This is a genomic window from Bradyrhizobium iriomotense, from assembly GCF_018129405.1.
Lineage (GTDB): Bacteria > Pseudomonadota > Alphaproteobacteria > Rhizobiales > Xanthobacteraceae > Bradyrhizobium > Bradyrhizobium iriomotense_B.
Genome location: NZ_JAFCLP010000001.1, coordinates 860,437 through 1,063,732 on the forward strand (window position 1 = coordinate 860,437; position 203,296 = coordinate 1,063,732).

The 203,296-nt window shown below is 64.7% G+C and carries 197 protein-coding genes, 1 tRNA gene, 4 pseudogenes and 1 riboswitch (1 of these 203 cut by a window edge); of the genes and pseudogenes, 97 read left to right on the top strand and 105 right to left on the bottom strand.

Annotated elements, in window-relative coordinates:
- Window positions 1-285, bottom strand: partial view of a 2-hydroxychromene-2-carboxylate isomerase gene (locus JQ592_RS03685; RefSeq protein WP_211401542.1) — the beginning only. 330 nt of this gene lie to the left of the window's left edge; 285 of the gene's 615 nt are visible here — the first part of the coding sequence; its start codon is at window positions 283-285; its stop codon lies beyond the left edge, outside the window.
- A gap of 265 nt (window positions 286-550) precedes the next feature.
- Between JQ592_RS03685 and JQ592_RS03690 the strand changes: the two genes are divergently transcribed.
- On the top strand, window positions 551-1,432 hold the full coding sequence (locus tag JQ592_RS03690; RefSeq protein ID WP_211401543.1) for an ABC transporter substrate-binding protein: 882 nt from the start codon (window positions 551-553) through the stop codon (window positions 1,430-1,432).
- Between the two features lie 298 nt (window positions 1,433-1,730).
- On the opposite strand, the gene JQ592_RS03695 is transcribed toward JQ592_RS03690, so the two are convergent.
- Both JQ592_RS03695 and JQ592_RS03700 read right to left on the bottom strand, forming a co-directional pair.
- Window positions 1,731-2,096, bottom strand: coding sequence for a hypothetical protein (locus JQ592_RS03695; protein WP_211401544.1), 366 nt, complete (start codon window positions 2,094-2,096; stop codon window positions 1,731-1,733).
- 34 nt (window positions 2,097-2,130) lie between these two features.
- On the bottom strand, window positions 2,131-3,459 hold the full coding sequence (locus JQ592_RS03700; RefSeq protein WP_211401545.1) for a hypothetical protein: 1,329 nt from the start codon (window positions 3,457-3,459) through the stop codon (window positions 2,131-2,133).
- Window positions 3,460-3,780: 321 nt separating this feature from the next.
- On the opposite strand from JQ592_RS03700, the gene JQ592_RS03705 reads away from it, so the two are divergent.
- Window positions 3,781-4,239: a hypothetical protein gene (locus tag JQ592_RS03705; protein ID WP_211401546.1), complete on the top strand. Its 459-nt coding sequence runs from the start codon at window positions 3,781-3,783 to the stop codon at window positions 4,237-4,239.
- A 151-nt stretch (window positions 4,240-4,390) separates the two neighbouring features.
- Here JQ592_RS03705 and JQ592_RS03710 read toward each other — a convergent pair whose 3' ends face one another.
- The 4 genes from JQ592_RS03710 to JQ592_RS03725 all read right to left on the bottom strand — a co-directional run bounded on the left by JQ592_RS03710 (window position 4,391) and on the right by JQ592_RS03725 (window position 8,447).
- A complete protein-coding gene (locus tag JQ592_RS03710; RefSeq protein ID WP_211401547.1) occupies window positions 4,391-5,410 on the bottom strand; it encodes a hypothetical protein in 1,020 nt (339 codons plus the stop codon).
- Between the two features lie 184 nt (window positions 5,411-5,594).
- On the bottom strand, window positions 5,595-6,692 hold the full coding sequence (cax, locus tag JQ592_RS03715) for a calcium/proton exchanger (RefSeq protein ID WP_211401548.1): 1,098 nt from the start codon (window positions 6,690-6,692) through the stop codon (window positions 5,595-5,597).
- Window positions 6,693-6,805: 113 nt separating this feature from the next.
- Window positions 6,806-7,159: a UBP-type zinc finger domain-containing protein gene (locus JQ592_RS03720; RefSeq protein ID WP_211401549.1), complete on the bottom strand. Its 354-nt coding sequence runs from the start codon at window positions 7,157-7,159 to the stop codon at window positions 6,806-6,808.
- A gap of 226 nt (window positions 7,160-7,385) precedes the next feature.
- The gene (locus JQ592_RS03725) at window positions 7,386-8,447 is read right to left on the bottom strand and encodes an isocitrate/isopropylmalate dehydrogenase family protein (protein WP_211401550.1); all 1,062 of its coding nucleotides are present in this window, start codon (window positions 8,445-8,447) and stop codon (window positions 7,386-7,388) included.
- A 170-nt stretch (window positions 8,448-8,617) separates the two neighbouring features.
- Between JQ592_RS03725 and JQ592_RS03730 the strand changes: the two genes are divergently transcribed.
- Complete coding sequence (locus JQ592_RS03730) at window positions 8,618-10,006, top strand: MFS transporter (RefSeq protein ID WP_211401551.1); 1,389 nt, start codon at window positions 8,618-8,620, stop codon at window positions 10,004-10,006.
- 5 nt (window positions 10,007-10,011) lie between these two features.
- On the opposite strand, the gene JQ592_RS03735 is transcribed toward JQ592_RS03730, so the two are convergent.
- Entirely contained in the window at window positions 10,012-11,628 is a 1,617-nt protein-coding gene (locus JQ592_RS03735) for a B12-binding domain-containing radical SAM protein (RefSeq protein WP_211401552.1), read from the bottom strand.
- A 312-nt stretch (window positions 11,629-11,940) separates the two neighbouring features.
- Here JQ592_RS03735 and JQ592_RS03740 point away from each other — a divergent pair, with 312 nt between their 5' ends.
- From JQ592_RS03740 to JQ592_RS03785, 10 genes are all read left to right on the top strand, one after another.
- Window positions 11,941-12,390 carry a (2Fe-2S)-binding protein gene (locus tag JQ592_RS03740; RefSeq protein ID WP_211401553.1) on the top strand — a complete coding sequence of 150 codons (450 nt, stop codon included), beginning with the start codon at window positions 11,941-11,943 and terminating at the stop codon, window positions 12,388-12,390.
- A gap of 11 nt (window positions 12,391-12,401) precedes the next feature.
- On the top strand, window positions 12,402-14,588 hold the full coding sequence (locus JQ592_RS03745) for a xanthine dehydrogenase family protein molybdopterin-binding subunit (protein ID WP_211401554.1): 2,187 nt from the start codon (window positions 12,402-12,404) through the stop codon (window positions 14,586-14,588).
- Window positions 14,589-14,636: 48 nt separating this feature from the next.
- Window positions 14,637-15,920 (top strand): NAD(P)/FAD-dependent oxidoreductase, encoded by a 1,284-nt coding sequence (locus tag JQ592_RS03750; RefSeq protein WP_211401555.1) that lies wholly within the window; start codon window positions 14,637-14,639, stop codon window positions 15,918-15,920.
- The gene (soxX, locus tag JQ592_RS03755; RefSeq protein WP_211401556.1) at window positions 15,913-16,359 is read left to right on the top strand and encodes a sulfur oxidation c-type cytochrome SoxX; all 447 of its coding nucleotides are present in this window, start codon (window positions 15,913-15,915) and stop codon (window positions 16,357-16,359) included. The genes JQ592_RS03750 and soxX overlap by 8 nt, the downstream gene beginning before the upstream one ends.
- A gap of 4 nt (window positions 16,360-16,363) precedes the next feature.
- On the top strand, window positions 16,364-16,831 hold the full coding sequence (locus tag JQ592_RS03760; RefSeq protein ID WP_211401557.1) for a SoxY-related AACIE arm protein: 468 nt from the start codon (window positions 16,364-16,366) through the stop codon (window positions 16,829-16,831).
- Window positions 16,831-17,148 (top strand): thiosulfate oxidation carrier complex protein SoxZ, encoded by a 318-nt coding sequence (soxZ, locus tag JQ592_RS03765; protein ID WP_211401558.1) that lies wholly within the window; start codon window positions 16,831-16,833, stop codon window positions 17,146-17,148. Before JQ592_RS03760 ends, soxZ begins: the two co-directional genes overlap by 1 nt.
- Window positions 17,145-17,924: a sulfur oxidation c-type cytochrome SoxA gene (gene soxA, locus JQ592_RS03770; RefSeq protein ID WP_211401559.1), complete on the top strand. Its 780-nt coding sequence runs from the start codon at window positions 17,145-17,147 to the stop codon at window positions 17,922-17,924. Before soxZ ends, soxA begins: the two co-directional genes overlap by 4 nt.
- Before the next feature lie 79 nt (window positions 17,925-18,003).
- On the top strand, window positions 18,004-19,329 hold the full coding sequence (locus JQ592_RS03775; protein WP_211401560.1) for an ABC transporter substrate-binding protein: 1,326 nt from the start codon (window positions 18,004-18,006) through the stop codon (window positions 19,327-19,329).
- Window positions 19,326-20,264, top strand: a complete 939-nt coding sequence (locus tag JQ592_RS03780; RefSeq protein ID WP_211401561.1) for a carbohydrate ABC transporter permease — start codon at window positions 19,326-19,328, stop codon at window positions 20,262-20,264. The genes JQ592_RS03775 and JQ592_RS03780 overlap by 4 nt, the downstream gene beginning before the upstream one ends.
- Window positions 20,261-21,085 (top strand): carbohydrate ABC transporter permease, encoded by an 825-nt coding sequence (locus JQ592_RS03785; RefSeq protein WP_211401562.1) that lies wholly within the window; start codon window positions 20,261-20,263, stop codon window positions 21,083-21,085. The genes JQ592_RS03780 and JQ592_RS03785 overlap by 4 nt, the downstream gene beginning before the upstream one ends.
- 30 nt (window positions 21,086-21,115) lie before the next feature.
- Here JQ592_RS03785 and JQ592_RS03790 read toward each other — a convergent pair whose 3' ends face one another.
- From JQ592_RS03790 to JQ592_RS03810, 5 genes are all read right to left on the bottom strand, one after another.
- Window positions 21,116-22,303, bottom strand: a complete 1,188-nt coding sequence (locus JQ592_RS03790) for a 6-phosphofructokinase (protein ID WP_211401563.1) — start codon at window positions 22,301-22,303, stop codon at window positions 21,116-21,118.
- Window positions 22,304-22,353: 50 nt separating this feature from the next.
- Window positions 22,354-23,499, bottom strand: coding sequence for a fructose-1,6-bisphosphatase (locus tag JQ592_RS03795; RefSeq protein WP_211401564.1), 1,146 nt, complete (start codon window positions 23,497-23,499; stop codon window positions 22,354-22,356).
- 264 nt (window positions 23,500-23,763) lie between these two features.
- Window positions 23,764-25,431 carry a regulator gene (locus JQ592_RS03800; protein WP_211401565.1) on the bottom strand — a complete coding sequence of 556 codons (1,668 nt, stop codon included), beginning with the start codon at window positions 25,429-25,431 and terminating at the stop codon, window positions 23,764-23,766.
- Between the two features lie 10 nt (window positions 25,432-25,441).
- Entirely contained in the window at window positions 25,442-26,140 is a 699-nt protein-coding gene (locus tag JQ592_RS03805; RefSeq protein ID WP_211401566.1) for a cysteine hydrolase family protein, read from the bottom strand.
- A gap of 378 nt (window positions 26,141-26,518) precedes the next feature.
- Window positions 26,519-27,466, bottom strand: coding sequence for a hypothetical protein (locus JQ592_RS03810; protein WP_211401567.1), 948 nt, complete (start codon window positions 27,464-27,466; stop codon window positions 26,519-26,521).
- Between the two features lie 179 nt (window positions 27,467-27,645).
- Between JQ592_RS03810 and JQ592_RS03815 the strand changes: the two genes are divergently transcribed.
- Window positions 27,646-31,122 (top strand): indolepyruvate ferredoxin oxidoreductase family protein, encoded by a 3,477-nt coding sequence (locus JQ592_RS03815; protein ID WP_211401568.1) that lies wholly within the window; start codon window positions 27,646-27,648, stop codon window positions 31,120-31,122.
- A gap of 141 nt (window positions 31,123-31,263) precedes the next feature.
- Here the strand turns inward: JQ592_RS03815 and JQ592_RS03820 are convergent.
- The 4 genes and pseudogenes from JQ592_RS03820 to JQ592_RS03835 form a co-directional block, all read right to left on the bottom strand.
- Window positions 31,264-33,003, bottom strand: a pseudogene (locus JQ592_RS03820) (FAD-dependent oxidoreductase); the annotation flags it as partial.
- A gap of 50 nt (window positions 33,004-33,053) precedes the next feature.
- Window positions 33,054-34,073 (bottom strand): S1C family serine protease, encoded by a 1,020-nt coding sequence (locus tag JQ592_RS03825; RefSeq protein WP_211401570.1) that lies wholly within the window; start codon window positions 34,071-34,073, stop codon window positions 33,054-33,056.
- Between the two features lie 91 nt (window positions 34,074-34,164).
- Complete coding sequence (locus JQ592_RS03830) at window positions 34,165-34,614, bottom strand: hypothetical protein (RefSeq protein ID WP_211401571.1); 450 nt, start codon at window positions 34,612-34,614, stop codon at window positions 34,165-34,167.
- 9 nt (window positions 34,615-34,623) lie between these two features.
- Window positions 34,624-36,222: a GMC family oxidoreductase gene (locus tag JQ592_RS03835; protein ID WP_211401572.1), complete on the bottom strand. Its 1,599-nt coding sequence runs from the start codon at window positions 36,220-36,222 to the stop codon at window positions 34,624-34,626.
- Window positions 36,223-36,422: 200 nt separating this feature from the next.
- On the opposite strand from JQ592_RS03835, the gene JQ592_RS03840 reads away from it, so the two are divergent.
- On the top strand, window positions 36,423-37,211 hold the full coding sequence (locus JQ592_RS03840; RefSeq protein WP_211401573.1) for a thermonuclease family protein: 789 nt from the start codon (window positions 36,423-36,425) through the stop codon (window positions 37,209-37,211).
- Window positions 37,212-37,424: 213 nt separating this feature from the next.
- On the opposite strand, the gene cyoD is transcribed toward JQ592_RS03840, so the two are convergent.
- Genes cyoD through JQ592_RS03860 form a run of 4 tightly spaced genes read right to left on the bottom strand, consistent with a single transcriptional unit; the run spans window position 37,425 to window position 41,248 of the window.
- Entirely contained in the window at window positions 37,425-37,814 is a 390-nt protein-coding gene (gene cyoD / locus JQ592_RS03845) for a cytochrome o ubiquinol oxidase subunit IV (protein ID WP_080139007.1), read from the bottom strand.
- A complete protein-coding gene (locus tag JQ592_RS03850; RefSeq protein WP_211401574.1) occupies window positions 37,811-38,452 on the bottom strand; it encodes a cytochrome (ubi)quinol oxidase subunit III in 642 nt (213 codons plus the stop codon). Before JQ592_RS03850 ends, cyoD begins: the two co-directional genes overlap by 4 nt.
- Window positions 38,452-40,452 carry a cytochrome o ubiquinol oxidase subunit I gene (gene cyoB / locus JQ592_RS03855; RefSeq protein WP_211401575.1) on the bottom strand — a complete coding sequence of 667 codons (2,001 nt, stop codon included), beginning with the start codon at window positions 40,450-40,452 and terminating at the stop codon, window positions 38,452-38,454. The genes JQ592_RS03850 and cyoB overlap by 1 nt, the downstream gene beginning before the upstream one ends.
- Window positions 40,442-41,248, bottom strand: coding sequence for a cytochrome ubiquinol oxidase subunit II (locus tag JQ592_RS03860; protein ID WP_349630436.1), 807 nt, complete (start codon window positions 41,246-41,248; stop codon window positions 40,442-40,444). The genes cyoB and JQ592_RS03860 overlap by 11 nt, the downstream gene beginning before the upstream one ends.
- A 276-nt stretch (window positions 41,249-41,524) precedes the next feature.
- Here JQ592_RS03860 and JQ592_RS03865 point away from each other — a divergent pair, with 276 nt between their 5' ends.
- Complete coding sequence (locus JQ592_RS03865; RefSeq protein ID WP_211401577.1) at window positions 41,525-42,325, top strand: SDR family NAD(P)-dependent oxidoreductase; 801 nt, start codon at window positions 41,525-41,527, stop codon at window positions 42,323-42,325.
- A gap of 169 nt (window positions 42,326-42,494) precedes the next feature.
- Here JQ592_RS03865 and JQ592_RS03870 read toward each other — a convergent pair whose 3' ends face one another.
- Window positions 42,495-43,808, bottom strand: a complete 1,314-nt coding sequence (locus JQ592_RS03870; protein ID WP_246820154.1) for a PQQ-dependent sugar dehydrogenase — start codon at window positions 43,806-43,808, stop codon at window positions 42,495-42,497.
- A gap of 267 nt (window positions 43,809-44,075) precedes the next feature.
- On the opposite strand from JQ592_RS03870, the gene JQ592_RS03875 reads away from it, so the two are divergent.
- The 4 genes from JQ592_RS03875 to JQ592_RS03890 all read left to right on the top strand — a co-directional run bounded on the left by JQ592_RS03875 (window position 44,076) and on the right by JQ592_RS03890 (window position 47,785).
- Window positions 44,076-45,266: a urate hydroxylase PuuD gene (locus JQ592_RS03875; RefSeq protein ID WP_211401579.1), complete on the top strand. Its 1,191-nt coding sequence runs from the start codon at window positions 44,076-44,078 to the stop codon at window positions 45,264-45,266.
- A 140-nt stretch (window positions 45,267-45,406) separates the two neighbouring features.
- Entirely contained in the window at window positions 45,407-46,264 is an 858-nt protein-coding gene (locus JQ592_RS03880) for a VOC family protein (RefSeq protein ID WP_211401580.1), read from the top strand.
- A 77-nt stretch (window positions 46,265-46,341) separates the two neighbouring features.
- Window positions 46,342-46,617, top strand: a complete 276-nt coding sequence (locus JQ592_RS03885; RefSeq protein ID WP_211401581.1) for a hypothetical protein — start codon at window positions 46,342-46,344, stop codon at window positions 46,615-46,617.
- Window positions 46,618-46,822: 205 nt separating this feature from the next.
- Window positions 46,823-47,785, top strand: coding sequence for a lytic transglycosylase domain-containing protein (locus JQ592_RS03890; RefSeq protein WP_211401582.1), 963 nt, complete (start codon window positions 46,823-46,825; stop codon window positions 47,783-47,785).
- A gap of 50 nt (window positions 47,786-47,835) precedes the next feature.
- Here the strand turns inward: JQ592_RS03890 and JQ592_RS03895 are convergent, their stop codons facing one another.
- Entirely contained in the window at window positions 47,836-48,906 is a 1,071-nt protein-coding gene (locus JQ592_RS03895; RefSeq protein WP_211401583.1) for a DUF1236 domain-containing protein, read from the bottom strand.
- Between the two features lie 97 nt (window positions 48,907-49,003).
- Here JQ592_RS03895 and JQ592_RS03900 point away from each other — a divergent pair, with 97 nt between their 5' ends.
- Window positions 49,004-49,465 (top strand): NUDIX domain-containing protein, encoded by a 462-nt coding sequence (locus JQ592_RS03900; protein ID WP_211401762.1) that lies wholly within the window; start codon window positions 49,004-49,006, stop codon window positions 49,463-49,465.
- A gap of 23 nt (window positions 49,466-49,488) precedes the next feature.
- Here the strand turns inward: JQ592_RS03900 and JQ592_RS03905 are convergent, their stop codons facing one another.
- From JQ592_RS03905 to JQ592_RS03915, 3 genes are all read right to left on the bottom strand, one after another.
- Window positions 49,489-49,872, bottom strand: coding sequence for a cupin domain-containing protein (locus JQ592_RS03905; RefSeq protein WP_211401584.1), 384 nt, complete (start codon window positions 49,870-49,872; stop codon window positions 49,489-49,491).
- 112 nt (window positions 49,873-49,984) lie between these two features.
- Window positions 49,985-50,689 carry an SDR family oxidoreductase gene (locus JQ592_RS03910; RefSeq protein WP_211401585.1) on the bottom strand — a complete coding sequence of 235 codons (705 nt, stop codon included), beginning with the start codon at window positions 50,687-50,689 and terminating at the stop codon, window positions 49,985-49,987.
- Window positions 50,690-50,728: 39 nt separating this feature from the next.
- Window positions 50,729-52,528, bottom strand: a complete 1,800-nt coding sequence (locus tag JQ592_RS03915) for a thiamine pyrophosphate-binding protein (protein WP_211401586.1) — start codon at window positions 52,526-52,528, stop codon at window positions 50,729-50,731.
- Window positions 52,529-52,741: 213 nt separating this feature from the next.
- Here JQ592_RS03915 and JQ592_RS03920 point away from each other — a divergent pair, with 213 nt between their 5' ends.
- The 4 genes from JQ592_RS03920 (at window position 52,742) to JQ592_RS03935 (ending at window position 58,480) form a co-directional block, all read left to right on the top strand.
- Window positions 52,742-53,656: an IclR family transcriptional regulator gene (locus tag JQ592_RS03920; RefSeq protein ID WP_211401587.1), complete on the top strand. Its 915-nt coding sequence runs from the start codon at window positions 52,742-52,744 to the stop codon at window positions 53,654-53,656.
- A gap of 139 nt (window positions 53,657-53,795) precedes the next feature.
- Entirely contained in the window at window positions 53,796-55,040 is a 1,245-nt protein-coding gene (locus JQ592_RS03925) for an ABC transporter substrate-binding protein (RefSeq protein WP_211401588.1), read from the top strand.
- A 27-nt stretch (window positions 55,041-55,067) separates the two neighbouring features.
- Window positions 55,068-55,943, top strand: a complete 876-nt coding sequence (locus JQ592_RS03930; RefSeq protein WP_211401589.1) for a branched-chain amino acid ABC transporter permease — start codon at window positions 55,068-55,070, stop codon at window positions 55,941-55,943.
- Window positions 55,940-58,480 (top strand): branched-chain amino acid ABC transporter ATP-binding protein/permease, encoded by a 2,541-nt coding sequence (locus tag JQ592_RS03935; protein WP_211401590.1) that lies wholly within the window; start codon window positions 55,940-55,942, stop codon window positions 58,478-58,480. The genes JQ592_RS03930 and JQ592_RS03935 overlap by 4 nt, the downstream gene beginning before the upstream one ends.
- A gap of 6 nt (window positions 58,481-58,486) precedes the next feature.
- Here JQ592_RS03935 and JQ592_RS03940 read toward each other — a convergent pair whose 3' ends face one another.
- The gene (locus tag JQ592_RS03940; RefSeq protein ID WP_211401591.1) at window positions 58,487-59,467 is read right to left on the bottom strand and encodes a Bug family tripartite tricarboxylate transporter substrate binding protein; all 981 of its coding nucleotides are present in this window, start codon (window positions 59,465-59,467) and stop codon (window positions 58,487-58,489) included.
- 454 nt (window positions 59,468-59,921) lie between these two features.
- Here JQ592_RS03940 and JQ592_RS03945 point away from each other — a divergent pair, with 454 nt between their 5' ends.
- The 9 genes from JQ592_RS03945 to JQ592_RS03980 all read left to right on the top strand — a co-directional run bounded on the left by JQ592_RS03945 (window position 59,922) and on the right by JQ592_RS03980 (window position 67,820).
- Window positions 59,922-60,521, top strand: a complete 600-nt coding sequence (locus JQ592_RS03945; RefSeq protein WP_211401592.1) for a hypothetical protein — start codon at window positions 59,922-59,924, stop codon at window positions 60,519-60,521.
- A gap of 29 nt (window positions 60,522-60,550) precedes the next feature.
- Window positions 60,551-60,787: an HGGxSTG domain-containing protein gene (locus JQ592_RS38550; protein WP_283816084.1), complete on the top strand. Its 237-nt coding sequence runs from the start codon at window positions 60,551-60,553 to the stop codon at window positions 60,785-60,787.
- Window positions 60,788-60,951: 164 nt separating this feature from the next.
- Window positions 60,952-61,191, top strand: a complete 240-nt coding sequence (locus JQ592_RS03950; protein ID WP_211401593.1) for a hypothetical protein — start codon at window positions 60,952-60,954, stop codon at window positions 61,189-61,191.
- Window positions 61,192-61,310: 119 nt separating this feature from the next.
- On the top strand, window positions 61,311-62,825 hold the full coding sequence (locus JQ592_RS03955) for a CYTH and CHAD domain-containing protein (RefSeq protein WP_211401594.1): 1,515 nt from the start codon (window positions 61,311-61,313) through the stop codon (window positions 62,823-62,825).
- A 16-nt stretch (window positions 62,826-62,841) separates the two neighbouring features.
- Window positions 62,842-63,210 (top strand): avidin/streptavidin family protein, encoded by a 369-nt coding sequence (locus JQ592_RS03960; protein WP_211401595.1) that lies wholly within the window; start codon window positions 62,842-62,844, stop codon window positions 63,208-63,210.
- A 133-nt stretch (window positions 63,211-63,343) separates the two neighbouring features.
- Entirely contained in the window at window positions 63,344-63,877 is a 534-nt protein-coding gene (locus tag JQ592_RS03965) for a hypothetical protein (RefSeq protein WP_211401596.1), read from the top strand.
- 99 nt (window positions 63,878-63,976) lie between these two features.
- Entirely contained in the window at window positions 63,977-65,224 is a 1,248-nt protein-coding gene (locus JQ592_RS03970) for an MFS transporter (protein ID WP_211401597.1), read from the top strand.
- Between the two features lie 119 nt (window positions 65,225-65,343).
- Window positions 65,344-66,537, top strand: coding sequence for a M20/M25/M40 family metallo-hydrolase (locus JQ592_RS03975; protein WP_211401598.1), 1,194 nt, complete (start codon window positions 65,344-65,346; stop codon window positions 66,535-66,537).
- 134 nt (window positions 66,538-66,671) lie between these two features.
- Window positions 66,672-67,820, top strand: a complete 1,149-nt coding sequence (locus JQ592_RS03980) for an amidohydrolase (protein ID WP_211401599.1) — start codon at window positions 66,672-66,674, stop codon at window positions 67,818-67,820.
- Between the two features lie 664 nt (window positions 67,821-68,484).
- On the opposite strand, the gene JQ592_RS03985 is transcribed toward JQ592_RS03980, so the two are convergent.
- The 7 genes from JQ592_RS03985 to JQ592_RS04015 form a co-directional block, all read right to left on the bottom strand.
- Window positions 68,485-68,775, bottom strand: a complete 291-nt coding sequence (locus tag JQ592_RS03985; RefSeq protein ID WP_211401600.1) for a hypothetical protein — start codon at window positions 68,773-68,775, stop codon at window positions 68,485-68,487.
- Between the two features lie 124 nt (window positions 68,776-68,899).
- On the bottom strand, window positions 68,900-71,401 hold the full coding sequence (locus JQ592_RS03990; protein WP_211401601.1) for a two-component system VirA-like sensor kinase: 2,502 nt from the start codon (window positions 71,399-71,401) through the stop codon (window positions 68,900-68,902).
- Entirely contained in the window at window positions 71,398-72,381 is a 984-nt protein-coding gene (locus JQ592_RS03995) for a cytochrome-c peroxidase (RefSeq protein ID WP_349630438.1), read from the bottom strand. Before JQ592_RS03995 ends, JQ592_RS03990 begins: the two co-directional genes overlap by 4 nt.
- A gap of 42 nt (window positions 72,382-72,423) precedes the next feature.
- Window positions 72,424-72,591, bottom strand: coding sequence for a hypothetical protein (locus tag JQ592_RS04000; protein WP_211401602.1), 168 nt, complete (start codon window positions 72,589-72,591; stop codon window positions 72,424-72,426).
- Window positions 72,581-73,096 (bottom strand): DUF1127 domain-containing protein, encoded by a 516-nt coding sequence (locus JQ592_RS04005; RefSeq protein ID WP_211401603.1) that lies wholly within the window; start codon window positions 73,094-73,096, stop codon window positions 72,581-72,583. The genes JQ592_RS04000 and JQ592_RS04005 overlap by 11 nt, the downstream gene beginning before the upstream one ends.
- 271 nt (window positions 73,097-73,367) lie before the next feature.
- A complete protein-coding gene (locus JQ592_RS04010; protein ID WP_211401604.1) occupies window positions 73,368-74,093 on the bottom strand; it encodes a response regulator in 726 nt (241 codons plus the stop codon).
- A gap of 430 nt (window positions 74,094-74,523) precedes the next feature.
- Window positions 74,524-75,474, bottom strand: a complete 951-nt coding sequence (locus tag JQ592_RS04015) for a c-type cytochrome (RefSeq protein WP_211401605.1) — start codon at window positions 75,472-75,474, stop codon at window positions 74,524-74,526.
- 366 nt (window positions 75,475-75,840) lie between these two features.
- Here JQ592_RS04015 and JQ592_RS04020 point away from each other — a divergent pair, with 366 nt between their 5' ends.
- Both JQ592_RS04020 and JQ592_RS04025 read left to right on the top strand, forming a co-directional pair.
- Window positions 75,841-77,193 (top strand): glycosyltransferase, encoded by a 1,353-nt coding sequence (locus JQ592_RS04020; RefSeq protein ID WP_211401606.1) that lies wholly within the window; start codon window positions 75,841-75,843, stop codon window positions 77,191-77,193.
- 89 nt (window positions 77,194-77,282) lie between these two features.
- Window positions 77,283-78,596 (top strand): multidrug effflux MFS transporter, encoded by a 1,314-nt coding sequence (locus JQ592_RS04025; protein ID WP_211401607.1) that lies wholly within the window; start codon window positions 77,283-77,285, stop codon window positions 78,594-78,596.
- Here the strand turns inward: JQ592_RS04025 and JQ592_RS04030 are convergent.
- Together JQ592_RS04030 and JQ592_RS04035 are read right to left on the bottom strand one after the other, a co-directional pair.
- Window positions 78,580-79,764, bottom strand: a complete 1,185-nt coding sequence (locus tag JQ592_RS04030) for an MFS transporter (protein WP_211401608.1) — start codon at window positions 79,762-79,764, stop codon at window positions 78,580-78,582. The two genes, JQ592_RS04025 and JQ592_RS04030, sit on opposite strands and share 17 nt — an antisense overlap.
- Window positions 79,765-79,787: 23 nt before the next feature.
- Window positions 79,788-81,179, bottom strand: coding sequence for an FAD-binding oxidoreductase (locus tag JQ592_RS04035; RefSeq protein WP_211401609.1), 1,392 nt, complete (start codon window positions 81,177-81,179; stop codon window positions 79,788-79,790).
- Between the two features lie 114 nt (window positions 81,180-81,293).
- On the opposite strand from JQ592_RS04035, the pseudogene JQ592_RS38205 reads away from it, so the two are divergent.
- The 5 genes and pseudogenes from JQ592_RS38205 to JQ592_RS04055 form a co-directional block, all read left to right on the top strand.
- Window positions 81,294-81,524: pseudogene (locus JQ592_RS38205) on the top strand (winged helix-turn-helix domain-containing protein); the annotation flags it as partial.
- A 147-nt stretch (window positions 81,525-81,671) separates the two neighbouring features.
- Window positions 81,672-82,877 carry a tetratricopeptide repeat protein gene (locus tag JQ592_RS04040; RefSeq protein WP_246820167.1) on the top strand — a complete coding sequence of 402 codons (1,206 nt, stop codon included), beginning with the start codon at window positions 81,672-81,674 and terminating at the stop codon, window positions 82,875-82,877.
- A gap of 293 nt (window positions 82,878-83,170) precedes the next feature.
- Window positions 83,171-84,805, top strand: coding sequence for a flavin-containing monooxygenase (locus JQ592_RS04045; RefSeq protein WP_211401611.1), 1,635 nt, complete (start codon window positions 83,171-83,173; stop codon window positions 84,803-84,805).
- 79 nt (window positions 84,806-84,884) lie between these two features.
- Window positions 84,885-86,078, top strand: coding sequence for a serine hydrolase domain-containing protein (locus JQ592_RS04050; protein ID WP_211401612.1), 1,194 nt, complete (start codon window positions 84,885-84,887; stop codon window positions 86,076-86,078).
- Window positions 86,079-86,265: 187 nt separating this feature from the next.
- A complete protein-coding gene (locus JQ592_RS04055; RefSeq protein WP_211401613.1) occupies window positions 86,266-88,230 on the top strand; it encodes a sigma-54-dependent Fis family transcriptional regulator in 1,965 nt (654 codons plus the stop codon).
- Between the two features lie 35 nt (window positions 88,231-88,265).
- Here the strand turns inward: JQ592_RS04055 and JQ592_RS04060 are convergent.
- Window positions 88,266-88,340 (bottom strand) — tRNA-Gln (locus JQ592_RS04060).
- Window positions 88,341-88,590: 250 nt separating this feature from the next.
- Here JQ592_RS04060 and JQ592_RS04065 point away from each other — a divergent pair.
- On the top strand, window positions 88,591-90,369 hold the full coding sequence (locus JQ592_RS04065) for an acyl-CoA dehydrogenase (protein WP_211401614.1): 1,779 nt from the start codon (window positions 88,591-88,593) through the stop codon (window positions 90,367-90,369).
- A 216-nt stretch (window positions 90,370-90,585) separates the two neighbouring features.
- Here JQ592_RS04065 and JQ592_RS04070 read toward each other — a convergent pair whose 3' ends face one another.
- A complete protein-coding gene (locus JQ592_RS04070) occupies window positions 90,586-91,824 on the bottom strand; it encodes an MFS transporter (protein ID WP_211401615.1) in 1,239 nt (412 codons plus the stop codon).
- 307 nt (window positions 91,825-92,131) lie between these two features.
- Between JQ592_RS04070 and JQ592_RS04075 the strand changes: the two genes are divergently transcribed.
- The 8 genes from JQ592_RS04075 to JQ592_RS04110 all read left to right on the top strand — a co-directional run bounded on the left by JQ592_RS04075 (window position 92,132) and on the right by JQ592_RS04110 (window position 101,454).
- Window positions 92,132-92,890 (top strand): enoyl-CoA hydratase-related protein, encoded by a 759-nt coding sequence (locus tag JQ592_RS04075; protein WP_211401616.1) that lies wholly within the window; start codon window positions 92,132-92,134, stop codon window positions 92,888-92,890.
- 175 nt (window positions 92,891-93,065) lie between these two features.
- On the top strand, window positions 93,066-94,721 hold the full coding sequence (locus JQ592_RS04080; RefSeq protein WP_211401617.1) for a bifunctional metallophosphatase/5'-nucleotidase: 1,656 nt from the start codon (window positions 93,066-93,068) through the stop codon (window positions 94,719-94,721).
- Window positions 94,722-94,856: 135 nt separating this feature from the next.
- Complete coding sequence (locus tag JQ592_RS04085) at window positions 94,857-95,786, top strand: histone deacetylase family protein (RefSeq protein WP_008551228.1); 930 nt, start codon at window positions 94,857-94,859, stop codon at window positions 95,784-95,786.
- A gap of 74 nt (window positions 95,787-95,860) precedes the next feature.
- Window positions 95,861-96,112, top strand: coding sequence for an exodeoxyribonuclease VII small subunit (locus JQ592_RS04090; RefSeq protein ID WP_018648646.1), 252 nt, complete (start codon window positions 95,861-95,863; stop codon window positions 96,110-96,112).
- Between the two features lie 586 nt (window positions 96,113-96,698).
- The gene (dxs, locus tag JQ592_RS04095; protein WP_211401618.1) at window positions 96,699-98,627 is read left to right on the top strand and encodes a 1-deoxy-D-xylulose-5-phosphate synthase; all 1,929 of its coding nucleotides are present in this window, start codon (window positions 96,699-96,701) and stop codon (window positions 98,625-98,627) included.
- A gap of 193 nt (window positions 98,628-98,820) precedes the next feature.
- Window positions 98,821-99,375 (top strand): nucleoside 2-deoxyribosyltransferase, encoded by a 555-nt coding sequence (locus tag JQ592_RS04100; protein ID WP_211401619.1) that lies wholly within the window; start codon window positions 98,821-98,823, stop codon window positions 99,373-99,375.
- Window positions 99,376-99,479: 104 nt separating this feature from the next.
- Window positions 99,480-100,214, top strand: coding sequence for a TlyA family RNA methyltransferase (locus JQ592_RS04105; protein ID WP_211401620.1), 735 nt, complete (start codon window positions 99,480-99,482; stop codon window positions 100,212-100,214).
- Window positions 100,207-101,454 (top strand): class I SAM-dependent RNA methyltransferase, encoded by a 1,248-nt coding sequence (locus JQ592_RS04110; RefSeq protein WP_211401621.1) that lies wholly within the window; start codon window positions 100,207-100,209, stop codon window positions 101,452-101,454. Before JQ592_RS04105 ends, JQ592_RS04110 begins: the two co-directional genes overlap by 8 nt.
- Before the next feature lie 5 nt (window positions 101,455-101,459).
- On the opposite strand, the gene JQ592_RS04115 is transcribed toward JQ592_RS04110, so the two are convergent.
- Window positions 101,460-102,062, bottom strand: coding sequence for a hypothetical protein (locus JQ592_RS04115; RefSeq protein WP_211401622.1), 603 nt, complete (start codon window positions 102,060-102,062; stop codon window positions 101,460-101,462).
- Between the two features lie 211 nt (window positions 102,063-102,273).
- On the opposite strand from JQ592_RS04115, the gene JQ592_RS04120 reads away from it, so the two are divergent.
- The gene (locus JQ592_RS04120; RefSeq protein ID WP_211401623.1) at window positions 102,274-103,332 is read left to right on the top strand and encodes a class I SAM-dependent methyltransferase; all 1,059 of its coding nucleotides are present in this window, start codon (window positions 102,274-102,276) and stop codon (window positions 103,330-103,332) included.
- A gap of 27 nt (window positions 103,333-103,359) precedes the next feature.
- Here JQ592_RS04120 and JQ592_RS04125 read toward each other — a convergent pair whose 3' ends face one another.
- The gene (locus JQ592_RS04125) at window positions 103,360-103,743 is read right to left on the bottom strand and encodes a bleomycin resistance protein (protein WP_211401624.1); all 384 of its coding nucleotides are present in this window, start codon (window positions 103,741-103,743) and stop codon (window positions 103,360-103,362) included.
- Between the two features lie 110 nt (window positions 103,744-103,853).
- Here JQ592_RS04125 and JQ592_RS04130 point away from each other — a divergent pair, with 110 nt between their 5' ends.
- On the top strand, window positions 103,854-104,693 hold the full coding sequence (locus JQ592_RS04130) for a nucleotidyltransferase domain-containing protein (RefSeq protein WP_246820106.1): 840 nt from the start codon (window positions 103,854-103,856) through the stop codon (window positions 104,691-104,693).
- Between the two features lie 40 nt (window positions 104,694-104,733).
- On the opposite strand, the gene JQ592_RS04135 is transcribed toward JQ592_RS04130, so the two are convergent.
- Window positions 104,734-105,603 (bottom strand): DUF1194 domain-containing protein, encoded by an 870-nt coding sequence (locus tag JQ592_RS04135; protein ID WP_211401625.1) that lies wholly within the window; start codon window positions 105,601-105,603, stop codon window positions 104,734-104,736.
- Between the two features lie 251 nt (window positions 105,604-105,854).
- Window positions 105,855-105,930, top strand: a riboswitch (Fluoride riboswitch).
- A gap of 89 nt (window positions 105,931-106,019) precedes the next feature.
- Here JQ592_RS04135 and JQ592_RS04140 point away from each other — a divergent pair.
- Genes JQ592_RS04140 through clpS form a run of 5 tightly spaced genes read left to right on the top strand, consistent with a single transcriptional unit; the run spans window position 106,020 to window position 108,763 of the window.
- Window positions 106,020-107,231 (top strand): MFS transporter, encoded by a 1,212-nt coding sequence (locus JQ592_RS04140; RefSeq protein WP_211401626.1) that lies wholly within the window; start codon window positions 106,020-106,022, stop codon window positions 107,229-107,231.
- Window positions 107,232-107,247: 16 nt separating this feature from the next.
- The gene (crcB, locus tag JQ592_RS04145; protein ID WP_211401627.1) at window positions 107,248-107,637 is read left to right on the top strand and encodes a fluoride efflux transporter CrcB; all 390 of its coding nucleotides are present in this window, start codon (window positions 107,248-107,250) and stop codon (window positions 107,635-107,637) included.
- A 6-nt stretch (window positions 107,638-107,643) separates the two neighbouring features.
- Window positions 107,644-108,069 (top strand): fluoride efflux transporter CrcB, encoded by a 426-nt coding sequence (gene crcB, locus JQ592_RS04150; RefSeq protein ID WP_211401628.1) that lies wholly within the window; start codon window positions 107,644-107,646, stop codon window positions 108,067-108,069.
- A 2-nt stretch (window positions 108,070-108,071) separates the two neighbouring features.
- The gene (locus tag JQ592_RS04155) at window positions 108,072-108,413 is read left to right on the top strand and encodes a DUF190 domain-containing protein (RefSeq protein WP_211401629.1); all 342 of its coding nucleotides are present in this window, start codon (window positions 108,072-108,074) and stop codon (window positions 108,411-108,413) included.
- A gap of 44 nt (window positions 108,414-108,457) precedes the next feature.
- On the top strand, window positions 108,458-108,763 hold the full coding sequence (clpS, locus tag JQ592_RS04160) for an ATP-dependent Clp protease adapter ClpS (RefSeq protein ID WP_018648662.1): 306 nt from the start codon (window positions 108,458-108,460) through the stop codon (window positions 108,761-108,763).
- A gap of 42 nt (window positions 108,764-108,805) precedes the next feature.
- Here the strand turns inward: clpS and JQ592_RS04165 are convergent, their stop codons facing one another.
- From JQ592_RS04165 to fabI, 4 genes are all read right to left on the bottom strand, one after another.
- Window positions 108,806-109,996 (bottom strand): adenylate/guanylate cyclase domain-containing protein, encoded by a 1,191-nt coding sequence (locus JQ592_RS04165; protein WP_211401630.1) that lies wholly within the window; start codon window positions 109,994-109,996, stop codon window positions 108,806-108,808.
- 119 nt (window positions 109,997-110,115) lie between these two features.
- Window positions 110,116-111,204, bottom strand: a complete 1,089-nt coding sequence (gene aroC / locus JQ592_RS04170) for a chorismate synthase (RefSeq protein ID WP_211401631.1) — start codon at window positions 111,202-111,204, stop codon at window positions 110,116-110,118.
- A gap of 177 nt (window positions 111,205-111,381) precedes the next feature.
- Entirely contained in the window at window positions 111,382-111,981 is a 600-nt protein-coding gene (locus tag JQ592_RS04175) for a histidine phosphatase family protein (protein ID WP_211401632.1), read from the bottom strand.
- A gap of 13 nt (window positions 111,982-111,994) precedes the next feature.
- Window positions 111,995-112,810 carry an enoyl-ACP reductase FabI gene (gene fabI, locus JQ592_RS04180; protein WP_080135587.1) on the bottom strand — a complete coding sequence of 272 codons (816 nt, stop codon included), beginning with the start codon at window positions 112,808-112,810 and terminating at the stop codon, window positions 111,995-111,997.
- Between the two features lie 172 nt (window positions 112,811-112,982).
- Here fabI and JQ592_RS04185 point away from each other — a divergent pair, with 172 nt between their 5' ends.
- Together JQ592_RS04185 and JQ592_RS04190 are read left to right on the top strand one after the other, a co-directional pair.
- Complete coding sequence (locus JQ592_RS04185) at window positions 112,983-113,471, top strand: sigma-70 family RNA polymerase sigma factor (protein WP_011085414.1); 489 nt, start codon at window positions 112,983-112,985, stop codon at window positions 113,469-113,471.
- Between the two features lie 106 nt (window positions 113,472-113,577).
- Window positions 113,578-114,348 (top strand): anti-sigma factor family protein, encoded by a 771-nt coding sequence (locus JQ592_RS04190; protein ID WP_211401633.1) that lies wholly within the window; start codon window positions 113,578-113,580, stop codon window positions 114,346-114,348.
- 401 nt (window positions 114,349-114,749) lie between these two features.
- On the opposite strand, the gene JQ592_RS04195 is transcribed toward JQ592_RS04190, so the two are convergent.
- Both JQ592_RS04195 and JQ592_RS04200 read right to left on the bottom strand, forming a co-directional pair.
- Window positions 114,750-115,715, bottom strand: a complete 966-nt coding sequence (locus JQ592_RS04195; RefSeq protein ID WP_211401634.1) for a DnaJ C-terminal domain-containing protein — start codon at window positions 115,713-115,715, stop codon at window positions 114,750-114,752.
- A gap of 109 nt (window positions 115,716-115,824) precedes the next feature.
- Window positions 115,825-116,232, bottom strand: a complete 408-nt coding sequence (locus tag JQ592_RS04200; RefSeq protein ID WP_211401635.1) for an RT0821/Lpp0805 family surface protein — start codon at window positions 116,230-116,232, stop codon at window positions 115,825-115,827.
- A gap of 113 nt (window positions 116,233-116,345) precedes the next feature.
- On the opposite strand from JQ592_RS04200, the gene pdxH reads away from it, so the two are divergent.
- Window positions 116,346-116,987, top strand: a complete 642-nt coding sequence (gene pdxH, locus JQ592_RS04205) for a pyridoxamine 5'-phosphate oxidase (RefSeq protein ID WP_211401636.1) — start codon at window positions 116,346-116,348, stop codon at window positions 116,985-116,987.
- 47 nt (window positions 116,988-117,034) lie between these two features.
- On the top strand, window positions 117,035-117,787 hold the full coding sequence (locus tag JQ592_RS04210; protein ID WP_211401637.1) for an SDR family NAD(P)-dependent oxidoreductase: 753 nt from the start codon (window positions 117,035-117,037) through the stop codon (window positions 117,785-117,787).
- 209 nt (window positions 117,788-117,996) lie between these two features.
- On the opposite strand, the gene JQ592_RS04215 is transcribed toward JQ592_RS04210, so the two are convergent.
- Window positions 117,997-118,230, bottom strand: coding sequence for a hypothetical protein (locus JQ592_RS04215; RefSeq protein WP_211401638.1), 234 nt, complete (start codon window positions 118,228-118,230; stop codon window positions 117,997-117,999).
- 205 nt (window positions 118,231-118,435) lie between these two features.
- Window positions 118,436-119,413 (bottom strand): magnesium transporter CorA family protein, encoded by a 978-nt coding sequence (locus JQ592_RS04220; protein ID WP_211401639.1) that lies wholly within the window; start codon window positions 119,411-119,413, stop codon window positions 118,436-118,438.
- 327 nt (window positions 119,414-119,740) lie between these two features.
- On the opposite strand from JQ592_RS04220, the gene JQ592_RS04225 reads away from it, so the two are divergent.
- Window positions 119,741-120,427 (top strand): L,D-transpeptidase, encoded by a 687-nt coding sequence (locus tag JQ592_RS04225; RefSeq protein WP_130370235.1) that lies wholly within the window; start codon window positions 119,741-119,743, stop codon window positions 120,425-120,427.
- 36 nt (window positions 120,428-120,463) lie between these two features.
- Here JQ592_RS04225 and JQ592_RS04230 read toward each other — a convergent pair whose 3' ends face one another.
- Window positions 120,464-121,546: an extensin family protein gene (locus JQ592_RS04230; RefSeq protein ID WP_211401640.1), complete on the bottom strand. Its 1,083-nt coding sequence runs from the start codon at window positions 121,544-121,546 to the stop codon at window positions 120,464-120,466.
- Window positions 121,547-121,611: 65 nt separating this feature from the next.
- Between JQ592_RS04230 and JQ592_RS04235 the strand changes: the two genes are divergently transcribed.
- Window positions 121,612-123,240, top strand: coding sequence for a fatty-acid--CoA ligase (locus tag JQ592_RS04235; RefSeq protein WP_211401641.1), 1,629 nt, complete (start codon window positions 121,612-121,614; stop codon window positions 123,238-123,240).
- Between the two features lie 208 nt (window positions 123,241-123,448).
- Entirely contained in the window at window positions 123,449-124,303 is an 855-nt protein-coding gene (locus JQ592_RS04240; protein WP_211401642.1) for a DUF1499 domain-containing protein, read from the top strand.
- Window positions 124,304-124,396: 93 nt separating this feature from the next.
- Here the strand turns inward: JQ592_RS04240 and JQ592_RS04245 are convergent, their stop codons facing one another.
- The 4 genes from JQ592_RS04245 to JQ592_RS04260 form a co-directional block, all read right to left on the bottom strand.
- Entirely contained in the window at window positions 124,397-125,314 is a 918-nt protein-coding gene (locus JQ592_RS04245) for an MBL fold metallo-hydrolase (protein ID WP_211401643.1), read from the bottom strand.
- Window positions 125,315-125,477: 163 nt separating this feature from the next.
- Window positions 125,478-126,692, bottom strand: a complete 1,215-nt coding sequence (locus JQ592_RS04250) for an acyl-CoA dehydrogenase (RefSeq protein ID WP_028135001.1) — start codon at window positions 126,690-126,692, stop codon at window positions 125,478-125,480.
- A gap of 132 nt (window positions 126,693-126,824) precedes the next feature.
- Window positions 126,825-127,901 (bottom strand): 3,4-dihydroxy-2-butanone-4-phosphate synthase, encoded by a 1,077-nt coding sequence (gene ribB / locus JQ592_RS04255; protein WP_211401644.1) that lies wholly within the window; start codon window positions 127,899-127,901, stop codon window positions 126,825-126,827.
- A gap of 189 nt (window positions 127,902-128,090) precedes the next feature.
- Entirely contained in the window at window positions 128,091-129,821 is a 1,731-nt protein-coding gene (locus JQ592_RS04260; RefSeq protein ID WP_211401645.1) for a cation:proton antiporter, read from the bottom strand.
- Window positions 129,822-129,888: 67 nt separating this feature from the next.
- On the opposite strand from JQ592_RS04260, the gene JQ592_RS04265 reads away from it, so the two are divergent.
- Window positions 129,889-130,410 (top strand): DUF3124 domain-containing protein, encoded by a 522-nt coding sequence (locus JQ592_RS04265; RefSeq protein ID WP_211401646.1) that lies wholly within the window; start codon window positions 129,889-129,891, stop codon window positions 130,408-130,410.
- Window positions 130,411-130,492: 82 nt separating this feature from the next.
- The gene (locus JQ592_RS04270) at window positions 130,493-131,725 is read left to right on the top strand and encodes a PLP-dependent aminotransferase family protein (protein WP_211401647.1); all 1,233 of its coding nucleotides are present in this window, start codon (window positions 130,493-130,495) and stop codon (window positions 131,723-131,725) included.
- A 10-nt stretch (window positions 131,726-131,735) separates the two neighbouring features.
- Here the strand turns inward: JQ592_RS04270 and hpaD are convergent, their stop codons facing one another.
- Entirely contained in the window at window positions 131,736-132,590 is an 855-nt protein-coding gene (gene hpaD, locus JQ592_RS04275) for a 3,4-dihydroxyphenylacetate 2,3-dioxygenase (RefSeq protein ID WP_211401648.1), read from the bottom strand.
- Window positions 132,591-132,608: 18 nt separating this feature from the next.
- Complete coding sequence (locus JQ592_RS04280; protein WP_018648688.1) at window positions 132,609-132,881, bottom strand: helix-turn-helix domain-containing protein; 273 nt, start codon at window positions 132,879-132,881, stop codon at window positions 132,609-132,611.
- A 157-nt stretch (window positions 132,882-133,038) separates the two neighbouring features.
- Between JQ592_RS04280 and JQ592_RS04285 the strand changes: the two genes are divergently transcribed.
- Window positions 133,039-133,491, top strand: coding sequence for a hypothetical protein (locus tag JQ592_RS04285; RefSeq protein WP_211401649.1), 453 nt, complete (start codon window positions 133,039-133,041; stop codon window positions 133,489-133,491).
- A gap of 153 nt (window positions 133,492-133,644) precedes the next feature.
- Window positions 133,645-133,875, top strand: a complete 231-nt coding sequence (locus JQ592_RS04290) for a hypothetical protein (RefSeq protein ID WP_211401650.1) — start codon at window positions 133,645-133,647, stop codon at window positions 133,873-133,875.
- Between the two features lie 210 nt (window positions 133,876-134,085).
- Here the strand turns inward: JQ592_RS04290 and JQ592_RS04295 are convergent, their stop codons facing one another.
- The gene (locus JQ592_RS04295) at window positions 134,086-134,904 is read right to left on the bottom strand and encodes an aldo/keto reductase (RefSeq protein WP_211401651.1); all 819 of its coding nucleotides are present in this window, start codon (window positions 134,902-134,904) and stop codon (window positions 134,086-134,088) included.
- Between the two features lie 257 nt (window positions 134,905-135,161).
- Between JQ592_RS04295 and JQ592_RS04300 the strand changes: the two genes are divergently transcribed.
- The gene (locus JQ592_RS04300; RefSeq protein WP_211401652.1) at window positions 135,162-135,383 is read left to right on the top strand and encodes a hypothetical protein; all 222 of its coding nucleotides are present in this window, start codon (window positions 135,162-135,164) and stop codon (window positions 135,381-135,383) included.
- Here the strand turns inward: JQ592_RS04300 and JQ592_RS04305 are convergent.
- The 4 genes from JQ592_RS04305 to JQ592_RS04320 form a co-directional block, all read right to left on the bottom strand.
- Window positions 135,380-136,954 (bottom strand): alkaline phosphatase D family protein, encoded by a 1,575-nt coding sequence (locus tag JQ592_RS04305; protein ID WP_211401653.1) that lies wholly within the window; start codon window positions 136,952-136,954, stop codon window positions 135,380-135,382. The two genes, JQ592_RS04300 and JQ592_RS04305, sit on opposite strands and share 4 nt — an antisense overlap.
- Before the next feature lie 315 nt (window positions 136,955-137,269).
- Entirely contained in the window at window positions 137,270-137,689 is a 420-nt protein-coding gene (locus JQ592_RS04310) for a hypothetical protein (RefSeq protein ID WP_211401654.1), read from the bottom strand.
- Window positions 137,690-137,796: 107 nt separating this feature from the next.
- Entirely contained in the window at window positions 137,797-138,798 is a 1,002-nt protein-coding gene (locus JQ592_RS04315) for an NAD(P)H-dependent flavin oxidoreductase (protein ID WP_211401655.1), read from the bottom strand.
- Window positions 138,799-138,861: 63 nt separating this feature from the next.
- Complete coding sequence (locus JQ592_RS04320) at window positions 138,862-139,599, bottom strand: SDR family oxidoreductase (protein ID WP_211401656.1); 738 nt, start codon at window positions 139,597-139,599, stop codon at window positions 138,862-138,864.
- A gap of 161 nt (window positions 139,600-139,760) precedes the next feature.
- On the opposite strand from JQ592_RS04320, the gene JQ592_RS04325 reads away from it, so the two are divergent.
- Window positions 139,761-140,225, top strand: coding sequence for a winged helix-turn-helix transcriptional regulator (locus tag JQ592_RS04325; RefSeq protein ID WP_211401657.1), 465 nt, complete (start codon window positions 139,761-139,763; stop codon window positions 140,223-140,225).
- A gap of 150 nt (window positions 140,226-140,375) precedes the next feature.
- On the opposite strand, the gene JQ592_RS04330 is transcribed toward JQ592_RS04325, so the two are convergent.
- Entirely contained in the window at window positions 140,376-140,537 is a 162-nt protein-coding gene (locus tag JQ592_RS04330; RefSeq protein ID WP_183245360.1) for a hypothetical protein, read from the bottom strand.
- Window positions 140,538-140,560: 23 nt separating this feature from the next.
- A complete protein-coding gene (locus JQ592_RS04335) occupies window positions 140,561-140,935 on the bottom strand; it encodes a PRC-barrel domain-containing protein (protein WP_211401658.1) in 375 nt (124 codons plus the stop codon).
- 114 nt (window positions 140,936-141,049) lie between these two features.
- Between JQ592_RS04335 and JQ592_RS04340 the strand changes: the two are divergent.
- The 8 genes and pseudogenes from JQ592_RS04340 to JQ592_RS04375 all read left to right on the top strand — a co-directional run.
- Window positions 141,050-141,235, top strand: a pseudogene (locus tag JQ592_RS04340) (thiamine pyrophosphate-requiring protein); the annotation flags it as partial.
- Between the two features lie 3 nt (window positions 141,236-141,238).
- Window positions 141,239-141,466: a hypothetical protein gene (locus JQ592_RS04345; RefSeq protein ID WP_211401659.1), complete on the top strand. Its 228-nt coding sequence runs from the start codon at window positions 141,239-141,241 to the stop codon at window positions 141,464-141,466.
- 81 nt (window positions 141,467-141,547) lie between these two features.
- The gene (locus JQ592_RS04350) at window positions 141,548-142,099 is read left to right on the top strand and encodes a DUF4142 domain-containing protein (protein ID WP_211401660.1); all 552 of its coding nucleotides are present in this window, start codon (window positions 141,548-141,550) and stop codon (window positions 142,097-142,099) included.
- Between the two features lie 16 nt (window positions 142,100-142,115).
- Window positions 142,116-143,006 (top strand): SDR family oxidoreductase, encoded by an 891-nt coding sequence (locus JQ592_RS04355; protein ID WP_211401661.1) that lies wholly within the window; start codon window positions 142,116-142,118, stop codon window positions 143,004-143,006.
- Window positions 143,007-143,077: 71 nt separating this feature from the next.
- Window positions 143,078-143,653: a phosphatase PAP2 family protein gene (locus tag JQ592_RS04360; RefSeq protein WP_211401662.1), complete on the top strand. Its 576-nt coding sequence runs from the start codon at window positions 143,078-143,080 to the stop codon at window positions 143,651-143,653.
- Window positions 143,650-143,997: a DUF3147 family protein gene (locus JQ592_RS04365; protein ID WP_211401663.1), complete on the top strand. Its 348-nt coding sequence runs from the start codon at window positions 143,650-143,652 to the stop codon at window positions 143,995-143,997. Before JQ592_RS04360 ends, JQ592_RS04365 begins: the two co-directional genes overlap by 4 nt.
- A complete protein-coding gene (locus tag JQ592_RS04370; protein WP_211401664.1) occupies window positions 143,997-144,479 on the top strand; it encodes a DUF3147 family protein in 483 nt (160 codons plus the stop codon). The genes JQ592_RS04365 and JQ592_RS04370 overlap by 1 nt, the downstream gene beginning before the upstream one ends.
- 479 nt (window positions 144,480-144,958) lie before the next feature.
- Window positions 144,959-145,207: a hypothetical protein gene (locus JQ592_RS04375; RefSeq protein WP_211401665.1), complete on the top strand. Its 249-nt coding sequence runs from the start codon at window positions 144,959-144,961 to the stop codon at window positions 145,205-145,207.
- A gap of 202 nt (window positions 145,208-145,409) precedes the next feature.
- On the opposite strand, the gene JQ592_RS04380 is transcribed toward JQ592_RS04375, so the two are convergent.
- The 3 genes from JQ592_RS04380 to JQ592_RS04385 form a co-directional block, all read right to left on the bottom strand.
- Window positions 145,410-145,616 carry a hypothetical protein gene (locus JQ592_RS04380; protein ID WP_183245369.1) on the bottom strand — a complete coding sequence of 69 codons (207 nt, stop codon included), beginning with the start codon at window positions 145,614-145,616 and terminating at the stop codon, window positions 145,410-145,412.
- Between the two features lie 80 nt (window positions 145,617-145,696).
- Window positions 145,697-145,828 (bottom strand): hypothetical protein, encoded by a 132-nt coding sequence (locus JQ592_RS38555; protein ID WP_283816077.1) that lies wholly within the window; start codon window positions 145,826-145,828, stop codon window positions 145,697-145,699.
- A 117-nt stretch (window positions 145,829-145,945) separates the two neighbouring features.
- The gene (locus tag JQ592_RS04385) at window positions 145,946-146,140 is read right to left on the bottom strand and encodes a hypothetical protein (RefSeq protein WP_211401666.1); all 195 of its coding nucleotides are present in this window, start codon (window positions 146,138-146,140) and stop codon (window positions 145,946-145,948) included.
- Between the two features lie 94 nt (window positions 146,141-146,234).
- On the opposite strand from JQ592_RS04385, the gene JQ592_RS04390 reads away from it, so the two are divergent.
- The 3 genes from JQ592_RS04390 to JQ592_RS04400 all read left to right on the top strand — a co-directional run bounded on the left by JQ592_RS04390 (window position 146,235) and on the right by JQ592_RS04400 (window position 154,856).
- Window positions 146,235-146,744, top strand: a complete 510-nt coding sequence (locus JQ592_RS04390; RefSeq protein WP_211401667.1) for a DUF4142 domain-containing protein — start codon at window positions 146,235-146,237, stop codon at window positions 146,742-146,744.
- 311 nt (window positions 146,745-147,055) lie between these two features.
- Window positions 147,056-153,352 carry a HAMP domain-containing protein gene (locus tag JQ592_RS04395; protein ID WP_211401668.1) on the top strand — a complete coding sequence of 2,099 codons (6,297 nt, stop codon included), beginning with the start codon at window positions 147,056-147,058 and terminating at the stop codon, window positions 153,350-153,352.
- A gap of 13 nt (window positions 153,353-153,365) precedes the next feature.
- Window positions 153,366-154,856, top strand: coding sequence for an HWE histidine kinase domain-containing protein (locus tag JQ592_RS04400; RefSeq protein WP_211401669.1), 1,491 nt, complete (start codon window positions 153,366-153,368; stop codon window positions 154,854-154,856).
- On the opposite strand, the gene JQ592_RS04405 is transcribed toward JQ592_RS04400, so the two are convergent.
- The gene (locus JQ592_RS04405) at window positions 154,853-155,074 is read right to left on the bottom strand and encodes a hypothetical protein (RefSeq protein ID WP_211401670.1); all 222 of its coding nucleotides are present in this window, start codon (window positions 155,072-155,074) and stop codon (window positions 154,853-154,855) included. The genes JQ592_RS04400 and JQ592_RS04405 overlap by 4 nt on opposite strands.
- A 139-nt stretch (window positions 155,075-155,213) precedes the next feature.
- On the opposite strand from JQ592_RS04405, the gene JQ592_RS04410 reads away from it, so the two are divergent.
- Together JQ592_RS04410 and JQ592_RS04415 are read left to right on the top strand one after the other, a co-directional pair.
- Window positions 155,214-155,483, top strand: coding sequence for a hypothetical protein (locus JQ592_RS04410; protein ID WP_211401671.1), 270 nt, complete (start codon window positions 155,214-155,216; stop codon window positions 155,481-155,483).
- 95 nt (window positions 155,484-155,578) lie between these two features.
- Complete coding sequence (locus tag JQ592_RS04415) at window positions 155,579-155,812, top strand: hypothetical protein (RefSeq protein WP_211401672.1); 234 nt, start codon at window positions 155,579-155,581, stop codon at window positions 155,810-155,812.
- Window positions 155,813-155,926: 114 nt separating this feature from the next.
- On the opposite strand, the gene JQ592_RS04420 is transcribed toward JQ592_RS04415, so the two are convergent.
- Together JQ592_RS04420 and JQ592_RS04425 are read right to left on the bottom strand one after the other, a co-directional pair.
- Window positions 155,927-156,109, bottom strand: a complete 183-nt coding sequence (locus JQ592_RS04420) for a hypothetical protein (RefSeq protein ID WP_211401673.1) — start codon at window positions 156,107-156,109, stop codon at window positions 155,927-155,929.
- An 18-nt stretch (window positions 156,110-156,127) separates the two neighbouring features.
- A complete protein-coding gene (locus tag JQ592_RS04425; protein WP_211401674.1) occupies window positions 156,128-156,349 on the bottom strand; it encodes a hypothetical protein in 222 nt (73 codons plus the stop codon).
- Between the two features lie 115 nt (window positions 156,350-156,464).
- Here JQ592_RS04425 and JQ592_RS04430 point away from each other — a divergent pair, with 115 nt between their 5' ends.
- On the top strand, window positions 156,465-156,659 hold the full coding sequence (locus tag JQ592_RS04430) for a DUF3072 domain-containing protein (RefSeq protein WP_130370313.1): 195 nt from the start codon (window positions 156,465-156,467) through the stop codon (window positions 156,657-156,659).
- Between the two features lie 87 nt (window positions 156,660-156,746).
- Window positions 156,747-157,001 (top strand): DUF6496 domain-containing protein, encoded by a 255-nt coding sequence (locus tag JQ592_RS04435; RefSeq protein ID WP_211401675.1) that lies wholly within the window; start codon window positions 156,747-156,749, stop codon window positions 156,999-157,001.
- Window positions 157,002-157,013: 12 nt separating this feature from the next.
- Here the strand turns inward: JQ592_RS04435 and JQ592_RS04440 are convergent, their stop codons facing one another.
- On the bottom strand, window positions 157,014-157,376 hold the full coding sequence (locus tag JQ592_RS04440) for a hypothetical protein (protein WP_211401765.1): 363 nt from the start codon (window positions 157,374-157,376) through the stop codon (window positions 157,014-157,016).
- Window positions 157,377-157,619: 243 nt separating this feature from the next.
- Window positions 157,620-159,167: a Do family serine endopeptidase gene (locus JQ592_RS04445; protein ID WP_211401676.1), complete on the bottom strand. Its 1,548-nt coding sequence runs from the start codon at window positions 159,165-159,167 to the stop codon at window positions 157,620-157,622.
- Between the two features lie 204 nt (window positions 159,168-159,371).
- Here JQ592_RS04445 and JQ592_RS04450 point away from each other — a divergent pair, with 204 nt between their 5' ends.
- Window positions 159,372-160,208, top strand: a complete 837-nt coding sequence (locus tag JQ592_RS04450) for a universal stress protein (RefSeq protein WP_211401677.1) — start codon at window positions 159,372-159,374, stop codon at window positions 160,206-160,208.
- A gap of 19 nt (window positions 160,209-160,227) precedes the next feature.
- Here the strand turns inward: JQ592_RS04450 and JQ592_RS04455 are convergent, their stop codons facing one another.
- Window positions 160,228-161,115, bottom strand: coding sequence for a transporter substrate-binding domain-containing protein (locus JQ592_RS04455; protein WP_211401678.1), 888 nt, complete (start codon window positions 161,113-161,115; stop codon window positions 160,228-160,230).
- 111 nt (window positions 161,116-161,226) lie between these two features.
- On the opposite strand from JQ592_RS04455, the gene JQ592_RS04460 reads away from it, so the two are divergent.
- Both JQ592_RS04460 and JQ592_RS04465 read left to right on the top strand, forming a co-directional pair.
- Window positions 161,227-161,916, top strand: coding sequence for a GntR family transcriptional regulator (locus JQ592_RS04460; protein ID WP_211401679.1), 690 nt, complete (start codon window positions 161,227-161,229; stop codon window positions 161,914-161,916).
- 43 nt (window positions 161,917-161,959) lie between these two features.
- Window positions 161,960-163,327, top strand: coding sequence for an NAD(P)/FAD-dependent oxidoreductase (locus JQ592_RS04465; protein ID WP_211401680.1), 1,368 nt, complete (start codon window positions 161,960-161,962; stop codon window positions 163,325-163,327).
- Window positions 163,328-163,348: 21 nt separating this feature from the next.
- On the opposite strand, the gene JQ592_RS04470 is transcribed toward JQ592_RS04465, so the two are convergent.
- From JQ592_RS04470 to JQ592_RS04520, 11 genes and pseudogenes are all read right to left on the bottom strand, one after another.
- Window positions 163,349-163,561: a hypothetical protein gene (locus JQ592_RS04470; RefSeq protein WP_211401681.1), complete on the bottom strand. Its 213-nt coding sequence runs from the start codon at window positions 163,559-163,561 to the stop codon at window positions 163,349-163,351.
- Window positions 163,562-163,729: 168 nt separating this feature from the next.
- Window positions 163,730-164,175, bottom strand: a pseudogene (locus tag JQ592_RS04475) (EAL domain-containing protein); the annotation flags it as partial.
- Window positions 164,112-164,309 carry a hypothetical protein gene (locus JQ592_RS04480; RefSeq protein WP_211401767.1) on the bottom strand — a complete coding sequence of 66 codons (198 nt, stop codon included), beginning with the start codon at window positions 164,307-164,309 and terminating at the stop codon, window positions 164,112-164,114. The pseudogene JQ592_RS04475 and the gene JQ592_RS04480, both read right to left, overlap by 64 nt.
- Window positions 164,310-164,574: 265 nt before the next feature.
- Window positions 164,575-165,312 (bottom strand): ribulose-phosphate 3-epimerase, encoded by a 738-nt coding sequence (gene rpe, locus JQ592_RS04485; RefSeq protein WP_211401682.1) that lies wholly within the window; start codon window positions 165,310-165,312, stop codon window positions 164,575-164,577.
- Window positions 165,309-166,244, bottom strand: coding sequence for a CbbX protein (gene cbbX, locus JQ592_RS04490; protein WP_211401683.1), 936 nt, complete (start codon window positions 166,242-166,244; stop codon window positions 165,309-165,311). The genes rpe and cbbX overlap by 4 nt, the downstream gene beginning before the upstream one ends.
- Before the next feature lie 99 nt (window positions 166,245-166,343).
- Window positions 166,344-166,769, bottom strand: a complete 426-nt coding sequence (locus JQ592_RS04495; protein WP_211401684.1) for a ribulose bisphosphate carboxylase small subunit — start codon at window positions 166,767-166,769, stop codon at window positions 166,344-166,346.
- Between the two features lie 11 nt (window positions 166,770-166,780).
- Window positions 166,781-168,241 (bottom strand): form I ribulose bisphosphate carboxylase large subunit, encoded by a 1,461-nt coding sequence (locus tag JQ592_RS04500; RefSeq protein WP_211401685.1) that lies wholly within the window; start codon window positions 168,239-168,241, stop codon window positions 166,781-166,783.
- 31 nt (window positions 168,242-168,272) lie between these two features.
- Window positions 168,273-169,358: a class II fructose-bisphosphate aldolase gene (gene fba / locus JQ592_RS04505; protein ID WP_211401686.1), complete on the bottom strand. Its 1,086-nt coding sequence runs from the start codon at window positions 169,356-169,358 to the stop codon at window positions 168,273-168,275.
- Between the two features lie 12 nt (window positions 169,359-169,370).
- The gene (tkt, locus tag JQ592_RS04510; RefSeq protein ID WP_211401687.1) at window positions 169,371-171,389 is read right to left on the bottom strand and encodes a transketolase; all 2,019 of its coding nucleotides are present in this window, start codon (window positions 171,387-171,389) and stop codon (window positions 169,371-169,373) included.
- 16 nt (window positions 171,390-171,405) lie between these two features.
- A complete protein-coding gene (locus tag JQ592_RS04515; RefSeq protein ID WP_211401688.1) occupies window positions 171,406-172,281 on the bottom strand; it encodes a phosphoribulokinase in 876 nt (291 codons plus the stop codon).
- Between the two features lie 12 nt (window positions 172,282-172,293).
- Window positions 172,294-173,331, bottom strand: a complete 1,038-nt coding sequence (locus tag JQ592_RS04520) for a class 1 fructose-bisphosphatase (RefSeq protein WP_211401689.1) — start codon at window positions 173,329-173,331, stop codon at window positions 172,294-172,296.
- 120 nt (window positions 173,332-173,451) lie between these two features.
- Between JQ592_RS04520 and JQ592_RS04525 the strand changes: the two genes are divergently transcribed.
- The gene (locus JQ592_RS04525) at window positions 173,452-174,429 is read left to right on the top strand and encodes a LysR family transcriptional regulator (protein ID WP_211401690.1); all 978 of its coding nucleotides are present in this window, start codon (window positions 173,452-173,454) and stop codon (window positions 174,427-174,429) included.
- Window positions 174,430-174,677: 248 nt separating this feature from the next.
- Here the strand turns inward: JQ592_RS04525 and JQ592_RS04530 are convergent, their stop codons facing one another.
- The 5 genes from JQ592_RS04530 to JQ592_RS04550 form a co-directional block, all read right to left on the bottom strand.
- Window positions 174,678-174,875: a hypothetical protein gene (locus JQ592_RS04530; protein ID WP_211401691.1), complete on the bottom strand. Its 198-nt coding sequence runs from the start codon at window positions 174,873-174,875 to the stop codon at window positions 174,678-174,680.
- Window positions 174,876-175,013: 138 nt separating this feature from the next.
- Window positions 175,014-175,433: a DUF4118 domain-containing protein gene (locus tag JQ592_RS04535; protein WP_211401692.1), complete on the bottom strand. Its 420-nt coding sequence runs from the start codon at window positions 175,431-175,433 to the stop codon at window positions 175,014-175,016.
- 162 nt (window positions 175,434-175,595) lie between these two features.
- The gene (locus tag JQ592_RS04540; protein WP_211401693.1) at window positions 175,596-176,789 is read right to left on the bottom strand and encodes an MFS transporter; all 1,194 of its coding nucleotides are present in this window, start codon (window positions 176,787-176,789) and stop codon (window positions 175,596-175,598) included.
- A 52-nt stretch (window positions 176,790-176,841) separates the two neighbouring features.
- Window positions 176,842-177,462, bottom strand: a complete 621-nt coding sequence (locus JQ592_RS04545; protein ID WP_211401694.1) for a TetR/AcrR family transcriptional regulator — start codon at window positions 177,460-177,462, stop codon at window positions 176,842-176,844.
- An 896-nt stretch (window positions 177,463-178,358) separates the two neighbouring features.
- Entirely contained in the window at window positions 178,359-178,745 is a 387-nt protein-coding gene (locus JQ592_RS04550) for a hypothetical protein (RefSeq protein ID WP_211401695.1), read from the bottom strand.
- Between the two features lie 291 nt (window positions 178,746-179,036).
- Between JQ592_RS04550 and JQ592_RS04555 the strand changes: the two genes are divergently transcribed.
- On the top strand, window positions 179,037-179,294 hold the full coding sequence (locus JQ592_RS04555) for a DUF2798 domain-containing protein (protein WP_211401696.1): 258 nt from the start codon (window positions 179,037-179,039) through the stop codon (window positions 179,292-179,294).
- Between the two features lie 47 nt (window positions 179,295-179,341).
- Here the strand turns inward: JQ592_RS04555 and JQ592_RS04560 are convergent, their stop codons facing one another.
- The 3 genes from JQ592_RS04560 to JQ592_RS04570 all read right to left on the bottom strand — a co-directional run bounded on the left by JQ592_RS04560 (window position 179,342) and on the right by JQ592_RS04570 (window position 182,572).
- Window positions 179,342-181,129: a chloride channel protein gene (locus JQ592_RS04560; RefSeq protein WP_211401697.1), complete on the bottom strand. Its 1,788-nt coding sequence runs from the start codon at window positions 181,127-181,129 to the stop codon at window positions 179,342-179,344.
- Window positions 181,130-181,141: 12 nt separating this feature from the next.
- Window positions 181,142-181,795, bottom strand: coding sequence for an L-fuculose-phosphate aldolase (locus JQ592_RS04565; RefSeq protein ID WP_211401698.1), 654 nt, complete (start codon window positions 181,793-181,795; stop codon window positions 181,142-181,144).
- Between the two features lie 150 nt (window positions 181,796-181,945).
- Window positions 181,946-182,572, bottom strand: a complete 627-nt coding sequence (locus JQ592_RS04570) for a MarC family protein (protein WP_211401699.1) — start codon at window positions 182,570-182,572, stop codon at window positions 181,946-181,948.
- A gap of 145 nt (window positions 182,573-182,717) precedes the next feature.
- On the opposite strand from JQ592_RS04570, the gene JQ592_RS04575 reads away from it, so the two are divergent.
- From JQ592_RS04575 to JQ592_RS04590, 4 genes are all read left to right on the top strand, one after another.
- Window positions 182,718-183,284 (top strand): ferritin-like domain-containing protein, encoded by a 567-nt coding sequence (locus JQ592_RS04575; RefSeq protein WP_211401700.1) that lies wholly within the window; start codon window positions 182,718-182,720, stop codon window positions 183,282-183,284.
- Between the two features lie 154 nt (window positions 183,285-183,438).
- On the top strand, window positions 183,439-183,822 hold the full coding sequence (locus JQ592_RS04580) for an Hsp20/alpha crystallin family protein (RefSeq protein WP_211401701.1): 384 nt from the start codon (window positions 183,439-183,441) through the stop codon (window positions 183,820-183,822).
- Window positions 183,823-183,830: 8 nt separating this feature from the next.
- Window positions 183,831-186,248, top strand: a complete 2,418-nt coding sequence (gene lon / locus JQ592_RS04585) for an endopeptidase La (protein ID WP_211401702.1) — start codon at window positions 183,831-183,833, stop codon at window positions 186,246-186,248.
- Window positions 186,249-186,252: 4 nt separating this feature from the next.
- The gene (locus JQ592_RS04590) at window positions 186,253-186,408 is read left to right on the top strand and encodes a hypothetical protein (protein ID WP_211401703.1); all 156 of its coding nucleotides are present in this window, start codon (window positions 186,253-186,255) and stop codon (window positions 186,406-186,408) included.
- A gap of 72 nt (window positions 186,409-186,480) precedes the next feature.
- Here the strand turns inward: JQ592_RS04590 and JQ592_RS04595 are convergent, their stop codons facing one another.
- From JQ592_RS04595 to JQ592_RS04625, 7 genes are all read right to left on the bottom strand, one after another.
- Window positions 186,481-186,783 (bottom strand): HU family DNA-binding protein, encoded by a 303-nt coding sequence (locus tag JQ592_RS04595; protein WP_008139488.1) that lies wholly within the window; start codon window positions 186,781-186,783, stop codon window positions 186,481-186,483.
- Between the two features lie 342 nt (window positions 186,784-187,125).
- On the bottom strand, window positions 187,126-188,358 hold the full coding sequence (locus tag JQ592_RS04600) for an acetyl-CoA C-acetyltransferase (protein ID WP_211401704.1): 1,233 nt from the start codon (window positions 188,356-188,358) through the stop codon (window positions 187,126-187,128).
- Between the two features lie 231 nt (window positions 188,359-188,589).
- Window positions 188,590-190,053, bottom strand: a complete 1,464-nt coding sequence (locus JQ592_RS04605; protein ID WP_211401705.1) for a GH1 family beta-glucosidase — start codon at window positions 190,051-190,053, stop codon at window positions 188,590-188,592.
- A gap of 125 nt (window positions 190,054-190,178) precedes the next feature.
- Window positions 190,179-191,156, bottom strand: a complete 978-nt coding sequence (locus JQ592_RS04610) for a Bug family tripartite tricarboxylate transporter substrate binding protein (protein WP_211401706.1) — start codon at window positions 191,154-191,156, stop codon at window positions 190,179-190,181.
- 84 nt (window positions 191,157-191,240) lie between these two features.
- On the bottom strand, window positions 191,241-192,086 hold the full coding sequence (locus JQ592_RS04615; RefSeq protein ID WP_211401707.1) for a fumarylacetoacetate hydrolase family protein: 846 nt from the start codon (window positions 192,084-192,086) through the stop codon (window positions 191,241-191,243).
- The gene (locus JQ592_RS04620; protein WP_211401708.1) at window positions 192,083-193,705 is read right to left on the bottom strand and encodes a bifunctional 3-(3-hydroxy-phenyl)propionate/3-hydroxycinnamic acid hydroxylase; all 1,623 of its coding nucleotides are present in this window, start codon (window positions 193,703-193,705) and stop codon (window positions 192,083-192,085) included. Before JQ592_RS04620 ends, JQ592_RS04615 begins: the two co-directional genes overlap by 4 nt.
- Window positions 193,702-194,601, bottom strand: a complete 900-nt coding sequence (locus JQ592_RS04625; protein WP_211401709.1) for a VOC family protein — start codon at window positions 194,599-194,601, stop codon at window positions 193,702-193,704. The genes JQ592_RS04620 and JQ592_RS04625 overlap by 4 nt, the downstream gene beginning before the upstream one ends.
- 132 nt (window positions 194,602-194,733) lie before the next feature.
- Between JQ592_RS04625 and JQ592_RS04630 the strand changes: the two genes are divergently transcribed.
- The gene (locus tag JQ592_RS04630; RefSeq protein ID WP_211401766.1) at window positions 194,734-195,426 is read left to right on the top strand and encodes a GntR family transcriptional regulator; all 693 of its coding nucleotides are present in this window, start codon (window positions 194,734-194,736) and stop codon (window positions 195,424-195,426) included.
- A 30-nt stretch (window positions 195,427-195,456) separates the two neighbouring features.
- Here JQ592_RS04630 and JQ592_RS04635 read toward each other — a convergent pair whose 3' ends face one another.
- From JQ592_RS04635 to JQ592_RS04665, 7 genes are all read right to left on the bottom strand, one after another.
- Window positions 195,457-195,864 (bottom strand): hypothetical protein, encoded by a 408-nt coding sequence (locus JQ592_RS04635; protein WP_211401710.1) that lies wholly within the window; start codon window positions 195,862-195,864, stop codon window positions 195,457-195,459.
- Between the two features lie 61 nt (window positions 195,865-195,925).
- A complete protein-coding gene (locus tag JQ592_RS04640; RefSeq protein ID WP_211401711.1) occupies window positions 195,926-196,093 on the bottom strand; it encodes a hypothetical protein in 168 nt (55 codons plus the stop codon).
- A gap of 111 nt (window positions 196,094-196,204) precedes the next feature.
- The gene (locus tag JQ592_RS04645; RefSeq protein WP_183242239.1) at window positions 196,205-196,438 is read right to left on the bottom strand and encodes a hypothetical protein; all 234 of its coding nucleotides are present in this window, start codon (window positions 196,436-196,438) and stop codon (window positions 196,205-196,207) included.
- On the bottom strand, window positions 196,435-196,734 hold the full coding sequence (locus JQ592_RS04650) for a hypothetical protein (protein WP_211401712.1): 300 nt from the start codon (window positions 196,732-196,734) through the stop codon (window positions 196,435-196,437). Before JQ592_RS04650 ends, JQ592_RS04645 begins: the two co-directional genes overlap by 4 nt.
- A gap of 131 nt (window positions 196,735-196,865) precedes the next feature.
- On the bottom strand, window positions 196,866-197,225 hold the full coding sequence (locus JQ592_RS04655) for a hypothetical protein (protein ID WP_211401713.1): 360 nt from the start codon (window positions 197,223-197,225) through the stop codon (window positions 196,866-196,868).
- A gap of 106 nt (window positions 197,226-197,331) precedes the next feature.
- Window positions 197,332-199,800: a TonB-dependent receptor gene (locus tag JQ592_RS04660; protein ID WP_211401714.1), complete on the bottom strand. Its 2,469-nt coding sequence runs from the start codon at window positions 199,798-199,800 to the stop codon at window positions 197,332-197,334.
- Between the two features lie 161 nt (window positions 199,801-199,961).
- Window positions 199,962-201,320 (bottom strand): histidine kinase, encoded by a 1,359-nt coding sequence (locus JQ592_RS04665; RefSeq protein ID WP_211401715.1) that lies wholly within the window; start codon window positions 201,318-201,320, stop codon window positions 199,962-199,964.
- Window positions 201,321-201,527: 207 nt separating this feature from the next.
- On the opposite strand from JQ592_RS04665, the gene JQ592_RS04670 reads away from it, so the two are divergent.
- Window positions 201,528-202,148 carry a response regulator gene (locus tag JQ592_RS04670; protein WP_211401716.1) on the top strand — a complete coding sequence of 207 codons (621 nt, stop codon included), beginning with the start codon at window positions 201,528-201,530 and terminating at the stop codon, window positions 202,146-202,148.
- Between the two features lie 76 nt (window positions 202,149-202,224).
- Window positions 202,225-203,070, top strand: coding sequence for an S-formylglutathione hydrolase (gene fghA / locus JQ592_RS04675; RefSeq protein WP_211401717.1), 846 nt, complete (start codon window positions 202,225-202,227; stop codon window positions 203,068-203,070).
- Window positions 203,071-203,296: the final 226 nt, after the last annotated feature.

Consider the following 203,296-nt stretch of genomic DNA (forward strand, 5'->3'; position numbering starts at 1 on the left):
GCTGGCTAAATCGAAATTTGTCAGCGGATACGGTGCGGGGACCTTGATGGGCAAGCCGTACCTCGATGCCCGCCGCTCGACGTCACGCCACATATAGGCGAGCTTGATTGGCTTAGTGGCAAACGGAACATTGTTCATTTCCTGCATAATCGCGCGGGCATTGAACGGACGCCATTGGAAGCGGAGACCCGTTGTTGCTTCTACGTTGTGGAGCCGCGAAACTGTGAGATACGTGTAGGTACTTCCAACCGTAAACCAGAAATCGATAGTGTTATTTGCTGACATCGTTGGCCCCCACGACCCATTAATGGCATTGGCCAATATCTAGCACCGACGGGCGGAGATGTCTGCTGTGGGTCCAAGAGCGACGATCGAAACTGCCTGCTTGGTGGGTCCGCTTCGCCCGTGAGAGCGGACCTCCGTAGGCTCCCGCGCGTCGCCTCGGGGCCACAAGCGGCCATGTCGCCTCAGGTTGCGTCAGAAGACGCAAGGTGCTGGCCTCGACGGCGTATGCTATCGTGGTCACCGCCGTCCTTAGGAAATCCACACCATGAAGCGCATCGGGATCATCGTCGCTGGTTCAGCCTATCCAATGGATGGCTTCAAGTCGGGGCTTCGGGACCTCGGATGGATCGAGGACGAAGGAATCCGCTTCGAACTTCGAGCAGCCGAGGGACAATTGCATCTGCTGCCCAAGTTCGCCCTCGAAATGGTCGGCCTCGGCGTTGACCTTATCGCCGTCATCGGGGCCGTGACAGTGCGAGCGGTTCGGCAAGCGACCTCGACGATTCCCATAGTGTTTGCGGTCGTTGTCGAGCCGCTCGGCGACGGATTAGCCTCCAACCTGGGACACCCCGGCGGGAACGTTACCGGAGTGACCACCTTTGATCCGGAGCAGGCCACGGCGCAATTGCAGTTCCTAAAGGCGCTCAATCCCGACCTTGAGCGGGTCGCTATATTGAGTGACCTCGGCGTTTCAGACTGCATGTCGACTTCGAACAGGGATGCGGCTCGTGGTCTGAGAATTCAGCCACAAGTCATCCGCGTCGAAGCCCCTTCTCCCGAATATGAAAAAGCCTTTGAGGCCATGGCGCGCGAGCGCGCGCAGGCGCTGGTCGTGCTGGAAGAGCCGATCAATCAAGCCTGCAGGAAGCAGATCGCCGAGCTAGCGATAGCCCACCGGTTGCCATCGGTTTTTCCTGTATCAATGCTCGACGCCGGAGGGCTGATTGCTTATGGGACCAGTCTTCGCGAAGCTGCGCGGCAGATGGCGCAATACGCCGATACAATCTTGCGCGGCGGCAATCCAGGCGAGTTGCCCATCAGGGCGGCCTTGTCGCACGAGCTTGTGGTCAACCTCCAGACCGCTGGGCAGCTTGGCGTAACCGTTCCATCCGAAGTGCTTGCGAAGGCGAACCAAGTTATCCGGTGAATCTTGAAAAAGCGCCGACGGCGGATGATCCGTTGGCGGACTCGAAGTCTGCTGTGGGTCCAAAAGTCGAAACGACTACCGAGCCGAAAAACGTCCCCTTCGCTTTGAAGCCGACTTGCGTTCATCGGGCGGACGCCCGCTGCCACGCCCCAAATGCTTGATCCAGATCAACGCCGCCACGGCAGCGCGTGGGATGGGTAGAGCACGGCGAAACCCATCGACACAGCCGACGTAAATCGCGATGGGTTTCGCAAGGGCTCTACCCATCCTACGGGCTCAAATTGCTCTCCAGTCTATTCTAGACCCAGGGCGTCAAGAACGATCGCTCTGCCTTTTCGCCATCGTCCTTCGGGAGCGGCGTGCCCTTGGCCCCCGATACACCGGTTGCATCAGCGCCGATCGACGTGATTCCCATGGCGGAGCAGTAGACAAGGCAGCCATTGATGAAGGCGACGACGACTTGGAACGGGCTTGTCGCAGCGCCCAACCACCAAGCATTTCCGACGACGGCAAAACAAATGAACTCTGCGACGGCAAGGCCGAGCCATCGAGGATTCCACTGCAGCGCCGCCTGCAACGCGTTCGGAACGAAGAACGTCGCCAACGTTGCACCACCAAATGTCAGCAAGCTTTCCGTCGTGAAGAAATCGTTCGGCTGAGTCATGGGAGTCCTCTTTGCATTGGCTGCCCGGACAAGGTCACCGATCCCACCGCGAGCGGCGTTTCTCGTACGGCACTGAGGCTTCGACAAAGTGAGAGATGTAGGGCGATGACACGCTTCGCATATATTCTGCCAGGCACATAACGTAGTCGGACAAGTTGATCCCGCCGCTGCCGTCTCCCCGACCGGTCGCTTCCGCGATCTGCAACACCGCCGGCTCGGCGACCTCAGGTCGCATCAGGTCTTGTTTCTTGTCATCCGGCACTGCCCTCATCGCGGGAACCCGGACCTCGGGGGTATCCTCCGGACGTTTCCAGCGGATCAGCACCGGGGTTTGTCGTCCTGTCGAGCGAATGGACACCTGGGTTAGGTCTGGATAGGCCTTCGGCACCGGCTTCGAGGAATTCTCCTTCAGAAAGCCTGCAGTGAAGTAGCTGTTCTTGAGTCCCACTTCGTCAAACGACTGCTCGTCGCGCAAGCTCGAGCAAAACAGAGAACGGCACCAGATCGTGCGGAAAGGCAACTCCCGCAAACGCGCAGTGTGCTCATTCAAGAGGTGGGTACGAAAGTCTGCCGCAACAGCCGCCGCGTGGCAGCAATCAATGAAAAGCGAAATCCGAAGGTTCTCTCCGTCGAAACGATACCGGCTCAGCACGTCCAGAAAGGTCTGGACGATCGTCTCGGTGCGCAAGCGTCCATTGCGAATGACAACGTAACTTCCGCCAGCGGCGTCTCCGGGAGATCCGTGGCCCGAAAAGTAGATGTTGAGCTGGACGGATTTGAATTCCGGATCCGCCGAGTTGATGTCCATCCAGTGACATACGCTTTCGATGCCCGTGTTCACTTGCTCGAGCTTGGGATTGGCCAGCCACACGGTGTGTGAAAAATACCCCGCGCTTCGGCCGACGCCATTTGGGTAGACCAGATACGACGCACCATATCGATGTGGATTATAGAAGAAGCGAAGTGCGTGGAGGTCACGGATCGCGTTTGGCAGCGAGCCGTATGCTTTTGTGACAGACGTGCCCTTCGCCAATTCGGCCTTTCCCTTAACATCGGGGTCGGTTCCAATACCATCAGCCGCGATCACCAGGTTGACCCAGAATGGAGTCGCCATTGGATCCCATCCACAGATCTGTACTGCTCGCGGATGGTGTCGCTTGCGATCTGTAATCCACACCTCAGGTTCTTCCGCCCCCAGGTTGTCGACCATTTCGATTGAACCCGCGACGTCACTCGGACCTAGCGCCGTGACGCCGTCGCGGATAATTCGTTTGGCAAAAAGCGAAGCGCGTTCAGCCCACAGCGGCGGCGGTTGCTGCATTATTTCGCGAGCCGACTTTACCGGGAAGAGCTCTTTGTCCATGGCACTCTCGGCACCATACCAGCATCTTCAGGCTGTATTTCAGTATAACAAGCTTAGGTTGCCAATGTCTAGCGAGCCAACCAACCTGCGTTGCTGACTGGGCCGCTCGCGTCGGCAGACCGAAAAACCGGATGACGTCGAAGCGATCCGGGGTTGTGCACCACGTGCGCTGTTACGGCATCGAGCAATGATCCGGCGGAGGCGGCCCGGGACTCGATGAAAACGCTTGATCCAGATCAACGCCGCCACGGCAGCGCCACACCGGAATAGGCCCGATGGCCGCGCAGAATGCGCCGCCCATAGCCAAGGAGATGATCGATCATGACCTCCTCGAATTCCCTGCGTAGCCTCCTCCTCGCCGGAGCCGGCGCCCTGCTGCTCGGCACGGGCGCCCAGGCCGGGCCGCTCCCGACCCATCTTTCGACGATGAAATCGATGGTCGACCAGACCACGACGGAAGTGCGCTGGGTTGGCGGCTGGCGTGGCGGCTACGGCTATCGCGGCGTCGGATGGGGCTACCGCGGCGGTTACGGCTATCGCGGAGGCTGGGGCTATCGCGGTTACGGTTATCGCGGCCTCGGATACGGTGTCGCCGGCGCCGTCGTCGGCGGCGCGATCGCGCGAAGCGCCTATTATGGAAGCTATGGCGGCTACTATGGCGGTTATCCCGCCTACGGCTATCCGGCCGCGTCCTACTACGGTTATGGCGGCAATTACGGTTATGGTTACGGCTATGCCGACGACTATTGCTTGCCCTCCGGCAGCTACTGGGCCTACTAGCGGTCAGCGTATCCGCGTCTGCGGAGGACGGCTGCCACGGACCGCCGTTCTCCGCCGATCAAAACCCGACGCTCAGCGTTCTGCCGCGCTGGCTTCATGCGCAAACATCAACCTGAAGCGCGATGACGATTCATCCAAATCTCGTCGTGCTTCAGTGCGGCGGCAATTCTCCTGCGCGCTTCAATGAAACCCCGGTGATGATCTGGTCATCATTCAACGGCGAGGTATCGCCGATCTCGTGACCGAACATCGCCTTCGCCAACAGCAGAACCTCGTCGTCCTTGTCGAGGTGGGTGACGGAATCCTTGTTCAGCACGTTGCCGGACCACTTGCGCCAGCCTTTGACGTAGGCAGTGACCGCCGGATCGGTCGTGCTGGATACGCCCGCGTATTTCTTGGCCAGGTTCGCCAGGGTGAAGGAGCCATCCTCGCCATAACCGTAGCGATCGGTGAGAAGATTGTACCAGGCCGCCGTGCCATGCTCGGGGGTGACGTAGATCGTCGTGACATTTCCGGCGTGATCGGGCTGCGTAACCCCGGCATAGCCCGGGAAATTCTTCTGCCAATTGGAGATGTTCAGCGCGCCCGGATTGTTGGTCCGGATCGAGCGCTTCACCGACGTGTCGCTGGGGTTGCTGGAGAAGAACCCGTTGGGGGTGAGGCTGCGATAGTTCGGTCCAACGGCGGCCGCCAGACTGAAAGTGTCTTGCAGGCCGACCAGCCAGCCGAAGCGTGTCTTCGGATTGTTGCTGAACACCGTGAGTGGCGTGATTTGAATCGCGTTGCCGTACTTCGTGTCGTTGCCGTGCGAGCAATGAACGACACGCTGTTCATCGACGATGATGCCAATGTGTCCTTCATGCCCATGCTCGTCCGGATAGACGACGACGGCGCCGGGCCTCTTGCTCGTCTCCTCGAAGATGCCGACGGATTGTCCGACATCCGTCCATACTCCGGTCGTTTCGATCCAGCCGCCATTGAAGTGGACGTAGAACTGATCCGATGTGTGCCGGCTCATGCCGAAGCACCAGGCCACAAAACCCGAGCAATCGCATTGGCCGTCATGGCCCGGCGTCGGAGAGCCGGGGTTCATTCCCCCCTGGCCAAGCTTGTAATGAATATTCTGCGCTATTGCCGCGTTCGCGCGGGCCAAAACTGCAGCCACTTGCATGTTTCGCAATCCCGTATAGGTTAATCAATGCGAAATCATACAATCAATAATTGTGCGAACGCAAGCCGAACGCCGGAAGTAATCGTGCGAATGTCTGTTCGGATCCAGACGCGAAATGGCTGATGACCCGGGCACGTCGCAGCGCCCGAAACGGACATTGCACGGTCATGAGCGCACGCCACATTCATCCCTGGCCCGCCGGCGGGACGACATACAGCGTCAGCGCAAACACCGCATAGATGAACAGCATCAAGGCGCCGACGAACCATGCCGAGCGCCCGCTGGCGGTGATGAAGGCCGACGTGACCGTTGCAATCATCACCATGGTGACGGCACCCGGCCAGAACTGCAGGTCCATCGGCTTCGGCCCCACGACGTAGCTGAGCAGCACCAGCGCGGGTGCAACAAACAACGCAATCTGCGAGGCGCTGCCGAGCGCGATGCTGACGACCATGTCGAGCCGGTCCTTGCGCGCCGCGGCGAAGGCCACGGCAAATTCGGCGGCAGCGCCGACCAGCGAAACGACGATGAAGCCGACAAAGGCCGGGCTCATCCCGAAGGTCTCCGCCGCCTTCTGCACCGATTCCACGAAGATTTCGCTGACCAGCGCGACCAGCACGGTGACGACCAGCAGCGTGCCAACGGCCGTTCCGATCGGCAAATGCACCTCCTCGCCCTCGCCGTGATCGGCGCTTGCGAACAATTCCTTGTGTGTCCCGAGCGAGAACAACAGGCCGAGCCCGTAAGCGGCGATGAGCAGGATAGAAATGCCGACGCTGAGCTTGTTCAGGATTCCCCCGCCCTGCGACAACTCGAGATCGGCGACTGCCGACGGCGCAAGCAGGGCGACCGTTGCCATCAGCAACAGGCCGGACGAGAGACGCGCGCCGGCGCGGTTATACTCCTGCACGTGGTAGCGCAGGCCGCCGAGCAGAAGGCACGCCCCCAGCATGAACACCGCGTTGGTGACGATCGCGCCCGCAATCGAGGCCTTCACCAGCATGTATTGGCCCGCGCGCAGCGCCGCGATGGCGATGATCAGCTCCGTCAGATTGCCGAGGGTGGCATTGAGCAGACCGCCCACGGCATCGCCGGTCTTCGCGGCGACCGCTTCGGTGGCGTGGCTGAGCAGCGCCGCCAGCGGCACGATGGCAAGCACCGCCAGCACGAACAGCAGTGTATGAGAATGCGGGGCCACCGCCTCGGCCACCAGCACGATGGGCACGAAGGCCAGCATCCAGAGCAAAGGGGTATCCCGGATTTCCCTGAGCAGGGTCTGCATATGGGCCGTCCTTTCCATCGATGCGCTGATGGAAAGGTCCGGCGGCCGCGCGGGGCGAGTCTTGATCTGGCTCAACGGAGAGGGCCACGTTGCCGGGGAGTGCCGCCTACCGCCTACACATGAAGCCGCGTTTGCCAGTCCGGAGGCACCGCCCCGGCGGGTCCAGGCACCGGCTGATCCAACGGACGCGATTGCGGGCCTTGAAGCTTCGGGCCGGCGAAAGCCTGTCCAGTGCGATAGTCGTAAAACCATCGTTCGCCCGGCTCGAAGCTCGTGATGATCGGATGACCTGTCGCCGCATTGTGTTTCGATGCGTGCTGATTGGGCGAGGCATCACAACAGCCGATGTGACCGCATTCGACGCATCGGCGAAGATGAAGCCACCACCCGCCTGCAGCCGAGCATTCCACGCAACCCGTTCCGCTTGGCTTGGCTGCGAGGTTGATGCCATCCGTCTCAGACTTCATGGGTCAACCCATTGCAAGCGCGTGCCGCCGGCGCAGATGCATTCGCGCCGCGATCCGCCACGATCGCATTCTGCCAGTGTTTTGCCCGACGGGTCAACGCAAGCACAGCTGCGGGTGTCGTCGCGACGCGTCGCGAAAATCCCTTATCGATCAAGGGCCGCTCTACTGTGCATGGGGTTGTTTTTCGACTTTTTTGTTTTAGTCCCCCAAGAAACTCAACCGCCGCTCACTCCGCCTGCACGATCTCCGCAATCGCCGCCCCCGCCGCGATCGTGCCGAGCTTGCCGCCGACATCGCGCGTCGCCCTGCCCTCGCGAAGCGCCTTCGCTACCGCCGCCTCGATCGCATGCGCGGCTTCCTCGTAACGCACCGCGCCGCTTCTCTCGCCGTGCCAGGCCAGCAGCAGCGCCGTCGACAGGATCAGCGAGACCGGATTGGCGACGTCCTGGCCTGCGATGTCGGGCGCCGAGCCGTGCGCGGCCTGCGCCATGGCGTAGCGGTCGCCGACATTGAGCGAGCCGCCGAGCCCGAGACTGCCCGACAGCTCCGCGGTGAGGTCGGACAGGATGTCGCCGAACATGTTGGTCGAGACGATCACGTCGAAGCGATCGGGGTTGCGGACGACATGCGCCATCATGGCGTCGACCAGGATGTCGTCGACCGCGAGACCGGGATAGCCCTTCGCCGCTGCGCGGCAGCTGTCGAGGAACATGCCGTCGCCGATCTTGAGCACATTGGCCTTGTGCACGATGGTGAGATGCTTGCGCCGCTTCATCGCGAGACGGCAGGCGGCGTGCGCGATGCGCTCGCAGCACGGACGCGTGATCCGGCGCAGCGAGATCACGACGTCGGGCGTGACCAGCATCTCGCCATTGCCCTGCTCCATGTTGCGGTCGGCGTAAAACCCTTCGGTGTTCTCGCGCACCACGACGAGGTCGAAATCACTGATGCGGCCGGGCCGCCCCGCATAGGTCCGCGCAGGCCGGACATTGGCGTAGAGATCGAGGTTCTTGCGGAAGTGCCTGGACGGATTGATCTCGCCATGCGCCTCGTCCTTGAAGTCGAAGGTCGCGGTCGGCCCCAAAATGAGGCCGTCGGCGGCGCGGACGATGTCGAGCAGCTCGGGGCGCACCGTCGTGCCTGATAGCTTCAGGCTCGCATGCCCGACCGCATGCTCCTCCAGCCGCAGATTGAGCTGGAAGCGTTCGGACGCCGCGCGCAGCACACCCGATGTCGCGGTCGTGATCTCCGGTCCGATGCCGTCACCGGGCAGAACGACGATTTGCATGGCGCTTCCCCAAAATTGCAGCAATCGCGCGATCATACGCCGGTGCGATGCGAGATCGCCTCACCTTCGCGCATACACAGCATGCAAGCATATGCCTGTGGAAGGCGGCGCCTCCGTAGTACATGCCAAACGTCACTCAAGCTACGCCGTCGGAGCAACGCGCAAACGCAATGACAATCACGTTACCTGTCGCCGCGCGCGAGCCCGACCACATCACCGCCGACGGCCTTCCGGCTGCGCAGCGGCGCTGGGCGATCGCTGCGATCTTCACGGCGCTGGCGATGGCCTCGCTCGACACCGCGATCGCCAACATCGCACTGCCCGCCATTGCCGCCGACCTGCATGTCACACCGGAGCAGTCGGTCTGGGTGGTCAATGTCTACCAGATCGCGCTGGTGGCGACGCTGCTGCCGCTGGGCGCGCTCGGCGAGATCGTCGGGCATCAGCGCATCTATCTCGGCGGCCTGATCCTGTTCACCATCGCCTCGCTGCTCTGCGCGGTGGCGTGGTCGCTGGACAGCCTCCTGGTGGCGCGCACGCTGCAAGGCCTTGGCGCCAGCGGCATCATGAGCGTCAACACGGCGCTGGTGCGCTTCGTCTATCCCGGCCGGATGCTGGGCCGCGGTTTTGGTCACAACGCGCTTGTTGTCGCCACCGCCTTCACCTTCGGACCGTCGATCGCCTCCGCCATCCTCGCGCTCGGCCCGTGGCCGTGGCTGTTCGCGGTCAACATTCCCTTCGGACTGGTTGCGACCGGCATCGGCTTTGCGATGCTGCCGAAGACCCCGCGGGCCGATCACGGCTTCGATTTCCTCGGCGCGATCCTGGCATCGGCCTGCCTCGGCCTGTTCATCACGGGCATCGGCAGCGCCGCGCACAATCTGTCGCCTGTTGTCGTGGGCATCGAGCTGGTCGCGGCCATCGCGTTCGGCTTCATCCTGACGCGCCGCCATGCCGACCATCCCGCGCCGATGCTGCCGATCGACCTGTTCAGCCGTCCCATGTTCGCGCTGTCGGCGGCGACGGCCGTGTGCTCCTTCGCCGTGCAGGGCCTCGCCTTCGTCTCGCTGCCGTTCTATTTCGAGGACGTGCTCGGGCGCTCGCAGGTCGAGACCGGCTTCTTCATGACGCCGTGGCCGCTGGTGGTCGGCATCATGGCGCCGATCGCGGGGCGCCTCTCCGACCGGCACAAGGTCGGCCTGCTCGGCGGCATCGGCCTCGTGCTGCTTGGCCTCGGCATGGCATTGCTCGCGATGCTGCCGGCCAATCCTGCCATCCCCGACATCATCTGGCGGATGGTGATCTGCGGCATGGGCTTCGGCTTCTTTCAGGCGCCGAACATGAAGGCGGTGATGTCGAGCGCGCCGCCCCATCGCAGCGGCAGCGCCTCCGGCATTGTCGCGACTGCGCGGTTGACCGGGCAGACTACTGGGGCGGCGCTCGCCGCCCTCTGCTTTGCGCTTGCGGGGCACGACGGCGCAACCGTCGCGCTGGCTCTCGGCGCAGGCTTTGCCGCGCTTGGCAGCGTGATGAGCTTTTTGCGGCTCGCGGTGAAGTAAGGCTCTTAAGCCAGGTGGCGGGCAGCCGTCACGTCCACGGTCGCGGCTGGAACGACCGTCTCCTCGTCGAGCGCGGCCAGCCGCCCGTCGATGGCGGCGATGACCTTGCGCGAGAACGGCCCGAGATGCGCATAGGCGGCGATCATCTGCACGGCAATGCGCGCCGATGAGGTGTCGCGCTTGGCGCAGTTCATGAAGGTCTGCCAGAGCGGCCCGCGCGCCTCGGGAAGGGCGGTGACGACGCGGTGCACCGTCTCCATCGCCCCGAGCCGGGCGCGGATATCTCCTTCGGCGAGTTCGGGGCGCTGCCTGGATCGGTCGAGCAGCGTCATCAGGCGGTCGACGCGTGCTGCGTAGGCGGCCGGGCTGTAGATGTGCTCCAGCACCCGCTTGTAGTCCATCAGGATGTCGCGCAACGGGCGGACCGGATCGAAGTTGATGCCGGCCGTGCACTGATCGGCTCCGATGGTCGGCGCCACATCATGGCCCGTATGCAGCCGGCCTTCGCGCTCGAGGCGGCGCGTGAGCTGCGTGTTCGGCAAGGCATAGAGCAGGCCGACCATGGCGACGGGAATCGCAGCCTCCTCGATGAAATCGATCATCGCCTCCGCCATCGAGACCTTCTCGTTGTCGAAGCCGACGATGAAGCCCGCGGTGACCAGCATGCCGGCGGCGTAGATCTTGTGGATGCTCTCGGCGATGTTGCGCCGCGTGTTCTGCTTCTTGCGCATCGCGACCAGCGTCGCAGGATCCGGGCTCTCGATGCCGACGAAGATGCCGAAGAAGTTCGCGGCGCCCATCAGCTCCAGCAGTTCAGGATCGTCGGCGAGATTGACCGAAGCTTCGGTCGACAGCTCGAAGGGATAGTTGTGGGCGCGCTGCCACTCGGCGAGCTGCGGCAGGAATTGCCGCAGCGACTTCTTGTTGCCGATGAAATTGTCGTCGACGAAGTCGAGATGGCCGCGGTAGCCCATCCGGTAGAGCGTCTCGAGCTCGACGAACATCTGCTCGGTCGTCTTGGTCCGCGGCACGCGCCCGTAGAGCTCGATGATGTCGCAGAATTCGCAGGTGAACGGGCAGCCGCGCGAATACTGCACACCGATATAGAGATAGTCCTCGAATTTGAGCAGGTCGAAGCGCGGCACCGGCGTCTTGGTAACGTCGGCCTGGAATTTCGGCGCGGTGAAGACACCGGAGCGGGCCCCGCCCTCCCAGGCGGCGATGAACTCATCGATGACGCCCTCGGCCTCGCCGAGCACCCGGAAGTCGGCGCGCTCGTAGATGTGGGGGCTGGAAGTGGGATCGGGCCCACCGACCACCACCGGCTTGCCGGCGTCGCGGCAGAGCTCGATCAGGCGCAGCGTATCGGACTGTTGCGGCAACATGCCGCCGGTGAAGACGACGTCGGCCCAGGCGAGGTCCTCGTCACTGAAGGCCTGCGTGTTGCAATCGATCAGCCGGACCGTCCAGCTCTCGGGCAGCATCGCGGCAACGGTGATGAGGCCCAAGGGGGCGGCAGGGCGCTTGACGCCCAACACCTTGCAGGATTCGCCAAAGCTCCAGAAGGACTCTGCCGAGAACAGCGGATAGAGCATTAGCACGTTGGGACCCGGCACGTTCATGGAACTCCTTTTGACTCGGGTGCAGTGTAGCAAAGCATTTCCGTCTTGCACCACGGCAAAAGGGACAAACTGTCGCCCAACTTCCTGCGCAGGAACCGCAGGACGTCGCCCCAGGCCGCGGGCTGGCCTTGGGCGCAGCCTCACCTGCCGGGAACCGGGCAAGGCGCAACACCGCTCTCCCCATATTCTTCCCGGCGCATGCCAGCTTCTTGTGCGGCCACCCCGCAGACTCTTGATTTGAACAGTTCCAATTTGCCGGACACATTGCGCCCCTGAGTCCAATCGGTGGATTGGGCCAATCAGGGGACTGCGATGGCAAACCTAACAATCAACGAAAAAAACTTCACGCTCGACGTCGAGCCGGATACGCCGCTGCTCTGGGCGATCCGCGAGAATGCCGGCCTGACCGGCACCAAATATGGCTGCGGCATCGCACAATGCGGCGCCTGCACGGTGCACATCGACGGCGTCGCCACCCGCTCCTGCGGCGTCTCGGTCGCCGAGGCCGAGGGCAAGAAGATCACCACGATCGAGGGACTCGCCTCCGGCGCCACGCTGCACAAGGTGCAGGAAGCCTGGATCGCGAAGGACGTTCCGCAATGCGGCTATTGCCAGAGCGGCATGATCATGGCGGTGGCGGCGCTGCTGAGCGAGAAGCCGAAACCGACCGACGCCGACATCGACGAGGCCATCACCAATATCTGCCGCTGCGGCACCTTCCAGCAGGTGCGCGAAGCGATCCACACGATCGCCAGCGCGTAAGGAGCCGCCCCATGAACAAGCACGTCTCTCCCAAGATGAACCGCCGTGCCTTCGTCATCGGCACCGCTGCTGTCGGCGCAGGCCTTGCAATCGGCCTCGACATCCCCTTCGGCGGCCCCACTGTGGTGCGCGCCGCCGACGGCTCGCCCGAGATCGGCGCCTGGGTCGTGGTCAGGCCCGACGACACCGTCGTGATCCGCATCGCCCGCTCCGAGATGGGCCAGGGCTCGCTCACGGGCCTTGCCCAGCTCGTCGCCGAGGAGCTCGAATGCGACTGGTCGAAGGTCACGACCGAATATCCGACGCCCGGCCAGAGCGTCGCCCGCAAGCGCGTCTGGGGCGATTTCTCCACTGGCGGCAGCCGCGGCATCCGCTCCTCGCAGGACTATGTCCGCAAGGGCGGCGCCACCGCGCGCGTGATGCTGATCGAGGCCGCCGCCAATGAATGGAAAGTGCCGGCGTCCGAATGCAGCGTAGCCAGGGGCGTCATCACCCATAAGGCATCGGGCCGGACCACGACCTACGGCAAGGTCGCCGAGGCCGCGGCCAAGCTGACGCCGCCGGCCGACGTCAAGCTCAAGGATCCCAAGGACTGGACGATCGTGGGCAAAGGCTTGCTACGGCTCGACACCGCCGACAAGACCACCGGCGCGATGGTCTACGGCATCGATGTCAAGCTGCCCGGCATGCTGAACGCCGCGATCAAGGACTGCCCGGTGTTCGGCGGCAAGCTGAAGAGCTATGACGAGGCCAAGGTCACCGGCATGAAAGGCGTCAAGAAGGTCGTCAAGGTCGGCGATACCGCGGTCGCGGTGGTAGCCGACACGTGGTGGCACGCCAAGACCGCACTGGAAGCACTGCCGATCGTCTGGGACGAAGGCGACAACGCCAAGGTCTCCAGCGAGTCGATCGCGAAGTGGCTAGCGGAAGGCCTCGACAACGACCAGCCGGCCTATGTCGGCAACAAGAACGGTGACGCCAAGACGGCAATCGCCAGTGCCGTCAAGAAGGTCGAGGCCGTCTACTCCTATCCCTACCAGAACCACGCCACCATGGAGCCGATGAACGCCACCGCGCTCTACACGGCGGACAGGTGCGAGGTCTGGTGCGGCACGCAGAACGGCGAAGCCGCCTTCGCGGCGGTGCTGGAGGCGTCCGGCCTGCCGGCGGAGAAGTGCGATGTGCACAAGGTGATGCCGGGCGGTGGCTTCGGCCGGCGCGGCCAGACCGACTATGTCCGCCAGGCCGTCATGGTCGCCAAGCAGATGCCGGGCACGCCCGTCAAGCTGTTGTGGTCGCGCGAAGAGGACATGGCGCACGGTCGCTATCACCCGATCACCCAGTGCAAGATGACCGGCGCGTTCGATGCCAACAACAACCTGGTCGCGCTGCACTACCGCCTGTCCGGGCAATCGATCCTGTTCTCGCTCCGCCCCGAAGCGCTGCAGAACGGCATGGATCCGGCGGCATTCCAGGGCGTCGCCCAATCCGGCGAAGCCGCGTTCGGCTACTCGGTGCCGAACCTGCTGGTCGAGCATGCGATGCGCAACCCGCACGTCCCGCCGGGCTTCTGGCGCGGCGTCAACGTCAATCACAACGCGATCTACATGGAATGCTTCATGGACGAGCTCGCCCATGCCGCAGGCCAGGACCCGCTCGAGTTCCGCCGCAAGCTGATGGGCAACCACCCCAAGCATCTGGCGGTGCTCAATGCGGTCGCCGAGAAGATTGGCTGGAGCACGCCGGCGCCGCAGGGCGTCTATCGTGGCATCGCGCAGGTGATGGGCTATGGCAGCTACGTTGCCGGCGCCGCTGAGATCTCGGTGACCGAGGGCAACAAGATCAAGGTGCATCGCATCGTCGCCTCCACCGATCCCGGCTACATCGTCAACCCGGCGCAGGTGGAGCGGCAGATCGCTGGCTCCTTCGTCTATGGCCTCTCGGCGCTGTTCTACGGCGGCTGCACCGTCAAGGACGGCAAGATCGAGCAAAGCAACTTCGACACCTACAACTCGATGCGTATCAACGAGATGCCGAAGGTGGAGTCGGTGATGGTGCCGAGCGGCGGGTTCTGGGGCGGCGTCGGCGAGCCGACCATCGGCGTTGCGGCGCCGGCCGTGCTCAACGCCTATTTCGCGGCAACCGGCAAGCGCATCCGCTCGGTGCCGCTGCGCGACCAGAACATCACCTTCGCTTAAAGCAGCATGCTGTGGCGGCGAGAGATTGCCGCCACAGCCCTTTTCCAGATGCCCCTGATGACCACGCGCCCGGTGACACGGCGCAATGCCGTATTCGGCATCACCATGGCGGCCGCAGCATTAGTGCGGCCATCGATTTCGCGCGCGCAATCCACGGGACGTATCGTCGTGGTCGGCGGCGGTTTCGGCGGCGCGGCTTGCGCCCGCGCGCTGAAGCGCGCGCAGGGAGACTTGCAGGTCATCCTGATCGAACCCAACGCGGTCTTCGCCTCCTGTCCCTTCAGCAACGAGGTGATCGCGGGCCTGCGCGACATCGACGCGCAGCGTTTCGGCTACGACAAGCTCGCCGCCGAGGGCATCATCGTGATCGGCCAGGCCGTGACCGCGATCGAGCCGGACCGGCGCAGCGTGATGACGACCGACGGCGTCGCGCTGCCTTACGACCGTCTCGTGCTCTCGCCCGGCATCGACTTCCATGTCGAGGCCCTGCCCGGCTATGACTCCGCCGCATCGGAAAAGATGCCGCACGCCTGGAAGGCCGGCGTCCAGACGCTGTTGCTCCGCCGACAGTTGGAGGCGATGGAAGACGGCGGCACGGTCGCCATTGCAATCCCTGCCAATCCCTCGCGCTGCCCGCCGGCGCCTTACGAGCGCGCCAGCCTGATCGCGCATTACCTGAAGACGAAGAAGCCGCGCTCGAAAGTGCTGGTCCTCGATGCCAAGGACAGTTTCTCCCAGCAGCGGCTGTTCGAGAAGGCGTGGAAGGAGCTCTACGGCGACATGATCGAGCGCATTGGCCTGTCGCAAGGCGGCCGCGTGACCTCCGTCGATGCCACGACCAGGACTATCGTCACCGAATTCGGCAACTACACGCCTGACGTCGCCAACGTCATTCCGCCGCAACGTGCCGGGCGCATTGCCGAGATCGCGGGCGCGGCGGACCACACCGGCTGGTGCCCGATCGACCCTGTCACCTTCGAGTCAAAACTCGTTCCGAATATCCACGTCATCGGTGATGCCTGCCTCGGTGGCGGCATCCCCAAATCGGCCTCAGCCGCCAGCGCGCAAGGCAAGGCCTGCGCCGCGGTGATTGTCGCTTTGCTCGCGGGCCGTGCGCCGGAGGCGCCACGGCTGACCGGCGTCTGCTACAACACCCTCGCACCCGGTTACGGCTTTTCGCTCGCCGGCAATTACCAGCCCAGGGGCGACATCTTCGCCGAGGTCGAGGGCGGTGCGACCAGCCCGGTCGATGCTCCGCGCGAATTGCGAGCCCGCGAGGCCGCCGAGGCCGAGCGCTGGTTTCAAACCATCACGGCGGATACCTTTGGCTAGATCATCGGTCCATATCGCAGCGCTGATCGCCGCCGGCCTCGCCTGCAGCGCGAGCGCGGACGAGCTCGTGCCCTACAAGATCGTCGGCGACGGCATTCCACAATCGCTCACCGGCGCGTCCGGCGATGCCGCGCGCGGGCGCGCGTTGGTGCTGGCGCGCACGACGACCTGCATCCTCTGCCATTCCGGCCCGTTTCCGGAAACGCGGTTCCAGGGCGACCTCGCGCCTGATCTCACGGGCGCCGGGAACCGGTGGTCGGCGAGCCAGTTGCGGCTTCGTCTGGTCGATGCGGCGCGCTTCAACCCGGAGACCATCATGCCATCCTATTATCGCAACGACGGCCTCGTCCGCGTCGGGCGCAGTTTTTCCGGCAAGCCGATCTTGTCGGCTGCGGAGATCGAGGACATCGTGACCTTTCTTGCAACGCTTCGGGACTAGGCTCATGCCAACCACGCGACGACAATTTTTGAGCCTTGCCGGAGGCGTCACCGCCGCCGGGACGATCCCCATCGTCACGCTGCGGCCGCTCGAGGCGACGCCTGCGATGCTCACCGCAGCGATCCGCAACGTCGTCGGCGAGGCACCGATTCGCACCGGCAAGGTGAAGCTCGACATTCCACCGCTGGTCGAGAACGGCAACACCGTGCCGGTGACGGTGAGTGTCACGAGCCCGATGACGGCGGACGACTACGTCAAGAGCATCCACGTCTTCAACGAGAAGAACCCGCAGCCGAACATCGGCAACTTCTATCTCAATCCCGCCTCCGGCCGCGCCCAGGTCTCGACGAGGATCCGGCTCGCCGACACCCAGAAGGTGGTCGCGATCGCGCGCCTCTCCGACGACACGTTCTGGCAGGTCACGGCCGACGTGGTCGTGACGCTGGCCGCCTGCACCGAGGAGATGAACTGATGGCCGCGCTCATCAATGTCCCGACCAAGGCCAAACGCGGCGACATCATCGAGATCCGCACCCTGACCTCGCATATCATGGAAACCGGCTTCCGCCACACTGCGGACGGCAGACTGGTGCCGCGCGACATCATCACGAGCTTCACCTGCCGCTACAACGGCAGCGAGATCTTCCGCGCCGACCTGTTTCCGGCGATCGCGGCGAACCCATACCTGTCCTTCTTCACCGTCGCGAAGGAGAGCGGCAAGTTCGAGTTCGAGTGGATCGGCGATAACGGCTATTCCTCCACCGCCTCCGCCTCGATCACGGTCGAATGACGTTTTGGCGCGCGATAGCGACGGCGATACTGCTCGTCATAGGTCCGGGCCTGCTCGCCGGAGAGATTCCGGCCGATGCGCGCCGCTCCGGCTATTCGTTCATGGGGCCCGACACGCGCGCCATGCAGGATGACGACACGTCCAATCCGGGCATGCTGTTCGTGCTCGACGGCGAGACGCTCTGGGGCAGGACGATGGGCGACGCCGGCAAGGCCTGTGCGGATTGCCACGGCGATGCGCGCAGCAGCATGAAGGGCGTCGCGGCGCGCTATCCTGCCTTCGACAAGGCGCTGGCGCGCCCCGTCACGCTCGACCAGCGCATCAATCTCTGCCGGGCCAACCATCAGCAGGCAACGCCGCTGGCTTACGAGAGCCGCGACCTGCTCGCACTGTCCGCCTACGTCGGCCACCAGTCACGCGGCATTCCGATCACCGCGGGCGGCGATCCGCAGCTCAAGCCGTTCGTCGACCAGGGCCGCGACCTCTTCATGCAGCGCGAGGGCCAGCTCAACCTCGCCTGCACCAACTGCCACGACGACAATTACGACAAGCGCCTCGCGGGCGCCCCGATCACGCAAGCGCAGCCGACCGGCTATCCGCTCTACCGCCTGGAGTGGCAGACGCTGGGGTCGATCGAGCGCCGGTTGCGCAGCTGCATGAGCGGCGTCCGCGCCCAGGCCTATGATTACGGCTCGCCTGAGCTGGTCGCGCTCGAACTTTACCTGATGTCGCGGGCGCATGGCCTGCCAATGGAGACGCCGGCCGTACGTCCCTGATGGTAGATTAGGACTAGGCAGGCGTGGTACGGCCGCTAGTATCCCTTCCAAAGAAAATGAGTCAGAGGGAGGGACTGAATTGGCCAACCACAACATCTCGCGCCGCACGCTGCTCACGGGCACTGCAGCGGCCGGTGCGCTCAGCCTGACCGGCCTGCCGGCACGCGCCGAGGTCAACTGGAAGAAATACGCCGGAACCAAGCTGGAGGTGATCCTCGCCAAGGGTCCGCGCGGCGACAACCTGCAAAAGAACATCAAGGAGTTCACCGAGCTCACCGGCATCCAGGTCGAGTCCGAGCAGATCCCCGAGCAGCAGCAGCGCCAGAAGGTCGTGATCGAGCTCACCTCGGGCCGGCCGAGCTTCGACGTGGTGCATCTCAGCTATCACGTGCAGAAGCGGCAGTTCGAGAAAGCCGGCTGGCTCGCCGACATGACGCCCTTCATGAAGGACCCGACGCTGACAGCGCCCGATCTCGTCGAGAGCGATTTCTCGGCCGCCGGCCTGCAATATGCCAAGAACGACAAGGGCCAGATGCTGTCGCTGCCGTGGTCGGTCGACTATTTCATCCTCTACTACAACAAGGAGCTGTTCCAGAAGAAGGGCGTCGCTGTCCCCAAGACGTTCGACGAGATGGTCGCGGCCGCCGAAAAGCTCACCGACCCCAAGGACGGCACCTACGGCTTCGTCGGGCGCGGCCTGCGCAACGCCAACATGACGTTGTGGACCAACTTCTTCCTCAACTATGGCGGCGAATTCCTCGACGCCAAGGGCAATATCCTGACCGACGGCCCCGAAGCGATCGCGGCGACAAAGCTCTACCAGACGCTGCTGACGAAGGTCGCCCCGCCCGGTGTCGCCGGCTTCAACTGGATGGAGTCGATGGCCTCGTTCACACAAGGCCGCTCCGCGATGTGGATCGATGGCGTCGGCTGGGCGCCGCCGCTGGAGGATCCCGCCGCCTCGCGCGTGGTCGGCAAGGTCGGCTACACCGTCGTGCCGGCTGGACCGAAGGGGCAGTATTCGGCCACTTACGGCGACGGCATCGGCATTGCCGCCGCGAGCAAGAACAAGGAAGCCGCCTATCTGCTGTGCCAGTGGGTGGTCTCGAAGAAACAGGGCGCGCGGCTGCTGCAGGCCGGCGGCGGCGTGCCGTTCCGCAACTCGATCCTGAACGATCCCGAGATCCAGAGCGGCGTGAAGATGCCCAAGGAGTGGCTGCAATCGGTGATCGATTCCGCCAAGATCAGCAAGCTCGGCCTGCCCGTCGTGATTCCGGTCGCCGAATTCCGCGATCTCGTCGGCGCCGCGCTCACCTCGACACTGTCAGGCGCTGATCCCGCGACCGAGTTGAAGAAGGCTCACGAGCAGTACCGGCCGATCCTGGAGCGCAGCGAAAAGGCGTGAGTGCGTTGACACAATCGACTCCGGCCGCGGCTTCGACTGAGGCCGCGCCGGAGAAGGAATTGCGGCCGCCGTCCTACTGGCCGTTCGTGGTGCCGGCGCTGGTCGTCGTGCTTGCCATCATCATCTTCCCGTGGGTCTTCACCATCTGGATGAGCCTGAACGAATGGAAGGTCGGCTCGCCGACCACCCTCGTCGGGTTCTCCAACTATCTGCGGCTGACCAGCGATCCCCGCTTCATCGAGGCGATCGGCCATACCATGGTCTACACCGCGCTGTCGGTGCTGCTGCCGCTGGTGCTGGGCACGTTCGCGGCGGTGGTGTTCCACCAGAAGTTCGCCGGGCGCGGATTTCTGCGCGGCATCTTCATCATGCCGATGATGGCAACGCCGGTGGCGATCGCGCTGGTGTGGACCATGATGTTCCACCCGCAGCTCGGCGTGCTGAATTATTTGCTGTCGCTGGTCGGGATCCCCGCGCTGCTCTGGGTCTTCCACCCCGCGACCGTGATTCCCTCGCTGGTGCTGGTCGAGACCTGGCAATGGACGCCGCTGGTGATGCTGATCGTGCTCGGCGGCCTCGCCGCGATCCCGACCGAGCCTTACGAGAGCGCGCAGATCGACGGCGCCAGCTTCTGGCAGGTGTTCCGCTTCATTACGCTGCCGCTGATCATGCCGTTCCTGTTCATCGCCGGCATGATCCGCATGATCGACGCGGTGAAGAGCTTCGACATCATCTTCGCGATCACGCAGGGCGGACCGGGCTCGGCGTCGGAGACGATCAACATCTATCTCTACAGCGTCGCCTTCACCTATTACGACCTCGGCTACGGCTCGGCGATCGCGGTGGTGTTCTTCCTGCTGATTGTCCTGCTTACGGCGGTGATGCTCTACGCCCGCCAGCGGATGCTGTGGACCGAAATCGCGAGCGGCGCATGACACCCCGTCAGATCATCGGTAAAATCGGCCTGTGGCTCTCCGTGTTCGTCATCGTCTCGCCGGCGATCCTGTTCTTCCTCTGGATGATCTCGCTGTCGCTCAAGTTCGAGGTCGACAATGCCGCCTACCCACCGGTGTTCTTTCCGGATCGCATCGCCTGGAAGAACTATGCCGACGTGCTCGCCTCCAACCGCTTCCTGACCTATTTCACGAACAGCCTGATCGTCACCGGCAGCTCGACGTTCCTCGCGCTGCTCGTCGGTGTACCCGCCGGCTACGGCATCGCGCGCATGGCCGCGCATAAATCCGCGATCGTGATCCTGATCGCCCGCATCACGCCGGGCCTGTCCTATCTGATCCCCCTGTTCCTGCTGTTCCAGTGGCTCGGCCTGCTTGGCACGCTGGTGCCGCAGATCATCATCCATCTCGTCGTGACCGTGCCGATCGTGATCTGGATCATGATCGGCTATTTCGAGACCACGCCGATGGAGCTGGAGGAAGCCGCCCTTATCGACGGTGCCGGCCGCTGGCAGGTGTTTCGGCATGTCGCGCTGCCGATCGCCAAGCCCGGCATCGCGGTCGCCTTCATCCTCGCCGTGATCTTCTCCTGGAACAATTTCGTATTCGGCATCGTGCTGGCGGGGCGCGAGACGCGCACCCTGCCCGTTGCGGTCTACAACATGATCTCGTTCGACCAGTTGAGCTGGGGTCCGCTGGCCGCCGCCGCGCTGATCGTGACGTTTCCGGTGCTGCTGCTGACGGTGCTGGCGCAAAGGCAGATCGTGGCCGGGCTCACGGCTGGAGCGGTGAAGGGCGGGTGATCGCCCGCCCTCAGCCTCTCATCCTGAACCCTACGACGCGCGGTTGAGAAAGATCGGCAGACCCCGCTTGTTGGCGTAGATGGGACGGTAGCGCTCAGTGTTGTACGTGCTGGCGACGTCCAGTTTGCGCGGCCCGAGGCTGACGTCGGGGATGGGCACGAGGTCGTAGCGGCCTTCCACCAGCGCCGACATGAGGCCGGTCTTGCCTTCCAGGACGGCATCGAACGCCATGTTGCCGAAAGTCAGGGCCACAAGCTTGTCGATGAAGTCCGGATCGCCCGACCGCAGGTCGTAGGTGAGGTCAGAGGTCATCGTCTGCTCGCCGGCTCGCTGCTTGATCTCATCGGCAAGCGCATCAGCCACGTTGGCCTTCTTGCGATGACCGTAGGGGTCAGGCTCGCCATATTCCTGCGGCTTGTAGCCCTCCCACTCGGCGCCCTCGCTGAGCACGATGAGCGCGTAATTGCTTGGGTTGGCACGCTTCTCGTCGATCAGCAGCGCGATCAGTTTGTCGAGATTGATCTTGTACTCCGGGATGACGCAACGTATCGAGGTCGCGTACGCGGTGTAGAGCGCGGTAAATCCGGCATCGCGGCCAAAGACGCGAAAAATGCCAATTCGCTCATGCGACCCGACGGTGGTGCGCTGCCGCTGGATGGCATCGCTGGCGCGGGTGATCGCGGTCGAGAAGCCGACGCAGTACTCGGTGTTGCGGACGTCGTTGTCCATCGTCTTCGGAATGGCGATGATCTTGACGCCGAGCTCGTTGAGCTTGGCGGCATAACTGAGCGTGTCATCGCCGCCGATGGCGATCAGGTGTTCGATGCCGAGCCCCGAGAGGTTCGCCAGCACCTGGCCGGTGAGATCCCACGTCTTGGTCGCAACGCCGCTCTTGGCACTCGTGGAAGCCGGAAGGTCGCTGCCGACGAGATGATCGGGCAGCTTTTGTATTTTGGACGGATTGGTCCGGCTCGTATGCAGCACTGTGCCGCCGCGTCGATCGATGGTGCGCGTGTTTTCACGATTCAGCGGCATGAGGTAGCGGGACCTGCTGGCGGTATCCTCGAGGTTCAGGTGCGTGAGAGCCTCCCAACCTCGACGGAGACCGACAACCTCGATGTCGTTCTCACTCCCGCGATAAGTCACGCTCTTGATGACCGCGTTGAGCCCGGAGACGTCGCCGCCGCCCGTGAGAATGCCGATACGTTTTCTCGCCAAGCCGACCTCCCAGCGTTAGCGTGTCGCGTTCATTGAACGCGTGGCGTCCCTTACTCCGCCGCTTCCGGCTTTTGTTCCTCGCGCAGCCGAAAACGCTTCTGCAGTGCAGACACGGTGTCGCGGAAGCCACCATACTCCAGCTCGGAATAAGGCAGCATCGCAGCGCCGGACCAGCCCTGGCTGCGCATCTCGATGGCCTTGCTCTGGGCTCGCCGGCGGACTTCGTCCCACGCCGGGTTGTCGAAGAAATCGGTGAAGGCGTCGGAAAAGCGGCCGTCCTTGTCGATCGAAAAGCCGGCGCAGGAGACGATCGGCAGGCAGTACATGCCCGTCACCGGTGTGTTAAGTGGCACCGGCATGAGCGGCATCACGTGCGAGCCCCGCGCATCGCCGCCTACGAAGTGCGCCTTGGCGAACGGCGAGACGATTTCTTCGGGCGCCGGGAAAATCCCCTGGTTCCTGACGATCGCGACCGGGTCGTCCTTGCCGGTGTACTTGCCTGCGATCGAGTGAAGACGCTGCGCCGAAACAGCGACGACAACCTCGTCATAGGTTCGAGAAACGATGCGATCGATCCCAAAGCGCTCATTGTCGCGGAGAAGCGCTGCAATGTGGTAGCTATCCACCGGTGCGTCGAGTTCGATGACACTGTCGCCAGCCGTGCAGTCCATGTCGATGACATGGAAACGGAACCCCTTGATCATCGGGGGCAGCATCAGCCCGGCGCAATACATGGGATCGGCGAAGGCGAGGTAGAGCGGCAGGTTGTACGCGCCGGGGCCACATTTGTCGGCGGCGAACACCATGAAGGACTCCGCGGGCCTCGAACCCGAGAGGCTGTGGTCGAAGCTGAGTTCCGCGACAGCCGGTCCGGCGCCGCGAACGTTTCCGGAAGGCGCGTCGGCGAGAAGATCCTGGCCGGCGCCGTAGAGCCCGGAGGTTTTCGCGACCGACGTAGCCGCGAGAAACGTCTTCCATGCAAATTGATGGACCTCGGAGCTCCCTTCGCCCTTTGTATGCGTCATGATGATCGCTATGTCGTCGCCGGTGTGGCAGACGAAACTGTCGATCAGCAGACCCTTGTCGACCGCCTTCGCGGCTTCGCCCATGACAGTCGCCATCATGGGCGCAGACGGTTTCGTATGCCCGCCGACAGAGCCAACGTCAGCCTTAATGACCGAAAGAGTGAGTTTCATGAACATCCCTCCCAGCAGCACAGCTTCGCGCCTCGCCTCAGCGCTTGCTGCGCCGGGGCGACGGCGCTGCTCACGTGGAAAAGAACGTCTGATGCTGCGTTAGGTTCCAAAGATGCGGCTTTGCCGGAAAGGCCCGGACTCGTGCCGGCGCAGGCTGTCCCGTGAGTGGATTGGCCGGCTCGGCTGAGTCGCCGAAGCGTGCGGGACCAAAGGAAACGGCCGGGCAACTCCTCGCCGCCCGGCCGGAATCGATGTCTCGCTTCCCTACTCGGCCGGTGCCGCGTGCATCTCCGGATGCGCGGCGTAGTGCTCGGTGGTGCCGAGCTTGCTGGCCGCGAACAGGCCGGCGGCCATCACGGCGTAGGCGAACGCGACTGCGGGCGTGACGCCGAGGCCGCCTCCGATGCCGACGGCTTCGCCATGCATGAAGCCGAAATAGGTCAGCACCGCGCCGACCAATGCAAACGCCGAGGCCTTCTCGAAGTCGCGCTCGATGATGAAGACGCCGATCGCACCGAGAACGAGGCCGCCGAGGATGGAGCCGCCGCCCATCACCTCGAGGCCGTGATAGAACACGCCCTGCTGCGGCAGCGCGGCGACCGCAGCCGTCTTGACCGCGTCGGCCTTGTCAGCGGCCATGCCGCCGACGGTTGCCGCCGCCGTCATGGTCGAGGCCAGCATGGTGTCGATCTGGAGCTTGGCCCACGCGGCCAGATGCGGCGTCAGCGCCAGCACGATCGCGGGCGCGTGCTTGACCGGCGTGGTCTGGAATGCCTGCGCGCCGATGAGCATGCCGATATAGAGCAGGATCGGCGAGATCGCGACGACCGGTACCAGCGCCAGCAGCACCGAGATGATGCCGAACCAGGAGAGCACCACCACCATGACGCCGGTCGCCGCCGAGTAGCCGATGCGGCCGCCCATCGCCTTCCAGCCGGGATGTCCGATATAGACGGCGTTGATGAAGGGATTGCCCATCAGGCAGCCGATCAGGCTGACGACGCCGTCGGCGGTGAGAACGCGCGTGGTCGGATATTCGTCGCCGGCCGCTTCCGCGCTCTCGACATTGTCCATGGCCTCGACGAGGTCGTAGATGCCGAACGGAATGGCGGTGACCAGGATGATGCCGAGGAATTCGAAGCCGGAGAAGACGTAGCCGACGGCCGGGATCGGCACCGAGAAGCCGAAATTGGCAAAGGCCGCGCCGACGCCGGCGATGCTCAGTCCGCCGAGGCCGAGCCCGAACAGGTTCGAGCCCCAGGCGATGATCATGCCGGCCGCGATGGCAACGAGGCCGGCGGGAATGCCGCGCCAGTATTTCACGCCGCCGAACCAGCTCAGCAGAATGATGGCGAAGCAGACGAGGCCGATCTGCGGCGTCATGTACATCTCGAGTGCCGGCCGCATCGAGATGAAGGTGACGGAGACGCCGGCGAGCGTGCCGAGCAGCGCCGCGCGCGGCGTGATCTTGCGGATGAAGGGCGCGATGAAGCCGCCGATCATCAGAATAAAACTCTGGAAGAACACCCAGACGAGGCCGGCCGACCAACCCTTGAGCGGATCGCCGGTCTTGAGCGTGATCGGCAGCATGATCACAAAAGTGACGATGAACATGTGCGGCACGCTGACGCCCGAGGGCAGCGCGCAGACGTCGTTGCGGCCGGTCTTCTGGGCGAGGCGATAGGCGAGAAATGCATAATAGAAGGTAGAGAGGCACATCATCAGCCCAAGCGCGGGCAGGATGCGGCCGAACACGAGGCTATCAGGCATCTTCAGGACGAAGCGAAGCAGGCCCGTGAGCACCAGCATGTTGACGAGGATGTTGGTGCCGAAGCCGAAAAACGCGTTCCAGTCGCCCGATGTCCATAGTGCCGGCTTGAAATCGGACTTGTTCAGATCAGAACTGCCGGCCGTCCCCGTCAATGTGCTCATGATAATACCCCTATGTGGTCGAAACCTTCATTGCCTCCAGAACTGCGGCTGAATCCGCGACCCAGCCGAAGATGCCGCCCTGGGCCTTGATCATCTTCAGGCCCATCTCGTGAAACTCGGGGAAGTAGGACGCGCAGCCATCCGAAATGACGACGCAGCGATAGCCGCGGTCATTGGCCTCGCGCACCGTGGTGTTGACACACACTTCCGTGGTGACGCCGCACACCAGCAAATTCTCGATGCCGTATTTCTCCAGCACGTCCGTGAGCTCGGTGGCGTAGAACGCGCCCTTGCCGGGCTTGTCGATCACGATCTCGCTGTCGAGCGGATAGAGTTCGGGGATGATGTCGTGGCCGGCCTCGCCGCGAATGAGGATGCGGCCCATCGGGCCGGGATCGCCGATGCGAAGGCTCGGCGCGCCGCGCTCGACCTTTGCCGGCGGCGCGTCGGAGAGATCGGGCAGATGGCCCTCGCGGGTGTGGATCACCAGCATGCCGGTGTCGCGCGCCGCCGTCAGCACCGCGCCGATCGGCTTCACGGCGCGCGCGAGCTGACTGACGTCGTTGCCCAGCGTCTCGCCGAAGCCGCCGGGCTCCATGAAATCGCGCTGCATATCGATGATGAGAAGCGCGGTGGCGGGCCAGTCGAGCTTGATCGGCTCGGGCTCGGCGTTGATGACGCCCGGTGTCGGCTTGGCTGAGTTCAACATGACGCCCCCGCGAGAACTCTCTTTGCCAGGAGTTCTGCAAGCGCCGTGCCATTGTGTACAATTGCGGTGGAGCGCAGATCGCGAGAGAATTTGCTGCGTACTCAGAAGGTTACGCTAGCGATCGACGTCTGCTTATTCCCTGTGCGACGGCTTTGCGACGTGCATTTGCTTAAAGGATGAGCGGCGAAGGACGGTCTTCTTTCCTTCTCCCCTTGTGGGAGAAGGTGGCGCGAAGCGCCGGATGAGGGGTCTCTATCCACGCGCACCAATAGTGAGCGTCACTCGCGGAGAGAGACCCCTCACCCGTCTCGCCGCTATCGCGGCGAGCCACCCTCTCCCACAAGGTCCCACAAGGAGAGGGTAAAGCCTCATCGCTCGTCACGCCCCATACAGCCGCCGATAATCCTCCTCATACGGCGCATAAGAATCCTTCAGCGTCGCCATGTTCAGCAGCATCGTTGCGACCATCGTGCCCGCCTTGTCGAACACGCGTGTCTTCACCCAGGCGCTTTCGGTGCGGCGACTGCCGGAGAGCGCGACCACTTCGCGCTCGACCTCGTACTCCTCGTCGACGAAGAGCGGGCCCTTCACGAGGCGGATCTCCTGATCGGCGAACAGGCCGACGGCGGGTCCCTTGGCTGGCAGCGGATCGTCCTTGGAGCGATACTGGAACAGCACGCTCAGCATCTCCATCGGGATGATCGGCTTGCGCCACGGGTTCTCCCCGCCTGAGTAATACGGCGAGGTCTCGGTGATGACGGCGAGCTTCTGCCTCAGGGAGAACGGATAGAGGTCGCCCATGTTCTGGTCGAACGCCATCCGCACCGTCTGCCGCTTGCTCGTCTGCGCCACCTTGACGTCGCGCAGGATCACGGGATCGGTGAGCGGCTTGAGTTCGGTGAGACGCGCTTCGAGCGCGGTCTGGGCATGCGGTTCACCGATCGAGGCCGTGCCGCGCAATACCTCCGTGCCGTCGCGCTTGATCATCCGGATCTGACACTGGCGCGTGCCGGCGAGAGGCTTCGACAGGATCGCCTGCACCTCCTCGCCCTCGTAGCAGACGCTGCGGTAATGCGCGGACAGGCAGCCGCTCTCGAACCAGGCCTGCCCCCAGAGCCGCGCGCCGAGCGGGGCGAACTGACTGAAATGCGTCGGACCTTCGATGGTGCCGCCCTTGAAACCCAGCTTCTGGGCGGTGGCATCGTCATGGATGGAGGCGTGCGCATCATAGACCTGCGCATGGAGCATCTGGCGCGGCTGACGCCACGGGCCGGTCAGCGCTTCCGCGGTCTCGGTGATCTCAGTCTCGAATGCGTTTGCAGTCATGGCTTCCTCCACAGGCAGCCATGACTAACAGGACCGCCACGGATGCGGCCAGCGATATTGACTTCGCCTGTCCATGCTTTTGACTGGCAACACCCGCTTCGCAAGGCCGCACCTTATTCCGCGGCGCAAAATCCCCGCCAGACCAACCCGCCAGACCAAGAAGAACAAGGACTCCTGAAATGACGCTGATGCAGGTCGAGCTGGACGATAAATACCGGCTCGAATCGAAGCGGATCTTCCTGTCCGGCACGCAGGCGCTGGTCCGCCTGCCCATGTTGCAGCGCGAACGCGACCGGCTTCAGGGCCTCAACACCGGCGGCTTCATCTCGGGCTATCGTGGTTCCCCGCTCGGCATGTACGACCACGCGCTGTGGCGCGCGAAGTCGCATCTTCAGCAACACGACATCGCCTTCGTCCCCGGCCTGAACGAGGACCTCGCGGCAACCGCCGTCTGGGGCAGCCAGCAGGTCGGCCTGTTCCCCGGCGCCAAGGTCGATGGCGTGTTCGGCATCTGGTACGGCAAGGGTCCCGGCGTCGACCGCTCGGTCGATGCGCTCAAGCATGCCAACGCGGCCGGCACCTCGCTCAATGGCGGCGTGCTGGCGCTGGCCGGTGACGACCATGGCTGCCAATCCTCGACGCTGGCACATCAGAGCGAGCAGGTGTTCGCGGCGGCCCTGATTCCCGTGATCAATCCGGCGACGCTGCAGGATTATCTCGACCTCGGCCTCTACGGTTTCGCGCTGTCGCGCTTCTCCGGCTGCTGGGTCGGCTTCAAGGCGATCAGCGAGACCGTGGAAAGCTCGGCCTCGATTGACAGCGACCCTGAACGTATCCAGATCAAGCTCCCTGATGATTTCGAGATGCCGCCCGGCGGCCTCAACATCCGCTGGCCCGATCCGCCGCTGGAGGCTGAGAAGCGCCTGTTCGGCCCGAAGATGGCCGCGGTGCAGGCCTTTGCCCGCGCCAACCAGCTCGACCGCATCGTGCTCGATTCCAAGCCGGCACGGCTCGGCATCGTCGCGACCGGCAAGGCCTATCTCGATCTGCGCCAGGCCCTCGCCGACCTCGGCATTACCGACAAGGACGCGCAGGACCTCGGCCTTCGCATCTACAAGGTCGCGCTGACCTGGCCGCTGGAGGAAAGCGGCGCCAGGCGTTTCGCCGAAGGTCTTCAGGACGTGCTGGTGGTCGAGGAGAAACGCGGCTTCATCGAAGATCAGCTGATGCGCATCCTCTACAACGTGGATGCATCGAAGCGCCCGACCGTCACGGGCAAGCGCGACGAGCGCGGTGCGCCGCTGCTGCCGAGCGAGGGCGAACTGACGCCGACGATCGTTGCCTCCGCCCTCGTCGCACGGCTGCGCAAGCTCGGCCATCACAGCCCGGTGCTGGAGCAGCGCCTCGCGCGGCTCGAGGCGTTCGACAATCCCGTCACCACCAGCACGCCGATCACGCTGGCGCGCACGCCGTTCTTCTGCTCGGGCTGCCCGCACAACTCCTCGACGCGCGTGCCGGAAGGAAGCCGTGCCATGGCCGGCATCGGCTGCCACGGCATGGCCTTGAGCATGCCGACCCGCCGCACCGACCTGATCTCGCATATGGGCGCCGAAGGCGTGAACTGGATCGGCCAGTCGCCCTTCACCACCGAGAAGCACATTTTTCAGAATCTCGGCGACGGCACCTATACCCATTCCGGGCTGCTCGCCCTTCGCGCGGCTTCGGCCGCGGGCATCAACATCACCTACAAGATCCTCTACAACGACGCCGTCGCGATGACCGGCGGCCAGCCGGCCGAAGGCAGCTTCAACGTCGCGCAGATCGCGCACCAGGTCTGGGCCGAGGGCGTCAAGCGCCTCGCGATCGTCTCGGACGATCCAAGCAAATACCCTGAAGGCAATTACTTCCCGCAAGGCGCGACCATCCATCACCGCCGCGAGCTCGATGCCGTGCAGCTCGAGCTGCGCGACATCAAGGGTCTCACGGTCCTGATCTACGACCAGACCTGCGCAGCCGAAAAGCGCCGCCGCCGCAAGCGCGGGCTCTATCCCGATCCCGCCAAGCGCGCCTTCATCAACGAGCTCGTCTGCGAAGGTTGTGGCGACTGCTCGCAGGCCTCGAACTGCGTCTCGGTGCAGCCGCTGGAGACCGAGTTCGGCCGCAAGCGGCAGATCGACCAATCGAACTGCAACAAGGACTTTTCCTGCGTCGAGGGTTTCTGCCCGAGCTTCGTCACCGTGCATGGCGGCAGCCTGAAGCGCATGAAGGCCTCGGCGGTCGATTCCGGCCAGCTGTTCGCCGATCTGCCGCTGCCGCCGGCGCGTGAGCTTGACGGCCCCTACAACATCCTCGTCACCGGCATCGGCGGCACCGGCGTCATCACCATCGGCGCCCTGCTCGGCATGGCCGCCCATGTCGACGGCCGCGGCTGCTCGGCGCTGGACTTCACCGGCCTGTCGCAGAAGAACGGCGCGGTGATGAGCCATGTCCGCATCGCGCCGAAGCCGGAAGATATTTCCGCGGTCCGCATTACCACGGGCGGTGCCGACGTCATCCTCGGCTGCGACATGATCGTCTCGGCCGGCCCGACTGCGCTGAGCCGCACCGAACGCGGCGTGACCAGGGCCTATATCAACGCCGACCTGCAGCCGACCGCGAGCTTCGTGCAAAATCCCGATCTCGATTTCGAGATGGGCGCGATGCAGACCGTGCTGCGCGACGCCGTCGGCGACAAGAATCTCGACATCATCGACGCAACAGGCATTGCCGCCGCGCTGATGGGCGACAGCATCGCGACCAATCCCTTCATGCTCGGCTTCGCCTTCCAGAAGGGCGCGATCCCGCTGTCGCTGGAGGCCCTGCTCCGCGCCATCGAGATCAACGGCGCCGCCATCGAGATGAACAAGCTCGCCTTCACCTGGGGCCGCCTCGCCGCCCACGACATGTCGCGCGTGCGCAGCGTGCTCCAGTTCAAGGCCCGCGCTTCCGCGCCGGCGAAATCGCTCGACGACATCATCGCGACCCGCGCGGAATTTTTGACCGGCTATCAGGACAAGGCGTATGCCGACCGCTATCTCGCCGCGGTCGCCAAGGTGCGAAAGGCAGAGCACGCCGCCTCTCCCGCGTCCACCGAGTTGACGGAAGCCGTGGCGAAGAACCTGTTCAAGCTGATGTCCTACAAGGACGAGTACGAGGTCGCCCGCCTCTACACCGACGGCAGCTTCGCCAAGAAGGTGTCCGAAAAATTCGACGGCGACTTCACGCTGAAGTACCATTTGGCACCGCCGATCTTCGCCAAGCGTGACAAGGCGACCGGACATCTGCAGAAGCAGGAATTCGGCGGCTGGATGATCCACGCCTTCCGCGTGCTCGCCAGGTTGAAACTCCTGCGCGGCGGCGCATTCGATCCGTTCGGTCGCACCGAGGAGCGCCGGACTGAGCGGAAACTGGTCGCAGATTACCTCGACATGATCGACCAGCGGGTCGCCGGGCTGAGAGCGGAGCAGATTCCGCTGCTGGCACGCCTCGCGCGTGTGCCGGAAACCATCCGCGGCTTCGGGCACGTCAAGGAAGCCAATATCAAGCTCGCCGCCGCCGAGACGGCGCGGCTTGAGGCGGAGCTTGAGAACAGCCGCTTTGCGGCGGCGGCGGAGTAAGGGCAAGTCGGCGCCACACACTCGGTGTCATCGCCCGGCTTGACCGGGCGATCCAGTACTCCGAGACGGTTGTGGTTGAGTCGATGGGCCGCGGCGTACTGGATGCCCCGCCTTCGCGGGGCATGACGGTGGAGGGAGTGGCTAGATCGAGGCTGACACGCCGGCGGCCGTCTCACGCGCCACACCACCCTCCGCCAGATGCCGTCCCGCGATGTACCCGAACGTCAGCGCCGGGCCGAGCGTGATGCCCGGCCCGGGATAATTGCCATTCATGATCGAGCCCATGTCGTTGCCGCAGGCATAGAGGCCCACGATCGGCGTGCTGTCCTCGCGCAGCACGCGGGCCTGCGCGTCGACCTTCATGCCGATCGCGGTGCCGAGGTCGGCGGGATAGATTCGCATCGCGAAAAACGGCGCGCGGACGATCGGCGCGACGCAGGGGTTGGGCTTGCGGGCACCGTCGCCGAGATGGCGCTGATAGATGGTGCTGCCGCGGCCGAATTCGGGATCGCGGCCCTCCTTCGCACCGGCGTTGTAGGCCGCGACCGTCGCCGAGAGCGTGGACGGCTTGATGCCTATCTTTGCCGCCAGCTGCTCGATATCAGAAGCCTCAGCCAACTCGCCGCTCGCCACATAGCGCCGGACACTGCGCGTAAACGGCTTGATGCGGCCGAGGCCGTAAGCCCACAGGAATGGACGGTCGCAGATGAGGTAAAACGGCCGATCCGGCTCGCCATTGCCATCACGCAGCATGGCCAGCACGAAGTCATGGTAGGACAGCGCCTCGTTGAGGAAGCGGCGGCCGGCGGCGTTGACGGCGATCACACCGGGCTTGGCGCGATCGGTCACGGTATGCGGGAACACGCCGCGGCTGCCGTCGGCCCGGCGGAACAGCGAGGCCGGCACCCAATAGGCCGGGCTGGTCGCGTCCGTATTGAGCGCGGCGCCGGCCGTGACCGCGAGCCGCAGCCCATCGCCGGTGCCCGACGTGTTCGTCGCCGAGACAAATCCCGCTGCCTCAGGGAAGAAGCGTTTGCGCAAAGTCGCATCGTGCGAGAAGCCGCCGGTTGCCAGCACCACGCCGCGGCGCGCCGCGATCAGGCGGTCACGGGCGCCATGGCGGATCACCACGCCGGCGACGCGATCGCCCTGCATCGACAGATCCTCGACATCCGCGCTGAAGAGGATCTCGACCTGCCGCGCCAGCAAGGAAGCATACAGCCGAGCCGCGAGCGCGTTTCCGAGATGCAGCGTCGTGCCACGCGGGCTGCGGAGCCGCTGCAACGCATATTCGGAAACCAGCCGCGCCGCGCGCAGGGTCGAGCGCAGCGATTTTCCGACACGCCGCAGATGCGGAATGTCGAGCCGGTTGACCATCATCCCGCCGAACAGCGTGAACTCCGGCAGCGGCGCGCGCAACCGCGCGAAAGCCCGGCCAAGCCGGGTGCCGTCGAAAGCCACCGGCTCGAGCACGCGGCCGCCCGATGTTGCGCCCAGCCGTTCCGGATAATAATCGGGATAGACCTTCACGGGCTGGAGCCGCACCTCGGTGTTGGCTTCGAGCCAGGCGACGGCCTCCGGCCCGCGTGCGAGGAAGGCCGCGCGCAGGCCGGCATTGGCTGGCTCGGGTACGGTGCTCGATAGATACTGGACGGCGTCCGTGATGCTGTCGGAAAGTCCCGCGTCTTTCATCTTGGGATTGGCGGGGATCCAGACCATGCCGCCGGACCATGCGGTCGTACCGCCGACAAAGGCGGTCTTCTCGATCACTAGCACGCGCAGGCCTTCGGCGGCTGCAACGGCCGCCGCCGTCATGCCACCGGCACCGGCGCCGATGACAATGACATCGTAGGTCTCATGCGCCGGCATCATGCGGCATGCTTCCCGAAACGAGGCATGACACCGTCATACCCCGCCCGGGCGTCCACGCGCTAGCGTGCCGGCTTGCGCTCGATCGGGTCGATGTCGATCGCCCGCAGGCGGCCGAGCCGCAGCACGTCCATGGCAAGCCGGCGGCCGATCCGGTCGCGGTCGAGGACGCGGATCAGATCGTCGACGCCGTTGATCTCGACGCCGTCGAGCCTGATGACGACGTCGCCGGGCAGCAGGCCCGCCTTGGCCGCCGGCCCATCTGGCTCGATCTGCATCAACAGTGCGCCCATCTTGTTCTCGACGCCGGCCACGACCGCGTGCCGCCGCGGGACCGGCGCGGTCTGCCCGGCAACGCCGATATAGGCGCGGCGGACATAGCCGTGGCGGATGATCTCCGACAGCACGAATTGCGCGGTGTTGCTGGCGACCGCGAAGCAGATGCCTTGCGCGCCGTTGATGATGGCGGTGTTGATGCCGATCACCTCGGCATTCGACGACACCAGCGGCCCGCCGGAATTGCCGGGGTTGAGCGCGGCATCGGTCTGGATCACGTCCTCGATGGTGCGGCCGCTGACCGAGCGGATCGAGCGGCCGAGCGCCGAGACCACGCCGGCCGTCACGGTCGATTCAAACCCCAGCGGGTTGCCGATCGCGATCACGAGCTGGCCACGCCGCAGGCTCTTGGAGTTGCCGAGCGCGGCATAGGGCAAGTCGCGTACGCCATTGGCGCGCAGCAGCGCAAGGTCGGTATCGGGATCGACGCCGAGCACCTGGGCATCGCCGACATGCCCCTCGACGTCGCGCAGCCGGATCTCCTTCGACGTGCCGACCACGTGGCTGTTGGTGAGGACGAGCCCGTCCGGCGAGATCACGATGCCCGAGCCGAGCCCGCCGCGCTCGCGGCCGTTCGGCACCTTGGGACCGGTCTCGACGCGCACGACCGCGGGGCCGACGCGGTCGGTGACGTCGATCACGGCATTGGAATAGGCGTCCAGCAGCGCCCGGTCATCCGCCGGCGCAGCCGCCGCCGTTCGCGATGACGGTGCGTCATCGGCGATATCTGAGGTGAAATCCAGCATGGCAAGAGTCCTTGAGGTTCACACAGATGGTGGCCTGTTCCCTCCAGCGCAAGGGACTCGCCTGGAGCGCAAGGCTGGACTGCCCAAGTGGCTAGGGCGCTCGCCGGAGGCTCACCGGCCTTGCCCTGACCGGATCGAGCAACGACCAGTCGCCGTCCGGGAGCACATGCCCCTTCGGGAACGGCGCACGCAGCTCCAGCCCGAGCGAACTCAGCACGCGGTCGTCGCGGTAGTAGCATTGCAGGACAACGCGGACGAGCGTTGCGGCGGCGCCGCCGCCGGAGCTGCGGAATTGTTGCACGACACCATCGCGCGCGTCGGGCGCGAGATCAGCGAGGGCCATCCCCGCAAGCCGCGCCAGATGGTCGAGCGCCGCCGCGACCGGCCTGGTGTCGCGGCCAAGGGTTGCAAGGATATCGGCCTGGATGATCTCGTCATCGGCGCCGGGGACGCGATATTCCTCGCTCGGTGGAATGATCATCGCGGCGATTGTGCGCAAGTCCTGGCGCTGCCGCGGCGTGAGGGTCATCTGGTCGGACATGTCGGTCCTCTAGTCGAACAGATTGGCGAGGCGCTGCTTCATCTGGTCGGCGATGTAGAGCGCGAGGGCCTGGATCGTGGAGGTCGGGTTCACGCCGCCGGAGGTGACGAAGATGCTGCCGTCGACGATGAAGAGGTTCTTCACGTCGTGCGAGCGGCCCCATTCGTTGACGACGGAGCGCTCGGGATCGGTGCCCATCCGCGCGGTGCCGAGCAGGTGCCAGCCGCCCCAGGGGATCGGCGAGTTGATGCAAATGTCGGTCGCGCCGGCCGTCTCGAGAACCTCCCGGCCGCGGGCGAGTGCATGCTCCATCATCTTCCGGCTGTTCTCGCTGATGGTGTAGTCGATCTTCGGCGCGGGAATGCCGTGGCTGTCCTTCAGGACCGGATCGAGCGTGACGCGATTGCGCTCCTCGGGCAGGTCCTCGCAGATCGCGGAGAAGCCGATCCGATGGCCGTTCAGCTTGCGGAAGACGCGGTGATGATCCTCGCCCCAGGGCAGAATGCCCTTCTGCTCGCTGACGACGGCCTCGAACACCGGCCCTGCCCCGCGCACGAACTGGACGCCGTAACCGCGCACGAAGCCGCGCGACAGGTCCGTGTCATACCACTCCTTGCTCCACAGGCAGGTCGGCGGCGCGCGGTTGGAGTCGGTCGGCTCCTTCACATAGCCGTAAATCTGCGCATAGGGATGGAACATCAGGTTCTTGCCGACGAGGCCCGACGAATTGGCTAGGCCGTTCGGGAAGCGCGAGGACGCCGAGTTCAGCAGCAGCCGCGGCGTACCGACGCCGTTGCAGGCGATGATGACGACATGAGCGGGCTGAAACTGCTCGACACCGTCCTTGTCGTAATAGACCACGCCCGAGGCCATGCCGTTCTCGTCGGTGGTGATCTCGCGCACCCGGCAATGGGTGCGCAGCTCGACCCCGGCACGGATCGCGTGCGGCCAATAGGTGATGTCGGTGGACGACTTTGCGCCTTGCGCGCAGGCCGGCGTGCAATGGCCGAGATTGATGCAGCGCGCCCGGCCCTCATAGTCCATCGTCGCGACCGTGGTGTCCGACGGCCACCAGTGCCAGCCGAGCTTGTTCATGGCCTTGCCGATGATCGCGCCGGACAAGCCCATCGGCTGCTGCGGCATCGGCGGGTGCGTCAGCGGCGACAGCGGATCCCCTGACAGGCCCGACGTGCCCATGATGCGGTCGTTCTCTTCGAAGAACGGGGTCAGCGCGTCGTAATCGATCGGCCAGTCGTCGGCGACGCCGTCGAGCGTCTTCACCTTGAAATCGGAAGGGTGCAGCCGCGGCCAGTGCGCGGTGTACATCACGGTCGAGCCGCCGACCGCATTGTAGTTCACGACCTTGATCGGCGAATTGTCGTCGTTGATCGGATAGTCCTCGGGACGGCCGCGGACATTGGGGCTCGACGACCACTCGCCGTAGAACTTGGCCTCCCAATCCCGGCCAGTGCTCGGATATTCCGCCGGGTTCATCCAGCCGCCCTGCTCCAGGCAGAGAATGTGCATCTTGGTCTCGGCCAGCGACCACGCCACCGCCGCGCCCGATGCGCCGGCGCCGATGATCAGGACGTCCACGGGGTCTTTCATCGCAACCTTTTCCTCCCCCTCGCCGCTTACCGGGCGATTCGGCCTTTCGCGCTCCGCGAGGCCGGCGAACGATAGGGTCAGAGCTGCGGCCGAGTAAAGCCGCGAGGCCGGAATGTCGCACTTCGCAGGGCGCAGACCATTGGTATCGACACGTCCGGATGCTAGGAACAGGGCGCACGAGCAATCGATAGCGAGACCGCATGTCCTTCCGAAATTTCTTTGCCGCCGCCCGCGCTTTTGCGCTCGTTTTATTTTTCGTCTTCTCCGGATTTCTGGCGTCTGCCGAGCCGGCCTCCGCCCTGACCGCCGCGGCGACGGCCCGCGACGGCAATTCCATCCAGCTCGGCGACGTCACTTACCGGCTCGACGGCGTCGACGCGCCCGAGCTGGACCAGGTCTGCATCGACGATCACGCCGATCCCTGGACCTGCGGCATCGAGGCCCGCGACCAGCTGACGAAACTGATCAACAAGCGCTCCGTGCGCTGCGACGATGTCGGGCCGGAAAAGAGCTTCGGCAAGCGCCACCGCGCCATCTGCACGGCCGAGGGCGACAAGGCGACCTTGAACGAGCAACTGGTCAAGCTCGGCTATGCCATCGCTCGCGAGCCGATCAAGGCGAACGTCAAACCGGCGGCGGCTGAGGCGAAGACGGCCGCCGCCGGGATCTGGAAGGGCTGCTTTGTTGCGCCGCAAGAATTCCGCAGCGGCAAGAAGGACGGTGCACTGCTGGGCGCGGCCTGCCGCTCCGATCGCGACAAGGAGATCCGCGCCGTGCTGTTCCCGGACGAGCTGACGATGCCGCCGAGCTGCAGCATCAAGGGCAAGCTCGCTGTGCGTGCCCGCGTCACCGGCAATATCGGCATCTATCATTTGCGGGGTTGCCCGAGCTATCCGGCGACCACCAAGCCGGACCGCTGGTTCTGCTCCGAGGACGACGCCCAGGCCGCCGGCTTCCGCAAGGCCTATAATTGCCGCCGGCCAAAGTGAACATTTCCTTCACGCACGCGTGAGTGGTAGTCCGAGACCGTATTGATCCGGAATTGAACTTCGTCGGGAGTTGCTGCACTTATCAGAGTGCGCACGCGCTTTGCGCGAGCGTTTCCTTGGCAGACGATCCTCATCGGATTGTCTTTGCTCGGGCGTTTCCTCCCTAGACTTGGGCCGCTTGTCACAACAAGCGGCTCTTCTTTTTTGGGGGCCCTACGTCCGCATCCGCATGATCTGGTCCATCGGCGGCATGTTCCCGTTCAGATGCGACATGATCCAGACGGTGCCCCCGACCACCAGGAACACGACCAGCAGCCCGAAGGCCAGCGCCAGCACGTTGTTGGTGTTGTCAGGGCCCGTGGTGATGTGCAGGAAGAACACCAAGTGCACGCCCATTTGCGCGATCGCCAGCACGATCAGCGCGACCGGGATCGAAGGCTGCCAGACCAGATCGGTGCCGGCGATGAAGAACGACGTCGCCGTGAGCAGCAGCGCCAGAACGAGTCCGACGACGTAACCCAGGATCCGCTCACCGACGCTATGCTGCTCTTCCTCGCCCGGCGCGAGATCGTGCCCGGCCGGAATATGCGTCTGATCGCTCATGGGGCACCCCCAAGCAGGTAGACGACGGAGAAGACCCCGACCCAGATGATGTCGAGTGCGTGCCAGAACAGCGCAAAGCACATCATCCGCCGCAACACGTCGGCGCGAAAACCTTTCGCAAAGACCTGGGCCATCATGGTGAGAAGCCAGAGCACGCCGGCGGAGACGTGCAGGCCGTGGCAGCCGACCAGCGAGAAGAACGACGTCAGGAATGCACTGCGCGAGGGGCCATAGCCGCGCGCGACGAGGTCGGCGAACTCGCGGAACTCGATGACGAGGAAGATCAGGCCGAGCACGCAGGTCACGGCCATGCCGAGATAGAACCAGAACCGGTTGCGCACGTCGGCGGCAATGCTGGCCATGCCGCAGGTAAAACTCGACAGCAGCAGGCAGACCGTCTCGATCGCGACGTTCCGCTGCTCGAAGATCTCCGAGCCCTTGGGGCCATCCGCGGTCTGGCCGGACAGCACCGCATAGGCCGCAAAGAAGCAGGAGAACATCACGATGTCGGAGAGCAGGAAGACCCAGAAACCGTAGGCGGTGACGATCCGCTTCGACGCCGGCCCGGGATGCTCGATGACGATACCGATGTGATGGGGATCGGCGTGCGCATGGCCGACGGTTGCCGTCATCGACATCAGACCGCTCCCGCCATGCTGACGAGGCTGCGTCGCTCCTCGAGATTGACGCGGTCGATGCGGGCGACCTCATCGGCCGGAATGACGTATTCGTCATGGTCGCGCCAGGCGAACACGACGAAGGTGGCGAACGCGCCGATGCCGCCCACGATCACCATCCACCAGATATGCCAGATCAGCGCAAAGCCCATGATGGAGGCAAAGAACGCGCAGACGAACCCGGTCGGCGAATTCCGGGGCATCTCGATGTCACGATACTCGGGCTCTTCATGCTCGAACGATTGCTGCCGGGCATGGATCTTCATGTCCCAATAGGCGTCTTCGCCGCGGACATCCGGGTGGAAGGCGAAGTTGAACACCGGCGGCGGCGAGGACGTCGCCCATTCCAGCGAGCGACCGTCCCAGGGATCGCCAGTGCGGTCGCGTAGCGCCTCGCGATTGCGGATGCTGACCACGAGCTGCATGATCTGGCAGATCACTCCGATCGTCAGCACGGCCATGCCAACCGCCGCGACGATCATCCAGGGCCGCCAGGCCGCAACGTCGTAATGCTGCAGGCGCCTGGTCATGCCGAGCATGCCGGCGATGTAGAGCGGCATGAAGGTGACATAGAAGCCTGTGAAGGTGAACCAGAACGCGGCCTTGCCCCAGCGCTCGTCGAGACGGAAGCCGAACGCCTTCGGGAACCAGTATTCAAATCCGGCGAAGGCGCCGAACAGCACGCCGCCGATGATGACGTTGTGGAAGTGGGCGACCAGGAACATGCTGTTGTGAAGCATGAAGTCCGCCGGCGGCACCGCGACCAGCACGCCGGTCAAGCCGCCGATGATGAAGGTGACCATGAAGCCGACCGACCACAGCATCGGCGTCGCAAAGCGGATGCGGCCGCCATACATCGTGAACAGCCAGTTGTAGATCTTCACGCCGGTCGGTATCGCGATGATCATGCTGGCGATGCCGAAGATGGCATTCACGTCCGGTCCTGCGCCCATCGTGAAGAAATGGTGCAGCCAGACCATGAAGGAGATGACGCAGATCGCCATGGTCGCAAGCACCATCGAGCGGTAGCCGAACAGCGCCTTGCCGGAGAAGGTCGACACCACCTCGGAGAAGATGCCGAAGGCCGGCAGCACGAGGATGTAGACCTCCGGATGTCCCCAGGCCCAGATCAGGTTCATGAACATCATGACGTTGCCGCCGGCCTCGTTGGTGAAGAAGTGGAAGCCGAGATAGCGGTCGAGCAGCAGCATCGCGAGCGTCGCGGTGAGGATCGGAAACGCGGCGACGATCAAGAGGTTCGAGGCCAGCGTCGTCCAGCAGAACATCGGCATGCGCAGATAGTTCATGCCCCTGGTGCGCAGCTTCAGCACGGTAGTGACGAGATTGATGCCGGCGACCAGCGTTCCGACGCCGGAGATCTGCAGCGACCAGGCGTAATAGTCGACGCCGACGCCGGGTGAATAGGACAGCCCGGAGAGCGGCGGAAAGGCGAGCCAGCCGGTGCGCGCGAACTCGCCGACCACCAGCGAGATGTTGACCAGCAGCGCGCCGGTGGCGGTCAGCCAGAAGCCGACCGAATTGAGCGTCGGAAACGCGACGTCGCGGACGCCGAGTTGGAGCGGCACGACGAGGTTCATTAGCCCGATCACGAACGGCATCGCCACGAAGAAGATCATGATGGTGCCGTGGGCGGAAAAGATCTGGTTGTAGTGCTCCGGCGGCAGATAGCCCTGCGACTGGAAGGCGACCGCCTGCTGGATCCGCATCATGATGGCGTCGCTGCCGCCGCGCAGCAGCATCACGGAGGCCAGCAGGATGTACATGACGCCGATGCGCTTGTGATCGACGCTGGTGATCCATTCATGCCAGAGATAGGGCAGATGCCCCTTCACCACGACCCAGATCAGCACGGCGAGGATCGCGACCAACACCACCGCGCCCGCGACGAGCGGAATCGGCTGATCGAACGGAATGGCCGACCAATCGAGCTTACCGAGCATCGTGGCCTCCACTGTGCGGTCGGCCTGCCCCGGATGCGAGCTCCGGTCCAGGACCTGGCGGAATGTGCTGGGTTGCGATCAGATCGAACAGGCGCGGGTCTTCGAGACGGTAGGTCGGCCGGCCCTGCTCGATGCCTTGTTGCATCAGCTTCTTGTAGCTATCCTCATTCAGCACCGCATCGCTCTTCGCCGTGGTCGCGACCCAGTCGGGAAATGCCAGCGGCGAGATGACGTTGACGTCGAACATCATGTCAGGAAAGCCGTCGCCGGAGAAATGCGCGGATATTCCCTGCAGCTTGCCTTCGTTGTCGGCGCGCAGGTTCAATCGCGTCACCATGCCGTTCATGGTGTAGATCATGCTGCCGAGCTGCGGGATGAAGAAGGTGTTCATCACGCTCGACGAGGTCAGCTGGAAATTCAGCTCGGCGCCGGCCGGCACCGTCAGCGTGTTGACGGTCGCGATGCGCTGGTCTGGATAGATGAACAGCCATTTCCAGTCGAGCGAGACGGCCTGGATGCGAACCGGACTTCCGGTCCCCGGCACGGGCGCTGCGGGATCGAGCTGGTGCGAGCCGATCCAGGCGACACCGCCGAGCAGGATCACGGTCAGCGCCGGGATCGACCACACCACCATCTCGACGCGGCCGGAGTAGACGAAGTCAGGCTGGTAACGCGCTTTCGGATTCGAGGCGCGAAACCAGAACGCAAAGGCCAGAATCGCGAAAATGGTCGGCACCACGATCACGAGCATGATGAAGACGGAATCGACCAGGATGGTGCTGTTGGCCGCAGCCACGGGCCCTCGTGGGTCGAGCAGATTCATCGGCAAGCCACTGGCGATTGGGAAGCCCCGGGAGAGAGCCTAGCGCGGAAAAGGCTCCGCAACAAACGCCGCGACTTCGGAACGGTTCCTGAGCCGCAAGGGGCCGCCATGCCGATGAGCTGGCCGCAGCATGCAATTCCATGTGATGTCAATGACATGAACGCAGGACCCGCGCCCTTCTCTCTGGTCGGGTCGATTGCTAATCTGCACGAAAATAATGAGATGCACCGATCCCCGGAGTGAACTGACATGCGCATGAACGACAAGGTCGCCATCGTGGTCGGCGCCGGCCAGAGCCCCGGTGAAGGCATGGGCAACGGTCGTGCCACAGCGCTCACCTTCGCGCGCGAAGGTGCGAAGGTTCTGTGCGTCGACCATCATCTGGAGTCGGCGCAGGAAACGGTGGCGATGATCACCGCGAAAGGTGGCACCGCCGCAGCCTTTAAGGCCGATGTGACGAAGTCCGCCGACATCAAGGCAATGGTCAAGGACGCGCAAACGCGCTGGGGCCGGATCGACGTGCTGCACAACAATGTCGGTGTCAGCCTGTCCGGCGGGGATGCCGAATTGCTGCAACTGACCGAGGAGGCGTTCGACCGCGTCGTCGCCATCAATCTGAAGAGCTGCATCCTGGCGGCGAAGGAGGTGATCCCGATCATGCGCGCGCAAAGGAGCGGCGCCATCATCAACATTTCCTCGATGGCGGCGATCACGACGTATCCCTATGTCGCCTACAAGGCGACCAAATCGGCGATGATCGCCTTCACCGAACAGCTCGCCTACCAGAACGCCGAATACGGCATCCGCGCCAACGTCATCCTGCCCGGCCTGATGAACACGCCGATGGCGGTCGATACCCGCGCCCGCGAATGGCACAAGACCCGCGCCGAGGTCGAAGCCGAGCGCGACAGCAAGGTGCCGCTGCGCAGGAAGATGGGCACGGGCTGGGACGTCGCGAACGCCGCGCTGTTTCTGGCGTCGGATGAAGCGAACTTCATTACGGGCGTGACGCTGCCGGTGGATGGTGGGGCGAGTGTGAGACGGGGGTAGGCTCTCTTTTTTCCTTCTCCCCTTGTGGGAGAAGGTGGCGCGAAGCGCCGGATGAGGGGTTCTCTCCACTCACAAGGCTGCTCGTGGGGATAGAGACCCCTCACCCGGCTTCGCTGACGCGAAGCCACCCTCTCCCACAAGGGGACCCACAAGGGGAGAGGGTGCAGCGTCACTGCCGCGCGCTTGTCACCCGCCAGATCGTCCCGTTGCCATCCTCCGACACCAACAGCGATCCATCCTTCGCCACCGCCACGCCCACCGGTCTCCCCCATACCTCCGTGTCGCTCACGACAAAACCCGTGACGAAATCCTCATACTCGCCCGTCGGCTGGCCGTCCTTCATGCGGATGCGGATCACCTTGTAGCCGGTGCGCTTGGAGCGGTTCCAGGAGCCGTGCTCGGCGGCGAAGGCGTCACCCTGGTATTCGGATGGAAACTGCGTGCCCTGGTAGAAGGTCATGCCGAGCGAGGCCGAGTGCGGCTGGATCAGCACGTCGGGGACCGTCACCTTGTCCTTGAGGTCCGGCCGCGCGCCGGCATGGCGCGGGTCTTCATTGCCGCCGATATAGAACCACGGCCAGCCGTAGAACGCGCCCTCCTTCACGCTGGTCACGTAATCGGGCACGAGATCGTCGCCGAGGCCGTCGCGCTCGTTGGTCGAGCACCAGGGCGAACCGTTCTGCGGCTGGATCGCGAGGCCGACGCAGTTGCGGATGCCGGTGGCGTAGATCTTCCGCTCCTTGCCATCAGGCGTGAAGGCCAGCACCGCAGCGCGCTCGAGCTCGCTGGCCCACGTCGCGCCAAGCGGCTGCGTCTTTGACCACGCCTCCATCCCGCCCGGCGGCGTGCCCATGCCTTCGGCGACGTTGCTGAGCGAACCGACGGAGACCAGCATGCGCTTGCCATCCGGCGTGAAGACGATATCGCGGGTGGAATGGCCGCCGTCATGCGGCAGGCTCGCCACCATCGTCTCGGCCTTGCCGCGCGCCTTGAGGTCGCCGGCCTGATAGGGAAAGCGGACGACGCTGTCGGTGTTGGCGACATAGACCCATTGCGGATTGTCGCCATTTGGAAAGAAGGCGATGCCGAACGGCTGCTTCAAGCCGCTCGCAAACACCTCGTTGGTCGCGACCTTGCCGCCCTCCCCAGTGCGCAGCACGCGAATGGTGCCGGCCCGCGTTTCCGCGACGAAGACATCGCCGTTCGGCGCGACCCTGATGATGCGCGGCGCGCGCAAGCCTTCGGCGAACAGCTCGATCTTGAAGCCGGCCGGCACCTGGAGCGATGCCTGCGAAGGCCGCGGCACCACGCGCGAGAAGCTGGCAACCGACGGCGTCGCATTGGGCCTGGCGAGGTCCTGCGGCCGGATCACCCTGACCGCGCCGGGCTTGTCGGCCCGCCAATCGCCATAGGCATCCTTGCCCTGCAGCACCGGCTCGGCCTGCACGCCAGTCGCAAGAGCGACCAGCAACCCCGCGGACATCGCCACGGACAAATTCCTGCTTTTCACGTCGTCTTCCTCCCGGCCTGCATGTCGCAAACGTTCAACGTCAGTCGACCCGCAAACGCGTTCTGCGGCAGGTCAAACGCCTGCCGAATCCCACGTCAGCTCATGCCCGCACGATGTGCATCAGCCGCAGCCCATCATACTGGAAAATGCGGCTGATCGGTGCGACACATTGCAGGGGCGGCGACCGCCGGTTGCGGTCATCAAAGCTGCGGCATTGGTGTCGCGACTGATGGGGTGATCATGTGGGGATCCATCATATCGGAATGGGCGAGCCTGCTGCTCCGCTGGCTGCACGTGGTCGCCGCAATCGCCTGGATCGGCAGTTCCTTCTATTTCATCGCCCTCGACCTCAGCCTGAAGCCGAGAGATGACCTGCCTGACGGGGTGCACGGTGAAGCCTGGCAGGTCCATGGCGGCGGCTTCTACCGGATCATGAAATACCTGGTGGCGCCCAGCCAGATGCCCGACGAGCTGACCTGGTTCAAATGGGAAGCCTACACCACCTGGCTGTCCGGCTTCGCGCTGATGGTGGTGGTGTATTATCTCGAGGCCGATTTGTTCCTGGTCGACAAGTCGATCCTCGATCTCACGCCATTCCAGGCCGGGCTGTTCAGCTTCTGCAGCCTGGCGCTGGCGTGGCTGCTCTATGAGGCCGCCTGCCGCACCGGGCTCGCGCAGCGCGAGCTGCCCTTCGCCATCGGCGGCTATCTGTTCCTGGTCGCGCTCACCTATGCGTTCACCCATGTGCTGAGCGGCCGCGGCGCCTTCAACCAGATCGGCGCGATCATCGGCACCATCATGGTCGCCAATGTCTTCGCGCTGATCATCCCGAACCAGAAGAAGATCGTGGCGGCGCTGATCGCGGGGAAAGCGCCCGATCCGAAGCTCGGCAAGACCAGCAAGGAGCGCTCGGTCCACAACAACTACCTGACGCTCCCCGTGGTCGTGCTGATGATCAGCAATCACTATCCCCTGCTCTACGCCACACGCTTCAACTGGATCATCGTCGCGATCATCCTGGCACTGGGGCCGGTGATCCGCCATTTCTTCAACGAGCGCCATGCCGGGCGTCCATCGCCGTGGTGGGTGTGGGGTGTCGCCGCGACAGGCGTGATCGCGATCCTCTTCCTCTCCGCCGCCGGCCCGCGCGAGGTGAAGACAGGCGCATTGTCGACGCCGGTCACGGTCGCCAATGTCGAGGAGATCGTGATGTCCCGCTGCAGCATGTGCCATGCGGCGGAGCCGGTCTGGGCCGGCATCGTCACCGCGCCGAAGGGCATTTTGCTCGATGCGCCCGAGCACATCCAGCGCAACATCCGCCTGATCGGCCGTGTCGCTGCCTGGTCCAATGCGATGCCACCGGGCAACATCACCGAAATGACCAGCGAGGAGCGCGCCATGCTCGCCGCCTATATCGAGCAGGCCCGCTGACGCCATCGCGGAATGAAATTCCGCACCTCCCGCTGAATTGAAAATGACTTGAGCGCCCATCCGGCGTAGACAGGATCCGCGGCCGCTGACGCGGTCCAAGTCAGCCTGTATAAGTCAGTTTGCATTCGGGGATAAGAACAGTGGCCCTCAAGAACGTCATCGGTATCGACCACGCCGTCGTCATGGTGAAGGACCTGGACAAGGCCGCCGAAAACTATCGGCAGCTCGGCTTCACGGTCTCGCCGCGCGGCACCCACAGCGCGCATATGGGCACCGGCAACTACACCATCATGTTCGACCCCGACTATATGGAGCTGCTCGGCGTGCTCGTGGCGACCGAGCACAACGCGCCGGCCCGTGCCTTCGTCGACAAGCACGGCGAAGGCATCGAGCGCATCGCCTTCACTGCGGTCGACAGCGCCGCCGGCGCGGAGGAGATTCGCGCGCGAGGCCTGACGCCGATCGGCCCCACCGATTTCGAACGCCCTGTCACGCTGCCTGATGGTACGATCTCGGCGGCGAAATTCCGCACCTTCATGTGGCCGACCGCCGAGGCGCCCGGCGGCGTGCGCATTTTCGCCTGCCAGCACAAGACCCGCGAGACGGTGTGGATCCCCGAGCTCATGAAGCACGCCAATGCGGCCAGGCGGATCAAGCAGACGCTGATCGCAACGCCGGAGCCGGCGAAGGAGGCCGCACACCTCGCGCGCCTGATCGACCGCGAGCCGAAGATGGAGGCCGACGGCGCCGTGACCGTTCCCTCCGGCGGCGAGCGCGCCGACTTCGTCTATCTGACGCTGGACCAGCTCGGAAAGCGTTATCCCGGCGTGCCGCTCGCAGGCCTCTCCGAGCGCGGCGGCGCGGCCCTGGTGCTGGTCAGCGGCGATCTCGCGGCGACCGAGAAGGCGCTGGGATCGGCTGCAGTGCGGAGCGGGGCAGCGATCTGCGTGCCGCCGGCCAAGGCGAACGGCACCCTGCTCGCCTTCATTGCCGGCTGATTTGAACTAATTCTTTAACGCGTGTTTACCCCGCGGCTTTAGGATTCCCGGCAATCCAAGTCGCCGGGACCAGACTCATGTTCAAAGAGGGATCGCCGATCGCCTACGACGCGCCGGCCGAGCTGAAGAAGTGGCCGTCGCTGAAGGGCGAGAGACAGAAGGATCGGGGCCCGCCCTATCTCGTCTACAACGGCACGCTCGCCGACTGCGTCCGTGAGCTCATGGGCAAGCCGATCAAGGGCATCTCGCTCTACGACATCATGACGAAGCCGCAACCGGCCTTCGACCAGACCGTGCTGTCGCCCGGCGACGCCGCCGAGATCGCGATGCGCAAGGATTTTCCCAAGGCGTAAGCGCGGCAGTCTGCGCACACTACGCGTGACAGGCGCTGCGGTTCCCGTAGATCCGCGGCGCACGCCGTATGTTCAGCGGCGGGAACACCGTACTAACACCGGGCGCCCTTCGGAATCGCAGCTTCGCCGCAATTGCGGTCAAGAAGTCCTTGTCACCGGCGCAACGCGCTGGTCGTTTCCCCACAGTTCGAGGACTCTTACCGAGATGCGATTTCTCGTCGCGGCTTGCGCTGCGTTCCTGATTCTGATGTGCGACGTCGGCTCATCGCCCTCCTGGCAGGCACCAAGCTTCGACAACTCCACTCCGAAAAGCGATCGTGCCCCCTCGCTGGTTCCGCTGGTCGACCTCTTCCTCGCGAGCGTGCAGGCCATTGAGCTCGCGAACGCACGCGCGGCTTACGAGGAGACGATCGAGCCGGCACGCACGGTCGAAACCGTCGTGCAGGCCCCGGCTTCGCCAACCGAGCAATTCTGTCACGCGCTGAGGGAGGCGGCTGAGGCCAGCGGCATTCCCGTGCCGTTCTTCGCGCGCCTGCTCTGGCAGGAGAGCCGCTTTCGCTCCAACGAGGTCAGCTCAGCCGGCGCGCAGGGCGTCGCGCAGTTCATGCCGGAGACGGCCGCCGAAGTCGGGCTCGACGACCCCTTCGATCCCATGAAGGCCATGCCCGCGTCGGCAAAGTTCTTGCGCAAGCTCCGCGACGATTTCGGCAATCTCGGCCTTGCCGCGGCCGCCTACAACGCTGGGCCCGGCCGCATCCAGAAATGGCTTGCCAGGGAAAGCGAGCTGCCGCGCGAGACACGCGACTATGTCCGCATCATCACCGGCACCAGGGCTGAGGACTGGACCGAACGCTCGGAGGCCCTCGCAATCCGGATCGACCTGCCGCGCGAGGCGCCATGCGAAGGCATCGGCAGCCTGTCCAAGACGAACGATGTCGCCTGGGTGCCGGTGAACCTGACGCCGTCGGTCATCACCATCATGCGCAAGGCCGAGCAGCTGGCGGCGCGCCTCTCGGTGAACCGTGCGCGCAAGCGGTTCGCATCCCTGCTGCGGAAGAGCGTTTCGGTCCACGGCAAGGCGCGCAGCATGATTGCGACGCGCGCGGCCGGCAAGAGCGCCAAGGCCCGAGCCATCCGCCTTGCCGCGCGCGAACGATCTTCGGGCTGACGCACGGATTGGGAAGCCGCTCGATTGAGCGGCTTCCCAGTATTTTTGAACTAGTCGATCTCCTCGATCACGCGACGTTCGCGAGGCTCGATGACGTAAGTCCGCGTATCGCGATGGATGTAGCGATATTCCCGCAGGTCGGGCGCATCCCGATACACCGTGCTCGGGAATTCCTCGACCTCGACAGTCTCGGGGACGCGGTCACCGACATGGATCTCGGTGCGTGCCGTGCTGCCGGTGGTCCGCGCTTCACTCCGTCCCTCGGTGCGGGTCTTCGCATGCTTGCGGATCACCTCGCGATCGCGATCAGAGAACTTGCTGGCGCTGCGCTCGCGCGTGGTCGTCGTCGCGGTGGACTGCCCGGAATACGGCAGGACCGTCACGATCTTGTAGCTGGCGGGGTCGACCACGACGATCTGATCCTTCACCAGCGCGAAGCTGTAGCCGCGATATTGCGGCACGATCTCGACGACATCGGGCGGCAGCGTCGAGAGGTGTATATCACGCGGCACCACCGTGCCGACGTTCAGCGAGAAATTGACATTGGTCAGCGGCCGCACGTTCAGGTGCGAGATCGAGGCGCTGATCTTGGTTTCCTGCTGGCGGCTGAGATTGACGTCGGTCTGGGCGGCAGCCTGTGAGCCGGCTCCCGTCCGCTCGCCCTGGGCCTGATTGCTGGCCGGCGTATTCGGCGCCTGCTGAGCCTGATTGGTTCCGGTCCCGCTGGGCGCTTGCTGCGCCTGGTTGCTGTTGGACGGCGGCGGATTGGAGCGATCCTGCGCCTGGTTCGAGTTCGTCGCCGGTGGATTGGCGCTCTGCTGGGTTTGAGGCCGCGAAGACGTGTCCGTGCTGTTGGCAGCATTGGAGGTGCCGGAGCCGGCGTTGGCCCCTGACGGAGGTGTAGTGGTCTGCGTATTCTGCGCCACCGTCGGTGATTGCTGCGGTTGCGATGTAGGCTGCTGCGTATTGGCTGCTCCCGACGGCGAGGTGGTGGACGGCGCGGCGGAATTCGATTGGGATTGCGGCGTCTGCTCGGGCTTCGTGTTCGTACTCGGCGATTGCGCAACGGCGGCGCTTGCCAGCACCAGCCCTAGTGCGGTTGTTGCCAACAGTCGGATCATGCTTCTCTCCCTTTGTCCGGTTCAACTTTGGCTACTAACCGGCGCTGGGAAGCTCAGTTCCAGTTTTTCCCGCCACCAAGGCTGCAGGGAACTTGCGATGCCATCGAAGAGCGCCGGGATCATCGCCTATCGCAAGCGCTGGAATGTCGAGGTTCTGCTCGTTCATCCCGGAGGGCCGTTCTGGCGCAACAAGGATCTCGGCGCGTGGTCGATCCCGAAGGGAGAATACGCAGACGGAGAAGACGCAGAAATCGCCGCGCGGCGGGAGTTTGCCGAGGAGCTGGGACTTGAGGTGACGATGCCGCTGATCGCGCTTGGTCAGATCAGGCAGCGCGGCGGCAAGATCGTCACCGCGTTCGCGGCCGAGCTCGACCTCGACGCGGGCAGCATTCGCAGCAACACGTTCGAGATCGAATGGCCGCCGCGCAGCGGCAAGCGGCAGCACTTTCCGGAGATCGACCGCGCCGAATGGTTCACACTCGAAGAGGCGCACCAAAAGATCAACGCAGGGCAACGCCCGCTGCTCGAACGTCTCGCACAGCTGGCCCGTGGCAGGTAGGCGCGGCGTCGCGCACGCGCCGCTCACACCGGCTTGTCGTCGTCCGTCACCGGCGAGGTCACGACCAGGAACACGAGGTCGGTCAGGCCCGAATTCGAGATCGCATGCTCGACGCCCGGCGGCAGGAAGATCACGTCGTGCTTGCGCACGACATGGTTCTTGCCCGCAATCTCCATCAGCCCCTCGCCGTCGAGCACGTGATAGACCTGCTCCTGCACCTTGTGATGGTGCCGCGTGACATAGGCCATCGGCTGGTACATCGAGATGCGGTAGTCGATGCGACGTGAGCCCGCGGTCTCCGGCATCACCAGCGGTTTTGACAGCGCGCCGCCAAAATGGTTGGGGAATTCGCGCCAGGGCACCTCTGCGATGTTGCGAATGAAGGCGCCGCCAGTCTCCTCGGCCATGATCGTGCTCCCTAAAGCATGATCCGGAAAAGTGCGAAGCGGTTTTCCGAAAAGATCATGCGCAAACAACAGCCTAAAGCGCGATGACGATTCATCCAAATCTCATCGCGCTTTAGTTCACCAGCGCGCCACCGTCGATATAGACGATCGATCCCGTGGCAAATCCGTTGGTCATGAAGCTTCCGATCTGCCGGGCGATGTCCTCGGCGATGCCGACACGGCCGACCGGCAAGGCCGCCGCCGTCTTCGCCAGCATCTCCTTGCGCGCCGCCTCCGGCATCGCCGCGCGGATCGGCGTATCGATCACGCCGGGCGACACGGCATTCACGCGCACCGGCGCAAGCTCGAGTGCAAGCGCGCGGGCCAGCGATTCCAGCGCGCCATTGGCCGCACTGATGATCGCCGAGTTCGGCCGCGGCCGGACGCTGAGGAAGCCGGTGACCAGCGTCAGCGAGCCGCCCGGACGGATCTCGGCTTCGCGCGCCACGCGCCAGGCACCCCAGAATTTTCCTGCCATCGTCGCGCGCACATCCTCCATCGCAACCGTCTTGAACGGTCCGGTGCGAAGCTGCGCTGCGGTCAGCACGACGTGATCGACGGGGCCGGTGCGGCGGAACAGATCAGAGACGCTCTGGTCACTGGTGACGTCGGCGGGAATCGCCGTCACCTTCAATCGCTCAGCGACAGGATCGAGCTTGGCGGCACTGCGCGAGGCGATGACGACGTCCGCGCCCTCTCCCTTCGCAAGCTCTGCCGTGGCAAGGCCGATGCCTGAGGAGCCGCCGATCACGACGACCTTCTTGCCTGCGAGCGTCATTTCCTTCTCCCCGATATCTTGTTGTTTGGTGACGTGCGATCAGCCCGGCTGGAAGCGCGTGCCGATGCCGGCCTTGCTCTGGCCAAGGCCCGGCAATTCCCATACGCCGGCACCAGCCGGATTGACGTCGGCGGCGATGTCGACATCGATCAGATACGGCCTGTTGGCGGCGATGCCCTTGCGGATGGCTTCGCCGATGTCGCCGGCGCGATCGACCCGCACGCCCTCCACACCGCAGGCGCGCGCCATCGCCGCGAAATCGGGATTGTAGCGCTCGCCCGTTTCGGGGTGCTTGAAGTCGGTGGCGAGCTCACGGCCACCGAGATAACCGCGCTGAAGCCCACGGATCGACGCGTAGGCGTAATTGTTCCAGACCACCCAGACCACGGGCAGATTGTATTCGACCGCGGTGCCGAGCACGTTCGCGTGCATGAAGAAGGCACCGTCGCCGCACACGGACACGCAGGGCCGATCGGGCGCCGCGAACTTCGCGCCCATCACGCCGGCGACACCAAAGCCCATCGGGCCAAAGCCCATCGAGCCGATCAGCGAATCCGGCCGCTTCGGCTTGCAGAAGCCGAGCAGCCAGTTGTGGTGCACGCCGATGTCGGACACGAGGATCGCATCCTCCGGCAGCGCCTTGTCGATCTCGGCGGCGGCACGCTGCGGATTGATCGGCGTGGTGTCGTCGGAGAAGCCCGGCGCGACGAACTTGTCCCACTCCTTGCGATAGCCGTCGATCTGGGCCAGCCATTTCTTGCGCGCGTCAGATTTCTTGAAAAGATTGTCGCGGCGGTCGAGCTCGGCATGGACCTGGCGCAGGAAAGTGCGCACGTCGGCCATCAATCCGAGCGCGACGGGATAGTTGCGGCCGATCTCTTCGGGATCGATGTCGACATGGATCAGCCTGGTCGGAGGAATCGTGAAGGAATAGCCTGGAATCCACGAGCTCGAGGTGCGGTCGTCGAAACGGACGCCAAGCGCGAGCAGCACGTCGGCCTGACGTGTCGCGTGATTGGCCTGATAGTGCCCGGCGCGGGCGACGAGACCGAGTGCCAGCGGATGATTGACGTCGAGCGCACCGAGGCCGCTGGCCGACGCAGCAACCGGAATCTGAAGCCGTTCGGCCAGCTTGCGCAATTCATCCGCCGCGCCGCCATAACGCACGCCCTGCCCGACCAGCATCACCGGCCGCTCGGCCGACAGCAGCATGTCGACCGCCTTCTCCACACCTTCAGGATCGGCGCCGCAGCGACTGGAGATATTCGCGTTCCACTCGATCGCCTTCGGCGCCTCCTCGGCCGCAGACTCCATGAACACGTCGAAGGGCACGTCGACCACCACGGGCCCGGGTCGTCCAGTGATCATGGTCTTCCAGGCCTGCCGCACCGCGAGCGGCACCATCTCGCCGCGGGTCGGCTGAAACACCTTCTTGCAGATCGTGCGCACCGTGGAGGGGAAGTCGGCCTGATGGTGCCGGTACATCTCCTGGAACGCGCCGCGGTTGAACTGGCTGGTCGGCACGTTGCCGGTGATCGCCATGAACGGCACGGAATCGAGGAAGGCATTGGCGAGCGAGATCGGCAAGTTCGCCGAGCCCGGCCCGCAGGAGGTGAAGGTCGCCGTCGGCCTGCCGGAGACGCGGTAATAGACGTCGGCCATGAAGCCGGCGACGCTCTCGTGATGCACGGAGATGGTCTTGATCTCCTGGGAGCGTTCGTACAGCGCGTCGATGAACTGGATGTTGCCGTGGCCGCAGAGCCCGAACACCTGCGGCACCTTCTCCTGGATCAGATAGTCGACAATGACCTGGGCGCCATTGAGCACGTTTTTCGACATCAACCCGTCTCCCTCTCGGCCCGACGACTTCTTCTGCACCGATGCGGGGAACGCGGCCGGTCATCACGGGGCCGCGGGAGCCTATTTCTCATAATGCTGTACGTCAATTTATATTGTGATAGTCTGCACCCTGAGGAAACGCCGAGCTCCGCGCCGACGGTTGCGTGCTAGTGTCGCAACAACGGAGTCACGTCGATTCACGAGAAGGGGGCCTTGTCCTTGAGATCGCGCACCAAGCCCACGACCGAGAAGCCCGCAAGCCCGCGCAAGGGTGCGATTGCCAAGCTGGTCCCCGCTGCCAGCGCCGATGGCGACGTCGAGGCCGACGACAAGCAGCGCGGCGGCGGCGTCCAATCGCTCGGCCGCGCCTTCTCGATCCTCGAAGAGGTCGCGCGCCATCGCGAGGGCATTGGCCTGGCAGAACTCAGCAAGCTGGTCGGTCTGCACAACTCGACGACGTTTCATCTGGCAAAGACGCTGGTCTCGCTCGGCTATCTCCGCCAGGAAAAGGACAACAAGCGCTATCGCATCGGCCGTCCCCTGTTTGCACTCGCGGCAAGCGCGCTCGATGAGATCGAGATGGTCAATGTCGCAACGCCCGTGCTGGAGGAGCTGTCGCGCCAGACCAGCGAAAGCAGCCATTTTGCCGTGCGGATGGGCGATGCCGTCGTTGTCATCGCCCGCACCAGCGGCCCCGGCGCGTTCCAGCTCACCGACCGCGTCGGCGTCGTGCGCCCGGCTCACTGTACCGCGCTCGGCAAGATCATTCTGGCCTCGCTCCGCCCCGAGCAGCTCAAGCGATTTATCGATCGCGCGGAGCTGAAGCCGTCGACGCCAAAGTCCATCACCGATGCCGGCGTGCTTATGCGTGAGATCGCGGAGGTGCAGCGCACCGGCGTCGCCTTCGACGACGGCGAGTTCAACCCGGAAGTGCGCTGCGTTGCCGTGCCGGTCACCGACTTCACCGGACAGGTGATCGGCGCACTCGGCATTTCCGGTCCGATCTGGCGCCTCTCCAACCAGGCGCTGCACGCCGGCGCACAAATCGTGCAGGCCGCCGCCGACCGCCTGTCGGTCGAGTTCGGCGCCAAGGACCGCGCGCACAAGGCGTTCGCCCAAAAAGTCTGAACCGCACGCAAGTGGCGATTTTGCCGGTTGACACCGGCAATGGCGTTCGGGATTATCCTCCAGCATTAAAAAAATATCTCTCACATTATCGGATACCCGATTTTGAAGAGAGGCACGATGCACCCGGGAGGAGACCGACATGATCCGCTACCCGCGACGGACGTTGTTACGGGCGGGCGCCGCCTTCGTTGGCGCGTCCGCACTGGGATTTCCCGCAATCGTGAGGGCGCAGGCCGAGAAGATCCGGATCGGCCATCTGACGCCGCTCACCGGCTTTCTCGGCGTGATCGGCAGCTACGCGCAGCTCGGCGTGAAGCTCGCGGCGGAAGAGATCAACGCATCCGGCGGCATTCTGGGCAAGCCGATCGACCTGCTCTCGGAAGACTCGATCAATCCGGCGACGGCAGCCACCAAGGCGCAGCGCATGCTGGAGCAGGACGGCGCAGTGGTGCTGCTCGGCGAAATCTCCTCGGCCTCTTCGCTCACCATCATGCAGGTCGCCGAGCGCAACAAGAAGGTGTTCTTCTCGACCGGCGCGCGGTCGGACGCCCTGCGCGGCAAGAACTGCAACAAGTACTCGTTCCACTGCGACATCCCGAACACCGTGATGGTCAACGCGGTCGGCACCGCGCTGTCGCAGAAGGGCATGGTGAAGGGCAGGAAGTTCTTCACCCTCACCGCCGACTACATCTTCGGCCATGACCTGCTGAAGGCCGCGAAGGCCTTCTTCGGCACGCACGACGCCAACCTGATCGGCGACGAGCTGATCGCGACCGACGCCACCGATTTCAGCCCGTATCTGCTGAAAGTGCGGCAAGCGAAACCCGATGTGGTCTGCTGCAACCTCGCCGGCAACCAGGTGACCAATCTCGTCAAGCAATATGCCGAGTTCGGCCTGCCCTATCCGCTGGTCGGCTTCAATCTCAACACCGGCGATGCCTGGGCTGCGGGCGCGGGCAATCTCAGCGGCACCTGGCCGACGGTCTGGTATCACACGCTGGCCAATCCGACCTCGCAGGTCTTCGTCGCCGCGTTCAGCAAGAAATACGGCAAGCCACCGGAGAACCATGCCTGGATCGACTACGTCACGCTGAAGCTGCTGGCGGAGGCGATCAACACCACCAAGTCGACCGACAGCGGCGAGCTGATCGCCTATTTCGAGAAGCAGTCGCAGTTCGACATCGGCAAAGCGCGCAAGGCCTATTTCCGCGCCTGGGATCATCAGCTGGTGCAGGAGGCCTATCCCTTCACCGTCAGGCCGAAGGACCAGATGAAGGACCAGTGGGACATGCTGGTGCTTGGCGATGCCGTGCCGGCGGCGAACGATCCGCTCGAGACGATCTATCCGACCAGGGAACAGAATCCCTGCGAGATGAAGGCCTGACGTGCCCCCTCGCGGCAAGGACGCAACATGCAGTTCGAGTTCTTGCTGGAACAGGTGGTGAATGGCCTCGTGCTCGGCGGCTATTACCTGCTCATCGCGCTCGGGCTGTCGCTAATCTTCTCGGTCGGCGGCATCGTCAATCTCGCCCATGGCGCCTTCTATGCACTCGGTGCCTATGTCTGCGTCGAGCTGACCAAGCGCCTGGGCTTCGGCGCCTCCGTGGTGATCTCGCCCATCGCGGTCGCCCTGCTCGGTATCCTGTTTGAACGCTTCATCCTGCGCCGTTTCTACACGGCCGATCCGATCCTCAGCCTGCTCGTGACCTTCGGCCTCGCAATGATCGCAGAGCAGACGATCCGCATGATCTGGGGCGCAGCGCCTGTGTCGACCGAGATCCCGCAAAGCTTTCGCGGCTCGGTCATCGTCGGCGACTTCCTGTTCTCGCGCTATCGCCTGCTGATCCTCGCGGTGGTCGCGGCGATCCTGCTCGGCGTCTGGCTGCTGCTGCAAAAGACCTCGTTCGGCCGCGTGGTGCGCGCCGGCATCCAGCGGCCGGACATGGTCGCCGCGCTCGGCATCCGGCTCCAGCCTTACATGACTGCGATCGTCATGCTCGGCGTCGGCATGGCCGCACTCGGCGGCGCCTTCTTCGCGCCGATCACCACGGTGCATCCGGCGATGGGAGCCGAGATCATGACCATCGCCTTCGTCGTGGTCGTGATCGGAGGTCTCGGCAGCTTCTGGGGCGTGGTCATCTCGGCCCTGCTCGTCGGCGTGGTACGCGGCATCGCCATTCACTTCGAGCCTGCGGCCGGCGAAGCCTCGGTCTACATCCTGATGTTCCTGGTGCTGCTGGTGCGCCCGCGCGGCCTGCTCGGCGAGCGCATCGAGAAGTTCGAATGAGGGCCGCCTCCACGCCTGCGAAGCTGCAGCCGCTGCTGATCGCGGCCATTGCGGTCATCGCGCTGCCGTTCCTGCTGAAGGCGTTCGGCCTGTCGCTGAACACCGGCACCTGGATCGTCGGCCTCGCGATCGCGACCATGGGGCTCAACCTCTGCATCGGCTATACCGGCCTCGTCTCGTTCGGTCACAGCGCCTGGTTCGGCATCGGCGCCTACGCGGCCGGCCTGATCCAGCTGCGCTTCTTCCCCGGCGAGATCTGGCTGCCGCTGCTGGGATCGATTGTCGTCGTCGCGGTCGGCTCGACGGCGATCGGCATGCTGATCCTGCGCCGGCGGGGCGTCTATTTCTCGCTGCTGACGCTGGCTCTGGCAGCGCTGGTCTACACCACCGCGTTCCGCTGGACGAGCCTCACCGGCGGTGAAGATGGCCTCGGCGGATTGAAGCGCGGCGGCATCGGCCCCATCAGCTTCGACGGCGCGCTCAACTACTACGTCGTCGTCGCGGTGATCGGGCTCGCCGTGCTCTACGTGCTGATGCGCCTGGTTCGCTCGCCGTTCGGACATGTGCTGGTCGCGATCCGCGAGAACCAGCTGCGCGCGAGCTTTCAGGGCTATCCGGTCGAGCGCTACAAGCTCGCGGTGTTCGTGATCTCCGCCGTCGTCACCGGCCTTGCCGGTGCGCTGATCGGCTTCCTGAACTATCTCGTCTCCGCCGAAGCCGTCTCGGTGCCGTTTGCGGGCGAGCTTCTGGCGATGGTCGTCATCGGCGGCATGCGCAGCCTGCTGGGCCCCGCGCTCGGCGCGCTGTTCTTCATCCTGTTCCGCGAGCTGTTCTCGATCTGGACGTCGGACTGGCTGTTCTGGTTCGGTCTCACCTTCGTGGCCTTCGTGATGTATTCGCCCGGCGGCCTCGTCGGCATCGGCGCGCTGGTCATGCGGCGGCTTCGTCCTCCCGCGGAAGAAACGGCGGCGATGAGCCGCCGCAAGATCTATGACGGCCTGCCGCTGCCCGACTTCCTGCGGCCGGAAGCACTGCAAGGCACCGTGCTCGAGGTCAGCGGCGTCTCGCGAAAATTCGGCGGCATCCGCGCCGTCGAGAATGCCAGCATCAACGTTGCCGCCGGCGAGATACACGCGCTGATCGGGCCGAACGGCGCCGGCAAGACCACACTGTTCAACCTGGTCTCCGGCCTCTACGCGCCCGACCAGGGCACGATCCGCCTGCAGGGACGCGACATTTCCGGCGTGCCGGCGAATGCGATCTGCCACCAGGGGCTGGCGCGCTCGTTCCAGATCACCAATCTGTTTCGCGGCCTCACCATTTACGAGAACCTGCGCCTGTCGCTGCAGGCGCGGCGCGCCATGCGCTTCAATATCTGGAACGACATCGACGCCTACGAAGACATCCACGCCGAGACCGCGGCACTGGTCAAATTCCTCGGGCTCGAAGGCATCGAGGAGATCGAAGGGGGCGAGCTCTCCTATGGCGGGCAGCGGCTGGTCGATCTCGGCATCGCGCTCGGCAGTAAGCCGCAGGTGCTGCTGCTCGACGAGCCGCTGGCGGGCCTCGCCGCCGCCGAGCGCGAGCGCGTCTCCAACCTCGTCAAGAACATCGCGGCCAACATTCCCGTGCTGATCGTCGAGCACGACATCGACCGCGTACTCGGCTTCTCAGCTGTGGTCACCGTAATGAACCAGGGCGAGGTGCTGATGTCCGATTGCCCCAGGGCGGTGCGGGCCGACCTGCGCGTGCAGGAGATCTACACCGGCAAGGGCATTCCCGCTGTCGAGCATCGGCGCAGCGACGAAGAGGTCCGCAAGCGCGAGACCGTGCTGCGGCTCGATCGCGTCAACACCTTCTACGGCAAGAGCCACATCCTGAGCAACGCCGCGCTAGACGTGCGCGAGGGCGAGATCGTTGCGCTCCTGGGCCGCAACGGCGCCGGCAAGTCGACGCTGCTCAAATCCATCGCCGGCCTCGTGCCGGCCGCATCAGGCACCATCGACTATCGCGGCAGCGATATCGCCCACCTTCCCGCACCCGACATCGCCCGCCGCGGCGTCGGCTATGTGCCACAGGGCCGCGGCCTGTTCGCCGGCATGACCGTGCGCGAAAATCTCGCGCTCGGCCGCCTCGCCCGCAAGACCGACGGCAGCGACGGCGTGGTCTGGAACGAGGAGCAGATCCTGCATTATTTCCCGCGCCTGAAGGAGCGCATGAACGTCGCCGCCGACTATCTCTCCGGCGGCGAGCAGCAGATGGTGGCGGTTGCCCGCGCCATGTCCGGCAATGTGCGCCTCTTGCTGCTCGACGAGCCGTTCGAGGGCCTCGCACCGGCGGTGACGCTGGAGCTGTTCAGAGTGTTCGACCAGCTCCGCCGCCACATGTCGATCGTGATCGTCGAGCACAATCTCGATCTCGTGCTGGCGCTCGCCGACCGGGTCTTCGCGCTGGAGCGCGGCGCGGTGTTCCATCAGGGACCGGCCGCGCCGCTGCTGAACGATCTCGGCTATCGCAAGCAGATCCTGTGGTTGTAGCTTCCCCTACTCCGCCTTGATGTTCGCAGCAGCCACGACCTCGGCAAGCTCCTTCGTCTCCTTCGCGATCTTGGCGGCATAGTCGGCCGGGCTCAGCACGCTGACGACGCCCTGCGAACCGAGCTTGTCCGCGACCGCCGGATCCTTGGCAGCAGTGACGATCTCCTGGTGCAGCGTCTGAAGGATCGGCGCTGGCGTCGCCTTCGGCATGAAGAAGCCGACCCAGAACGAGATGTCGAAGCCGGGATAGCCTGCCTCCGCGACGGTCGGCACGTCGGGCAGCGCCGGCAGCCGCTCCGCCGAGGACACCGCGAGCGCGCGCAGCTTGCCGGCCTTCACCAGCGGCACGGCGGAGAGCGGATCGAACACCGCCAAGACCTCCTGCGCGAGGATGCCGACCTCGGAGGCCGCCCCGCCACGATAGGGCACGTGGATCAGCTTGATGCCGGCCTTCTGGGCCAGCAGTTCCATGGCGAGATGGGCGAGGTTGCCGTTGCCGCCCGAGCCATAGGCGAGCGCGCCGGGTGCGGCCTTCGCCGCCGCGACGAGATCGGCAACGGTCTTGATGTCGGCGGTCTTGGGATTCTCCGGATTGACCACCAGCACCAGCGGTGCCGCGACGACGGTGGTCAGCGGCGCGAAGTCTTTCTCCGGATCGTAGCGGATGTCCTTGAACAGCGTCTTGTTCAGAGTGATGGTGGAGGAGTTGCAGGCGAGCATGGTGTAGCCGTCCGCATCCGCACGCGCGACGCCTTCGGCGGCGATCATGCCGTTGGCGCCGGCGCGGTTCTCGACCACGAAGGGCTGTCCGAGCTTGTTGCCGAGACGATCGCCGATGATGCGCGCGACCACGTCGACGGGGCCGCCTGCGCTGAAGCCGACCATGATCTTCACCGGCCGCGACGGATATTTCTGCGCGAGGGCCTCCGTCGTCAGCAAAGCGCATAATCCGGCGATGAGCGTCAGCAGGCGGGCCGTTCGTTGCATTCGTTCTCTCCCCAACCTCGCGCGCCGCTTGTGCATGTTTGTTGGTGCGGCGCATGCGAAGACCATGATGGGCGGCCGCACCGGATTCCGCAATCGCGTTTCCACCCGCGCGATGCCGGGCAATTCCGCCGCGCGGCACGTGAGAAGCGGTCTCAACAAAAAGGTGCGAAAACAACCCCATGCACAGTAGCCGGCCGCTGCCGGATCAAGGACTTGCGAGGCAGACCTCCGCTTTCTGATTTTGCTTAATCAATTTGACTCGTCGGGCAAAACAGGGGCAGAATGGCATCATCGCGATAACCGTGAGCGTTCAGCCCGCCCCGGCCATGGGCGCCTCGCGGCGGCTCCGCGTAAACCCCTCATCGACATCTGAAAATCACAACCGCCGCGCAAGGCGCGATCGGCCTCGCTCACGGCGAGCCCGCGCGCGTGCGCCGGCAAGGGACACATCGACATGACGACAGCTCTGGAAAGCAACTGCACGACGTCCATCGCGGCGAACGGTTACGGCAGGCCGGCAAGCCCGCGAGTCAGGCTGCATCGGCGGCGCATTGCGATCGACCATCCCGATCCGCAAGCCGGCGAGCGCCTACTCGCCGACGCCCTCGGTGCGATCGACCGCGACGCGCTGCACGGCATCCTGAAGCAGCTCATGAAGGCGAGCGTGATCGGGCAGAAGCCGGACGAAGCCAATCTCGCCTTCATGGTCTCGATGATGAAGAGCATCGCCCCCAGGGATTCCATCGAGGCGATGCTCGCGGCGCAGATGGTGGCGGTTCACGCGATGGCGATGCGCTCCGCCTGTCGCCTTGCCTTCACCGACGACCTTGCGCAACAGGAAAGCGCCACACGCGCCCTGACCCGGCTCGCCCGCACCTTCGCGGCGCAGACCGAGGCCCTCAGCCGCCATCGCAGCAGCGGAGAACGCGCGATCACCGTGCAGAACCTGTCGGTGCAGGACGGCGGCAAGGCGATCGTCGGCAACCTCACGCAGCATGCGAATATGATCGTTGCAGAGAGCCAGAGCGCCCCGAGGCAAGGCGTCGGCGCATGACCGCCGGCCACACGCGCAACACCGTCCCGATGCAAGCCAGTCCCCGCTGTGGCGCCAGAACCCGCAGCGGGGAAGCGTGCCGTTCACCGGCCGCGCACGGCAAGGTGCGATGCCGCATGCACGGCGGCGCACCGGGATGCGGCGCGCCGCCAGGAAACCGGAATGCGCGGAAGCATGGGCTGTTCGCAAGAGAAGCGATCGATGAGCGAAGGCAAGTCAGGGCGCTGCTGGACGACGCGCGGACGCTCTTGCGGGAATTGGAATGACGCGTGTCCCCCGGATTCACGCCGCCTCCATTCGGCATGAATGGGCGGATGGCGGTCGGAGGCGAACCCCGCCGACGCCGGCCCTCTGCCCGCTGGCGCCGGCTTGTCCTTGCGCTCGCACTTGAGTTGCGTAACCATCACCATGGTCCCGATGAGGCCGCCCCATGCTGCAACGACTGATGACCCTGATCTTCCTGCTCGCCGCCGGCCCGGCCGCGGCCGAAGCTCAGCCCTGCAAAGAACTCCCGCCGGGACCACAGCGCTTTGCATGTGCCAGCGCACGAAATCCGGGGCTGTCTGCGAAGCGCGATCGCTGCAAGGAAGAAGGCCGGAAACTCGGCCTTACCTCCAACATCGGCGGCAAGATGGGGCCGTATGTGCAGGCGTGCATGCAACGCCGATAGCTCCGGCGATGGCCCGGTCATCCGCAAGGCCTGGTCGGGCGCATCGGGATTCGAAATGCCCTTTGCACTGGAACTTCTCGCCGTGGCGCCAACTTGAATCGGCAACGGAAGCATGCCCGATGAATGCCGAAACGGAACTCAAATTCCGCCTTGCGCCGCGAAAGCTGTCCTCCGTCCTGCGCGTCGGCGCCTCGAACGGACGACACGGCGACCGGTCGGAGCAGGCGCTGGTGTCGACCTATTACGACACCAGCAGGCAGAAGCTCAGGCGCCATGGTCTCACGCTCCGCGTCCGCAAGGTTGGCGATCTCTACGTGCAGACCGTGAAGGCGGGCGGCTCCGGAACCGTGACACGCGGCGAATGGGAACATGAGGTCGATGGCGCAAAGCCTGACTTCAAGAAGATCAAGAACACGCCTCTTGCGGACCTCGCGTCCAAGAAACTTCCGCGCAAGCTGCGGCCGGTGTTTCAGACCGAGGTCCATCGCACCACCGAGGCAAGGCGGGTGCGAAAAAGCCAGATCGAGCTCGCCGTCGACCGCGGCCGCATCGGCGCCGGGCGGCGCTCGCGGCCGGTCGCCGAGCTCGAGCTGGAATTGAAATCCGGGCAGGTCGCCGATCTGTTTCGACTGGCGCGCAATCTCGAACGCCGGACGGGCGCGGAGCTCGATCTGCGCTCGAAAGCCGAGCGAGGCTTTCAACTCGTGAAAGGAAACGGCGCAGGCGCGCAATACGCCGAGCCGATCGAGCTGAAATGCGAGCTCTCGCCGCGCAATGCCTTCGGCGTGATCGCGCATTCGACGCTTCGTCAGATTACGGGGAATGCCGATCCGGTGCGCAACATGGATTCGGAAGGTGTCCACCAGATGCGCGTCGGCCTGCGGCGCTTGCGGGCCGCGATCTCTCTGTTCTCCGACATCCTGCCGCGCGCCAGCACGGAGCGGATCAAGGCCGAGCTCAAAGGGCTCACGAGCGAGCTGGCGCCGGCGCGCGAGATCGACGTCTTCCTCAACGAGAGCATTCTGCCGATCGCGGGCCAAGGCGTCCCGAAACGCGGCGCTCGCGCGATCGCCAAGAAGTTTTCCGCAGAGCGAAGGGCCGCCTTTGCGCGCGCCCGCGAGGCCGTCGAATCACCCCGCTACCGCCGCCTGCTGATCGACGTGATCGAGTGGATCGAAACCGGACAGTCCCGCGCCGATGACGACCAGTCGATTGCCGCTTACGCCGCTGCGGTGCTGGACCGCCGGATCAGGAAGGCGCGCAAGCAGGGCAAGCATCTGGACGATCTCGACCCAATGCAGCGTCACAAGCTGCGAATCAGGATCAAGAAGATCCGTTACGCCGTTGACTTCTTCAAGAGCCTCTACAGCGATCGCGACCGCAAGCGGCTCGCAAGCCTCTCCGGCCAGCTGAAGGCAATTCAATCCGCGCTGGGATCGCTCAACGACTTCATGACGCATCGCGAGCTGGCGACGGAGACGGCGTTGGCGGCGCCGCCGGCCAACCGGCGCGCGCAGGCTTTTGCATCGGGATTCATCGTCGGCCGGGAGCGTGAGGCGGCGCGCGGCCTGATGAAGGACGCCGCCGGGGAGCTGCATCGATTGCACCGGCTGCGCATCGCACCGGGCAAATGACCACGGGAGAACCGGGATGTCATGGGTCGGCAGTTGGCGAAATCAGTTCGGCTCCATCCTTCGCATCATCAGCGAGACGGAGGAGCGCATCGAAGGCACTTTCGAGACCGCGCTCGAAGACAGCGGCTTCTATGGACAAACGGTGCAGGTCACCGGGTTTCATCGGGGCAATTGCATCGGCTTCGTCGCCGTGGGCTCGTCTGCGACAGGCGACCGCGTCGTTTCCTACACGGGATTGTTGCGTCACGGGAAAATGGAGACCGCCTGGTTCGTGGTCGCCGACCAGGCGCTGAGTGCCGCCAGCGAGGGCGATCCCGCAAAGCTCAAGCCGTTGAACTGGTGGCGCGCCGTGACAACCAACGTCGACACGTTCGAGCGGACATAGCGTTCGGCTCACTTAACTTAGGTTAAAGAACGCCACAAAAGTTCCCCATTTCGTCCGGGTTCACTGTCGTATTTTGGTCCAGGATTGTTCCTTCCCTGCGGCGGGGCGGGCTTCATGAACCTGGAGACCTGCGATGCGCCGTCATGTTGCGTTTGCGTTTTCCTTTACTTGCATTGTCGCGATTTCATCCGCCGCCGATGCGCGCCCCTCCCGATCCCTCCTCGCTGCGCCGCCCGAATGCAATGTCACGATGCCCTGCGACTTCTCCGGCTCGAACATGCGCACGACGGTATCGCGACTTCGCGCGCCGCGAGAGGTGACGGGACGCGTTGCCGTCATGCGGGTTGCGACGACGGAAGACGCAGGCAAAGTCATCGGCGGTCGCCCTTCCGGCTGCCCGCGCTCCTTCTGCGGTTGCGCGGCGTCGATCCGCGTGTTTGGCCACATCGTGCCGGGATTGAATCTGGCTGCCAACTGGCTGCGCTTTCCGCGGACGTCGCCCGCGCCCGGGATGGTCGCCGCGCGGCACGGGCACGTCTTCGTTCTGGAGCAGCATGTCGGGGGAGACGTGTGGATGGCGTATGACGGCAATTCAGGAGGCCGTGCCACCCGCATTCACGCGCGATCGTTGCGGGGCTATGCGGTGGTGAATCCGCGGGTCGGGTGAGCGCGAGCGTCAGAGACATGTGACCGGGCCATTGCTGCGGCTTGGCACCGTCGTCCCGATCGTGTAACGCCACAAGAAAATTGCCGGGACGAAACGCTGATGGGGACTGCTGCGACCGACGACGCGGGCGATGCCAGCCGCGTGCTGATCTTCGCGCTCGTGGCACTCGCCTGCGGGCACATGCTCTCCACATTGCTGCGCACGATTCCGGCCGTCAGTCTCGACCTGATGGCGGCGGATTTCCGCATCGAGCCGCAGGCGCTGGCGAGCCTGACCTCCATCTATCATTTCGCCTTTGCGGCCTCGCAAATCCCGGTCGGCGCGGCGATGGACCGGTTTGGCGTGCGGCCGGTGTCGCTCGGCCTGCTGGCAGGAACCGTGCTCGGCGCGGTGGCCTCGGGGTTCGCGACCGGACCCTCGAGCTTTGCGGTCGGGCAGTTCATGCTGGGCGTCGCCACCTCGGGCATGCTGATGTGCCCGATGACGCTCGCAGCCAAGCAATTGTCGGCGGCGCGGTTCGGATTGTGGTCGGGCGCCATCCTCTCGATCGGCAATATCGGCATGCTGCTGTCGTCGAGCCCGCTCGCCTTCGTGATCGACCATTATGGCTGGCGAGCGGGGTTCTGGATCTCCGCGAGCGGCGGCATCCTCGTGGCGCTCGCGGTGTTCGTGCTGGTGCCGAGCCAGCCGGCCGAGCACAAGGACGACTCCTCGCCGCTGTCGCAGATGATCGAGGTGGTCAGGCTCGGCCTGTCGCGGCCGCTGCGCGGCCTGATCGCGCTGGCGCTGGTGTCGCTGGCGAGCACGCTGGTGCTGCGCGGCCTGTGGGGCGGGCCATGGCTGATGGAGGTCAAGGGACTGACGCGGGTCGAGGCCGGCAACCAGCTCGGCGCGTTCACGCTGGCGATGATCGCAGGTCCCCTGCTGGTCGGCATGATCGATCGCAGGCTCGGCCGCCGTCGCGAACTGGTTGCCGGCACGCACGCGGCCGCGGCGCTGCTGCTTGCGCTGATGGCGTTGGGAGCGCCGCACTTTCCCGTTGCATGGCTGTTCGGCGTGAACGTCATGCCGCCGTACTACGATCTGGCACTGTTCGTGCTCATCGGGCTCTTCACCTCCGCGCAGCCGCTGCTGTTCGGCATGTCCAGGCAACTCGTCGACGCGCAGGTCGCGGGCAAGGCACTCGCGGCCGTCAATCTCGCCTTCTTTCTCGGCACCGCGCTGATGCAGTCCGTCACCGGCGCGGTTGCGGCGCTCGCGGGGCTGCCGGCCGTGCTGCTGTTCATGGCGGCCGCGCTGGCGTTCGGCGTGCTGATCTTTTTGACTTACACGACTGCGAATCCGTAGGATGGGTAGAGCGAAGCGAAACCCATCGTTCTTGCCGGAAGTGATGGGTTTCGCGAAGAGCTCTACCCATCCTACGCGTTCGCGTCGCGCCGCTATCTGCATCAAGGGAATTCCAGTCCATGCCTGTCGACCACAAAGCCGCCACCGATCGTCTCATGCGCTTCCTCGCTGTCGAGGGCGTCACCGGACAGGAGGCTGCGATCGGGCGTGAGCTCAGCGCCGCGCTGAAGGAGGCCGGCGTACCGGCGAAGGCGATCCGGCTCGACGATGCCAACACGCGCATTCCCGTGCCGACCGAGACCGGCAACCTCATCGTCGACCTGCCCGGCCGCGGCGCGCTGCACAACCAGCCGCGGATCATGTTCATGACCCACATGGATACCGTGCCGCTGTGCGCCGGCGCCAAGCCGAAGAAATCCGGCCGCAAGATCGTCAACGAGGCGAAGACCGCGCTCGGCGGCGACAATCGCTGCGGCTGCGGCGTGCTGGTGACGCTGGCGGCCGAATTGGCAAAACAGAAGCTCGATCATCCGCCGATCACGCTGTTGTTCTGCGTGCGCGAGGAGAGCGGGCTCTATGGCGCGCGGCACGTCAAGCTGGACGAGCTCGGCTCGCCGGTGATGGCGTTCAACTATGACGGCGGCTCGGCGTCCAACGTCGTGATCGGGGCCGTCGGCGCCGACCGCTGGACCGTCGAGATCTTTGGCCGCGCCTCGCATGCGGGCGTCGCACCCGAGCGCGGCATCTCCTCGACCATGATCATGGCCCTCGCGCTTGCGGACGTGAAGGCCGGCGGCTGGTTCGGCAAGGTGGTGAAGGGCAAGCAGCAAGGTACCAGCAATGTCGGCCCGGTCACCGGCGGCGAAGGCCGCCCCGCGGGCGATGCCACCAACGTCGTCACCGACTACGTCCATGTGCGCGGGGAATGCCGCAGCCATGACGGAAAATTCTTCAAGGAGATCACCAAGGCCTACAAGGCCGCGTTCGAGAAGGCGGCCAAGAAGGTGACGAACGCACAAGGCAAGTCCGGCAAGGTCAAGTTCAAGGCCGAGACCGACTATTATCCGTTCCGCATGAAGGAGAACCTTCCCGTCGTCAAACGCGCGATCGAGGCGGTGTCTGCCGTGGGCGGCACCCCGAACGTGCGCGCCGCCAATGGCGGCCTAGACGCCAACTGGATGGTCCGCCACGGCATTCCGACCGTGACCTTCGGCGCCGGCCAGAACGAGGCGCACACGGTCGACGAATGGATCAATCTCGACGAATACGACCGCGCCTGCGCGCTTGCCGTGCAGGTTGCGACGATGCGGTGAGCGCCTGATTTCGTAGGATGGGCAGAGCGCTTCGCGAAACCCATCATCTTGGCGAACGATTCGATGGGTTTCGCTTCGGTCTACCCATCCTACGCTCTCAGGAACCACCGCCAACCAACATGAGAGACCCTGCCTTGACACCCGAACTGCACCAGAAACTGACCGCGTGGCGCCGGCATCTGCATGCCCACCCCGAACTGTCCCTCCAGGAGAAGGAAACCTCTGCCTTCGTGCAGGACAAGCTCACCGAGCTCGGCATTCCCTTCGAGGCTGATGTCGGCGGCCACGGCATCGTCGCGACGTTGAGGCGCGGATCGGCGCAGGGCCGCGTCGGCCTGCGCGCCGACATGGATGCGCTGCCGATCATCGAGGACACCGGCCTGCCCTACGCCTCGACCAGTCCCGGCGTGATGCATGCCTGCGGCCATGACGGGCACACCGCCTCGCTGCTCGGCGCGGCGGCGCTGCTCGCCGCCGATACCAGCTGGAGCGGCACGGTCGATTTCATCTTCCAGCCTGCCGAGGAAGGTTATGGCGGCTCGCGCGCGATGGTCGCGGCCGGGCTGTTCGAACGCTTCCCGATGGACCGGGTGTTCGGCTTCCACAACTGGCCCGGCCTTCAGGCCGGCAGCATCGCGGTCCATGACGGGGTCGTCATGGCCTCCGGCGGTCGCGTCACCATCACCATCGAAGGCCATGCGGGACACGCCGGCATGCCGCATCTGACGCGCGATCCGGTGATGGCGGCCGGCCATCTGATCGTGGCGCTGCAGTCGATCGTGGCGCGCAGCGTCGATCCGCTCGACACCGCGGTGCTCTCGCTTTGCACGATCGAGGGCGGCACCGCGCCGAACCAGATCGCCGGCAAGGTCGTGATCCGCGGCACGCTGCGGTTTCATCGCGAGGAGATCAAGGACACCATCCTCGGCGGGATCGAACGGACCTGCGCCGGCATCGCCACCAGCTTCGGCGTCAAGGTCACGCCCGAGATCGTCATGGGCGTGGGCGTGGTGATCAACACCCCGGCCGAGGCCGGCCTGGCGCGCCTCGCCGCCGCGAAGGTGCAGGCACCCGTTCGCCGCGACCTCGCGCCGAGCATGGCCGGCGAGGACTTCGCCTTCTACCTCAAGCATCGGCCCGGCGCCTTCGTCTGGATTGGCAACGGCGAATTGCGCGACGGCGCCGAGCTGCACGGCCCGCGCTACGATTTCAACGACGCGATCCTCCCCGTCGCATCGAGCTGGATGGCCGAGGTCGCCAAGACGGCGCTGAGCGCGAACTAGGGCGTGTACTCTTAAATCGGCCGCATCAGCTTTACTCCCGAAAGCAGACCTCAGAGCGGACACACCGTGATGTCCGCTAAGAGCCAAGAGCAGACTAAGCGTCCGCAAGCGAACGGCGGTGGGTTAACCAATAGTCATTCTGCCACTCCTCGTAGCCAAGCAACTCGCCAAAGCGCCTTTCGCGGTTGTCGGACCAAGCTCCGGGCTCGCTCAGAAGCGCAAGCATTGCATCAACCCGCCACTCGTGGCCCGGTAAGGCGTAGAATAGCATCCGGTATTTGAGCTGCGGCAGGTCAGGGCATGGTTCAATCACTTCGTGTCTTATCAGTCGGCCTACAGCAACATGCCTATCGAACAGCCGCCAATATCGAATACAGATGTCTGGCTCATGACCAACGATATCCATGAAATATGCGAGGGGCTTCGTGCCCCTCAGCATTAGACCGAGTTCTCTGTTGGTGTGAACCAAATAGGGCAGCTGACGAAGCCATTCGGGGTGCATGTTCGGCATCTTGACTGCACAACGTTAATTTCCGCTAAGGGCCAAAGGCTGCCTCGGCCAGTTTGCATGGCTCCGTTCGAGTCCCCTTCAGGAAGCAAACCTCGTGTCGACGTCCTAGCACGCGAGGGCGGCGGGCCGGGCGCCCGCCGCCCTCCGGCATGATCAGCAGCCGCGACAGATGATCAGCTTGCGATTGATCTCCTCGTCGAGACGTCGCAGCTCGGTGTCGACGGGCGAGGTCTGCACAGGCGCGAGCATGTCGCTGGGCCGCGGCTGTCGGTGTCCGACGGGAGCTTGCCGGAACAGGTCCGCGAACCTTGTCGGGGCGAGGCTGCCGGGCGGGACGATCATCGAGCGGACGCCGGCGCGCGCGCCTTCTCCCGCCCTGAGACTCGAAACCGGCCAGAGCAACACCGTAGCTGCGACGATGGTCACACCAAGTCTGATCAACATCATTCTTCTCCTATCGCGGTGACATTTGCGAAGCCGCGCCTGTGCTGGATAGGAGATGCCGGCTACCCGGCCATGTCGCCGCGATGCGATCGCGTTACGGTTGAAACCGCCTGCGGATCATGCTTCAGGAAATTTTGGCGAGCCGCCTCGATCTGCCGCCCGTCGCGGACGAGGCGAGGCTCCGCACCAGCACGCCGGCGAGCTCCGCCGACACCAGCGGATGATGAACGAGTTCGGTGATGCCTGACGTCTCGAGCGACGGCATCGCCAGGTCGCGCGTCGAGGGCGCCGCCAGGATGATCGGCAGATCCGGTGCGGCATCATGCAACGCCGCCGCGACATCGAGCGAGGAACCTCCGGGCAGATGACACACCAGCGCCGCGTCGAAGCGCGCGTGTGCGGCCCGGCAGGCGGCGATGGCTTCCGCCAGCCTGGTGAAGCCGACGGGTTCATAACCGAGCGCCGCGAGGATCTCCTCATGGCGCAACAGGCGGCGGCGGTCGGTATCGATCACGAGCACGGTTTCGCCGGCACCAAGGAGCGCCGGATCGGAGCCGTGCGAAGGCAGTTGCGGCTCGTCGGGTTCGCCTGATGGAAGCCAGACGTCGAAGCGCGTGCCCGCGTCCGGCCGGCTCTGCACCGCGATCGCGCCGCCATGTTGCTCGACGATCTCGCGCACCGTCGCGAGCCCAAGGCCGTTGCCGTCCGGGCGAGTGGTGAAGAACGGCTCGAAGATCCGCTCCAGCGTCGCCTCGTCCATGCCGGGACCGGGATCAGTGACCGAAATGACGATGAAGCGGCCAGGGCCGACGTCGCTGCGCCCGACCGGCAGTGGCCTTGCGAGATCGCTTGTCTTGATGCGGAGCTCGATACGGCCGGGCTCCTTCATCGCCTGCGCAGCGTTGTTGCACAGATTCAGGATCACCTGCTGCAATTGGGCCGGCTCCCCGGTCACGACGGACGCCTCGGCCGCTTCGCTCACCTCGAGCCTGACATACGAAGGCAGTGACGCGGCGAGCAGCGACCTGGTTTCGTCGATCAGGGTCTTGACGCACACGCGCTCCCGCCGGCCCTCGCCGCGGCGGCCGAAGCTGAGAATCTGTTCGACCAGCTCGCGCGCCCGCTCGCCGGCCCGGCGGATCTCGGCGAGGCTCGCGGCGGGCCGGCTTCCCGACGGGACCCGCGCATCGGCCATTTCGGCGTAGCCGAGAATTGCACCGACGATGTTGTTGAAGTTGTGGGCGATGCCGCTGGCAAAGGTCCCGATGGTCTCCATGCGGCGCGCCTGCTGCAGGCTCGCCTGGAGGCGCTCCTTCTCGCCTTCGAGCCGGGCCCGCCTGATCGCGTTGCCGATCGCGTCGAAGGCCATGCGAAACAGCGAGACCTCGGACCAGTATCTGAGCGCGCCTCCGTCGACGGCGTCGAAGCCGAGAATGCCATCGCGGCCTTTGTGGGCCGCCATGATGCAGAGCCAGCCGCTCACGCCGGCTTCGGCGAGCAGGTTCATCGCCTCGTGGGGATGCGAAGCGCTCACCTTGGGGATGTAGACGATGCCGTCGTCGCCGCCGTCGGATCGCGACGCGAGCCTCAGCACCCGTTGCGGCCAGCCCTGTTCGAACCCGACGCCGTCGCGGGACCACCGATAGCTGTGCGTCGTCGCGCCGACATCGCAGACATAATAGGCACGGTCCGCGCCGATGCATCCGGCCAGCTGGTGAAGCGCCATCTCGACATCCGCGGCGATCCGCTCGCTGCTCGAATTGATGAACAGCATCGAGATGTTGGCTATCACGTGCTCGAACGCGGCGCGGCGGCGCAGCGCCATGGCCCGTTTGCGGAGCAGCATGCCGAAATAGATGATGCCGGAGAGCAGCAGCAGCGAGGTGATGTACTGGAGCAGCCGAGTCTTGCGCGCCGAGGCGCGTGCGGCGAGCTGGCGTTTCAGGATGACCGCCAGCATGGCATCCTGCTCGCGGTTGTTGGAATCGGCGACGAGCGCCTTCAGGATGGTGTCGATATCGGGCAGCAGGTCATGCAGCATCTGTCCGTGGGTCAGCAGAGCCCGGACCGAATCCTTCTCCGCCGGCGGCACCTGCAGCTGCGCCAGCTCCTCCAGGCGGTCCTCGACCTGACGCGCAGCGGCGTCCGAAGTGTCGAGCGTCAGGCGCAGCATGGCGGCCGCCAGCGCGGAGGCGGCCGTCACCAGCGGCCGGGTGTCCGATTCGGCCAGCTTGTCGCTGAACAGGCCGAAATAGGCGAAAGAGTTCTGCAGCAACGCATTCCTGCTCTTGAACCGCTCGATCAGGCTCTCCTGCCGGCCGGCCCGTGCCGACAGGACATCGATGGCCCTCGTCTGCTCGGCGTCGAGCCCCGCCGTGTCGCGCAGCCGCGTCAAGGCATCGTCATAGGCATTCACCATCTGCACCAGCGCGTCGTAATTGCGCGACAAGCCGGCGCGCGCGGTGAGGACCTCCCTGGTCATACCGCGCTCGAACCGGGTGAAATCCCCGAGCGCCTCCAGCTGGCTGTCGTAACGCGCCGAATTGACGTTCAGCCCGTTGAGCAGGAGCCAGGTGAGAAGCGCGAGCACGAAGGCGACGCTGACCACGGTGGTAGCTGATCTCACGGCGAGCCTCCGACGGGCGCGCCGCGATAGGTCCCGGTCAGGCTGTTGAGAAAGGCGACGAGCGCCCTGGCCTGCCGGTCCGTCAGCGTCGCGTTCAACTGGGCCACCGCCATCCTGCGAACCGCATCCTCCAGCGTCGGTGCGCTGCCGTCATGAAAATAGGGGGCCGTCGTCGCGACGTTGCGCAGGCTCGGTACGCGCAGGATTTTCGGCTCGGGTGACGCCAGCGGGTGGAATATGCCGTGCCGTTCGAACAGATTGCCGCCGACGTTGACGCCCTGGTGGCAGGCCGAGCAACCCAGCGATTTGAACAGGCGGTAGCCGTCGAGTTCCTCGGCCGACAGGGCTGCGTCGTCGCCCTCCAGCCAGCGATCGAACCTGCTGCCCGGCGTGAGCAACGTGCGCTGATAGGTTGCGAGCGCGTCGATGACGTCGCCGCCGTCGGGGCGCCGGCCATAGGCCGCGACGAAACGATTGCGCATGTCGGGATCGGCATCGAGCTTAGCGGAGATCTCCGCCGCGCTGCTGCCCATCGTATGCGGGCTCTCCAGCGATGCCTTGATGTCGGCCTCGACGGTGCGGAATTTTCCTTCCCAGCTGAAACGAAAGCTGAGCGTCGAATTGAAGACGGTCAGCGTGTTGAGCGCGAGCTCCACCCCGTCGAGACTGACATCGTGCCGCCTCTGGCTCGCGCCGTTGGTCGCGATATCGTGGCAATATTGGCAGGCGCGGGAATTGTCGTGCGATAGCCGGCGGTCGCCGAACAGCTTCTCGCCAAGCGCCGCCTTCAGCGGATCGACGGCGGGAGCCGGCGGAATCGGCGTGATCGGCTCGCCGCGGTCGAGCACCGGTGCCGGCGGCGATTGCGACGGCGCGGGCGTGACTTCCACGCAGCACAGCAACACCGCGCAGATCGCGATCACCCCGCCCCGATAGCCGGCGCCTGGTCCGGCTCCGCGAAATCCAGTCAATAGTCGCACTGCCAGCGATATGGGGGTGGAAGCGGAAGCGATGGCGTCCGCTCAAGGGCTTTTGATGGAAGCGCGATGATTTCGTGAACGCGGCCATCCCCAGACGAGGGGACGCAGGCCGAACATGCCGGCCTTGAAGCCGTCCGACATCATCGAACGGCAGGCAGCGTGGCACACGCCCAGCCCGGCGCAGGCGAGGTAGACCACGTCAGCAATCATGACAGTACCTCACCGTCCGCTCGATTTCCGAACGGCCGCGGATTCCGAGATCGCGCAGTGTCCGGTCGTCGAGTTCCGTCAAGGCCGCAACGGCTCTCCTGATCTCGCGCTCCCGGCGCAGATGCGACAGCAGAACTGTCAACGTCTCACCGGCCGAGCGCAGCCAGCTCCAGCGCCGCTCCGTCTGCGCGTCGAGCGGCAGGACGCGATCGAATTTGACGACATTGCCGCTCCAGGTTCCGCCGGCATCGGCGCTCCGCACCGGCTGCGCCGGCTCGCCGGCGTCCGGGTACGGCTCCCAATCCCGCCGCGCCGCGAGGATTGCATGAACCGGCATGGCTGCGGACGGATGCAATGCGGCGCCATAGAGGGCAAACCCTTCCATGAAGGCAAAGGCCACCGACCGGATCAAGCTGACCTCCCGGTCCGGCGCTGCAGCCTGCAGCGCGGAGTCCGAACCAGTCTTCGCCTGGTCCAGCCTCGCGGTGCGGGCGAGACGGGCCACGCCGCGGCCATCGGACCAGGCGGCCCGCCCCCCGTCGGGCTCTGCATCATCCGGCCGAACGGAACGGATCACATTGCGAGAATGCCTCTTCATCGTAAATCTCCCACACGCTGTTCGTGGGAGGCAATGTGGAGGCCGGGCGTTACAGCGAAATCACCGTCATCGGCAAAGGGGTTACAGTTGCAATCCCGCGGCCGCGCTTCTGTTTGAGCAAGGCCGTTTCGAAAGACAGCTGCACACGTTGCGCTGGCGCGGCCCTGCGGATCCAGATCTAGAACGGTTCTACGGGAACCGCGAAGACATAACCGACACCGCGCTCGGTCTGGATGACGCGCGGCGCACTCGGATCGGCCTCCAGCTTGCGCCGCAGCCGCAGCACCTGAACGTCGATGCTGCGATCGAAAATGTCCTCGTGGATACGGGTCGCCTGGAGCAGATGCTCGCGGGTCAGCGGGCGTTGCGGCGCCTCGAGGAAGGCCAGCAACAGGGCATACTCCCCCTTGCTGAGCGGAACCGGCGTTTCACTGGGATCGATGAGCTTGCGGCCACGGCGTTCCAGCTTCCATCCGCCGAAGCGATAGCCTCCGCGCTCGGGATCGCGGGCGCGCGCGGCCCGGCCCATCTCCTGTCGCCGCAACACCGCCCGGACACGCGCCAGCAGTTCCCGTAAGGAGAACGGTTTGATGATGTAGTCGTCGGCGCCGAGCTCGAGCCCGACGATGCGGTCGATCTCATCCGGGCGATGACCGGTCGTGATGATGACGGGCACGTCGGAATGCGAACGGATTTCCCGCAGCAGGTCCAGACCGTCCTCTTGACCGAGGCGAAGGTCGAGAATGATCAGGCTGGGCTGACTGGCTTCGAGATAGTGGTTCAGTTCAGACCTGTTGGACGCCGCCCGGGTCGGGACATTGTGCTCCTCCAGATATCTGATCACCATCTGTCGCAAGGTCGGATCGTCGTCGACGACGACGATGTGGCCAACATCTGCAAGCATACTTCTCTCTCAAAATCTGCCGTCACCAACCGGGTCACGTTCAAGATCGGCAATCATTCAAATTAGTATCAGCGACAGCCAAAAAGATCGGCATGCGCCGCCGCTGTCCATGATGTTTCGATGACGCCATAAGCCGGTATTTCTGCGGCCAAGTCCGCAGGATGTCGCAGACGTGAACCATCGTGATGCTAGCTAATGCTACTTTTGAGCGATTCCAGTGTCCGCGCCTGCACGGCTGTTCGCCGGTGACGAAGGGACTGTTCGGCAGTGACGACGGGCTGCGTCGTGACGGCGACTCGACCGCGCGCAACTTTATGGAGCGCAGCGTCGCCAGCAGCCGCGCGCCATGCCCCCACGTGTTCAGCATGCACACAAGTCGCGAACGTGCAGCCGGGCGAGACCAGCCGCACGGATCATTCGCCGGGATGCGTCAGGAGCGGGGCAGACCCACGAGGTACTGGTAGATCGCGGCGAGCTCGTCGTCGTCCATCCGCCCGATGGGCCGCCATGGCATTTGCTCGTTGAGCCGATGTCCGTTCGGATCGACGCCCGTGCGCATGGTGGCGATGAACTGCGCCTTGCTCCAGTCCTTGACGACACCGAGATCGGGTCCGAGCGGCGGCAATTGTCCGGGCACGCCGCCTGCGAGATCCTTGCCGTGACATTCGCGGCAATCCTGATAGGACAGCAAGTACCTGCCATAGCGGGCTGTCGGCCCCTTCGGCGGCGCGATGATCACACCGGTGAACACCGGCTTGGCATCCGGCAACAGCCCCGCGCCCAGCATCGCAAGGCCCAACAGGGTGAAGCGATCCGGAGGCTCGGGCGTCTGCCCGCCGCTCGCGGGCAAGCTGCGGATATAGGCGATCACGGCATGGGTGTCGTCGTCACTGAGCCGGCCGGCATTGGTGAAGGACATGATCGCGAGCCATCGCCCGCGCGCGTCGACGCCATTGCGAATGGCGCGAAAGATCTGGCCGTCGGACCAGTGCTTCAACGCTCCGGCAGGGGTCAGGTTCGCGGGCACGAAGGAGCCGATGGGAAGCGGGAGATCCCTGCCGACGTCGCCGCCACCCGACAGCACGCCGCTGTTCGAGTGACATCCGGCGCAGAAGCTGTCGGCGACCGCCCTGCCGCGGGCAATCCGTTCCGGCGTGGCCTCGACCTCGAGATAGGGGACCGGCGCGGAGCGCGAATGCTGCTTGACGAGGCCGGCAGCCATCAGCGCGCTCACGCCGGACAGCGCAATGGCCGGCAGTGCCGCCAGGACCACGCCGCACCATTTCACGAGAGGATGCCTGGCCCTCAGGGCGCATGCGCCGGACCAGACCAGAAGCGCGATGAGAGTAACGATCGCAGCCAGGGCGACAATATTCTGCATGGCCTTCCTCAACGAATTCTGCGCGGCGTCGAAGCCTGCGCAAATATGCCTGTCGTCAATCATCGCCTTCGGCTGAAATAGCTGCTCAATATCTGCGGCCCGCCGACCGGCGCTCCAGCGGCTTACGAGCGCGCCATTACCGTCCCGTTTCGTCGCAGGGCGCTCGCGTTACAATTGTAATTCCTGGCCGCGGACGTCATCACCGCCTGTACGACCGGCCCCGGCGGCGCCACGATGCGTTGCCGCCGTAACCATTTGGCGATCATCGGAAGCCTCGGTGTAACGACGATCCCCTCAATTGCCTCTGCTCAATCGAGCGGCCGCCCTGTTGGCGACCGAGCATCGATCATCAAGAGGTCAACTCCCATGAAGATTCTTATCGCTTCGACGCCTGCGACGGGTCATCTCAATCCGATGCTGGCGATCACGCAGATCCTGGTCGCCGAGGGCCACGAGGTTGCCTTCATGACGGGCACCGCCTTTCGTGCCCGCGTCGAGGCCAGCGGCGTCAAATTCTTTCCGCTGCCGGAGGGTGCGGACTTCGATCCGAACGACATCTTCTCGCTGGTCCCGGAACTGAAGTCCATCCCACCGGGGCTCGAGTGGTTCCGCGTGGCGCTGGAGCGCATCTTCGTCGACGCCATTCCCGCGCAACACCAGGGACTGCTGCAGGCGCTGCAGCAGTTTCCGGCCGACATCATCGTCGGCGACGACATGCTGTTCGGCGTGCTGCCGATGCTGCTCGGACCGCGCTCGCAGCGACCGCCCATCGCGCTCTGCGGAACCTCGTTCCTGCATTGGGCGCGCGAGGACGGTGCGCCGAATTTCCTCGGCTTGCCGCCGGCAGAGACCATCGAGCAGCGCGATCAATATGCCGCCAAGGCCCGGGAGTTCGATGCGGCGGTCGATCAACCGGTGGCACTGCGCCTGAACCGGGCGCTGAAAACCCTCGGCGTCGGGCCGATATCGATGCCGCTGTTCCATTCGGTGGTCGCGCTCGCGGATGCCTATCTGCAATTGTCCGTGCCGAGCTTCGAATTTCCCCGCGAAATCCCGTCCTCGGTGCATTTCGTCGGCACGCCTCCGATCATTGCCAACCAGGTTCCGCCGCCGTCATGGGCCGAGGAGCTCGACGGTACACGCAAGATCGTTCTGGTGACGCAGGGAACGGTGGCCAACCACAATTTCAACCTGCTGGTCGCCCCGACGCTGGCGGCGCTGGCCGACGAGCCCGACATCCTGGTGATCGCGACCGCAGGCGGCCGCCCGGTGAACGCCATTCCCGGCAAGGTCCCCTCGAACGCACGCATCGCCAGCTATCTGCCGTTCGAATGGCTGCTGCCGAACGTCGACGTGCTCGTCACCAATGGCGGCTATGGCAGCGTCAACCAGGCCATGAGCTTCGGCATCCCGCTGGTCACCGCGGGATTGACCGAGGACAAGGCCGACGTCAACGCGCGGGTCGCATGGTCCGGCGTCGGCATCAACCTCGAGACCAACGAGCCGACGCCGGAAGCCATACGCAATGCGGTGCGGGCGGTGCTCGACCAGCCGCGCTATCAATTCCGCGCAACGCAGATCGCCGACGAGTTCGCCGAGATCGACACGCGGGCGGAAATCGTCCGGATCATCGGCGAACTCGTGACCGACGAGACCGAGGTGTCACGACTGCGCGCGACCGCTGCGAGCCAGGGACGGCGTGCCGGCCGGCGCGCCTGATCGCTGTCGCTTGAGGGAATGATGGAGCGCGGCGCCACCGCGCTCCATCGCCTCGTGAAGCTTCGCCACACGCCTTCGGATAGTCGTCCATGCGGATCGAACCGAACTCCTTTGCATTCACGGTGCTGCTCGGCGCTCTCGCGGCCGTGCCGTATTCCGGCATCGACATCAATCTGCCGGCACTGGCGGCCACCGGCGCCACGCTGGGCACGAGCGCCTCGGACGTCGGGTTGACGATGAGCGCCTTCATGCTCAGTCTCGCCACGGCGCCGCTGATCTACGGACCGGTCTCCGACCACCTCGGCCGCAAGCCGGTCCTGGCATTCGGCCTTGCGCTGTTCGTCGCCGCCAGCATCAGTTGCGCGCTTGCCACCTCGCTGCCGCTTCTGCTGGTGTGCCGCTTCTTCCAGGGGATCGGCGCCGCCGCAACCGCAACGACCTTCGCCATCATTCGCGATCTGTTCGACGGCGATGCCGCGCGCGGCAAGATCGCCAACGTCATGGTCGCGGTCAACGTCGCGACCGTGATCGCGCCGACGGCCGGGGCTGCCCTGCTGGCGGCGGCCGGCTGGCGATCGATCTATGCGACCCAGGCCGCAATCGGCCTGATGCTGCTGGTGGTGGTGATGTTTCGCTTCGCCGAGACCGCGCCCGAGACCGCGCGCTTGGCTCCTTCCGCGCGCCTCGTTCGGTCCTCCGTGACCGACAGCTATCGTCGGGTGCTGACACATCCGGTTTCGTTGCCTTTCATCCTGGTCGGCGCCGCGGGTGGCGCGACGGTGTTTGCCTACGTCACCGGCGCCTCGCTGTTCTTCGTCGGCGCCGTCGGGCTCTCGCCCGCGCAATACGGACTGATCTTCAGTGCCTGCTCGGCGTCCGTGATGGGCGGCGCCTTCCTCGACGGCCGGCTTGGCCGGCGCGGGATATCCTCGAGCCGCATGCTCACGACCGGGCTGACGCTGTCGTCGGCGGCGAGCGTCGCCCTGCTCGCGATGACATTGGCCGGCTGGATGCCCACGGCGCTCGTCGTCGTGCTGCTGATGGCGGTGGCGCTCGGCTTCGGACTGAGCGTGCCGAACGTGATGAGCGCGACGATGCAGCACCTCCCCGGCATCGCCGGCGCCGTCAGCGCGGCTGCCGGGAGCGTCCAACTGATCACAGGTGCCATATCGAGCGGGCTGGTGGCCGCGCGTTTCGACGGACGGACCGCGCTGTCGATGACGGCGGTGATGGCTGCATCGTCGCTCCTCGCCCTGGGCCTTTATCTTCTGGTCGCGCGTCCCGCCGACCGTCGCCTCCAATCGCCAGCGCCGTCGCCTTCCTGCTCTCGACGGAAGCGGCCGCCATCACCGGAAAGCAACTCGTCATCTGCGGCGGCGGCTCGCTCTAAGTGGGAGCTCTAACGCTCCCAGGCGACCGATAGCGGCCGGCAACGATACGGCGGAAGAGCCACAGCACGACGGGACAAGCCAGAAGCGCTGCGGCGCCGAAGTCGAGCGCGGCGCTCGCGGAGCCAAACGAGGTGGAGAGCTTACCTCCGATCGCCGGTCCGGCCAGCATGCCGGCGTAGAAGACCGTGTAGAATAGTCCCATTCCGATCGGCCGCATCTTCTGGTCGAGCACACGCGCCGGCAGGCTCATGATTGGCCCGGCAGGCAGGCCGCAGAGGATTCCAAGAGCCACGATGATGGCAAGCACCATGCCGCTTCGCGACAGAAGAAGTGTCAGGACGGCGAAGGCGATGCAGCCTGTCACGAGGATAGCCTCGCCGCGCCTGGTCCGATCCGCGAGGAAGCCGCCGAACGGAACCGACAGCGCGGCGAGCCAGAGCACGATACTGATGGTCGATCCGGCTGCGGCACCGGACCAGCCCTGCTCGACGAGCATCGACGGGCCGAAACTGAAGATCATCGCGAAGCCGATGTTGTAGAGGCACCAGATCAAGCCGGCGGCAATCACGGCGCAGATCGTCTCGGCGGTCAGGCTGCCGCGCGCGCCTTCCACCGCGACGGCCGCATCAGGCGTGCGATAAATCAAGGCGATGACGCCGAGCCCGATCAGGATCAGCCCTGCGACGGCAAGATTGACGGCATGGAGCCCGAGCACGGCTCCGATTGCCGGCAAGAGCATGAGAGAGAGAGCGATGCCGGCCGGCCAGGAGTTGATGAAAATGGCCATCGCGGTGGCGATTTCCCGACCGGCAAACCAGTCCGCGACCATCTTGGTCATCAGGACGTTCAGGAGAACGCCGCCGATGCCGGCCGTCAGCCGGCCCGCGATCTGCACGCTCCATGACGTCGACGTGGTCATCAGCAGCTCACCGGCCAGCATCATCAGGAGACCGGCGAGGACCGTCGCCTTGTCGCCATAGCGGCGGCCGATCGCACCGCCAGGCAGGGCAAGCGCGGTGCCCGGCGCGAAATAGAGTCCAATCAGAACGCCGATATCGGCCAGGCTCGCGCCGAGACTCTGGCTGAGCTGTGGCGCGACGGCGGCAACGCTCTGAAACTGAAAGGCGATGGCGGCACGCGCGACGAACAGAACAGCGAGAATGGTCCAGCGGCTTCGCATTGGGGGCGCTCCGATACCATCAATTATGTCGTCGGCGGGATATTCTGGTTCAGGCGGAAGAAATTGGTCGGATCATACTTGGTTTTGAGCGCGGCCAAACGCGAATAATTCTCGCCATAGGCGTCGCGAATGCGATCCTCGCCCTCGTCGCCGAGATTGTTCGCATAGACGCCGCCGGTCGAATAGGGCCTGACGGCGCTCCACAGCTCGCGCGCCCAACGCATATTTGCGTCGTCATCGGCCGGATCGTCCCAGATCGCGACCGGGAAGCAGTCGAACGCCGCATCGCGGTTTGCATAGGGCGAGTCGGATGCCGGAACCCGCGCGATTGCGCCGCCGACGTGCTGGAAAACCAATAGCGAAGAGGTGTTGGGCGCTCTTGCATAGGCGTCGAGCAGCGCGTCGATTGCGCCCGCACTGATCTCGCGCAGGAACTGCGCCTTCCAATAATAGCGACGTCCCCGCGGAAACAGGGCATCGCCGCCCGACTGAATCTCGAGATAGGGGACGGTTGCGAGGCGCGTCTCGACGGGAGAGCCGAACTCGACAATCGGTGAAAGGGCCTGCTCGCCGTCAAGATGCGAGCCGACATAGCAACCGGTGATGCTGAAGAAACGCTCGCCCGACGGCAGCGTGACGAGGGCAGCATCGACGTTGACATCGTCGGCAGCGCTCCGGGCGAATTGATCGTAGAACCGCATGGCCTCGCGCGCCTGATCGTAACGATGAAGCGCCGACGCGACGAGCAATGACGTGCCGATGGAATGGAGCCGGTATTCGAACGCAGTCACGATGCCAAAGTTGCCGCCGCCGCCTCGGAGGCCCCAGAACAGGTCGGGATGTTCGGTCGCGCTGGCCCTCAGGATCTTGCCCTCGGCTGTCACCACTTCGGCGGCAATCAGGTTGTCGCAGGTCAGCCCGTACTTTCGCCCGAGCTTGCCGAAGCCGCCGCCGAGCGTGAGCCCGGCGATGCCGGTGTCGCTGTTGACCCCCATGGTGGTCGCCAGACCGTGCGCCTGCGTGGCACGATCGAACTCGCCGAGATTGAGGCCCGCCTCTGCGCGCGCGGTGCGACGGACCGGATCGACGTCGATGCGTTTCATCCGCGACAGGTCGATGACCATGCCGCCGTCGCAAACCGAGAGCCCGGCGACATTATGGCCTCCGCTGCGAACAGCCACCGGGACCATGCGGGATCTCGCGAACGTCACGGCCTCGACCACATCCTGCACATCCGCGCAGTAGGCGATCATGGCCGGCTTCTTGTCGATGGCGCCATTCCAGACCTTGCGCGCCTCGTCGTAGCCGGCGTTCCCCTTGAGGACCAACTTGCCCTTGAGCCGCAGCTGTAGGGCGGACCAGGGTTCGGCCTGCGATTGGCCCATCAAGTCGTCGTTCGGCTGCCGCTGCTCCATCTGATTTGCTCCTCGCCGCCACTGCCCATGCCATGATCTCACGGAGCGCCAGATCGTTTCCTGAATCGAAGCGGAAAAAGTTGCAAATTTCGCCAAAAATGGTGTCTCTAGGCCATGGCGACGATCTACGAGTTTGGTCCCTTTCGTCTCGAGACAGACGCCGGCACGCTGTTTCGCGAAACCGAGCCGGTTGCGCTCGGCGGGCGAGCGGTCGCACTGCTTCGGCTGCTGCTGGAGCAGGCTGGAAAACCGGTTGCCAAGGACGCGCTGATGGAGGCGGCCTGGCCGGGGCTCGCTATCGAGGAAAGCAATCTGACCGTACAGATCGCAGCGCTGCGCCGGACGTTTGCAGACGTCGAAGGCGGCAGCAGTTGGATCGAGACCCTGCCGCGCCGCGGTTACCGCTACGTCGGCCCGCCAGCCGCGGCCCTGTTCGACAGCAGCCGGCAAACGTTGCTCCCGTCTACTCCCTCCGACAGGCCATCGATCGCCGTGCTGCCGTTTTCGAACTTGAGCGGCGATCCGGCTCAGGACTACTTTTCCGACGGCGTCACGGAAGACGTCATTACGGAATTGTCGCGTTTCCGGTCGCTCTTCGTCGTGGCCCGCCATTCCAGCTTCGTCTACCGCGCCAGGACGTCCGACATCAGAGAGGTCGGCCGCCAACTCGGCGTACGATATGTGGTGGAAGGGAGCGCACGCCGGCTCGGAAAACGGGTGCGGGTCACCGTCCAGCTTCTGGATGCCGCGAGCGGCTTCACCCTTTGGACCGAGCGCTACGACCGCGAGATCGAAGATATATTCGCCATCCAGGACGAAATCGTCGGCAGAATCGTCTCAGCGCTGCCCGGCCGGGTCGAGGACGCAGGCCGCAAGATCGCAAGAGGCAAACAGACCTCGAACATCACGGCCTACGATCTCGTCTTGCTCGGGAACGAGCGATGGCGTCAGTTGACCGTGACGAGCATGGATGAGGCGAGAGGTTGCTTCACAAGGGCCGTGGAGCTCGATCCGGCCTATGCACGCGCTCACGCCAATATCGCCTGGACGATCGTCTGTGCCGCGTTTCTGGAATCACCCGCCGCGCCTTCGCTGGACGATGCGCGTCGCGCGATCGAAATCGCGCTCGACCTCGATGAAAATGATGCCTGGTCGCACGGCGTCTTCGCCCAGCTTCTTTTCCTGCAGAAGCGTGACCAGGAGGCCGAAACTCACTTCAAGCGAGCTCTGGCGCTCAACCCGAACGATGCCGACGTCGCCGCGGCGTTTGCCAACATCCTGGTCTACTGGGGACATTGGCGGGAAGCGCTCACATGGATCAAGTCGGCCAAACAGCTCAACCCGTTTCCACCCAACATCTACCATTGGTATCACGCACTGGCGCTTTATTCGGCGCGCGACTACGAACAGGCGATCAAGGTGCTCAGGGAGGCGCGATCGAGCGATCGCTGGTCCCACGCGCTCCTTGCAGCGTGCTACGCGCAAACCGATCGGCTGAGTGAGGCGGATATCGAGGTGCGCGCATTCATTCGAGAGCGAGGCCTGGAATTGAGTGAGCGTGGTGAAGCGCTGCCGGTCAACACGCTCGAACTCGCCCGGATGCGCGCCGCCAGGTATAGAGATCCGAGCGACCGCGACCATTTCCTCGACGGGTTGCGCAAGGCCGGCCTGAGTGACGGGCGCGCCGATTTCGCCTAGCGGCCGGCGCGGCGGAAAAATCGGTCTGTTGGGCACTCGGCGGAACAGGACCATCAACATCATCACATCGGCAGGCACCTGTTTGCAGGGGCACGTCGATCGAAATCCGGTCCAACCAAGCTCATCCAGTTCGAATTTCGAACGGATGCGGCATAGATATCGCGACTACCAACTCAATCACTGCAAGCGCTTAAGCCAGAAACCTGATCTGGCACGCAATCTGCGTTCCCCAGCTTCCATCTCTCGCGCCTCGCGGTGGGGAGGAGAACAGGTTCTGACATGGGAGGGAATGCATGAGTGAGTACAAGACCAACGGCGCGCGTAAGCATGAAAGCCTGGACGCAGTGGTGATCGGTACCGGGGTTGCCGGCCTTTACCAGCTCTACAAGCTGCGCGACGAACTGGGCCTCAAGGTCAAGGCCGTCGATACGGCCACTGGCGTCGGCGGCACCTGGTACTGGAATCGCTATCCGGGGGCGCGCTTCGACTCCGAGGCCTATATCTATCAGTACCTGTTCTCGGAGGAGCTCTACAAGGGCTGGAGCTGGAGCGAGCGCTTCCCCGGCCAGCCGGAGATCGAGAAGTGGCTCAACTACGTCGCCGACAAGCTCGACCTGCGCAAGGACATCCGCTTCTCAACGACGGTTGCCAGCGCCGTCTTCAACGAGGCGACCCAGCGCTGGACCATCACGACCGACACGGGTGACACCATCGACACCCAGTTCCTGATCACCTGCACCGGCATGCTGTCGGCGCCGCTGACGTCGGTGTTTCCCGGACAGGAGACGTTCAAGGGCACCCTCGTCCATACCGGCCGCTATCCGAAGGAGAAACTCGATCTCGCCGGCAAGCGCGTCGCCGTGGTCGGCAATGGCGCCACCGGCATCCAAGTGATCCAGACCATCGCCGGCGAGGTCGGCAGCCTGAAGGTGTTCGTGCGCACGCCGCAATACATCATCCCGATGAAGAACCCGAAATACGGGCCGAAGGAGGTTGAGGCCTACAAGGCGCGGTTCGAGGAATTCCGCAAGGTCCTGCCCCACTCGTTCACCGGCTTCGAATACGATTTCACCAACGGCAACTGGAAGGATCTCAGCCCCGAGCAGCGTCACGCCGTCCTGGAGAAGATCTGGGATGAAGGCTCGCTGCGGCTGTGGCTCGCCTCATTCGTCGAGATGTTCTTCGAGGAGGAGGTCAGCGAAGAGATCTCCGAGTTCGTGCGCAAGAAGATGCGCGCGCGCCTGAAGGACCCCAAGCTCTGCGAGGCGCTGATCCCGACCGACTACGGCTTCGGCACGCATCGGGTCCCGCTCGAGACCAATTACCTGGAGGCTTTCCACCAGGCGAATGTCGAGCTGGTCAGCGTCAAGAACAACCCGATCAAGCGGATCACGCCGCAGGGCATCGAGCTCACCGACGGAACGTCGTATGGGCTCGATGTGATCATCCTGGCCACCGGCTTCGACGCCGGCTCCGGTGCGCTGACCCGCATCGACATCCGTGGCCGCGACGGACGCTCGCTGAAGGAGGAGTGGAGCCGCGACATCAGGACCACGATGGGGCTGCAGGTCCACGGCTACCCGAACCTGTTCACGACAGGCGCGCCGCTGGCGCCGTCGACGGCGCTCTGCAACATGACGACGTGCCTGCAGCAGCAGGTCGAGTGGATCAGCGATTGCATCGCTTATCTCAAGAAGAACCATCTGAAGGTCATCGAGCCGACCAAGGATACGCAGGATGCCTGGGTCGCGCATCACGACGAGGTCGCAAACACCACCCTCGTGACCAAGACGCACTCCTGGTACATGGGCTCGAACGTCGACGGCAAGCCGCGCCGTCTGCTCTCCTATATCGGCGGCGTCGGAACCTATCGCCAGAAGTGCGATGAGGTCGCCTCCTCTGCCTATCCCGGCTTTGCCAAGCAGTAACGACACAGGGGGCCGCGCAACCATTTTTGGCTACGCGCGGCCCTGCATTCCGCATCACACAACAAATTTGGAGGAACACATGACCAAGGACTTCAAGGCGGCGGCCGACGCCATTCTCCATGAGACCGTCACGACGGACCAGGGCGTCCCCGGCGTGGTGGCGATGGTGACCGATCGCACCGGCAACATCTACGAGGGCGCCGTCGGCAAGCGGCGCACCGACCAGTCGGCGCCGATGACGACCGACAGCAGCTTTGCCATCTTCTCGACCACCAAGGCGATCACCGGCACGGCCGCGTTGCAACTGATCGAGGAAGGCAAGCTCGACCTCGATGCCCCAGCGAAGACCTACGCGCCCGACATCGGCAAGCTGCGGGTGATCGACGGCTTCGATGCCAAAGGGCAGCCCCGGCTTCGCGCCCCGAAGCGCGACGTGACCACGCGCATGCTGCTGCTGCACACCGGCGGCTTCGGCTACGACTTCTTCAACGAGAACTATCTGCGGCTGGCGACCGACCACGGACAGCCCAGCGTGATCACCTCGTCGAAGGCCGCCATAATGACGCCGCTGCTGTTCGATCCCGGTTCGAAATGGGAATATGGAACGAACATCGATTGGGTCGGGCAGGTTGTCGAGGGCATCACCGGCAAGCGGCTCGGCGAGGTCTTCACTGATCGCATCTTCAAGCCTCTCGGCATGGCCAACACGACATTCGAGATCAACGATGCCGTGCGCAGCAAGCTTGCTGGCGTGCACGCGCGCAACGCCGACGGCTCACTGACCCCGATGGACTTCGAACTGCCTGCAAATCCCGAGGTGCATATGGGCGGCCACGGCCTCTACAGCACGGTCGGCGACTACATGCGCTTCATCCGCATGTGGCTGAACGACGGCGCCGGCCCGCACGGCCGGGTGCTGAAGCCGGAGACCGTGACGATGGCCGAGAAGAACCAGCTCGGCGATCTCAAGGTGACGGCGCTGCCGGGCGTCATCAAATCGCTCTCGAACGATGCCGAGTTCTTCCCGGGCCTGTCGAAATCCTGGGCGTTCACCTTCATGGTCAACGACGAGAAGGCGCCGACGGGACGCCCCGCAGGCGCGCTCGGCTGGGCGGGGCTGGCGAACCTGTTCTACTGGATCGACCGTCAGAACGGTTTTGGCGGCTATTGGGCAACCCAGATCCTCCCCTTTGCCGATGTGGCCTCGTTCACCGGCTACATGCGTTTCGAAACCGCGTTCTACGACAGCCTGAGCCAACGCAAGGCGGCGTAAATTTCTTTGCGGCTTGAGGCCTTTAACTCGCCTCCGATCTCACCCTTTTGCAGTGCGGTCGGAGGCGAGCCTGATAGCACCAAGGTCGGGGTACCCGGTTGCGTGTTTCCATGGATGGCTTCACAATCAGGAGATAAAGCTCGGGGTCCGGCAGATTTGGACCACTCAGCGCGTCAAAGGAGGGAACGTGTTGGGGCAGACGCCAGAGGATGCTTTCGCCACTCCAGGTATCGAACGCGACGTTCTGACGAGCTGGGAACGCTTCCTCTCCGGAAGCAGCAGCGCGCGTCAGCAGGTCGTGCGATCGGCGATCACCGATTCCTGGCAGCGCTGCCAGCAATCGGCGGTCGACTATCGGCGTGGCCAGGCTCCGATGCCGATCAGGGATGACAGGTTGCAGCGCCTGCTCGACAAGCGCAGCCGTCTTGTCCAGGCCGGCGCTTCGACGATGGCGCTGGCGCGCGACTACATGCTGGAAACCGGCACCGTGATGGTGCTGACCGATGTAGACGGCGTCGTGTTGCGTCTCGAAGGTGACACCAAGCTCGCGCTCCGCGATGCCGTCGAAAAAACGCATCTGCTACCCGGCAGCAACTGGAGCGAGACGACCTGCGGAACGAACGCGATCGGCACCGCGCTCGAAACCGGGCAGCCGATCCAGGTGCATGCCACGGAGCATTTCTGCTCCGGCATCCATCGCTGGACTTGCTCGGCCTCTGTCATCCGCGATCCCATCGACGGCGCCGTGATCGGCGTGATCGATATCTCCGGATTGTCTTCATCCTATGGGCGGCCGGCACTCGCATTGGCGATTTCGGCGGCGGCGCGCATCGAGGCGCAGTTGCTGCAGATGGAGCTGGACGCCCGCTATCGCCTGCTCGATCAATGCTTCTGGATGCTGCCGCCTTCGGATCGGCATCACGCCGTGCTGTTCGACAGCGCCGGACGTCCGTTCAAGGCCAGTGGAGAGATGTCGCAGATCATGCGGGATCTCGGCGCGCCGGGAGGCCAGTTCGGCTTTCCCCTGCTCGGCAGCCGCGATGATCAGCTCTGTGGCACCTCGCGTCCGGCATGGATCAAGGAGGAATGGCTGAAGGCGGTGGTGCACCAGGGCGAACACCTCGGCACCGTGATGGTTGCACCGAAGCCGGCCGCATCTGGCAAGCTGTTGTCATCTGCGCGCAGCGAGGCCTTCGCCAATGCCGTCTACAGCAGCCCGAAGATGCACAGTGTGGTCGAGAAGTGCCGCCGCGTCGGCAAATCCGCCGCGCCGGTCCTGCTGCTCGGCGAGACCGGCGTCGGCAAGGAGGTGTTCGCGCATGGAATCCATGCGGCGTCACCGCGCCGCAACGGCCCATTCATCGCCGTCAATTGCGGCTGCGCCTCGCGCGAGCTGCTTGCCAGCGAACTGTTCGGCTATGTCGACGGCGCGTTCACCGGCGCGAGGCGCGGAGGCATGGCCGGAAAGATCGAAGCCGCCGCGCGCGGCACGCTGTTCCTGGACGAGATCGGCGAATTGCCGCTCGACCTCCAGCCCATGTTGCTGCGCGCGCTCGAGAGCGGCGAGATCTCCAGGATCGGCGAGACCGCGGTGCGCAAGGTCGACTTCCGCCTCGTCGTCGCGACCAACCGCAATCTGCAGGCGGAGGTGGAGGCCCAGCGCTTCCGCAAGGACCTGTTTTATCGGCTCGCCGTCGTCCCCGTCGACATCCCGCCGCTCCGCGAGCGCTGCGAGGACATTCCGCTGCTGCTCGATCATTTCGTCGCCCAGGCAAGCGCGCGCTATGGTCTTTCCGATCGCCGTTTTGCGCCGGAGACGATTGCGAAGCTGCAGCGTCATGATTGGCCCGGCAACGTCCGCGAGCTGCGCAACCTGGTCGAGAGTGTCATGCTGACCGGCAACGGCGAGCTGATCGAACCTTCGGACCTGCCCGAGACCGTCCGGGGACCAGAAACGCCAAGCGAGCGCGATCCGGGTCTGTCTCTCGCCGAGTCTTCGGAACGTGACTTGATTTCGCGTACGCTGCGGTCGTGCAACGGCAACGTGACAGCCACCGCCTCCGCGCTCGGTCTTGCCAAGAGCACCGTCTATGCGAAGCTGCATCGTTATGACATTCGCTTCGACCCGGGCTCGGCAAGGTCTTCTCGATAGAGCTGTTTATATAGTGAGCTCAGCGGCTTAGGCTCTGGCTGGGGCGGGAGGGATCGAACCTCCGAATGGCGGAATCAAAATCCGCTGCCTTACCGCTTGGCTACGCCCCAACAGGCGACCTCGGGACGGCGGAAGAACTGGCTACCGCAGATTCCCGTCGGTCGCAGCCGGTCTATAGGGTGCGGCACGGCATTTCAACCGCCTGGAGGGGCAAAATACCACAGCCCCCGGGATCGGCCGCGCCACACTCTATTATAGGGTCCGGGCGGAGGGCCTGAGCCATTCTGGCCTACGGGCAGTTGAGACCGCCGGCATTTCATGGGAATACCGCGGCCAAGACCAGTCCCCGGGGAGTGAACCATGACCTACCGCGCGCCGATCTCTGACATGCTGCTGTCGCTCAACCATGGCGCCGGCCTGAAGGCGGCGGTGGACGCCGGCCATTACGGCGATTTCGACGCCGACATTGTGGCCGCCGTGCTGGAGGAAGCCGGCAAGTTCGCAACCGACGTGCTGGCGCCGCTCAACAAGATCGGCGACGAGCACGGCATCAAGCTGGATGCCGGCAAGGTCACGACTGCACCGGGCTGGCCCGATGCCTATAAGCGCTGGACCGAGGGCGGCTGGAACGCGGTCTCGGGGCCCGAGGATTTCGGCGGCCAGGGCCTGCCGATGGCGATCAACGCCGCCTGCACCGAGATCTGGAGCGCGGCCAACGTCGCCTTCGGCCTCTGCCCGCTGCTGACGGCCTCGGCGATGGAGGCGCTGGATGCCCATGGCAGCGACGAGCTGAAGAAGATCTATCTCGAAAAGCTCGTCTCCGGCGAATGGACCGGCACCATGCAGCTGACCGAGCCGCAGGCCGGCTCCGACGTCGGCGCGCTGCGCACCCGCGCCGAAAAGCAGGCCGACGGCACCTATCGCATCAAGGGGACGAAGATCTTCATCACCTATGGCGAACACGACATGACCGACAACATCGTGCATTTCGTGCTCGCGCGCCTGCCCGACGCGCCCGCGGGCACCAAGGGGATCTCGCTCTTCCTGGTGCCGAAGTTCATGGTCAACGCCGACGGCTCGCTGGGGCAGCGCAATGACATCTTTGCCTCTGGCGTCGAGCACAAGCTCGGCATGCATGCCTCGCCGACCTGCACCATGACCATGGGCGATCATGGCGGCGCGATCGGCTTTTTGATCGGCGAAGAGAACCAGGGCATGCGCTGCATGTTCACGATGATGAACCAGGCGCGGCTCGGCGTCGGCCTGGAGGGCGTCGGCGTCGCCGACCGTGCCTATCAGCAGGCATTGTCCTATGCGCAGGAGCGCAAGCAGGGCCGCGCCATCGGCAAGAAGGGCGAAGGCTCGGACGCGATCTTCGTACATCCCGACGTCAAGCGCATGCTGATGCGGATGCGGGCGCAGACCGCGGCCGCGCGCACCATCTGCTACGCCACCGCCGTCGCGCTCGACGTCTCCTTGCGAGCCAAGGATCCGAAGGTGCGCGCCGACGCCGCCGCACGCGCGGCGCTGCTGACGCCGATGGCCAAGGGCTATTCCACCGACATCGGCAACGAGGTCGCCTATCTCGGCGTGCAGGTGCATGGCGGCATGGGTTTCATCGAGGAAACGGGCGCCGCGCAGCATTATCGCGACGCGCGTATCACCGCGATCTATGAGGGCACCAACGGCATCCAGGCGATCGACCTCGTGACGCGAAAGCTCGCGGCCAATGGCGGCGCTGCCGTGTGGGCGCTGCTCGACGAGCTCTCGGCCACCGTCAAACAGGTCGAGGCCTCCAACGATCCCGCTTTCGGCACCACCGGGACAAAACTGCGCGAGGCGCTGCAGGCGTTGACGCGCACCAGCAAGTGGCTGCTGGAGCGCGTTGCCTCGGCGCCGAACGAGGCGCTGGCCGGCGCAACGCCTTACTTGCAGCAGTTCGGCGCGACGCTCGGCGGCTGCCTGCTGGCCTCCGAGGCGCTCGCCGCGAAAGCCGACGGCAATACGGATGCCGCGCGCTACGTCTCGCTCGCGCGCTTCTTCGCCGAGAACATCAGTGTGCAGGCCGGCGCGCTCGAGCGCACCGTGACGGAGAGCGCGGAGTCGGTCGCGGCGGCGGACGCGGTGTTGTTGGGGTAAGCTCGCGACTACTCACTGCGATGTAGAGAGGTCCCTCCTCCCCCAATTGTCATTCCCCGCGAAGGCGGGGAATCCAGTACGCCGCGGCCTCTCGATAGGCAACGAACGTCTCGGAGTACTGGATCGCCCGACCAAGTCGGGCGATGACAGCGAATGTGCGGAACGCGCGTGGCACACGCATGCAGCTGTCCCGGATTGCGCTGCGCTCCATCCGGGCTACGAAGCTTTGACCTCAGCCCTTCTCCCCGGCCGCCACAGCACGATTCCCGCGGCGACGAGATCCAGCAGCACGCACATCGCAAACGCCGTCGTGTAGTTGCCGGTAAAACTCCGCACGAGGCCGACGATGCCGGGGCCGAAGGCGCTGACGACGCCGCTGATCGAGGTGCCCAATCCCATCGCGGCGGCAAAGGCGGCGGAGCCGAGCTCGCGCTGGATGATCAAAGGCGGGAACGTGATCATGTTGCCGATCGAGAAGCCGTAGACGGCACAGCACGCCAGCAGCACCGTCGGATTCGTGCTTTGAATAAGCACGAAGAGCGCGGCGGCCTGGCTCGTCATCGACGCCGCGCAGGCGAGCCGCGGATCGAGCCGGTCGACGAACAGGCCGAGCGACAGGCGTCCGACCACCGCCATCGCGGCCATGATGGTCACGGCAAGGCCCGCGTTGGCACGCCCGATCAATGGCTCGAGGAACGTCACCTGGTGGATGATGAATCCCATCTGCGCCAGCAGCGCGATCGCGATCGGCAGCACCATGGTCCAGAACGCCGCATTGGCGAGCAGCGCCTTGCGCGAATGCACTGGAGCGGCTGTGCCGGCGCCGGAGGAGCGTCCACCCGATGCCAATGATGTCCCGCCGGGCCAGCCGATGAAGCCGACGACCACCGGCAGCACCAGCACCACCATCACAATCGTTGCCCCCAGCATCGCCGAACGGAAGCCGATGCTGCCGGTCAGCGACAGCAGCAGCGGAACGAGGATGATGCCGCCGCAGGTCGCGCCGTTGAAGGCGAGGCTGAGCGCGAGGCCGCGGCGCCGGTCGAACCAGGAATTCAGCACGGTCGCGATCACCACGGTGCCCATGCCGGTCCAGCCGACCGACATCAGCGCATAGGCGAGATAAAGCTGCCAGGGCGTCTGCATCAGCGCCAGCAGCACGGTCGAAGCACCCAGCGCGGAAAGCCCGCACAGGATCAGCGAGCGCAGCCCGATGCGGGCAAGCAAATCGTCGGTGAAGATGACGAGGACGGAGGTCAACAGAAACGAGAAGGTGCTGGCCGCGGAGACCAGCGTGCCCGGCCAGCCATGGGCGCGCTGGAGCTCGGCGAGATAGACGCCCTGCCCGTAGAGGCCGAAGCCGAACATGAAGAAGGCCATCAGGAAGCAGGCCAGCACGACGCGCCAGCCGCGGTAGGACAGCGAAGATTCGTCAACGCTCGTTGCGGCAACCATCAATCGCGCAATCGGCCAAGTGGAACGGCAGAGGACGCGATCGTGCCTCACAACCACTGGTTTTTCAAACAAAACATTGTATCCATTTGTTGCAATGCGCAATGGAGCGTGCAAGACGATACAACCGGTGCGACCTGACGCGATGGGGTTCCTGGACGGAAGTTATGACAGCGGTGTCATCCGCCGGGCTCACGGAATCGCTTTCGAAAAGGTCGCGCGGGCGGATTGGCACGCCTGCAAGATGATGTAGGCTGATGTTTGCGAGACTCGCGGGCGACAAATGTCGCGACGGCGCAGGGGGGTTCTCATGCCGAATGGCAATGTCGTGGTCACCGAAGAGCGGGAGACGCGCGTGATCACCCTGCGCCGTCCGGGCAAGAAGAACGCGATCACCCAGGACATGTACCGGGAGATGAGCCGCGCGATCGACACCGCGCAGAACAATCCCGATATCCGCTGCATGATCATCACCGGCGGCTCCGGCGTGTTCACCGCCGGCGACGATATCGACGATTTTCTCCACGCCGACACGGCGCGCCCGGAGACGCTGTCGAACGGCGCCAAGTTTCTTTATTCGCTCGCCCTCAATACCAAGCCGATCATCGCCGCCGTGGACGGCGCATCGATCGGCATGGGCACCGTGATGCTGTTTCATTGCGACTACGTGCTCGCCTCGACAGCCGCGACATTCTCCGCGCCCTACATCAAGCTCGGGCTCGTGCCGGTCGGCGCGGCTAGCCTCTTGATGCCGAACACGATGGGATACCAGCGCGCCTTCGCGATGCTGGTGATGGGGCGGACCTTCTCCGCCGCGGAAGCCGCAGCCGCAGGCTTCGTCAACAGCGTGGTCTCGCCGGGACATACGGAAGTCGAGGCGCGCAAGGTGGCGCGCGAGATCTGCCGGCTTCCAGCCGAGGCGGTCGCGACCTCGCGCAAACTGCTGCGCACCCCGCCGGAGGAATTGACCCGCCGCATCGACCAGGAGGCCCATCTGTTCGGCGAGCGGTTGAAATCGGACGATGCGGTGGCGGCGTTCAATGCGTTTGCGAATAGGAAGAAGCGGTAGCAATTCGTCATTCCGGGGCGCGACGAAGTCGCGAGCTATGATGCGCAATTGCGCATCTGAGAATCCATCGGGCCGCAGAGTTTGTGGATGAATGGATCCCGGGTTCGCGCTATGCGCGCCCCGGAATGACGAGAAGCTTCGTGAAATCTTCGCGCGGAACGACTAGTCTCGTTCCATGCAATACCGATCCATCCTTGCCGTACTCGCGCTGACCTGCGCCCTCCCCGCCTCTGCACAGACCGCCGCACCCGTCGAGCTGCGCGTTCTCGCGATCAACGATTTCCACGGCAATCTGCGGCCGCCGCCGGGCGGCATCCGCATCAATGACCCCGAAGACAAGACCAGGAAGGTGATGGTCGCGGCCGGCGGCGCCGAGTACATGGCGACGCTGGTCAAGCAGTTGCGCGAAGGACACAAGAACACGATCTTCGTTGCCGCCGGCGATCTGATCGGGGCGAGCCCGTTCCTGTCGGCAATGTTCCACGACGAGCCTTCGATCGAATCGCTCTCGATGATGGGGCTTGCGATCACCTCGGTCGGCAATCACGAATTCGACGAGGGCAAGACCGAGCTGCTCAGGATGCAGAACGGCGGCTGCCATCCGCTCGACGGCTGCCAGGGCCCGCATCCCTTCACCGGCGCCAAATTCCACTATCTCGCAGCGTCCACGATCGAGACTACGACCGGCAAGAGCGTGCTGCCGCCCTACGAGATCAGGGAGTTCGAAGGCATCCCCGTCGCCTTCATCGGACTGACCTTGAAAGAGACCTCGGGCATCGTCTCGCCGTCAGGCATCGCCGGTCTCGAATTCCGCGACGAGGCCGAGACGGTGAATGCGCTGGTGCCGCAGTTGAAGGCGCGCGGCGTCGAGGCGATCGTGGTGCTGATCCACCAGGGCGGCGAACCCGCCGGCGACTACAACGAATGCCCCGCCATTACGGGACCCATCGTCGACATCGTGAAGAAGTTCGATCCTGCGGTCGACGTCGTCGTCAGCGGCCATACCCATCGCGCCTATGTCTGCGATATCGACGGGCGGCTCGTCACCAGCGGCGACAAATACGGCACGCTGGTCACGGCGATCGACCTCAAGCTCGATCCGGCAACGCGCGACGTCGTCGGCGCCAGGGGCGAGAACGTCATCGTCGCCAATGCCTCGCTGGCGAAGGACCCCGAACAGACCGCATTGATCGAGGCCTATGACAAGCTATCCGCGCCGATCGCCAACCGGCCGGCCGGATCGGTGACGCAGACGCTGTCGCGCGTACCGAACGAGGCCGGCGAAAGCGCGCTCGGCGATGTCATCGCGGATGCGCAGCTCGCAGCGACCAGGGACGCCAAGGATGGCGGCGCTGTCATCGCGCTCACCAATCCCGGCGGCATCCGCATCGATATCGTCCCGAAGGAGAACGGCGCGATAACGTTCGGCGATGTCTTCGCCAGCCAGCCCTTCCGCAACCGCCTCGTCACCATGACGCTCACGGGCAGCCAGCTCAAGGACATGCTGGAACAGCAATGGCTCGATCCGAAACGGCCGCGGATCCTGCAGGTGTCGAACGGGTTCAGCTATACCTGGGACAGCTCGAAGCCGTTCGGCGAGCGCGTGATGGCGGAGAAGATGACGCTCAACGGCAGGCCGATCGAGGCTGGGACCGGCTACCGCGTCACCCTCAACGATTACCTCGCCGTCGGCGGCGACGGATTCACGGTCGCCAAGCAGGGCTCGGCGCCGCAATATGGCGGCTACGACGCCGACGCGCTGTTCACTTTTTTCCGGGCGCACGGGCCGATCGGCCCGCTGCCTCCGACTCGCATCCTGCGTGTGAATTGATCCGGATCAAACGGGCCGGAACGGGACAACCCTTTGCCATTCCCGTCCAAGCGCATAGATTGGGTTTGGCATTGCGTTTTGACGCCGGATGCGTCAAGCGACGTCAAGAGCCCGTATCCCCATGAGGCCGACCTGATGAGCACGCTTCTCCTGTCCCACAAGGCTTGCCTCGACCACGTCACGCCGCCGGGACACCCCGAAAGACCGGACCGGCTGCGCGCGGTGGAGGAAGCGCTGTCGCACGAGCGTTTCCAGTTTCTCGTCCGCGACCAGGCGCCGGAGGGCGATCTCGACCTCGTCACGCTGTGCCACAACGAGCATTACGTCACCGAGCTGCGCCACATCGCGCCGACCAGCGGCCAGGTCTATATCGACGGCGACACCTCGATGTCCCCGGGCACGTGGGAGGCGGTGATGCGCGGCGTCGGCGGCGCGGTGGCGGCGACCGAAGCCGTGATGGCGGGCGAGCACCGCAACGCTTTCGTCGCGGTGCGCCCGCCGGGCCATCACGCCGAGATCGGCAAGCCGATGGGCTTCTGCTTCTTCGACAATGTCGCGATCGCCGCGCGCCATGCGCAGCGCAAATACGGCATCAAGCGCGCGGCCATCGTCGATTTCGACGTGCATCACGGCAACGGCACGCAGGACATCTTCTGGTCGGACCCGACCGTGATGTACTGCTCGACGCATCAGATGCCGCTGTTTCCGGGCACCGGCGCCAAGAGCGAACGCGGCGACCACGACACCATCGTCAACGCGCCGCTGGCGTCAGAAGACGGCGGCCCCGAATTCCGCTCCGCGTTCGAGAATTTGATCCTTCCGCAGCTCGAAAAATTCAGCCCCGAGCTGCTCATCATCTCGGCGGGCTTCGATGCGCATTACCGCGACCCGCTGGCCTCGCTGAATTTGCGCGCGGAGGATTATGCCTGGGTGACGCGCAAGCTGATGGACCTCGCCGACAAGTCCGCCGGGGGACGCGTTGTCTCGGTGCTCGAGGGCGGCTATGACCTGCAAGGACTGAAAGAATCTGTTACGGCGCATGTCGGCGCCCTGATGGGCGCTTGAAGACGCCCGCCACATTAAGCCCGCAAAACCCGCCTTCACTCCAGGGAAAGCGAATCGGGCAATCGGAAACGGATATGGCCGAAAATACCCAAATCGACGTCTCCAGGCTCACCTTCGAGCGCGCGATCGAGGAACTCGAAACGATCGTGAAGCGGCTCGAAGACGGCAAGGTGCCGCTCGAGGAATCCGTGACGATCTACGAGCGTGGCGAGGCCCTGAAGCGCCGCTGCGAGGAACTGTTGCGCCAGGCCGAGGCCCGCGTCGACAAGATCACCACCGATGCCAGCGGCCAGCCCACCGGAACCGCACCGCTCGACGTCCAGTAAGGCCGACCGACGGTCAGGCCCCGGTTTCGGGCATCTGAAGCCTGCATTTTTTCATGATTGCACGCCGCTGATTCCCTCACGCGGGGGCGGACACGGGCAAGGATCAGGGAACTCTCCCCCGAGGGCCGCTCGGCCCTCGAATCCGCCAAAATGGCCCTCGCTCCCGGCAAAAAATACTGCCGCGGAACCGGGCAAGACTGGAACCCGCCACCGGCGCCACGATTAACCACTTTGGCCCGGGGGTTGCACGTGCATGCCCGTAATCGGCCCAGCGGGTTGGCTTTGGCCCAAGCTTTGGTGTAAAGCTGCGCGGAGTGTGGCTTTTTGTAAGCCTTGCGTGGGCACTGATTACCAACGACAAGCGCTTCAAATTGCTAATGAAATTGGCTGGGACGGACGAAGCCGATCTAAGTGACAGGGATCACAGAGACTGAACCGGAGCGCACCTAAGCTCACCTAAGCTTGAAGACGGGGCCTTGGCCCATGCAGGTGGCTCCGACGGTTTAAGGACTCGCGCTGCGCCGATATTGTGCAAACCCATCGCGCACCGGAACGAACTTCCGGCGCTGACAAATTGGAAATCGCCGTGAACGCATACAGTAAGACGCCGCTTCTCGACACCATCCGGACGCCGGAAGACCTGCGCAAGCTCAAGATCGAGCAGGTTCGCCAAGTCGCCGACGAGCTGCGGCAGGAGACCATCGATGCCGTCTCGGTGACCGGCGGTCACTTCGGCGCGGGCCTCGGCGTGGTCGAGCTCACCACCGCGATCCATTACGTCTTCGATACGCCGCGCGACCGCCTGATCTGGGACGTCGGCCACCAGGCCTATCCGCACAAGATCCTCACCGGCCGGCGCGACCGGATTCGCACGCTGCGCACCGGCGGCGGCCTGTCCGGCTTCACCAAGCGCAGCGAGAGCGATTACGATCCGTTCGGCGCAGCGCATTCCTCAACCTCGATCTCCGCCGGTCTCGGCATGGCCGTGGCGCGCGACCTCTCCGGCGGCAAGAACAACGTTATCGCCGTCATCGGTGACGGTGCGATGTCGGCGGGCATGGCCTATGAGGCCATGAACAATGCGGGTGCGATGAACTCGCGCCTGATCGTCATCCTCAACGACAACGACATGTCGATCGCGCCGCCGGTCGGCGCCATGAGCGCCTATCTGTCGCGCCTCTACTCCGGCAAGACCTATCGCACGCTGCGCGATGCCGCCAAGCAGATCAACAAGCGCCTGCCAAAAATCCTCGCCAACCGCGCCAACCGCGTCGAGGAATATTCGCGCGGCTTCATGATGGACGGCGGCACGCTGTTCGAGGAGCTCGGCTTCTATTACGTCGGCCCGATCGACGGCCATAACCTCGATCACCTCCTGCCCGTGCTGAAGAACGTCCGCGACATGGAGACCGGCCCGATCCTGGTCCACGTCGTGACGCAGAAGGGCAAGGGCTACGGCCCGGCGGAAGCTTCCGCCGACAAATATCATGCGGTGGTCAAGTTCGACGTCGCCACCGGCACCCAGGCGAAAGCAAAACCGAACGCGCCGGCCTACCAGAACGTGTTCGGCCAAAGCCTCGTCAAAGAAGCCGAGAAGGACGACAAGATCGTCGCCATCACCGCGGCGATGCCGTCCGGCACCGGCGTCGACATCTTCAACAAGGCCTTCCCGGACCGCACCTTCGACGTCGGCATCGCCGAGCAGCACGCGGTGACTTTCGCCGCCGGTCTTGCCAGCGAAGGCTACAAGCCGTTCTGCGCGATCTACTCGACCTTCCTGCAGCGCGGCTACGACCAGATCGTGCACGACGTCGCGATCCAGAACCTGCCCGTCCGCTTCGCCATCGACCGCGCCGGCCTCGTCGGCGCCGACGGCGCGACGCATGCCGGCTCGTTCGACAACGCCTATCTCGGCTGTCTGCCCAACATGGTGATCATGGCGGCGGCGGACGAGGCCGAGCTCGTGCACATGGTGGCGACCCAGGTCGCGATCGACGACCGTCCGAGTTCGCTGCGCTATCCGCGCGGCGAAGGCCGCGGCATCGAGATGCCCGAGGTCGGCATTCCGCTCGAGCTCGGCAAGGGCCGCATGATCCGCCAGGGCAGCAAGATCGCCCTGCTCTCGTTCGGCACCCGCCTTGCCGAATGCGAGAAGGCGGCCGACGAGCTCGCCGCGCACGGCCTGTCGACCACGATCGCGGATGCGCGCTTCATGAAGCCGCTCGACACCGAGCTGGTGCTCAAGCTCGCCCGTGACCACGAGATCCTGATCACGATCGAGGAAGGCTCGGTCGGCGGCTTCGGCTCGCATGTCGCGCAGTTCCTGACCGACCAGGGCGTGCTCGACACCGGCATGGTCAAGTTCCGTTCGATGGTGCTGCCCGACGTGTTCCAGGACCACGACACCCCGGCCGCGATGTACGGCCGCGCCGGTCTCGACGCCAAGGGCATCGTCGCCAAGGTGTTCGAAGCGCTCGGCAAGGACGTGAAGACCGAGACGGTCAAGCTCGCCTGATCGTCATACGGGCACTGAACCCACCTCTCCCATCGGGAGAGGTCGGATCGCGCAAGCGATCCGGGTGAGGGGTTCAGGTCCCACGTGAGAGCGTAACCCCTCACCCGCGCCTTCGGCGCGACCTCTCCCGATGGGAGAGGTTTGGCACCGCCGACGCCGCGGCAAACGCGATGCCTCTTCGATCGGTAGTCCCATGAAGATCTATCTGGCAGGCCCCGACGTGTTCCTGCCGGACGCCATTGAGATCGGCCGGCGCAAGGTGAATATCTGCGCTGGCTTCGGGCTCACCGGCCTCTATCCGCTCGACAACGCCGTCGACCTCACCGCGCCTGACGCCTCGCGGCAGATCTTCTGCGGCAACGAGGCGATGATGGACGCGGCCGATGCCATCATCGCCAACCTCACCCCGTTCCGCGGCGCCGGCGCCGATCCCGGCACCGTCTACGAGCTCGGCTACATGGCCGGCCGCCGCAAATTCTGCCTGGCCTATTCCAACGATGGCGCCGTCTATGCCGACCGTGTCGGTCGCTTCATGGAGGTCACCTCCGAGGACGGGCGGCTGGTCGATGCGCAGGGGCTGACGGTCGAGGATTTCGGCCTCGTCGACAACCTCATGATGATCCATGCGCTGGAGCTGCACGGCTGCCCGCTGGTGACGCCGGCCACGATGCCGATCGACGTCTGGCGCGATCTCGCCGCGTTCGAGGCTTGCGTCCGGATGGCGGCCGCGCGATTGATCGCTAAATAAGCGCTAGAGCATGATCCGGACCCGAAGGGCCGCGTTAGCGCAAAGTGTGCAGCGGTTTTCCGATAAGATCATGCTCAAGTAATCAGTCGCTTCCGGAGAAATCGATGTCCCCTGCCCGCAAGCGCGCGGATGTTCTGCTGGTCGAGCGCGGCCTGTTCGAGAGCCGGGCGCGGGCGCGCGCGGCCATCGAAGCCGGCCTCGTCACGGCCGATGACAAGCAGGTTTCAAAACCGTCGGAGACGATCGCCGAGGATGCGGTGATCCAGGCCGAGCCGGCGCACCCCTATGTCTCGCGTGGCGGCGTCAAGCTCGCGGGCGCGCTGGAGCGCTATCCGATCGAGATCGAGGACCATGTCTGCCTCGACGTCGGCGCTTCCACCGGCGGTTTCACCGAGGTGCTGCTGGCGAACGGCGCGAGCCTCGTGTTCGCGGTCGACGTCGGCACCAGCCAGCTGCATCCCTCGCTGCGCGGTCATCCCAAGATCGTGTCGATGGAGGAGACCGACATCCGCGCCTATGAAGGCAAGCGCCTGCCGGCGCGGCCCGATATCGTGGTCATCGACGTCAGCTTCATCTCGCTGAAGACGGTGCTGCCGGTGGCGCTGTCGCTGGCGGCGGCACCGATGAGCCTGCTGGCACTGATCAAGCCGCAATTCGAGGCTGACAGGAAGCACAACAAGAAGGGCATCATCCGCGACGCCGCGGTGCATCAGGAGATCTGCGACGACATCGCGGCGTTCGCAGCCTCGCTCGGCTGCACCGACATCGAGGTGTTCCCCTCGTCGATCACGGGCGGCGACGGCAACATCGAATTCTTCCTGGGCGCGCGCCGTGGTTGAGCGCTTGACGATCGATCACGTCGGCCATCGCGGCGACGGCGTCTCGCTCACGACGGGCGATGCGGTCTACGTGCCCTACGCGCTTCGAGGCGAGACGGTCGAAGTCGATCACGTCGCGGGCCACCATCCCGACCGCCGCAAGCTGCTGGCGGTCGACGTCGCGAGCCCCGAGCGTATCGAGCCGTTCTGTCCGCATTTCGGCGTCTGCGGCGGCTGCGCCATACAGCACTGGGCCGCTGAGCCCTATCATGCGTGGAAGCGTGGCATCGTGGTCGAGACGCTGGCGCAGGCCGGCCTCGATTGCGAGGTGGCGCCGCTGGTCGACGCCCATGGCGCGGGGCGCCGGCGCGTGACGCTGCATGGCCGCTTCGGCACGCATGACGTCCTCAAGGTCGGATTCTCGGCGACGAGCTCGCATGACGTCATCCCGATCCATCGCTGCCCGATCCTCGATCCCGCACTCGAGGGCGCACTCGATGCGGCCTGGGCTATCGCAGAGCCGCTGACGTCCAGGATGCCGGTGACCAAGCCGCTCGACATCCAGGTCACCGCCACCGTCAACGGCCTCGACGTCGACGTGCGCGGCTCCGGCCCTCTGCCGACGCCGCTCGTCACGGCCCTGTCGCGCGTCGCCGAGCAGCATCGCTTGGCGCGGCTGACGCGGCATGGCGAGCTGGTGCTGCAGCGTCTCGTGCCAACCGTAAGGATGGGCCGTGCCGAGGTGACACTGCCGCCGGGCTCGTTCCTGCAAGCCACCGTCGCAGGCGAAGAGACGCTCGCTGCGCTGGTCGCCGAGCGCGTCGGCAAGGCCAAGGAGGTCCTCGACCTCTTCTGCGGCGTCGGGCCGTTTGCGCTACGGCTTGCCGAGAAGGCGCGCGTCACCGCCTATGACAGCGACGCCGGCGCAGTCGGAGCGCTCGCAAAGGCATCGCGCACGCCGGGGCTCAAGCCAATCAGGTGCGAGCCGCGCGACCTGTTCCGCCGCCCCCTGGTGCCGCCGGAGCTGCGCGACTTCGACGCCGTGGTGTTCGATCCCCCGCGCCAGGGCGCGCAGGCGCAGGCGCTGAAGCTCGCCGCGAGCAAGGTGCCCGTCGTCGTCGCGGTGTCATGCAACGTTGCGACCTTCGCCCGCGACGCGCGATTGCTGATCGACGGTGGTTACAAGATGGACGCCGTGGTGCCGGTCGACCAGTTCCGTCACACGCCGCATGTCGAGCTGGTGGCGAAGTTCACGCGCTGATTTTTCTAGCGCCGCAGCCCGCTCAGCGCCGGTGACTCGCCGGGCAGCATGTTCGATCTGATATCGCTGTCCATCCGGCCCGAATCCTGCTGAATGAACCCGGCCCCGAACGACAGGCTGAGGTTGGAGGTCGGCTTGAACTCGACGCCCGCAAATGCGCTGTATCCCGGCGCGGCGCTAGACGTCAGCGGCGCAATCGAGCTGCCGATGCCGTTGCCGTATTTCAGCGTGTCGAAACCGGCAAAGAACGTGACGGGCAAGCCGCCCGCGGTCTTGGTGTTGTAGCCGAACTGCGTGCTGTCATAAGAGAGCGCGCTGAAGTTGCCGGCTAGGCCCGTCTGGCTGAGGCCGCTCCAATTGAGGTTGCCACGCTGGCTGCCGACGAAGAAGCCGTTCGCAAAGTTGGTGCGCCCGCCGGCGTCGGCGGCATTGAAGCCCGAAAAATTGCCGTAGGTGTCGGAGCTCTGGCCATCGCTGCCGCCATAACCGAAGGCCCCACCCGGGATCCAATACCTCAGAGGTGCGACTTGCGCATGAGCGGGGGCACCGCAGAAGCAGAGCATCGCAAAGAGAGTTGCAAGACCACGGGAACGTGCAGGGCTGGGCATTCAGGCTACCGACAAGAAGTGCGTAAATTATACGCCCGGGAGCGTGCGAATACCAGCGACGCGGTGCCGGCGATGCGCCATCCAGTTCCCGATCACCTCTTCCTGACGCATTGAACCTCCTCTGTGACGGATTGACCCATTTAAAGGGGCGCAAGCCCGCGCTTTGATTGCGCAGACCTTTGAAAATGCCCGACATTGCATGGAGGCTGTCATGGAGGTCAATTCCGACAAGTTGAATGCCTTTATGGGCAAGATGATCACCGAGGTGGGGGCGGCGATGAACGCATCGCTGGTCCTGCTGGGCGACAAGCTCGGCCTGTACCGCACCCTCGCCGCCAAGGGACCGATGAACTCCGCCGAGCTCGCCAGCGCCACCGGGACGGCGGAGCGTTATGTCCGCGAATGGCTCGCAAGCCAGGCGGCATCCGGCTACGTCGAATATGACACCGCTTCCGGAAAATTCTCGATGCTGCCGGAGCAGGCGATGGCGCTCGCCGACCAGGACAGCCCGGTGTTCCTCGGCGCGGTCGGCAATGTCATTGCCGCGGCGTTTCTCGACGAGCCGAAGGTCACGGACGCGTTCAAGACCGGCAAGGGTGTCGGCTGGAACCGGCGCAGCGAGTGCCTGTTCTGCGGCACCGCCCGCTTCTTCCGCACCGGCTACATGCATCATCTGGTGCAGGAGTGGCTGCCTGCGCTCGACGGCGTCGTGGACAAGCTGAAGCGTGGTGCCAAGGTCGCCGATGTCGGCTGCGGCCACGGCGTCTCGACACGGCTGATGGCGGAGGCCTTCCCGAACTCGCGCTTCTACGGCTTCGACTATCACGAGGGCTCGATCGAGGCCGCGCGGAAGGGAGCCAACGAGGCCAAACTCGGCGACCGGGTCAGCTTCGCCGTCCACTCGGCCAAGTCCTATCCAGCCGAGGGCTACGATCTCGTCTGCTTCTTCGATTGCCTGCACGATATGGGCGATCCCGTCGGCGCCATCAGCCACGTGCGCGAGACCATGGACAAGGACGGCACCTGCATGCTGGTCGAGCCGTTCGCGGGCGACCGTCTCGAAGACAATCTCAATCCGGTCGGCCGCGTCTACTATGCAGCCTCAACCATGATCTGCACGCCGGCCTCGCTCGATCAGGAGGTGGGCCTGGCGCTGGGTGCACAGGCGGGCGAAGCGCGGCTGCGCAAGGTCGCGCGCGAGGGCGGCCTGTCGCGCTTCCGCCGCGCCGCCGAGACGCCGTTCAATCTGATCCTCGAGGCGCGGATCTGATTCACGCTGGGCGCGCGGCCGACGATGTTAGGCCGCCGCGTCCGTCCCCGTCCCGAAGGTGAGCTGGTTGCCGTCCGCATCGACGGCGTCGAAATCGCGCATGCCGTAATCGCGGACCTCCGGCTCGTTGAGCAGCTTCGCGGCGCGTGCCGACACCTCGGCATAGAGCTGGTCGACGTCGCGGACGAAGATGCAGATGGCGCCATGGCCGGGCAAACGTTTGGTCTGACTTGCTGCGAGCAAATGCAGGGCGACCTCGTCGCGGCAGAGGCAGGCATAGGACAGCGGCTGGCCGTATTCGAACGTGACCTCGAAGCCGAGAACGTCGCGGTAATAGGCTAGGCTTGCAGCAATGTCGGAGACGACGAAGACGGTGGCCGCGCCGGCCATCATCGGACGATTGTCGGTCATTGCAGCCTCCTCGCATCGCGAGCCCGTCTTCCGACGCAGACTAGCATGCGACCACGAGGTCTTGCATCGCCCTTCCCGCAACGTAAGCTCGGCCGCCGAACAAGGCGGCGATGGTCCCGACCATGACACACGATCCGCTCCTGTCGCACCTGACATCCGCCTTGGCCGCGGTGCCGGGCGTTTCGGCCATCGTGCTCGGCGGCTCGCGTGCGCGCGGCAGTGCGCATGCCACGTCCGACTACGACATCGGACTGTATTTCTCCGCGGCGAGCCCCCTCGATACGGATCGGTTACTGGCGGCTGCAAAAGCGATCGCCGACGATCCCGACACCACGGCCGTGACGGCGATCGGCGAATGGGGACCGTGGATCGTCGGCGGCGCGTGGCTGGTGGTCGGGGGACACAAGGTCGATCTGCTCTACCGCAATGCCGACGCGGTCGAGGCAGTGATGGAATCATGCCGCGCCGGCGTTGTCAGCATGGATTATCAGCCCGGACATCCGCACGGCTTCTGCTCGGCGATCTGGATGGGCGAAATCGCCTATGCCGAGCCGCTTCACGACCCCGCGCACCTGATTGCGCGCCTGAAGTCGCTCGCCCTTCCCTATCCGCGACCGCTGCGCGAAGCGCTGATCCAGCGCTTCCGCTGGGAGATCCTGTTCAGCATCGAGAATGCCCAACTGGCCGGGCTGCGTGAGGAGCAGAACCATGTCGCTGGCTGTGCCTACCGGGCGCTCGCTTGCGTTGCACAGGTCCTGTTCGCGATCAACGAGCGATATCTCATCAACGAGAAGGGAGCACTGCAGGAGGCCTCGCAATTTCAGGTGACGATCCCCGATCTTGTGGAAGAAGTCGCAACGATATGGCGACGCATCGGGGCCAAGGCGTACGGTTCAGCGCTGACGCACCTGCGCAGGATCGAGCAGGAACTCGGCTTGCTGGAGGTATAAGCCGGTCGGGCAACGGCCGCCCCTCGACCCGCCGTCGCGATCAGCGCCCCCAGCGGTCGGACCAGATCTTCTCGCCGATCAGGCAATTGACGCGCGGCTCCTTGTCCTTGTCGGCAACGCGCACCACGGGGCGCTCCGGCGTGCGGCCGGCAACCTCCATCAGCAGCTTGGTGCGGATCGCCTCCTTGAACTTGTCGCGGTCCTTGATCGCGATGACGAAGGAGCCGGGACCGCCGACGACGCAGTCCTCGTAATAGTAGTCGAGATTGTCGATATCCATGGTCGAATAGGACGGCTCCTTGACCATGATCGGCAGGCCGTTGATGACGATGCCCTTCTCGAGCGCGGCATCGCGCGCCACCGTGACCGGGCCGCCATTGTTGTTGGGACCATCGCCAGAGATGTCGATGACGCGGCGCAGGCCCCGATAGGGATCCTCGTCGAACAGCGGCATCGCGAAGGTGATCGCGCCGGAGATCGAGGTGCGCGAGGCGCGCCGGATCGGCGTCTTCATGATCTCGGCGGCAACCGCGTCCGCGGTCTCCGGTCCGTCGACCAGCCGCCAGGGAATGATGATCTTCTGGTCGGTGGAGGCGGCCCATTCGAAATAGGTCACCGCGATCCGGCCATTCGGACCCATCTTCAGCGCCTGGAGAAATTCCTTCGACTGGATCGCCTGCGCGTAGCCCTCGCGCTGGATCGCCAGTTCGTCCATGTCCATGGAGTAGGACACGTCGACCGCGAGGATCAGCTCGACATCGACCGTCTGCGCATCCTTGTCCGCCGCCAGCCGCTGCGGCTCGCTCCTGGGCGGTTCAAACTTCGGCCCTGGTGCAGCTAAGCCCGCGACGTCCCCCCCGGCAAGCACGCCGGCCACCAGCACAGCCCCGATCGAGAACAGCAAGCGCATCGCAGTCTCCCGTCGTATGACGCGATGGTGACATGCAATCGCCTTGCCGCAAAGTGCGAAGATCGCTTGCGCTTCACATTCGAGTGCATCGCTGCCGCGCGTTGCCGTCGTTTGGCCACGGCGCTGACACGGGAACGCGCGCGATCGCTCGCGCAGTCCGCAGCTCGCGAAGCGAGAACCCCGGAATGACAGGTGCCGGTGGAGACACGCCCCCGCCCACTTGTCCGGCGCGATTTCCATGCTAGGCTGACCGCACAGATGGGGATGGAGTCCCCCGACAACCGCCCGGCGGCTTGACCGTAGTGGGCTGATGACTCCTGCTTGAGGTGGGGCAATCATTGAGCCTCCGCCTTTGGCGGGAGCATGGACAAACCCGCCGATGGCGGGTTTTTTGTTGCCTGAACGAAGGAGAAGGCGTGGCGACGACGACACCGAGTGCTGCACGTAGCGGGCTGCCCAGGGGAATCTGGGTGCTCGGCTTCGTCTCGATGCTGATGGACATCTCCTCCGAGATGATCCACGCGCTGCTGCCGGTCTATCTCGTCACCGTGCTCGGGGCGTCCACGCTCACGGTCGGCTTCATCGAGGGCATTGCGGAGGCCACCGCCTCGATCATCAAGATCTTCTCCGGTGCACTGTCGGACTGGCTCGGCCGCCGCAAGCTGCTCGCCGCGCTCGGCTACGGGCTCGCCGCGCTGACAAAACCGCTGTTCCCGCTCGCGCCCAGCGTCGGATGGCTGGTTGCGGCGCGCTTCATCGACCGCGTCGGCAAGGGCATCCGCGGCGCACCCCGCGATGCGCTGATCGCCGATATCGCGCCTGTCGGCCTGCGCGGCGCGAGCTTCGGCTTGCGCCAGTCGCTCGACACCATCGGCGCCTTCGTCGGGCCGCTGGTCGCGATCGGCCTGATGTGGTGGACGGCGGACAATTTTGCCCTCGTGTTCTGGTTCGCCGTGCTGCCGGCCTTCCTCTCATTCGGCCTGATCGCCTTTGGCGTCAACGAGCCGGAGCCGGACCCGAACCGGGAGCCAGCGAAGAATCCGCTCAATCTCGCCGCGATGCGGCAGCTCGGATCGGTGTACTGGCGCGTCGTCGCGGTCGGCGTGGTGTTCACACTCGCCCGCTTCAGCGAGGCCTTCCTGATCCTGCGCGCGCAAAATATCGGCCTCAATGCGATGTGGGTGCCGGCGGTGCTGGTGCTGATGAACATCGCCTACGCGCTCTCGGCGTATCCGGCCGGCGTGCTGTCGGACCGGATCAACCGGACTGGCCTGCTCGCTGTTGGTCTGCTCTTGCTCGCCGGGGCCGACCTTGCACTCGCGCTGCTGCCGAACCTTGGTGGCCTCGCGCTCGGTGTCGTGCTGTGGGGACTGCATATGGGACTGACGCAGGGCCTGCTCTCGGCGCTCGTCGCCGACGCCGCCCCGCCGAGCCTGCGCGGCACCGCATTCGGCTATTTCAACCTGTTCACGGGCCTCGCCCTGCTGGCGGCGAGCGTGATCGCCGGCGCGCTGTGGGACGCCTATGGCCCGGCCGGCACGTTCCTGGCCGGGCTCGGCTTCGCGCTGGTGTCGCTCGCGGGGCTGTGCGCCATCGGCAACGGGCTCGCAACGGAGGGCAAGCGATGACGGGAGGCGGTTCATCGTGCTGAGCGGAGTGCTTGCAATCATGATCGGCAGCGTGCTGGGCGGCTGCGCGCGCTACTTCGTCTCCGGCGCGATCGCCCGGCGGCTGGGCGAGACGTTTCCATGGGGCACCATGACCATCAACGTCACCGGCGCCTTCCTGATCGGCATTCTTGGCGCACTGGCGACGCATCCGGGCTCGGTCTTCGCCGCGCCCAATCCCTGGCTGTTCGCGGTGACCGGATTCCTCGGCTGCTACACCACGGTGTCCTCGTTCAGCCTGCAAACGCTGACGCTCGCCCGCAACGGCGAGCCCCTGCATGCGCTCGGCAATGTCGCCGCCTCGGTCGGACTGTGCCTCACGGCCGTGACTTGCGGCTTCCTCCTTGCCGATCGTTTGGGGGGCTAGAGGCTGATGAGCTCCCCTTCCACCGACCGCTGGCGCAGTGCGGTGCTCTATGCCTGGGTTTCCTTCGGAAGCATCCTCGGCGGACTCGCGCGCTATTTCGTTTCCCTTCTGCTCGACACCGGGCCCGGCTTTCCCACCGCAACGCTGTTCATCAATGCCACGGGCTCGCTGATCATCGGCTTCTATGCGACGCTGACCGGCCCAGACGGTCGCGTGCTCGCGCGCCCGGAGCACCGGCAATTCGTCATGACCGGGTTCTGCGGCGGCTACACCACCTTCTCGGCCTTCAGCCTGGAAACCTTCCGCCTGTTCCATGGCGGCATGAAATACACCGCGCTCGTCTATGTCGCAGCATCAGTCATCTGCTGGCTGGTGTCCGTGTGGCTCGGGCATATGATGGCGAGCCGCTACAACCGCTTGACGAGGAGTTGACCATGCAAATCCCCAATCAGGCAGTTTCGCTCCGCATCTTCATCGGCGAGAGTGACCATTATGACGGCAAGCCGCTTTATGAAGCGATCGTGATCAGGGCGCGCGAGCTGCACCTCGCCGGCGCCACCGTGCTGCGCGGTCCCATGGGATTCGGCAAGTCGAGCCGGCTGCACACCTCGAAAATCCTGCGCCTCTCGGAAGACCTGCCGCTGCTGATCGAGATCGTCGACAGCGAGGACAACATCAATGCATTCCTGCCCATCCTGGACGGCATGATGTCGAGCGGGCTGATCACCTTGGAGAAGGTGCAGGTCCTGCAATATGGTGAGAAGGCCGCGAGCTGATCGCTCCGGCCGGAAACCCGAGCCCGCCGTGTCCAGGAGGCGGAATGAACGACACCGTCACCAAGCCGAAAACCAGGACCAAGACCAAGGTCGAGCGGCCGAAGCTGCACAAGGTCATCCTGATCAACGACGACTACACGCCGCGCGAATTCGTCACCATGGTGCTGAAGGCCGAATTCCGCATGACCGAGGATCAGGCCTACAAGGTGATGATCACCGCACACAAGTTAGGGACCTGCGTGGTCGCCGTGTTCACCAAGGACGTCGCCGAGACCAAGGCGACGCGCGCCACCGACGCCGGCCGCGCCAAGGGCTATCCGCTGCTGTTCACGACCGAGCCGGAGGAATAGGGCTTCATCGTGCGACGATGAATGGCCTTCAGTCAGTGCGCATCACGCCATCACCACCGGCGTCTCCTCCCCGAGCCCGTAGACGCGCTGCGCCTTGGAAAATCCGGCGATCGGAAATTCGCCGAGCGCGCGCCAGTCGTGGCGGCAGGCATTGGCAAAGACTTCGGAGACCACGACGGTGCGCCCGAGCCGACCCGCGATCTTCTCCAGCCGCGCGGCGAGATTGACGGCGGGGCCGATGCAGGTGAAGTCGAGCCGGTTGCCGCCGCCGATATTGCCGTAGAGAATGTTGCCGACATGCAGCGCGACGCCGAAGCGGAAGCGCTCGATGATGTCGCCGACCGGAAAGGCGAGCGCTTCGACGCTGGCGCGGGACTCGCGCGCGGCCTCCAGCACGCGCGCGCAGACATGGGCGGCATCGCCGACATATTCGTCGATCGGGAACACCGCGAGCAGGCCATCACCCATGAATTTCAGCACTTCGCCGCCATGACCGCGGATCGCGGTGACCTGGCAATCGAAATACTGGTTGAGGATGTCGACCACGGTCTCGGCGGGCAGCCGGTCCGACAGCGCGGTGAAGCCGCGCAAATCCGAGAGCCAGATCGCGGCCTGCATGGTGTCGTTGTGGCCGCGGCGGATCTGGCCGCCGAGGATGCGCGCGCCGGCGCGGTTGCCGACATAGGTGTCGAGCAGCATCTCGGCAGTGCGGCGCAGGCTGATGATCTCGGCGACGCGCGCGAGCGGCGTCACGATGGAACGGATTGCCGCGATGTGGTCGTCGCTGAAGCCGCCGGGATGCCGTGTCACCCAGCTGGTCGCATGGACCGAGCCGTCGAGAAACGGCATGGGCACTGCGATATAGTCGGTCGCCCCTTCGGCTCGCATGTCGTCGAGAAACGGAAACCGCTCGTTGTCGCGACCGTCGATGCGTCCCCGGACCTCAAGTCCCTGCTCGAACACGATCCGAAGCGGGCTCTTGGCAAATTCGGGCGTCTCCAGGATCTCGAAATCGACGGAGCCGATCTCGACCTCCTCACCCTGCCGCCAGATGAAGTTGCGGCCGAAGATCTCCGGATGCAGCGTGCGGATGAAGATGCCGAAGCGCCACAGCGGCAGGCCGGCCTCGACCAGATGCTCGCAGACGTCGGCGATCATCTCGGCCGGGGTCCCGGACGACCTCGCGCCGTCGATCAGCCAGTTGGTGATGCGCTGGAGCTCGGAGGTTTCCATGCCCGCATTTGCGGACGAAGTTGCAGCGCCGTCAAGCTGCGCGGTGGGCTAGTACCGCGGCATTATAGCTGGCGCATAATCTTTTCGGAAAACCGCTTCACACTTTTCCGGATCACGCGCTAGCGCCCGACCTGCCCGCGATCCCGAATGAAATGATCCGCCAGCACGCAGGCCATCATGGCTTCGCCGACCGGGACGGCGCGGATGCCGACGCAGGGGTCGTGGCGGCCCTTGGTGAATATCTCGGTATCAGTGCCCTTGCGGTCGACGGTGAGACGCGGCTGGAGGATCGACGAGGTCGGCTTCACCGCAAAGCGCACCACAATCGGCTGTCCCGTGGAGATGCCGCCCAGAATGCCGCCGGCATGGTTGGAGAGGAAGCGCGTGCCGTCATTGCCGGTGCGCATCTCGTCGGCGTTCTCCTCGCCGGTGAGTTCGGCGGCGCCAAAGCCGGCGCCGATCTCGACGCCCTTCACCGCGTTGATGGTCATCATCGCGCCGGCAAGATCGGAATCGAGCTTTGCGTAGATCGGCGCACCTAAGCCGGCCGGCACGCCCTCGGCGACGATCTCCAGCACTGCACCGATCGAAGAGCCGCTCTTGCGGATGCCGTCGAGATAGGTCTCGAAGAAGGCGGCCTTGTCCTTGTCCGGGCAGAAGAACGGATTCTTGGCGACCTCGTCCCAGTCCCACTTCGCGCGGTCGATCTTGTGCGGGCCGATCTGCACCAGCGCGCCGCGCACCTTGACGTCGGGCAGCACCTTTCGCGCGATCGCGCCGGCGGCAACGCGCATCGCAGTCTCGCGCGCCGAGGAGCGGCCGCCGCCGCGATAGTCGCGCAGGCCGTATTTCGCCTCATAGGTGAAGTCGGCATGACCCGGGCGAAACTTGTCCTTGATCTCGGAATAGTCCTTCGAGCGCTGGTCGGTGTTCTCGATCAGGAGGCCGATCGGCGTGCCCGTCGTCACCTGCACGCCGGTCTCCGGATGCGCCATCACGCCGGAGAGGATTTTCACCTGGTCCGGCTCCTGGCGCTGGGTGGTGAAGCGCGACTGGCCGGGACGGCGGCGGTCGAGATCACGCTGGATGTCGGCCTCGGTGAGCGGGATCATGGGCGGGCAGCCGTCGACCACGCAGCCGATCGCCACCCCGTGGCTCTCGCCGAAGGTGGTGACGCGGAACATGTGGCCGAAGGTGTTGAAGGACATCGCCGAACTGCCGCCTAGCGCTGACGTTTTACAAACGTTGTTTGTCAACGTCGTAGCGCCGCGGAGCACTGGGTTCAACCCTAGTTCCGTCATTCCGGGGCGATGCAGAGCATCGAACCCGGAATCTCGAGATTCCGGGTTCGCCCTGCGGGCGCCCCGGAATGACAATGGGTGGGCTTAACTGAACTTCTCCAGCCGCCCGTCGCGGAACACGTAGACGGCGCCCTGCTCGATATAGAGTTCGGCGGCGCTGGCGGGGGTCTCCAGCCCCAAGGACACCATCAGCGCCCGGCAGGTCCCGCCATGGGCGACCGCGACGGTGTCGGTCCGGAGCTGGTCGTACCATGCGCGCACGCGGACCTGCACGTCGGCATAGGTCTCCCCGCCCGCCGGCCCGACTGTCCATTTGTCCGCGAGGCGCCTCGCATAGATATCGGGATCGGCGGCTTCGCTCTCGGCCAATGTCAGCCCTTCCCAGGTGCCGTAGCCGATCTCGCGCAGGCGATCGTCGAGCGCATAATCAGCCACCGGCAGCTCGAGCTTGCCGCGTGCGAGTTCCATGGTCTGGCGTGCGCGGCCGAGCGGGCTCGACACGTAGGGCAGCGCGGCCTTGTCGCGCCCGTCACGCTTGAAGAGATCGGCCAGCACGCCGCCGGCCTGCACAGCCTGGCTGCAGCCGCGCGCATTCAGCGGAATGTCCCTGGTGCCCTGAAGCCTGCCGAGCGCATTCCACTCGGTCTCGCCGTGGCGAAGGTAATAGATCGTAGGCACGGCCATTCCGGGTGAGATGTCAGTCCTTGCCGCCGAGCGAAATGTCCGGCGCGTCCGGCCGCTTCATGCCGAGTACGTGATAGCCGGAATCGACGTGATGCACCTCGCCGGTGACGCCGCGCGAGAGGTCGGAGAGGAAATACAGCGCGCTGCCGCCGACGTCTTCGGTGGACACGTTACGCCGCATCGGCGCGTTGGTCTCGTTCCACTTCAGGATATAGCGGAAATCGCCGATGCCAGAGGCGGCAAGCGTCTTGATCGGCCCTGCCGAGATCGCGTTGACGCGGATGTTCTTCTCGCCGAGATCGGCGGCGAGATAGCGCACGCTGGCTTCCAGCGCCGCCTTGGCAACGCCCATCACGTTGTAATGCGGCATCCACTTCTCGGCGCCGTAGTAGGAGAGCGTGATCAGCGAGCCGCCATCGGTCATCAGCTTCTCGGCGCGCTGCGCCACCGCCGTGAACGAGTAGCAGGAGATCAGCATCGACTTCGAAAAATTCTCCTGCGTGGTGTCGACGTAGCGGCCGTCGAGCTGCTCGCCATAGGCGATCGCGTGCACCAGGAAGTCGATCTTGCCCCACTTCTCCTTCAGCACCGCGAAGGCCGCGTCGATGGTCGCAGCATCGGTGACGTCGCAATGGCCGAGCACGAGGCCGCCGATCTCGGCGGCGAGCGGCTCGACGCGCTTCTTCAGCGCATCGCCCTGATAGGTGAAGGCGAGCTCGGCGCCGGCGGCGTGGCATGCCTTCGCAATGCCCCAGGCGATCGAGCGGTTGTTTGCAACGCCGAGGATCACCCCGCGCTTGCCTTGCATCAGACCTGAATTCTGCGCCATTTTTGAACGTCCCGTCGAGCTCTCGTTGAGGTCTGGAGGTACACCAGCCCTCCCCTGCGGTACAGCCCTAATACGCGGCGTTAACGCTGTTTCGAGCGCCGGAATAGCCGTTCCATTCGGGTGTTATGATCGTTGAGGCGCTCGCGCCGGACACCAGGACGTCAAGACGGCAATGAGTGCGTTTCGCCAGAGTGTTGAAGCCATGATCCCGGCGTTGCGCCGCTACGCCCGCGCGCTGACGCGCGATGCGGATGCGGCCGACGATCTGGTGCAGGACACTTTGGTGCGTGCGCTCCGTTCGGAGCGCCTGTTTCTCGGCGGCGACGTCAGGAGCTGGCTCTACACGATCCTGACCAACCTCAACAAGAACCGGCGGCGCTCGCTGGCAAGACGGCCGCAATTCATGCAGCTGACGGAGAACAACCCCGACGCCAGCGGGACCGAAGCGGAGGGACGCGACATCGAGAAGGCGCTGGCAACACTGGTCGAGGAGCAACGCTCGGTGCTGCTGCTGGTGATGCTGGAGGGCATGAGCTACCGCGAGGTCGCCGACATCCAGGGCGTGCCGATCGGCACCGTGATGTCGCGCCTGGCACGGGCGAGAGCCCACGTGAAAGCCTCGCTGGAGGGTGAGCGCCCGGCGCTCAGGCGGGTGAAATGATGGCCGGTTTGATGCATCGAATAATGTCCGCCCGCAGCCTGACGGTGAAGCGGGTGAAGTTGAGCAACGAAGGATATTTTGGGCCACAGAGCCAGAGACGACCGATATGAACGACCGCAACATTCCCATTACCGAGGACGAGCTCCACGCCTATGTCGACGGCGAGCTGCCGGCCGAGCGACGCGCCGACGTCGAGGCCTGGCTTGCCGCCCACCCCGACGATGCCGAGCGGGTGCAGTCCTGGCAGACCATGGCCGAGATGCTGCACGCCCGCTACGATTCCGTCGCCCAGGAGCCGGTGCCGGCACGGCTCGAGCTCGAGCGGCTGGAGCGCCGTCCCCGGCAATGGTTCTATGGCGCCGCCGCGGCCGTGCTGGTGGCCTTCGTCGCCGGCGGCAGCGCCGGCTGGGTGGCGCATGGCGCCGCCAACGCGCCTTCGACCTTCCAAAGCTTCACGGCGGACGCGCTCGACGCCCACCGCCTCTATGTCGTCGAGGTGCGCCATCCCGTCGAGGTCGGCGGCAACGAGCGCGATCATTTGCAGGCCTGGCTGACCAGGCGCTGCGGCTGGACCGTGTTCGCGCCGAATTTGGAGGCGAGCGGACTGAAGCTGGTCGGCGGCCGGCTTCTGCCGGGGCCGAACGGACCGGCGTCGTTCCTGATGTATGAGGGCGCCTCGGGGGAGCGGTACACGATCTACTCCGCCAAGACCGAGAATGGTGCAACGCAAATGCGCTACGCCAGGACGGACAAGGACGGTGCGTTGTTCTGGGCCGAGCGCGGCGTCGGCTATGTCGTCAGCGGCGGCGGTGATCGCGACCGGCTGACCAAGGTGGCGCAGGCCGTGTACGACCAGGCAGAGAAAAACGGCACCTAGACAACTGCACAAGCGCGGTGCCTCGATTCCGTCATTGAAAATTTGGAATCAGGACATGGACGCGTCTCATTATCGCACCGGGTGTTCACGCGATTATGAGTGGCGTTCGATCCGCCGATCGACGCGGGCGGCCTCGATTGGGGTTTTTGGTACCGCGCTGGTCCCCCTCTCGAGGCCGCACCTTTTTATCGGCTGCCCCGCCGGACAGCCGACACGTCGAGACCATGAAGCGCTACCACGCCTCAGGCATATGATGAGCGTCATCTCCTGGACGACGCCTTAAGCCTCTAGGAAAACCCCTTCAGTTCGATCTCGCCCTAAAGCGCGATGGCTCGCGCTTTAGCTCCTTGTTTGCGCATGATCTTTCCGGAAAACCGCTACGCACTTTTCCGGATCATGCTTTAGCCAAGCCCGCTACGTGGATTGTAGGGGTGTTGGTCCCGCCACTTCTCCATCAATGCTTCAAGCTCGGCGTCGTTCCCGTCCGGTAGCATAATCCTGATGGTCACCAAGAGATCCCCGGTTCCACCAGATTTCGGCAAGCCCTTACCCTTGAGACGGAAGGTCCGGCCGCTGGAGGTGTTCTTGGGGACCGACAGCTCCACGGCATTGCCGAGGGTGGGCACGCGGACCTTGGCCCCGAGCACCGCCTCATAGAGCGTGACCGGCAGGTCGATCCTGAGGTCTGAACCCTCGACCTTGAAGAACGGGTGCGGCGCGATGCTGATGGTGATCAGGAGATCGCCGGGCGCATGGCCCTGGGCGCTCTCGCCCTGCCCCCGCAGCCGGATCTGCTGGCCCTCGGTGACGCCGGCCGGGATCTTGACGTTGAGCTCCTTGCCGGTCGGCAGCCGGACACGCTTCTCGCCACCCTTGACCGCCTCTTCCAGCGAGACGGACATGGCAACGTTGACGTCGAGATCGAGCCCGATCCCGCCGGTGTCGAATTCGAACTGGGCACCGCCGCCGGCCCCGGGGCGCGCACCGCGCATCCCGCCGCCGAACATGCTGTTGAGGATGTCCTCGAACGCGCCGCCGCCGCCCGGGCCGCCCGCACCGCCACTCCGGAACGTATAGCTCTCGAACCCGCCGGGACCCGCGCGACCGCGCGGCCCGCCGCCGCCCGGAAAGCCCTGGAAGCGCGGCTTGCCCTCGGCGTCGATCTCGCCGCGGTCGAACTGCTTGCGCTTGTCCTCGTCGCCGATGATCTCGTTGGCCGAGTTGATCTCGGAGAAGCGCTCGGCAGCCTTCGGGTCGCCCTTGTTGCTGTCGGGATGATGCTTCTTGGCAAGCTTGCGATAGGCGCTCTTGATCGCGGCAGCGTTGGCGCTCCGCGGCACCCCCAAGACCTCATAGGGGTCGCGCATCCGTCACGTCTCCTTCAAGAATTCGAATTGTCTAAAGGGCTCCCCGCCCCACCTGCGATCCATGTGGGGAGAGAGTGGCATTTTTGCAACTAGGGGCGCGCGCCGAATCCTAGCTCCGCCACGGCTTTAGCGTATGAATCTCCCAACGGCCACGACTGCTTTGGCAGCCGGCGCCCTGGAGCCAGCTTTCCGTGCTCCCGTTGACGTAGCTCGCCAGGAAATCGCGGCACTTGCGGCCGTCCTCGGCGGCATAGGACTGCGCGATCGGTGTCACCGATCCCCGCGCCCCTGTCTCCGGGTTCTCCCAGTGCTGGCTGGAATCCTTGTCGCCCTTGCTCAGCACGTCGGTGGCGGCGTTGCGGGCGAAAGCGAGATCGGTCTCCGTCGGCGCGGCGTCTTTCGCCGGCCGCACGATCGAGCCGGTGAGGTCGCTGTCCTCGGCCTTGGCATAGGCACTCTTGTCACCGCGGGAGAAGCTGCAGCCGCCGGCGCCCAGCCCGATCAGAATGATCGTCATGACAAGGCCGGACGGCCGGATCGCCGATAGGCCAACGCGTCCCCATGCCCTATATAGGGCGGTAGCGGACAACAACGCGTTTTGGGCCGCGGGACGCAATTCGGACTCCAGACATGACCGACACGACCTCGATGAAACACCAGACACCCTTAACATCCGGTGATTTCACCGCCGCCGACGAGCCTTTTGCGCTGTTCGAGGCCTGGCTGAACGAGGCGATCAAGAGCGAGCCGAACGATCCGAATGCCATGGCGCTCGCAACCGTCGATCCCGATGGGCTGCCCGATGTTCGCATGGTGCTGATGAAAGGCTTCGATACCGAGGGTTTTGTCTTCTACAGCCACATCGCCAGCCAGAAAGGCCGCGAACTCGCCGCAAATCCTAAGGCAGCGTTACTTTTTCACTGGAAGTCGCTGCGCCGTCAGGTCCGCATCCGCGGCAACGTTACGCCGGTGACCGACGCGGAGGCCGATGCCTATTTCGCGACGCGGCCGAAGCAAGCCCAGATCGGCGCCTGGGCGAGCAAGCAGTCCGAGCCGCTGGAGAGTCGCTTCGCCTTCGAGCAGGCCATCGCCAAGGTCGCGGCCAGATATGTCATCGGCGAGGTCCCGCGGCCGCCGGGCTGGAGCGGCTGGCGCATCGCGCCGCTCCGCATCGAGTTCTGGCACGACCGCCCATTCCGTCTGCACGACCGCATCGAATTTCGTCGTGACGCCGCCGGCCAGCCATGGTCCAAGACGCGGATGTATCCTTGAGCCTTGTGAGCCTCGTCTCTAGCTTTGAGCCGACCTGAAAGATGTCCATGCCGCATTCGTCCAACCTGCCGCGTCGTACGCTGCTCCTGACCGGGGCGAGCCGCGGCATTGGCCACGCCACCGTGATCCGCTTCTCCTCGGCGGGCTGGCGGGTCATCACCTGCTCGCGGCATCCGTTTCCTGAGGATTGCCCCTGGGATGCGGGACCAGAGGACCACATCCAGGTCGACCTCGGCGACCCCAAGGACACCGCGCGTGCCATCACGGAAATCCGCCGCCGCCTCGAAGGTGGCACGCTGCATGCGCTGGTCAACAACGCCGCGATCTCGCCGAAGGGCCCCGGCGGCTCGCGGCTCGGCTCGGTCGACACCGAGCTGGACACCTGGACGCATGTCTTCCACGTCAACTTCTTCGCGCCGATCATGATCGCGCGCGGACTGATCGATGAATTGAAGGCGGCCAAGGGTTCGGTCGTGAACGTCACCTCGATCGCGGGCTCGCGCGTGCATCCCTTCGCGGGCGCTGCCTATGCCACCTCGAAGGCAGCTCTCGCCGCGCTGACGCGCGAGATGGCTTCCGACTTCGGCCGCGTCGGCGTGCGCGTCAATGCGATCGCGCCCGGCGAGATCGACACATCGATCCTGTCGCCGGGTACCGAGAAGATCGTCGATCAGCAGATCCCGATGCACCGCCTCGGCACGCCCGACGAGGTCGCCAAGATCATCTATGTGCTGTGCACGGACACCAGTTCTTACGTCAACGGCGCCGAGATCCACATCAACGGCGGCCAGCACGTGTAAGCGTCACTGTCATTCCGGGGCGATGCGAAGCATCGAGCTATGGTGCGCAATTGCGCACCTGAGAATCTCGAGATTCCGGATTCGCCCTCAGGGCGCTCCGGAATGACGGGTGAACTGGAAATTTGAATTTGCCGCAGCTTGAGACGGAAGCAAGGCGATCCAGACAACGCCGCCGCAAGACCTGGATCGCCCGCCCTTCCTTCCGTTCCTCAATCGACTCGAATCCGACGCGACCGATCGCGCAGTCTTGGAGCTGAAGCACTTGGAGCTCCGGCATTGAAAGCGGTCGAGCAGTCGTCGTCGTTCTCGCCATCGAGCAGCGGAGCACCACAGTGCCGGCACAGGCGTGCCGACATCGACGACGCCTTGCCGCTCGCCAGGACCTGACGATAGTTCGCCAGATCGATGACGTTGCGGGGCGACGTTATGTGTTTTTCAACCATGGTTGTTCCTCGCGGCTACGCACTACTTATCGCAGACAAGTTTCGCGCAAACGTTCAGCCCACCGCTCAAATTTTACCGGAGGAATTGGGGCAGCAAATACGCATCACCGCGACGCCACAAACTCGCTCTATTCTGCGACACGATGCGCCGTGTCTCTGCGACCGGCGTAAGGTCTCGGTAGCTATTTTCCGAGAGCGGGAGCGATCACAGCCACTTCTTCCACTTGAAGATCCAGTACGGGACGATGGCGGCGATCAGCATCATCACCAGCGCCATCGGATAGCCGTGGACCCATTCGAGTTCCGGCATCGCCTTGAAGTTCATGCCGTAGACCGAGGCGATCAGCGTCGGCGGCATCAGGACAACGGCCATGACCGAAAACAGCTTGATGATGTTGTTCTGCTCGAGATTGACGACGCCGAGCATGGCGTCGAGCACGAAGGTGATCTTGTTGGAGAGATAGGAGGCGTGGTCGGTCAGCGAGGCCACGTCGCGCTGCATCGTCTTGAGCTGCTCGCGCATGTCCTTGGACCATTTCACGCCCTCGACCACAGCGGACAGGAACGTCACCACGCGGCCAATCGAGACCAGGCTCTCGCGAACCTTGGAGGTCAAGTCGCCCTTGCGGCCGATCGAGATCAGGATCTGGGAATATTGCTTGGCGTGGCCGTGGCGTTCGCTCTCGGGCTCGAAGATGTCGTGGCTGACCTGGTCGATCTCGGCGCCGCAGCGCTCCAGAATGTCGGCGCAGCGGTCGATCACGGCGTCCAGCAGTTCCATCAGCACCATCTCGCCGGTGATGGACGGCGTGCAGGAGCGGGCCAGCTTGGCCTCGACCAGCGCGAACGGCTTCGGCAGGTCGTAGCGCACCGTCACCAGGCGATGGTCGCCCAGGATGAAGGTCACTGCCGTGGTCCGGGGCATGTCGGTATCGGAGTGGCACATCAGCGTCGCGGTCATGTAGCGCGCGCCGTTCTCGATATAGAGGCGGCTGGAGATCTCGATCTCCTGCATGTCTTCCCGGGTCGGGATGGCGATGCCCGCAAGCCGCTCCACGGCCTTGTCCTCGGCGGCCGAGGGGTTGGAGAGGTCGATCCAGACCGCATTCTCCGGCAGCGCCGTGAGATCCTCGATGACCGCCTTCTTGAGCGAGGACTCGGAGGGAACAAACACCGAAAACATGACAACTCCAGAGACCCTGCGACAGAATGACAGCCTTTAGCGCGATTCTGGCAGGTTCACGATGACAACAACATTAACGGAGGGTTTGCATTTGTGGCGCTACTGTGGCGCAAAATCGACAGTCCGGACCCCCCCTTTGCCAAAAAACCCCCATAGCGTGGCAAAACTTGCGGCAGAAAAGCCACAGCTTGGCTCTCGCAGCGCGGGAAAAGGCCTTCAGCGCTGGAATTGTGGCAGATTTCAACGATAATGGGACCAACGGAGTCGAGGAACTTAGGCGGTAAGCTCAGGCCTTCCGCACGGTATTGTTTTGATTGGAACCAAACCATGTCGTCGCTGAAAGTTAAGTTGGGAATTTTGGCCGCGGGCCTGATGCTGTCGGGCTGCATGCAGGCCACGCATTTCGAGGCGACCGACACCAAGGCATTCAAGCCGAAGGACAAGGAACTCCTTGCCAAGGTTCGGTATGAGAACACCCCGGTTGCTGAGCCGTTCCGCCGCGCCATCGTCGAGTATCACCGCAAGGAATCGCCGGGCTCGATCGTGGTCGATTCCGACAATCACTACCTCTATTACGTGCTCGATGGCGGCAAGGCGATCCGCTACGGCATCACCGTCGGTGAAGAGGCCATGGCCTGGTCGGGCATTGCCAAGGTCGGCAGCATGACCGAGTGGCCGGCCTGGCACCCGACCCCGGGCGAGATTTCGCGCCTGGGCGTTCCGACCTATGTCGCCCCGGGTCCGGACAATCCGATGGGGTCCCGCGCGATGTATCTCTACTCGGGCGGCAAGGACACGCTGTTCCGCATCCACGGCACCAACCAGCCGGAATATATCGGCGCCTCGATCTCGTCGGGCTGCATCCGCCTGACCAACGAGGACGCGATCGACCTCTATAACCGGGTCAAAGTCGGCACCATCGTCGTGGTGCTCGAGCCCAAGCATGGCGACTCGCCCTACAATTCGCGGCTGGCGCTCGGCGGCAGCGGCACGGGCCAGGCGGGCAGCTACTGATCGCCTCCTGATCTCTGAAATCCAAAAGCGCCGGTCTTACCGGCGCTTTTTTGTTGCCGGCTTGTGCGGCTGAGCCTTCTTCACGGGTGTCGACTTGTCCTCAGGCGGAGAGGATTTCTCGGCCGCCTCGTCATCAGCCCCTTCCTTTGCCTCAGGCTTGGCCGCGACCTCGCGCGGCGGCGCCTCCTCGGGGCGCTCCGCCGGCAAGAGCGGGGCAACCTGCGGCAAGGGATCCCAGACATTCCACTGGCAGATCCGGTAGTCGTTGCGCCGCTGCGCGAGATCAAGGTGGATGTGGTCCTCGTGGTACCAGTCCGAGCCCGGCCCGAGCACGGTGGAGAAGCGTGTGCAGACCGAATGCAGCACGCGCTCGCGCACATCGCGCGAGATGGTGCGGTCGGTGAGGCCGATCGACTGCCCGTTGGCGAGCTTGATGGCGCGGACGTCGAGGGCGTTGGCCTTGCCGTGCTCGGACAGCATTGCACCAACGATGCGGTTGCGGCCCCGGCACTCGAAGCTGTCGAAATTGTCGAGATCGCTGATGGTCGAACCGAGGCTCGCGGCCAGCGGCACCATGTCCTTGCGCACCCAGTCCGCGATCGCGGAGGCCATGGTGCAGCGGAGGATCGCCGCCGGCTTCACCGTCACCTTGCGCTTGTCCGGCAGCACGATGGCCTCCAGCCGCACCAGGTCCTCGCCGCCGCAGGCGCCGGGGCCGCGGATATCGGGAATGGACGGCGCGACCGCGATGTCTTCGGTCAGCGCGAGGCGGCAGGCCGAGAGCTGCTTCTCCGGCGGCGGCGCAGCCTCGGCGGGCTTGGTATCACCCGGCTTGTCCGGGGACGGCTTGCCCTCCGCCTCCGGCGGGGCCTCGTCGGATGCTTTCGGGGCCTCCTCGGGGCGCGGTTTCGGGAGCGGGATCCTGGCGGAATGAACCCTCGCACGCGGCCGCGGTGCACCAAGACCAAAGATATCGAACGGCGCAGCATATTTTCGCGCCTCTGCCCGCTCCGTCAGCACAAGCGACAGCCCCAGCGCGACGGTAACCATTGCCGCACCGGCGGACATATAGCCGCGACAAGACCATTTGCGGCGAAAGTCCGGCAGGCTAAAATTCATGACAATTCTTTGGCCCAACGCTGAGAGCAAAAACGCGCCCAGCGACTTCTCGGAGGAACGTCGGAATGCTTGGTTTGATGCAAGACTGGCCCCTGCTCTGCCACCGGATCATCGAACACGCCGCCAGGATTCATGGCAAGCAGGAGGTGGTCACGCGATCGGTCGAGGGACCGATCCATCGCACCACCTACGGCGAAATCCACAAGCGCGCGCTCAAGGTCTCGCAGATGCTGGAGCGCGACGGCATCGAACTCGGCGACCGCGTTGCCACGATCGCCTGGAACACCTGGCGCCATCTCGAGGTGTGGTACGGCATCATGGGCATCGGCGCCATCTGCCATACCGTCAATCCCCGCCTTTTCCCCGAGCAGATCGCCTGGATCATCAACCATGCGCAGGACCGCATCGTGATGACCGACATCACCTTCGTTCCGGTCCTGGAGAAGATCGCCGACAAGCTGGAAAGCGTGGAGCGCTACATCGTGCTCACCGACAAGGCGCATATGCCGCAGACCACGCTCAAGAATGCGGTGGCCTACGAGGACTGGATTGCGCAGGCCGACGGCAAATTCAAATGGAAGGACTTTGACGAGAACACGGCGGCCGCGATGTGCTACACGTCGGGCACCACGGGCGATCCGAAGGGCGTGCTGTACTCGCATCGCTCCAACGTGCTGCACGCGCTGATGGCCAACAATGTCGACGCGCTCGGCACCAGCGCCTCCGAGGCGATGCTGCCGGTGGTGCCGCTGTTCCACGCCAACAGCTGGGGCATCGCCTTCTCCGCGCCCTCGCAGGGCACCAAGCTGGTCATGCCCGGCGCCAAGCTCGACGGCGCCTCGGTCTACGAGCTGCTCTCGACCGAGAAGGTGACGCACACCGCGGGCGTGCCCACGGTGTGGCTGATGCTGCTCCAGCACATGGCCGCCAACAATCTGAAGCTGCCGGACCTGAAGATGGTGATCTGCGGCGGCTCGGCGATGCCACGCTCGATGATCAAGGCCTTCCTCGACATGGGCTCGAACGTCCGCCACGCCTGGGGCATGACCGAGATGAGCCCGATCGGCAGCGTCGCGGCGCTGAAGCCGCCGTTCCAGAACGCAACCGGCGACGCCAAGCTCGACGTGCTGCAGATGCAGGGCTATGCCCCCTTCGGGGTGCAGATGAAGATCACCGACGATGCCGGCAAGGAGCTGCCCTGGGACGGCAAGACCTTTGGCCGGCTCAAGGTCTCCGGCCCCGCCGTCGCCAAGGCCTATTACCACGTCGACGCCAACATCCTCGACGAGGAAGGCTTCTTCGACACCGGCGACGTCTCGACCATCGACGAGGCCGGCTACATGCGGATCACCGACCGATCCAAGGACGTGATCAAGTCCGGCGGCGAGTGGATTTCCTCGATCGACCTCGAAAACCTCGCGGTCGGCCATCCCGCCGTGGCGGAAGCCGCCGTGATCGGCGTGTTCCACCCCAAATGGGACGAGCGGCCGCTCCTGATCGTGCAGCTCAAGCAGGGCCAGCAGGCCACGCGCGAGGACATCCTGAAGTTCATGGATGGCAAGATCGCCAAATGGTGGATGCCCGACGACGTCGCCTTCGTGGACGGCATCCCGCACACCGCCACCGGCAAGATCCTGAAGACGGCGCTGCGCGACCAATTTAGGGATTACCGCTTCCCGAACGCGGCGGCGTAGGCCGCCGCTCGAAAGTCATTCCGGGGCGATGCGAAGCATCGAACCCGGAATCTCGAGATTCCGGGTTCGGCTCTTTGAGCCGCCCCGGAATGACGGGCCGTAACAGTCCGGTCTCCCTTGAATTTGCCGCGGCTCCGTGGTCTCAACGGCCTATCGTCGCGCCAGATCGGCCGGCACCGCCTCCAAGACCCCGGCAGAGCTTCACCCGATGGCCCGCAGGTTTTCCGCTCCCTACCAGACGGAGCCCGTGTCCAGCCTCGCCAGCTGGGCGCGCAATCTCGCCGTGTTCGCGGTGGTGGCCGTATTGGTGTCGATCCTCGTCGTCCGCTTCGGCTTCCTGGAGCCGAAACCGGCGCTCGTCACCTTCTTCGGGGGCCTCGCGATCGCCGGGCTCTCGATCCTGTTCGGGCTCGCGGGCTTCGCCGCGATCTGGCAGAACGGCTCGCGCGGCATGGCGCGCATCCTGCTCGCGTTCCTGATCGACGGCGCGATCCTCGCCTACCCCGCCTATCTCGCCCTGCAATACCGCAAGCTGCCGGCGATCCACGACATCACCACCGACCCGATCGACCCGCCCCGCTTCGACGCATTGGCGCGTCTGCGCATCGGCGACGGCGCCAATACGGCCGTCTATGCCGGCCTCTATTCGGCCGAGCAGCAGCGCCATTTCTATCCCGATATCGAACCGATCGAGCTCGAGATCCCGGTCGATCGCGCCTATGCGATCGCGCTCCAGCTGGTCAACAAGCGCAAATGGCTCGTCATCGACGAGCGCGCGCCGCAGCCGCCGCGCCGCATCGGACGCATCGAGGCGGTGGCCCGCACGCCGATCATGGGCCTGCGCGAGGACATTTCCATCAGAGTCGTGTCCGACGGCGAGGATTCCCGCGTCGATATCCGTTCCGCCTCGCGTTATTTCGACAGCGATCTCGGCAGCAATGCCGCGCGTGTGAAGAAATTCACCGAGGATCTCAACGCCGCCGCCGATGCCGACGCGCTGAAGCCGGTGAAGAAGACCCCGGTGGCGCCCCCGAAGGCCCCGGCGAAGACGGTGAAGAAATGAAGACGGCGAATAGGGAGTAGCGAATAGCGAGTGGAAGGACAGACTATTCGCTACTCCCCATTCCCTATTCGCCACTCACCATTCGCCCCGCCCCTAGGCCATCCGGTACGTCCCGGTGATCACGGGATCGCCATCGGTTGCCACCACGCCGCGCGCGACGAGGTCTTCCAGATGCGCCAGCACGGAATAGCCGGCGGCCGTCGTCAGCCTGGGATCGATGCCGATATAGATCGCGCGCACCATGGTCGGGATGTCGGCCTCGCCCTTGGCGAGGCGGTGCAGGATCGAGGCCTCGCGGGCCTTGCGGTGGCGGATCAGGAAACGCACGAAGCGCGGGCCGTCCGGGATCTCGGGGCCGTGGCCGGAGAAGTAGAGATCCTCATCGCGCGCGGCGAGACGGTCCAGCGAGTCCATGTAGTCGATCATCGAGCCGTCGGGCGGCGCCACGATCGAGGTCGACCAGCCCATCACGTGGTCGCCGACGAAATTGAATTTCCGCTCCGGCCAGGCGAAGGCGAGGTGGTTGGCGGTGTGGCCGGGCGTCGCCACCGCCTCGAGGCGCCAGCCGGCCCCCTCGACGACGTCGCCATGGGCGATCGTGATGTCAGGCGCGAAATCGCGATCGACGCCGGATTCCGGATTGTGCTTCTCGCTCTCGAAGCGCGGGCGCGAGGCACGGTGCGGGCCTTCGGCATAGACCGGCGCGCCGGTCGCCTGCTTGATCCGCGCGGTGTTCGGCGAATGGTCGCGGTGGGTATGGCTGACGAAGATGTGGCTCACCGTCTCGCCGCGCACGGCCTCGAGCAGCGCCGCTGCGTGCGCCGCGTCGTCCGGGCCGGGATCGATGATCGCGACGTTGCCGGTGCCGACGATGTAGCTGACCGTGCCGGTGAAGGTGAAGGGGCTCGGATTATTACAGAGCACGCGCCGCACGCCGGGACGGACTTCCTCGACGACGCCAGGCTGAAGCGGAAAGTTGCGGTTGAACGGGACGTCGTCGTTGTCGGACATGGGACTTCCTGTAGCCGCACTCTCTGCCGTCATACCCCGCGAAGGCGGGGTATCCAGTACGCCGCGGCCGTTGAGACGAAGGCGAGGTCTCTGGGATACTGGATCGTCCGCCTTCGCGGACGATGACAGTTGAGCAAGACAATCGCCACGGTATTCCCGGCGCTCAGAAAAACGCCTGAATGCCCGTAATGGCGCGGCCGAGAATCAGGGCGTGGACGTCGTGGGTGCCCTCGTAGGTGTTGACCGTCTCGAGGTTATGGACGTGGCGCATCACGTGGTACTCGATCGAGATGCCGTTGCCGCCGTGCATGTCACGGGCGGTGCGGGCGATGTCGAGCGCCTTGCCGCAATTGTTGCGCTTCATGATCGAGATCATCTCGGGCGCGAACTTGCCCTCGTCCATCAGGCGGCCGACGCGAAGCGAGCCCTGCAGGCCGAGCGCGATCTCGGTCTCCATGTCGGCGAGCTTCTTCTGCACCAGCTGGGTCGCGGCGAGCGGCTTGCCGAACTGCTTGCGGTCGAGCGTGTACTGGCGGGCGCGGTGCATGCAGTCCTCGGCGGCGCCGAGCGCACCCCAGGAGATGCCGTAGCGGGCACGGTTGAGACAGCCGAACGGGCCCTTGAGGCCGGAGACGTTGGGCAAGAGCGCATCTTCGGGAACCACGACCCCGTCCATCACGACCTCGCCGGTGATGGAGGCGCGCAGTGAGAGCTTGCCGCCGATCTTCGGCGCGGAGAGGCCCTTCATGCCCTTCTCCAGCACGAAGCCGCGGATCTGGTTGTCGTGCGCCGCCGACTTGGCCCAGACCACGAACACGTCGGCGATCGGCGCATTCGAGATCCACATCTTGCTGCCGGTCAGGCGATAGCCGTCCGAGACCTTCTCGGCGCGGGTCTTCATGCCGGCCGGATCGGAGCCGGCGTCCGGCTCGGTCAGGCCGAAGCAGCCGACCCACTCGCCGCTGGCGAGCTTCGGCAGGTACTTCTTGCGCTGGTTCTCGTCGCCATAGGCATAGATCGGATACATCACCAGCGAGGACTGCACCGAGTTCATCGAGCGATAGCCGGAATCGACCCGCTCGATCTCGCGTGCGACGAGGCCATAGGCGACGTAGCTCGCATTGGCACAGCCATATTCCTCCGGCAGTGTGATGCCGATCAGGCCGAGCTCGCCCATCTCGTTGAAGATTTCGCGGTCGGTCTTCTCTTCCAGATAGGCCTTGGCGACGCGGGGCAGCAGCTTGTCCTGGGCATAGGCACGGGCGGTGTCGCGCACCATGCGCTCGTCTTCGGTCAGCTGTTCGTCGAGCAGGAACGGATCGTCCCACTGGAAAGAAGCCGCAGCCGGCTTGTCCTTGGCCTGAGGGCGCACGCTCATGAAACGTCCTTTCGCGTCTGGTTCCGTCTAGAAATTGCCCGACAAATTAAAGCGCCGCGGCAACAAGTGCAATTGCATCCTGGTTTCGGTCATTCCGGGTCGCGCAACGGCGCGAACCCGGAAACGACGCGGTCAGATTTCGAGCTGCTCGTTGGCGACGATCTCGATGCCGAAGCCCGACAGGCCCTTGTAGTCATGCACCGAGGAGGTGAGATGCCGGATCGAGGTGACCCCGAGATCGCGCAGGATCTGCGCCCCGACCCCGACCTCGCGCCACTGGCGGTTGCGGTCGGCCTCCGTCGAGGTCTCGTCCTCCAGCGGCGAGACGGGCACACCGGCCGCGCCGTCGCGCAGGTAGACCAGCACGCCGCGGCCGGTCTTCTTGAAATGCTCGAGCACGGCGGCCATGCGCTTGTGGCCGGTAAAGGTGTCCTTGACGATGTTCGGCTTGTGGAAGCGCGTCAGCACGTTCTTGCCGTCACCGACGCCGTTGTAGACGAAGGCGACGTGGGCGATGGAATCGAACGGCGAGCGGTAGGCATAGCCCTGTAACGGTCCGATCGGGCTGTCCGTGACGAAGGTCGAGACCCGCTCGATCAGTTTTTCGCGCGCCTGGCGGTAGGCGATCATGTCGGCGATGGTGACGTGCTTGAGCTTGTGCTGGGCCGCGAAGCGGGCGACCTGCTCGCCCTTCATCACGCTGCCGTCGTCGTTCATCAGCTCGCTGATGACGCCGACCGGCGGCAGGCCGGAAAGCTTGCAGAGATCGACGGCGGCCTCGGTATGGCCGGAGCGCAGCAGCACGCCGCCGTCCTTGGCGATCAGCGGGAAGATGTGGCCCGGCCGGGCGAAGTCATGGGCGCCGACATTGGGATTGGCGAGCGCGCGGCAGCACGAGGCACGCTCCTCGGCCGAGATGCCGGTGCCGCCGTCGGGCTTGTAGTCGATCGAGACCGTGAACGCGGTGGTGTGCGCGGAATCGTTGTGGGCGACCATCGGATCGAGCCGCAGGCGGCGGGCGTCCTCGGTGGTCACGGGGGCGCAGACGATGCCGGAGGTGTGGCGGATGATGAACGCCATCTTCTCGGCGGTGCAGAGCGAGGCGGCGACGATCAGATCGCCCTCGCCCTCGCGGTCTTCGTCGTCGGTGACGACGACGAGTTCGCCCCTGGCAAAGGCCTGCAAGACTTCCTGGATGGTATCGGGCATTTCCCAATCTCTGTCGGTTACGGGCCGGAGGCTTAGCCGGACGCCTTAGCTGGAGTTGGGCCGGGACGCTAGTGTCCTGGACGCAACCGCATATGCCCGGGGCAGGCCTGTCCAAGGGGTTTCAGGCTTGCACCGAAGATACCAGGGATATAGGTGCGCGGGCCCCGCAAGGAAGGTGGCCCAACGCCGTCAGGGCAACACCTCGCGGCGCTCGCCAAGCCGCAGATCGAGCTCGGCACGCTTGTCGGCGAGCAGGCCGGCCTGAGCGGCCTCGATCACGGTAAACAGCTCATGAGCATCGCTGAGCCGGGTCACGGTGACGTAGCTGGCGCCGGCCGCATAGAGCTCGCCCACATCCGACAACAGATCGGCCGTGGCAACGATCATGGCGGTCGGATTGAGGGTGCGGACGTGACGGACCAGCTTCTCATTGCTGGCGCCCTTCAGAAGCGCGTCCGGCACGCTGAGGATGATCATCTCGGACTTGCCGACGCCGGCATGGAGCAGCGTGTCGGCGCTGCTGATGTCGCCATAGATCACGTGCAGGCCGCGCGACAGCAGCGTCTGGTATACATTGGGGTTGAAATCAACCACCGTGATCTGCTCGAGCAGCACCGGTGCCTGCCGCTCGATCTCCGCCAGCAGTGCGCTCGCCGCGCGGAAAAAGCCGAGGATGACGATGCGGCGGGCCTCGCCATGACCGCCCTCGTGGCTCTCCTCGGCATGGCCGTTGCCGTGATCGAGATCGCGCAGGCCGATCCGCTTCAACGGACCGATCGCCCAGCGGGTGATCTCGTCACTGCGGGTCATCACGAAGGTCGAGAGCACCGCCAGCACCACGAAGGCGAAAGAGGCGGCATTCGCCGTCTCGGCGGCGATGTGGTTGTCGGTGACGCCGGTCTGAATCACCACCAGCGAGAATTCCGAGATCTGCGCGAGGTTGAGCGCCGGCAACAGGCTCGCGCGCAACCCCTGCTTCATCAGGTAGAGCGGGGTAAAGGTGGTGACGAGGCGGCTCACCACGGTGAAGGCCGCAATCATCAAGGCAAGCCCGATCACGGAGAGGCCGGGCACGGGAATGGTCATGCCGAGCGCAACGAAGAACAGCGTGATGAAGAAGTCCCGCAGCGTGGTGACCTTGGCGGTGACGTCGAGCGCGTAAGGAAAGGTCGAGAGCGAGACGCCGGCGATCAGCGCACCCATCTCGCGCGACAGCGACAGCCGCTCGGCGGTCTCGGCGACGAGAAAGCACCAGGCCAGCGCACCGAGCAGGATCAGCTCGGGACGGCGGGCGATCTGGTGGAACAGGCGCGGCAGCACATAACGGCTGACCAGGAGCGCGGCTGCGACCAGCACCGCGACACGGCCGATCGAGAGCAGGATGACGGTGACTTCCAGATTGGCCAGACTCGGCTGCACCGCCAGGAACAGGATCGCGAAGATGTCCTGCAGCACCAGGACGCCGAGCGTAATCCGCCCCGGCAGCGTGTCGAGCTCGCGCTTCTCATAGAGCACCTTGACGATGATCACCGTGCTCGACAGCGCGCAGGCGACGCAGAGATAGACCGCGTCGAAATGCCCGCCACCGAGCGACAGGCCGATGCCGACGAAGAACAGCACCCCGAGCACACAGCCGCCGAGGAGCTGGCCTCCCGCCGCGAACAGGATCACCTTTCCTGCCCGCACGATCTTCTTCAGGTCGATCTCCAGGCCGATCATGAACAGCATGAAGATCAGGCCGAGCTCGGAGATGACGCTGATCGATTCCTGCGACTTGACCCAGCCGGCACCGAATGGACCTATGCAGAAGCCGGCGATAAGGTAGGCCAGGATCAGCGGTTGCCGGAAGAAATGGGCGAGCAGGCCCAGCATCCAGGCAAACAGGATAGAGAGTGTGATGTCGCGAATGAGCTCATGCATGCCAAATTGGTCCGTTTCGCCGCACCCTAGTGGCAGAGTGCAACGCGGCAAGCGAGCAATTCGTCACATGCGGATCGTGCTCTCTGTGATAGCCCTGCTGGGCCTGTTCGTGTGTCCGGCCGCCGCACAATCCAAGGTCAATATCGAACAGACCTTTGCCGATTCGCTCACCGCGCTGCCGAAGGAGGAGCTCGCCGTGTCCGGCGGGTTCTACGTGCCGGCCTATTCCAGCGTCGCGATGAGCCAGGGCAAGCTGCGCGTCGACTTCTCGGTGACGTTGAGCGTGCACAACGCCTCCGAGACGCAAGCACTGGTCCTCAAACGCATCGCCTATTTCGACACCGCAGGCAAGCAGGTCGAGAGTTATCTGAAGGCGCCGGTGGCACTAAAACCCCTCGCCACCGTCTCCATCTTCATCCCGACCGACGACGTGCGCGGTGGCACCGGCGCCAATTTCATCGTCGACTGGGCTGCCACGAGCGACATCTCCGAGCCCGTGGTCGAAGCCTTGATGGTTGGCGGCGTCGCCAATGCGCATTACGCTTTCATCAGCCAGGGCCGTCCGACCCGGACGGCCGGTAAGAAATAGGCGGCCCACCCGGGCGGCTAGACGGAAAGCAGGCCGGCGCAACGCCAGCCGGCTCAACAAAAACAAGACGAGGAACGCTCCCATGACGTCCAGCTTCGATTTCGCTCCCCTGTTTCCCGCAGGGCTGCCGGCCCCGACTGCGCGCTGGACGGGCCTTGCCAAATACAGCTTTGTCGGCGGCAACAATGATTCCGAACAGGTACCGCTCGACGAGCTGATCGAAGCGACCAACACGGTGTTGCGGCGCGAGGGCCGCTCGCTCGCCACTTACGGGCTGGCGCACGGCCCGCAGGGCTACTTGCCCTTGCGCGAATTCCTGGTGACAAAGCTCAAGCGCGATGCCGGCATCAACTGCACCGTCGACGATCTCCTGATCGTTTCCGGCTCGCTGCAGGCGCTCGACCTCGTCAACAACACGCTGCTGACGCGCGGCGACACCGTGATCTTCGAGCAGGACAGCTATCAGGGCTCACTGACACGCCTGGCGCGGCTCGGCGTCAATGTCGTCGGCATTCCCCTCGACAGGGACGGCATGCGCATGGACGTGCTGGCGACGGCGCTGGCCGATCTGAAAAGCCGCGGCATCCGCCCGAAATACATCTACACCATCCCGACCGTGCAGAACCCGACCGGCAGCATCATGCCGGAGAGCCGCCGCGTCGAGCTGCTGCGGCTGTCCGCCGAATACGGCGTGCCCGTCTTCGAGGACGATTGCTATGCCGACCTGGTCTGGTCGGGTCAGCGGCCGCCGGCGATCTACGCGATGAGCCCTAATGGCGGGGTGATCCATATCGGCTCGTTCTCGAAATCGATCGCACCGGCGCTGCGCGTCGGCTTCATCGTCGCGCCCTGGGATGTGATGTCGCGGATGCTGTCACTGAAGACGGACGCCGGGTCCGGCGCGCTGGAGCAGATGGTGCTGGCGGCCTATTGCAAGCCGCATTTCTCGACCCACGTGCCGGCCTTGACGAAGGCGCTGCGCACCAAGCTCGACACGCTGATGGAAGCCCTGAACGAGCAGTTCGGCACGGCGGCCGAGTTCGAGGAGCCCAAGGGCGGCATCTTCCTATGGGTCAAGCTGCCCGACCAGGTCGATACGCTAAAACTCTATCAGGCTGCACTCGCCGCCGGCGTCTCGATCAATCCGGGGCCGGAATGGTCGACCAACAAGAGCCATTCGAGCTCGCGCCTGCGGCTGTGCTTTGCAAGCCCCACGCATCAGCAGATTCGCGAGGGCGTCGCCGTGCTGGCCGAGGTCTGCCGCAAGGAGTTCGGCGTGCCGTCTCGCAGCGCCAATGTGGAGAAGCGGGCCTGAGACCGACGCCTCATGAATCGACGTGAAATTCCACGTTGACCTGGCCGCTGCCCGAGGACGGAAAATAGTCGCAGAGCTGCTCAGCGGCACCGCGATAGTCGGACCAGCCGAGTGCTGCGAACAGCATGATGGTGTCCGCCATCCCGCCCTCGCCGTTGCATTTGATGGCGTAGTCGGGAAGCATGTCGAGGAATTCGCGGTAGCGGCGGGTCTGCCAAAGCTCGAGCACGCGCAAATCGACCTGGCGGTTGAACTCGCTGGCGACCGACGTCCACGCCTCCGGACCGAGCTTCTTGTTGGGCCACAGCCGGTGCGAGAGTGAACCGCTGGCGAGGATCGCGACCCGTTCCCCGGATTCGTCGATGGCGCGGCGGGTCGCTTCGCCGAGAACCCGGCTCTCCTCGAACGAGGTGAACAGGGGCGAGGCGACCGAGACGACCTTGGCAAAACCGTCCGGGTTCATGTAGTGCATCGGCACGATGGTGCCGTATTCGAGCCCGAGGCTCGCCACCTGGTGGGCGATGACGTTCAGACCGGCATCTTCGGCCCTGCGCGCGATCGCTTCAGCGAGCCTGGTATCGCCGGGCAGATCGTAGCGCAGGTCCTGGATCATCTGCGGCGCCTCGTGGCTGGTGAACGAGCCGTGATGCCGCGCGTTGGCGTTGATGTGATAGCCGAAATTCGAGAGCCAGTGGGTATCGAACACCACGAAGCTGGTGACGCCCCGCTCTTTCGCCCGCCGCCCAAGCTCGCGCAAAGAATCGACGGCAGCCTTGCGCGCGGCACGCAACGGGCTGCCGGGCTGCTCCGACAGCATCAATGATGGAACGTGGGTGACCTTGGCCGCGAGTACGAGCTGCCCCATGGCGGTCACCTCGCAGCGTCAGGCCGCCTGCGGCTGGCTGCTGTGGATGGCGGAGGCCAGCCGCAGCAACAGGACGATCGAGACGTTGCCCTTGCCGGCCTCGATCTGGGCGATGTAGCGCTCGGAAATCCCGGAGCGGCGGGCGAGCTCCCGGCGCGACAGGTCGCAGCGGGTGCGCGAGGACCTCAGGCGGTCGCCCAATTCGGCCAGAAACGCGGTCTCCGAATAGGGCGGCACGGCGCAGCTCCCCGGCAGCACTTCGCCCGCAAAATCCATGACTTGATTCAGCATTGGTGTATCCACGTTCGCCTTCGGAGCTGCTATCCTAGCCCCGCTACGGCCGGCCTCATTGACGCGGATCAAATTCGCGCGCGATCGGCAGCTGGCGTGGACGGCCGCGCCCGAGATGCTACAGTTTGGAATTCTTCGAGGCGGGGCTTTTCGGGACATGACGCGTTGTTTGAGCCGCTGGACCACGGCTGCATTGCTATGGGTTGCTTTCATACCTCTGGCGCGCGCGGAGACGCTTGCGGCGACTGTCGAGCAATGGGGCCTGCTCGGCTCATGGGCAGTCGATTGCGCGGTCCGGCCAGACCGCGACAAGGGTGCGCTGCTGACCTACGAGATCCGGAAGGACGGCCGGGTGATGTACCGGCGCAATTTCGGCGACGCCAGGGACGAGAACGAGGTGGTGTCCGCCACGGTCAACGCCGAAGGCCTGCTCAATGTGATGGTGTACTTCCCCTCGCTGCATCAGGCTCGCGAGTTCGGGCTGCTGCTGGACAAGGACGGCAGCCTGCGCGCGATCTACAATCGCAGCGAGCGCGGCGAGTACACGATCAGAGACGGCAAGTACGTCGCCACGGGCGCGCCGACGCCCGCGCAGCAGCGCTGCGACTAAGCATTCCGTTTGAGCATGATCTTTCGGAGAACCGCTCCACACTTTTCCGGATCATGCTCTGTCTGAACATCCGTTCAGAATTCTCCTGCGATTCCTCCGGAACGTTCACGCGAATGCACGGTTTAGATTGGCATTCGATTGGAGGAGGACATCATGAAGAGCCTTGGCTATGTGCTTGCGGCTGTCGGTGCGCTGGCGATCGCGGCGCCGACGCTGGCGAGTGCGGAGACGGTGGTGATCAAGCGTGGTCATCACCACGGCCCGTACGCCGCGCATGCCGAATACGGCATGCATCGCGACCACGGCTGGCATCGCGGCTGGCGTCATCATGGCGATCGGGTCGTGGTGATCAAGCGCAGCCATCGCCATCACCACTGGGACTAATGCGCAACGCAAACGTGGAAATGGCCCCTCGCGGGGCCATTTCTTTGCGTTCTTCCTTCTCCCCTGCGGGAGAAGGTGGCGCGTAGCGCCGGATGAGGGGTATCTCTCCACGAACTCACAAGAGTCATGCGCGGAGAGAGACCCCTCACCCGGCTTCGATGCTTCGCATCGAATCCAGCCTCTCCCACAAGGGGAGAGGGTGAAGAGCGACTAATCCCACGCCGGCGCAAAGCCCGGATTGACGCAGCGCCTGTCCTTCGCCAGCGCGGCGATCTTCTTGCGGTCGGCATCGTCGAGCGTGATCGTGAGCGCATCGAGATTGGCCTGCTGGCTCTCGCTGCGCGAGGCCTTCGGAATCGCGGCGACGCCGTCCTGGTCGAGCAGCCATTTCAGCGCGACTTGCGCGGCGGTCGCATTGTGTTTGGTGCCGATCTCTTCCAGCACGGGATCCGACGCGATACGCCCCTGCGCCAGCGGGCAATAGGCGACCAGCGGGATCGACCTGGGCTTGAGATAGGCCAGCACCTTCGATTGATCGAGCATCGCGTGATATTCGATCTGGTTGCAGGCGATCGGCGCCTTGATGTCCTCGACCGCGATCTTGAGCAGCGCGGTGGTGAAGTTGGCAACGCCGATGGCCCGCGTGCGTCCCTCCTCCTTCAGCTTCATCAAGGTCTCGAACACCGCGCCCCAGTTCGCGGACTTCGACGGCCAGTGCACGAGATAGAGATCGACATGATCTAGCCGCAGCTTCGTCAGGCTGGTATCGAAGGCACGGCGGATGGCGTCGGGGGCGAGGTTCTCGTGCCACACCTTCGTCGTAACGTGCAGCTCGCCGCGCGGCAGGCGGGCAGCGGCAAGCGCGGCGCCGATCGCCTCTTCGTTGGCGTACATCTCGGCGGTGTCGATGTGGCGGTAGCCGATCGCGAGCGCGCTCTCGACCGCCGCCCGGCAGGCATCGCCCTGCATGCGGAAGGTGCCGAGGCCGAGCTTGGGCATGCTGATGCCCTGTGTCTTCAGATGATCCATGAAACAGGCTCCTGACGTATTTCAGCCCGCCGAATGCGCGCAGCGATGCCGCGTGAGCAGACTCTTCAGTGATGGAAAAGAGATGGCAGGAGCGGACATTATAGCGCGCCGCCGGAGCAGGGCCAAATCAAGATCAGGTCAGCAAGATAGCCAGCGGGTATCGCCGCGACAGCCAAACGGCATTTCAGATCGGCTCCCTCTCCTGTCAGCATCTCACCATCGCGGTCATTCCGGCCGCACACAAGATGGAGACGATCATGAAGACGCTTTTGACGATGGCCATTTTGGCGGCTGCCGTTGCCGGCGCCGCCCCGGCGCATGCCGACGGCTTTGCCTATATGGGCTCGCCCAAGCAGGGCGAATTTTTCGTCCGGCAGACCACCGCGCCGCGCGCTCCGGACTGGATGAACGCACGCGCGGAGACCCCGCGACCCGCGACCCAGCCGGTGCGCGGCGGCATCGGCCTTCGTGCGCCTTAGGAATGCTGCGCCACCACGGCCGGACGCGCCTGCGGTTGCGGCACGATGTCGACCGACCAGAGGTCGCGGTTGTCGACATCCTTCAGGGTCACGGTCATGACGCTGCTCGCAGCGTCGATGTCGACGCGGCCAAAGAATTGCAGGCCGAAGCAGGGCGCGAGATTGTCGCCCTGCGCTGCGCTACAGCCATTCTGGTACATCGCGACCGGGCCAAATGTGTTGTCGAGCTCGCCGGGCCCCCAGGTGCCGGCATGCAGCGGGCCGGAGACAAATTCCCAGAACGGCTCAAAGTCCTGAAACTGCGCTTTGTTCGGATCGTAATAATGCGCGGCAGTGTAGTGCATGTCGGCGGTGAGCCAGACGATGTTGCGCACGCCCGCGCGCTTGATCGAGGCAAGCAGATCGGCGATCTCGTGCTCGCGTCGATCCGGCGCCCCATTGCCGAGCGCGACCGCGTCGAGGCTGACCAGGCCAATCGGCAGGTCGGCCGCAATCACCTTCCAGGTCGCGCGGGACGCGGCAAGCTCGCGCTTCAGCCAGGCGAGCTGCTCGGCGCCGAAAATCCAGCCGCGGTGATCCTCGCCCTTGTTCCAGCTGTCGTCGCGATAGCTGCGCATGTCGATCATGAAGACGTCGAGCAGCGGGCCGTAGGCGATCTTGCGATAGACCCGGCCCTGCCGCGCGCTGATGTCGCGGATCGGCATGAAGTCGAAGAAAGCGCGGCGGGCGCGCGCGACCAGGCGCGGGGTGCCGTCATCCTCAAAACCGGCATCGTCATAGCTACCGAACGGCGACCAGTCGTTGGTGACCTCGTGGTCGTCCCATTGCGCGAACATCGGCACCTGCGCGTGGAAGGCGCGAAAATGCTCGTCCAGATGGTTGTATTTGTAATTGCCGCGGAACTGCGCCAGCGTGTGCGCGACCTCGGCTTTTTCCTCGGTGACGATGTTGCGCCAGGTCTCGCCGTTCGGCAGCTTCTGCTCGGAAGGAATCGTGCAGTCGGCGTAGATATGATCGCCGGAATGGATGAAGAAATCAGGGCGATTGTCGCGCATGGTGCGATAGCTGCGAAAGCCGCCGCGCGCGACGTCGATGCCCCAGCCCTGCCCGGCGGTGTCGCCGGACCACAGAAACGAGATCGATTTTCCTGCGGCCGGCGCGGTGCGGAAATGGCCGACGCGGCTTTCACCGGCGATGCCGGTGGCGATGTCGTCGAAGCGGATGCGGTAGAAGATGTCCTGCCCGGGCGGCAGGTCGTTCAGCAGCAGTTTCGAGGTGAAATCTGCATCCGGCAGAGCGTCGCGCGCAGCCGACGCAATGATGGTCTTGAAGCTCTCTGTGGTCGAGCACTCCACGTGCATCCGTGCGGCCCGGTCCGCGCGCGCCCAGACCACGGCAGAGCCATCCGAGACGTCGCCGGACTGGATGCCGCCTGCGATCTGGGGGCGGTCGGCGGCGCGGCTGATGCGGGGCGTTGCGAGCGTGCCGAGCGAGGCGACGGCGAGGCTTGAAGTCGAGCGGACCAGGAATTGTCGCCGGGTCCATGCGCGCTGGGCGCGGAGCGTTGCCATTCAGGAGACCTTCGTCGAATCGCGACGGAAGGTGCCTGCGCTCCTTGACTCCACCCTGACGGTTTCTTGACTCCGCGCCTACGGTTTTGCGACGCGGGGATGACGTGCGATATGCAGCCGCGGCGACGGTCTGCTCCCTCGCCCCGCTTGCGGGGCCGCGACGAGCTTCGCTCGCGCTGAGAGGGTTGGGGTGAGGGGGAGCCTCCGCGGGGACGGTGAGAGTTCAACTCGCGGAGAGCCCCCTCACCCGGATTACATCTTCGATGCAATCCGGCCTCTCCCCGCAAGCGGGGAGAGGCGAAGAGAATGCTGCGACTACCGCTTCCAGTTGCAGATGCCGCCGCTGCGGCACGGCCAGGTCTGGATGCGGGTGTCCATGGCCTGCGCGTCGAGCGGATTGCCGCGGCGATGCGCGAGCTTGGTGCGGGCAGCGCCGCGGGGCTGCGTGCTCTTCGTATGCGCGACCTTCGGCTCCGGCACGTGCACGCGTTCGGCCGCGACCTTCTTCGGCACATCCATCGGCTCGACCCTAGCCTGCGCCTCGTTGCCGCCCTTCGCCTCGAGTGCGACCGGCGCGAATTGCGTCTCGGGCCCGAGTCGCTTCGGCGACAGCACCGCCTTGGAGAGATCGAGACCGAGATATTCGTCAGGCTTGTAGTCGTCAGCGCGCGCCATGCCACCCCACGCAACGGCGAGGGCTACGGCAACGGCAAAAGTAACGCTTTTCAGGACCACGGACGCCTCCTGAAATTGAATTATTAAGGGGTAATTTACCCCTATTTAGGAGGCGTCGCGCGGAATTCCAGCGGCCGGTTGCCGCCGTGGTTAAGAAGTTGGCGGTGTCAAGCGACCTTTCGCGTCGCCCCCGTCCCATCCAGGAACCCCATCAGGCGGCCGCGGATGATGGTTTCCGCCTCGTTCATGATGCGATCGATGAGTTCCTTGCAGGAGGGGATGTCGCGGATGAGGCCGGCGACCATGCCGCAGCTCCAGGCACCGGCGTCCATCTGTCCCTCCAGCATGATCCTGGGATAGACGCCGGCGACCTGGTCGTGAATGTCGTCGATGGTGAGCTTGGCGCCCTTCTCGCGCTCGATCTCGATCAGGCGATCGACATTGGCATTCTTCAGCACGCGTTCAGTGTTGCGCAGGGCGCGCATGATGAGCCGGGTGTCGAGCTCGGTCGCTGCAACAAGCGCGTTCTTCACGTTCTGATGCACCGGGGCTTCCTTGGTCGCGATAAAGCGCGTGCCCATGTTCATGCCGGCCGCGCCCAGCGAGAGCGCCGCGACGAGACTGCGCCCGTCGGCCATGCCGCCGGAGGCCACGAACGGGATCTTCAACTCCTCCGCCGCGCGCGGCAGCAGGATCATGTTGGGGATGTCGTCCTCGCCGGGATGGCCGCCACACTCGAAGCCGTCGACGCTGACGGCATCGCAGCCGATGCGCTCGGCCTTCAGCGAATGACGGACCGAGGTGCATTTGTGGATCACCTTGATGCCGGCAGCCTTCAGCGCCGGCATGTAGGCTTCCGGGCTGCGGCCCGCGGTCTCCACCGCCTTGATGCCGCCCTCGACGATGGCGGCGATATATTCCGGATAGGGTGGCGCAGAGAAGGCCGGCAGAAAGGTCAGATTCACGCCGAACGGCTTGTCGGTCACGTCGCGGCAGCGCGCGATCTCTTTCGCCAGCAATTCCGGCGTTTTCTGCGTGAGGCCGGTGATGATGCCGAGCCCGCCGGCATTCGAGACGGCGGCGGCAAGCTCGGCAAAGCCGACGAAATGCATGCCGCCCTGGATGATCGGGTGCTCGATGCCGAACAGTTCGGTGATCGCAGTCTTCACGTAAGCTCCTCCCGGAATTTTTGCTTGGGTTGGGATCAGTCTAGCCGGACTTTTGCGCGGCGGTCACCATTTCTCTCCGAACGGCCTGATCTCCATCTCGAAGGTCCAGGCGCTCTTGGGCTGCTGATAGAGCTGCCAATAGGCGTCTGCGACCGACGACGGCGGCATCAGGAGATCGGGATTATCAAGTGCGTTCGGGCCGAGCGCCTCGAGCCGGCGCTGCCGCACCCATTCGGTGTCGACGCCGGAATCGATGATGAGATGGGCGACATGGATGTTCTTCGGCCCGAGCTCGCGCGCCATCGCCTGCGCCACCGCGCGCAGGCCGAACTTGGCGCTGGCGAAGGCGGCAAATCCGCTGCCGCCGCGCAAGGAGGCCGTCGCACCGGTGAAGAAGATGTTGCCGCCGCCGCGCGACAGCATCAGGCGCGCAGCTTCCCGGCCCGCGAGGAAGCCGGAATAGCAGGCCATCTCCCACACTTTCCGGAACACGCGCTCGGTGGTGTCGAGGATCGGGAAATTGACGTTGGCGCCGACATTGAAGATGCAGACCTCGAGCGGGGCATGCTTGTCGGCGTCGTTCAGGAACGAGACGACCTCGTCCTCCTTGCGTGCATCGAGCGAACGCGCGTGGATCTCGCCGCCTGAGGCCTCGATGTCCTTCACCAGCGGCGCCAGCTTGTCGCCGTTGCGGCGGCCGGCGAAGATCGAAAATCCTTCGGCGGCGAATTTCTTGGCGATCTCGGAGCCGATGAAATCGCCGGCCCCGATGACGGCTGCTGTGGCGTTTCGCTTGGGCAAGGTCGCCTCCTCCGCTGAGCGTGTGATTGAGTGGAAGGCTATAGTTCTAAAATGGAACTGTCAAACCTCCGAGCCAAATGCTAGCTTTGGCTATAAATTGTGTTGATCGTTCAAGTCAGTTCCTTTTTCTGACTGACTAGCGCTGCGCCGGAGACCGGATCATGAAGTGGGACACGCTGGATGAGGAGCCCTGCTCGCTTTCCCGAACCGTCGCCGTGGTCGGTGATCGCTGGACGCTGTTGATCCTGCGCGAATGCTTTCTGCGCGTGCGTCGGTTCGAGGCATTCCAGTCCTCGCTCCAGATCACGCGACACCTGCTCTCGGAGCGGCTGAAGAAGCTGGTTCGCTTCGGCATCCTGCGTCGCATCCCCTATTCCGAAGCGCCCAAGCGCTACGAGTACATCCTCACCCAGAAGGGCCTCGACCTCTACCCGATCATCATGGCGATGGTGCATTGGGGCGACACCCACATGGGCGACGAGCGCGGCCGCCCGCTGCTGCACCAGCATAAAACGTGCGGCAAGCTGTTCGACCCGGTGATGGTGTGCTCGGAATGCGGCGAAGTCCTGCATGCCAAGCAAGTGCATGTGCATGCGGGTCCGGGGCGGGAAGAAGCGGTGGGGTGAGCCCCAATGTCCCCGCGCCGGCGCGCCAAGGTTGATCGGGCGCAGCACGGCCGCCGTGGGGATCATCAGCACTGCCACTGCGCCCTCAAAAACGAAACGCGGCATGCGTGCCGCGCTCGTCGCGAATGTCCCACAGGAAGAGCGCTTGTCTCAGTGCGTCTTGGTCTCGTGCCATTTCTCGAGATCGGGTTTCACCTTGTTGTCCGATCCCTGCTCTTTCTCCGGATTGCCCTTCCAGGGCTTGTCCGTCTGGGCATGAGATCCCCAGTCATTCTGCTGCCGGGGATCGTCGTTGGGCCGTTCCTTGCTCATCGAATATCCTTCCGTGAAGCCCCTTACGCGAACGGAACACCGTAGTACGAGTTGATGCCCCGAACGGCGGCGTCATCGCTCCAGTTCCAATCGCTTTTCGCGCCGTATTTCGGCGCGCCTTCCAGCTCCTTGGCCGTGATGCCGGTGACGTAACCGCCGAGCTCGGTGTCGTATTTCAGCGACTGCCAGGGCAAGGGATAGTGATCATTACCGAGACCCAGGAATCCGCCGAACCCGAGCACGGCGTAGGACACCTTGCCGCTGATCTTGTCGATCATCACGCGTTCGATCGAGCCGATCTTGTTGCGGTCGGCACCGTAGACCGATGTTCCCTCGACCTTGTCGCTGCCGATCAAACGGCCCATCTCGCTGCGATCCAGCTCGCCTTGATTCAACATTGCAATTCTCCACTCAGCCGATCTGTGGACCAACCGGACAGGCGTGCGATCGTTCCGGTTCATGTTCCAGCGGCAGGTCGGGAACATCGCAGGGAACGAGCGGTTCTCTGGCGAGCGAGGATGTTCGTGGTTCTGGAAGTGAAGACCGACCCCGAGGTGCCGCCACTGCCGCCGCACATCACCTTGCAGCAGGCCAAGAACTTCTCGCTGGCGCTGATGAAAGGCGATCGGAACGAGAGCGGCGTCATCAAAGGTGCAGCCAGGCAGGTGCTCGAGACGATCCAGCCTGGAAAGGAGTGAGCCATGAGCGACTTTCGCGACATCCAGAACGGCGTCAACGATCCCGTCGATGGCGTCGATGTGAAGCAGCACTTCAACGACAACAAGACGCCGCACGAGCGCGCGCAGCGCCATGCGGACGTTCGCGCAGAGCCGACGGCCGCACCAGGCGAGCCGTTCCTGCCGGAAAGGCTGCGGCGCAAGCCGACCGATCCGATCAACCCGCGCACTGGCCGCCATCCGACCGATTAGGAACCTCGGTCCCGATCCCGTGTTGGTCGGCGCAAACATCGTGCGGCAAGCGCCCGCGCCGCCGGTTCAGAGGGACCGACCATGAAACGAACCGTCATTGCTCTCGCCTGCGTGCTTCTCGCAGGCCCCGCGCTCGCGCAGTCACTCGGCGAAAAGACCGGCGTCAATTCGGCGCTCGGCGTCGCGCCCACCACCGCCGACTTCGTCAAGGAAGTCGCCATCAGCGACATGTTCGAGATCGAGTCGAGCAAGCTCGCAGAGCAGAAGGGCAATGCGCAGGAAAAATCCTTCGCACAGCAGATGGTGACTGACCACACCAAGACCAGCGGCGAACTCAAGGGACTGGTCGGCAACGGCAAGGTCCAGGCGGCGCTGCCGACGGCGCTCGACAGCTCGCACCAGACCAAGCTCGATAAGCTCAAGGGCGCGAACGGCAAGGACTTCAGCTCCGACTACAATTCCTATCAAGTCAGCGCGCACGAAGACGCAGTGTCGCTGTTCGAGCGGTACGCCAAAGGCGGCGACAACGCCGAGCTTAAGGATTGGGCCGGCAAGACGCTGCCCGCGCTCAAGCACCATCTCCAGATGGCGAAGGAGCTCGGCAAGGCGCCGAGCGTCGGCCAGTCGAAGTGATTTCTCGAGGGCACCCATGGCCGCGCAGAAGTCGATAGATCCCGTCAGCCGCTACCCGAAACCGCCGTTCAAGAAGCAGTCGCAGCCCTGGCCCGGCCTTGCCGGCAAGATGGAGCCGCGGCCGGACCATGGCGAGACTAGCTACAAGGGCTCCGGCCGCCTCGCCGGCCGCAAGGCACTCATCACCGGCGGCGATTCCGGCATGGGCCGCGCCGCTGCGATCGCCTATGCACGCGAGGGTGCCGACGTCGCCATCAACTACTTCCCGAACGAAGAACCCGATGCCCAAGACGTCATCGCCCTGATCAAGAAGGAGGGACGCACCGGGCTTGCCATTCCCGGCGACCTCCGCAGCGAGGACTTCTGCAGGAAGCTGGTCGAGCAAGCCGTGCAGGGCCTCGGCGGCCTGGACATCGTCGTTTGCAACGCCGCGCGACAGCAGACCCGCGAGTCGATCCTCGACATCTCGTCCGAGGACTTCGACGCGACCATGAAGACCAACATCTACGCTCCCTTCTGGATCATCAAGGCGGCGCTGCCGCATCTGAAGCCGGGCTCGTGCATCATCGGCACGACGTCCGAGCAGGCTTACGATCCGTCTCCCGAGCTCTACGACTACGCACAGACCAAGGCCGCGACGATGAACTATGTGAAGTCGCTGGCCAAGCAGCTGGGTCCGAAGGGCATTCGCGTCAACGGCGTGGCACCCGGTCCGATCTGGACGCCGCTCCAGGTCTCCGGCGGCGCGACGATGGAGAAGCTGGAGAAGTTCGGCGGCATGACGCCACTCGGCCGCCCCGGCCAGCCCGCCGAACTCGCCTCCATCTACGTGCAGCTTGCCGCAGCCGATGCGAGCTACGCGACCGGTCAGGTCTATGGTGCTGCAGGCGGATCCGGACAGCCGTAACCGCAGGAACGATCATCGTCACCCAAGCTTTACAATCGTGTCATGGAGGACATTTCACCGATCGCGGACCGATGGCACTCGTAACAGTCAAACCCACTCGGATCGACACGGTGATCGCGAATGAGATCGCCGACCACACCAATTCAGGGCTGGAGCAGACAGCGCAGACGCTGACCTGGGCAGCCGACGAGCACGTGCTTCTGGCGCTTGCCGCTGCAGGATGGCTCTACGCCCAATTGCGCCGTCCGGAAGCACGTCCCGCCGCCAATCATATTCTGGCAGTGACGTTGGTGACTGCCATGATTCCGCACGCGCTGAAGTCCGTGTTCGACCAGACGAGACCTGACCGCATGACCGTTCGCGGTCACCGGAATGGCGTTCCCTTCTCCGGGCGAGCGCGGAATGCCTTCCCCTCCGGCCACGCCATGCACATGGGCGCGCTCGCCTCGGCGGCAGGACTGCTGCCGACGGGTCCGCGCCGCACGGTACGCGTCATTACGGTCGCGCTTTCGCTGACGCGCGTCGTGCTGCTGGCGCACTGGGCGAGCGATGTGGTAGCCGGGTTCTCGCTCGGCGTTGCCGTCGAACGACTGCTCAGGCCGCTCACATTGGCGAGGCGCCGGCATCACAGGCGGGTGAGGCCATGACCGAATATGTCGTGCGCTTCATCGCCGGCGGGGTGATCGTCTCAGTCTTCGCGATCCTTGGCGACATGCTGCGGCCAAAGAGTTTTGCCGGCCTGCTCGGCGCCGCACCCTCGGTCGCGCTCGCCACGCTGGCAATCGCGATCGTGCAGCATGGCAGAGCTTACGCCGCCGCCGAAAGCTGGACCATGATCTATGGCGCGATCGCGCTTGCCTGCTACAGCGTCGCCGTGTGCCATCTGCTGATGCGCTTTCGTTTTGCCGCGCTGCCCGCCACCATTCTCGCCTTCGCGGTATGGCTGGTCGTCGCCTTCGGTCTGCTCGCGAGCTTCGGAGGTGCCGCCTGATGCTGGTCGAGCTGTCCCCATCGGCGCTGGAGCAAACGCGCTGGTACGAATATGCTATTCGCTTCGTGCTCGGCGGAGTGGCGACAGTGTTGGCAGGCATCATGGGTGCCAGCTTCGGCACCTCCATAGGCGGGCTCTTCCTTGCCCTTCCCGCCATCTTCTGCGCCAGCGCAACGCTGATCGAAAGTCATGAGCGTCGGGCCAAGGAGAAGGCGGGTCTCGACGGCCGCCGGCGTGGGCAGGAGGCCGCAGCGCTCGACGCCGCCGGCGCCACCTTGGGAAGCATTGGTCTTGCTGCGTTCGCTGCGGTCTTCTACGTCACGGTCCCCGTGAGCAGCGTCGCGGCCTTCATCGCCGCCATCTTCGCCTGGGCCGTGGTTTCAGTCTCGGCATGGTGGATAAGACGGAAATTTCGCACCGTCTCGCATCGCCGGCCGTCCGAATCCTGGTCGCGATCAGCGCGGCGTCGAAGCGTCACGTAGCTTCAGGAATTCAAACATCTCCGCGGCGGCATGAAGCTGTTCGATGCGCGCGGCAACGGAATCCCGCTGAACGCCGACCGGCAGACTTGCAAGCTCGTGCTCGAGCCGCAGCCTCTGCGCGTCGAGACGTTGTTCGAATGTGTGGGGTTCAGACCGTCTTCGCATCGTCCGTCCTCGGAGGTTGGAGGCCCGGGCTGTTGGCCCAGCGCTCGACTTGATCGATGACCTTCTGGTGGCTCGGTCGCACCGGCTTAGGTGCTTCTGGCTCGTCGGAAAGCTTACGGGGTAACCTGACCTCATCCGTCATGGCCAATCTCCCTTCGCAGGAAAATGCGCCAGCACGGGACTCGTTTCAATATAACTTATTGATTTTGCTTGCTATTTCTACTCACTTGGCAACTTTGTCGACTCTTGTGGAACTCTCGCCAAGTTCGTTTGTTGAGCAAACTACTCAACTTACTCACTTTGCGTGATCGACCATGAAAGACCTTCGCGCCGAGCGCCTTCAGGTCATGCTCTCGCCGGAAGAGTTGGCCGCAGTTGACGATTTCCGGTTCAAGCACCGCATGCCGACCCGCGCTGCAGCGGTCCGCGAGCTGCTCAAGTTTGGGCTGGCAGCAGCGGGCGTCGACGCGGCTGCCGGCGTGAAGTCGAGTAATTTCGGCGTGTTCGGCCGCGGGCCAGAAGGCCACACTCAAACCGACCCGGAAGGCGGCAAGGAAGACTGATCACAGGCCTCGCAAGGCAAAACGGCCCCGGCACGGTGGGTGCCGGGGCCGTCCTTGGAGATTGCTTCCGGCGCACCGGGGGCATGCTAAACCGGAAGCAATCCGTCGACTCTTCGCGCGCGAATTCGTTCCTTGCGAGAATTCTCCAGCGTTCGAGCATGATCCTTCCGGAAAACCGCTTCACACGTTTCCGGATCACGCTCTACCCGGTCGGCGCGTCGCCGGAATCGTCCGGCATCACGCCGGAGCCCGGCGTCTTGTTCTTGTCGGTGAGGTCAGGATCGCGCGTCGCCTCTCGCGACGGCGAGCCCTTCGGGTTCGTCTTGTGCACCGTCTGGGCGCGCTGCTTGTCGCGCGGCTGCTCCTCCGCGCGCTTGTCCTTGACGATGCCGTGGTCGGAATGGGCCATGATATGCTCCCGCTTCTCTCTTGATCTATCGAAGCGGCTACGCATGTCGGCGCCGAATGTTCCGGACGCGAGCAGCAGCGCTAGCTATGCGCGGCATGAACGGCGGCCGACGCCTTCTCGAGATGCACCTGCCGTACCGTCGTCACCGTCGCGAACGCGACCGAGATGCCAAAGGCGAGAATGAGTGAAAGAAGGGCAAGACGTGGAGCCATTGCAAGAACTCCTTCTGGAATCAAAATCCACGCGGTCGACTGTTCCGGATGATCATGGATTGGTCGCTTGCGTTCCGTGCGCCGTCTCACACGTGGATTCACGAAGACGAGAGCCGCCTATGCCTCCTTGTTTTGGGGGATGCGGACCGTCACGGGCGGGATTTCGCCATCGAGCCAGTCCTGCTCCCTTGCAAGCGCCGTCCAGGCATCCGCCATGCGCGAAAATCGCTTGTAGGCGGGTTGCCCTTCCGCTCGCTCGGCGAGCTGCAGGCAGTTCTCGGCGTTATCCCTGAAAATGTCAGACTGCTTCATGAGGGAAGACGTGGGGACGGAACTCCTGCGTCGCAACCGCCCTACCGGATCTTAACGTTCGGGAACTTCGCACGGCATCGGTCATTGTCCATGGATGCGAGTTCTTGTCGCGATCATCCTGGTGTTCATTGGTAGCGCAGCGCTAGCCGACAGCACCGGCGAGCAAAGGCCGGATAACCGCGCGCCGACGGCCATTGACGTCATCAGCGGCCTCTACGAATTCAGCCGCTTTCAGCAGGGCCTTCTGGAGAGCACCGACCTGAAGGGCAATGCGGAGATGAAAAGCCTTGCCGCCTTGCGCGCCGAAGAAGCTGCGAAACGCGACAAGACCCTCAAGGAGATCCAGGAGGCGATCGGCACCGAGCCCCGCATCGGCAAGACGGCGGCGAGTGCTGGCCTCACCGAGCCCGACACTTCGGACGGACCGGCTTACGTCCGGACTTTCTATGCCGCGCAGATCCCCGAATATGAGGCAACCATCGCCCTGCTCGAACGCTATCTGAAAGCTCCCGACAATGCGGCTCTTGCAGTGTTCGCGCGCGGCCAACTGCCGCTGCTGCGCTCGCAGCTCAGGGACGCCGAGCGCACCATGGCCGACAAGTAGCCGGCCTTACTTGTCGTTCGGATGATGCTGCTGGCGGTCGCTCTCTTGGCTCAACCTCGGAGCCCCACTGCCCATTCCTGAGACCCGTGGGTTCGGGAGCAGCGAAAATGGTCGAAAGCCGGGAGCCGGAATCTTCTGAAATCCGATGGAACCATTGGCAGTCTTCGCCGTTAATCCGGCCGGGCTGAGCAAAGCAGGTTCCATTTCCACGCGCCGCAACCTTGGCGCTTGATTTCGAATTTGGCTGACGCTCTATTTTGATCAATTGCGTCTCGCCTTAGATTCGGCCAGCGCCTGCGGGGGAATCAAGTATGAGCGACCTCGATCCCGGAACTGCATCACGCTCCGGTCGTCGCGTCCCGAAACCCAAAACCAACGGAATGTCGGATCCGGACTCCCGGCCGGAATTGCTGCTCGCGCTACAAGCGATGCGCAGCGGCGATTTCTCGGTGCGCATGAGCGGCGACTATCTCGGCATCGACGGCAAGATTGCCGACACTTTTAACGAAATCATCGCCGCCAACCAGCGCATGGCGCAGCAGCTCGAACTGGTCGGCCAGGTGGTGGGGCGCGAGGGCAAGACCCGGCAGCGCGTGAAGTTCGGCCTCGCCTCCGGCTCCTGGGCGGACATGGAAGGCTCCGTCAACACCCTGATCGACGATCTGCTCTGGCCGACCCGTGAAGTGACGCGTGCGGTTGCGGCGGTGGCGCAAGGCGACCTGCTCGAGACCGTCAAGCTCGACGTCGACGGCCGTCCGCTCCGCGGCGAGTTCCTGCAGTCGGCGAACATCGTCAACACCATGATCAAGCAGCTCGGCGTGTTCACCTCCGAGGTGACGCGCGTGGCGCGCGAGGTCGGCACCGAAGGCAAGCTCGGCGGCCAGGCCCAGGTGCCGGAGGTGACCGGTGTCTGGAAGGACCTGACCGAGAGCGTCAACTCGATGGCGAACAACCTGACCAACCAGGTTCGCAACATCGCCGAGGTGACGATCGCGGTCGCCAACGGCGACTTGTCCAAGAAGATCACGGTCGACGTCCGCGGCGAGATCCTTCAGCTCAAGGAAGCCATCAACACGATGGTGGACCAGCTCCGCTCCTTCGCCTCGGAAGTCACGCGCGTCGCGCGCGAGGTCGGCACCGACGGCAAGCTCGGCGGCCAGGCGATCGTGCCCGGCGTCGCCGGCACCTGGAAGGATCTGACCGACTCCGTGAACGCGATGTGCGGCAACCTCACCGCACAGGTCCGCAACATCGCCAACGTCACCACGGCCGTGGCGCGCGGCGACCTCTCGCGCAAGATCACCGTGGACGTCCGCGGCGAAATCCTGGAGCTGAAGGACACCATCAACACCATGGTGGACCAGCTCAACTCCTTCGCCTCGGAAGTCACGCGTGTCGCGCGCGAGGTCGGCACCGAAGGCAAGCTCGGCGGCCAGGCCCAGGTGCCTGGCGTGGCCGGCACCTGGAAGGACTTGACCGACAACGTCAACTTCATGGCGTCGAACCTGACCGCGCAGGTCCGCAACATCGCCGATGTCGCGACCGCCATCGCCGGCGGCGACCTGTCGAAGAAGATCACCGTGAACGTCTCGGGCGAGATCCTTCAGCTGAAGGAAACGCTCAACACCATGGTGGACCAGCTCAACGCCTTCGCCGGCGAAGTCACCCGCGTCGCGCGCGAGGTCGGCACCGAAGGGCGGCTCGGCGGTCAGGCCAACGTGCTCGGCGTCGCCGGCACCTGGAAGGATCTCACGGAAAGCGTCAACTCGATGGCGTCGAACCTGACCGCCCAGGTCCGCAACATCGCCGAGGTGACGACGGCGGTCGCCGGCGGCGACTTGTCCAAGAAGATCACGGTGGACGTGCGTGGCGAAATCCTGGAGCTGAAGGACACCATCAACACCATGGTGGACCAGCTCAACGCCTTCGCCGGCGAAGTGACGCGTGTCGCGCGCGAGGTCGGCACCGAAGGCAAGCTCGGCGGCCAGGCCCAGGTGCGCGGCGTCGCCGGCACCTGGAAGGATCTGACGGACTCCGTCAACTCGATGGCCTCGAACCTGACCGGCCAGGTCCGCAACATCGCCGAAGTCGCCACCGCCGTCGCCAAGGGCGACCTGTCGAAGAAGATCACCGTGAACGTGTCGGGCGAAATCCTTCAGCTGAAGGAAACGCTCAACACCATGGTCGACCAGCTCAACGCCTTCGCCGGCGAAGTCACGCGCGTGGCGCGTGAAGTCGGCACCGAAGGCAAGCTCGGCGGCCAAGCCCAGGTGACGGGCGTCGCCGGCACCTGGAAAGACCTCACCGACAACGTCAACTCGATGGCGGGCAACCTCACCGCGCAGGTCCGCAACATCGCCGAGGTCGCAACCGCGATCGCCGGCGGCGACCTGTCGCGCAAGATCACCGTGGACGTCCGCGGCGAGATCCTTCAGCTCAAGGACACGCTGAACACGATGGTCGACCAGCTCAACCGCTTCGCGGGCGAGGTGACGCGCGTGGCGCGCGAGGTCGGCACCGAAGGCCGCCTCGGCGGCCAGGCCAACGTGCCCGGCGTCGCCGGCACCTGGAAGGATCTCACCGACAGCGTCAACTCGATGGCGGGCAACCTCACCGCCCAGGTCCGCAACATCGCCGAAGTGACGACCGCCGTGGCGCGCGGCGACTTGTCGCGCAAGATCACCGTGGACGTGAAGGGCGAAATCCTCGAGCTCAAGAACACCATCAACACCATGGTGGACCAGCTCAACGGTTTCGCCGGCGAAGTCACCCGCGTCGCGCGCGAGGTCGGCACCGAAGGCAAGCTCGGCGGTCAGGCCGAGGTGCCGGGCGTCGCCGGCACCTGGAAGGACCTCACCGACAACGTCAACTTCATGGCGTCGAACCTGACGGCCCAGGTCCGCAACATCGCCGAGGTCGCGACCGCGATCGCCGGCGGCGACCTTTCGAAGAAGATCACGGTGGACGTGCGCGGCGAGATCCTGCTCTTGAAGGATACGCTGAACACCATGGTGGAGCAGCTCCGCTCCTTTGCCGCCGAAGTGACGCGCGTGGCGCGCGAGGTCGGCACCGAAGGCCGGCTCGGCGGCCAGGCCGTCGTGCCCGGCGTCGGCGGCACCTGGAAGGACCTCACCGACAACGTCAACCTGCTCGCTGCGAACCTCACCACGCAGGTCCGCAACATCGCCGAAGTGACCACTGCCGTAGCGCGCGGCGACTTGTCCCGCAAGATCACCGTGGACGTGAAGGGCGAAATCCTCGAGCTGAAGAACACCATCAACACCATGGTGGACCAGCTCAACGCCTTCGCCGGCGAAGTCACGCGCGTGGCCCGCGAAGTCGGCACCGAGGGCGAGCTCGGCGGCCAGGCCCAGGTGCCCGGCGTCGCCGGCACCTGGAAGGATCTCACCGACACCGTCAACGTCATGGCGGCGAACCTGACCGAGCAGGTCCGCGGCATCGTCAAGGTGGTGACGGCGGTCGCCAACGGCGACCTCAAGCAGAACCTCACGGTGAAATCGAAGGGCGAGGTCGCAGCGCTCGCCGACACCATCAACAACATGACCGAGACGCTCGCAACCTTCGCCGATCAGGTGACCTCGGTGGCGCGCGAAGTCGGCGTCGAAGGCCGCCTCGGTGGCCAGGCCGACGTGCCGGGCGCTGCCGGCACCTGGAAGGACCTCACCGGCAACGTCAATCTCCTGGCCGCGAACCTCACCTCGCAGGTCCGCGCGATCGCGGAAGTCGCGACCGCCGTGACCAAGGGCGATCTGACGCGGTCGATCCAGGTCGATGCCCGCGGCGAAGTCGCGGAATTGAAAGACAACATCAACACGATGATCACGAACCTCCGTCTCACGACGGACGTGAACACCGAGCAGGACTGGTTGAAGACCAATCTCGCGAAATTCACCAACATGCTGCAGGGCCAGCGCGACCTCACCACCGTGGGCCGGCTGCTGCTGACCGAGCTGTCGCCGCTGGTGAACGCCCATACCGGCGTGATCTACCAGATCGAGAGCGAGGACAATCCGCAGCTCCTGCTGCTCGCCTCCTACGCCGGCGACGGCGTCTATCCCTATCAACGCGTGCTGCAATTCGGCGAGGGGCTGATCGGCCAGTGCGCGCTCGACAGACGCCCGCGGGTCGTCGCTGACATTCCGACGGACGTTGTGCCGATCAATTCCGCACTGTTCCGTGTCGCCCCGAAGAACCTCGTCGTGCTGCCGGTTCTGTTCGAAGGCCAGGTCAAGGCAGTGATCGAGCTCGCCTCGCTCGCGTCCTTCACGACCTCGCAAATGACGTTCCTGGAGCAGCTCACCGACTCCATCGGCATCGTGCTCAACTCGATCGAGGCGACGATGCAGACCGAAGGCCTGCTGAAACAGTCGCAGCAGCTCGCCGGCGAGCTTCAGACCCAGCAGCGCGAATTGCAGCAGACCAACGAGCAGCTCGAGCAGAAGGCGCAGCAACTCGCCGAGCGCAACGTCGAAGTCGAGCGCAAGAACCAGGAGATCGAGCAGGCCCGCCGCGCGCTGGAGGAAAAGGCGACCGAGCTCGCGCTGACCTCGAAGTACAAGTCCGAATTCCTCGCCAATATGAGCCACGAGCTGCGCACGCCGCTGAATTCGATCCTGATCCTCGGTCAGCAGCTCACCGACAATCCGGACGGCAACCTCACGGCCAAGCAGGTCGAGTTCGCCCGCACCATCCACGGCGCCGGCACCGACCTGCTCAACCTCATCAGCGACATCCTCGATCTCTCCAAGATCGAGTCCGGCACGGTGACGGTCGATGCCGAGGAGATCCTGACCGCGAACCTGCTCGAGACTGTCGGCCGGCCGTTCCGGCACGAGGCGGAGAACCGCGGCCTCTCGTTCAAGATCGACGTCGATCCGAACCTCGCACGCAGCATCGTCACCGATTCCAAGCGCCTGCAGCAGGTTCTGAAGAATCTGCTCTCCAACGCCTTCAAGTTCACCGCCGAAGGCGAAGTGCGCCTGAAGGTCGAGGCCGCGCTCGGCGGCTGGGGAACCGATCATCCGGTGCTGAACTCCGCGCCGGCCGTGATCGCGTTCGAGGTGTCCGATACCGGCATCGGCATTCCCCTGGAGAAGCAGAAGCTGATCTTCGAGGCGTTCCAGCAGGCCGACGCCGGCACCAGCCGTAAATATGGCGGCACCGGCCTTGGCCTTGCCATCAGCCGCGAGCTCGCAAGCCTGCTCGGCGGCGAAATCCATCTGCGCAGCGCGCCGGGCAAGGGCTCGACCTTCACGCTTTATCTGCCGCTGAAATATTCCGGACCGACGCTGGCACCGCGTGCCGCGCCGGCGCCGCAGCAATACAGCCAGCCGCCGGCGCTGCAGCCGGCCGCGCCGGAGCAGCAGCGCGTCATCGAGCAGCTGCCCGACGACCGTCTCAACCTCGAGCCCGGCGACAGCATCCTCTTGATCGTCGAGGACGACCCGCATTATGCGCGCGTGCTGGTCGACCTCGCGCGCGACAAGGGCTTCAAGGTGCTGGTCGCCGCGCGCGGTGCGGAGGCACTGGAGCTGGCCAAGCAGTACCAGCCGAGAGCGGTCTCGCTCGACGTGTTCCTGCCCGACATGCTCGGCTGGACGGTACTGAGCCAGCTCAAGCACAATCCGCTGACCCGCCATATCCCCGTGCAGATCATCACGCTCGACGAGGACCGCCAGCATGCGCTGGCGCGCGGCGCCTTCTCCTTCGTCAACAAGCCGACGACGACCGAAGGCGTCGCGGCTGCGCTGACGCAGATCAAGGAATATGCGCGTCCCAGGCGCAAGCGGCTGCTGATCGTCGAGGACAACGAGGCCGAGCAGCTCTCGATCCGCGAGTTGCTGCATCACGACGACATCGAGATCGTGGCGACCGACACCGGCGCCGGCGCACTCTCGATGCTGCGCGAGGCGCCCTGCGATTGTGTGGTGCTCGACCTCCGCCTGCCGGACATGAGCGGCTTCGAGGTACTGGACCAGATCCGCAATGACGAGGCGCTCTCGAATGTTCCGGTGGTGGTCTTCACCGGCCGCGAGCTTTCGGCGGAGGAAGATGCCGAGCTGCACACCATGGCGCGCAGCATCGTGGTCAAGGGCGTGGAATCGCCGGAACGTCTGCTCGACGAGACCGCGCTGTTCCTGCACCGCGTGATCACGGAACTTCCGGTCGAGAAGCAGCGCATGCTGGAGAAGCTGAACAGTTCCGACGAAGACCTGATCGGCAAGACCGCGCTGCTCGTCGACGACGACGCCCGGAACATCTTTGCGCTATCGAGCGTGCTGGAACGACGCGGCATGAAGGTGCTGACGGCGACGACAGGCAGCGAGGCCGTCACGCTGGTCGAATCCAACCCGGAGATCGCCATCGTGCTGATGGACATCATGATGCCGCAGATGGATGGCTATCAGACCATCGGCGTGATCCGCGAGAACCCGGCCTTCGCCCGCCTTCCGATCATCGCGCTGACCGCCAAGGCGATGAAAGGCGATCGCGAGAAATGCCTGGAAGCCGGTGCCTCCGACTACCTCGCAAAACCCGTCAACACCGATCAATTGCTGCTTGCGATCCGCATGTGGCTGCACCGCTGAGCTGGATCCGCGAATGGACCACGAAAAGGTCAACATCCTCCTCGTCGACGACCAGCCGGCCAAGCTGCTCGCCTACGAAGTGATATTGAAGGATCTCGGCGAGAACCTCGTGATCGCCTCGTCGGGGCGCGAGGCGCTGGAGGTGCTGCTCAAGACCGAGATCGCGGTGATCCTGGTCGACGTCTGCATGCCCGAGCTCGACGGCTTCGAGCTGGCGGCGATGATCCGGGAACACCCGCGCTTCCAGAAGACCGCAATGATCTTCATCTCGGCCATTCAGGTGAGCGACATCGACCGGTTGCGCGGTTACGAGATGGGCGCGGTCGACTACGTGCCGGTACCCGTGGTGCCGGAGGTGCTGCGCGCCAAGATCAAGGTGTTTTCCGAGCTCTACCGCAAGACCCGCGAGCTCGAACGGCTGAACCAGGAACTCGAGGACCGTGTCCGCGCGCGCACGGCGGAACTGGAGAATTCCACCGCCAAGCTGCGCGAGAGCGAGCAGCGCCGCAGCATGGCGATTGCCGCCGGCAAGATGGGATCGTGGGACTGGGACTGGATCAACGGCGACTGGATGTGGGACGAAGGCCAGTACCGCATCTTCGGCGTGACGCCGGAGACCTTCAACGTCACCTCGGCGAACATCCAAGCGCTGCTGCACCCCGATGACGTCGACCGGTTCGGCCAGGCGATTGCCGCGTTCAATAGTGGGGCGCGCGCCTATGAAGGGGAGTTCCGCGTCAGCCGGCCCGACGGTGAGGTGCGCTGGTGCGTCGGCACGGCGGCCGCGACGGTGGACCAGGCCGGCCGCGTGGTGCGCGTGAGCGGTGTCACCGTGGATATCACCGAACGCAAGCGTGCCGAGGAGCGGCAAAACCTGCTGGCGCGGGAAGTCGATCATCGCGCCAAGAATGCGCTGGCGCTGGCGCAATCGATCGTGCGCCTCACCCGGGCCGACGAGGTCAAGGCTTACGTCAACGCCGTCGAAGGGCGCATCAATGCGCTGGCGCGCGTGCACACGATCCTGTCGCTGTCGAGCTGGCAGGGCGCCGAGCTTTCCAAGCTGATCGACGAGGAGCTTGCACCCTATTCGCTCGGCGACCAGATCAAGCTCGCGGGCCCGGAGGTTCAGTTGCTGCCGACAACCGCGCAGACACTGGCGCTGGCGCTGCACGAGCTTTTCACCAACTCCGCCAAATATGGTGCACTGTCGACGCGGTCGGGCCGGCTCTTGATCGGCTGGCAGGTCGAGGAAGACCACCTCACGCTGACCTGGGAGGAATCCGGCGGCCCGCTGGTGAGGACGCCGAAGTCTCGTGGGTTCGGTACGCGGAGCCTGCTTGCGAGCGTCGAGTCCCAGCTCGGCGGGCGGGCGCAATTCGATTGGCGGGCCGAGGGCCTGTTATGCCGCCTGGACGTGCCGCTGACCCGCAAGGCCCCTGCCTCGGCAGCGCAGGGCAAGTTCGACGCCGACACCTCCCCCGAGCTGCAGCGCGCGTCCGGTTAACCGGACGCGGCGACTTTCGCGCGCAGGATCGACCGAGGTTCGTCGGCGACGCGCCCTTCGAGCCAGGCTTCCGTTTGTGCGAGATCGCGCAGCGCCATTGCATAGCGGCGGGCGGCGCTTCGCTCGGCACCGCGCGGCAGCTTGCGTGCCTTGCGCAACATGTCCGCGGCTGCATTCCGATAGGCCAGCGAGCGATAGAGATAGACGACCTTACCCATGTCGAGTGTCCCATGTTGATGGCACTCATCCTCGCAAGCCCGGCATGAACGCCGGATGAAGCGACGGATGACAATTCCTTCATGCGGATGGAACCCGCGATCATCGCCCGCGTTGCATGTGCAATCGAGGGTCGGTTCCATGCGTGCGAACAAGACACCCAAGAAGCCACCGAGCCTGATCTCTCCCACTGGCCTCATCAAGCTCGTGACACATGCGATGATGGGCGCTGCTCTCGGCCTCGCATTCGGCCTGGCGCTCCCCCTGTTCAATCCGGCGGTCGCCAATCTGCTCAATCACGGCGGAAGCCAGGCGATTCTGGTCTTCGCACTCACATTGGTGACGACGTTCGCGATCGGCGCGACGCTCACCGGCGTCGTGTTCATCATCGACGAGGACAAGGAATTTTGAAGCGCGCGTGAAACATGCGGGCGACTTTGTCGGGAACTCCTGTGACGAACGGCAGTTGGCTGCCTGCGTCAATTTAACTCAGGGAGTTCCCGCGCATGAAGACGACCAAGCTCGCTCTCGCCGTGATGTTGGCAACCGGCCTCGCCGCTGCCCCGTTTGCCGCACAGGCAAAATCGCACAAGGCGAAACATGAATCCTCGACCTCGTCCTCGCAGACGACCGGCGCCAACACGAAAACCAAGAGCCCCGATGCCTCCGGCCAGGGCGGCTCTGGCCCCGGCTCCGATCAGGGCGGCACCATGACCAAGGGCACGAGCACCGCCAAGTAGGACGCAGCTGCTCATCGAAGGTCCCGCCATCGCGGGGCCTTCTCGCTTTGGCATTCGATGCGATCTTTCTGACGCCACATCGCACGCGCTAGTGGCGTTGCATATCGGCGATGTTCAGTCCGCTCTCGCAGAATTCAGCTTCACGAGATGGTCGAGCTGCGCGCGCTTGCGCGCAATCAGGAGCTGGGCCGCAGCATCGTCCAGCCCCTCGCGCTGCAGTTGCCGGATCGCGGAGCCCAGTTCGAGAATCTCGGCGCGCAGTCTCAGGATCCGGTACGTGTCCGGGTCTTCCTCCACGACGCGCTCCCAAAGCTCTCAGCGGCGTGCGATCGTCCGCGCGGGATCTGCGACTTGCTTCAGCGAACGAAGCCGTACACGATCGCGGACATCCGGCAGGACATCGCCACCGCCAGCCGCTCTCCATTCGCCGATCAACAGGTTGATTTTCCGGCGCAGGTCCATCTGCGCCAGAGCCTTTTCCGTGCAGTCGCGATCCCGGTCGACGAGCTCGCGCACGGATGCCTCGACGTCGGCCATCTCCAACCTCAAGGCGCTGATTTTACGTCGAATTTCATTAATTCTGTTGTCCATGGCTTGTTAGAACAAAATAAGAACATATAGTCAAGTCGCGATTTCAGGATGGAGAGCGGAGATGCAGGTTCAGGGTAAATACGACGCCAAGGCTTTTCTCATGGAGCAAATGACACGGGCGCAAGGCCTGCGGCTGAAGCGGCTGAGCGAAGAGGCGTATCAGCCCGCGCAATATGCGCGGGATCTGTCCTTCGCCGAAGCCGCGCGCCGCATCCGGGTGCTGGAGGCCGAGATCGAGCTGGCGAACTCTTTCTAGACTGCGTCGCGCATTCGCAGCGTTGCATGCGCGCTCTCGGAACCATGTTTATGTCGAACGGTTCTCCCCGGCCAAGGGAGAAAATGCATGGCACGCAAGGCAAAGAAGCGTCGCTACTCGCGCAGCTCCGGAAGCGATGTCGAGAGCGAAATGCGTCGCTACAAGAAAGGCACCGCAAAGAGCGGCCGCGGCGGACGCGTGAAGAGCCGCAAGCAGGCGATCGCGATTGGACTCTCGAAGGCCCGCAAGAAGGGCAAGAAGGTCCCGAAGAAAGCGTCCAAGCGGAAGACGTCCAAGAAAGCGGCAAAGAAATCGTCGAAGCGCAAATCCAGCAAGCGGTGATGCTGACTCGCGTCAGATCATGCTGCCCGGCATGAAGCACCGGATCGAAATCCCGAACGCCGTCTTCACCGGCCAAACCATGGTGCGCCCCGCGCGGTTCGGTTCGGTGATGACGGCTTCATCCGGCACATCCACCCATTGACCGTCGAGGCGCACGCGATAATGCCCGTCGTGCGATTCCCAATCGGGGTCGGAGACGGCAAACCCATCGGCATCCGAGCAGCACGGGCCGAGATGGCTGCGCAGACTGTCGAACCACGGCTTGAGCGGTGAATTGGCATATCGGCCGTCGTCGCGCCCGAGGGCGCTACCGGTCGACAGCACGAGCGGCGCCACGAGCAGCGCACGTCTCAGCGAGAGCTTCAATCGAACCATGTCGGCACCGATCAAATGCGAACACCGGCGGGTTCCACAAAGCAGCCGGACGTTCGGAACTCCACCCCCTGCAGGTAATATGGACTCCAAAGTCTGACGAGCGAACGCGGCTTTTTCGGACGAACCCGTCACCAATGCTGCCGTTAACGAGAATGTTATCGTCGGCCTGTGGGTATCTTTCACGCCGGCACGAAAAAGGCGGCCCGCGGGCCGCCTTTTGAATTGCTGTTGAAGGCGAAAGACTTACGCGAGCGGCACGGCGACGAACCGGGTCGCCTCGGCGCCCTTCACCTGAAGCAGCACGCTGTTCTTGCCGGACGATTTCGCCTGCGCCAATTCGGCGCGGACGTCGCCGACGCTGGCGACGGGCTTACCGCCGACATTGAGGATGACGTCGCCGGTCTGGATGCCACGCTGTGCTGCCGGCCCCTTCGGATCGACCTCGGTAACGACGACACCCTTCTGGCCGGCGCCCTGCACCTCGCCGGCCGGCGCGAGGCTAAGCCCGAGGCGCGGCGTGCCCTTGTCCGGCTGCGCCTTGCCCTCGTCGGCTTTACCGCTTCCCTGGGCCTGCCGCTCGTTCGGCAACTCCCCAAGCGTGAGCGTTACCGTCTTGGCTCCGCCCTTGTGGAAGACATCGAGCTTCACGGACGTGCCCGGTGCCAGCGTTGCGATGGTGCGGGCAAGATCGCGGGAGTCCTTGATCGCGGTGCCGTTGACGGCGGTGATGACGTCACCCGCCTCGATGCCGGCCTTCGCCGCCGGGCTGCCGTCCTGCGGATTGTCGACGATCGCGCCGCGCGCCTCCTTCAGGCCGAGGCTGTCGGCGATGTCGGCGGTCACCGGCTGCACCTGCACGCCGAGCCAGCCGCGGGTCACCGCACCCTTGTCCTTCAACTGCGCGACGACGAGCTTTGCGGTCGTCGCCGGGATGTCGAAGCCGATCCCGACCGAGCCGCCGGACGGCGAGAAGATCGCCGTGTTCACGCCGATCACGTTGCCGTTCATGTCGAAAGCCGGACCGCCGGAATTGCCCTTGTTGATGGGCGCGTCGATCTGGATGAAGTCGTCATAGGGCCCGTTGCCGATGTCGCGGCCACTGGCCGAGACGATGCCGGCGGTCACGGTGCCGCCGAGGCCGAAGGGATTGCCGACCGCAACCACCCAGTCGCCGATCCGCGGCTTCTGGTCGGCGAATTTGACGAAGGGAAAGTCCTTCTTGCCGTCGACCTTGATCAGCGCAAGATCGGTCTTCGGATCGGTGCCGACCACCTTCGCGGTGTAGGTCGTGCCGTCGTCCATGGTGACTTGCACGGACTCGGCGTGGTCGACGACGTGATTGTTGGTCACGGCGTAGCCGTCGGCGGAGATGAAGAAGCCGGAGCCTTCGCCGGTGACCATCTGGTGACGCTGGCGCGGCATGCCGTTCATGCCGCCCGGGCCGCGGAAGCCGAACTGCCGCGAGAACTGGTCGAACGGCGAATCCTCGTCGGAGTCCATCCGGTTCTGTTGCAGCATCGCATTCTTGTCGTTGTCGCGGTCGATCTTGACCCGCACCGAGATCACGGCGGGCTTGACCTTGGCGACGAGGTCGGCGAAGCCCGGCGGGGTCGCGGCGGTTTCCGCGGCGTGCGCGGGCGAGACCAGGGAGGTCAGGCCGAACTGCGCGGACCCGGGAGAGCCGGCCAGCACGGCCACGCCAAGCGCGGCCACGGTGCCGAGCAGCGCAAGCCGGCGCGGTCTCAGGATCTTCCCGGTCGTGGTGGTGTCGGAATTGACGTGATCGTTCATGTCGAAATGTCCATGTTGGGTCAGGTGTCGCCTTGCACCCAACATGGTCGTTGCCACCTTACGGCGTTCCGTCCACGCGATTAAATCTTGGCAACGGTGCTGCGGCCGGCCAAAATCGCGGCTGCACATTTGATGCAGCTCAAGGCTGCCGCTCCGCGCAGTGGAAGACTGCAACTGTCGTACGATGTCGATCGGAGGCGCGCCATGTACAAAGACATTCTCGTCCACATCCCGACCGAGCGGCCGATGCGCACCGTGATCGAGGGCTCGATCTCGCTCGCGGCGCATCTCAACGCCCATCTCGACGCGGTCGCGGTCGGCTATGTCGCGAGCAGCGCGGCCTACGTCATGGACGGCGGTGCCGCCATGGCGGCCGTGTTCGAGCTCGAGCGCGAGCGCGCCCTGGAGCGGGCCGAGGCCGCGCTCGAGGTGTTCAAGAGCGAAGCGGCGAACGCCGGCATCTCCTACGCCTGCCATCCGCTCGGCGCGATCCCCGCCGATGCAGCCGGCTCGCTCGGTGCGATGGCGCGGCTGCACGATCTCAGCATCGTGCTCCAGCCCGATCCGGCGCAAGGCTCGTTCGACAACGAAGTGCCCGGCGAAATCCTGTTCCAGGCCGGCGGCCCGGTGCTGTTCCTGCCCTACACGTTCCGTGGTGCCTTCAAGGCGAGGCGGATCGGCATTTGCTGGGATGGCAGCCGCGTCGCCGCCCGCGCGATGCGCGACGCAGCGACGTTCCTGGCGCGTGCCGAGGGGATCATGCTCATCACGATCAACGAAGCCGATGCGGTCCCGGGCGAGGTGTCGGCCAGCAATCTGGCGAGGCATCTTGGCCGGCGCGGACTGTCGACCCACACGGTCGGTCTGTCAGCCGCCCGCTCCGACATCCAGCCGACCATCCTGTCGCTGGCGGCCGACGAGGGCCTCGATCTGCTGGTGATGGGCGGCTACGGCCATTCGCGGCTGCAGGAGCGCTTTCTCGGCGGCGTTACCCGGGCCATGCTGGAGGCCATGACAGTGCCGACGCTGATGTCGCATTGATCGATCCGCAACGGATTGATCACACGCCCCTGTCATTCGGATTGGCAACCGCATCCTTCAGCGGCGCGGGCATCGGGAAGTTCAGGTTCACGTTCTTGGGCGGAATCGGTTTCGTGAACCATTTCGCGTAGAGTTCTGCGAACTGGCCGCTCTTCATCATCGCGCCAAGCGTCCTGTCGACCAGCTCCTTGAAGTCCGGATCACCCTTCCGAATGATCAGTCCGTAAGGCTCCGTGCGCAGACTGTCGTCGATGATCCGCCAGTTGTCCGGCGTCTGGCTGTTGGCGATGAGGCCGGCGAGCAGGATGTCGTCCATCACGAACGCGTCGCTGCGTCCCGTCGTGAGAGCAAGGAACGACGCGGCGTGGTCCGGCGACAGCACCTGCTTGACCTCGAACTTCTTCTCCTGGCCGCGTGCCAGAAGCAGGGCAATTGACGTCGAGCCAGTGGTCAGCGCGACCGGCTTGTCCTTCAAGTCCTCGAACGCCCTGATCGGCCCATCCTTCCTGACCACCGCGCGAATGCTCGAAACGAAGATGGTGTTGCTGAAGGCCACCACCTTCTGCCGCTCCAGCGTGTTGGTGGCGGGACCGCAGACGATGTCGATGGTCCCGTTCTCGATCAGCGGAATCTGCGTGCTGAGTTGGATCGGCTGCAGCTTGGTCTGGAGCGAGGGAAGCTTCAGCTCGTCCTTCACGGCATCGACGATCCGCGCGCAAAGGTCCATCGCGAAGCCGACCGGCTTCTGATTGTCGTCGAGATAGGAGAACGGGACCGAGACATCGCGGTGCCCGAGCCGGATTTCGCCGGCCGCCTTGATCTTGGCCAGCGTCCCATCAGGAGCTTGAGCCAGAGCAGAGCCCGAGGCTGCAGTCAAAAACACAAGTGAATACAGCAGCCCCTTCATGGCCTCACTCCTAAATTGGATACAATCACACGATATTTTATACACTATCTTGCATAATCTACCAACTGATTTTATACAATCCATCCTGGGTCAACCGCGACGAGATGCCGGATGAAATCGGAAGCAGCGGCGAAGCAACGCAACGGCGGCCTTCACGGCTCGACGCCCGACACGGTCCGCGAGGCGCTGAGGCGCGCGATCAGCGCCGGCGAGCTCGCGCCTGGCATTCAGCTCCGGCAGGACGAGCTCGCCGAAAAATTCGGGACCAGCCGCATCCCCGTCAGAGAGGCGCTGCGGCAGTTGGAGGCCGAGGGCTTTGTGACGTTCCTGCCCAATCGCGGGGCGGTGGTCTCGGATCTCTCCATCGACGAGGTCGTCGAGCTGCTCGAAATCCGCATCGCGCTCGAATGCCACGCGCTGCGCCTTGCCATCCCGGCCATGGGCGACATCGATCTCGACGACGCCCGTGCAATCCTGCGCTCCTATGATGACGAACCCGATCCGGCGAAATGGGGCGCGTTCAACTGGCGCTTCCACAAGGCGCTCTACGCCCCCTGCAACAGCCCGCGCCTGCTCGCGATGATCGAGGCCAACTACGGCCACGTGGGCCGCTTCACGCGCGCGCTGGTCTCGCGCGCCACCGGCAAGGATCGACCCCAGCGCGAACATTACCAGTTGCTCGAATACTGCCGCGACGGCGACGTCGAGAAGGCCGTGCGCCTGCTGCGCGAGCACATCGTGCAGACGCAGAAGACGCTGCGATCGGCACAGCGGCATGCATCACGGGGCGAGACCGATTGATCTTGGGATCAATCCGCCCCCACCGCGTTCAAGGAGAGTCCGCTTGAAGACGAACGACGTCGAAATCCTGGTCATTGGTGCCGGCATGGCGGGCCTCGCCACGGCCTATTACCTCGCCGTCGAGCACAAGCGCGCGCGCCTGTTGATCGTGGACGAAGGCCAGCCGATGGCGCTGACGTCCGCCCAGTCTGGCGAGAACTATCGCAACTGGTGGCCGCATCCAACCATGGCGGCGTTCACTGACCACAGCACCGATCTGATGGAGGACATCGCACGGCGCACGGACAACCGCATCCACATGACGCGGCGCGGCTATCTTCTCGTGACACGAGAGGAAAAACCGGAAGAGCTGCTGCAGCAGTTGCATGCCGGCTATGGTGCCTCGGCCTCGAAGCTGATCCGCCTGCACGAGGGCGCAGCCAAGGACTATTCACCCCCGCTGTCGGCCGACTGGCAGACCGCGCCCGACGGCGTCGATGTGCTGATCGGCCGCGACCTCATCCACCAATATTACCCGGCCTTCGACAGGGAGGTCGCCGCTGCGCTGCATATCCGCAGGGCCGGCGACATCAGCGGTCAGCAGCTCGGCCAGTACATGCTGGAGACGATGCGCCCTTTGGGCGCCCAGTTTCAGCAGGCGCGCGTGGTCGGCATCGCCAAGGCCGACCGGTTCGTGGTCGACGTCATCGCCGATGGCGTGCGCCACACCATCAAGGCCGATATCATCGTCAATGCCGCCGGCCCGTTTGCGGCGCACATCGCAGCCATGCATGGCGAAGAGCTGCCGATCTTCAACGTGCTCCAGCAGAAGATCGCCTTCGTCGACCGCAACCGCGCGGTTGACCGGAAGATGCCGTTTGCGATCGATCTCGACGGCCAGACGCTGGCTTGGTCGGCCGACGAGCGCGAGGCATTGGCCGCGTCTCCGGAACTTGCCCGCCTGCTGGAGCCGATGCCGGGCAGCATTCATTGCCGTCCCGACGGCGGCGATCACGGTCAGTGGATCAAGCTCGGTTGGGCTTTCAACCCGGAGCCGGCCGAACCCACGCGCGAACCCGAACTCAATCCCTACTTCCCGGAGATCGTGCTGCGCGCCGCAAGCCGGCTTCAGCCCGCGCTCAGGCAATATCTCGGTGCCCTGCCCCGGGACCGGGTGCATTATGGCGGCTTCTATCCGATGACGAAGGAGAACTGGCCTCTGATCGGCGCGGCCAGAACGCCGGGCGTGTTCCTGACGACCGCCTTGTCGGGCTATGGCACCATGTCAGCATGCGCTGCCGGCGACCTCTGTGCACGCGCCCTGGTCGGCGCTCCGGCTCCGTCCTTTGCCGGCGTTCTCTCGCTCGCGCGTCACGAGAACAAGGCGCTCATGGACGAGCTTGAGAGCGCAGAGAGCCGCGGGCTGCTGTGATCACCTGCATCGCCGGCATGATCATGCCGCGGCAGGGGTCTCCCATGTCGCAGCCGCTCCCGCGTCCTCATCGCGTTGCGCATTGCACGCGTCGAAATGCGCCTTCAGCGCGACCTCGGCGAGATATTCGAAATGTTCGGCCTGGCCGAGGAGTTCCCAGTTCTGAAGCGGCCTGTAGGCAGCCTGCTGTCGGCAGAGGGACGCCAGCGCCCGGTAGCGACGTACGTTCTCCATGAGACCCTCCCTCGCGTTCACCGCGCTTATTGTCCTGATTTGCGTCAGGCCGATGGCGTTTATGCAAAACATTTGCTGCGTGCACAACGCGCCTAACCTGGGTTAACTTTCGAGAAGACCCAGTAAGAATTTTAGTTCCAAACGTCCGCGTGGACTCTGACCCACGCGCTAGGCGTAGAGGCGGCGCTCCACGGTCACGCCGACCAGGTCGAGATAGCGCTCGATCAGCTCGGGCCGGCCGACGAGGTAGCCCTGCATCTCCTCGCAGGCCTCGCGCGCCAGGAAGGCACGCTGCGCTTCCGTCTCCACGCCTTCGGCGACAACAGGGATATTCAGCGCATGCGCAAGGCTCAGGACCGCGCGGACGATCTCGGCCGATTGCGGCGTCGCCTCGAGATTGGAGATGAAGCTGCGGTCGATCTTGATCTTGTCGAACGGAAACCGGCCTGGAACTGGACCGGCGACAAATTGACCGCGACCTGTAACGGCCGCGGCCAGGATGCCGCCTCGCGGCAGGCCTCGCGCAGCACCCATTCGCCGATCTCGACGATCAGCCCGTTCTCCTCGGCAAGCGGAATGAACTGGTCCGGCGGCACGAAGCCCCGCGTCGGGTGATCATTCGCTGGCGGTCGCGCTCGCTCGCCGCATAGGCCGCGCTGACGAGTTCGCCCAGCTTGACCACGTCGACTCGTCCGCTGGCGTCTGTGGCGCAGCGAAGCTGTTCGGCGAACAGGCGATGCATGCTCACGCGATCGCTCCGTGCCGCGCGCAGGCCGCATGCCTGCAAATGTCCTCGATCCGCATCCCCGCGCACTCTCGCACTTCTAGAGCGCAGTTTGCGACGCTTAGAGTTGCGCGGGCGTTAATCGAATTTTCGCCTCAGGCGCGTTGGTTACCCCGGCCTGAAACAGCCAATGGGTTTATATAGCATCCCCCGTAGAACTCCGGGGCAAAGTGCCATGCCTTGGGACAACCGTTACGCCGGGACTTTCGATGCTTACGCCTCCCGTAGTCTACCGGATGCGACCTCCTTCGCCCACGCGCTTCGGCTGCACGGAACTATGTTGCAGCTTGGGAACCCGGCCGGCCTCGGCGGCGATGCGAATGGCGGCGATGTTGGCGGCATAATCGGCGCTGCCCTTGCCGCGGAACACGGCGGAGCCCGCCACCAGCGTATCGACGCCGGCGGCGGCAACCGCAGCAGCGTTGTCGCGCGTGATGCCGCCATCGACCTCGAGCCGGATCGGCCGGTCGCCGATCATGCCTCGGATGCGCCTGATCTTTTCGAGCTGGGATTCGAGGAAGGCCTGGCCGCCGAAACCCGGATTGACCGTCATCACCAGTACGAGATCAAGGCGATCGAGCACATATTCGATCGTGCTCTCCGGTGTCGAGGGACAAAGGCTGACGCCGGCCTTCTTGCCGAGGGCGCGGATCGCCTGCAGCGAGCGGTCGAGATGCGGACCCGCTTCGGCGTGAACGGTGATGACGTCAGCGCCGGCCTTCGCGAACGCCTCGAGATAGGGGTCGACCGGCGCGATCATCAGATGCACGTCGAAGACCTTCTTCGTCAGCGGCCGGATCGCCTTGATGACGTCGGCGCCGAAACTGATGTTCGGGACAAAATGTCCGTCCATCACGTCGCAATGGATCCAGTCGGCGCCGGCCGCATCGATGGCCGCGATCTCCTCGCCGAGACGCGCGAAGTCTGCGGCCAGGATCGAGGGGGCAATGAGGATCTCGCTGGTCATGCCTTCACGCTCCTTTCCGCAGCCGGACCACCGCTGAAGACGCGGCTTGCAAGGACATCCGCCGGGTCGATGGTTTCGAGATCGGCGACATCGAGCATGCGGTTGAGGTCGGACACCAGACGATCGGCCTGCCGCAGGCGGATGCGATCGACCGCGTTGCGGATCGAGCGGGCGTTGGAGAAGAACGGCTGGGTCCGGCGCAGGGCGATGTATTTCTCGAACGCCTCGCGGGCCGCCGCCGAGAAGCGATAGCCGCGCTCCTTCAGCATCAGCTCGGCGATGACGAGCAGCTCGGCCTCTGCATAATCAGGAAATTCGATGTGGTGCGCGATGCGCGAGCGGAAGCCGGGATTGGAGGCGAAGAAGCTCGTCATCCGCTCGCCATAGCCGGCGAGGATCACGACCAGGTCCTCGCGCTGGTTCTCCATCACCTGGAGCAGGATCTCGATCGATTCCTGGCCATAGTCGCGCTCGTTGTCGGGACGATGCAAATAATAGGCCTCGTCGATGAACAGCACACCGCCCATCGCCTTCTTCAGGATCTCCTTGGTCTTCGGTGCGGTGTGGCCGATATACTGGCCGACGAGATCGTCGCGCGTCACCGAGATCACTTGCCCGCGTCGCACGAAGCCGAGCCCGTGCAGGATCTTGGCCATGCGCAGCGCAACAGTTGTCTTGCCGGTGCCGGGATTGCCCGTGAACGACATGTGCAGCGTCGGCGGCGCGGCGGCAAGGCCCGCGCGCTGCCGGATGCGCTCGATCAGCAGCAGCGAGGCGATCTGGCGCACGCGGTTCTTCACCGGCCTGAGCCCGATCAGCTCCTGATCGAGCTGTTGCAGCGTATCGGTGATCCCGGCCGCTTCGGCCTCCTTGCGAAGATCGAATTGGGTCTCGCTTTGATCGGTCGTCGTGGCATGGGGGACATCGAGCATCGGCACCTCGAAGAAAAGAGCTTCGCCGCGAGGGAGGCGGCGAAGCAGTGGTCCGCCAAGGATACGGAGCAGGGAGAGCTCCGCGCGGAGCGAGAATGGCTATTGAGGGGCGTGGGCCGCCGGCTTTCGCACCGTGGTGTAGCGGATCGCGCGTCCGGCCACTTCCTGCCGCACCAGCTCGAATTCCGCTTCCTGGGCCGGCCGGTTGACCAGGAACGAGATCCGCACCGACTCCCAGCCATGACTGGAATCGAAGCCGCTGATCCGGATGTAGCTGTTACCATACACCCTGCGGCATTCGGCGAGCTCCATCATCACACCAGCGGCGTCCTGGAGATCGAACATCGGCAGGCCCCACATCTCCCAATAGGTGTTGCGAGGATGCGGGTCGTCGGTGAACTCGATGTTCACCGCCCAGCCGTTGCTGAGGCAATACTGCACCTGACTGGTGATCTGGTCGTCGGTCAGATCCGGCAGGTACGAGAAGCAGCCTTGAGTTAGTTTGCCACCTTGGGTCAGTTTCATGTCAAATCTCCTCAAACGGTTTCCAGCGCCGTCGGCACGAAGTCCGGCGTGTCGGTGGACTGATAGTTGAAGGTGACGTCCTTCCAGACATCGAGCGCGGCCTTCAGCGGCGTACAGGTCTGGGCCGCCTTGGCCAGGATCTCCGGGCCCTCGTGGACGTAGTCACGGCCTTCGTTGCGGGCGAGGATCATCGCTTCCAGCGCCACGCGATTGGCGGTCGCGCCGGCCGCAATCCCCATGGGGTGGCCGATGGTGCCGCCGCCGAATTGCAGCACGACGTCCTCCCCTAACAGGTCGAGCAGCTGGTGCATCTGGCCGGCATGGATGCCGCCGGAGGCCACCGGCATCATCTTGTTGAGGCTCGCCCAATGCTGGTCGAAGAACAGGCCGTGCTCGAGCTTCATCGGGTTGAAGTCCTCGCGACAGACATCGTAGTAGCCGCGCGTGGTGTTGGGGTCGCCTTCGAGCTTGCCGACCACCGTGCCGGCGTGGATGTGGTCAACGCCGGCGAGCCGCATCCATTTGGCGATGACGCGGAACGACACGCCATGACTCTTCTGCCGCGTATAGGTCGAGTGACCGGCGCGATGCAGATGCAGGATCATGTCATTGCGCCGTGCCCACTTGGACATGGACTGGATCGCGGTGTAGCCGATCACGAGGTCGATCATGACGACGACCGAGCCGAGCTCCTTGGCGAACTCCGCACGCTCATACATGTCCTCCATCGTCCCCGCGGTGATGTTGAGGTAAGTCCCCTTCACCTCGCCGGTGGCGGCCTGGGCGCGGTTCACCGCCTCCATGCAGTAGAGGAAACGCTCGCGCCAGTGCATGAAGGGCTGCGAGTTGATGTTCTCGTCGTCCTTGGTGAAGTCGAGCCCGCCCTTCAACGCCTCGAAGACCACGCGACCGTAGTTGCGGCCCGAAAGCCCGAGCTTCGGCTTCACCGTTGCGCCCAGCAGCGGCCGGCCGAACTTGTCGAGCCGTTCGCGCTCGACCACGATGCCGGTCGCCGGTCCCTGGAACGTCTTCACATAGGCGACGGGAAAGCGCATGTCCTCGAGCCGCAGCGCCTTGAGCGGCTTGAAGCCGAACACGTTGCCGATGATCGAAGCCGAGAGGTTGGCGATCGAGCCCGGCTCGAACAGGTCGAGATCGTAGGCGATGTAGGCGAAATACGAGCCCGGCGTGCCCGGGACTGGATCGACGCGGTAGCATTTCGCGCGATATTTCTCGGCTGCGGTCAGGCGATCGGTCCACACCACCGTCCAGGTCGCGGTCGAGGATTCGCCGGCGACCGCAGCGGAGGCCTCGATCGGGTCGACGCCTTCCTGCGGCGTGACGCGGAACAGCGCGATCACGTCGGTGTCCTTTGGCGTGTAGTCGGGCTCCCAATAGCCCATGCGCTTGTATTCCATCACGCCGGAGCGATAGCGCTCTTTGCCGCGGACTGTGCCTGCATGTGCGTTCATGTCTCTCTCCTGCTCTTCTCTCTCTGAATGATTAGGCGGCGACCGGCTCGCGGGCATCGATGCGCGGATCGAGCTCGCCGGCGCGATAGCGGCGCGCCATCTCGCTCATCGGGACCACCTTGATTTTGCTGGCATGGCCCGCGGTGCCGAACTGCTCGAACCGTTCGCGGCACAGCTCTCGCATCGCGTCCATCGCGGGCTTGAGGAATTTGCGCGGATCGAACTCGGAGCGCGCCTGCGCGGCCACTTTCCGGAACACCGCGGTCATCGCGAGACGGCAGTCGGTGTCGATATTGACCTTGCGGACCCCACTCTTGATGCCGCGGACGATCTCCTCGACGGGCACACCCCAGGTCTGCGGCATCTCGCCACCGAACTGGTTGAACATGTCCTGCAGTGGCTGCGGCACCGAGGAGGAGCCGTGCATGACCAGATGCGTATTCGGCAGCCGGCGGTGGATCTCCTCGACCACCCGCATCGCCAGAATGTCGCCATCTGGCTTGCGGCTGAACTTGTAGGCGCCGTGCGAGGTGCCCATCGCGATCGCCAGCGCATCCACTTTCGTGGCGCGAACGAAGTCGACGGCTTGATCAGGGTCAGTCAGCAACTGGTCGTGGCTGACCTTGCCCTCGACGCCGTGACCGTCCTCCTGCTCGCCGCCACCGTGCTCGAGCGAGCCGAGCACGCCGAGCTCGCCTTCGACGGAGGCACCGACCCAATGGGCGAGATCGACGACGCGGCGCGTGATCGCGACGTTGTAATCATAGTCGGCCGCAGTCTTGGCGTCAGCCTTGAGCGAGCCATCCATCATGACCGAGGTGAAACCGTGGGCGATGGCCGAGGCGCAGGTTGCTTCGTCATTGCCGTGGTCCTGATGCATGCAGAGCGGGATGTCCGGATAGGTCCGCTCCAGCGCGTCGATCATGTGCGAGAGCATGAGATCGCCGGCATAGCTGCGCGCGCCGCGCGAGGCCTGGATGATGACGGGCGCGTCGACCTCGGCCGCCGCCTGCATGATCGCGATGCCCTGCTCCATGTTGTTGATGTTGAACGCCGGCACGGCGTAACCGTGGCTTGCGGCGTGATCGAGCAATTGGCGAAGGGTGATACGGGCCAAGGGTCGTCCTCCTTATTGGCTCTTGCGGGCGATCGCCCGGCGGGCCGCTTCCGCAATGCTTTGCGGTGTGATGCCGAATTCGCGGTACAGCACTGGTGCCGGCGCCGAGGCGCCGAAGCCGCGCATGCCGACGAATTCACCGTTGGTGCCGATCCAGCGCGACCAGTCGCCCTGCACGGCCGCCTCGATGCCGACGCGCGGCGCGGTGCCGAGCACAGAGGCGCGGTAATCTTCCGGCTGCTCCTCGAACAGCGCGAAGCAGGGTGCGGAGACCACAGCGGCGCGAATGTGCTCGGTCGCGAGCAGGCGCGCGGCTTCCATTGCAATCGACACTTCCGAGCCGGTTGCGATGAGCGTCACGTCACGACCGCCATCCGGCGAGACGACGAGATAGGCACCGTTCGCGACGCGGTTTCTGCCACGCGCATCGCTGCGGAAGGTCGGCAAGGCTTGCCGCGACAGGCACAGCACGGACGGACGATGCTCCGCCGTAAGCGCGCAATCCCAGGCCTCCAGCGTCTCCACGGCGTCAGCCGGCCGGAACACGAGCAGGTCAGGAATGACGCGCAGCGCCGCGAGATGCTCGACCGGCTGGTGCGTCGGGCCATCCTCTCCGAGCCCGATGGAGTCGTGGGTCATGACATGGACGACGCGCAGCCGCATCAGGGCCGCAAGGCGGATCGCGGGCCGGCTGTAGTCGGAGAACGCGAGGAACGTGCCGCCGTACGGGATGAAGCCGCCATGCAGCGCGAGGCCGTTCATCGCAGCGGCCATGCCGTGCTCGCGAATGCCATAGTGGATGTAGTCGCCGGCGAATGCACCGCTCCTGACCGGCGCCTGCGCCTTGGCATGCGTCAGGTTCGAATGCGTCAGGTCCGCCGAGCCGCCGACCAGGCCGGGGATCGTCCCGGCGATGGCCTCGAGCACCTGTTGCGAGGCCTGCCGCGTCGCGAGCTTCGGCCGTTCGCTGGCAAAGCGCTCGCGCAATTTCGCGGCGGCCAGCGCATAGGCGGCCGGCAGCGCGACGGCTTTGCCCTCGACGAACAGGTCGCGCTGCTCTGGCGTTGCGTCTTCATAGCGATCGAGCCAGGCGAGACGATCGACCTGCCCGCGCTGCCCGATCATCCGCCATGCCTTCTGGATCGTGACAGGCACCACGAAGGGCTGATAGTCCCAGCCAAGCGTCCGGCGCGCCGCCGCCGCCTGCTCGGTACCGAGCGGTGCGCCATGCGCCTTCTCGGTGCCCTGCCTATCAGGCGCGCCATAGCCGATGATGGTGCGGCAGGCGATCAGCGACGGCTTTGCGGTCTCCCGCTCTTCGGCGATCGCCTGCGCCACCGCTTCGGGGTCGTGCCCGTCGACACGGCGCACCGACCAGCCGGAGGCGGCGAAACGCGCGAGCTGGTCGTCCGATGTCGCGAGCGAGGTCGGACCGTCAATGGAGATGCCGTTGTCATCGAACAGCACGATCAGCCGGCCGAGCCCGAGATGGCCGGCGAGCGAGATCGCCTCCTGGCTGATGCCTTCCATCAGGCAGCCATCGCCCGCGATGATATAGGTGAAGTGATCGACGAGCCCGTCGCCGTGCCGCGCATTGGCCATGCGCTCGGCGAGCGCCATGCCAACAGCGGTCGCAATGCCCTGCCCCAGCGGTCCCGTCGTGGTCTCGACGCCGGGCGTGTGACCATATTCGGGATGCCCTGGTGTCTTCGAGCCCCACTGCCTGAAGGCCTTGATGTCGTCGAGGCTGACATCGCCGCCGGTGAGGTGCAGCAGCGCATAGAGCAGCATCGAGCCGTGGCCCGCCGACAGCACGAAGCGGTCGCGGTCCGGCCAGTTCGGATGGGCGGAGTCGAATTTCAGGAAGCGCGAGAACAGCACGGTCGCGACATCGGCCATGCCCATGGGCAGGCCGGGATGGCCGGACTGCGAGGTCTCGATGGCGTCGACCGCGAGGAAGCGGACGGCGTTGGCGAGATCGTTATGCGTGACCGCCGTGAGGTCGGCTTCGGCGTGGACGGAGATGTTCATCGGATTCTCTCCCTGTTCACTTCAGGCTGCGCTTGCGCTCGATGAGTTGCATGATCAGCGGCGTCAGGATCAGCTGCATTGCGAGATCGAGCTTCGCGCCGGGGCACACGATCGAGTTCGCGCGCGACATCCAGCTCTGCGGCAGCATCGAGAGCAGATAGGGGAAGTCGATGCCGCGCGGATTCTTGAAGCGGATCACGACCATCGATTCGTCCGGCGTTGGGATCCAGCGCGCGATGAACGGATTCGAGGTATCGACCGTCGGCACGCGCTGGAAGTTGATGTCGGTCTCGGTGAATTGCGGGCAGATGTAGTGGATGTAGTCGGGCATCCGCCGCAGGATCGTGTCGGTGACGGCCTCGGTCGAATAGCCGCGCGCGCTGCGGTCGCGGTGCAGCTTCTGGATCCATTCGAGGTTGATGACGGGCACGACGCCGATCTTGAGGTCGGCATAGCGCGCGACGTTGACCTTGTCGGTGACGACGGCACCGTGCAGGCCCTCATAGAACAGCAGGTCGGAGTTCTCCGGCAGCTGCTTCCAATCGGTGAAGGTGCCCGGCGCCGCGCCATGCAGCGCGGATTCCTCGGCGTCGTGCACGTAGTGCCGCGTCACCGCGGTGCCGGTCTCGCCGTAGTCACGGAAGGCGCGCTCCAGCTCCTCGAACAGGTTGGTCTCGGGGCTGAAATGGCTGAAGTGCTTGTTGCCGCGCTCGGCTTCCTTCGCCATCTGCGTGCGCATCTCGGCGCGGTCGTAGCGATGGAAGGCGTCGCCTTCGATGTAGGCGGCGTTGACCTTCTCGCGGAAGAAGATCTGCTCGAAGGTCTTCTTCACCGAGGTCGTGCCGGCGCCGGAGGAGCCGGTGATCGAGATGATCGGGTGCTTCCTGGACATGCGTCACCTCGCTCAGAGTCGAAAGAATCCGCGCCGCGCGAACAGCGGCGCCGAGACGCTGGCAACCAGCAGCGGATCGCAATGCAATTCCTCGACGCGCCGCACCTCGTTGCTCGAGCCCATGATCAGCGGCACGCGCTGGTGCAGGCTCTGTGCGGACAGGTCGAGGATGCGCTCGCGCCCGGTCGAGGCCGAGCCGCCAGCCTGCTCGATGACCATCGCCATCGGATGCGCCTCGTAGGTGAGGCGCAGGCGGCCGTCGCCATAGCCGGGCCGCGCGTCCGAGGGATACAGGAACACGCCGCCGCGGGTGAGGATGCGATAGGCCTCCGCGACCAGCGAGCCGATCCAGCGCATGTTGAAATCATGGTTGGCGGGCCCCTCGACGCCGGCGAGGCATTCGTCGATGAAGGCGCGCACCGGCGAGTCCCAATGCCGGCGGTTCGATGCGTTGATCGCGAACTCCTCGCAGGCCTCGGAGATCTGCACGGCGCTGCGCGCGAGGCGGAAGCAGCCGGCCTTGCGGTCGAGCGTGAAGATGTCGACGCCGTCGCCGAGCGTCAGCACCAGCGAGGTCTGCGGCCCGTAGGTGACGAAGCCGGCCGCGAGCTGCGCCGAGCCGCGTTGATGGAAGGCGAGCGCGAGATCGTCGGGCGCGGGCAGGATCGAGAAGATCGTGCCGACGGTCATGTTGATGTCGATGTTGGAGGAGCCGTCGAGCGGATCGATCGCGACGCAGATTCGGCCGTCGCGGTCGCCGATCTGGGGCTCACGCATCTCTTCCGACGCCAGCGCCGCGACCGGCAGCTTGCCGAGGCAGCGGCGCAGGATCGCATCGGCCTGCACGTCGAGATCCCGCTGGACGTCGCCGTCGCTATTGCGGCCCGTCGTCAGGCCCGAGGCGTCTGCCAGATCGCCGCTGGCAATGAGGTCCGCGATCTCGATCGCCGCGGCCGCGATGGCATCGACTGCGGCCGCCACCGCCAGCGCGTGGGGTGCGGTTTCTGAATACCGTTGAAGGTGGTCGTCCAGCCTGAGTTGCCCGGTCATTTGCGTCCATCCCCTGGGCCGGCGCCGCGTCCATTGCCCTCCACGCTGGAGGTCGGTGCGGTCAGTCCCGGCACCAGGAGATTGACAGGGGCAGCTTAATAAGGAAAATTTCTATTCATAATGAGTGCCAAAGAATTTTCTTATAATGGCTCCGGCCATGCGGCGGCCCAGCTCCGGCATCTGACGATCCGGCAGCTTCGCTCGCTGGCGGCGCTGTCGGCCAAGGGCAGCGTGACGGCGGCCTCCGGCCATCTCGGGCTGACGCAGCCGGCCGTGACCCAGCAGCTCCGGCAGCTTCAGGACCTCGCCGGCCTGCCGCTGGTGCAGCGGACCGGCGACGGCATGCTGCTGACGGAGGCGGGCAAGGAGGTGCTCGCACTGGCCGAGCGGGTCGAAGCCGCGATCATGGATTGCCAGGGCGCGCTCGACCTGCTTGCGGGGCGGACCGGCGGCACGGTGCAGCTCGGTGCGGTCTCGACCGCGAAATATTTCGTGCCGCATGCCATCGCGGCGTTCTCGAAGCGGCATCCCAAGATCGAGATCAAGCTCACCATCGGCAATCGCGAGGAGATCCGCGAGGCCATGCACGGCTACGACCTCGATTTCGCGGTGATGGGTCGGCCACCGGCCGACGTCAGCGTCGACGTCCGTCAGCTCGGACGCAATCCGCACGTCATCGTCGCGCGCAAGGGGCACTGGCTGGAGAAGGATTCCGGTCTCAGCCTGACCGATCTCGTGCACGAGACCTTCCTCACCCGCGAGCCCGGCTCGGGCACGCGGACGCTGATGGAGGGCATGTTCCAGAGGTCGGACCTCGAACCGATCATCGGCATGGAGATGAGCAGCAATGAGACCATCAAGCAGGCGGTGATCGCCGGGCTCGGCATCGCCTTCATCTCGGCCCACACGGTCGCGCATGAGCTCACCGAGGGCCGGCTCATCGTGCTCGATGTCGCCGGCCTGCCGATCGTCCGCCAGTGGTACGTGATCCGCCGCAGCGACAAGGTGCTGCTGCCGCCGGCGCAGGCGATGTTCGATTTTCTTGGTTCCGAGGGGTCGAACTATCTGCCCGTCGTGCCCGAGCTTGGCGGGCCATAGCCCGCCGATGGCTACGCCATCAGCTTCATCGCGATCGTCGCCGCCAGAATGACGATGATCTGCAGCAGGCGCTCGGTCGTGAAGATGCGGTTGAAGGTGGTCATCGCTCGCCCCCGGCCTCCCTAAAGGAGATCTCGATCCCGATCGGGATGTTGCTAGCACAAGCGGGCATCGAGACAACTCCGTAGTCGCCCCGGGTCGCCCGCCCCCGACCGGGCCGATTGCGCCCCGCCCTGCGCGGTCAACGATCAGGCCGCAAGCGGAGCGGCGTAGTCCATGCGCGTGGCGAAATAGGCTTCCAGCTCCGACAGCGCCCGTGCTTCCCACTCCCTCGCCTGCTCCAGCAGCGACCAGCTCTGGCCCGGGCGGAATGCGGCGGTCTGGCGATAGAGCGATGCGATGCCGCGATAGCGGCGCACGTTCTCCAAGATGGCGTGACCGTTCATGTCCGAAAACTCCCTCGTCATTCCCGGGGGAGAAATTGCGGCCAAATCTTTTTCGAAAAGTTAGCGGCGCGCGGCAAGCTCGCGCATGGTTGCCGGACTGTTGCGCGTGCGCAACGTGCAGGCTCGCGCAATGCCGATTTATTGCGAATTCGTTGCCGCGCTCTTGCCCGAAGGCTTCAGCCCGCCGCGGCTGTTGATCGTCACCGTCTTCCGGCACAGATCGGCAAGGCCGATCAGGAGCACGGCGAGCAGGCAGAACAGGTTGATGGAATCGGCGTTCGCGCTGGTCAGCGGGGTGAACGCGAAGAACGGCGGCATGAACGCCCACCACACCAGCGGAATGGTGAGCAATGCGGCGAACGCCGCCGCCGGCACGCCGGCGACAAGCGCGAGCACGAACAGGCCGGGCAGGAACGCTGCGAAATAAAGCTTTGCGCCAAGCGCGACGCAGATGCCCTGAAGCAGGGCCGACACTGCGACGATGACGAGTCCCAGCAGAAACGCCTGCCACGACCATGGCCGTACCCGCGGTACGCCAAACAGCCCCGCACGCCTCATCAGCCTCCCCCTGCCGCCCGTTAACCAGGTCCGATTGCGACGAAAGTACTACAACTGCAACCAAACCGCGAGATGGAAATTGCGGCACACAAGGCATGGCATGGCCGCATGTCCGCGGCTTGGTAAACACCCGCATCGGACAATTTCCGTCCCGGCCGGCCGCTACTCGGTGGCCGCATAGAGCAGGCCCGCGACGGGCAGAGCGAGGCCAATGGCCGATGCGAGCATCCAGCCGCCCTGCGCGAAGGCCCAGGCGCCGATCGCGGAGCCGGCGGCACCGGCCGCGAAGAACGTCGCCATATAGAGGCCGTTGAGGCGGCTGCGCTGCTCGTGCCCGAGCGTAAAAATGGCGCGGAAGCCGAGCACGACATTGCCCTGCACGCCGATATCGATGGCAATCGCGGCGACGACCAGGCAGGCGAGGTTCAGCATCGAGCCCGGCGCACCGATATAGGTCGCGAGGAAACCCGCGGCCGCGAGCAACATCGCAACCAGCGTCGCGATCCGGCTATGGCCGCGATCGGCGAGCCGGCCCGCGATCGGAGCTGCGAACACGCCGGCCACGCCGGCAAGGGCAAACAGCGCGATGCCGCGCTGGGAGAAGCCGAACGCGCCGGCGAGCTGGAGTGGCGCCACGGTCCAGAACAGCGTGAAGCAGCTGAACAGGCTCGCCTGATAGAGCGCCCGGCGCCGGAGCAGCGGCGTGGTGCGGGCCAGATGCGGCATCGACAGCAGCAGCGTGCCGTAGTGCATGCGCGCGACGGGCTTGCGCCTCGGCAGCGCCATCCAGAGCGCGGCCGCAAGCACGATCATCAGCGCGGCGGAGGCGAAGAACACCGCATGCCATGACGAGGCCGCGGTGACCAAGCTCGACACCGGGCGCGCCAGCATGATGCCGAGCATCAGGCCGGTCGAGACGTTGCCGACAACACGGCCGCGGATAGCTTCCGGCGCCAGATGCGCCGCATAGGGAATGATGATCTGAACCGCGACCGAGCCGAGCCCGATGAACAGCGCCGCCACCAGGAAGGGCAGCGCATGGGTCGAGAACGCGGCGGCGAGCAGCGCCGCGGCGCCGAGCGTGATGACCGAACAAATCAGCGCACGATTCTCGACGAGATCGCCGAGCGGCACGATGAAGAGCAGCCCCACGCCATAGCCGATCTGGGTCATGGTCACGATCAGCCCCGCCGCTGCATGCGACAGGCCGAGCGCGGCACTGATCGGGGCGATCAGCGGCTGGGCGTAATAGAGATTGGCGGCGACCATGCCACAGGCCGCGGCAAGCACGAAGGTCAGGCGCTGCGACACCGCATCCGGCTCGGGTGCGGTCTCGATGGTGGCATTCATGGTCATTTACGCAGTCTCCAGTATATCGGGAACGATCATTCCCTAATAGGACATGAATTCAGGCGAGCAGCTTCATCGCGACGCCGACGAGGCGGGGCCCGTCGAGCGGCAGGCGCGCCTTGCCGACGACGCGCATGCCTTGCGTGATGCAGATCATTAGTCGCGCAGTGTCGCCGGCATCGACATGGCCCGGAATCGAGCCGTCGGCCTGGCCCTCGCGGATGAGGCCGGAGATGAAGTCTTCATTGGTCTTGAGCTGGGTATCGACGCGCGCCCGGATCACGGGATCGACCGCCGACAACTCAACGGCGCTGCCGACCACGAGGCAGCCGCGCCGTCCCTCGATGCCCTGGGAATGTTCGGCATAGGACAAGAGGACGTTGCGCAGCCGCTCGCGGCCGTTTTTGCCGCGCCTCGCCGCGCTGCGGGTCTGCTCCTGGCGCAAGCCGGTGTAGCGCTCGAAGGCGGCGAGAAATACGGCATGCTTGTCGCGAAACGCCTTGTAGACGCTGCCGGTCGCCAGCTGCATCGCCGCGGTGAGATCGCCGATCGAGGTGGCGTGATAGCCGCGCTCGCGAAACACGCGCAGGGCACGGTCAAGCGCAACGTCCATGTCGAACTCCCGGGGACGACCGGGCGGACGGACGGTAGGCTGGGAACGGCGGGCAGCTTTTTGCATTGCGAGATAATAGGGAATGATTGTTCCCGAATAAAGACACGTGGTTGTGATTGTGGGTCCAGCCCCTCTTCGTGTCCCGGACAAGCCGGGCGATGACAGTGAGTGTGTGTCGCAGACACGCCTTCGCATCCTCGCGGCTGATTTCGCCCGAGCTTTGCTTGATCTCTCCCCCTCGAAGCCAAGAGGGCGCAGGGAAGGCCGGGTGCCGGCTGGCACCCGCGGTCCGCTGCGCGAAAGGTAGCGCAAAAGAACCGCACAGCAGCATACAGGTGAAGCTCAACACACGGCCTTCCCTGCGCAGTGGTTGGACGGCTTATGCCGCGCTCTCCTGGGAGCCGAATTCCTTCTGGCCTCCCTCACCCCAACGGAATTCACCGGCGTCGCGCCGGTTGACGCGATCACCGCCTCCGCAAGAGCTTGGCCGTAGCAACGACGGCCAGGACCACACGGTTTTGCCGTACGCGCGGCCCGCCATTTCGCCGCAGTTTTCCCGGCCCTGTCGACGGAGCCGGAAACTTACAGACGAGACGAACCTGACAGCGCCGTTCGTCCGCACGATGCCTAAAGGGCTCACGGAGAGCAATCCGCCCTGCCCTCAAGCTCTCGCGCCCGACGCTGCCGCGTCCACCGCAAGCCCGGCTCGCGAAAATGACGACCACATGATCGCCCCTCAAGGATGAGCCGGGATGGGCGACACATACGACAAATCCGAATTTCGGTAAAGCGGAATATTTTCGGTGCGGCGGGTTGACAGCCGGGCGACACAGCCCGGTCGCGTAGCCCGGATGGAGCTACAGCAACACGGGCCAACGAAAAGGGCGGCGCAAAGCACCGCCCTTCTGCAAAATCCGGAAGCGGATCTGACCGAGAACTACGGCCGCTCGATACGACCGGTATCAGTAGCCCGGATCGTAATAATAAGGACCACCGCCGTAATAGCCCGGGCCGCCATAGTAAGGACGCGGGCCATAATAATAGTGGTTCTCATAATAGTCGCGGCGCCGCTGCTCGGCGATCACCCCGCCGATGATGCCGGCGGCCGCGCCCATGAAGGCGAGACCCGCGGCGCTCGGTCCACGTCGATAGTAGTGGCGACGACGCGCCGCGCTGAAATCCGTGGCGTCGGAGGACGCCTGACCTGCCGTCACAGCCTTGGTGGACGCCTGGGCCGGCCGAGGAGCTGCCGCAGCCGAGGGCGATACCGAGGTTGCGAGCAGCGCCAGGCCTGCGCATGCGGCCAGGACGGTGTTGCGGCCTGCTGCGGAAATCATGAGTCTGCTCATCTTGACCTTCCTCTGCTTTCGCCCAATCACATCCATGCAAACCGTCCGTAACGCGCAAACCACTGAATTGGTTTCAGGATCGCGGCAATCTGCCACGCTTTGAACGATTGTAAACCGAACCATCCGATCCAGCTTGCGCCACTCAACCTGAGCGGATAATGAACAGCCGCGCCGTTTTTCGGTGGCCGTAAGCGTTCACGTGAACCAACGCATCAACCGACGCCGTCGGAATCGATGCCAATTTCCAGGGTTCAACGTGACTGACGCGTCCTTTTCCTCAAGAGAAATCAGATGATTGCGGTTCGCAAACTGCCGGCGCGCTATGCGCCGATCGTGATGCCATTCGTGCTGTCCATCCTCATGACGGCCGTGGTGTCGGTCATTTCGACGCTGCGGAGCCTCGGCGCAACGCCGGCGTTCCTGGTCACCTGGCCCGGCGCCTGGGGCCTGTCATGGCTCGTCGCCTTCCCAACGCTGCTCGTGGTGCTGCCGCTGGTCCGCCGGATCGTGGCCTGCCTCGTCGCGTCCCCGTCTCAACCAGGCCGATAGAAGGCGCGGACGGCGGCGCACCCAGCACGCCGTCCCGCCTCAACGCTTTACGACAACGCCCCCAGCACGCCGCGCGTGGCCTTGTCGATCTCCTCGACATAGCGGCGGCGCGCGAAGTTCTCGGTGAGGAAGCCGACCACCTTGCGGCTGTCGGTGGAATCGACCACCGCCAGCATCTCCGCCTCCGCCTCGTCGAACACCGCCATCGCCGACTTCACGTTCATTTCCGGGATCAGCACGATGTCGATCAGGCGGGCGAGCTCGATCACCTGGATGTCGTCTGCGATGGTGTCGAGATCGCTGGAGTACAGGTCGGGCAGCAGGACGAGGCCGACATATTCGTCCGCGTTGTTGACGATGACTATACCTGGCCGCGACCCCAGCGCGAATTCGCGGCGCACAGCCGCGATCGTCGTGGTCGAAGGCACTTTGCCGACGTCCGAGCGCATCAGGCGCTCGACGGTGAGATTGCGCAGCCAGCCGACGTCATTGGCGCTGCGGATGGTCTCGCCGCGCAGATGCAGGCGCCAGGTCGAGAAGGAGTGGCCGAACATGAAGCGCACGCAGATCGAGGTGACGATGCAGCCGGCCAGCACCACGGCGGTGACGTCGACATTGCGGGTCATCTCGAGCACGAGGAACGACATCGTCAGGGGGCCGCCGACGATGGCAACGCCCAGCGTCGCCATGCCCGTCAGCATCGCCACCAGCGGATCGATCACGAAGTTCGGACTGATCAGTTCCAACAGCTCGGCGAAGAACTTCCCGATCAGGCTGCCGACGAACAACGAGGCGAAGAACAGGCCGCCGCGGAAGCCCGAGGCGAGCGAGATCAGGCAGGCCGTCACTTTCAGGGCGATGATCAGCGCGATCAGGCCGATCGTCATGTCGTGAAACAGATCGAGCACCATGGCGCCGTGGCCGGCCGCCAGCACCTGCGGCGTGACAATCGCAAAGGCGCCGACGATGAGGCCGCCAAACACCGGACGAAGCCAGACCGGCAGCCAGGCGAACAGGCGCTCGAACATCGGCGAGGAACGCATCACGGCGATACCAACGCCGCTGGTGATGAGGGCGAGCCCGATCAGCGCCAGGTACTGCTCGACGCCGACGGAGCTGACCTTGGGTATCTCCAATGAATACGGTGCGCCGCCGAGCCATTGCGCCGTCAGCGCGCCCGCCAGCGAGGCCGCGAGGATCGGCGCGGCGCTGCCGACCGAATAGACGCCGACGATCAGCTCGCAGGCGTAGAAGGCGCCGGTGATCGGCGCACCGAATGCGGCCGCAATCGCGGCGGCCGCACCGCAGCCGACCATCAGGCGAAGATCGTTGCGGCGCAGATTGAAGAACTTGCCGAGCAGCGAGGCGATGCCCGAGCCGATCTGGGTATAGCCGGCCTCGAGCCCGACCGAGGCACCGCAGCCGTTGGAGATCAGCGTCTGGCTCGACACCACCACGCTGTCGCGCATCGAGAGATTGCCGCCGCGCAGCGCGTTGGCCTCGATCGGGTCGACCGCGTTGGAGATCTTCATCCGCCGCCGCGACCATTCCATGATGCCGAGCGCCAACCCGCCGAGCGCAGGCGCGAGCAGCGCGGCCCAGGGGCTCACGCGCGCATTGGCCGACAGGCGAACGTCGACGGGAATGCCGTAGATCACCACATGGGCGATCTGCGCGATCTCGGCCATCAGCGTCACGACGGCGCCGGCAAGCGTGCCGATCACGAGCGCCAGCGGGATCAGGTAGAACTCGTTGCTGCGCAGCAGCGCGCGCAGCCGAACCATGGTGCGGTTCGTTCCCTTGCGATCGACGAGATGCCTGATCCGTACGAACACCTTTTGCCCGCCCTACCCTTCCGACAGGCCGTAGCCGGCCATGCGCTGGCGGACCCGCTCGATCTCGTCACTGGAAAGCAGCGGCGGTTGTCCGATCTGAAGGCAGCCGTGATACTGCCGCGCCAGCGTCTCGACCTCGACGGCGAGCCACATCGCCTTGTCCAGCGTCTTACCGATCGCGATCATGCCGTGATGGTCGAGCAAACAGGCGAACCGCCCCTCCAGCGCCCGCACCGCGTGCTCGGACAGTTCCTCCGTTCCGAAGGTGGCATAGGGCGCGCAGCGGATGCTGTCGCCGCCGGCAGCCGCGATCATGTAGTGCACGGGCGGGATCTCCATGCCCATGATCGCCAGGATGGTGCAATAGGTCGGATGGGCGTGGACGACGGCGTTGACGTCGGGCCGCGACTTCAGGATGTCGCGATGGAAGCGCCATTCGCTGGACGGCTTCTGATGGTGCGCATGCGAGCCGTCCATCGCCATGAACACGATCTGGTCCGGCGTCATGGCGTCATAGGGCACGCTGGTCGGCGTGACCAGAAGCCCGTCCGCATGCCGGACACTGATATTACCCGAGGTGCCCTGGTTGATGCCGAGCGCATTCATGCGACGGCAGGCGTCGATGATGGCCTGTCTCTTGGCGAGCTCGTCCGCTGTCATCGACATCCCGATTTCCTGCGCTGGTGAAAGGGGAAGTACGTCAAAGCAACATGGCAGTGCAAGCGAAAGCGACCGATCCGTCCGCCATCTTGACGGCGCACGCGCAACTTCTCGAAATAGACCGTAAAATCAACAAATTAACAGATTGTCGCAGGCCTACGAAAGGCTCGCCCGGACAGCCGCAACGCCGTTGATCACGAACTGCACCGAATAGGCGGCGAGCAGCATGCCGAGCACACGCGAGAGCACGGCGTTCCCGGTGCGCCCGAGGGTGCGGGCGATCAGACTTGCGGAGAGAAAGCAGAGCATGCAGAGCAGGCACACCGCCAGCACGATCGCGATGATGATCGCGAGCCGCGCTCCATAGCCGGCGTCGCCCGACAGGAGCAGCGTGGTCGCGATCGCGCCGGGGCCGGCCATCATGGGGATGGCCAGGGGAAACACCGCGACGTCGGAGGCATGCTCCGAGGTCGCCTTGTCGGCCTCGCGGGCCTCGCGATGCGGGCGGTCGCCGAAGATCATCTGGTAGGAGACGCCGAACAGCAGCAGCCCGCCGGCGATCTGGAAGGCGGGGATGCCGATCCCGAGCTGGCGCAGCAGCCAGTTTCCGACCAGCGCGATCACGACCAGGATCGAGGCCGCGATCAGCGGCGCGCGCAGCGCGATCGTCCGCTTGACCTTGTCGGGCATGCCGGAGGTCGCGGCCAGGAAGGCCGGCGCAAGGCCGACCGGATCGACCACCAGCAGCAGCGTCACGAAGGCGGACAGGGCGAAGTCAAGCATTGGAAAGCGTCTCTGGCGTAGCTCAGGCAGGAAGCCATAGCGGCTCGCGGCCGCCTTCGCGAGGAACATTTGCTCATCCCGACTCTTGATCGCCTGAGGATTGAGGAAGGCAACGCCTTCCCATGTCACCGCAAGAGGAGGACGTATGGCTAAACGAGCGAAGAAACGCACAACCAAGAAGGCCGCGGCGCGCCGGCCGCGTCAGGCGCCGAAGATGCTCAGCGACCTGTTCCTGGCAACGCTGAAGGACATCTATTTCGCCGAGAACAAGATCATCAAGACCCTGCCCAAGATGGCCAAGGCCGCACAGTCGAAGGACCTCACGGCTGCCTTCAACAAGCATCTGCGCGAGACCCAGGGTCAGGTCAAGCGTCTCGACCAGATCTTCAAGATGCTGGGCAAGCCCGCACGCGGCAAGCCTTGCGAGGCCATCAACGGCATCGCGGACGAGGGCGCCGAGATCATGAAGGAGTTCAAGGGAGCCCCCGCCCTCGACGCCGGACTGCTCGCAGCGGCGCAATCGGTCGAGCATTACGAGATCTCCCGCTACGGCACGCTGCGCACCTGGGCCGAGGAGCTCGGCATGCAGGACGCAGCCAGGCTGCTCCAGGAGACGCTCGACGAGGAAGAAGCGACCGATCGCACGCTGACCGAGCTCGCTACCTCGGTCATCAACCTCGAAGCGGAAGGCGAGTATCGCGCCGCTGCCTGATGCCGCGCCGCGCTATCACGACAGGACGCCGCGGCCAGGCCGCGGCGTTTGCTTGTTGGATCGCACGATGGCGCATGGCACGTCAGCGCCACTGCACTGGATTTCCCGGGAACCAGCCCCATATGGGGGCTTTCCCAGCCCCCGAGTCCGCATCATGCAACCCAAAAATCCCCTCGACTGGATGCTGTCCGAAGCCCTGGACTCGCTGACCCGCGCCGAACGGCTGCGGCACCAGTTCGGCCGCCAGGAAGCCTGCTGGGAGCCGCCGATCGACGTGCTCGAGACCGAGCATGAGCTTTTGATCCTGGTCGCGCTTCCCGGCGTCAATCCGGACAATGTCGAGACGGTCATCCATGACGGCGTGCTGGTGATCTCCGGCCTGCGCACGCTTCCGCCGGAGCTTCGCAACGCCCGCATCCACCGGCTCGAGCTGCCGCAGGGGCGTTTTGAGCGCCGCATTGCATTGCCCCTTGGCCGCTACGCCATCAGCCGTTTCGTGATGGACGGCTGCGTCGCACTGCGCCTCGCCAAATCCTGAGGTCGATCATGGCCACCGAACAGATGAACACCGCACAGACCAATTCCCAAAACGGCTCCGACGTGAAGATCCCCGAGGACGCACTGATCATCATCCCCGTGCGCGAGATGGTGCTGTTCCCCGGCGCCATCGCGCCGATCGCGATCGCACGCCCGAAGTCGGTTGCCGCCGCGCAGCAGGCGCTGCGCGAGCAGCGTCCGGTCGGCATCGTGCTGCAGCGCAGCCCCGAGATCGAGGAGCCCGGGCCGGACGATCTCTACCGGGTCGCGGCCATCGCCAACATCGTGCGCTACATCACCGCGCCCGACGGCACGCATCATATCGTCTGCCAGGGCGTGCAGCGCGCGCGCATCCTCGACTTCCTGCCGGGGACGCCGTTCCCGGCCGCGCGCATCCAGCAGATTCCGGAGCCGACCACGAACTCGCCCGAGATCGAGGCGCGGGCGCTGAACCTGCAGCGCCAGGCCATCGAGGCGATCGAGTTGCTGCCGCAGTCGCCGCCCGAGCTGACCGCGATGTTCCAGGGCACCAGTGCGCCCGGCGCGCTGGCGGATCTCGCAACCTCGTTCATGGACATCAAGCCGCAGGACAAGCAGGAGGTGCTGGAGACCATCGACCTCGCGCTGCGCGTCGAGAAGGTGTCGAAGCATCTGGCCGAGCGGCTGGAGGTGCTGCGCATCAGTAACGAAATCGGCCAGAAGACCCGCGCCAGCTTCGACGAGCGCCAGCGCGAGGCGATCCTGCGCGAGCAGATGGCGACCATCCAGCGCCAGCTCGGCGAAGGCGACGGCAAGGCGGCCGAGGTCACCGAGCTGACCGCAGCGATTGCCAAGGCCAACATGCCGCCGGAAGCGGAGGCGCACGCCAAGAAGGAGCTGCGCCGCTACGAGCGCATGCCGGAGGCTGCCGGCGAAGCCGGCATGGTCCGCACCTATCTCGACTGGCTGATCGAGCTGCCCTGGGCGCTGCCCGCGGAGAAGCCGATCGACATCAAGGAGGCGCGGCGCATCCTCGATGCCGATCATTTTGGCCTGGAGAAGATCAAGAGCCGGATCATCGAATATCTGGCGGTGCGCAAGCTCGCCCCGCAGGGCAAGGCCCCGATCCTGTGCTTCGTCGGCCCGCCCGGCGTCGGCAAGACCTCGCTCGGCCAGTCCATCGCCCGCGCGATGGATCGCCCCTTCGTGCGCGTCAGCTTAGGCGGCGTCCATGACGAGGCCGAGATCCGCGGCCACCGCCGCACCTATATCGGCGCGCTGCCCGGCAACATCATCCAGGGCATCAAGAAGGCCGGTAGCCGCAACTGCGTCATGATGCTGGACGAGATCGACAAGATGGGCCGCGGCGTGCAGGGCGATCCCTCCGCCGCCATGCTGGAGGTGCTCGACCCCGAGCAGAACGGGACGTTCCGGGACAATTACCTGGGTGTGCCCTTCGACTTGTCGCGCGTGGTCTTCATCGCGACCGCCAACATGCTGGACCAGATCCCGGGTCCGCTGCTGGACCGCATGGAGCTGATCAGCCTGGCCGGTTACACCGAGGACGAGAAGCTGGAGATCGCGCGGCGCTATCTGGTGCGGCGGCAGCTGGAGGCCAACGGCCTCTCGGCCGGGCAGGCCGAGATCGAGCCGGAGGCCTTGAAGCTGATCGTCAAGGGCTACACCCGCGAAGCCGGCGTGCGTAACCTCGAGCGCGAGATCGGCAAGGTGTTCCGTCATGCCGCGGTGCAGGTCGCCGAAGGCACGGCTGCCAAGGTCGTGGTGACGACCAAGGACATCGCCACCGTGCTCGGCCAGCCGCGCTTCGAAGGCGAGATCGCGCAGCGCACCAGCATTCCGGGCGTGGCCACCGGCCTTGCCTGGACGCCGGTCGGCGGCGACATCCTGTTTATCGAGGCCTCGCGCGTGCCCGGCCGGGGCGGCATGATCCTGACCGGCCAGCTCGGCGACGTCATGCGCGAGAGCGTGCAGGCTGCGATGACGCTGGTGAAGAGCAAAGCCTCGCAGCTCGGCATCGATCCCCAGGTGTTCGAGAAGAGCGACATCCACGTTCACGTCCCTGCGGGCGCAACCCCGAAGGACGGACCGAGCGCGGGCGTTGCGATGTTCACGGCGCTGACGTCGCTGCTCACCAACCGCACGGTGCGGAGCGACACCGCGATGACCGGCGAGATCTCGCTGCGCGGCCTGGTGCTGCCGGTCGGCGGCATCAAGGAGAAGGTGGTGGCTGCCGCTGCCGCTGGCTTGAAGCGGGTGATGCTGCCGGCGCGCAACAAGCGGGACTACGACGACATCCCGAAGAGCGCGCGGGACAACCTGGAATTCATCTGGCTGGAGCGCGTCGACGAGGCCATCGCCGCGGCGCTCGAGCCGGCTGGAGCCCAAGCTGAAACCCAAGTCGATGCGAAGGTCGAAGCGGCGGAGTGATGCGATGAAGAAACTGCTGGAAAAAGCGAGGAGATCGCGCAAGACGCAGCGACTGCGCCAGCTGCTCGATCGCGCCATCGACCGGGTTCGCGATGCGCTCGCAGGCCCCGGGGCGCGGCTTCAGCCGGTCCCGGTCCGGGTGAAGCGCCGCAAGGGTTGAGCCCCTCCGTCTCAAGCCCTCGCGGCTGCCCCAAATAAAAGGCCCCCTCCTTGCGAGGGGGCCTTTGCGTTATCAGGCCACGGCGTCCTTGGCAGCCTTGACCGGGCGGGCGCGGACGATCTTCCGGGCCGGCTTGGCCTTGAACATCATCTCTTCACCCGTGAACGGGTTGGTGCCCTTGCGCGCCTTGGTCGCGGGCTTCTTGATGACCACGAACTTGGCGAAGCCCGGCACCAGGAACAGGCCGTTCTTCTTGAGCTCCTTGTGGCCGACGTCGGTCAGCGTCTCCATGACGCTCTTGACGTCGCGCTTGGAAAGCTCGGTGGCGGTCGCAATCTTTTCGATCAACTGCGATTTGGACATTTGGGCTGGCATCGTGTCTCCTCTGATTCGTTGCCGGTTGCATATTAGACCAAGCGGCGAAGGCCTATAGCCTTCTGCACAGTTTTGTCGCGATTTTACGGGCTTTTTTGGCCCCCTGTGGCAAAAAACCCTGCTTTTTAGCTACTTCCGGAGCGAAAGAAGCCTCGGGCAGCGGATTTTACCTTGTTTCAAAGGCCCGCACGCAACCTTGCTAAAGCTGATTCGCGGCTTTCGACAAGCGACGACCAGCCTCTTTGTGCGAGGAGGGGTGCGTTTCACCCTAGAAAATAAGGGTTGGATCGCACCGCAGCCGCTCTCTCTCCCCGTTTTACGGGGAGAGAGAGGAGAAAGCAGCTAGACGCGCTCGATGATGATGGCGGGCGCCATGCCGCCGGCGGCGCACATGGTGACGAGACCACGCTTCAGGTCACGCCGCTCGAGCTCGTCGAGCACGGTGCCGATCAGGATCGAGCCGGTTGCGCCGATGGGATGGCCGAGCGCGATCGAGCCGCCATTGACGTTGACCTTGGCGCGGTCGAGCTTGAGGTCGCGGATGTATTTTTCAGCCACCACCGCAAAGGCCTCGTTGATCTCGAACAGGTCGATGTCGTCGATGGAGAGCCCGGCCTTGGCCAGCACCTTACGCGTCGCCGGCACCGGCGCGTTCAGCATCAGGGTCGGAGAGTCCCCCATGTTGGCCATCGCGACGACACGGGCGCGGGCTTTAAGGCCATGCGCCTTGGCATAGGCTGGCGAAGCCAAGAGGATCGCAGCGGCGCCGTCGACGACGCCGGACGAGTTGCCGGCGTGATGGACGAAGTCGATCTTCAGGTCCGGATATTTCTGCAGGATCAGGCCGCGATAGGTCGTGCCCTTGTCGTCGAGCGCATAGTCGGCGACGGCGGGGAACGCCGGCTTCAGGCTGCTGAGGCCCTCCATCGTGGTCTGCGGCCGCGGATATTCTTCATGGTCGAGCGCGAGGCCGCCGTCCTCGCGATGCACGGGCACGAGGCTCTTCTTGAAGTGGCCGTTCGCGATCGCATGCGCGGCGCGGTTCTGGCTTTCGAGACCGAGCGCGTCGACGTCACGTCGCGTGATGCCTTCCATGGTCGCGATCGCATCGGCGCAGACGCCCTGATGCGACTGCGGATGCCGTGCACGAAGGCGCAGATTGCCGGAATCCATCATCATCGGACCGCCGCCGCGCCGCCCTTCCATCGACATCATCTCGCAGCCGCCGGCGATGACGAGGTCTTCGGCGCCAGCCATGATCGAGGATGCCGCCATGTTGACGCTGGTGATGCCGGAGCCACAAAAACGATCCAGCGTCACCGCGCTGGCGCGCACGTCATAGCCGGCATCGAGCGCCGACATGCGGCCGAGATCGCCGCTTTGCGTTGCGACCTGCGCGCTGCAGCCCCAGACGATGTCGTCGACATCGGCGGTGTTGATGCCGGTGCGATCGGCGAGCGCACGCAGCACGGTTGCCCCGAGCTGCTGCGGATGAATGCCCGACAGTGCTCCCTTGCCGGCCTTGCCGATACCCCGCGGGGTGCGGCAGGCATCGATGATCAGCGCGTCAGCCATTGGCGTTGTCCTCTTGTTGTTGGTGTTGAGGACGGTTTTGAATAAGGGGAAGAGTGGAGTCAATGTGCGCTGCTGCACTCCCTCTCCCCGTTCTTACGGGGAGAGGGTTGGGGTCAGGGGCTGCCTCGGCAAAAACGGTAACAGACGGACTCGCGGAGGCTCCCCCTCACCCGGATTTTCCGCTGCGCGTAAAATCCGGCCTCTCCCCGCACGCGGGGAGAGGCGAAGAGATCACACCCCCGCCGCGTTCTTCGCGATCACGTTGCGATAATAGCTCGCGCTGAGCTTTGCGGTGCGGACCTGGGTGTCGAAGTTGACGTGATAGAGGCCGAAGCGCTTGCTGAGGCCGAACACCCATTCGAAATTGTCCATCAGGCTCCAGAGGAAATAGCCGCGCACCGGCACGCCCTCGGCGGTGGCGCGCTGCAGCTGGGCGAGATAGTTGCGCAGGTACATGATGCGGTCGGTGTCGTAGATCTTGCCGTCGGGCGAGACCACATCGTCGCCGGAGGTGCCGTTCTCGGTGATGTAGATCGCATCGGTCTTCCAGATCTTGGCCGCGAGCTTCGGCACCCAGTAGATCGTTTCCGGCGCGATCCGCAGCCAGTCCGAACTCATGTGCGGGAACGATTTCGGGATCGGCAGCGGCATGAAGCCCGCGCCCTCCTCGGACGGCACCACATAGTTCTGCGGCGCGTAGATGTTGAGGCCGAGGAAATCGACCGGCGAGGAGATGATCTTCAGCTCGGCCTCGGTGTATTTCGGCGCATCGCCGCCGGCATATTTCAGGAAGGCGTCGGTGTAGCGGCCTTCCATGATGACATTGAGATAGCCGGCATTCATCTCGCGCAGCGCGATCTCGGCGGCAAGGACATGCTCGGGCGTGTCGATCGCGGGAACACAGACGTCGATGTTCTCGGCAGGTCCCACCCGGGTGCCGCGGCGGCCATGAGCCCGCACCGCCTGTACCGCCAGCCCGTGCGCGAGTGCACTGTTGTGCCTGACCTGGTTGACCTCTCTCTGCGGCAGCGTCACGCCGGGCGCGTCGATGCCGAGGCCATAGCCGAACTGCACGAAGCGGCCGCTCTCGTTCAGCGTGAACACGTTCTTGACCCGATCGGTCAGGTGCTCGGCGACATAGGCCGCATAGTCGCCGAAGATCTTGCAGGTCTCGGTCGAGCGCCAGCCGCCGAAGCGGTCCTGCAGCGATTGCGGCAGGTCCCAATGATAGAGCGTCGCCCACGGCTCGATGCCGTTCTTGAGCAGCTCGTCAATGAGCCGATTGTAGAAGTCGAGCCCGCTGGCGTTCGGCTTGCCGTCCCCGTCCGGAAACACCCGCGGCCAGGCGATCGAGAAGCGATAGGCCTTGCAGCCGAGCTCCTTGATGAGCGCGATATCCTCCTTGTAGCGGTGGTAGTGCTCGTTGGCGCGGTCGCCGGTCGAGCCGTCCTCGATCTTGCCGGGGATGCGGACGAACTTGTCCCAGATCGAGACCCCTCGCCCGCCCTCGTTGACCGCGCCCTCGACCTGATAGGACGAGGTCGCCGTGCCCCAGAGAAAGCCTGCCGGAAAGCCGCTGTCGCGCGAGGCCGCTGCCGCCGGCCTGGCGTCGGCGCCTTCCAGAGGATTTGCGATTGCGGCCGCGGACAATCCCGCCAGCGCGGCAAACTGGCGACGCGAGACTTTGTCCGACATGTGATGCTGCCCCCGAGATGGTTGTTGCAGCCGCACAATGACCGGTCACGGGCAATTTGAGAAGCAGTGGAGGCAGGAGTTGACGATGCAAAAATACAGAAGGGCGCCCCCGCTCCAATGGGTCGCTATTCAGGCTCGATGCCGAGCCCCTGGATGATCTTGCCGGACGAGGCGAGCTGGTCTTCGAGGAAGCGCTTTGCGCCTGCCGTCGTCACGGCATCGCCGACACGGACATCGAAGCCGAGGGTGGGCGCGCGCTCGCGCACCTCGGACGATTCCAGGGCGCGTGCAATCTCAGCACTCAGTTTTTCGACGATGTCGGCGGGTGTGCCGACCGGCGCCATGAACATGAACCAGCCCTGGAGATCGACGCTTTGCAGCGTCTCCGCGATCGCAGGAACGTCCGGCAGGGACTCGATCCGCTTGGCTCCGGCAGCGGCGACTGGTCGAAGCGTACCTGCCTTGATGAAGGCCTCGGCGATCGATGCCGCCTGGATCGTCACCTGGATGCGTCCTGAGATGGCGTCCTGCACCGCATTCGTGGTCGTGTTGTAGGGGATGAGGACAAAGCCGGTTCCGGCATTCTTGTTGATGGCTTGAGCGATCAGACCCGAAAGGTTGCGCGCACCGTCGACGGCCAGGCTCAACGAACCCGGCGCAGATTTTTCGAGCTTGATCAATTCCGGCAGCGTATTGGCCTTCACCTCGGGATTGACGAGAAGGACGTGGTTGCTCCTCGCCACCATCGCGACCGGCACGAAGTCTTTCACGGGATCATAGGGAAGCTTCTTGAACGTGTAGGGGTTGGTGACGAGCGCCGCCGATGTGGCGAACAGGAGCGTGTAGCCGTCCGGAGCCGCGCGGGCGACCGCCTGCGTGCCGACGAGGTTTGCGGCACCCGGGCGATTCTCGACGATGAACTGCTGCCCGAAGGCCCGCGAGAGCTTTTCGGTGATGAGGCGACACATCACGTCCGGGCTATTGCCCGCCGGCTGCGGCACGACGACGGTCACGGGCCGCTGCGGCCACGACTGCGCGAAGGCCGGAAGAGAGAAGCAAAGCGCAAAGCCGGCGAGCAGCAGGCGACGCGATAGTCCGGACATGGTGTTCCTCCCTGAAAGATGCCGCTTTGCGGGCTTTTATTGGTCGTTCGCAGGCCGCAGCCGTCGCCGGCGGCAGTCGTTCGATCAGGTTTCGTCTGTGACGACATTCCTGAGCACGCCGAGGCGCTCGACCTCGATCTCGACGACATCGCCGGGCTTCATCCAGAGCGGCGGCTCACGCCGCGCACCGACGCCCCCCGGCGTTCCGCTGACGATGACGTCGCCAGGCTCAAGCCGCGTAAACGTGGAGCAATATTCGATCTGGCGCGGGATATCGAAGATCATCTGCTTGATCCGCGCGTCCTGCATGATCTGCCCGTTGAGGCGGGTCTGGAGCTTGAGCTCGCCGAGCGGACCGAGCTCGTCTGGCGTCATCATCCAGGGCCCGAATGCGCCGGTATCCGAAAAATTCTTTCCCGGCGTGAACTGATGCGTGTGACGCTGGAAATCGCGGATGCTGCCGTCGTTGTAGCAGGAATAGCCCACGACGTGGTCCATGGCATCCGCGCGGGAGATGTAGCGGCCGGCCTTGCCGATGATGACCGCGAGTTCGCCTTCGAAATCGAGATCGGTCGAGACGCGCGGCCGCACGATCGGCTGCAAATGTCCGGTCTGGCTGTTGGCATAGCGCGAGAAGATGGTGGGGTGATCGACCTCGGCGCGGCCGGTTTCCTTGCGGTGGGTCTCGTAATTCAGGCCCACGCACAGGATCTTGTCCGGGTTCGGGATGACCGGCAGCCAAGTGACTTTTGAGATCGCAACGGCGGCGGCGCTAGATCTAGCCTCCGCAACACCTGATAGCCCAGAGCCGATCGCGGCCTTGAGATCGGCATAGCGCGATGTCAGCACGGCGCCGACATCCCAAAAAGTCTCGCCTTCGACCATGCCCCAAGTGGTGCGGCCGTCGATCGATACGGTGCTCAGTTTCACGGCGTTCTCTCCATTTTCAGATCGGGAATTTTGTCTCGCTCGGCCGGCACGTCACGAAGACGCACATCGATCTCATGCAGGAGATCGCCGAGCCCGGAGTCATTGCGCGCGGTGCCGAAGACGTAATGGTCGGGCCGCACGATCGCGGCGACGACACCATGGCGGTCGAACCAATTCGCGAGCACGCCCTCGGTCTCTTCGAGCACATTCGGCACACCTGCGCCGGCAGGCGCGACTGCTGCTGCCGATAGGTCCGGGTGCGCGGCACAGAGCGAGAGCATCGAAGCTGCATCATTGCTGCGACCGTCGATCAACACGCGCCAGCCGGTCCCGGTCACTTCGTCCAGCAAGCGAGCCGTACGGCCGCTCGCGATACGCGGCTGCGGAAACAGAGTGCCGCGCGCCGGCATCTGGTGATACGCGAAAAATCCTGCGTGGAGCGGCGGGATGATTTCCTGCCGCGTCAGGAGCAGCGGCTTGCCGCCACCTTCGGCCAGGATCTTCGCATCGCGCTGCCGGGCCGCTGCCGGATCGCGCTCGCAGATCGACTGGCCGATCGCCTTGATCTTGCCGGTCAGCTCGATGACGTGCTGCTTGCGTTCGACCGTGTAGCTGTCGAGCAGGCTGTCGGAGGAGACGCCCTTAAGCACATGATCCAGCTTCCAGACCAGGTTCGTGGCATCGCGCAGGCCCTGGCACATGCCCTGGCCGATGAAGGGAGGCTGCTGATGCGCGGCATCGCCAGCAATCAGGATCCTGCCGTTGCGCCAATCGGCGGCAACGAGGGCGTGGAAGCGATAGGAGGCCGCTCGCCACAATTCCCCGTCATGCGGCGTGAGCCAGGGCGCGAGCAGCTTCCAGACATTGTCGGGTCGCTCCATCTGCCGCGCGTCTTCGCCCGGCAGCAGCATGATCTCCCAGCGGCGATGGTTCTTCGGGCCGATGAGGAAGCTCACGGGACGCGCCGGATTGCAGAATTGCGCAGAGCATTGCGGCAGGCGGGCAAGCGCGCTCTCGTTGACGCGCAAGTCGACCACCAGCCAGGGTTCGTCGAAGATGAGATCCTCGAGCGCAAGAGCTGCGATCTGACGCACGGTGCTCGATGCGCCATCGCAGCCGAGCACGTAGCGCGCCGTCACCGAACGGTGTTGTCCATCGCTGTCCTTCAGGCGCGCCTCGACGCGATCGGACGTTTGCAGGAGATCGAGCAGTTCGACGCCGAGCTCGGCCCGCACATTGGAAAAGCCGGTCGCGTGGCGGCGCAGTTCGGCCTCGACCGCAGGCTGGCTGAACACCATGCTCGGCGTGTAGCCGAGCGGATAGGGCTTTGCGACCATGTCGATGCGCCGGATCAACTGGCCGTCGACGCCAAAATGCTCCGATGCGGTGAAAGGCTCGATATAGGGCGAGATCGCGTCAGTGAGCCCCATATTGTCGAAGTGACGGAAAATCTCGTGATCGAGCGCGATCGCGCGCGGCTTGTCGTAGACATCAGTGAGCCGATCGATGACCAGCGTGCGATGACCGAGGCGGCCGAGCTGGCCTGCGGCAACGGCGCCGGTCGGCCCGAAGCCGACGACGAGCACGTCATAGTCGGTTGCGCCAGCGGTCTCCGTCATGCGCGCGCCGCCGTGAAGGGAATGGCGAGCTGCGCCGCTTTACAGGCCTCGGACTTCGGCGGGGCGATGCCCCATTGATCGGTTCGTCCCGGAGGCCAGACCCAATCACTCGGACCTTTCGCGACGTAGCTGTCGTCGATCTGCAGGACTTCGGCGGTGTATTCGATCACGCTACCTGCGGGATCGACGAAATAGGCGAACACGTTGTCGCCCGGTCCGTGACGGCCGACGCCCCAGCCGATCGGATAACCGTGGTCCACCATGCGACCGGAGCCGCGCATGACGGACTCCAGATCCGGCATGAGGAAAGCCACGTGATTGAGACCGTTGCGAGGGGCCTCCGCAAGCACGATGGCGTGGTGATCGCTGTTGCAGCACAGGAACGCCATCAGCTTCGACCGATCCGACAGCCGGAATCCCAGGGTCTCCTGATAGAATGCGGAGAGCTTCTCGATGTCGGCGCTGTTGATGTTGACGTGTGCCAGCCGCTCGGGGCGGTCAGCGATCACGCGCGCCGGTTTGGTACGATCGCCATGAACGAACTCGATGACGCATCCCTGCTCTTCGCGAACCGCGAAACTTGTTCCGCCCGACGGCGCAGACGACGGCGCGGGTGAGCTGATCACCTCACAGCCGGCTTGCCGCGCACGCGCGAACAGGCGGTGCAGATCCTCGTGCGAGCGGGCGCGGAAGCTGATCCTGCGGAGTGATGTCGCCTCACCCGGCGTGAGCTCGAGGACGTGGAAGTCGCTGCCCGTCGCGGCAAGGTACACCGTGCCGCCCGCTTCCGCCGCGACGTCGAGGCCCCAGACCTTGCTGTAGAACTCGACCGAGCCGGCAAGCTGCGGCGTCGTGACTTCGACGCTGCGCAGGGCCGTCACCGGAAAGTCGGACATCGGGCTTCCTTGTCAGGGAGTGCGAACGTCACCTCATTAATATGTATAAAATATCACGTAAAGCAAAAATTTATAAATAATTGTGCGAGCTCTGCTAATGTACATAAGTGCTGGAGATTCTGATGGATGCCCATGAGCACTGACAGCCAGAGGGTCGACCAACCGGCAACGCTGGCGACCACGATCTACGTGCGCCTCAAGGCCGACATCCTGACGACGCGGCTCGAGCCCGGTCGCAAGCTCCAGTCGCGCTTCCTGATGGAGCAGTACAACGTCGGACAGACCCCACTGCGCGAGGCCCTCAACCGCCTGACCACCGAAGAGTTCGTCGTCGGCATGGAACAGCGCGGCTTCTATGTGAAGGAGGTCAGCAAGGAGGAGCTCCAGGAGCTGACCAAGACGCGGTGCTGGGTCGAGGGTCTGGCGCTTCGCGAGTCCATGCAGAATGCGACCCAGACCTGGGAAGAGGCCCTGCTGGTTGCGCATCACCGGCTCGATCGTACGCCGCGCTCGCTCAAGCCCGACACATTCGAGGACAATCCGGATTGGGAGAGGGTGCACCGCGCGTTCCACGCGACGCTGATCGGTCTTTGCGGCTCACGACCGCTGCTCGGCTTCTGCGAGCAGCTCGCCGACCGGCTCTATCGGTATCGCATGATGTCGATTGCGAAGGCCTATCCGGCGCGCAAGGTCGGTGCCGAGCACAGCGATATCCTTCAGGCGGTTCTCGCCAGGGACAGCGAGCAGGCCGTGCGTCTGCTTCAGCAGCACTATCAGCGCACCGCCGACGTCATCTATTCCGATCTCGACGGATTGCTGGCGTAGCTTCGTCTAAGGGACATGGAGCCAGTGCGGTCAGCGCGAGCGCTTCGGCAGCTTTGGAAGCTTGTGAGGATCGAACGCCGGCAACTGCCCGGTTTGCTCGGACGCCGGCGGCTGCTGCTCCGTCAGAATGAGCGTACCATGGAGAACCATTCCCGGCACTTGTTGTGCCGTCGCCGTGTAAGTCGCGATCTTGCCGGGGCAGCTTCCCTCGATGTCCAGCGTCAGCTCGTCCTCGATACCGAAGACCGTCGCGCGTCCATCGGTATGACGCCTGGTCAACACGGTTGCGGTGAAACGGTCTCCATCGACCTTGCAGGAGCCGTGATAGGTCATCAGGCTGTCGCGGCCCCAGATCTGGCCGTCCGCAATGTGGACGATCCCGGTGCCCTGATCGATTGGCGTCTTGTACCACGCCGCGTAGGTACCGTCCTTCAGCATGGGAGCAGTCTCCCCTGGTCATTCCCCACGGATAATCCGCATGATCAGCGCTAAGAAAGCGTTAATCACGCGGCCCGTGACAATCCGGAACGTCCCTGCGCAGCTCCTCTTCAAGCTCCTCGATGATGCTGTGGAGCAGACCCGCCGCAAGCGGATCGGTGACTTCCCGCTCCAGGCGCCGGTAACGCGCGATCTGGAATTGCCGCTCTTTCAACTGGTGCTCTGTCATCGGACGACCCCTCCGCCGAATTGACGCGGAGACAGCCGAACAGTTTCGTTAAAGTTTTCGGATCATTTGACATGGTTTCCGATCGGTAAAGAACGGCGGGGCGGCTTTCTCCTACGGCACCTCGCCGCTCCTGCGACTCTCGCCGATGCTGTGCGGCTTGTTCAGGAAGAACTCCCGATTGCCGAGAGCTGCTTCCGCGTATTGATCGATCGCGACCTGGATCGCCTCGACATGCATCCGGCACCAGCCTTCAAGGCAGGACAGGCGCCGCGCGTGCTCGAGAGCCTTCAAGAACTCCGGGGGCTCCCGCATGTCGGAGAAGTAGGTCGGCCTCTCTCCTTTCATGCCCGCGCCACCTCTCTTGGCGGAACAAGGCGGCGCTTCTCGACACCGATGCGCGGTGGCGCCGGCCGCCGGCGGGGAACGAAGAGGCTGGCGACGACGATCGGGTCGGTGTCCCCGAGAGCAGCCCGCTCCTGGACGAGCCCGCTCATCACGGTGCGCATCTTCATGACCTCCTCGGCCACGAAGGTGCAGTCCTCGTCCCGGTTGATTTGCTCATGCATGATGGCCTCGGCCTCACGCATGCTGACACGTAACGCCCTGATGATCTTGCGGATTTCATTGATGCGGTTGTCCATGGCTCGCTCCTTGGCTGGACGCGCAGCATAAGAACAAATCATGAACATTGAGTCAATCGGCCTGAAGTAGAATGTGACCGGGCTCATCTCCCGTGACGGGAGGCGCCGCCGAGTGAGTGGTCGCCGCCTCTCTAAGAGGACAGGCGAAGCCAGACGTCCTTGCTCACCAGCGTACCGCTCGGCGTGGCGATCTCCATGTCCACGACATGCAGAGAGCCGGGCTCGTCTGCATAGATGTACCTGAGGTGCCACATGCGGCCGAGGTCCGGTGAAATGACGAAGTCGTCCAATCCGTCGGTGATGGCCCTGATCGCTTCGCGGTGCGTCAAGGGTGAGGAAAACATCGCATCGATCAGGTTGGCGAGGCTCATGCCCTCGACGAGCATGAGGCGCGCAACCTCGTCACCGTAAACGTGTCGGAGCGCCGCAACGATCGCGGCGACGGCGTCCGGATTCTTCAATGACACGACAAAGCAAGCCTCCGGGCCCATGATGCCGGAGACGGGATATTTTGCGCAAGCTGTCTGCGCAGGGCCGTGCGAAGCTCTGAGCCCCCTCGCTCTCCGCCAGGGCGCAGACAGCCGGATCTCGGCGCGCCTAGAACGTCACCCGCATCCCGGCATAGAACGCGCGCGGCCGGGCCGGGCTCAGCGAGCGCGGATCGGTGAACTCGGCGCCGCCATTGGTGAAGTTGGGCAAGGCTTCGCGGTCAAAGAACTGTCCGTAGGTGGCGTAGCGCTTGTCGAAGATGTTGTCGACGCGGCCGTAGAGCTGGAAGTTCTTCGTCACCTGATAAGAGGTGTGGAGATTGAACACCGTGTAAGACGGCAGCTTCGAATACTGGTTTGACTCGTCGCCGACGAAATACTGGCTGGAGACGAACAGCGCATTGCCGCCGACTTTCCAGACGTCGGTGACGTTGTAGTCGATACCGACCTTGACCCTGTGGCGGGGGATCGCGGGAATCTGGTCGCCGGGCAGGACCTGGATCGTCTCGGTCACGGGATCCCTGAACGGGCTTTCTGAGCTGAGCGCGAAGGCGTCGAGGTAGCGTGCGTCGACGAAAGCATAGCTCGCCTGGAACTGAAGCGTTGGTGACTTGATGTTGACCTCGGCCTCGAGCCCCTGACGCCTGGTGCGGCCGACATTGGTGAAATAGCCGAAGCCGGTGCGCCCCACTGCGGGAACGGCGACGATGTCGTCATAGTTGGTGGCGCGGAACGCACCGACCTTCCATCCAAGGGAGCCGATGTTCAGCTCCCTGGTGCCGCGGAAGCCGGCCTCCACGGTCTTGGACACCACCTGATTCAGCGGCGGGTCCGAAACCAGAAACGCCGCGAGCATGCAGGGCCTGACCGGGTCGGCGCAGCCGAGCTCGAGCGGCGTCGGCACGCGGTTGGCCTCGGAATAGCCGGCATAGGCGGTCAGCTCGGGCGTGATCTTGTAGGTGCCGCCGATCACCGGATTGAAGCGGGTGAAGGTGTGATCGCCGTTGAGACTGGTGCCGAGCTGATCCTCCAGCGTGATGCGCGCCACGTTGAAGCGGCCACCTCCGGTGATGGCGAAGACATCCGTGACGTTGAACGTATCCATCGCGTAGAGGCCGTTATATTGATTGACGGTCCGCAGCGAGACGGGACCTGCGACGGTGTCGGGTACGCCGGTCGGCCCAAGGAAGATCCCGCTGCCGCTGACGACGTAGTTTTCTCCGATCGTGCCGATTTCGGCGGTCGCGTTGTAGCGCGTGACACTGGCGTCGTAGCTTGTGCCCATCACGAAGCGGTTGTCGTGCCCGAACAGCTGATCGGTGTTGGTGGCCTGTCCCGACACGCCGAAGGTGGTCGATCGTATCGAGCTGCGGTCGATCTCGCCGAGGATGGTCCCGGTTGGGAAAGGATTGGCAAGCTGCACGCCGTTGGTGCCGTTCGCCGGCGTCGTATCGTCGCCGAAGCACAACAGCCCGGCAATGGCGCATTCCTGTACGTCGGTCGGATTGCCGTCGACCAGCTTCTGCTCGTACCTGCGCAGATGCGCGGTGCCTTCCAGCGTCCAGGTCGGCGTCGCATCGACCTTGCCGGTGAAATTGAGATAGCCGACGCGGTTGCTCGTGGTCTGCGGTGTCGTGTAGGTCGCGCCCCAATATTTGTCGAGCAGCTCTGCCGGAACGGTGGCACTGGCGCCGAAATCGTTCTTGGCGAGGCCCATGTTGACGTGGAATTCGCTGTCGCCGGCCCTGTAGCCGACATCGCCGTAGAAGCGCCGCACGGTCGATTGGGAAAAATTGCGGAAACCGTTGTCGCGCAGGCCTTCGAGCGCGGCATAGACGCCATAGTTCTTGTCGACCTGCTTGCCCCATTGCGCCGAGCCCTGGACGCGGCCGAACGAGCCGCCCATCAGATCGAGCTCGGCGCCCTGATAGGTGAAGCCGTCCTTCATCTGCAGATTGATCGCGCCGCCGAGCGCATTGAGGCCGAAGGCGGGATTGTTGGTGACGAGCGTCACCGACCTGATCGCGGCGGTCGGGATCAGGTCCCAGTTGACGGCGTCCGAGAAGGCTTCGTTGATGCGCACGCCGTTCTGGTACACCGCAAGGCCCTGCGGCGTGCCCGTCACGGGCGAGGCGACGAAGCCGCGGAACTCGACATCCGGCTGAAACGGATTGCCGGTGACCTCGGTGATGTTGACGCCGGCGATGTTGTCGCGCAGCGCGTCGGTGACGTTGAGCGAGCCGGTGCGCCTGATCTGGTTGGCATCGACCGCGTTGATCGCCGAAGGAACCTTGTCGACGTCGAGACCCCTGCCGGTGCCGGGCGAGGTCGGGTAGACGTAGATGCGCGTCTTCGGGCGGTTCGACGACGAGGCCCCCGCGCGCGCCACCGGCCGCGTTGGCGTCGTGCGCCTCGCAGTCGACGGCGACGGTGCCGTCACCTCGACCGGCGGCAGGTTCTGGACGTTGGTTTCCTCATCCTGCGCCGCCCCGGCAGGGCTCGCGAAGACCAGCCCCAGCAGCCCCGTCGATACCGATGCCATCAACGAACGACGCTTGAACCAAAGACGCTTGCCCATCCCAGCCTTCCCACCCGTAACCACCGGCTGTTCTGATGTTCGCCGTTTGGTGCAGACGAGTGTAATCGGCAGCAGCTCACGCGCCAGCCACAAAAGATCGGGCAATATCCGCACCCGTTTTCCCGACCAAATCGGGAATTTTTCCCGATCGTGTCGCGCCATCAGGCCGCCGCCGTCGGCACCAGCGCCTCGACGGTCAGGCCGCCGTCGCCGGAGACGACATTGAGCGTGCCGCCCAGCGCCAGAATCCGCTCACGCATGCCGACGAGGCCGAAGCCGAGCTTCTGGCCCGGCTCCATGCCACGGCCATTGTCGCTGACGCGCACCCGGGCACAGAGGCGGCCGTCCCGCGTCGGCTGGTCCGCGGGCTCGATGACGACATTGACCGCGGTCGCACCGGCGTGGCGAAACACGTTGGTCAGCGCCTCCTGCACCACGCGGTAGATGGTGAGGTCCGCAGTCTCGCCGGTCGCTCCCAGCCGGGGCGAGATCGTGGTTTCGATGGTGACGTCGGGATGCGACTCCCGCCACAGCCGGGACAGCGATTCGAGCGCCTGGCCGAGGCCGAGCTCGGCAAGGCCGACCGGCCTCAGGCGTTCCAGCACGCGGCGCGTGAATTGCTGGAGCGCGTTGATCTGCTCCAGGAGGGCGCTGCCGTGCTTGCGCACCGCCTCCGCGCTCGGCGCCTTGCCGTCCGCGAGCTTTGCCAGCGCACTGGCATGGGCGCGCAGCGAGAACAGATACGGCCCGAATTCGTCGTGAAGCTCGCGCGCGATCTCCTTGCGCTCGACGTCCTGCAGCGACACCGCGCGCTCGGCGAGGCGCCGCTTGTCCTCGACCGCCTCGCCGAGCGTCGCGGCAAGATGATTGAGCCGGGTGCAGATTGCGGCGAGCTCGGGCGCGCCGCCCGGCGCGACGCGGGCCTCGTAATGTCCGCCTTCGAGCTTCCCCATGACCTCCGCCAGCGACTGCAGCGGCGCCAGCGCCCGGCCGACCACATTCATCATCACCAGGAACAGCGCGAGCGCGATCACCGAGCCGACCTCCAGCTGGGTCACGATGCCGTCCCAGATCTCGGCGATCTCGTCATCGGGATGCGAGGTGATCCGGAGCGAGCCCGGCTTGCCATGGATCGACACCGGCACGCTCACCGCGGTCTGCTCGGGATGAACCAGGCTGACGAACCAGGCCGGCGGGGCCCGCGCGTCGTCGTCGGCATCGGGCCGCGGCGGCGTCAGCGGGTTCCCGCCGGAATCGTGAAGCGCGATGCTGACATGGCGCAGCCGGCTGAGATCGCGGGCGATCTGGTTCAGCCGCGCAGCCGGGTCGGGCGCCTCGTTGAGATTGGCAACGATCATCTCGATGAATTCGCGCGCAAGGCGGATCACGCTCTGGTCCTCGGCCTGCACGCGCGGCCCCGCCTCCGCGACCTGGCGGCCGATATTGACGGCGAGACCCAGCGCCAGCAGCAGCGCCAGCAACAGGTTGATGCGTGCGCGCAAGGATAGATTTTGCCACATTGGTCTCGCCCGTACCCGCAAAGGATGTTCGCGCCCGTCGATGACGTTGACAGAGGCGAAGCGCCCGATATCTAATCGAAAGCGTACAGCAATCCCGGCCGGGTTGCATGAGGCGACATGAGACGCGCGCGGCGTCCTGTTCGGTATCATGCGGCGCAAAACAGGCAGATTCTATCACTGGGAACGTGCTGTCACGGGGAAACGCCTATGCGCATTCTGATCGTCGACGATCATCCCATTGTCGCCTCCGGCTGCCGTGCCGTGCTGGCCGACGAAGGCGAGATCGAGATCCTGGAGGCTGCCGACGCCGAAGACGGCGAGAGCATCTTCATCGTCGAGCGCCCCGACCTCTGCATCATCGACATCAACCTGCCGACCGTTTCCGGCTTCGAGCTCGCGCGCCGCATCCTCGAGCGCGCGCCCGAGGCCCGCATCATCATGTTCAGCATGAACGACGACCCCGCCTTCGCCGCGCGCGCGATCGAATGCGGCGCCAGGGGCTATGTCTCCAAGACCGGCGACCCCGACGACCTCGTCGAGGCGATCCGCGCCGTCGGCGCCGGCGGCACTTACCTTCCGACAGCGATCGCGCGCAGCATCGCCTTTGCCGGACCGGCGCTGGCGCAAAGCCCGCTGTCGAAGCTGAACGCGCGCGAGATGGAGATCCTGCGGCTGCTCAGCGCCGGCAAGAGCCTGTCCGAAATCGCCTGGCTGGTGCAGTCGTCGTACAAGACGGTGGCCAACACCTCCTCGATCATGCGACAGAAGCTCGGCGTGAAGACCTCGGTCGAGCTGGTGCGGCTGGCGATCGACAGCGGCGTCGCCTGACGACACGCGCCGCCACGAATTCGGTCACACAAGCGTTGCAATGTTGATGTGGTTAGATGCCACTGGAGCTTAGGGCATGACTATTCAGACTGTCTCAACCAACAAATCCTACGGCGGTGTGCAGGGCGTGTATCGCCATGCGAGCCAGGCGACCGGTACCGACATGGTGTTCTCGGTCTATGTTCCGCCGCATGCCGACGGCGCCAAGCTGCCCGTGGTCTGGTACCTCTCCGGCCTCACCTGCACGCATGCCAACGTCACCGAGAAGGGCGAATTCCGCAAGGCCTGCGCCGAGCTCGGCCTGATCTTCGTCGCGCCCGACACCTCACCGCGCGGGCCGGACGTGCCCGGTGATGCCAACAACGCCTATGATTTTGGCCTGGGCGCCGGCTTCTATGTCGACGCGACGCAAGATCCTTTCGCGCGCAACTATCGCATGTGGAGCTACATCACTGACGAGTTGCCCAAGCTCGTGGCGGAGAATTTTCCGGTCGATGCCAAGCGGCAATCGGTGATGGGGCACTCGATGGGCGGCCACGGCGCGCTGACGGTGGCGCTGCGCAATCCGCACCGCTATCGCGCGGCCAGCGCGTTTGCGCCGATCGTCGCGCCCTCGCAGGTGCCCTGGGGCATCAAGGCCCTGACCGGCTATCTCGGACCGAACAAGGAGGCCTGGCGCAACCACGACACCGTGGCGCTGATCGAGGACGGTGCGAAATTTTCGGGCTTCCTGGTCGACTATGGCGATGCCGACAATTTCCTGAAGGAGCAGCTCAAGCCGGAGCTGCTGGACGCCGCCTGCAGCAAGGCCAACATCCCGCTGACGCTGCGGCGCCAGGCGGGATACGACCACAGCTATTATTTCATCTCGACATTCATGAGCGATCATCTGCACTGGCATGCGGCGAGACTGACGGCGTGATCTCTTTCTTCCTTCTCCCCTTGCGGGAGAAGGTGGCGCGAAGCGCCGGATGAGGGGTATCTCTCCGCGTTCCAAAGCGCGAATTGGATTCGAGGAGAGATACCCCTCACCCGTCTCGCCGCTTCGCGGCGAGCCACCCTCTCCCGCAAGGCTACGAGATTCACACATTTCGGAGGCTCCAACCATGCTTGATGGCGTGGAACTGGGTGAGGCCTCTGATCATGAC

What these genes read in the sequence shown, in the direction of transcription:
- JQ592_RS03690 (WP_211401543.1), top strand. Translation starts at nt 551, where the DNA reads ATGAAGCGCATCGGGATCATCGTCGCTGGTTCAGCCTATCCAATGGAT.
- JQ592_RS03695 (WP_211401544.1), bottom strand. Translation starts at nt 2,096, where the DNA reads ATGACTCAGCCGAACGATTTCTTCACGACGGAAAGCTTGCTGACATTT.
- JQ592_RS03700 (WP_211401545.1), bottom strand. Translation starts at nt 3,459, where the DNA reads ATGGACAAAGAGCTCTTCCCGGTAAAGTCGGCTCGCGAAATAATGCAG.
- JQ592_RS03705 (WP_211401546.1), top strand. Translation starts at nt 3,781, where the DNA reads ATGACCTCCTCGAATTCCCTGCGTAGCCTCCTCCTCGCCGGAGCCGGC.
- JQ592_RS03710 (WP_211401547.1), bottom strand. Translation starts at nt 5,410, where the DNA reads ATGCAAGTGGCTGCAGTTTTGGCCCGCGCGAACGCGGCAATAGCGCAG.
- cax (WP_211401548.1), bottom strand. Translation starts at nt 6,692, where the DNA reads ATGCAGACCCTGCTCAGGGAAATCCGGGATACCCCTTTGCTCTGGATG.
- JQ592_RS03720 (WP_211401549.1), bottom strand. Translation starts at nt 7,159, where the DNA reads ATGAAGTCTGAGACGGATGGCATCAACCTCGCAGCCAAGCCAAGCGGA.
- JQ592_RS03725 (WP_211401550.1), bottom strand. Translation starts at nt 8,447, where the DNA reads ATGCAAATCGTCGTTCTGCCCGGTGACGGCATCGGACCGGAGATCACG.
- JQ592_RS03730 (WP_211401551.1), top strand. Translation starts at nt 8,618, where the DNA reads ATGACAATCACGTTACCTGTCGCCGCGCGCGAGCCCGACCACATCACC.
- JQ592_RS03735 (WP_211401552.1), bottom strand. Translation starts at nt 11,628, where the DNA reads ATGAACGTGCCGGGTCCCAACGTGCTAATGCTCTATCCGCTGTTCTCG.
- JQ592_RS03740 (WP_211401553.1), top strand. Translation starts at nt 11,941, where the DNA reads ATGGCAAACCTAACAATCAACGAAAAAAACTTCACGCTCGACGTCGAG.
- JQ592_RS03745 (WP_211401554.1), top strand. Translation starts at nt 12,402, where the DNA reads ATGAACAAGCACGTCTCTCCCAAGATGAACCGCCGTGCCTTCGTCATC.
- JQ592_RS03750 (WP_211401555.1), top strand. Translation starts at nt 14,637, where the DNA reads ATGCCCCTGATGACCACGCGCCCGGTGACACGGCGCAATGCCGTATTC.
- JQ592_RS03760 (WP_211401557.1), top strand. Translation starts at nt 16,364, where the DNA reads ATGCCAACCACGCGACGACAATTTTTGAGCCTTGCCGGAGGCGTCACC.
- soxZ (WP_211401558.1), top strand. Translation starts at nt 16,831, where the DNA reads ATGGCCGCGCTCATCAATGTCCCGACCAAGGCCAAACGCGGCGACATC.
- soxA (WP_211401559.1), top strand. Translation starts at nt 17,145, where the DNA reads ATGACGTTTTGGCGCGCGATAGCGACGGCGATACTGCTCGTCATAGGT.
- JQ592_RS03785 (WP_211401562.1), top strand. Translation starts at nt 20,261, where the DNA reads ATGACACCCCGTCAGATCATCGGTAAAATCGGCCTGTGGCTCTCCGTG.
- JQ592_RS03795 (WP_211401564.1), bottom strand. Translation starts at nt 23,499, where the DNA reads ATGAAACTCACTCTTTCGGTCATTAAGGCTGACGTTGGCTCTGTCGGC.
- JQ592_RS03800 (WP_211401565.1), bottom strand. Translation starts at nt 25,431, where the DNA reads ATGAGCACATTGACGGGGACGGCCGGCAGTTCTGATCTGAACAAGTCC.
- JQ592_RS03805 (WP_211401566.1), bottom strand. Translation starts at nt 26,140, where the DNA reads ATGTTGAACTCAGCCAAGCCGACACCGGGCGTCATCAACGCCGAGCCC.
- JQ592_RS03810 (WP_211401567.1), bottom strand. Translation starts at nt 27,466, where the DNA reads ATGACTGCAAACGCATTCGAGACTGAGATCACCGAGACCGCGGAAGCG.
- JQ592_RS03815 (WP_211401568.1), top strand. Translation starts at nt 27,646, where the DNA reads ATGACGCTGATGCAGGTCGAGCTGGACGATAAATACCGGCTCGAATCG.
- JQ592_RS03825 (WP_211401570.1), bottom strand. Translation starts at nt 34,073, where the DNA reads ATGCTGGATTTCACCTCAGATATCGCCGATGACGCACCGTCATCGCGA.
- JQ592_RS03830 (WP_211401571.1), bottom strand. Translation starts at nt 34,614, where the DNA reads ATGTCCGACCAGATGACCCTCACGCCGCGGCAGCGCCAGGACTTGCGC.
- JQ592_RS03835 (WP_211401572.1), bottom strand. Translation starts at nt 36,222, where the DNA reads ATGAAAGACCCCGTGGACGTCCTGATCATCGGCGCCGGCGCATCGGGC.
- JQ592_RS03840 (WP_211401573.1), top strand. Translation starts at nt 36,423, where the DNA reads ATGTCCTTCCGAAATTTCTTTGCCGCCGCCCGCGCTTTTGCGCTCGTT.
- cyoD (WP_080139007.1), bottom strand. Translation starts at nt 37,814, where the DNA reads ATGAGCGATCAGACGCATATTCCGGCCGGGCACGATCTCGCGCCGGGC.
- JQ592_RS03850 (WP_211401574.1), bottom strand. Translation starts at nt 38,452, where the DNA reads ATGTCGATGACGGCAACCGTCGGCCATGCGCACGCCGATCCCCATCAC.
- cyoB (WP_211401575.1), bottom strand. Translation starts at nt 40,452, where the DNA reads ATGCTCGGTAAGCTCGATTGGTCGGCCATTCCGTTCGATCAGCCGATT.
- JQ592_RS03865 (WP_211401577.1), top strand. Translation starts at nt 41,525, where the DNA reads ATGCGCATGAACGACAAGGTCGCCATCGTGGTCGGCGCCGGCCAGAGC.
- JQ592_RS03870 (WP_246820154.1), bottom strand. Translation starts at nt 43,808, where the DNA reads ATGTCCGCGGGGTTGCTGGTCGCTCTTGCGACTGGCGTGCAGGCCGAG.
- JQ592_RS03875 (WP_211401579.1), top strand. Translation starts at nt 44,076, where the DNA reads ATGTGGGGATCCATCATATCGGAATGGGCGAGCCTGCTGCTCCGCTGG.
- JQ592_RS03885 (WP_211401581.1), top strand. Translation starts at nt 46,342, where the DNA reads ATGTTCAAAGAGGGATCGCCGATCGCCTACGACGCGCCGGCCGAGCTG.
- JQ592_RS03890 (WP_211401582.1), top strand. Translation starts at nt 46,823, where the DNA reads ATGCGATTTCTCGTCGCGGCTTGCGCTGCGTTCCTGATTCTGATGTGC.
- JQ592_RS03895 (WP_211401583.1), bottom strand. Translation starts at nt 48,906, where the DNA reads ATGATCCGACTGTTGGCAACAACCGCACTAGGGCTGGTGCTGGCAAGC.
- JQ592_RS03900 (WP_211401762.1), top strand. Translation starts at nt 49,004, where the DNA reads ATGCCATCGAAGAGCGCCGGGATCATCGCCTATCGCAAGCGCTGGAAT.
- JQ592_RS03905 (WP_211401584.1), bottom strand. Translation starts at nt 49,872, where the DNA reads ATGGCCGAGGAGACTGGCGGCGCCTTCATTCGCAACATCGCAGAGGTG.
- JQ592_RS03910 (WP_211401585.1), bottom strand. Translation starts at nt 50,689, where the DNA reads ATGACGCTCGCAGGCAAGAAGGTCGTCGTGATCGGCGGCTCCTCAGGC.
- JQ592_RS03915 (WP_211401586.1), bottom strand. Translation starts at nt 52,528, where the DNA reads ATGTCGAAAAACGTGCTCAATGGCGCCCAGGTCATTGTCGACTATCTG.
- JQ592_RS03925 (WP_211401588.1), top strand. Translation starts at nt 53,796, where the DNA reads ATGATCCGCTACCCGCGACGGACGTTGTTACGGGCGGGCGCCGCCTTC.
- JQ592_RS03930 (WP_211401589.1), top strand. Translation starts at nt 55,068, where the DNA reads ATGCAGTTCGAGTTCTTGCTGGAACAGGTGGTGAATGGCCTCGTGCTC.
- JQ592_RS03935 (WP_211401590.1), top strand. Translation starts at nt 55,940, where the DNA reads ATGAGGGCCGCCTCCACGCCTGCGAAGCTGCAGCCGCTGCTGATCGCG.
- JQ592_RS03940 (WP_211401591.1), bottom strand. Translation starts at nt 59,467, where the DNA reads ATGCAACGAACGGCCCGCCTGCTGACGCTCATCGCCGGATTATGCGCT.
- JQ592_RS03945 (WP_211401592.1), top strand. Translation starts at nt 59,922, where the DNA reads ATGACGACAGCTCTGGAAAGCAACTGCACGACGTCCATCGCGGCGAAC.
- JQ592_RS38550 (WP_283816084.1), top strand. Translation starts at nt 60,551, where the DNA reads ATGCAAGCCAGTCCCCGCTGTGGCGCCAGAACCCGCAGCGGGGAAGCG.
- JQ592_RS03950 (WP_211401593.1), top strand. Translation starts at nt 60,952, where the DNA reads ATGCTGCAACGACTGATGACCCTGATCTTCCTGCTCGCCGCCGGCCCG.
- JQ592_RS03955 (WP_211401594.1), top strand. Translation starts at nt 61,311, where the DNA reads ATGAATGCCGAAACGGAACTCAAATTCCGCCTTGCGCCGCGAAAGCTG.
- JQ592_RS03960 (WP_211401595.1), top strand. Translation starts at nt 62,842, where the DNA reads ATGTCATGGGTCGGCAGTTGGCGAAATCAGTTCGGCTCCATCCTTCGC.
- JQ592_RS03965 (WP_211401596.1), top strand. Translation starts at nt 63,344, where the DNA reads ATGCGCCGTCATGTTGCGTTTGCGTTTTCCTTTACTTGCATTGTCGCG.
- JQ592_RS03970 (WP_211401597.1), top strand. Translation starts at nt 63,977, where the DNA reads ATGGGGACTGCTGCGACCGACGACGCGGGCGATGCCAGCCGCGTGCTG.
- JQ592_RS03975 (WP_211401598.1), top strand. Translation starts at nt 65,344, where the DNA reads ATGCCTGTCGACCACAAAGCCGCCACCGATCGTCTCATGCGCTTCCTC.
- JQ592_RS03985 (WP_211401600.1), bottom strand. Translation starts at nt 68,775, where the DNA reads ATGTTGATCAGACTTGGTGTGACCATCGTCGCAGCTACGGTGTTGCTC.
- JQ592_RS04000 (WP_211401602.1), bottom strand. Translation starts at nt 72,591, where the DNA reads ATGATTGCTGACGTGGTCTACCTCGCCTGCGCCGGGCTGGGCGTGTGC.
- JQ592_RS04010 (WP_211401604.1), bottom strand. Translation starts at nt 74,093, where the DNA reads ATGCTTGCAGATGTTGGCCACATCGTCGTCGTCGACGACGATCCGACC.
- JQ592_RS04015 (WP_211401605.1), bottom strand. Translation starts at nt 75,474, where the DNA reads ATGCAGAATATTGTCGCCCTGGCTGCGATCGTTACTCTCATCGCGCTT.
- JQ592_RS04020 (WP_211401606.1), top strand. Translation starts at nt 75,841, where the DNA reads ATGAAGATTCTTATCGCTTCGACGCCTGCGACGGGTCATCTCAATCCG.
- JQ592_RS04025 (WP_211401607.1), top strand. Translation starts at nt 77,283, where the DNA reads ATGCGGATCGAACCGAACTCCTTTGCATTCACGGTGCTGCTCGGCGCT.
- JQ592_RS04030 (WP_211401608.1), bottom strand. Translation starts at nt 79,764, where the DNA reads ATGCGAAGCCGCTGGACCATTCTCGCTGTTCTGTTCGTCGCGCGTGCC.
- JQ592_RS04035 (WP_211401609.1), bottom strand. Translation starts at nt 81,179, where the DNA reads ATGGAGCAGCGGCAGCCGAACGACGACTTGATGGGCCAATCGCAGGCC.
- JQ592_RS04045 (WP_211401611.1), top strand. Translation starts at nt 83,171, where the DNA reads ATGAGTGAGTACAAGACCAACGGCGCGCGTAAGCATGAAAGCCTGGAC.
- JQ592_RS04050 (WP_211401612.1), top strand. Translation starts at nt 84,885, where the DNA reads ATGACCAAGGACTTCAAGGCGGCGGCCGACGCCATTCTCCATGAGACC.
- JQ592_RS04065 (WP_211401614.1), top strand. Translation starts at nt 88,591, where the DNA reads ATGACCTACCGCGCGCCGATCTCTGACATGCTGCTGTCGCTCAACCAT.
- JQ592_RS04070 (WP_211401615.1), bottom strand. Translation starts at nt 91,824, where the DNA reads ATGGTTGCCGCAACGAGCGTTGACGAATCTTCGCTGTCCTACCGCGGC.
- JQ592_RS04075 (WP_211401616.1), top strand. Translation starts at nt 92,132, where the DNA reads ATGCCGAATGGCAATGTCGTGGTCACCGAAGAGCGGGAGACGCGCGTG.
- JQ592_RS04080 (WP_211401617.1), top strand. Translation starts at nt 93,066, where the DNA reads ATGCAATACCGATCCATCCTTGCCGTACTCGCGCTGACCTGCGCCCTC.
- JQ592_RS04085 (WP_008551228.1), top strand. Translation starts at nt 94,857, where the DNA reads ATGAGCACGCTTCTCCTGTCCCACAAGGCTTGCCTCGACCACGTCACG.
- JQ592_RS04090 (WP_018648646.1), top strand. Translation starts at nt 95,861, where the DNA reads ATGGCCGAAAATACCCAAATCGACGTCTCCAGGCTCACCTTCGAGCGC.
- JQ592_RS04100 (WP_211401619.1), top strand. Translation starts at nt 98,821, where the DNA reads ATGAAGATCTATCTGGCAGGCCCCGACGTGTTCCTGCCGGACGCCATT.
- JQ592_RS04105 (WP_211401620.1), top strand. Translation starts at nt 99,480, where the DNA reads ATGTCCCCTGCCCGCAAGCGCGCGGATGTTCTGCTGGTCGAGCGCGGC.
- JQ592_RS04115 (WP_211401622.1), bottom strand. Translation starts at nt 102,062, where the DNA reads ATGCCCAGCCCTGCACGTTCCCGTGGTCTTGCAACTCTCTTTGCGATG.
- JQ592_RS04120 (WP_211401623.1), top strand. Translation starts at nt 102,274, where the DNA reads ATGGAGGTCAATTCCGACAAGTTGAATGCCTTTATGGGCAAGATGATC.
- JQ592_RS04125 (WP_211401624.1), bottom strand. Translation starts at nt 103,743, where the DNA reads ATGACCGACAATCGTCCGATGATGGCCGGCGCGGCCACCGTCTTCGTC.
- JQ592_RS04130 (WP_246820106.1), top strand. Translation starts at nt 103,854, where the DNA reads ATGGTCCCGACCATGACACACGATCCGCTCCTGTCGCACCTGACATCC.
- JQ592_RS04135 (WP_211401625.1), bottom strand. Translation starts at nt 105,603, where the DNA reads ATGCGCTTGCTGTTCTCGATCGGGGCTGTGCTGGTGGCCGGCGTGCTT.
- crcB (WP_211401628.1), top strand. Translation starts at nt 107,644, where the DNA reads ATGAGCTCCCCTTCCACCGACCGCTGGCGCAGTGCGGTGCTCTATGCC.
- JQ592_RS04155 (WP_211401629.1), top strand. Translation starts at nt 108,072, where the DNA reads ATGCAAATCCCCAATCAGGCAGTTTCGCTCCGCATCTTCATCGGCGAG.
- clpS (WP_018648662.1), top strand. Translation starts at nt 108,458, where the DNA reads ATGAACGACACCGTCACCAAGCCGAAAACCAGGACCAAGACCAAGGTC.
- JQ592_RS04165 (WP_211401630.1), bottom strand. Translation starts at nt 109,996, where the DNA reads ATGGAAACCTCCGAGCTCCAGCGCATCACCAACTGGCTGATCGACGGC.
- aroC (WP_211401631.1), bottom strand. Translation starts at nt 111,204, where the DNA reads ATGTCCTTCAACACCTTCGGCCACATGTTCCGCGTCACCACCTTCGGC.
- JQ592_RS04175 (WP_211401632.1), bottom strand. Translation starts at nt 111,981, where the DNA reads ATGGCCGTGCCTACGATCTATTACCTTCGCCACGGCGAGACCGAGTGG.
- fabI (WP_080135587.1), bottom strand. Translation starts at nt 112,810, where the DNA reads ATGGCGCAGAATTCAGGTCTGATGCAAGGCAAGCGCGGGGTGATCCTC.
- JQ592_RS04185 (WP_011085414.1), top strand. Translation starts at nt 112,983, where the DNA reads ATGAGTGCGTTTCGCCAGAGTGTTGAAGCCATGATCCCGGCGTTGCGC.
- JQ592_RS04190 (WP_211401633.1), top strand. Translation starts at nt 113,578, where the DNA reads ATGAACGACCGCAACATTCCCATTACCGAGGACGAGCTCCACGCCTAT.
- JQ592_RS04195 (WP_211401634.1), bottom strand. Translation starts at nt 115,715, where the DNA reads ATGCGCGACCCCTATGAGGTCTTGGGGGTGCCGCGGAGCGCCAACGCT.
- JQ592_RS04200 (WP_211401635.1), bottom strand. Translation starts at nt 116,232, where the DNA reads ATGACGATCATTCTGATCGGGCTGGGCGCCGGCGGCTGCAGCTTCTCC.
- pdxH (WP_211401636.1), top strand. Translation starts at nt 116,346, where the DNA reads ATGACCGACACGACCTCGATGAAACACCAGACACCCTTAACATCCGGT.
- JQ592_RS04210 (WP_211401637.1), top strand. Translation starts at nt 117,035, where the DNA reads ATGCCGCATTCGTCCAACCTGCCGCGTCGTACGCTGCTCCTGACCGGG.
- JQ592_RS04215 (WP_211401638.1), bottom strand. Translation starts at nt 118,230, where the DNA reads ATGGTTGAAAAACACATAACGTCGCCCCGCAACGTCATCGATCTGGCG.
- JQ592_RS04220 (WP_211401639.1), bottom strand. Translation starts at nt 119,413, where the DNA reads ATGTTTTCGGTGTTTGTTCCCTCCGAGTCCTCGCTCAAGAAGGCGGTC.
- JQ592_RS04225 (WP_130370235.1), top strand. Translation starts at nt 119,741, where the DNA reads ATGTCGTCGCTGAAAGTTAAGTTGGGAATTTTGGCCGCGGGCCTGATG.
- JQ592_RS04230 (WP_211401640.1), bottom strand. Translation starts at nt 121,546, where the DNA reads ATGAATTTTAGCCTGCCGGACTTTCGCCGCAAATGGTCTTGTCGCGGC.
- JQ592_RS04235 (WP_211401641.1), top strand. Translation starts at nt 121,612, where the DNA reads ATGCTTGGTTTGATGCAAGACTGGCCCCTGCTCTGCCACCGGATCATC.
- JQ592_RS04240 (WP_211401642.1), top strand. Translation starts at nt 123,449, where the DNA reads ATGGCCCGCAGGTTTTCCGCTCCCTACCAGACGGAGCCCGTGTCCAGC.
- JQ592_RS04245 (WP_211401643.1), bottom strand. Translation starts at nt 125,314, where the DNA reads ATGTCCGACAACGACGACGTCCCGTTCAACCGCAACTTTCCGCTTCAG.
- JQ592_RS04250 (WP_028135001.1), bottom strand. Translation starts at nt 126,692, where the DNA reads ATGAGCGTGCGCCCTCAGGCCAAGGACAAGCCGGCTGCGGCTTCTTTC.
- ribB (WP_211401644.1), bottom strand. Translation starts at nt 127,901, where the DNA reads ATGCCCGATACCATCCAGGAAGTCTTGCAGGCCTTTGCCAGGGGCGAA.
- JQ592_RS04260 (WP_211401645.1), bottom strand. Translation starts at nt 129,821, where the DNA reads ATGCATGAGCTCATTCGCGACATCACACTCTCTATCCTGTTTGCCTGG.
- JQ592_RS04265 (WP_211401646.1), top strand. Translation starts at nt 129,889, where the DNA reads ATGCGGATCGTGCTCTCTGTGATAGCCCTGCTGGGCCTGTTCGTGTGT.
- JQ592_RS04270 (WP_211401647.1), top strand. Translation starts at nt 130,493, where the DNA reads ATGACGTCCAGCTTCGATTTCGCTCCCCTGTTTCCCGCAGGGCTGCCG.
- hpaD (WP_211401648.1), bottom strand. Translation starts at nt 132,590, where the DNA reads ATGGGGCAGCTCGTACTCGCGGCCAAGGTCACCCACGTTCCATCATTG.
- JQ592_RS04280 (WP_018648688.1), bottom strand. Translation starts at nt 132,881, where the DNA reads ATGCTGAATCAAGTCATGGATTTTGCGGGCGAAGTGCTGCCGGGGAGC.
- JQ592_RS04285 (WP_211401649.1), top strand. Translation starts at nt 133,039, where the DNA reads ATGACGCGTTGTTTGAGCCGCTGGACCACGGCTGCATTGCTATGGGTT.
- JQ592_RS04290 (WP_211401650.1), top strand. Translation starts at nt 133,645, where the DNA reads ATGAAGAGCCTTGGCTATGTGCTTGCGGCTGTCGGTGCGCTGGCGATC.
- JQ592_RS04295 (WP_211401651.1), bottom strand. Translation starts at nt 134,904, where the DNA reads ATGGATCATCTGAAGACACAGGGCATCAGCATGCCCAAGCTCGGCCTC.
- JQ592_RS04300 (WP_211401652.1), top strand. Translation starts at nt 135,162, where the DNA reads ATGAAGACGCTTTTGACGATGGCCATTTTGGCGGCTGCCGTTGCCGGC.
- JQ592_RS04305 (WP_211401653.1), bottom strand. Translation starts at nt 136,954, where the DNA reads ATGGCAACGCTCCGCGCCCAGCGCGCATGGACCCGGCGACAATTCCTG.
- JQ592_RS04325 (WP_211401657.1), top strand. Translation starts at nt 139,761, where the DNA reads ATGAAGTGGGACACGCTGGATGAGGAGCCCTGCTCGCTTTCCCGAACC.
- JQ592_RS04330 (WP_183245360.1), bottom strand. Translation starts at nt 140,537, where the DNA reads ATGAGCAAGGAACGGCCCAACGACGATCCCCGGCAGCAGAATGACTGG.
- JQ592_RS04335 (WP_211401658.1), bottom strand. Translation starts at nt 140,935, where the DNA reads ATGTTGAATCAAGGCGAGCTGGATCGCAGCGAGATGGGCCGTTTGATC.
- JQ592_RS04345 (WP_211401659.1), top strand. Translation starts at nt 141,239, where the DNA reads ATGAGCGACTTTCGCGACATCCAGAACGGCGTCAACGATCCCGTCGAT.
- JQ592_RS04350 (WP_211401660.1), top strand. Translation starts at nt 141,548, where the DNA reads ATGAAACGAACCGTCATTGCTCTCGCCTGCGTGCTTCTCGCAGGCCCC.
- JQ592_RS04355 (WP_211401661.1), top strand. Translation starts at nt 142,116, where the DNA reads ATGGCCGCGCAGAAGTCGATAGATCCCGTCAGCCGCTACCCGAAACCG.
- JQ592_RS04360 (WP_211401662.1), top strand. Translation starts at nt 143,078, where the DNA reads ATGGCACTCGTAACAGTCAAACCCACTCGGATCGACACGGTGATCGCG.
- JQ592_RS04365 (WP_211401663.1), top strand. Translation starts at nt 143,650, where the DNA reads ATGACCGAATATGTCGTGCGCTTCATCGCCGGCGGGGTGATCGTCTCA.
- JQ592_RS04370 (WP_211401664.1), top strand. Translation starts at nt 143,997, where the DNA reads ATGCTGGTCGAGCTGTCCCCATCGGCGCTGGAGCAAACGCGCTGGTAC.
- JQ592_RS04375 (WP_211401665.1), top strand. Translation starts at nt 144,959, where the DNA reads ATGAAAGACCTTCGCGCCGAGCGCCTTCAGGTCATGCTCTCGCCGGAA.
- JQ592_RS04380 (WP_183245369.1), bottom strand. Translation starts at nt 145,616, where the DNA reads ATGGCCCATTCCGACCACGGCATCGTCAAGGACAAGCGCGCGGAGGAG.
- JQ592_RS38555 (WP_283816077.1), bottom strand. Translation starts at nt 145,828, where the DNA reads ATGGCTCCACGTCTTGCCCTTCTTTCACTCATTCTCGCCTTTGGCATC.
- JQ592_RS04385 (WP_211401666.1), bottom strand. Translation starts at nt 146,140, where the DNA reads ATGAAGCAGTCTGACATTTTCAGGGATAACGCCGAGAACTGCCTGCAG.
- JQ592_RS04390 (WP_211401667.1), top strand. Translation starts at nt 146,235, where the DNA reads ATGCGAGTTCTTGTCGCGATCATCCTGGTGTTCATTGGTAGCGCAGCG.
- JQ592_RS04395 (WP_211401668.1), top strand. Translation starts at nt 147,056, where the DNA reads ATGAGCGACCTCGATCCCGGAACTGCATCACGCTCCGGTCGTCGCGTC.
- JQ592_RS04400 (WP_211401669.1), top strand. Translation starts at nt 153,366, where the DNA reads ATGGACCACGAAAAGGTCAACATCCTCCTCGTCGACGACCAGCCGGCC.
- JQ592_RS04405 (WP_211401670.1), bottom strand. Translation starts at nt 155,074, where the DNA reads ATGGGTAAGGTCGTCTATCTCTATCGCTCGCTGGCCTATCGGAATGCA.
- JQ592_RS04410 (WP_211401671.1), top strand. Translation starts at nt 155,214, where the DNA reads ATGCGTGCGAACAAGACACCCAAGAAGCCACCGAGCCTGATCTCTCCC.
- JQ592_RS04415 (WP_211401672.1), top strand. Translation starts at nt 155,579, where the DNA reads ATGAAGACGACCAAGCTCGCTCTCGCCGTGATGTTGGCAACCGGCCTC.
- JQ592_RS04425 (WP_211401674.1), bottom strand. Translation starts at nt 156,349, where the DNA reads ATGGCCGACGTCGAGGCATCCGTGCGCGAGCTCGTCGACCGGGATCGC.
- JQ592_RS04430 (WP_130370313.1), top strand. Translation starts at nt 156,465, where the DNA reads ATGCAGGTTCAGGGTAAATACGACGCCAAGGCTTTTCTCATGGAGCAA.
- JQ592_RS04435 (WP_211401675.1), top strand. Translation starts at nt 156,747, where the DNA reads ATGGCACGCAAGGCAAAGAAGCGTCGCTACTCGCGCAGCTCCGGAAGC.
- JQ592_RS04440 (WP_211401765.1), bottom strand. Translation starts at nt 157,376, where the DNA reads ATGGTTCGATTGAAGCTCTCGCTGAGACGTGCGCTGCTCGTGGCGCCG.
- JQ592_RS04445 (WP_211401676.1), bottom strand. Translation starts at nt 159,167, where the DNA reads ATGAACGATCACGTCAATTCCGACACCACCACGACCGGGAAGATCCTG.
- JQ592_RS04450 (WP_211401677.1), top strand. Translation starts at nt 159,372, where the DNA reads ATGTACAAAGACATTCTCGTCCACATCCCGACCGAGCGGCCGATGCGC.
- JQ592_RS04455 (WP_211401678.1), bottom strand. Translation starts at nt 161,115, where the DNA reads ATGAAGGGGCTGCTGTATTCACTTGTGTTTTTGACTGCAGCCTCGGGC.
- JQ592_RS04460 (WP_211401679.1), top strand. Translation starts at nt 161,227, where the DNA reads ATGAAATCGGAAGCAGCGGCGAAGCAACGCAACGGCGGCCTTCACGGC.
- JQ592_RS04470 (WP_211401681.1), bottom strand. Translation starts at nt 163,561, where the DNA reads ATGGAGAACGTACGTCGCTACCGGGCGCTGGCGTCCCTCTGCCGACAG.
- rpe (WP_211401682.1), bottom strand. Translation starts at nt 165,312, where the DNA reads ATGACCAGCGAGATCCTCATTGCCCCCTCGATCCTGGCCGCAGACTTC.
- cbbX (WP_211401683.1), bottom strand. Translation starts at nt 166,244, where the DNA reads ATGCTCGATGTCCCCCATGCCACGACGACCGATCAAAGCGAGACCCAA.
- JQ592_RS04495 (WP_211401684.1), bottom strand. Translation starts at nt 166,769, where the DNA reads ATGAAACTGACCCAAGGTGGCAAACTAACTCAAGGCTGCTTCTCGTAC.
- JQ592_RS04500 (WP_211401685.1), bottom strand. Translation starts at nt 168,241, where the DNA reads ATGAACGCACATGCAGGCACAGTCCGCGGCAAAGAGCGCTATCGCTCC.
- tkt (WP_211401687.1), bottom strand. Translation starts at nt 171,389, where the DNA reads ATGAACATCTCCGTCCACGCCGAAGCCGACCTCACGGCGGTCACGCAT.
- JQ592_RS04515 (WP_211401688.1), bottom strand. Translation starts at nt 172,281, where the DNA reads ATGTCCAGGAAGCACCCGATCATCTCGATCACCGGCTCCTCCGGCGCC.
- JQ592_RS04520 (WP_211401689.1), bottom strand. Translation starts at nt 173,331, where the DNA reads ATGACCGGGCAACTCAGGCTGGACGACCACCTTCAACGGTATTCAGAA.
- JQ592_RS04525 (WP_211401690.1), top strand. Translation starts at nt 173,452, where the DNA reads ATGAGTGCCAAAGAATTTTCTTATAATGGCTCCGGCCATGCGGCGGCC.
- JQ592_RS04530 (WP_211401691.1), bottom strand. Translation starts at nt 174,875, where the DNA reads ATGAACGGTCACGCCATCTTGGAGAACGTGCGCCGCTATCGCGGCATC.
- JQ592_RS04535 (WP_211401692.1), bottom strand. Translation starts at nt 175,433, where the DNA reads ATGAGGCGTGCGGGGCTGTTTGGCGTACCGCGGGTACGGCCATGGTCG.
- JQ592_RS04540 (WP_211401693.1), bottom strand. Translation starts at nt 176,789, where the DNA reads ATGACCATGAATGCCACCATCGAGACCGCACCCGAGCCGGATGCGGTG.
- JQ592_RS04545 (WP_211401694.1), bottom strand. Translation starts at nt 177,462, where the DNA reads ATGCAAAAAGCTGCCCGCCGTTCCCAGCCTACCGTCCGTCCGCCCGGT.
- JQ592_RS04550 (WP_211401695.1), bottom strand. Translation starts at nt 178,745, where the DNA reads ATGAGCAGACTCATGATTTCCGCAGCAGGCCGCAACACCGTCCTGGCC.
- JQ592_RS04555 (WP_211401696.1), top strand. Translation starts at nt 179,037, where the DNA reads ATGATTGCGGTTCGCAAACTGCCGGCGCGCTATGCGCCGATCGTGATG.
- JQ592_RS04565 (WP_211401698.1), bottom strand. Translation starts at nt 181,795, where the DNA reads ATGTCGATGACAGCGGACGAGCTCGCCAAGAGACAGGCCATCATCGAC.
- JQ592_RS04570 (WP_211401699.1), bottom strand. Translation starts at nt 182,572, where the DNA reads ATGCTTGACTTCGCCCTGTCCGCCTTCGTGACGCTGCTGCTGGTGGTC.
- JQ592_RS04575 (WP_211401700.1), top strand. Translation starts at nt 182,718, where the DNA reads ATGGCTAAACGAGCGAAGAAACGCACAACCAAGAAGGCCGCGGCGCGC.
- JQ592_RS04580 (WP_211401701.1), top strand. Translation starts at nt 183,439, where the DNA reads ATGCAACCCAAAAATCCCCTCGACTGGATGCTGTCCGAAGCCCTGGAC.
- lon (WP_211401702.1), top strand. Translation starts at nt 183,831, where the DNA reads ATGGCCACCGAACAGATGAACACCGCACAGACCAATTCCCAAAACGGC.
- JQ592_RS04590 (WP_211401703.1), top strand. Translation starts at nt 186,253, where the DNA reads ATGAAGAAACTGCTGGAAAAAGCGAGGAGATCGCGCAAGACGCAGCGA.
- JQ592_RS04595 (WP_008139488.1), bottom strand. Translation starts at nt 186,783, where the DNA reads ATGCCAGCCCAAATGTCCAAATCGCAGTTGATCGAAAAGATTGCGACC.
- JQ592_RS04600 (WP_211401704.1), bottom strand. Translation starts at nt 188,358, where the DNA reads ATGGCTGACGCGCTGATCATCGATGCCTGCCGCACCCCGCGGGGTATC.
- JQ592_RS04605 (WP_211401705.1), bottom strand. Translation starts at nt 190,053, where the DNA reads ATGTCGGACAAAGTCTCGCGTCGCCAGTTTGCCGCGCTGGCGGGATTG.
- JQ592_RS04610 (WP_211401706.1), bottom strand. Translation starts at nt 191,156, where the DNA reads ATGTCCGGACTATCGCGTCGCCTGCTGCTCGCCGGCTTTGCGCTTTGC.
- JQ592_RS04620 (WP_211401708.1), bottom strand. Translation starts at nt 193,705, where the DNA reads ATGACGGAGACCGCTGGCGCAACCGACTATGACGTGCTCGTCGTCGGC.
- JQ592_RS04625 (WP_211401709.1), bottom strand. Translation starts at nt 194,601, where the DNA reads ATGTCCGACTTTCCGGTGACGGCCCTGCGCAGCGTCGAAGTCACGACG.
- JQ592_RS04630 (WP_211401766.1), top strand. Translation starts at nt 194,734, where the DNA reads ATGAGCACTGACAGCCAGAGGGTCGACCAACCGGCAACGCTGGCGACC.
- JQ592_RS04635 (WP_211401710.1), bottom strand. Translation starts at nt 195,864, where the DNA reads ATGCTGAAGGACGGTACCTACGCGGCGTGGTACAAGACGCCAATCGAT.
- JQ592_RS04640 (WP_211401711.1), bottom strand. Translation starts at nt 196,093, where the DNA reads ATGACAGAGCACCAGTTGAAAGAGCGGCAATTCCAGATCGCGCGTTAC.
- JQ592_RS04645 (WP_183242239.1), bottom strand. Translation starts at nt 196,438, where the DNA reads ATGAAAGGAGAGAGGCCGACCTACTTCTCCGACATGCGGGAGCCCCCG.
- JQ592_RS04650 (WP_211401712.1), bottom strand. Translation starts at nt 196,734, where the DNA reads ATGGACAACCGCATCAATGAAATCCGCAAGATCATCAGGGCGTTACGT.
- JQ592_RS04655 (WP_211401713.1), bottom strand. Translation starts at nt 197,225, where the DNA reads ATGGGCCCGGAGGCTTGCTTTGTCGTGTCATTGAAGAATCCGGACGCC.
- JQ592_RS04660 (WP_211401714.1), bottom strand. Translation starts at nt 199,800, where the DNA reads ATGGGCAAGCGTCTTTGGTTCAAGCGTCGTTCGTTGATGGCATCGGTA.
- JQ592_RS04665 (WP_211401715.1), bottom strand. Translation starts at nt 201,320, where the DNA reads ATGTGGCAAAATCTATCCTTGCGCGCACGCATCAACCTGTTGCTGGCG.
- JQ592_RS04670 (WP_211401716.1), top strand. Translation starts at nt 201,528, where the DNA reads ATGCGCATTCTGATCGTCGACGATCATCCCATTGTCGCCTCCGGCTGC.
- fghA (WP_211401717.1), top strand. Translation starts at nt 202,225, where the DNA reads ATGACTATTCAGACTGTCTCAACCAACAAATCCTACGGCGGTGTGCAG.